Source organism: Altericroceibacterium spongiae (genome assembly GCF_003610805.1).
In the GTDB taxonomy this organism is placed as follows: Bacteria; Pseudomonadota; Alphaproteobacteria; order Sphingomonadales; family Sphingomonadaceae; genus Altericroceibacterium; species Altericroceibacterium spongiae.
The window spans coordinates 1-230,686 of sequence record NZ_RAPF01000001.1; the positions used below are offsets into that span (position 1 = coordinate 1).

Annotated in this window: 200 protein-coding genes, 4 tRNA genes and 13 pseudogenes (1 of these 217 cut by a window edge); 113 read left to right on the plus strand and 104 right to left on the minus strand. The window is 57.3% G+C overall.

Features of this window, described 5'->3' with window-relative positions:
* A pseudogene (locus D6851_RS00005) lies at positions 1 to 128 on the plus strand (IS5 family transposase); the annotation flags it as partial.
* On the opposite strand, the gene D6851_RS18300 reads toward D6851_RS00005, so the two are convergent.
* Both D6851_RS18300 and D6851_RS17495 read right to left on the minus strand, forming a co-directional pair.
* On the minus strand, positions 90 to 233 hold the full coding sequence (locus tag D6851_RS18300) for a DUF1660 family phage protein (RefSeq protein WP_420797066.1): 144 nt from the start codon (positions 231 to 233) through the stop codon (positions 90 to 92). The pseudogene D6851_RS00005 and the gene D6851_RS18300 sit on opposite strands and share 39 nt — an antisense overlap.
* 234 nt (positions 234 to 467) lie before the next feature.
* Complete coding sequence (locus D6851_RS17495) at positions 468 to 653, minus strand: hypothetical protein (RefSeq protein ID WP_147395385.1); 186 nt, start codon at positions 651 to 653, stop codon at positions 468 to 470.
* Between the two features lie 273 nt (positions 654 to 926).
* Between D6851_RS17495 and D6851_RS17615 the strand changes: the two genes are divergently transcribed.
* The 3 genes from D6851_RS17615 (at position 927) to D6851_RS00015 (ending at position 4,781) form a co-directional block, all read left to right on the plus strand.
* Positions 927 to 1,070 carry a hypothetical protein gene (locus tag D6851_RS17615; RefSeq protein WP_183029916.1) on the plus strand — a complete coding sequence of 48 codons (144 nt, stop codon included), beginning with the start codon at positions 927 to 929 and terminating at the stop codon, positions 1,068 to 1,070.
* A gap of 259 nt (positions 1,071 to 1,329) precedes the next feature.
* Complete coding sequence (locus D6851_RS00010) at positions 1,330 to 2,247, plus strand: LysR substrate-binding domain-containing protein (RefSeq protein ID WP_120322854.1); 918 nt, start codon at positions 1,330 to 1,332, stop codon at positions 2,245 to 2,247.
* Positions 2,248 to 2,423: 176 nt separating this feature from the next.
* Positions 2,424 to 4,781 (plus strand): TonB-dependent receptor, encoded by a 2,358-nt coding sequence (locus D6851_RS00015; protein WP_120322855.1) that lies wholly within the window; start codon positions 2,424 to 2,426, stop codon positions 4,779 to 4,781.
* A gap of 246 nt (positions 4,782 to 5,027) precedes the next feature.
* On the opposite strand, the gene D6851_RS00020 is transcribed toward D6851_RS00015, so the two are convergent.
* From D6851_RS00020 to D6851_RS00085, 14 genes and pseudogenes are all read right to left on the minus strand, one after another.
* The gene (locus D6851_RS00020) at positions 5,028 to 5,396 is read right to left on the minus strand and encodes a c-type cytochrome (protein WP_238473860.1); all 369 of its coding nucleotides are present in this window, start codon (positions 5,394 to 5,396) and stop codon (positions 5,028 to 5,030) included.
* Positions 5,397 to 5,569: 173 nt separating this feature from the next.
* Positions 5,570 to 5,989 (minus strand): cytochrome C, encoded by a 420-nt coding sequence (locus D6851_RS00025; RefSeq protein ID WP_147395386.1) that lies wholly within the window; start codon positions 5,987 to 5,989, stop codon positions 5,570 to 5,572.
* A 102-nt stretch (positions 5,990 to 6,091) separates the two neighbouring features.
* Positions 6,092 to 6,634, minus strand: a complete 543-nt coding sequence (locus tag D6851_RS00030) for a methylamine dehydrogenase light chain (protein WP_120322858.1) — start codon at positions 6,632 to 6,634, stop codon at positions 6,092 to 6,094.
* A gap of 28 nt (positions 6,635 to 6,662) precedes the next feature.
* Complete coding sequence (locus D6851_RS00035; RefSeq protein ID WP_120322859.1) at positions 6,663 to 7,256, minus strand: redoxin family protein; 594 nt, start codon at positions 7,254 to 7,256, stop codon at positions 6,663 to 6,665.
* Positions 7,253 to 7,747, minus strand: a complete 495-nt coding sequence (locus D6851_RS00040) for a MauE/DoxX family redox-associated membrane protein (RefSeq protein WP_120322860.1) — start codon at positions 7,745 to 7,747, stop codon at positions 7,253 to 7,255. The genes D6851_RS00035 and D6851_RS00040 overlap by 4 nt, the downstream gene beginning before the upstream one ends.
* Positions 7,698 to 7,805 (minus strand): annotated as a pseudogene (locus D6851_RS18305) (hypothetical protein); the annotation flags it as partial. The pseudogene D6851_RS18305 and the gene D6851_RS00040, both read right to left, overlap by 50 nt.
* Entirely contained in the window at positions 7,802 to 8,962 is a 1,161-nt protein-coding gene (locus D6851_RS00045; protein ID WP_183029918.1) for an amine dehydrogenase large subunit, read from the minus strand. The gene D6851_RS00045 and the pseudogene D6851_RS18305, both read right to left, overlap by 4 nt.
* 179 nt (positions 8,963 to 9,141) lie before the next feature.
* Entirely contained in the window at positions 9,142 to 11,211 is a 2,070-nt protein-coding gene (locus tag D6851_RS00050; RefSeq protein WP_120323441.1) for a PQQ-dependent dehydrogenase, methanol/ethanol family, read from the minus strand.
* A 48-nt stretch (positions 11,212 to 11,259) separates the two neighbouring features.
* Complete coding sequence (locus tag D6851_RS00055; RefSeq protein ID WP_238473862.1) at positions 11,260 to 12,963, minus strand: amidohydrolase; 1,704 nt, start codon at positions 12,961 to 12,963, stop codon at positions 11,260 to 11,262.
* A 992-nt stretch (positions 12,964 to 13,955) separates the two neighbouring features.
* On the minus strand, positions 13,956 to 16,946 hold the full coding sequence (locus D6851_RS00065) for an autotransporter outer membrane beta-barrel domain-containing protein (protein WP_120322863.1): 2,991 nt from the start codon (positions 16,944 to 16,946) through the stop codon (positions 13,956 to 13,958).
* A 337-nt stretch (positions 16,947 to 17,283) separates the two neighbouring features.
* Positions 17,284 to 17,359 (minus strand) — tRNA-Thr (locus tag D6851_RS00070).
* Between the two features lie 71 nt (positions 17,360 to 17,430).
* A complete protein-coding gene (locus D6851_RS00075) occupies positions 17,431 to 18,318 on the minus strand; it encodes a hypothetical protein (RefSeq protein ID WP_120322864.1) in 888 nt (295 codons plus the stop codon).
* Positions 18,305 to 19,630, minus strand: a complete 1,326-nt coding sequence (locus D6851_RS00080) for a replication-associated recombination protein A (protein WP_120322865.1) — start codon at positions 19,628 to 19,630, stop codon at positions 18,305 to 18,307. Before D6851_RS00080 ends, D6851_RS00075 begins: the two co-directional genes overlap by 14 nt.
* Positions 19,631 to 19,690: 60 nt before the next feature.
* Entirely contained in the window at positions 19,691 to 20,842 is a 1,152-nt protein-coding gene (locus tag D6851_RS00085) for a glycosyltransferase family 4 protein (protein ID WP_120322866.1), read from the minus strand.
* 151 nt (positions 20,843 to 20,993) lie between these two features.
* Here D6851_RS00085 and budC point away from each other — a divergent pair, with 151 nt between their 5' ends.
* Complete coding sequence (gene budC, locus D6851_RS00090) at positions 20,994 to 21,767, plus strand: meso-2,3-butanediol dehydrogenase (protein ID WP_120322867.1); 774 nt, start codon at positions 20,994 to 20,996, stop codon at positions 21,765 to 21,767.
* 152 nt (positions 21,768 to 21,919) lie between these two features.
* Here the strand turns inward: budC and putP are convergent, their stop codons facing one another.
* Positions 21,920 to 23,395, minus strand: a complete 1,476-nt coding sequence (gene putP / locus D6851_RS00095) for a sodium/proline symporter PutP (protein ID WP_120322868.1) — start codon at positions 23,393 to 23,395, stop codon at positions 21,920 to 21,922.
* 292 nt (positions 23,396 to 23,687) lie between these two features.
* On the opposite strand from putP, the gene D6851_RS00100 reads away from it, so the two are divergent.
* Entirely contained in the window at positions 23,688 to 24,083 is a 396-nt protein-coding gene (locus tag D6851_RS00100; protein ID WP_120322869.1) for a VOC family protein, read from the plus strand.
* A gap of 86 nt (positions 24,084 to 24,169) precedes the next feature.
* Here the strand turns inward: D6851_RS00100 and typA are convergent, their stop codons facing one another.
* Entirely contained in the window at positions 24,170 to 25,990 is a 1,821-nt protein-coding gene (typA, locus tag D6851_RS00105) for a translational GTPase TypA (RefSeq protein ID WP_120323443.1), read from the minus strand.
* 269 nt (positions 25,991 to 26,259) lie between these two features.
* Here typA and D6851_RS00110 point away from each other — a divergent pair, with 269 nt between their 5' ends.
* Together D6851_RS00110 and D6851_RS00115 are read left to right on the plus strand one after the other, a co-directional pair.
* On the plus strand, positions 26,260 to 28,959 hold the full coding sequence (locus D6851_RS00110) for a TonB-dependent receptor (RefSeq protein WP_120322870.1): 2,700 nt from the start codon (positions 26,260 to 26,262) through the stop codon (positions 28,957 to 28,959).
* 91 nt (positions 28,960 to 29,050) lie between these two features.
* Positions 29,051 to 29,443: pseudogene (locus tag D6851_RS00115) on the plus strand (DUF805 domain-containing protein); the annotation flags it as partial.
* On the opposite strand, the gene D6851_RS18310 reads toward D6851_RS00115, so the two are convergent.
* The 3 genes from D6851_RS18310 to D6851_RS00125 are packed head-to-tail and all read right to left on the minus strand — an operon-like array spanning position 29,374 to position 32,828.
* The gene (locus D6851_RS18310) at positions 29,374 to 29,664 is read right to left on the minus strand and encodes a zinc finger domain-containing protein (RefSeq protein ID WP_420797067.1); all 291 of its coding nucleotides are present in this window, start codon (positions 29,662 to 29,664) and stop codon (positions 29,374 to 29,376) included. The pseudogene D6851_RS00115 and the gene D6851_RS18310 sit on opposite strands and share 70 nt — an antisense overlap.
* On the minus strand, positions 29,588 to 32,143 hold the full coding sequence (locus D6851_RS00120; protein WP_238473863.1) for an ABC transporter permease: 2,556 nt from the start codon (positions 32,141 to 32,143) through the stop codon (positions 29,588 to 29,590). Before D6851_RS00120 ends, D6851_RS18310 begins: the two co-directional genes overlap by 77 nt.
* A complete protein-coding gene (locus tag D6851_RS00125; RefSeq protein ID WP_238473864.1) occupies positions 32,127 to 32,828 on the minus strand; it encodes an ABC transporter ATP-binding protein in 702 nt (233 codons plus the stop codon). Before D6851_RS00125 ends, D6851_RS00120 begins: the two co-directional genes overlap by 17 nt.
* A 46-nt stretch (positions 32,829 to 32,874) precedes the next feature.
* Between D6851_RS00125 and D6851_RS00130 the strand changes: the two genes are divergently transcribed.
* On the plus strand, positions 32,875 to 33,582 hold the full coding sequence (locus tag D6851_RS00130; protein ID WP_120322873.1) for an arylesterase: 708 nt from the start codon (positions 32,875 to 32,877) through the stop codon (positions 33,580 to 33,582).
* A 9-nt stretch (positions 33,583 to 33,591) separates the two neighbouring features.
* Here D6851_RS00130 and recF read toward each other — a convergent pair whose 3' ends face one another.
* Positions 33,592 to 34,680 (minus strand): DNA replication/repair protein RecF, encoded by a 1,089-nt coding sequence (gene recF / locus D6851_RS00135; protein WP_120323445.1) that lies wholly within the window; start codon positions 34,678 to 34,680, stop codon positions 33,592 to 33,594.
* A 221-nt stretch (positions 34,681 to 34,901) separates the two neighbouring features.
* On the opposite strand from recF, the gene D6851_RS18140 reads away from it, so the two are divergent.
* The gene (locus tag D6851_RS18140) at positions 34,902 to 35,033 is read left to right on the plus strand and encodes a hypothetical protein (protein WP_274379029.1); all 132 of its coding nucleotides are present in this window, start codon (positions 34,902 to 34,904) and stop codon (positions 35,031 to 35,033) included.
* On the plus strand, positions 35,033 to 35,221 hold the full coding sequence (locus D6851_RS00140; protein WP_120322874.1) for a PspC domain-containing protein: 189 nt from the start codon (positions 35,033 to 35,035) through the stop codon (positions 35,219 to 35,221). The genes D6851_RS18140 and D6851_RS00140 overlap by 1 nt, the downstream gene beginning before the upstream one ends.
* 28 nt (positions 35,222 to 35,249) lie before the next feature.
* Here the strand turns inward: D6851_RS00140 and D6851_RS00145 are convergent, their stop codons facing one another.
* The gene (locus D6851_RS00145) at positions 35,250 to 35,987 is read right to left on the minus strand and encodes a queuosine precursor transporter (RefSeq protein WP_238473865.1); all 738 of its coding nucleotides are present in this window, start codon (positions 35,985 to 35,987) and stop codon (positions 35,250 to 35,252) included.
* A 56-nt stretch (positions 35,988 to 36,043) separates the two neighbouring features.
* Here D6851_RS00145 and D6851_RS00150 point away from each other — a divergent pair.
* Positions 36,044 to 36,120, plus strand: a tRNA-Arg gene (locus tag D6851_RS00150).
* A 199-nt stretch (positions 36,121 to 36,319) separates the two neighbouring features.
* Positions 36,320 to 36,523 (plus strand): hypothetical protein, encoded by a 204-nt coding sequence (locus D6851_RS00155; protein WP_120322875.1) that lies wholly within the window; start codon positions 36,320 to 36,322, stop codon positions 36,521 to 36,523.
* Positions 36,524 to 36,673: 150 nt separating this feature from the next.
* Here the strand turns inward: D6851_RS00155 and D6851_RS18315 are convergent.
* Positions 36,674 to 37,588, minus strand: a pseudogene (locus tag D6851_RS18315) (recombinase family protein); the annotation flags it as partial.
* Here D6851_RS18315 and D6851_RS17950 point away from each other — a divergent pair.
* Positions 37,499 to 37,927: a hypothetical protein gene (locus D6851_RS17950; RefSeq protein WP_147395387.1), complete on the plus strand. Its 429-nt coding sequence runs from the start codon at positions 37,499 to 37,501 to the stop codon at positions 37,925 to 37,927. The pseudogene D6851_RS18315 and the gene D6851_RS17950 overlap by 90 nt on opposite strands.
* Before the next feature lie 277 nt (positions 37,928 to 38,204).
* Here the strand turns inward: D6851_RS17950 and D6851_RS00170 are convergent, their stop codons facing one another.
* From D6851_RS00170 to D6851_RS00190, 5 genes are all read right to left on the minus strand, one after another.
* Positions 38,205 to 39,728, minus strand: a complete 1,524-nt coding sequence (locus D6851_RS00170) for a type IV secretory system conjugative DNA transfer family protein (protein WP_183029919.1) — start codon at positions 39,726 to 39,728, stop codon at positions 38,205 to 38,207.
* Between the two features lie 4 nt (positions 39,729 to 39,732).
* Complete coding sequence (locus tag D6851_RS00175) at positions 39,733 to 40,506, minus strand: hypothetical protein (RefSeq protein WP_120322878.1); 774 nt, start codon at positions 40,504 to 40,506, stop codon at positions 39,733 to 39,735.
* 86 nt (positions 40,507 to 40,592) lie between these two features.
* The gene (locus D6851_RS00180) at positions 40,593 to 41,027 is read right to left on the minus strand and encodes a hypothetical protein (protein ID WP_147395388.1); all 435 of its coding nucleotides are present in this window, start codon (positions 41,025 to 41,027) and stop codon (positions 40,593 to 40,595) included.
* 331 nt (positions 41,028 to 41,358) lie between these two features.
* Positions 41,359 to 42,087 carry a hypothetical protein gene (locus tag D6851_RS17505; RefSeq protein WP_147395389.1) on the minus strand — a complete coding sequence of 243 codons (729 nt, stop codon included), beginning with the start codon at positions 42,085 to 42,087 and terminating at the stop codon, positions 41,359 to 41,361.
* Between the two features lie 183 nt (positions 42,088 to 42,270).
* The gene (locus D6851_RS00190; protein WP_120322881.1) at positions 42,271 to 43,410 is read right to left on the minus strand and encodes a hypothetical protein; all 1,140 of its coding nucleotides are present in this window, start codon (positions 43,408 to 43,410) and stop codon (positions 42,271 to 42,273) included.
* 753 nt (positions 43,411 to 44,163) lie between these two features.
* On the opposite strand from D6851_RS00190, the gene D6851_RS00200 reads away from it, so the two are divergent.
* The 7 genes from D6851_RS00200 to D6851_RS00230 all read left to right on the plus strand — a co-directional run bounded on the left by D6851_RS00200 (position 44,164) and on the right by D6851_RS00230 (position 54,105).
* Positions 44,164 to 44,355, plus strand: a complete 192-nt coding sequence (locus tag D6851_RS00200) for a type II toxin-antitoxin system Phd/YefM family antitoxin (protein ID WP_120322883.1) — start codon at positions 44,164 to 44,166, stop codon at positions 44,353 to 44,355.
* 10 nt (positions 44,356 to 44,365) lie between these two features.
* Positions 44,366 to 46,219, plus strand: a complete 1,854-nt coding sequence (locus tag D6851_RS00205; protein ID WP_183029920.1) for a site-specific DNA-methyltransferase — start codon at positions 44,366 to 44,368, stop codon at positions 46,217 to 46,219.
* Between the two features lie 5 nt (positions 46,220 to 46,224).
* The gene (locus D6851_RS00210; protein ID WP_120322884.1) at positions 46,225 to 48,837 is read left to right on the plus strand and encodes a DEAD/DEAH box helicase; all 2,613 of its coding nucleotides are present in this window, start codon (positions 46,225 to 46,227) and stop codon (positions 48,835 to 48,837) included.
* Positions 48,838 to 48,851: 14 nt separating this feature from the next.
* Positions 48,852 to 51,674 (plus strand): TrlF family AAA-like ATPase, encoded by a 2,823-nt coding sequence (locus D6851_RS00215; protein ID WP_120322885.1) that lies wholly within the window; start codon positions 48,852 to 48,854, stop codon positions 51,672 to 51,674.
* 233 nt (positions 51,675 to 51,907) lie between these two features.
* Complete coding sequence (locus D6851_RS00220; RefSeq protein ID WP_120322886.1) at positions 51,908 to 52,822, plus strand: ArdC family protein; 915 nt, start codon at positions 51,908 to 51,910, stop codon at positions 52,820 to 52,822.
* Between the two features lie 266 nt (positions 52,823 to 53,088).
* Complete coding sequence (locus D6851_RS00225) at positions 53,089 to 53,397, plus strand: hypothetical protein (protein WP_120322887.1); 309 nt, start codon at positions 53,089 to 53,091, stop codon at positions 53,395 to 53,397.
* A gap of 291 nt (positions 53,398 to 53,688) precedes the next feature.
* Entirely contained in the window at positions 53,689 to 54,105 is a 417-nt protein-coding gene (locus tag D6851_RS00230) for a hypothetical protein (protein WP_120322888.1), read from the plus strand.
* 5 nt (positions 54,106 to 54,110) lie between these two features.
* Here the strand turns inward: D6851_RS00230 and D6851_RS00235 are convergent, their stop codons facing one another.
* Entirely contained in the window at positions 54,111 to 54,668 is a 558-nt protein-coding gene (locus D6851_RS00235; RefSeq protein ID WP_120322889.1) for a recombinase family protein, read from the minus strand.
* 270 nt (positions 54,669 to 54,938) lie between these two features.
* On the opposite strand from D6851_RS00235, the gene D6851_RS00240 reads away from it, so the two are divergent.
* A complete protein-coding gene (locus tag D6851_RS00240; protein WP_147395390.1) occupies positions 54,939 to 55,496 on the plus strand; it encodes a hypothetical protein in 558 nt (185 codons plus the stop codon).
* Position 55,497: 1 nt separating this feature from the next.
* Here the strand turns inward: D6851_RS00240 and D6851_RS00245 are convergent, their stop codons facing one another.
* A complete protein-coding gene (locus D6851_RS00245) occupies positions 55,498 to 56,472 on the minus strand; it encodes a hypothetical protein (protein WP_120322891.1) in 975 nt (324 codons plus the stop codon).
* Between the two features lie 88 nt (positions 56,473 to 56,560).
* On the minus strand, positions 56,561 to 57,022 hold the full coding sequence (locus D6851_RS00250; protein ID WP_120322892.1) for a hypothetical protein: 462 nt from the start codon (positions 57,020 to 57,022) through the stop codon (positions 56,561 to 56,563).
* 251 nt (positions 57,023 to 57,273) lie between these two features.
* On the opposite strand from D6851_RS00250, the gene D6851_RS00255 reads away from it, so the two are divergent.
* The 6 genes from D6851_RS00255 to D6851_RS00280 all read left to right on the plus strand — a co-directional run bounded on the left by D6851_RS00255 (position 57,274) and on the right by D6851_RS00280 (position 60,505).
* The gene (locus tag D6851_RS00255) at positions 57,274 to 57,789 is read left to right on the plus strand and encodes a hypothetical protein (RefSeq protein ID WP_147395391.1); all 516 of its coding nucleotides are present in this window, start codon (positions 57,274 to 57,276) and stop codon (positions 57,787 to 57,789) included.
* Positions 57,776 to 58,006, plus strand: a complete 231-nt coding sequence (locus tag D6851_RS00260) for a hypothetical protein (protein WP_120322894.1) — start codon at positions 57,776 to 57,778, stop codon at positions 58,004 to 58,006. Before D6851_RS00255 ends, D6851_RS00260 begins: the two co-directional genes overlap by 14 nt.
* Positions 58,007 to 58,150: 144 nt before the next feature.
* On the plus strand, positions 58,151 to 58,846 hold the full coding sequence (locus D6851_RS00265; RefSeq protein WP_120322895.1) for a hypothetical protein: 696 nt from the start codon (positions 58,151 to 58,153) through the stop codon (positions 58,844 to 58,846).
* 275 nt (positions 58,847 to 59,121) lie between these two features.
* Positions 59,122 to 59,325 carry a hypothetical protein gene (locus tag D6851_RS00270; RefSeq protein ID WP_120322896.1) on the plus strand — a complete coding sequence of 68 codons (204 nt, stop codon included), beginning with the start codon at positions 59,122 to 59,124 and terminating at the stop codon, positions 59,323 to 59,325.
* A gap of 131 nt (positions 59,326 to 59,456) precedes the next feature.
* On the plus strand, positions 59,457 to 59,918 hold the full coding sequence (locus D6851_RS00275) for a mobile mystery protein A (protein ID WP_120322897.1): 462 nt from the start codon (positions 59,457 to 59,459) through the stop codon (positions 59,916 to 59,918).
* Positions 59,915 to 60,505, plus strand: coding sequence for a mobile mystery protein B (locus tag D6851_RS00280; RefSeq protein ID WP_120322898.1), 591 nt, complete (start codon positions 59,915 to 59,917; stop codon positions 60,503 to 60,505). Before D6851_RS00275 ends, D6851_RS00280 begins: the two co-directional genes overlap by 4 nt.
* Positions 60,506 to 60,510: 5 nt before the next feature.
* On the opposite strand, the gene D6851_RS17510 is transcribed toward D6851_RS00280, so the two are convergent.
* The 4 genes from D6851_RS17510 to D6851_RS00295 all read right to left on the minus strand — a co-directional run bounded on the left by D6851_RS17510 (position 60,511) and on the right by D6851_RS00295 (position 62,964).
* Positions 60,511 to 60,690 carry a hypothetical protein gene (locus D6851_RS17510; protein ID WP_147395392.1) on the minus strand — a complete coding sequence of 60 codons (180 nt, stop codon included), beginning with the start codon at positions 60,688 to 60,690 and terminating at the stop codon, positions 60,511 to 60,513.
* A gap of 281 nt (positions 60,691 to 60,971) precedes the next feature.
* Entirely contained in the window at positions 60,972 to 62,285 is a 1,314-nt protein-coding gene (locus D6851_RS00285) for a relaxase/mobilization nuclease domain-containing protein (RefSeq protein ID WP_120322899.1), read from the minus strand.
* On the minus strand, positions 62,282 to 62,641 hold the full coding sequence (locus D6851_RS00290) for a plasmid mobilization protein (RefSeq protein ID WP_120322900.1): 360 nt from the start codon (positions 62,639 to 62,641) through the stop codon (positions 62,282 to 62,284). Before D6851_RS00290 ends, D6851_RS00285 begins: the two co-directional genes overlap by 4 nt.
* 14 nt (positions 62,642 to 62,655) lie before the next feature.
* Complete coding sequence (locus D6851_RS00295; RefSeq protein WP_147395393.1) at positions 62,656 to 62,964, minus strand: hypothetical protein; 309 nt, start codon at positions 62,962 to 62,964, stop codon at positions 62,656 to 62,658.
* 132 nt (positions 62,965 to 63,096) lie between these two features.
* Here D6851_RS00295 and D6851_RS00300 point away from each other — a divergent pair, with 132 nt between their 5' ends.
* Positions 63,097 to 64,680 carry an ABC-F family ATP-binding cassette domain-containing protein gene (locus D6851_RS00300; protein WP_120322902.1) on the plus strand — a complete coding sequence of 528 codons (1,584 nt, stop codon included), beginning with the start codon at positions 63,097 to 63,099 and terminating at the stop codon, positions 64,678 to 64,680.
* A gap of 85 nt (positions 64,681 to 64,765) precedes the next feature.
* On the opposite strand, the gene D6851_RS00305 is transcribed toward D6851_RS00300, so the two are convergent.
* From D6851_RS00305 to D6851_RS00315, 3 genes are read right to left on the minus strand one after another with little or no spacing between them, the layout of a single operon-like run.
* The gene (locus D6851_RS00305; RefSeq protein ID WP_120322903.1) at positions 64,766 to 66,328 is read right to left on the minus strand and encodes a DHA2 family efflux MFS transporter permease subunit; all 1,563 of its coding nucleotides are present in this window, start codon (positions 66,326 to 66,328) and stop codon (positions 64,766 to 64,768) included.
* The gene (locus tag D6851_RS00310; protein WP_120322904.1) at positions 66,325 to 67,488 is read right to left on the minus strand and encodes an HlyD family secretion protein; all 1,164 of its coding nucleotides are present in this window, start codon (positions 67,486 to 67,488) and stop codon (positions 66,325 to 66,327) included. Before D6851_RS00310 ends, D6851_RS00305 begins: the two co-directional genes overlap by 4 nt.
* Entirely contained in the window at positions 67,481 to 68,929 is a 1,449-nt protein-coding gene (locus tag D6851_RS00315) for an efflux transporter outer membrane subunit (RefSeq protein ID WP_210210300.1), read from the minus strand. Before D6851_RS00315 ends, D6851_RS00310 begins: the two co-directional genes overlap by 8 nt.
* A 74-nt stretch (positions 68,930 to 69,003) precedes the next feature.
* Between D6851_RS00315 and D6851_RS00320 the strand changes: the two genes are divergently transcribed.
* The 3 genes from D6851_RS00320 to D6851_RS17625 all read left to right on the plus strand — a co-directional run bounded on the left by D6851_RS00320 (position 69,004) and on the right by D6851_RS17625 (position 70,798).
* Complete coding sequence (locus D6851_RS00320) at positions 69,004 to 69,639, plus strand: TetR/AcrR family transcriptional regulator (RefSeq protein WP_120322905.1); 636 nt, start codon at positions 69,004 to 69,006, stop codon at positions 69,637 to 69,639.
* A 91-nt stretch (positions 69,640 to 69,730) separates the two neighbouring features.
* A complete protein-coding gene (locus D6851_RS00325; RefSeq protein ID WP_120322906.1) occupies positions 69,731 to 70,330 on the plus strand; it encodes a TetR/AcrR family transcriptional regulator in 600 nt (199 codons plus the stop codon).
* A 291-nt stretch (positions 70,331 to 70,621) separates the two neighbouring features.
* Positions 70,622 to 70,798 (plus strand): hypothetical protein, encoded by a 177-nt coding sequence (locus D6851_RS17625; protein ID WP_183029921.1) that lies wholly within the window; start codon positions 70,622 to 70,624, stop codon positions 70,796 to 70,798.
* 169 nt (positions 70,799 to 70,967) lie between these two features.
* Here the strand turns inward: D6851_RS17625 and ggt are convergent, their stop codons facing one another.
* Positions 70,968 to 72,761 carry a gamma-glutamyltransferase gene (ggt, locus tag D6851_RS00330; protein ID WP_120323449.1) on the minus strand — a complete coding sequence of 598 codons (1,794 nt, stop codon included), beginning with the start codon at positions 72,759 to 72,761 and terminating at the stop codon, positions 70,968 to 70,970.
* A gap of 255 nt (positions 72,762 to 73,016) precedes the next feature.
* Here ggt and D6851_RS00335 point away from each other — a divergent pair, with 255 nt between their 5' ends.
* Complete coding sequence (locus tag D6851_RS00335) at positions 73,017 to 75,404, plus strand: TonB-dependent receptor plug domain-containing protein (protein WP_120322907.1); 2,388 nt, start codon at positions 73,017 to 73,019, stop codon at positions 75,402 to 75,404.
* Positions 75,405 to 75,496: 92 nt separating this feature from the next.
* Here the strand turns inward: D6851_RS00335 and D6851_RS00340 are convergent, their stop codons facing one another.
* Entirely contained in the window at positions 75,497 to 77,239 is a 1,743-nt protein-coding gene (locus D6851_RS00340; protein ID WP_120322908.1) for a DEAD/DEAH box helicase, read from the minus strand.
* A gap of 116 nt (positions 77,240 to 77,355) precedes the next feature.
* Positions 77,356 to 78,972, minus strand: a complete 1,617-nt coding sequence (locus D6851_RS00345; protein WP_210210301.1) for an inorganic phosphate transporter — start codon at positions 78,970 to 78,972, stop codon at positions 77,356 to 77,358.
* 301 nt (positions 78,973 to 79,273) lie between these two features.
* On the opposite strand from D6851_RS00345, the gene D6851_RS00350 reads away from it, so the two are divergent.
* The 3 genes from D6851_RS00350 to D6851_RS18320 are packed head-to-tail and all read left to right on the plus strand — an operon-like array spanning position 79,274 to position 82,429.
* Positions 79,274 to 80,389, plus strand: coding sequence for a CDP-alcohol phosphatidyltransferase family protein (locus tag D6851_RS00350; protein ID WP_120322910.1), 1,116 nt, complete (start codon positions 79,274 to 79,276; stop codon positions 80,387 to 80,389).
* Positions 80,390 to 80,399: 10 nt separating this feature from the next.
* Entirely contained in the window at positions 80,400 to 80,828 is a 429-nt protein-coding gene (locus D6851_RS00355; protein WP_120323450.1) for an HIT family protein, read from the plus strand.
* Entirely contained in the window at positions 80,825 to 82,429 is a 1,605-nt protein-coding gene (locus tag D6851_RS18320; RefSeq protein WP_420797068.1) for an NTP transferase domain-containing protein, read from the plus strand. The genes D6851_RS00355 and D6851_RS18320 overlap by 4 nt, the downstream gene beginning before the upstream one ends.
* A 36-nt stretch (positions 82,430 to 82,465) precedes the next feature.
* Here the strand turns inward: D6851_RS18320 and D6851_RS00370 are convergent, their stop codons facing one another.
* The 6 genes from D6851_RS00370 to D6851_RS00395 all read right to left on the minus strand — a co-directional run bounded on the left by D6851_RS00370 (position 82,466) and on the right by D6851_RS00395 (position 90,004).
* Positions 82,466 to 84,073 carry an FAD-dependent oxidoreductase gene (locus D6851_RS00370; protein ID WP_120322911.1) on the minus strand — a complete coding sequence of 536 codons (1,608 nt, stop codon included), beginning with the start codon at positions 84,071 to 84,073 and terminating at the stop codon, positions 82,466 to 82,468.
* A gap of 199 nt (positions 84,074 to 84,272) precedes the next feature.
* Entirely contained in the window at positions 84,273 to 85,016 is a 744-nt protein-coding gene (locus tag D6851_RS00375; protein WP_120322912.1) for an anti-sigma factor, read from the minus strand.
* Complete coding sequence (locus D6851_RS00380; RefSeq protein WP_120322913.1) at positions 85,006 to 85,539, minus strand: sigma-70 family RNA polymerase sigma factor; 534 nt, start codon at positions 85,537 to 85,539, stop codon at positions 85,006 to 85,008. The genes D6851_RS00375 and D6851_RS00380 overlap by 11 nt, the downstream gene beginning before the upstream one ends.
* Before the next feature lie 167 nt (positions 85,540 to 85,706).
* Entirely contained in the window at positions 85,707 to 86,675 is a 969-nt protein-coding gene (locus D6851_RS00385; protein ID WP_120322914.1) for a DUF6607 family protein, read from the minus strand.
* Positions 86,676 to 86,692: 17 nt separating this feature from the next.
* Positions 86,693 to 89,017, minus strand: a complete 2,325-nt coding sequence (locus D6851_RS00390; protein ID WP_238473868.1) for a TonB-dependent hemoglobin/transferrin/lactoferrin family receptor — start codon at positions 89,015 to 89,017, stop codon at positions 86,693 to 86,695.
* Positions 89,018 to 89,323: 306 nt separating this feature from the next.
* Positions 89,324 to 90,004, minus strand: a complete 681-nt coding sequence (locus D6851_RS00395; RefSeq protein ID WP_120322915.1) for a TetR/AcrR family transcriptional regulator — start codon at positions 90,002 to 90,004, stop codon at positions 89,324 to 89,326.
* A 192-nt stretch (positions 90,005 to 90,196) separates the two neighbouring features.
* Here D6851_RS00395 and D6851_RS00400 point away from each other — a divergent pair, with 192 nt between their 5' ends.
* The 3 genes from D6851_RS00400 (at position 90,197) to D6851_RS00410 (ending at position 94,316) form a co-directional block, all read left to right on the plus strand.
* Positions 90,197 to 91,132, plus strand: a complete 936-nt coding sequence (locus tag D6851_RS00400; protein ID WP_238473869.1) for an MBL fold metallo-hydrolase — start codon at positions 90,197 to 90,199, stop codon at positions 91,130 to 91,132.
* An 84-nt stretch (positions 91,133 to 91,216) separates the two neighbouring features.
* Positions 91,217 to 92,902, plus strand: coding sequence for an alginate export family protein (locus tag D6851_RS00405; RefSeq protein WP_183029922.1), 1,686 nt, complete (start codon positions 91,217 to 91,219; stop codon positions 92,900 to 92,902).
* A 97-nt stretch (positions 92,903 to 92,999) separates the two neighbouring features.
* Positions 93,000 to 94,316 (plus strand): MFS transporter, encoded by a 1,317-nt coding sequence (locus tag D6851_RS00410; RefSeq protein ID WP_120322918.1) that lies wholly within the window; start codon positions 93,000 to 93,002, stop codon positions 94,314 to 94,316.
* Positions 94,317 to 94,540: 224 nt separating this feature from the next.
* Here the strand turns inward: D6851_RS00410 and D6851_RS00415 are convergent, their stop codons facing one another.
* The 11 genes from D6851_RS00415 to D6851_RS00465 form a co-directional block, all read right to left on the minus strand.
* Positions 94,541 to 94,933, minus strand: coding sequence for a DUF779 domain-containing protein (locus D6851_RS00415; RefSeq protein WP_120322919.1), 393 nt, complete (start codon positions 94,931 to 94,933; stop codon positions 94,541 to 94,543).
* A 54-nt stretch (positions 94,934 to 94,987) separates the two neighbouring features.
* The gene (gene adhP, locus D6851_RS00420; protein ID WP_120322920.1) at positions 94,988 to 96,019 is read right to left on the minus strand and encodes an alcohol dehydrogenase AdhP; all 1,032 of its coding nucleotides are present in this window, start codon (positions 96,017 to 96,019) and stop codon (positions 94,988 to 94,990) included.
* 77 nt (positions 96,020 to 96,096) lie between these two features.
* The gene (gene adh, locus D6851_RS00425) at positions 96,097 to 97,620 is read right to left on the minus strand and encodes an aldehyde dehydrogenase (RefSeq protein WP_183029923.1); all 1,524 of its coding nucleotides are present in this window, start codon (positions 97,618 to 97,620) and stop codon (positions 96,097 to 96,099) included.
* Between the two features lie 145 nt (positions 97,621 to 97,765).
* Positions 97,766 to 98,767, minus strand: coding sequence for a GAF domain-containing protein (locus D6851_RS00430; protein ID WP_338014718.1), 1,002 nt, complete (start codon positions 98,765 to 98,767; stop codon positions 97,766 to 97,768).
* A 42-nt stretch (positions 98,768 to 98,809) separates the two neighbouring features.
* Entirely contained in the window at positions 98,810 to 102,049 is a 3,240-nt protein-coding gene (locus tag D6851_RS00435) for an error-prone DNA polymerase (protein ID WP_120322922.1), read from the minus strand.
* Positions 102,046 to 103,557 (minus strand): Y-family DNA polymerase, encoded by a 1,512-nt coding sequence (locus tag D6851_RS00440; RefSeq protein WP_238473870.1) that lies wholly within the window; start codon positions 103,555 to 103,557, stop codon positions 102,046 to 102,048. Before D6851_RS00440 ends, D6851_RS00435 begins: the two co-directional genes overlap by 4 nt.
* Complete coding sequence (locus D6851_RS00445) at positions 103,463 to 104,218, minus strand: ImuA family protein (RefSeq protein ID WP_147395394.1); 756 nt, start codon at positions 104,216 to 104,218, stop codon at positions 103,463 to 103,465. The genes D6851_RS00440 and D6851_RS00445 overlap by 95 nt, the downstream gene beginning before the upstream one ends.
* A gap of 102 nt (positions 104,219 to 104,320) precedes the next feature.
* Complete coding sequence (locus D6851_RS00450; RefSeq protein ID WP_183029924.1) at positions 104,321 to 105,370, minus strand: glycerophosphodiester phosphodiesterase family protein; 1,050 nt, start codon at positions 105,368 to 105,370, stop codon at positions 104,321 to 104,323.
* A gap of 81 nt (positions 105,371 to 105,451) precedes the next feature.
* Positions 105,452 to 106,840, minus strand: coding sequence for an efflux transporter outer membrane subunit (locus D6851_RS00455; RefSeq protein ID WP_274379030.1), 1,389 nt, complete (start codon positions 106,838 to 106,840; stop codon positions 105,452 to 105,454).
* Positions 106,837 to 109,974 (minus strand): efflux RND transporter permease subunit, encoded by a 3,138-nt coding sequence (locus D6851_RS00460; RefSeq protein ID WP_120322926.1) that lies wholly within the window; start codon positions 109,972 to 109,974, stop codon positions 106,837 to 106,839. The genes D6851_RS00455 and D6851_RS00460 overlap by 4 nt, the downstream gene beginning before the upstream one ends.
* A 4-nt stretch (positions 109,975 to 109,978) precedes the next feature.
* Entirely contained in the window at positions 109,979 to 111,103 is a 1,125-nt protein-coding gene (locus D6851_RS00465) for an efflux RND transporter periplasmic adaptor subunit (protein ID WP_238473871.1), read from the minus strand.
* A gap of 153 nt (positions 111,104 to 111,256) precedes the next feature.
* On the opposite strand from D6851_RS00465, the gene D6851_RS00470 reads away from it, so the two are divergent.
* From D6851_RS00470 to mdoH, 9 genes are all read left to right on the plus strand, one after another.
* The gene (locus D6851_RS00470) at positions 111,257 to 111,982 is read left to right on the plus strand and encodes a response regulator transcription factor (protein ID WP_120322927.1); all 726 of its coding nucleotides are present in this window, start codon (positions 111,257 to 111,259) and stop codon (positions 111,980 to 111,982) included.
* The gene (locus tag D6851_RS00475; RefSeq protein ID WP_120322928.1) at positions 111,979 to 113,379 is read left to right on the plus strand and encodes an ATP-binding protein; all 1,401 of its coding nucleotides are present in this window, start codon (positions 111,979 to 111,981) and stop codon (positions 113,377 to 113,379) included. Before D6851_RS00470 ends, D6851_RS00475 begins: the two co-directional genes overlap by 4 nt.
* A 206-nt stretch (positions 113,380 to 113,585) precedes the next feature.
* Positions 113,586 to 114,416, plus strand: coding sequence for a universal stress protein (locus D6851_RS00480; protein ID WP_120322929.1), 831 nt, complete (start codon positions 113,586 to 113,588; stop codon positions 114,414 to 114,416).
* Positions 114,406 to 117,117, plus strand: coding sequence for a cation-transporting P-type ATPase (locus tag D6851_RS00485; RefSeq protein WP_120322930.1), 2,712 nt, complete (start codon positions 114,406 to 114,408; stop codon positions 117,115 to 117,117). Before D6851_RS00480 ends, D6851_RS00485 begins: the two co-directional genes overlap by 11 nt.
* A gap of 108 nt (positions 117,118 to 117,225) precedes the next feature.
* Positions 117,226 to 118,452, plus strand: a complete 1,227-nt coding sequence (locus D6851_RS00490) for an SAM-dependent methyltransferase (protein ID WP_120322931.1) — start codon at positions 117,226 to 117,228, stop codon at positions 118,450 to 118,452.
* Between the two features lie 142 nt (positions 118,453 to 118,594).
* A complete protein-coding gene (locus D6851_RS00495) occupies positions 118,595 to 119,872 on the plus strand; it encodes a TolC family protein (protein WP_147395395.1) in 1,278 nt (425 codons plus the stop codon).
* Positions 119,865 to 121,103, plus strand: coding sequence for an efflux RND transporter periplasmic adaptor subunit (locus tag D6851_RS00500; protein ID WP_120322933.1), 1,239 nt, complete (start codon positions 119,865 to 119,867; stop codon positions 121,101 to 121,103). The genes D6851_RS00495 and D6851_RS00500 overlap by 8 nt, the downstream gene beginning before the upstream one ends.
* 134 nt (positions 121,104 to 121,237) lie before the next feature.
* Positions 121,238 to 122,653 (plus strand): glucan biosynthesis protein D, encoded by a 1,416-nt coding sequence (locus tag D6851_RS00505; RefSeq protein ID WP_238473872.1) that lies wholly within the window; start codon positions 121,238 to 121,240, stop codon positions 122,651 to 122,653.
* Positions 122,654 to 122,658: 5 nt separating this feature from the next.
* Complete coding sequence (gene mdoH / locus D6851_RS00510; protein ID WP_238473873.1) at positions 122,659 to 124,428, plus strand: glucans biosynthesis glucosyltransferase MdoH; 1,770 nt, start codon at positions 122,659 to 122,661, stop codon at positions 124,426 to 124,428.
* A gap of 63 nt (positions 124,429 to 124,491) precedes the next feature.
* Here mdoH and D6851_RS00515 read toward each other — a convergent pair whose 3' ends face one another.
* Positions 124,492 to 125,340, minus strand: a complete 849-nt coding sequence (locus D6851_RS00515) for a beta-etherase (protein ID WP_120323457.1) — start codon at positions 125,338 to 125,340, stop codon at positions 124,492 to 124,494.
* Between the two features lie 311 nt (positions 125,341 to 125,651).
* Between D6851_RS00515 and D6851_RS00520 the strand changes: the two genes are divergently transcribed.
* Positions 125,652 to 125,972, plus strand: coding sequence for an IS110 family transposase (locus tag D6851_RS00520; RefSeq protein WP_120322935.1), 321 nt, complete (start codon positions 125,652 to 125,654; stop codon positions 125,970 to 125,972).
* A gap of 325 nt (positions 125,973 to 126,297) precedes the next feature.
* Here the strand turns inward: D6851_RS00520 and D6851_RS00525 are convergent, their stop codons facing one another.
* The 8 genes from D6851_RS00525 to leuC all read right to left on the minus strand — a co-directional run bounded on the left by D6851_RS00525 (position 126,298) and on the right by leuC (position 131,077).
* Complete coding sequence (locus D6851_RS00525; protein ID WP_210210302.1) at positions 126,298 to 127,137, minus strand: alpha/beta fold hydrolase; 840 nt, start codon at positions 127,135 to 127,137, stop codon at positions 126,298 to 126,300.
* 149 nt (positions 127,138 to 127,286) lie between these two features.
* Positions 127,287 to 127,616 carry a Grx4 family monothiol glutaredoxin gene (grxD, locus tag D6851_RS00530; RefSeq protein WP_120322936.1) on the minus strand — a complete coding sequence of 110 codons (330 nt, stop codon included), beginning with the start codon at positions 127,614 to 127,616 and terminating at the stop codon, positions 127,287 to 127,289.
* Between the two features lie 34 nt (positions 127,617 to 127,650).
* The gene (locus D6851_RS00535; protein ID WP_120322937.1) at positions 127,651 to 127,884 is read right to left on the minus strand and encodes a BolA family protein; all 234 of its coding nucleotides are present in this window, start codon (positions 127,882 to 127,884) and stop codon (positions 127,651 to 127,653) included.
* Positions 127,885 to 127,919: 35 nt separating this feature from the next.
* A complete protein-coding gene (locus tag D6851_RS00540) occupies positions 127,920 to 128,243 on the minus strand; it encodes a DUF1476 domain-containing protein (RefSeq protein WP_120322938.1) in 324 nt (107 codons plus the stop codon).
* Between the two features lie 47 nt (positions 128,244 to 128,290).
* Positions 128,291 to 128,893 (minus strand): 3-isopropylmalate dehydratase small subunit, encoded by a 603-nt coding sequence (leuD, locus tag D6851_RS00545; RefSeq protein WP_120322939.1) that lies wholly within the window; start codon positions 128,891 to 128,893, stop codon positions 128,291 to 128,293.
* Positions 128,893 to 129,054, minus strand: coding sequence for an isopropylmalate isomerase (locus D6851_RS00550; protein ID WP_120322940.1), 162 nt, complete (start codon positions 129,052 to 129,054; stop codon positions 128,893 to 128,895). Before D6851_RS00550 ends, leuD begins: the two co-directional genes overlap by 1 nt.
* 7 nt (positions 129,055 to 129,061) lie before the next feature.
* Positions 129,062 to 129,589, minus strand: coding sequence for a DNA-deoxyinosine glycosylase (locus D6851_RS00555; protein ID WP_120322941.1), 528 nt, complete (start codon positions 129,587 to 129,589; stop codon positions 129,062 to 129,064).
* Positions 129,590 to 129,643: 54 nt separating this feature from the next.
* Complete coding sequence (leuC, locus tag D6851_RS00560) at positions 129,644 to 131,077, minus strand: 3-isopropylmalate dehydratase large subunit (RefSeq protein ID WP_120322942.1); 1,434 nt, start codon at positions 131,075 to 131,077, stop codon at positions 129,644 to 129,646.
* Positions 131,078 to 131,733: 656 nt separating this feature from the next.
* Between leuC and D6851_RS00565 the strand changes: the two genes are divergently transcribed.
* Positions 131,734 to 132,258, plus strand: a complete 525-nt coding sequence (locus D6851_RS00565) for a sterol desaturase family protein (protein WP_120322943.1) — start codon at positions 131,734 to 131,736, stop codon at positions 132,256 to 132,258.
* A 100-nt stretch (positions 132,259 to 132,358) separates the two neighbouring features.
* Here D6851_RS00565 and D6851_RS00570 read toward each other — a convergent pair whose 3' ends face one another.
* From D6851_RS00570 to D6851_RS17630, 10 genes are read right to left on the minus strand one after another with little or no spacing between them, the layout of a single operon-like run.
* Entirely contained in the window at positions 132,359 to 132,709 is a 351-nt protein-coding gene (locus tag D6851_RS00570; protein WP_120322944.1) for a YbaN family protein, read from the minus strand.
* A 1-nt stretch (position 132,710) separates the two neighbouring features.
* On the minus strand, positions 132,711 to 133,118 hold the full coding sequence (locus tag D6851_RS00575; protein ID WP_120322945.1) for a SufE family protein: 408 nt from the start codon (positions 133,116 to 133,118) through the stop codon (positions 132,711 to 132,713).
* A gap of 24 nt (positions 133,119 to 133,142) precedes the next feature.
* A complete protein-coding gene (locus D6851_RS00580) occupies positions 133,143 to 133,379 on the minus strand; it encodes a hypothetical protein (protein WP_120322946.1) in 237 nt (78 codons plus the stop codon).
* A gap of 24 nt (positions 133,380 to 133,403) precedes the next feature.
* Positions 133,404 to 133,664, minus strand: coding sequence for a hypothetical protein (locus tag D6851_RS00585; protein ID WP_120322947.1), 261 nt, complete (start codon positions 133,662 to 133,664; stop codon positions 133,404 to 133,406).
* A gap of 12 nt (positions 133,665 to 133,676) precedes the next feature.
* Complete coding sequence (locus D6851_RS00590; protein ID WP_120322948.1) at positions 133,677 to 133,982, minus strand: hypothetical protein; 306 nt, start codon at positions 133,980 to 133,982, stop codon at positions 133,677 to 133,679.
* Positions 133,983 to 134,010: 28 nt separating this feature from the next.
* On the minus strand, positions 134,011 to 134,316 hold the full coding sequence (locus D6851_RS00595; RefSeq protein WP_238473874.1) for a hypothetical protein: 306 nt from the start codon (positions 134,314 to 134,316) through the stop codon (positions 134,011 to 134,013).
* 14 nt (positions 134,317 to 134,330) lie between these two features.
* Positions 134,331 to 134,705 (minus strand): envelope stress response membrane protein PspC, encoded by a 375-nt coding sequence (pspC, locus tag D6851_RS00600; RefSeq protein ID WP_120322949.1) that lies wholly within the window; start codon positions 134,703 to 134,705, stop codon positions 134,331 to 134,333.
* Positions 134,702 to 134,995, minus strand: a complete 294-nt coding sequence (gene pspB, locus D6851_RS00605) for an envelope stress response membrane protein PspB (protein ID WP_120322950.1) — start codon at positions 134,993 to 134,995, stop codon at positions 134,702 to 134,704. Before pspB ends, pspC begins: the two co-directional genes overlap by 4 nt.
* Positions 134,996 to 134,998: 3 nt before the next feature.
* Positions 134,999 to 135,829: a phage shock protein PspA gene (pspA, locus tag D6851_RS00610; protein ID WP_120323460.1), complete on the minus strand. Its 831-nt coding sequence runs from the start codon at positions 135,827 to 135,829 to the stop codon at positions 134,999 to 135,001.
* Entirely contained in the window at positions 135,829 to 135,996 is a 168-nt protein-coding gene (locus D6851_RS17630) for a hypothetical protein (protein WP_183029927.1), read from the minus strand. Before D6851_RS17630 ends, pspA begins: the two co-directional genes overlap by 1 nt.
* A gap of 153 nt (positions 135,997 to 136,149) precedes the next feature.
* On the opposite strand from D6851_RS17630, the gene pspF reads away from it, so the two are divergent.
* From pspF to pnp, 13 genes are all read left to right on the plus strand, one after another.
* On the plus strand, positions 136,150 to 137,211 hold the full coding sequence (gene pspF / locus D6851_RS00615) for a phage shock protein operon transcriptional activator (RefSeq protein WP_120323461.1): 1,062 nt from the start codon (positions 136,150 to 136,152) through the stop codon (positions 137,209 to 137,211).
* Between the two features lie 152 nt (positions 137,212 to 137,363).
* Positions 137,364 to 137,924, plus strand: coding sequence for a ribosome maturation protein RimP (gene rimP / locus D6851_RS00620; protein WP_120322951.1), 561 nt, complete (start codon positions 137,364 to 137,366; stop codon positions 137,922 to 137,924).
* Positions 137,924 to 139,573, plus strand: a complete 1,650-nt coding sequence (gene nusA, locus D6851_RS00625; protein ID WP_120322952.1) for a transcription termination factor NusA — start codon at positions 137,924 to 137,926, stop codon at positions 139,571 to 139,573. Before rimP ends, nusA begins: the two co-directional genes overlap by 1 nt.
* Positions 139,554 to 140,309: a DUF448 domain-containing protein gene (locus D6851_RS00630; RefSeq protein ID WP_120322953.1), complete on the plus strand. Its 756-nt coding sequence runs from the start codon at positions 139,554 to 139,556 to the stop codon at positions 140,307 to 140,309. The genes nusA and D6851_RS00630 overlap by 20 nt, the downstream gene beginning before the upstream one ends.
* A 10-nt stretch (positions 140,310 to 140,319) precedes the next feature.
* Positions 140,320 to 143,007 (plus strand): translation initiation factor IF-2, encoded by a 2,688-nt coding sequence (gene infB, locus D6851_RS00635; RefSeq protein ID WP_120322954.1) that lies wholly within the window; start codon positions 140,320 to 140,322, stop codon positions 143,005 to 143,007.
* A 70-nt stretch (positions 143,008 to 143,077) separates the two neighbouring features.
* Positions 143,078 to 143,617, plus strand: a complete 540-nt coding sequence (locus tag D6851_RS00640) for a DUF1697 domain-containing protein (RefSeq protein WP_120322955.1) — start codon at positions 143,078 to 143,080, stop codon at positions 143,615 to 143,617.
* A gap of 127 nt (positions 143,618 to 143,744) precedes the next feature.
* Entirely contained in the window at positions 143,745 to 144,146 is a 402-nt protein-coding gene (rbfA, locus tag D6851_RS00645; RefSeq protein ID WP_120322956.1) for a 30S ribosome-binding factor RbfA, read from the plus strand.
* A 9-nt stretch (positions 144,147 to 144,155) separates the two neighbouring features.
* A complete protein-coding gene (locus tag D6851_RS00650; protein WP_120322957.1) occupies positions 144,156 to 144,734 on the plus strand; it encodes a thymidine kinase in 579 nt (192 codons plus the stop codon).
* On the plus strand, positions 144,727 to 145,266 hold the full coding sequence (locus D6851_RS00655; protein WP_120322958.1) for a GNAT family N-acetyltransferase: 540 nt from the start codon (positions 144,727 to 144,729) through the stop codon (positions 145,264 to 145,266). Before D6851_RS00650 ends, D6851_RS00655 begins: the two co-directional genes overlap by 8 nt.
* Before the next feature lie 32 nt (positions 145,267 to 145,298).
* Positions 145,299 to 145,985, plus strand: coding sequence for a site-2 protease family protein (locus D6851_RS00660; RefSeq protein ID WP_120322959.1), 687 nt, complete (start codon positions 145,299 to 145,301; stop codon positions 145,983 to 145,985).
* A 1-nt stretch (position 145,986) separates the two neighbouring features.
* Complete coding sequence (gene truB / locus D6851_RS00665) at positions 145,987 to 146,964, plus strand: tRNA pseudouridine(55) synthase TruB (protein ID WP_120322960.1); 978 nt, start codon at positions 145,987 to 145,989, stop codon at positions 146,962 to 146,964.
* A 5-nt stretch (positions 146,965 to 146,969) separates the two neighbouring features.
* A complete protein-coding gene (rpsO, locus tag D6851_RS00670) occupies positions 146,970 to 147,239 on the plus strand; it encodes a 30S ribosomal protein S15 (protein WP_120322961.1) in 270 nt (89 codons plus the stop codon).
* Between the two features lie 220 nt (positions 147,240 to 147,459).
* The gene (gene pnp / locus D6851_RS00675) at positions 147,460 to 149,736 is read left to right on the plus strand and encodes a polyribonucleotide nucleotidyltransferase (protein ID WP_120322962.1); all 2,277 of its coding nucleotides are present in this window, start codon (positions 147,460 to 147,462) and stop codon (positions 149,734 to 149,736) included.
* 459 nt (positions 149,737 to 150,195) lie between these two features.
* Here the strand turns inward: pnp and D6851_RS00680 are convergent, their stop codons facing one another.
* A complete protein-coding gene (locus tag D6851_RS00680) occupies positions 150,196 to 151,338 on the minus strand; it encodes a DUF481 domain-containing protein (RefSeq protein ID WP_120322963.1) in 1,143 nt (380 codons plus the stop codon).
* Positions 151,339 to 151,660: 322 nt separating this feature from the next.
* On the opposite strand from D6851_RS00680, the gene D6851_RS00685 reads away from it, so the two are divergent.
* On the plus strand, positions 151,661 to 152,512 hold the full coding sequence (locus tag D6851_RS00685; RefSeq protein ID WP_183029928.1) for an SDR family NAD(P)-dependent oxidoreductase: 852 nt from the start codon (positions 151,661 to 151,663) through the stop codon (positions 152,510 to 152,512).
* A 94-nt stretch (positions 152,513 to 152,606) separates the two neighbouring features.
* Positions 152,607 to 154,244 (plus strand): tannase/feruloyl esterase family alpha/beta hydrolase, encoded by a 1,638-nt coding sequence (locus D6851_RS00690; RefSeq protein ID WP_120322965.1) that lies wholly within the window; start codon positions 152,607 to 152,609, stop codon positions 154,242 to 154,244.
* Between the two features lie 73 nt (positions 154,245 to 154,317).
* Here the strand turns inward: D6851_RS00690 and D6851_RS00695 are convergent, their stop codons facing one another.
* Complete coding sequence (locus D6851_RS00695) at positions 154,318 to 155,037, minus strand: GcrA family cell cycle regulator (RefSeq protein WP_120323462.1); 720 nt, start codon at positions 155,035 to 155,037, stop codon at positions 154,318 to 154,320.
* A gap of 82 nt (positions 155,038 to 155,119) precedes the next feature.
* On the opposite strand from D6851_RS00695, the gene D6851_RS00700 reads away from it, so the two are divergent.
* Entirely contained in the window at positions 155,120 to 156,022 is a 903-nt protein-coding gene (locus D6851_RS00700) for an ABC transporter permease (RefSeq protein WP_120322966.1), read from the plus strand.
* A gap of 141 nt (positions 156,023 to 156,163) precedes the next feature.
* Here D6851_RS00700 and hspQ read toward each other — a convergent pair whose 3' ends face one another.
* Positions 156,164 to 156,544 carry a heat shock protein HspQ gene (gene hspQ / locus D6851_RS00705; protein WP_120323463.1) on the minus strand — a complete coding sequence of 127 codons (381 nt, stop codon included), beginning with the start codon at positions 156,542 to 156,544 and terminating at the stop codon, positions 156,164 to 156,166.
* Positions 156,545 to 156,711: 167 nt separating this feature from the next.
* Here hspQ and D6851_RS00710 point away from each other — a divergent pair.
* From D6851_RS00710 to D6851_RS17955, 3 genes and pseudogenes are all read left to right on the plus strand, one after another.
* Positions 156,712 to 156,801 (plus strand) — tRNA-Ser (locus D6851_RS00710).
* 217 nt (positions 156,802 to 157,018) lie between these two features.
* Positions 157,019 to 157,594: pseudogene (locus D6851_RS00715) on the plus strand (tyrosine-type recombinase/integrase); the annotation flags it as partial.
* 47 nt (positions 157,595 to 157,641) lie between these two features.
* Positions 157,642 to 157,752: pseudogene (locus D6851_RS17955) on the plus strand (IS5/IS1182 family transposase); the annotation flags it as partial.
* 26 nt (positions 157,753 to 157,778) lie between these two features.
* On the opposite strand, the gene D6851_RS00725 reads toward D6851_RS17955, so the two are convergent.
* Positions 157,779 to 158,243 (minus strand): VOC family protein, encoded by a 465-nt coding sequence (locus D6851_RS00725; protein ID WP_120322967.1) that lies wholly within the window; start codon positions 158,241 to 158,243, stop codon positions 157,779 to 157,781.
* Between the two features lie 1,039 nt (positions 158,244 to 159,282).
* Here D6851_RS00725 and D6851_RS00730 point away from each other — a divergent pair.
* The 14 genes and pseudogenes from D6851_RS00730 (at position 159,283) to D6851_RS00795 (ending at position 172,561) form a co-directional block, all read left to right on the plus strand.
* Positions 159,283 to 161,742, plus strand: coding sequence for a TonB-dependent receptor (locus D6851_RS00730; RefSeq protein WP_120322968.1), 2,460 nt, complete (start codon positions 159,283 to 159,285; stop codon positions 161,740 to 161,742).
* 199 nt (positions 161,743 to 161,941) lie between these two features.
* Positions 161,942 to 162,277: an SMR family transporter gene (locus D6851_RS00735; RefSeq protein ID WP_147395396.1), complete on the plus strand. Its 336-nt coding sequence runs from the start codon at positions 161,942 to 161,944 to the stop codon at positions 162,275 to 162,277.
* 119 nt (positions 162,278 to 162,396) lie between these two features.
* The gene (locus tag D6851_RS00740; RefSeq protein WP_120322970.1) at positions 162,397 to 162,795 is read left to right on the plus strand and encodes a nuclear transport factor 2 family protein; all 399 of its coding nucleotides are present in this window, start codon (positions 162,397 to 162,399) and stop codon (positions 162,793 to 162,795) included.
* A gap of 42 nt (positions 162,796 to 162,837) precedes the next feature.
* Positions 162,838 to 163,596 carry an SDR family NAD(P)-dependent oxidoreductase gene (locus D6851_RS00745; RefSeq protein WP_120322971.1) on the plus strand — a complete coding sequence of 253 codons (759 nt, stop codon included), beginning with the start codon at positions 162,838 to 162,840 and terminating at the stop codon, positions 163,594 to 163,596.
* A 323-nt stretch (positions 163,597 to 163,919) separates the two neighbouring features.
* Entirely contained in the window at positions 163,920 to 164,312 is a 393-nt protein-coding gene (locus D6851_RS17635; protein WP_183029929.1) for a nuclear transport factor 2 family protein, read from the plus strand.
* A gap of 250 nt (positions 164,313 to 164,562) precedes the next feature.
* Positions 164,563 to 165,723, plus strand: a complete 1,161-nt coding sequence (locus D6851_RS00755) for an acetyl-CoA C-acetyltransferase (RefSeq protein WP_120322973.1) — start codon at positions 164,563 to 164,565, stop codon at positions 165,721 to 165,723.
* Positions 165,724 to 165,789: 66 nt separating this feature from the next.
* Complete coding sequence (locus tag D6851_RS00760) at positions 165,790 to 167,346, plus strand: AMP-binding protein (RefSeq protein WP_120322974.1); 1,557 nt, start codon at positions 165,790 to 165,792, stop codon at positions 167,344 to 167,346.
* 47 nt (positions 167,347 to 167,393) lie between these two features.
* Entirely contained in the window at positions 167,394 to 168,170 is a 777-nt protein-coding gene (locus tag D6851_RS00765) for a citryl-CoA lyase (protein WP_120322975.1), read from the plus strand.
* A gap of 100 nt (positions 168,171 to 168,270) precedes the next feature.
* A complete protein-coding gene (locus tag D6851_RS00770) occupies positions 168,271 to 169,173 on the plus strand; it encodes an amidohydrolase family protein (protein WP_120322976.1) in 903 nt (300 codons plus the stop codon).
* A gap of 247 nt (positions 169,174 to 169,420) precedes the next feature.
* Positions 169,421 to 170,452, plus strand: a complete 1,032-nt coding sequence (locus D6851_RS00775; protein WP_147395397.1) for an SDR family oxidoreductase — start codon at positions 169,421 to 169,423, stop codon at positions 170,450 to 170,452.
* A 101-nt stretch (positions 170,453 to 170,553) separates the two neighbouring features.
* A pseudogene (locus tag D6851_RS17960) lies at positions 170,554 to 170,958 on the plus strand (SDR family NAD(P)-dependent oxidoreductase); the annotation flags it as partial.
* A 10-nt stretch (positions 170,959 to 170,968) separates the two neighbouring features.
* A pseudogene (locus D6851_RS17965) lies at positions 170,969 to 171,602 on the plus strand (SDR family NAD(P)-dependent oxidoreductase); the annotation flags it as partial.
* A 195-nt stretch (positions 171,603 to 171,797) separates the two neighbouring features.
* Positions 171,798 to 172,196 (plus strand): 3-hydroxyacyl-CoA dehydrogenase family protein, encoded by a 399-nt coding sequence (locus tag D6851_RS17890; protein ID WP_338014726.1) that lies wholly within the window; start codon positions 171,798 to 171,800, stop codon positions 172,194 to 172,196.
* Between the two features lie 140 nt (positions 172,197 to 172,336).
* The gene (locus D6851_RS00795; protein WP_120322979.1) at positions 172,337 to 172,561 is read left to right on the plus strand and encodes a GntR family transcriptional regulator; all 225 of its coding nucleotides are present in this window, start codon (positions 172,337 to 172,339) and stop codon (positions 172,559 to 172,561) included.
* 52 nt (positions 172,562 to 172,613) lie between these two features.
* On the opposite strand, the pseudogene D6851_RS00800 reads toward D6851_RS00795, so the two are convergent.
* Positions 172,614 to 172,769 (minus strand): annotated as a pseudogene (locus D6851_RS00800) (helix-turn-helix domain-containing protein); the annotation flags it as partial.
* Positions 172,770 to 172,903: 134 nt separating this feature from the next.
* Between D6851_RS00800 and D6851_RS18325 the strand changes: the two are divergent.
* Positions 172,904 to 172,978: pseudogene (locus D6851_RS18325) on the plus strand (integrase core domain-containing protein); the annotation flags it as partial.
* A gap of 353 nt (positions 172,979 to 173,331) precedes the next feature.
* On the opposite strand, the gene D6851_RS00810 reads toward D6851_RS18325, so the two are convergent.
* Together D6851_RS00810 and D6851_RS00815 are read right to left on the minus strand one after the other, a co-directional pair.
* Positions 173,332 to 174,306: an AraC family transcriptional regulator gene (locus D6851_RS00810; protein ID WP_120322980.1), complete on the minus strand. Its 975-nt coding sequence runs from the start codon at positions 174,304 to 174,306 to the stop codon at positions 173,332 to 173,334.
* 65 nt (positions 174,307 to 174,371) lie between these two features.
* The gene (locus tag D6851_RS00815) at positions 174,372 to 174,911 is read right to left on the minus strand and encodes a nuclear transport factor 2 family protein (protein ID WP_120322981.1); all 540 of its coding nucleotides are present in this window, start codon (positions 174,909 to 174,911) and stop codon (positions 174,372 to 174,374) included.
* Positions 174,912 to 175,442: 531 nt separating this feature from the next.
* On the opposite strand from D6851_RS00815, the gene D6851_RS00820 reads away from it, so the two are divergent.
* Positions 175,443 to 176,354, plus strand: coding sequence for an NADP-dependent oxidoreductase (locus D6851_RS00820; protein WP_120322982.1), 912 nt, complete (start codon positions 175,443 to 175,445; stop codon positions 176,352 to 176,354).
* Between the two features lie 210 nt (positions 176,355 to 176,564).
* Here the strand turns inward: D6851_RS00820 and D6851_RS18330 are convergent, their stop codons facing one another.
* From D6851_RS18330 to D6851_RS00845, 6 genes are all read right to left on the minus strand, one after another.
* Positions 176,565 to 176,876 (minus strand): 3-hydroxyacyl-CoA dehydrogenase NAD-binding domain-containing protein, encoded by a 312-nt coding sequence (locus D6851_RS18330; protein ID WP_420797069.1) that lies wholly within the window; start codon positions 176,874 to 176,876, stop codon positions 176,565 to 176,567.
* Positions 176,800 to 177,234, minus strand: a complete 435-nt coding sequence (locus D6851_RS00830; RefSeq protein WP_420797081.1) for a thiolase family protein — start codon at positions 177,232 to 177,234, stop codon at positions 176,800 to 176,802. The genes D6851_RS18330 and D6851_RS00830 overlap by 77 nt, the downstream gene beginning before the upstream one ends.
* A 93-nt stretch (positions 177,235 to 177,327) precedes the next feature.
* A complete protein-coding gene (locus D6851_RS00835) occupies positions 177,328 to 177,999 on the minus strand; it encodes an SDR family oxidoreductase (RefSeq protein ID WP_420797070.1) in 672 nt (223 codons plus the stop codon).
* Between the two features lie 31 nt (positions 178,000 to 178,030).
* Positions 178,031 to 178,174, minus strand: a complete 144-nt coding sequence (locus tag D6851_RS18145; protein ID WP_147395399.1) for an SDR family NAD(P)-dependent oxidoreductase — start codon at positions 178,172 to 178,174, stop codon at positions 178,031 to 178,033.
* A gap of 26 nt (positions 178,175 to 178,200) precedes the next feature.
* Positions 178,201 to 180,012, minus strand: a complete 1,812-nt coding sequence (locus tag D6851_RS00840; protein ID WP_120322984.1) for an acyl-CoA dehydrogenase family protein — start codon at positions 180,010 to 180,012, stop codon at positions 178,201 to 178,203.
* A gap of 376 nt (positions 180,013 to 180,388) precedes the next feature.
* Positions 180,389 to 181,120: a GntR family transcriptional regulator gene (locus D6851_RS00845; protein WP_120322985.1), complete on the minus strand. Its 732-nt coding sequence runs from the start codon at positions 181,118 to 181,120 to the stop codon at positions 180,389 to 180,391.
* 466 nt (positions 181,121 to 181,586) lie between these two features.
* Here D6851_RS00845 and D6851_RS00850 point away from each other — a divergent pair, with 466 nt between their 5' ends.
* The 7 genes and pseudogenes from D6851_RS00850 to D6851_RS00880 all read left to right on the plus strand — a co-directional run bounded on the left by D6851_RS00850 (position 181,587) and on the right by D6851_RS00880 (position 188,276).
* Positions 181,587 to 182,864, plus strand: a complete 1,278-nt coding sequence (locus D6851_RS00850) for a tyrosine-type recombinase/integrase (RefSeq protein ID WP_183029931.1) — start codon at positions 181,587 to 181,589, stop codon at positions 182,862 to 182,864.
* A gap of 262 nt (positions 182,865 to 183,126) precedes the next feature.
* Positions 183,127 to 183,492, plus strand: a pseudogene (locus D6851_RS00855) (tyrosine-type recombinase/integrase); the annotation flags it as partial.
* Positions 183,493 to 183,637: 145 nt separating this feature from the next.
* Positions 183,638 to 184,510: a LysR family transcriptional regulator gene (locus D6851_RS00860; RefSeq protein WP_120322988.1), complete on the plus strand. Its 873-nt coding sequence runs from the start codon at positions 183,638 to 183,640 to the stop codon at positions 184,508 to 184,510.
* Positions 184,511 to 184,655: 145 nt separating this feature from the next.
* Positions 184,656 to 185,645, plus strand: coding sequence for a DUF1852 domain-containing protein (locus D6851_RS00865; protein WP_120322989.1), 990 nt, complete (start codon positions 184,656 to 184,658; stop codon positions 185,643 to 185,645).
* Between the two features lie 20 nt (positions 185,646 to 185,665).
* Positions 185,666 to 186,745: a methionine synthase gene (locus tag D6851_RS00870; RefSeq protein ID WP_120322990.1), complete on the plus strand. Its 1,080-nt coding sequence runs from the start codon at positions 185,666 to 185,668 to the stop codon at positions 186,743 to 186,745.
* Between the two features lie 15 nt (positions 186,746 to 186,760).
* Positions 186,761 to 187,252, plus strand: a complete 492-nt coding sequence (locus D6851_RS00875) for a flavin reductase family protein (RefSeq protein ID WP_120322991.1) — start codon at positions 186,761 to 186,763, stop codon at positions 187,250 to 187,252.
* 19 nt (positions 187,253 to 187,271) lie between these two features.
* Positions 187,272 to 188,276, plus strand: coding sequence for a bile acid:sodium symporter family protein (locus tag D6851_RS00880; protein WP_120322992.1), 1,005 nt, complete (start codon positions 187,272 to 187,274; stop codon positions 188,274 to 188,276).
* A 375-nt stretch (positions 188,277 to 188,651) separates the two neighbouring features.
* Here the strand turns inward: D6851_RS00880 and D6851_RS00885 are convergent.
* From D6851_RS00885 to D6851_RS00900, 4 genes and pseudogenes are all read right to left on the minus strand, one after another.
* A pseudogene (locus tag D6851_RS00885) lies at positions 188,652 to 188,969 on the minus strand (ATP-binding protein); the annotation flags it as partial.
* Positions 188,960 to 189,856: pseudogene (gene istA / locus D6851_RS00890) on the minus strand (IS21 family transposase); the annotation flags it as partial. The pseudogenes istA and D6851_RS00885, both read right to left, overlap by 10 nt.
* Before the next feature lie 529 nt (positions 189,857 to 190,385).
* A complete protein-coding gene (locus D6851_RS00895; RefSeq protein ID WP_120322993.1) occupies positions 190,386 to 191,186 on the minus strand; it encodes an alpha/beta fold hydrolase in 801 nt (266 codons plus the stop codon).
* A complete protein-coding gene (locus D6851_RS00900; protein ID WP_120322994.1) occupies positions 191,183 to 192,376 on the minus strand; it encodes an MFS transporter in 1,194 nt (397 codons plus the stop codon). The genes D6851_RS00895 and D6851_RS00900 overlap by 4 nt, the downstream gene beginning before the upstream one ends.
* A 102-nt stretch (positions 192,377 to 192,478) precedes the next feature.
* Here D6851_RS00900 and D6851_RS00905 point away from each other — a divergent pair, with 102 nt between their 5' ends.
* Positions 192,479 to 192,964: a MarR family winged helix-turn-helix transcriptional regulator gene (locus D6851_RS00905; protein WP_120322995.1), complete on the plus strand. Its 486-nt coding sequence runs from the start codon at positions 192,479 to 192,481 to the stop codon at positions 192,962 to 192,964.
* A gap of 246 nt (positions 192,965 to 193,210) precedes the next feature.
* Positions 193,211 to 194,047, plus strand: coding sequence for a zinc ribbon domain-containing protein (locus D6851_RS00910; protein ID WP_120322996.1), 837 nt, complete (start codon positions 193,211 to 193,213; stop codon positions 194,045 to 194,047).
* A gap of 298 nt (positions 194,048 to 194,345) precedes the next feature.
* On the opposite strand, the gene D6851_RS00915 is transcribed toward D6851_RS00910, so the two are convergent.
* Positions 194,346 to 195,722, minus strand: coding sequence for an aminomethyltransferase family protein (locus tag D6851_RS00915; protein ID WP_120322997.1), 1,377 nt, complete (start codon positions 195,720 to 195,722; stop codon positions 194,346 to 194,348).
* A gap of 174 nt (positions 195,723 to 195,896) precedes the next feature.
* Between D6851_RS00915 and D6851_RS00920 the strand changes: the two genes are divergently transcribed.
* The 17 genes from D6851_RS00920 to D6851_RS17640 all read left to right on the plus strand — a co-directional run bounded on the left by D6851_RS00920 (position 195,897) and on the right by D6851_RS17640 (position 219,970).
* On the plus strand, positions 195,897 to 196,433 hold the full coding sequence (locus tag D6851_RS00920) for a MarR family winged helix-turn-helix transcriptional regulator (protein WP_120322998.1): 537 nt from the start codon (positions 195,897 to 195,899) through the stop codon (positions 196,431 to 196,433).
* Positions 196,434 to 196,566: 133 nt separating this feature from the next.
* A complete protein-coding gene (locus D6851_RS00925) occupies positions 196,567 to 197,106 on the plus strand; it encodes an RNA polymerase sigma factor (protein ID WP_120322999.1) in 540 nt (179 codons plus the stop codon).
* Positions 197,103 to 198,113 (plus strand): FecR family protein, encoded by a 1,011-nt coding sequence (locus tag D6851_RS00930; RefSeq protein WP_120323000.1) that lies wholly within the window; start codon positions 197,103 to 197,105, stop codon positions 198,111 to 198,113. The genes D6851_RS00925 and D6851_RS00930 overlap by 4 nt, the downstream gene beginning before the upstream one ends.
* Positions 198,114 to 198,290: 177 nt before the next feature.
* On the plus strand, positions 198,291 to 200,957 hold the full coding sequence (locus tag D6851_RS00935; protein ID WP_183029933.1) for a TonB-dependent receptor: 2,667 nt from the start codon (positions 198,291 to 198,293) through the stop codon (positions 200,955 to 200,957).
* A gap of 115 nt (positions 200,958 to 201,072) precedes the next feature.
* Positions 201,073 to 201,900, plus strand: a complete 828-nt coding sequence (locus tag D6851_RS00940; RefSeq protein WP_120323002.1) for an SDR family NAD(P)-dependent oxidoreductase — start codon at positions 201,073 to 201,075, stop codon at positions 201,898 to 201,900.
* A gap of 48 nt (positions 201,901 to 201,948) precedes the next feature.
* Positions 201,949 to 202,680: an SDR family NAD(P)-dependent oxidoreductase gene (locus D6851_RS00945; RefSeq protein ID WP_120323003.1), complete on the plus strand. Its 732-nt coding sequence runs from the start codon at positions 201,949 to 201,951 to the stop codon at positions 202,678 to 202,680.
* A 164-nt stretch (positions 202,681 to 202,844) separates the two neighbouring features.
* On the plus strand, positions 202,845 to 203,258 hold the full coding sequence (locus D6851_RS00950) for a nuclear transport factor 2 family protein (protein ID WP_183029934.1): 414 nt from the start codon (positions 202,845 to 202,847) through the stop codon (positions 203,256 to 203,258).
* Between the two features lie 94 nt (positions 203,259 to 203,352).
* Positions 203,353 to 204,117, plus strand: coding sequence for an SDR family NAD(P)-dependent oxidoreductase (locus D6851_RS00955; protein ID WP_120323005.1), 765 nt, complete (start codon positions 203,353 to 203,355; stop codon positions 204,115 to 204,117).
* Between the two features lie 367 nt (positions 204,118 to 204,484).
* On the plus strand, positions 204,485 to 204,847 hold the full coding sequence (locus tag D6851_RS00960; RefSeq protein WP_120323006.1) for a hypothetical protein: 363 nt from the start codon (positions 204,485 to 204,487) through the stop codon (positions 204,845 to 204,847).
* On the plus strand, positions 204,844 to 205,617 hold the full coding sequence (locus tag D6851_RS00965; protein WP_120323007.1) for a cellulose synthase operon protein YhjQ/BcsQ: 774 nt from the start codon (positions 204,844 to 204,846) through the stop codon (positions 205,615 to 205,617). The genes D6851_RS00960 and D6851_RS00965 overlap by 4 nt, the downstream gene beginning before the upstream one ends.
* 16 nt (positions 205,618 to 205,633) lie before the next feature.
* Positions 205,634 to 209,953 (plus strand): UDP-forming cellulose synthase catalytic subunit, encoded by a 4,320-nt coding sequence (bcsA, locus tag D6851_RS00970; RefSeq protein WP_274379031.1) that lies wholly within the window; start codon positions 205,634 to 205,636, stop codon positions 209,951 to 209,953.
* A gap of 1 nt (position 209,954) precedes the next feature.
* Positions 209,955 to 213,425 (plus strand): cellulose synthase subunit BcsC-related outer membrane protein, encoded by a 3,471-nt coding sequence (locus tag D6851_RS00975; RefSeq protein ID WP_120323008.1) that lies wholly within the window; start codon positions 209,955 to 209,957, stop codon positions 213,423 to 213,425.
* A gap of 8 nt (positions 213,426 to 213,433) precedes the next feature.
* Complete coding sequence (bcsD, locus tag D6851_RS00980; protein ID WP_120323009.1) at positions 213,434 to 213,895, plus strand: cellulose biosynthesis protein BcsD; 462 nt, start codon at positions 213,434 to 213,436, stop codon at positions 213,893 to 213,895.
* Positions 213,885 to 214,922 carry a family 8 glycosyl hydrolase gene (locus D6851_RS00985; RefSeq protein WP_120323010.1) on the plus strand — a complete coding sequence of 346 codons (1,038 nt, stop codon included), beginning with the start codon at positions 213,885 to 213,887 and terminating at the stop codon, positions 214,920 to 214,922. The genes bcsD and D6851_RS00985 overlap by 11 nt, the downstream gene beginning before the upstream one ends.
* Positions 214,923 to 215,279: 357 nt before the next feature.
* The gene (locus D6851_RS00990; RefSeq protein ID WP_120323011.1) at positions 215,280 to 218,264 is read left to right on the plus strand and encodes a TonB-dependent receptor; all 2,985 of its coding nucleotides are present in this window, start codon (positions 215,280 to 215,282) and stop codon (positions 218,262 to 218,264) included.
* Positions 218,265 to 218,375: 111 nt separating this feature from the next.
* Complete coding sequence (locus tag D6851_RS00995) at positions 218,376 to 219,572, plus strand: alkaline phosphatase (RefSeq protein WP_120323012.1); 1,197 nt, start codon at positions 218,376 to 218,378, stop codon at positions 219,570 to 219,572.
* Between the two features lie 239 nt (positions 219,573 to 219,811).
* On the plus strand, positions 219,812 to 219,970 hold the full coding sequence (locus D6851_RS17640; protein WP_183029935.1) for a hypothetical protein: 159 nt from the start codon (positions 219,812 to 219,814) through the stop codon (positions 219,968 to 219,970).
* A gap of 67 nt (positions 219,971 to 220,037) precedes the next feature.
* On the opposite strand, the gene D6851_RS01000 is transcribed toward D6851_RS17640, so the two are convergent.
* Together D6851_RS01000 and D6851_RS01005 are read right to left on the minus strand one after the other, a co-directional pair.
* Positions 220,038 to 220,112, minus strand: a tRNA-Asn gene (locus tag D6851_RS01000).
* 74 nt (positions 220,113 to 220,186) lie between these two features.
* Entirely contained in the window at positions 220,187 to 220,981 is a 795-nt protein-coding gene (locus tag D6851_RS01005; protein ID WP_120323466.1) for an NAD kinase, read from the minus strand.
* A gap of 120 nt (positions 220,982 to 221,101) precedes the next feature.
* Between D6851_RS01005 and D6851_RS01010 the strand changes: the two genes are divergently transcribed.
* Positions 221,102 to 222,394, plus strand: a complete 1,293-nt coding sequence (locus D6851_RS01010; RefSeq protein WP_183029936.1) for a GGDEF domain-containing phosphodiesterase — start codon at positions 221,102 to 221,104, stop codon at positions 222,392 to 222,394.
* 45 nt (positions 222,395 to 222,439) lie between these two features.
* Here the strand turns inward: D6851_RS01010 and mfd are convergent, their stop codons facing one another.
* The 6 genes from mfd to D6851_RS01045 form a co-directional block, all read right to left on the minus strand.
* Positions 222,440 to 225,937 carry a transcription-repair coupling factor gene (gene mfd, locus D6851_RS01015; RefSeq protein ID WP_120323467.1) on the minus strand — a complete coding sequence of 1,166 codons (3,498 nt, stop codon included), beginning with the start codon at positions 225,935 to 225,937 and terminating at the stop codon, positions 222,440 to 222,442.
* A gap of 148 nt (positions 225,938 to 226,085) precedes the next feature.
* Positions 226,086 to 227,657: a putative bifunctional diguanylate cyclase/phosphodiesterase gene (locus D6851_RS01020; protein ID WP_120323014.1), complete on the minus strand. Its 1,572-nt coding sequence runs from the start codon at positions 227,655 to 227,657 to the stop codon at positions 226,086 to 226,088.
* Between the two features lie 243 nt (positions 227,658 to 227,900).
* A complete protein-coding gene (locus D6851_RS01030) occupies positions 227,901 to 228,338 on the minus strand; it encodes an FKBP-type peptidyl-prolyl cis-trans isomerase (RefSeq protein ID WP_120323016.1) in 438 nt (145 codons plus the stop codon).
* Positions 228,339 to 228,531: 193 nt separating this feature from the next.
* Positions 228,532 to 229,416, minus strand: a complete 885-nt coding sequence (locus D6851_RS01035) for a pirin family protein (protein WP_120323017.1) — start codon at positions 229,414 to 229,416, stop codon at positions 228,532 to 228,534.
* Positions 229,413 to 230,129 (minus strand): glutathione S-transferase, encoded by a 717-nt coding sequence (locus D6851_RS01040; RefSeq protein ID WP_120323018.1) that lies wholly within the window; start codon positions 230,127 to 230,129, stop codon positions 229,413 to 229,415. The genes D6851_RS01035 and D6851_RS01040 overlap by 4 nt, the downstream gene beginning before the upstream one ends.
* 3 nt (positions 230,130 to 230,132) lie before the next feature.
* Positions 230,133 to 230,420, minus strand: coding sequence for a BolA family protein (locus tag D6851_RS01045; protein ID WP_120323019.1), 288 nt, complete (start codon positions 230,418 to 230,420; stop codon positions 230,133 to 230,135).
* 50 nt (positions 230,421 to 230,470) lie between these two features.
* Here D6851_RS01045 and D6851_RS01050 point away from each other — a divergent pair, with 50 nt between their 5' ends.
* On the plus strand, positions 230,471 to 230,686 hold the beginning of the coding sequence (locus tag D6851_RS01050) for a J domain-containing protein (RefSeq protein WP_120323468.1). It continues 366 nt past the right edge of the window; the window shows 216 of its 582 coding nt (coding positions 1-216); it begins with the start codon at positions 230,471 to 230,473; its stop codon lies beyond the right edge, outside the window.

Consider the following 230,686-nt stretch of genomic DNA (forward strand, 5'->3'; position numbering starts at 1 on the left):
GCCTGTTCAACAAACTGAAGAACTGGCGCAGGGTCGCCACCCGCTACGACAAAACCAAGGAATCCTATCTCGGCTTCGTCGCTCTCGCTTCAATCAAGCTCTGGATACCCTTTGTCCACGAAGCCTAGTTTCCCGCAGCGTTGGCACTTTGTTTTATAGTTTGAGCCATCGTTCCACACGCGACTTCGATTTATCTTATGGCCGAATAAACGGCATGAAATAAGTTCTAACATGATATCCCCAAATATCGATTGCTTGAACGAGAACTTAGAATAAAAATTCTACACAGAAGTATAATTGAGAAGTGTGAAATTAAATTTCACAAAATCCCCTTAAGAGCGCCCCTTCGCTCCTCTTATCACCGTTTAAGGTCTCAGTTTATATCATGTGTTAATGGTCGTTAATTATAAAATTTCTGCAATGATGCAGTTTTGCCTAAGGCTATGATGTAAAAAGAAAAATTAACTTCAACATGAACCAGGATTTTTTGTAAAAATGAAAGCTACGCTGTTTTGAAGGCCTTTTGTACTCATCCGCTCGTTTAATATGCCATTTTGACAAAGCGGACGGCTCTCATCCCTGATCAGTTTTGTCTTTTTGATAGATTCCATAATCCCAACACCTTTTCTGGCGGAGAAGGGCGTGTTGGGCATATATTTCACGTATCCTTACTGGTATTTTTCATGACCTGCCCATTCTATGTCTCGCCAGACGGAAGGCGAAATGCGGTGGAATGCTTTTAACAAAAGCAAATTAACTTGCTTTAATGCAATTAATTCGCAATAGTAACTTCTCCGCGTCAAGGTTGACAGGCGTGGAGAGTGAGCCGGGTTGAGGAATTTGCTGGAAACCAAGCCCGGCATAGAACGTTTGGTAGGTAGAGACGCCGGGGCGCTCTCATCCTCGTGACTTTTGGAGGAACTGACATGGCCATCCAGCCAGAAACGGATAGTGTGGTCATCCCCAAGTCGGATCGTGATGATACTGTAGAATTGCTCGAGTGGTACTGGCAGCGTGGTTTAGCCACTCTTTCTCTCGGTCGGGCAAAAAAGGCGGAATTTGCTAGCTAAAGAATTTCGGATCGAATGTGTTGCTATATTCGCGCGCATTCACTGCATTGATCAGGCAACCGCTATTATAACATTATGATGCGCTTGGCCGTGATCTGAGCGGTGACAAATTGACAACATGCCTTATCGCTTGCAATTAATGTGTCTCTAAACCGGCCCTAGTCGGATATCGCAAACCCCGTTTCTGAACGAATTTTACAAAGCAAGCCATTCGTTCGCTGTGCTTGGCTATAAGCAAACTCGCGTGGTGAGATGAAGCATGATTAGCAGAAATTTCTTGCCGCCATTGGCGACCCTGCGTGCGTTTGAAGCAGTGGGGCGCGTTGGGGGCATTCGGCGGGCAGCTAAAGAACTTGAGACTGACCACGGAGCTGTCAGCCGGCATGTTCGCTCACTGGAAAACTGGCTTGGTGCCAAATTGCTGATGCGTGACCGGGAAGGTTATCAACTGACCGATATCGGTGCTGCCTATCATCAGGAAATTCATAAAGCTATTCAGTTGATTGGAAATGCAACCGCCGAAATTATGCAGCCACAGCAAAGACTGACGCTGAGTATCTGGTGCATTCCCGGTTTCGGCACACTCTGGCTGTCGGACCGTCTGGGGGATTTTATCGAGAAAAATCCCGATATCGATCTCGACTTTCGTCCGGCTGATACCAGCCCGGATTTTCGGTCAGTTTTGGTGGATGGAGATATTCGCTATCTTCGCTCCTGGGAAGAGGCTGATGTTCCTCGCCATGTCCAGATGCTCGAATTCGCCCGACCGCCGGTCTATCCTGTCGCTAGTCCGGATTATGTCGCCAATATGGAAAGGGTGAGTGGGCCGCGTGACCTGCTCGACCATACTCTGCTGCATGAAGATACCGATGTGGAATGGCGGCATTGGTTGCAGGCACAAGATGTTGACGTGGGTGAGACACTTCCCGGGCCGCGCCTCTGGCATGCCCATATGACGTTGAATGCAGCACGTCAGTCGCGGGGGGTCGCGTTGGCAAATCCGTTGCTGCTGGGGGACGATCTGGATCAGGGAAGGCTGGTGCGGATCGAAAGCAGTGGGAAGCCCTTTGCGAACGTGGCATTCGGTGGCTATTGTTTACTGGGACGTGAAGATCGCTGGAATTCAGCGGCTTTGTTGCGCTTTCGCAGATGGCTCCGTGATGAAGCGATCGGTTGATTGAAAGTGAGCTTCGGGCCTTCGCGCGTGCATTGCGAAGCGACCATTATCCAAATTGTTGCCTATAGGTCACCACTCTGCTCGCAATATTCACCTAGAAGAGCGATGTTAACCTCATAAGCTTTGCTGTGTTTGTATATGGACACAGAAGCAAAGAAAACAGGGGGTTGGCACTAATGAGACGAGCACCGAAATGGCTGCTATTGGCGACCGCAGCCTATGCCGGGCTGAGCGGAGTTGCGCAGGCTGAGGAAAGCGTATCCGCAGAGCAGTACGAGGCGGACGACAGTGAAAATTATGCCGGAGACGATATTATCGTTACGGCCACACGCCAGAGCACGACGATTTCCCGTGTTCCGATCAGCATCAGCGCTTTCGATCAGAGCGCGATGGATACCAAGGGGGTGAAATCAATTGCCGATGCAGTCCGTTTTACGCCGGGCGTCAGCTATAATAATCGCGACAATACGATCACCATTCGCGGTATTTCATCGGGCGCAGGGTCGGGCACGACCGGAATTTATATCGATGATACGCCAATCCAGATGCGTGCACTGGGGTTCGATGCGCATGATACACTGCCCGCTATTTTCGATCTGGAACGCGTAGAGGTTCTGCGTGGGCCGCAGGGTACGCTGTTCGGGGCAGGGTCGGAAGGCGGAACTGTCCGCTATATCACGCCAAAACCGGGACTTCAGGACTATAGCGCCTATGGGCGGGCTGAAATTTCCACCACCGAACATGGCGCGCTCAATTATGAAGCGGGTGCGGCAATTGGCGGCCCGATTGTTTACGACAAGCTGGGTTTTCGAATCAGCGCCTATCATCGCCGCGATGGTGGATGGATCGACAAATCCGATGCTGACGGAGTGATCTATGACAAGGATGCCAATCACGGGGATGTGACCGTGTTGCATGGCGCGCTGTCTTTTAAGCCAACGTCCGAACTGACCGTTACACCGGCCATTCATTTCCAGAAGCGTTCCAAGAACACATTCGATGAATATGTCGAAGGCCTTTCAGACCCCAATGACGGCGTGTTCCTGAACAGCAGCCCGGAATATCGGGGTAGCCGTGACAAATTCTATATGCCCTCGCTCAATGTCGAATATGACAATGGCGACTTCGCTGTCGTATCAAATACGAGCTATTATCACAGGAATAACACGACCGGTTATGACGGTACGATGTATAATCTGTCCTATTATTCCCTGCTTTACGGGATAGTTTTCGGAGAAGATGCACCTTATTATCCGTTTGTGACAGAAACGGGTGTCAACCCTGATCTGCCCTATTATTACAGCCCCGCTGTGGTCACGAACACGCAGCGCAATTTCACGCAGGAACTGCGTTTGCAGTCTAGCGATCCCGATGCACGTTTAAGCTGGGTGGTCGGGCTGTTCTACCAGCGCAGCAAACAAAAGAGCATCGAGGAACTGGTCGAAACAACTGACGACCTTTTCCCCACGACCTTTGGCATCACGCTCGAGCAGTTCTTTGAATATGAGCTTTACGGGGATGACAGTTATATCAACCAGACCAAGGCTACCGATACGCAGATCGCCGGTTTTGCCAATCTGACTTATGCGCTAACCGACAAGCTGAAAGTGACGCTTGGCGGCCGATATGCCAAAACGAAATATTCCTTCGATAACTTTGCCGATGGTTCGCAGAACGGGTTGAGAACGACTGCCAGCGGAAAGAGCACAGACAAGCCATTCACACCGAAGGCGGGGCTTTCCTATCAGGCAGATGACAATAACTTGTTCTATGCGACCTGGTCCAAGGGGTTCCGTGCCGGGGCGGCCAACGCGCCTGTGCCTCCAATCTGCGGCAATCTGGATACGCCTGACAGTTATGGTTCTGACAAGGTGGAGAGCTGGGAGGTCGGTTCGAAAAACAAACTGTTCGACCGTCGCCTTCAAATTGCAGCCAGCGCCTACGTCATCGACTGGAAGGACATTCAGCAATCGGTTTATATTCAGAGTTGCGGGATTCAGTATACCGACAATCTCGGGAGTGCGCGCAGTAAGGGCTTCGATCTGCAGCTTTCTCTTAAGCCGGTTTCGGGGCTCAGTCTGGAAGCAGCATTGGGATATAATTCCTCCGAATATACCGCGACGGTTCTTTCGGCCGAAGGAGCTCAACTTGTCGAGGATGGGGATAAGCTGGGAACCTCACCATGGACGGGAAGCGTTGGCGCGCAGTATGATTTTAGCTTGGGTGCCAGCAATGCTTTTGCCCGGATTGATTATCAGTTCACGGCACGTAGCTCGGGACCGACTTCAGCACAGAATCCCGATAATGACGGAACCTACGATCCGATCTTTGTGCAGACACCGGCGACAAACTTTGTCAGTCTCCGGGCAGGGACGGATCTGATGGACGGGGCCAATCTGTCGGTCTTCGTGGATAATTTGTTCGATTCATCGCCGCGGCTCAATCGCCTGCATTATCTGCCCGGCACCGATTATATCACCAACAGAACCTTCCGCCCGCGGACGATTGGTCTGACGCTCACTTACCGGCGTTAAGACGCGACCGGACGTCTTTTCCCTCAGAGGCGTTTTGAGCCCCGGTCGATATTCGACCGGGGCTTTTTTCAATAGAAGAGGAAGGCGCGTGAGATAATGAGGAACATCGTTCCTACTTATGTCGCTTATGTCGCACGCGCGCTCTTCAGTCGGCCTGCCTATCTCAATACAAGGAAATAAAGAGAGGCGGTCAGGATCGACATCCTGACCGCCTCTCTGTGCGACCCTGATAGCGTCAGTGGTCTGTTATTTGCCCGTCAGCAGATAATGAACGACAGCTTTGCGTTGTTCTTCATTTGGAATGCTAACGACCATTCGCGTGCCCGGTACCATCTTATTCGGTGAAGTCAGGAACTTGTTCAGTGTTTTCTGATTCCATTTAATGCCGGATGCGGCCAGTTTTTTAGAATAGCGGAATCCCTCGGAAGTGCCTGCGGTGCGACCCGAAAGGCCAGAGAGATTGGGGCCGGCGCCGCTGCGTGCACCTGGCTTGTTGGTGTGGCACATCTGGCAACGCTGCTTGAACAGCGTTTCGCCATTGGATGAGTTTGCCAAAGCGGGCGTCGCGCTTACCGTTGCTATTCCCAATACTGCCATTGACGCCATAATTTTCATTCGTATCTCCAGATATCACTTATAAATTTTGTCCCGTAACCTGCCGGGATATGCGTGAATCATACTCGCTAACGAAGTCGTCTTGGGGAAGTTGCCAATTCCAAGATGATCGGTGCCTTAACGGCACCGGAGTGGCAAAGTTCACGCTAGTTGCTGTACATTTCTTGTATGAATCACCGCGCAATATTGTCTTTCTGGGCATAGAATGCCTGCAGGTTATCGGGCGCACCGCATGCGAGGATGAGATCGGCCACGAGTTTTTCGCGCATGGCGAGCAGTGGTGCCCCGGCGCGAAGCGGGCGCGCCCGCAACCGTGCTACCTCCTCGGCCTGAAAGGGGCGGGCATCATCCGGTACGCTATCTCCTCCCAGATTGAAAATGACGAAATTCATCAGATCAGCGAGTTCCTGAGAATCCCGGATTGGTGCATGAGCCACGTTGGGCAGCCGGATCAGGTAATCGCGCGCTTCGTCATTGCACATGAAATAACCTACTCTTGAACGTAATTCCGGAACCGGAGCGGGCGCAGAACTGCCACTGATACCATGGCAACCTGCACAAAATTCGACATAGTCGGATTGAGCAGTCGTCATTCGCGGTGTTGCAGCTGTTGTCCCTGCAGCTGCAAATATTGCTCCGCAGACCAGTGCCAGGCCGGTGAACAGACAGATATTTTGCCTGAGCATATCAAGGTGTCACTCTGCGGCACCGACCAGCACGGCGGTGGAGCAGTGATATTCCATGCTGGAAACACCGAAGCACCAGATGATGTCATTATTACCCTGCGGTCGGTAAACCTGCGTGGCGCGATCCGTATTGTCGCAAAAGCACTGGCCACAATCGGCTGTGCCGCAACAATCGCGATAGGCGATCAAATAGGCTTTGCCGTCATCGGGATTGATACATGTACCGATCCAGGAAGTAGGAGAGGCCTCTGTTCCCGGCGGGCAGGTGTGCAGGCCACCACCGCAACAGGTGCAAAGCGAACCGTCAATTGCGCAATAACGCCAGTAATCACATTGAGTATCGTCAGTGGTTTGCGCATGGCGGGCAAAACTGGTCTTGGCCTGTACCGACCGGTCTTTGGCGGCATTTGCGCGATCGACTGGCAATAAGGGGAAAACCGGAGCCGCGACCAGTGCTGCACCGATGCGGGACAGCAGGCTGCGCCGTGATGATCCTCGTGCCAGTTTTCTGACGAATTTTTCGGTCTGGCTGTCTGAATTCATGCCGCTCATCCCTGTTAAAATTCCTTTTGCGCCTGTTTCAGCCTTTGGCTACCGACAGATAATCCTGCACCGAACGCATGCCGGTATCGCGTGCGACGATAAGGCTTTCCAGATGTTCGCGGCTGTTTACCAGACCACGTCCCGCAATGACGCCGGCTTCATCGATCAGCACTGCATGAGGCAATTTATCGACGGCATAGGCCCGGCCTAGTTCGGCGCTGTTCACAAAAGGCAGGTCTGTCAGGCTATGGCGTTCAATCAGACTACGCTGCTCCTCTTCCGGGGCGTCGCCAGCCATGATAAGGTTCAGCCTTTCTTTATGTGCGACGTCGCGTACGGTCGGGATCAGGACTTTGCAGACCGGGCATTGTGCCGAAACGAAAAGAACAAGCGTGCTGCGTCCGCTGGTGGCGGGCCCGCCAATCTCCACATTCTGACCATCGAGAGCCGTCAGTTTCAGCCTAGGGGCAGCAGAGCCCAGTGCAGGGCCATGTGTCGGCGTCAATGCGCCGACGGGAGCAACCCGCTCATAAAGAACGCCGATCTGCCGGGCGAGGGCGAGACCACCGAGGATTGTAAGGCCAAGAACGATCCACAGGAGAACCTGAGAAATAATAAGGGCAGTGGTCATAACTGGCTCCATGCAGCAGGTTTGCGATCACCCGGCATACGCAGTGCGGCGATTTCACCGAACAATTGAAGAAGAAGGTACAGCAATAGTCCGGCAATCGCACAATTGACGAATGCAAAGCCGGTAATCGGTTCAAGCGGCAGCAAGGGCAGCATCAGCAACAAGCACAGGATCAGATTATGCAGTACCATGCTGTTGGAAATGCCGCGCCGCCCGGAAAGGCTGCAACCGCAGGAAATGAAATCGCGCTTGCGGGCAATATTCACACGCATTGCGAAGGTAAATATCAGCAGCAGGGCCATCGCGCCGGGTACAGCGATCATCGGCCAGGCCAGCAATCCTGCCGCCAGCACCAATTCTGCCAGAACCAGTGCAAAAGAAGCTGGTGAAACTGCCCAATTGCGGAAGCAACCGGTAATTGCCCAGGACGGCTTGAAAATGAGCCATGTCGCGCAGCTTGCCAAGGCCTGCGACAAGAAACATGGCGGCAACCAGTATGCGTATCGTTACGCCTATGGCCGCAATAGCTATGGCTAATATGTCCATCATGGCATGACCACGAAAGTGCTGGGGCCTTGCGTATGGAACATGCTCTTTTCACTCAGCGAAGCAGCATCCCAGATATGGACGCTGCCGTCACCTCCGCCAAGCAGAAGTAGAGGAGCGTCATCACCGGTGATGGCAACGCTTGTAATCGGTTGCTTCAGAGCCACGCGGCGCAAAACTTTATGCGTGGCAGCATCGACTTCCCACAATTCTTCACCGGCTTCTTTGAAAGACCAGAATTCCCCTTTATGCATCAAAACATAAAGTCGGCCGGTTTCAGGATGATAGGCGATGGGTTGCAGGCCGCCGGGCAACCAGCTGACAATGAGCGGTTCGGTCGTGGCGCGGGGCATATGTGCGCCTTCCTGCAGGGACCATGGCTCGGCAGTTTGTACCGTTCCCCCGGCTATCACTTCATAAACAAGCCCCGAATAGCTCAGAAAATATCCCTTGCCGGTTGCGGGATCGAGAACACTGTTGTCATAGATCGGATCATCATCGACAGGAAAGAAAGGCTCTGTTTGTTCGACATTGGCCGTATCCCCGGAATGGGTGGTAATGGCGAACGATCCATCCCCGCAGATTGAGAGGATTTTTTCATTTCCCGCCGCAAATGCCATCGCGCAGCCGGGAATTTCTACGGAAGCGGCCACTTCGCGCTTTTCAAGATCGACGATGATAATGCTGGATGCGGGAGACATATCATACACATATGCATAGCGCCCGTCGGCCGACAGGCTCAGCGTGTTGTTGCGTAACCCTACCAGCAATCGACCGGGCAGGGTAATTTCATAATCCAGTTTCAGTGTTCTGCCGTCATAGACGGTAATCATGTCCTGTCGGGTGCCGCGATTGCCTTTTGTCCAGATCGTTTCGGCAACGTAGATATGCTTCCTGTCCGGCGCAAAGGCGATATTGGACATGGGCGCTACATGCACGCTGCCTAACAGCTTGCCCGTGTCTCCGTTGATCAGCTGTGCCGGGTTGCGAAAACTGAAGAAAGAGAGGAACCAGTGTGAGCTGGCATCCGGCAGAACGGCCACATCGCTTTCTTCGACTTCTGGAACGGCCGGGGCTGTATCGTCGCTTTGCGCAAAGGCCGTGCTGGCCGATAAAGCAGCCAGCACTATGGTAAACTGGCGGAATTTCTTCAACGGCACTGTGTCCCCCTTTGTCTTTATGGCCGGATAAACAAGGCCAGTGAACAGGCCGTGTGCGGTCGATTCCAGTCTATATTACATGATTTAATTATCAGGCAGAGATGATCTGTTGCCAACTGGTGGTGACTGCTGGGCACCGGTGCATATTGAGACGATACAGAATACCTTTTGTCGGATACTTATTGTTCCAGAGTTGAGACATAGGCGCGAATGGCTTCGGCTTCTCCGGGCGAAAGCTGTTCCTTGAAGCTGACCATGCCTTTTGGGGTCAACGCACCGTCGATCACAACACTGCGCCATGCTTCGGCGTCGAAAAGGAACGGGGATCGGCGCAGATTGGGCAGCACATCACCTCCATGGCATATAAAGCAATAGCGATAATAGGAGCCTGCGCCGCTCTGAATCTGCTCCTTCGAGAATGTGTCCGTAACTGGCTCTATATCGAGTCTCGGCACCGGATCGAAAGCGGGCAATTTCGCCGTACCGCCAAGTTTGAACACCAGAATCCGGCCATTGATAGGATAATGATCGTTTTGGCCTTCACGGTTAAAGAGCGGGCCGGAGCCGCCCTTGCCAGCGAGCACGGCGATATATTGCTCGCCATTGATAGCATAACTTATCGGTCCGCCCTGAATTCCCGATTGCCCGTCGAAGCTCCATAATTGCTGCCCGGTTTGGCTGGCAAAGGCGCGAAAGATACCGTTGGAATCTCCCTGAAAGACAAGCCCGCCCGCGGTTGCCAATGTACCGCCATTCCAGAAACCTGTTTGCGGGACACGCCAGACCTGCTTTTGCGCTACGGGATCCCAGGCCAGCAGGGCTCCTGTAAAAGTTGCACCTTTGCCATCTGTTCGCGGAGCAAGTTCGGCGGCCATATTCCATTGGCCGGGTTCATAATCGTAATTTTCGGGCTGCGCGTAATAGAGGCCGGTGGACATGCTCGGGAAAAAGACGAGTTGTAAATCCGGATCGAAAGACATGGGCATCCAGTTATGTCCGCCTTCTGAAGACGGTGAAATATAGGCCGGCCCGTCTTTGTAACGGGCATTATCTGCGAAAACGGGTTTTCCGGTTGCCGTATCGATATGTTTTGCCCAGGTCTGCGGCACATAATTATTGGCTGAGATCAGCTTTCCCGTCACCCGGTCGATAACATAAAAGAAGCCGTTTTTCGGTGCCTGCATCAGCACCTTTTGCCGTTTGCCGTCGATTGGCAGCGTGGCGAGCATCATTGGCTGGGTGGATGTATAATCATAACTGTCGCCCGGAACAGCCTGATAATGCCATATATATTCCCCGGTATCGGGATCGAGAGCGACAATGGAGCACAGGAACAGATTGTCTCCTTTGCCTTCGGAGCGGATCTGATAATTCCAGGGAGTGCCGTTGCCGACACCTATATAGAGCTGGTCCAGCTCTTCGTCATAGACGATGGAATCCCACACGGTGCCGCCGCCGCCATATTTCCACCACTCACCATGCCAGCTCTTCCCGGCGATTTTTTCCATCGCCGCATCGGATGCTTCACCATCGGGGCCTTTGGCCGGATCGCCGGGTACGGTGTAGAAACGCCAGACTTTCTCGCCGGTTTCGGTGTTATAAGCTGTGACATAACCGCGCACGCCATATTCTGCGCCGCCATTACCGATAACTATCTTGTCTTTGAAGACACGCGGTGCGCCGGTGATAGTGTAGGGCTGTTCGGGATCCGCCGTCACGACGGACCAGACCTGTTTGCCTGTTGCCGCATCGATAGCGATCAGGCGCCCGTCGATCGTTCCAATATAGATTTTACCCTTCCATGCTGCGACACCGCGATTGACCACGTCGCAGCACGCATCGAAAGCTTTTTGCGGATCGACTTGCGGATCAAAGATCCACAAAACTTTGCCGCTGGCCGCATCGACTGCGTAGACCTTGGACCAGGCGGTGGAGACATACATAGTTCCATCGATCACCAGCGGTGTTGCTTCCTGTCCACGCCATGTGTCGAGATCGACATACCATGCCAGAGAAAGTGAGCCGACTGTGTTGCGGTTGATGTCTTTCAACGGGCTAAAGCGCTGTTCGTCAAACGTTCTTCCATGACCCATCCAGTTGGCAGAATCGCTGTTCGCGGCTGCCATGCGTGCCTGATCGACAGCTGCTGAGCTTTGCCGTTCCGCAAAGGACAGGCCAGGCTGGATCAGCAACAACAGAGCGACTGCTGCCATGAAAGCTCTGGTTCTGACACCCTGATAACCGATCATTTGATATCTTTCTTCGAGACGGGGCATGCCTATGCGGCTGCTGGCAATTCAGCGCTGATAGACCACCTTGCCGCCAATGATGGTCATGTCGACTTTCGTATCGAGAATCTGCGCTTCGGGAACTGTCAGCAGATTGTGATCGAGCACGATCATGTCAGCCAGCTTACCAGGTGTCAGGCTGCCTTTCTTGTTCTCGTCCCAGGAGAGATAGGCGGCATCTTGCGTGTAGGCCCGCAGCGCTTCGATCCGGGAAACGGCTTCATCTTTCCCGTAAACAGTGCCGCTCGCGGCCTGGCGTGTCACAGCCACATAGAAACCGTATAGAGGGCCAATCGGCAGATTATCCGAGCCGAATGCCATATGTACGCCCCAGCGCAGTGGTGTGCCTACCGGGTTGATATGTTGCAGCCGTTCGCCATCCAGCGTCTGATTATAGCGGCCTTCCAGATTATATAGGAAGTTGGGTTGTGCCGCCCCCCATATATCGTGGCTGGCCATCAGAGAAAGCGTTTCCGGTGGCGGTAGCATAGTAAGATGCGCGGTGAACCAGCGGGCATCATGCTGCGGCTCTTCATCCAGAGCCTGAGCATAAATGGCCACCAGCCGCTCGATTGCGGCATCGCCAATGGCGTGAATACCCATCTGCCAGCCAAGATTGCGCGCCGTGCGCACCATGGAGAGCAGATCCTCCGGCGACGTCAGAGCGCGGCCGCGGAATCCCGGCATATCCTTATAGTCTTCCAGCGTCCAGGCGGTGGGACCGGTAAAGCCGCCATCGGCCGCCGGCATTTCGCCAATCGGGCCAAGCTTAAGCCGGTCGTCCCCATAGCCTGTATGGTAGGGAAAGGCTTTGAGCCGCTCCGCACCGGGATAGGCTATATAGAGAGTAGAGCGGGGCAGGCTTTCGCCCTGTTCGGCATAGATTTCGCGGAACTGCTTGAAAGTTGGCGCAGTGGCCGGGCCTGTTCCATCCGGAGCGCCGCCTTTATCGGCGGGCTCGTCATCGATGGTGGTCAGAGCCTCCATCAGGCTCGTAATGCCCAGCGGCAGCAGAGCTTTCAGGCGTGAAACGAAGCTCGGTTTCATTTCTCCGGGCGCGGGTGGCGGTACGAGCCGGGCATAGAGGTCGATCCGTTCGCGAATAATACCGTTGGGTTCGCCATTATCGAAATGATCGATCACGCCGCGATCCGGATCTGGTGTGGAGCTATCGATATCCGCCAGCTTCATGGCGAGACTGTTGCCCACCGCACTATGCGAACCGGCCCGTGTCAGCATTACTGGATTGTCCGGTGCAGCTTTATCCAGATCTGTGCTGACGAGATTACGCTTTTCTGCCAGCTTTGCTTCGTCCCAGCCATATCCGGTAATCCATTCTCCCTTTCCCAGCTCCTCGGCTTTGTCGCGCAGCAATTGCTGGACCTCGGCAATCGAACCCACTTGAGTGAGATCGACCGCGCGGCGCGGAGTGCCGATAATATGGACATGAGTATCGATAAAACCGGGCATAAGCATGCGACCATCCAGATCGATTTCTCTTGATGCCTCGAACTGACTGGCAATGTCATCATCCCCTATAGCGAGGATTTTTCCGTTGCGGATGGCGATCGCGGTAGCCTTGGGATGGTCAGGGTCCATCGTAATGACCCGTGCGTCATAGAGTACCAGATCTGCCGGTTCGGCCGCTTGCGCAACAGAAGTCTGAGCCAGTAGCAGAAGGGAAGCCGGGATCAGGGAACGGCGGATCAGCATAGGAAACTCCCGAGAATCGTGTGTCTTATCAGCCTCTTGTCAGCGAAACATGCTTTCGAGCCCTTTTGCCATGACAAGATAAGCCCGATAATCATACGTGTTTCTGCCCGAGACACAGTCGCGAGCCGATCCTAAGGGCTTAAGAGTGAAAGACTAGGTGACTTTAGAAAGTCTGTGGTGCTTTTTGAGCAACACTCTCTTTCTGGAGCAGGCTATAATAGCCTATTTGAATGTCATTCCCCGAATGCAGCGGGATAGAGCGAATGTCGCACCGATTTTTACACTTTTCGGATTTCCTGCATCCAAATCAAAAATTTGCTACGCCATCTGAGGAATGGACGTCAGTCTTTCGCTGGTATGCTTCCGCGAGATGTAAGGGAGAAATGCGCAGAATTCATCCCCTTTGATCCGGCGGCAATACAGGTGGCCAGTATCGTTCGCCCGACTACTCTTTTCGACCAGAAAATGAATGACCGTTTCGGCCAGTCAGCGGATGAAAGCTTTTTCCGAGGGGGCAAGGAATGTCTGAAGAATATGAATCGGCGGCTATGGCTAATGAAAATTGTAAGAGGTTCATAATAAACCACTCTTTCTCTCTATAGATTGCTCATCCCGCAACATTTTTCACAATAGGATTGTTGCTCATTAATATCCACTTTGCAGAGAGAAATTTATGCCTGCGGATTTGATAGATATCGTAAATAAAATAAGCCTGTTTGTGGAAGAGGTTTGAAGATCAACCGAGTCAGTGTTGTGTATTTATTATGCCTTCCGGCGACACTCCTGGCAGGAGATCATCGGTCGGGCGGCATCACATCTATGCTAAGGGTCTTAAGGGAACGCAGGTGTTTATTTTCTACGCGTGCCCGGAAAACGAAATCTTCGGTCAAATGTGGCGGCTTTGGGCGAAACCGGCTCCTCAAAGACAAAGGCCCCGCAGCCGTATCGGCTGGGGGCCTTTTCAGTTCGAACTCGTTCTGTAGGAAACGCTGTCAGAACCTAACGGAGATATGTGCGGTCAGCAAATGCTCGCGAGCATCTTTTCCAATCTGCCCCTGATACCCGAACGACGCTTGGGTATTGTCGCTTAGTGACAGCGATGCTCCTGCTTCTAGAAGCGCGGAGTTACGTGAGATTGGCGCGCCCTCGACCGTAAATGGTGTCCCGCCGGCAAAGCTCGCAGTGGTCAGTGGTGTCACGTCGCCGAAAGCATGACGCCAGCCGAGTCCGGCGGAAAGTTTGAGCGGTAGCCTGCCGAGTGCGAAACTCACCGATCCACGCGTGCCCAGAGACGAAAACAGCGTTGACATATTCTCTGACTGGCCGGCAAGCGCCGCAGGGCCTCCGACCTCCGTGAAGTCGTCAGTGTCGAGCCCAACCCAGGCAAGACCTGCGAAAGGCTCCACCTCGCCTGCTCCGAGATCGAAGGTCCAGCCCGCTTCGCCGAAGATCTGGGTCGTCCCGACATCGTAGTTTGCCGTAGGTGCGTCGAGGAGCGCACCGACTGCGACCATCCGGTCGCTTTCGATATCGTTCCAGCTATAGGAGGCGCCACCACGCAGCGAGAACAGGCCTGTGCCTGCAGTAAACGAGCTGACGCCATAGATGCCGAGATGATAGCTGTCAGCCGAGGCGCTCGATCCGCGCGCCGACAGTTTGAGATCCGTGCTCCCATAGCCGGCAAAGATGCCAAGACGTGTCGCTTCGGAGGCCGCCACATCGGCGCCGACGAGGAAACCGCCCGTATTACCCTTTACCGATGCAGTGTTGCCAGTGCTGTCCTTGCGGTTCCAGGAGCCGAAGCCTGTGCCCCAGAGTCTCCAGCGATCAGCGGCTTCGGAGGCGTTCGCAGCAGAATCCGGGTCTGCGATGCGGGTGACTGTGGTGCGCAGCGCGGCGGCGCCTTCCACGAGATTTGACTGCAGGCTGGCGTGAATCTCGCCGGAAAGGCTGTTGAAAGCTGCGCCAAGCGCCGATGCGTCATCGGGCAGAATGGCTGCCGCATCGAACACGGCATTACCGTGCCCCGCTGTCTCGGTGGCGGTGGCCATGGCGCGCTGGTTGATGGTGCTTACCTTGTCGGCAAAGCTGATATCGTTGCGCAAAAGCTTCAGGTCGACTGTGTAGTTTTCCCGGTCATAGACCAGCGAAGCGTCAAGGAATGCATAGTTGGACGTCACGTCGTCGAAGGAACCGGTCAGGCCCGTGCCGCCCTCTAGTATCCTGTAGGTCGCGGCCGGGTCATAGCTGCCGGTAAGACCGATATGCTTCACCGTACCGCCGTTGATAACGATATCTCCGGTGGCAATGGTCTTGTCGCTGGCCGTTCCCGCAGGATCAACCTCAACCTCGTATATCGAACCGGTGTTGAAGGTGGCGTCGCCCGCGACATTTAGTGTGCCGATAGAATTGCCCGGGCTGAGAATGCCACCGGAATTTACGATGATCTCACCGACCGTGCCGGTGCCGCCAAGCTGCGCGCCGTCGGCGAACGTCATTGCAACCGGCGTCGAGAAGCTGCCATCGACAACGAGTTTTGCGGTGTCGGCGATGCCTATGCTCCCAAAGGAGATGTCCGCGCCAGTTAACGTCAGCACGCCGGATGTCAGGTCGAGCGTATCGGCCTGCACGTCACCAGACAGCGTCCAGGCGCTTCCTTCCATAGTTAGCGAACCGAAACCCTTGAGATCCTCGTCCTCGCTACCCGTGCCCTTGAGTGTCAGCGTGTCTCTGCTGTCGGCCATGACCTGGCCGATAAGGTTCGAACCGGTACCAAGCGTCAGATCGTAGCTGATCGTGCTGCCCTTCGCGATGGCATATCCTTCAGCGGCTGTTGCTTCGATTGTGCCGGAGTTGACGATGGTGACCTGGCCATCCGACGCAAGAGTAGCATCATTTGTGACAAAAAGCCCGTTCCCCCCGCGGATGGTGCCAGCATTGGCGATTTCGCCTCTTGTAAGGCCGTAGAAAAGTGCCCCGTTCCCCTTGCCTTCAAGTGTGCCCGTCTCCGTATTGGTCAGGCTCGCCTCCTCAAGGTTGTAAAACAGGGCCCCATGAAATTTCGTCCCGGAGATCGAGCCGCTGTTGCTAAGAGTGGCCTTCGGGCTGGTCATCTCATACCAATTGCCGAGCCATACGCCGGTGTCCGCCGAGAGGTTCCCTGTCTCCGTGTTGGTGATGGTGCCAGACTTGGTAAAAAAGACAGCGCTGGTATCGAAGCCCACTGCATTGGTCGATGTTATCGAGCCTTCATTGTATAGAAAAGCGCCAGAAGAGCCGGCATCAATCGTGATCGAATCGGAGGAGATCGTCGCCCCTTCACGGTTGTATATGGTTGCAGCACCATTCAGATAAAGGGAGCTCAAATTGCCCGTGTTGTGAATGCTGCCGGAATTGTCGATGTAATTCGTGCCCGTCCCGGGATTTTGCACGGCGCCCTTGATCGTCGCTCCGGCATGGTTGGTGAGCGAAATACCGCCAGAAGTGACCAGAAGCCCGTAATCTTCCCCTTCGATACGCCCGGAATTGTCGATGGTAATACCCCCGGAGGAGAAGATGGCGGTGCCGGAATCGAGGGCCTCGATAACGCCTGTTTCCCCGACATTGAACGTGTCATCCGCATGGGATGCGATAGCACCGCTGCCATGCCCGTTCGAGCGGATCGCGCCATCGATTTGAAACGTCCAGGCCTCCGTGCCTGTCCCCACCGCGCTTTGCGAAGGGCCGCTCAGAACGATTGACCCGCTCTCGTCCAGCAACAGGGCGCCGCCGCCGGGATAAGAGGTATCCATCAGGATCGGATCCGTTACAGTGTCGTCGATCACAACATCATACGTGGCCGACTGAGCCAGAGCAGTACCACCCGATCCAGCCACGCTGAGCATGCCGAGAAAGGCCGTGCCCGCTGTCAGGTGACCACGCGCGAAATGCCGCCGCCTCGTCCAGGTCGAAAAAGTATCAATAAGCCGGAAATTCCGAAACATGCAGTTCCCCCCCTTCAAAACCCCTCTGTCTCCATTCAGGACATTTGGAGACACTCAGTGCGCTCCCTAACAGCGCAAATTCCGAGGAGAGTCCCCCTCAAATGTTTATTTAATTCGCAATAGAAAAATATTATTTCTCAAGCTGTCATCGGTCGGCGAAAGAGAAGCTGTCAATCGCGAGGATCGTTCAGGCAAAAGCCGATTTTACGGCGGGCACGGCTCTCGTGTCGCACTGCAATGGCAAGCGACATTGCGTCTTCCTGAGGGAGTGCTGTCTTTAAAACATACAGGTTTGCAAACCTTTTGAGGGTCTATAGCAAACGGTATGTAAGGGAGGTGGTGCCGGCTGCAGGAGTCGAACCCGCGGCCCCCTGATTACAAATCAGGTGCTCTACCAGCTGAGCTAAGCCGGCACTGACGCGCCCCATGCGATAAAGTGGCGCAAAGGTCCAGCCCCTGTTTGAAGGAGCTGGGGAAATTTTTATCATTTTACTCCGAACGTCCAGCCTTCGGAGCGCGCTATCGCAGGGGACATCGCCGTTGGGTGCCAAAGCTTCGGATCTTGCGCAGCAATACGCAGCCATGCTGCAGTGATCAGGGCGTCGGCCTGGTGATCGTCTATCGGGGAATCGCTCATCGATGTTTCGCTTTGGAGCCGTTGGAGAGCTGCATTTAGTTCGTGGCGTTTGCGCATTTTGGAACGGTTCGCTGTGCGGCCGGCCGCCATCGCTGCAATCGTGGTATAGATTTCGACCACAACCGATCCCCTTTCGGGCAGAGGATCGATTGGCCACACCGGCAATGTGTCTCCTAAGCGGTGCAGCAGACGCATTCCGGTGAGACTGGATTTGCCAACCTGTGCGGCACCGACAAGGTTGAAATTGCTATAAGGTTTGCATCCCTGAGCGCGTTGATATTTTTCGGTCAGACGGAAACGGCCTTGTCCCGTCAGCGCGTTGCCGATGCGAAAATGAACGCCTTCGCGACCGCCATGACGGCGGAAATAGCGGCTGGCTTGCGGGTGATCGACGAAACTGTTTGCACCGAGATATGGGTCTTTTGCGCAGATCTGGTCGACCAGTGCCCACAGACCGCGTGCTGTGGCAGGGCTTTGCTGCCAGCCGGGGAAGAAGGCGTCGCAATCGGCAAAGGGCAGCGATATGCCGAGATCGATTCCGACCAGCGTATCGGCAGGCATCTCTTCGCACAGCCAGCGGAGAACTTCCGGGCGGGACCAGCGATGGCCGGGACGGATCAGCACAGGCGCCCCGTGCCCTGTCGAGCACAGCGCCAGCGCGATGCCCTTATGCCGCTCTCCGGCTGCGCCTGACCAGTCTATGCCGGCGAAGTGGCGGAAGCTAATCGTGCCCACGTTCGGTGCGCAGGCGGTTCCAGTAAGCGATACGCTCTTTAACCTTTCGTTCGAAACCGCGTTCGACCGGTTCGTAAAAGCTTTGCGGAGTCATTTCTTCTGGCCAGTAATTATCGCCCGAGAAGCCGTCTTCGGCATCGTGATCATATGTATAGCCGGTACCATAACCGATTTCTTTCATCAGCTTGGTAGGGGCATTAAGGATGTTTTGCGGCGGCATAAGCGACCCGGTATCGCGGGCGCTCTGCCAGGCGGCTTTTTGGGCTTTGTAAGCCGCATTGGATTTGGGTGCTGTGGCGACATAGAGGCAAGCCTGGGCAATCGCCAGCTCGCCTTCAGGCGAACCGAGAAATTGATAAGCCTCCTTGGCGGCAAGGCATTGATGGAGCGCTTCCGGATCGGCGAGACCGATATCCTCCACCGCCATACGAACAAGGCGGCGCAACACGAAAAGCGGCTCCTCGCCCGCTACCAGCATGCGTGCAAGATAGTACAGCGCGGCTTGCGGATCTGAGCCGCGTACCGCTTTATGCAGCGCGGAAATAAGGTTGTAATGCCCTTCGCGATCCTTGTCACAAACCGCCATACGGCGCTGGAGAAAATCGCTAAGCCGGGCTGGGGAGAGTGGTTCGGGAATGTTGGCGGCATAAAGCGTTTCCGCCTGATTAAGCAGAAAGCGGCCATCGCCATCGGCCGACGCGATTAGTGCATCGCGTGCTTCGGCTGTCAGCGGCAGAGGGCGGTTTTCCAGTGCTTCGGCACGGTCCAGCAATTGCCCAAGCGCTCTGGCATCGAGCCGGTGCAGAATCAGCACCTGTGCGCGGCTCAGCAAAGCAGCATTGAGTTCGAAGCTTGGGTTTTCGGTTGTCGCGCCCACCAGCGTTACGGTGCCCTGTTCGACAAAGGGCAGAAAGCCGTCCTGCTGAGCACGGTTGAAGCGATGGATCTCATCCACAAACAGAAGAGTACGCTTACCGGCCGCTTTGAACTTTTCGGCTTCGGCAAAGGCTTTCTTGAGATCAGCCACGCCGGAAAAGACGGCACTGATCGCGGTGAAGCGCATTCCCACCGCTGCGGCAAGCAGGCGGGCGATACTGGTCTTGCCGGTGCCGGGCGGCCCCCACAGGATCATGGAGGACAGGCGGCCTGCTGCCACCATGCGTCCGATTGCGCCCTCCGCACCGGTCAGGTGGTCTTGTCCGATAATCTCGGGGAGCGCGACCGGGCGTAGCCGGTCGGCTAGCGGGGCATCGTCACGTGGACGCTCCGGCGCAGTATCGGGCACCGTCTGGTCTGCAAACAGGTCATCCATGATGAAGGAGAGATAGGGTGGGGATGCCCCTTTTGCCAAGGGTTGCCACCGGGCAGATCGTCATGAAGCGGCTTTCTCCCCGATTAGCCGGATATAGGTGTCGGCGACCGTTTGATTGATTCGGTCCCAGGAAAATTCGAGGCTGCGGGTTTCTCCGGCTGCACCATGCACCGCGCGCAGCCCCGGATCGTTGACATAGGTAGCGATGGCGCCGGCAAAGCCTTCGGTATCGCCCGGCGTTATCAGACGGCCTGTCGCATTGTCATGCACCAGACTGTCGCTTCCCGTGGCGCGGGCAGCGACGACAGGCACGCCGCAAGCCATGGCTTCCAGCGTAACATTGCCGAATGTTTCGGTGATCGAAGGGTTGAACAGCAGGTCCATACCCGCCACTGCGCGAGCGAGGTCGGCGCCTTGTTGATGGCCGAGGAAAATGCCTCCGCTGACATGGCTTTCGAACCATTCGTGCGCGGGGCCTTCGCCGATCACCAGCACGCGATGGGAAATGCCGCGCTCGCGCAGAATGCGCACTGTGTCGGCAAAAACGTCGAGACCTTTTTCCATCACCAGCCGGCCGAGAAAGCCGATAACGACTTCCTCATCCGCGATGCCGATCGAACGGCGCCATGCCAGATCGCGGCGCCGAGAATTGAAGATATCGCGATCCACTCCGCGCGACCAGATGCCGATATCTGCATTCATGTCCTGTTTGCGAAGCACATCCGCCATGCTGGGGGAGGGGGCAACAAGTCCGCTACATCGCTGATAAAACCGCCGAAGCATGGATTCGAGAACAGGTTCGAGCCAGGCCATATTATAATAGCGCGGGTAGGTTTCGAACCGCGTATGCACCGAAGCGAGCACCGGTAGTTTGCGCTTGCGTGCCCATGTCACCGCGCGATGGCCAGCCATATCGGGCGAGGAAACATGCACGACATTGGGTTTGAACTGCCGGAGGTCTTTGCGCACGCGCGGTGACAGCGCGAGTGGTGCACGATATTCGGAGCGTCCGGGGATGGGTATATTGGGCAGGCCCACCAGATCGCCGGCAGGCTCGAAAGCGGGATGTTCCACTTTCGGAGCATAAACGCGCACGGCAGCTTCTTGCCGCAGCAAATATTCTACAAGGCGGTTAAGAGCCTGATTTGCCCCGTCACGGACATAATTATAGTTGCCGCTGAAGAGCGCAATGCGAAGGTCGGCAGTATTCATCGGCACGCCTTTAGGAGAGCTGCGTGCAAATGGCGAGGGTTAAGCGCCAAGGATATCTTGGCCATGTGCAGATTATTGCATGCGCGTTCCATTCCGTAGGACCACAGATCGTCTTCGAGCGTTGCGGGATAAACGATCCAAGGAGATTTTTATGCAACGCTTTACCGGGAAAACCGTGATCGTCACCGGCTCGTCCAGCGGAATCGGTCAGGGAACCGCCCTGCGTTTTGCGGAGGAAGGCGCGAATGTCGTGCTCAATAGCCGCAACCGGAAAGATTGTGAAAAAGTAGCGCAGGATCTCGATGAGATGCACACGCTGATCGTAGAGGGCGATGTCTCGGAAAAAGGCTTCTCACAGGATATCGTCGCTAGGACAGTTGAGCGTTTCGGCGCGCTGGATGTGCTCTTTTCCAATGCCGGAATAGCTTCTTCAGGTCCCTTTGCGGAAGAAGATGACGAGACGATCGATGATATGCTCGCCATCAATGTGAAAGGCATGCTTTATATGTGCCGCGATGCCTTCCCTGAATTGAAGAAGACCGGCGGTTCCATCATCTGCACATCCAGTGTGTCGGGCCTGGGCGGCGATTACGGGCAGGCGCTTTATACAGCATCCAAGGGTGCGGTTACTCAGCTTGTCCGGTCGCTGGCACTGGAATGGGGGCGCGACGGTGTACGGGTGAACGCTGTCGATCCGAGTTTCACGAAGACCGATATGACCGAAGGTATGGATGCTAATGAAGAGCTGATGCAGGCTTTTATGGACCGGCTGGCGATCAAACGCCCGGCTGAACCACGAGATATTGCAGGGGCGGTTACGTTTCTCGCTTCGGAAGATGCTGGCTATATTACCGGCGTCAATCTGCCGGTCGATGGCGGCATCAGCGCTTCCAACGGACAGCCCGATTTCCGGCTCTATAAATAGGTTGAGAGGCAACCGCTTTATCGCTTGCCGATGATGTGCCGGAACAATCGGCAGGTGCTTTGAAGAATAGAGAAAAGGGCGCGCTTCATCAAAGCGCGCCCTTTTAATGTTTTGGCTGATCGACTTATGCGTCAGGAACGGTGGTCCGAGGCTTAATGCACCAGACTGTCATGATCGATATCGGGGGGCGTGCCCATGAAGCTGACGCCCATGGTCACGATCCACGATGCGATGAAGCCTGGAATGATTTCGTAAATGCCGGTGCTTTCGTTCAGACCCGTGGCGATCCACAGGATGACGACAGCTGCACCGGTAATGAGGCCGGACAGGGCACCTGCCCCGGTCATGCGTCGCCAGGTAAGCGACAGGATCATGAGTGGCCCGAAAGCAGCGCCGAAGCCGGCCCATGCGTTCGAAACCAGGCTCAGCACTTCGCTGTTCGGATCGCGTGCCATATAGATGGCGGCGAGCGATACCAGCAATACGCAGACCCGCCCGACATTCACCATTTCAGTTTCGCTGGCATGTTTGCGCAGGAAGAGCCGGTAGAAATCTTCGGTTAGCGAACTGGAAGAAACCAATAGCTGCGAACTGATTGTGCTCATGATGGCGGCGAGCAGAGCGGCGAGAAGGAAGCCGGTAATCAGCGGATGAAACAGATAATGGGCCAGCTGAATGAAGATCGTTTCGGGATCGTCCATCGGCAGATTGTTCATTTCCATATAGGCGCGGCCGGCAATGCCGACACCCAGCGCACCTATCAACGACACGAACATCCAGCTCATGCCGATATTGCGGGCCGTCTTGGTGGCTTTCACGTCGCGTACAGCCATGAAGCGAACGATAATATGTGGCTGGCCGAAATAGCCGAGACCCCAGGCCATGGCGGATATGAAACCGATAAAGCCCAGCCCGCTGAACAGGCTGAGGAAGTTGGGGTCGATGGCATGCAGCGTCTGGGCGACCGTGGCCGGGCTGCCTTCATCGAACAGTACCACGGCCGGCATCAGCACCAGCGCGACGACCATGATGCAGCCCTGCACGAAGTCGGTCAGGCTGACGGCGAGGAAGCCGCCCACCATAGTATAGGCGAGCACTACTCCGGCGGTCATCCAGATGCCGGTCATGTAGTCACTCATCCCCGTATCGCCGAATAATCCGGCAAAGCTGGTGACGAACAGCTTGCCGCCGCCGACCAGCCCTGCCGCTGTGTAGACGGTGAAGAACACCACTACGATCACGGCAGATACGACACGCAGCGCGATCGCCTTGTCGGGGAAACGGTTGGCGAGGAACTGGGGGATAGTCAGGGCATTATCCAGCGTTTCCGTCTGATGACGGAGGCGGGGGGCCACAATGATCCAGTTGGCCAGAGCGCCGAGGAAAAGGCCTATTCCGATCCATGCTTCGACAAGTCCTGAGGCGTAGAGCGCGCCGGGAAGACCCAGCAGCAGCCAGCCCGACATGTCCGATGCGCCAGCGGACAGAGCTGCTACAGCAGGAGGAAGATCGCGGCCGCCCAGCAAATAACCTTCGCTGGAATCGGTGGACTTCTTCCACGCATAGAGCCCGATGCCGATCATCAGGATGAAATAGAGTGCGAGTGAGATGAGAGTGCCTGTCTGCATGGCGCGCAAGCATAGGGAGAAAGCTTCCCTTGTCACCCTCGGAACCGATCTGTATACGGTTTTTGGTCGGCGAAGTCTCAGCCAGCGTAACTAGGCCCGTGTCCGGCGGGAACCTTTCCCTCCGTATTTCGCACAGTCAAAGCCGCAAAGGTGGATAAGGCAAGGCATATTCCAGGCCATCGACCCGGTTTCTTGCACGCGAGATATCGCAGCGGGCACACATGTCGGCCCGAGGAATGACAAGAGAAAGCACTTCCGGCTATCGCTTCGCTTAGAAAAAGCGGAGAACTCTGTGATTACCCAAAACACCTTACGGGTTGCCCGGCCGACCGATGATATCGCGGCGCTGCTGCCCTTTTATCGTGACGGGCTCGGTCTGGAAGTGATTGGCAGTTTCACCGGGCATGATGGCATTGATGGCGTGATGCTGGGGAGTGCCGGTGCACCCTTTCATTTCGAATTCACCCGGACGGAAGGGCATCCGGCAGGGCGCGCACCTACGCAGGATAATCTGTTGATTTTCTACCTTCCCGATCCCGCTGAGTGGCGTGTCGCCACTCAGCGCATGGAAGCCGCGGGTTTCGATCCGGTGCCATCCTTCAACCCGTATTGGGACCGCTCGGGCCGGACCTATGAGGATCCGCATGGCTATCGGGTGGTGTTACAGCAGGCCGAATGGCCCGTCTGAAACGATAAAGCGAATAGCTGTCTCGTGCTCTCAATTGCCTGCTGCCGGGCCATGCCATTGGCATAGCCCGGCAGCAGAGCAGGATCTTAATTGCCGCCTTTGCGCCGGGCCTTCTTGCGTTCGTTGGGATCGAGAATGGCTTTGCGCAGACGGATGCTTTCCGGCGTCACTTCGACCATTTCGTCGTCATCGATATAGGCAATGGCCTGTTCCAGCGTCATGACCCGCGGCGGAGTGAGACGCACAGCATCGTCTTTGCCGGTGGAGCGGAAGTTGGTGAGCTGCTTGCTCTTCATCGGATTGACTTCGAGATCGTCCGGCTTGGCGTTTTCGCCGATGATCATGCCTTCATAGATCTTTTCCTGCTGCTTGATGAACAGGACACCGCGATCTTCCAGCGAGCTGAGAGCATAGCCGACCGATTCGCCTGTGCAGTTGGAGATCAGCACACCGTTGGCGCGGCCTTCGATGGGGCCTTTATGCACGTCGTATTTTTCATAGACGCGGTTCATAATGCCGGTTCCACGCGTATCGGACAGGAATTCGCCGTGATAGCCGATCAGGCCGCGGCTGGGGGCGGAGAAGGTGATGCGGGTCTTGCCGAGGCCCGAGGGGCGCATTTCGGTCATTTCCGCTTTGCGGCGCTGCATCTTCTCGACAACCGTGCCCGAATATTCGTCATCGACATCGATCACGACAGTTTCATACGGTTCGAGGCGCTGGCCGTTCTCTTCGCGGAACAACACGCGCGGGCGGCTGATACCCAGTTCGAAGCCTTCGCGGCGCATCGTTTCGATCAGCACACCGAGCTGCAATTCGCCGCGTCCGGCCACTTCGAAAGAATCCTTGTCGGCGCTTTCGGTGATGCGGATGGCGACATTGCTTTCGGCTTCGAGCATCAGGCGGTCGCGGATCAGGCGGCTCGTCACCTTGCTGCCTTCGCGGCCGGCCAGAGGGCTGTCATTAACCGAGAAGCGCATGGCCAGCGTCGGCGGATCGATCGGCTGTGCGGCAATCGGTTCCTTGACCTGCGGATCGGCGATCGTGTCCGACACGGTAGCCTTTTCGAGACCGGCCAGAGCGATAATGTCGCCTGCCTTCGCGCTTTCCACCGGTACCCGGTCGAGCCCGCGGAAAGCGAGCAGCTTGGTCGCACGACCGGTTTCCACCACCTTGCCATCGGCATTCAGCGCGTGGATCGGATCGTTCATGTTGATCGTGCCCGACTGTACACGGCCGGTCAGAACGCGGCCCATGAAGTTGTCGCGGTCGAGCAGTGTGGCAAGGAAACTGAAGGGACCGCTTTGATCGAGACCCGGTGCCTGAACATGGTTGACGATGGTTTCGAATAGCGGCGTCAGATCGCCTTCACGCGCATTTTCGTCTTCGCTGGCATAGCCGTTGCGGCCCGACGCGTAGAGCGTGGGAAATTCGAGCTGTTCGTCATTGGCATCGAGACTGACGAAAAGATCAAACACTTCGTCGAGCACTTCCTGCGGGCGACCGTCGGGGCGGTCGATCTTGTTGACCACCACAATTGGCTTCAGGCCGAGGCCGAGTGCCTTGCCGGTAACGAATTTGGTCTGCGGCATCGCGCCTTCGGCGCTGTCCACCAGCAGAATGACACCGTCCACCATAGACAGGATACGTTCCACCTCGGCGCCGAAATCGGCGTGTCCGGGTGTATCGACGATATTGATGCGGATGTCGTTCCATACGATTGAGGTCGGCTTGGCGAGAATGGTGATCCCGCGTTCCTTTTCCAGATCGTTGGAGTCCATGGCGCGTTCATCCACGCGCTGATTCTCGCGGAATGTGCCGGACTGGCGGAAGAGCTGATCGACCAGGGTCGTCTTGCCATGGTCGACATGGGCGATAATCGCGATATTGCGCTGGTTCGCGGACATGGGTGCAAAGCTTTCAATTTTGGGAGGCGGGCGATCACCTAAACAGCGTTTTACACCCGCGAAACGGCGCGCCCCTACAATATGTCGCGGCATTCGGCAACAGCGCGTATGGTTTGCAATTCCTAATAAGTGTTAACCTTCGCTCGCTAATCACGATTGGCAAGCGGCTGTCAGGCGCATATGAAGCGGCGCTCATTTGGATTGCGGATTATTTGTCTCCCTATGGCACAGATATCTGAGCACTTTTGGGATAATTGAGAGGGGTTTTTATGCAGCGCAGGTCCTTGGGGCGTAAGACGGTTTTTTCGTCTTTCCTGCTGGGTACAAGTGCTCTTTCCATGCTTGCTATGCCGGAAACGGTACAGGCGCAGGATGACAGCGAGTTCGAATTTGAAATGGCCGAGCCGGCAAAGCCGGGTGAAGGCGCAGATGACGGGGTCCCGGGCAATACGATCATCGTAACCGCTACGAAACGGCAACAGACTTTGCAGGATGTACCGGTTGCCGTGACGGTGACCACAGCCGATACGCTCGAGCGTGCCCAGATCCGCGATTTGCGCGATCTGCAAAGCGTGGTGCCTTCACTGCGGGTCAAGCAGCTAAGCAGTTCGGCAAATGTCAATTTTCTCATTCGCGGTTTCGGCAATGGCGCGAACAATCCGGGTATCGAGCCTTCGGTCGGGGTGTTCGTCGATAATGTTTATCGGTCGCGCACCGCAGCGCAGATCACCGATTTGCCCGACGTTCAGCGGATCGAAGTTTTGCGCGGCCCGCAATCGACGCTGTTCGGCAAGAATGCCTCTGCCGGTGTGGTGTCCATTGTCACGAAGAAACCGCAATTCGATCTCACCGGATCGGCGGAACTGACCTATGGCAATTACGATCAGCGTATCGCCAAGGGCTATGTAACAGGTCCGGTTACAGATAGTCTGGCGGTCAGCCTGGCCGGAGGTATCAATAAGCGCGACGGTTTCTATCGCGATCTCGGCACCGATACACGCAGTAATGACCGGGACCGCTGGTTTGCCCGTGGGCAGGCGCTGTTCGATCCGGGCACGGGCCTGTCGGTCCGGCTGATTGCCGATTACGACAAGATCGACGAAACCTGCTGCGCAGTGTTCAGTCTGCGTGAGGGGCAGGCTGCACAGGCCATTCAGGCGCTGGGCGGCCGGACTAACGATATCGATGATCCGTTCCGTGACGATGTTATTTATAATAACTATATCTCGACCAACGATATCGAAAATTACGGTGTTTCGGCGCAGGTCGATTATCAGCTCGGTCCGCTCACGCTGAGTTCGATCAGCGCTTACCGTCATACCGATTCAGTGACGGCGCAGGATTCGGACTTTACCAGCGCCGATCTGATCTATCCCAATGCGGGCAATCTGGATCTCGATACTTTCACGCAGGAATTTCGGGCATCGGCCAGTTTTGCCGATATTTTCAGCCTCCTGCTGGGCGGTTTCTATATTCATGAGAAGGTCGACCAGCATAACGATCTGCGATTCGGCTCGCAGTTCCGCGATTACGCCGATCTGATGATCGGCAGTGCATCGGGCGGTCTGTTGAGCACACCGTCGCTGGAAACGGCTTTCGGGCAGGCCGACGGCACCAGTTATGCCGGGCAATTTTTCACCGAAGGCGAAGGTTTTGACGAAAACTATGCGCTGAAGAGCGATGCTTTCTCGATTTTCGGACAGGTCGATGTGCAGGTGGCCAGTGGTCTTACGCTGACGCTGGGCGGAAACTATACCAATGACAGCAAGCGTTTTTCGACCGATACGGTATCGAGCGATGTCTTCTCCGCCATCGATCTCGATGCGCCGCAATATGCCGCTTTCCGTCAGCAATTGCTGCTGGGCGGTGCCTTGCAGCAGGCCGGCATTAACCCTGCCGATCCGGCAGCGGTGGCCGCTTTCGCCGGCGATCCGGCAACCGCCGATACGTTTCAGGCCATGCAGGCTTATGCGGCAGGCAATGCCAATAATCCCGCGGCCAACCCGCTCGCTGCGCTGACTCCGCTCCAGCTCTTGCCGCCTTTCCTCAACATTCCCAATGCGGTGGAAGACGGCAAGACCGACGATGACAAATTCACCTATACTGTGCGTCTGGCCTATGATGTCGATCCGGCGCTCAATCTCTATGTGAGTTATGCAACCGGATTCAAGGCAAGTTCGATCAACCTGTCGCGGGATAGTCGGCCTTCGCCATCGAGCCGTGCGGCGCTGGCCGATGCCGGGCTGACACTGAACAATCTGACCTATGGCAGCCGCTATGCAGGGCCGGAAAATTCGCGCGTGATCGAAGGCGGGGCCAAGGCCGATCTCGGCTGGGCCTCGGGCAATCTGGCAGTCTTCCATCAGCAGATCAAAGGGTTCCAGTCCAACATTTTCACCGGTACGGGCTTTGCGCTGCTCAATGCGGGCAAGCAGAGCACATTCGGGGTGGAATTCGAAGGGCAGGTGACGCCGCTCGACCGGCTGACGCTCAATATGGGCGTGACCTATCTCGATCCAACCTATGACAGCTTCCGGGATTCGGCCGTGGGTGATCTCAGCGGAGAACGGCCTGCCGGTATTCCCACATGGTCGATCATGCTGGGCGCGCAATATAGTCAACCGATCGGCAATGGTGTTATCACACCGCGCGTGTCTTATCTCTACCAGTCCGATACGCGGCTGGAAGACGGCTTTCCCAATTTCGTCGAGCGCGATGCGCAGGGCGATATCGTCGATAGCAGCGTGGCCCGGGCACTGGCTGCCGAGTATACCCGTGAGGTCAATGATCTGACGGCTTCGCTGGCTTATGAAATGGATGCGGGCATTACTTTGTCCGTATGGGGACGGAACCTGCTGGATGACCGCAATTACAGTACGGTTTTCGATACGCCGGCCCAGCCGGGCGGCATTTCCGGCTATCCCACCGATCCCAGAACATATGGTGCATCGGTTCGTTTCAGCTGGTGATGAATTTGTTACCCATCTTTACTTTTTCCTGAAACATTGCCGATTTGGAACGGGATCGGCTTTGAATAGAGGAAAGAATTTTATGAACTGGATGATTTTGCCGTTTAAACGTTACGCCGAATTCTCGGGGCGTTCGCGGCGCAAGGAATACTGGATGTTCGCATTGCTCAACATCATTGTGACAATGGTATTGATGATTGCGGCCTTTTCCGGCCTTCCCGCCATCAATCCGAACGATCCAATGGCTCTGGCCAGCGCTTTCGGTGCACTGTTCACTGGCCTGTTCGGCATGTTGCTGGGGATCTGGATTTTGGCGGTCATCATTCCCAGCCTTGCTGTAACGGTGCGCCGCTTTCACGACCGGGACATGTCCGGCTGGTGGTATCTCGGTTTCGTTGTGGCCGGCCTCATTCCTTATATCGGTTTCATCGCGTCTATTGCGTTGATTGTGCTGATGGCTTTGCCCGGTACCAATGGGCCCAACCGCTTCGGCGCGGACCCGAAGAATCCGTCTAACGCGGACGTCTTCGCCTGATTGAAGGCCCGTCCTGAAACCCGATAAAGGGCCTGAAACAGGATAAAAGCTGATCTTGAGGGAAGGGGGGAGTGCCGTTGCGCTCCCCCTTTTTTATAAGCTGCGCAGGGCCTGAGCGGGCTTGCTCCGCAAAAGGGGCAGGGATGTGCCCAGAGCAAAGGCGAGCACAAGCGCTACACCGCTTCCCAGAACGGCCAGCACACGCGGCCAGTCCGGCAGCCAGTCGAATCCGAAAAGCTGTGTGATAACGAGCCAGCCCATCGCACTGCCAAGGGCCAGCGCCACCAGCCCCAGAATAACCGCCAGCAGGCCGAATTCGGTGAGCTGCATCAGGATAAGCTGTCGGCGGCTCGCTCCCAATACGCGCAGAATCACCGTGTCATAGCGCCGCGCCGCACGCGCGGCGGCGAGCGCGCCGAGCAGCACGGCAATGCCGGCCAGCACAGCCACCGAGGCGGCAGCGAGAATAGCCATACCCACCTGATCGAGAATGGTCCGCGCTTCTTCCAGCAACGGCCCGACCTCGATTACTGAACTGGCCGGAAAAGCGGCGACCAGTTTGCGTAATAGCGGGCCGCTATCATGCGTTTCCTCCGGCGGAAAGTCGAGCGTGGCAGCCAGATTATGCGGGGCATCTTCCAATGCATTGGGGGAAAAGACGAAGACGTTGTTGAAGCCCATGCTTTCCCAGTCGATCCGCCGGAAATTGGCAATACGCGCCTGTCTTTCGGTGCCGAGCAGGCTGTAGCGGATGATATCGCCCGGCTTCAGGTCGAGAATTCCGGCCAGTTCTTCATCCACCGATACAAGTGGCTCGCCCGCATAGTTTTCCGGCCACCACTTGCCTTCGGTCAGCACATTGCCGGGGGGGATATCTGCGGAATAGGTCAGGCCGCGTTCCCCGCGCAGCGCCCATGCACCTTCGGGCAATTCTTCCAGCTCGCTGACCAGCGTTGGATGGCTTTCCGGGCCATAAGCAAGAATTGCTCCACGCAGCGTCGGCACTGTGCGGATCGTTGTGCCGGGAACTTCGCTTTCGACCATTTGGGTCAGCTCCGCCACTTTATCGCGCGGCAGGTCGAGCATGAAATAATCGGGAGCCTGAGCAGGAACAGTGCGGGCGATATTGGCGTCGAGACTGGTTTGCACCGCGGCCAGCAGCACGAAAGCGGACAGGCCGAAACCCAGCGCCGTCACCAGCGCAGGCGTGGATGCACCGGGGCGATGGATATTGGCGAGCGCGGCGCGCAGGACCGGGCTTTTCGGGCGCGGCAGACGGGCTGCAAGCGAGCGAATGGCGCGACCCAGCACAGCCAGAAGGCCGAGCAGAGCGGCGGCACCCAGTAGAAATCCGCCGCTTAGAAGCATTTGCGGGCTGCCTATCAGCGCCAGTGCCACGATTCCGGCGAGGCCGAAAGCTACGGGTATTATAGCGGGGCGCCATGCGCGGGTGAGTGGCGCGACACGTTCTCGCATCAGTGCCATGGCCGGATAATGGCGGGCGCGCAAAATCGGAGGGGCAGCAAAAATCAGAGCGACCAGCATACCGAAAGCTGCCGCTCGCAGCAGTGCGACGGGATCGAACAGCAGGCCGCTTTTCACCGGCAGTACTGCGCTGAGCGCTTGAGTCAGCAAGGGCGTGACGAGCATTCCGGCAATGAGCCCGATCACTGCACCTGTCAGAGCGGCTACGCCGACCTGCAAGGCATAGATCCGCGCGATATCGCGGCTGGTTGCGCCGAGAATTTTCAGCGTGGCGATCGAGCTGCGGCGCGCTTCGAGGTAAGAGGATACCCCACCGCCAATGCCGATCCCGGCAATCACCAGCGCGGCCAGCCCTACCAGTGTGAGAAATTCGCCCATCTGACTGACAAAGCGCTCGGCACCGGGCGAGGCGCGGTCGCTGGTTTTGAATTCCAGCCCTTCATTGGCAAAGCGCTGTGCGGCATTCTCCTGCAGGGCCTGTGCCGAAGTGCCATCTTCGATTCGAAGGCGCGTTTTCGTTTCGTAAAAAGCGCCCGGCGCGGTCAGCCCTGCCGCCTCGGGCGTGTCGATGGAGACGATCATGGTCGGCCCCAGACTGAAGCCTTCGCTTAGCCGGTCGGGCTCGCTGCCGATGATTCCGCCGACGGTCAAGCTGACGCTTCCGACCTTTAGTCTGTCACCTGTGGTCAGATTCAGCCGCTCTGAGGTATCTTTAGAGAGCCATGTGGTTCCGCTGGGCGGTGCCGCTGCTTCTCTGCCGTCCTGAAGTATGAAAACCCCGTAAAGAGGCCAGTTTCGGTCGACCGCTTTCATTTCGACCGGCGCAGCAAGGTCCCCGGCAGTGACCATGGCAGGAATACGAAAGCCTCGCGAAACCGTACCGTGGCGTTCGAGAAATGCGATTTCCGCCTCGCGTAAAGGTCGCTGCCATACTTCGACCTGAAGGTCTCCGCCGAGAATTTCCTGCCCCTGAGAAACCAGCTCGCTGCGGATCGCACCGGTCAGCGAACCAATCGCCGCCAGCGCGCCGACACCCAGCAGCAGACAGACGAGCAGCAGACGCAATCCCCGGAAACGGCGATGCAGATCGCGTCGGGCAATGCGCCATGCCGCAGTCCAGTTCAGCCCGTTCATGAGGCTGGCGGGGTCATGCGACAGAACCATCGCTGGCAATCAGCCCGTCGGCCAGTGTGACGATCCGGTCGCATTGGGCTGCCAGCGCCGGGTCATGCGTGATAATTACCAGAGTGGCTCCGCTCGCTTTGCGCCGGGCGAAAAGAAGATCGACGATATCGTGCCCCGTCGCCGCATCGAGATTGCCGGTAGGCTCGTCCGCGAAGATCAGGGCGGGCTGCGGTGCGATGGCTCGGGCAATCGCCACACGCTGCTGCTCCCCGCCCGAAAGCTGCGCGGGATAGTGATCGAGGCGATGGCCGAGCCCCACTGCGTCGAGTTCGTGCCCGGCCCGCTCCCACGCATCGGTTTCGCCCGCCAGTTCCAGCGGGGTGGCGACATTTTCGCGGGCGGACATGGTGGGAAGAAGGTGAAAGGCCTGCAGAACGATGCCGATCCGTCCGCGCCGGGCCTGTGCCAGTTCGTCTTCGCTGAGCGTGGAGAAGTCCTGTCCCGCCACATGCAGGCTTCCGCTGCTGGCGCGTTCCAGCCCCGACAGCACTGCCATGAGCGAGCTTTTTCCCGAGCCCGAAGGCCCGAGCAGCGCCAATATCTGGCCGTTCGGGACAGTCAGATCGATGCCCCGCAAAATCTCGACGGCGGCAGGGCCGTCTCCCAATGTCAGACGAAGGTCGCGTGCGATTATCGCACTTTGCGCATCAGAGGGCTTTGTCACACAACCGGGATGGCATAGGGACAAAGCGAGAGCAAGGGAGCGTTACATGCGTTTTGGCACAGTTTCGGTTATTCTTTCGGCCATCATGGCGCTGGCTCTGTCCGCCTGCGGCAGTGACGCACCACCATCGCCGCAACCGCGAGAGAATGTGGCCGATGAAAACACCGATCCGAGGCCGGTCATGGGTGAGGAGCGTGTCATTCTCGCTTTCGGAGACAGTCTGTTTGCCGGTTACGGGCTGAAAAAGGGCGAAAGCTATCCCGCCAAACTCGAAACCGCCTTGCGCGCCAAAGGCATCAACGCGCGCATTATTAATGCCGGTGTCTCTGGCGATACAACAGCGGCCGGGCTGCAGCGGATCAAATTCGTCCTCGACAGCCAGCCCGACAAGCCGGACCTTGCTCTGGTTGAACTGGGCGGGAACGATTTGCTTCGCGGCCTTTCGCCTGCTGAAGCTCGCGCCAATCTCGATGGGATCATGGAGGAATTGCAGCGTCGCAAGATTCCCGTTTTGCTGATGGGTATGCGCGCACCGGCCAATCTGGGTGAGGCGTATCAACGCGAATTTGACGGCCTTTATCCCTATCTCGCCGAGCAATATGATGCCGGTCTGGTACCTTTTTTCCTTGAGGCGGTGGCCGATAAGCCTGAATTGATTCAGCAGGATCATGTCCATCCCACAGCGCGCGGTGTGGAGGAGATAGTCGGCGCTACCGCCGATGATGTGATCGCCGCCTTGCCGCCGGAAGACTAGCTTCGAATCTTAATCGAGCCGTTCCAGCCGGCCACCGTTCACACGCCAGGTTGCCGCTTCTCCTTCGATTTCGGAAAAGGGAGCCAGTTCGGTGCCGGTCAGCCAGATTTGCGACCCGCCATGGCGCAGCCTTTCGAACAGAGCAGCGCGGCGCACCGGATCGAGATGGGCAGCCACTTCGTCGAGCAACAGGAGGCTCGGACGGCCATTGGCGGCGAGCTCGGCATGGGCGAGCGTGATCGCCAGCAACATGGCCTTTTGCTCACCGGTTGAGGAATGGGCAGCAGGAACGCCTTTCCCGGCCATCGTCACTTCCAGCTCATCGCGATGCGGGCCGGTCAGAGTACGCTGCGCTGCGCGGTCTCGCGGCCTTTGCCGGGCCAGTTCGCGGACCAGAGCTTCCCGATCCATCGGTCCGCCGGGAAGATAGGCAAGGGCAGGGCGAGCGAAAGGCTGATCGGGCAACAGGGCGAGCGCTCTGGAAATCTGCGTAACCAGCCGGGCGCGACCCTGTGCCAGCGCGGCACCGGCTTCGGCAAGCTGCGCTTCCACCGCATCGAGCCAGGGCGGTTCGGGTTCGCGCTCGTCGGAGAGCAGGCGGTTGCGCTCGCGCAGAGCGGCTTCAAAGCGTGTGGCATAGCGCGCATGTGCGGGATCGATCCCTAGCGCCATGCGGTCCATATAGCGCCGCCGCGCGCCCGCACTGTCTGTGAAAAGCCCGTCCATCGCCGGGGTTAGCCAGCCGATGGAAAGCCATTCGCCCAGGCTAACGGCACTGCTATCGGCGCCATTGATCTGTACGATCCGGCGGCCGGGGCGCTGCGGATCGGTGCCGGTGCCCAGAACAACCGGATCGCCCTGATCCCCCGGATCGAGCGCGGCGCTGATTGCGAAACCGCCCGGCCCGTCCATTGCCGCCATGTCGGGAAGCTTCGCCCGCCGCAATCCGCGCCCCGGTGCGAAGAGCGACAGAGCTTCGAGCAGGTTGGTTTTGCCCGCGCCGTTCGGGCCGATCAGCAGGTTGAAATGCGCACTGCCATCGAGACGGCTCTCCCGATGATTGCGGAAAGTCGAAAGGGTGATCCGGTCCAGCGCCATGCGCTGCTGACCTAGAGAAGGAACCGGCGGCAAGCCATGAAAATCTTGAAAAACCGACAATTGGCAAAAATTCCCAAATATCGGTTTCAGGTAAAATGTCGTTATGAAGCCATTTTTGTCAAGTACCTGTTTTCGAAAAGAAATTCAATTTGGCACGGCTTATGCAATGAAGCTGGTATCGCGGCAATGTCGCCGCATTTTAACAAAATAGGGGATTTTATATGAACGCTTTTAACCTTTTCGCCCATCGCGCTCTCGCCGGTCTGGGCGCCGCTGCGATCACCGGCTTTCTTCTGGTAGCAAGCTTTTCAACCGCGCCGCAGGGGCAGCTGATTGCAGGGATCGTTGCATAATGACTCAGGAACCCGCCAAATTTCGTCTCAATAAAACCGATAGTAAATTGCTGGGAGTCTGCGCAGGGATTGCCGATTATCTCGGGATCGATCCGCTGATTGTTCGGCTGGTTTTCGCTATCGGCACAGTGGTGGGCTTCGGCAGTTTCATCGTGATCTATCTGCTAATCGCTCTGCTGGCCAATTAAGCGCTGGCCTGTCCAAGCGCCGCGACGGTCAGTCACTTTTCGCGAAGGGAGAGAAATCGGTGTCATCGTCGAAAATCTCTACCCCTTCGCGGCGCTTCAGAAAGCCGATCACGCAATAGGTGACCGGAGTCAGCACCACTTCCCAGCCGGTCTTGATAAGCCACTGCGATATTACGACCTGCATGAGCTGATCGGGCGGCCAGCCAGCCATTCCATAAAAGGCCAGCGGGTAGAAAATGATACTGTCCAGAGCCTGCCCCACCACGGTGGAGCCGATCGTGCGGGTCCACAGGGCCTTGCCCTGCGTGAGGATCTTCATGCGGGCCAGCACGTAGGAATTGGCAAATTCACCGGCCCAGAAAGCGGTGATGGAGGCCAGCACGATGCGCCAGCTATTGCCGAATACGAATTCATAGGATTCCTGCCCCGGCCAGCCCTTGGCAGGGGGCAGGGCTACGACGATATAGGCCATGAAAGCCATGAAGATCAGCGCAGCAAAGCCCGTCCAGATCACGCGCCGGGCCCTGACATAGCCATAAACCTCGGTCAGTACGTCACCGATGATGTAGCCGATCGGGAAGAACAGCACACCTGCCCCGAAGGACCATTGCGTTCCGTCGGGCAGGGGGATGTAAGACGGTTTGGCCGCACCGATGATATTGGACAGCAGCAGAATGGTGACAAAGGCCGCCATCACATAATCGAAATAGCGGAAACGCGGTTCTTGTGTGTGATGATGCGATGCCAAATCGTGCCCTTTCGTCAATTTTGCTGCTTAACCCGATTTGCCTTGAGCGCAAAGCACGCTATGGCGCCCCCGACGCGCCCGTAGCTCAGCTGGATAGAGCACGAGACTTCTAATCTTGAGGCCACAGGTTCGAATCCTGTCGGGCGCACCATATCCTTTTTTGGGCCAGAAATTGCGCCTAATGCCTTGAATGGCAAGGATATTTCAGGGGTTTGAAAGCCCTCAAAACGGTCGAATACGATCCTCCCTCCAAAGACCAGTTTGAGCATGGCACGGCGGTCTTCCAACCGACCACTTTCCCAAAGATTCCAAGGGTTTGCCAAAAATTTGAGAGCGGTTTGAAAACTTGATTGGTAGTCGCGAGCCGGAGTGCCGCATTTGGCAATCTTTTCGGTCAGAATCAGCTTTTGCCGTTCCAGTTCTTCGACCCTCTTTTCATAGGCTTTGACGATTGTGCTGCTGTCGGCCTCTACGAGACGGTCCACGACCTGCGAAAGCTTCCGCTCGATACGACCGATTTCCAGACGCATCTGCGTCATCTTTTCGCGGCCTGAATCCACTCGCTTTTGCCAGAAATCCCGAAAGGCCTCGTTCGCCAGTTGGAACAGCGAGGGGGCGGGTTTGAGTGATTGCACAAGGTTGTGCAGGGCATCCTCAACCTTGTCCCGCGCAATAGATTTGCCGTTGCCCTCGCAGCCCCGCTGGCGGCACAGATAATAGGGATAGATCGCACTACGCCCTTTAGACCATGCGGCGGTCATGGGATGACCGCAATCGGCGCAGCAGACGACACCGCGCAGCGGGAAATCCTCGTTGATATCCTTGCGGGTCGGCGCACGGACCTTACCAGCCAGCCGATCTTGGATGATGCCAAAATCTTCGAGGGAAATCAGGCCTTCGTGCTGGGCTTTGCGAAGCGGCACGTCCCAGCGCTGAACTTCGATATAGCCAGCATAGAGGGGCTGGGTCAGGAGCTGACCGATGCTTTCATACGTCACCAGCCCGTGTTTGTTTGTCGGGAAGGGGGGACTGGCCTCAAGGAAACGCTTGACCTCACCTTGCGACGCAAAGCGCCCCGAGGCGAAACCTTCGAGGGCTTCCCGAACGATGGAGGCAAGCGGTTCGTTACGGACGAGAACCTTCCCGCCGCCCGACTGGCGTTCATAGCGATAGCCCCAAGGCGCTTGGAACACCCAATAGCCACCCATGACGCGGGCACGCATACGGTCCTTGGTCTGTTCGGCATTTTTACGGCGATGCTCGCCCGCAAATGCCGCTTCGATGATCTCAAGGATATCGTCGTCGGGATCGTCGGCGTAAACCCGCTTGGGGGACACCAGTTTGCCGCCAGCCTTCGCCACGGCATCGCGGATAGCGTAGTGTGTGCGCAGCGACCGAGCGAGGCGGTTGAGATCGTCAACAATGACGATGGTTTGCTTCCTGCGGCTTTTCAGGAAGGCGAGCAAATCCTTGATACCCGCACGATTGGCTGATTTGCCCGAATAATCGTCACAAAAGACCTCGACCACATGATAGCCCATGCGGTCGGCGTATTCGCGGCAGATGGTTTCTTGGGAGCTGAGGCCGTTGCCCTCAATCTCCTGTTTCTTGGTGGACACGCGGGCATAAATGACCGCCTCTTTTTCTCTTATCGGTGTCATGTCGTAACCTTGCCCTCACGGGCTGTTGGGGCTGTTGCTCGCGCCCCCGTCATCGGGGTCAATGCTCTCGTCGCTTTGGAACAAACCAAGAATAGCATCATCCGGATTGTTTTGAAAATGGCTGTTTTCCCGAGCATCGAGAATAAATTGCTCGGACGTTTCGCCAAAAGCCGCATCGACGAAATGCGCCATGATTTGCGCGACGATCCCGATGAGTTCGTCTTTCTCGTGATCGGGAATATCAATATCCGCAACGCACTTGCGATATCGTTCCATCTGTTCCGGCGTGAGCAGTGACACCCGCATGTCCCCTTCCTGCCGCGTGAAGCAGCAGTTGATTCAACCAAGACGCGGGGATTGAGATATGCCGATTGCTGGCTGTCTCTGGGGGAAACGTCACGTTCCTCCCGCGCCGACCGCAGCAATCCTCACTATCAAGATTTCAGTTTACCGCAGGAAGTTGAGGAAATGCAAACTTTTGAAAATATTGAATATTAGTAGATTCTGATAAGAATGAGCGGGATAGCCCGTTTGCGCGCCCATATCGAAGTTGAGAATTCCCGAGGTTCGGCGGTCAGAACGCGCCTTGGTGAAGCTGGCGCACATCGCCGATCTGCACTTTCCACGGATCGACTGCATAGAATGGCAGGCGGTCGCACACCACCAGTTGCGGCAGGCCCGCAACCTTGATGATTTGCCGTCCCGCGCCGATGCCGCGAATGTCTTCGGCCTGCAAAACAGGACGGCGGCTCTCGCCGCGATTGATTCCTGCGCTCTCAACCGCACCGCCGCCAATATTCTGACCACGGGTGACAATGGTGCGGTTGCCCGACCAGCGTTCCACATCACGCATCATGGACGGGTCTTCGATCCCCGTCATATTGAGGATCGAGGCCTGATCCTCGATCTCCTTCACCGCGTCCTGTGACCAGCGCCCCTCCATCGAGAAGCGGCCTTGCGCGAAGAACCAGAGCTGAATGCCCTTGCCGCGATAGAGGCGCAGCGCCTTCAAAATCGCGGGCGCAGGCGGAAGCTGCGGGAATTCATCGAGCAGGAAACAGGTCCGCACGCCGCCCCGCTCGCGGGCTATCGCCTCTATGGCGTAATTGACGATCAGGCTGACCCAAGGGGCGGCAACCCCGAGCTTGTCGGACGGGGTGATGAGATAGACGGTGCATGGCTCATGTTTCAGCCGCCCGAAGTCAAAATCATGCGCGGAAGTTGCACGATCCAGCGTTTTCCCGACCTCGAACGCCGCAAGGGCTTCGATAGCGTCCGACCTGTAGGCCTCGAATTGCTTTGGCGCATCGGCATAGGTTGCCGCCATTGCGGCGGCCTTACGGGCGATGCCCTCAATGCCGCAACTGGTCATAAGCTGAAACTCGCGTTCCAGCTCATCATTGCCCGCGTTCACGAATTTCCACAAACCGCCGAGCGTGCAGTTGGCGGGATCGAAATGCGCGGCATATTCGGCGCGGATTGAGACAAGCCGCACCGAGCCTTTTCCGACCCAGCCATCCCCTTCACGCGGGTTCATGGGGCGGATGGTCTGGGCGATCTCGTCGGCCTGCGTGTCGATCTCGCCGCCATCTAGAACAATATCGATCAGCACCTGCAAAGGGTTTATGCGGGTATTGGGGAGACCCAGAAGGTTGAACGGATTGAGGTAGATGCAAGGGGAGCCAAGCCCGTCCCCGCGATGCTCGCGGGACGCAAAGCAGTTCTCACCATCCTTCACGTCCACGACGATCAGGCTGCGATCACGGATATGGGCGAGATTGGGTAGAACCAGATCTCGCCCTTTGCCCGAGCCTGTGCGGGCGTAGGTCAGGAGATGACCGTCGCCGCTGAAAAACAGCATCCGCCCTTGCTGCGCACCGAGAAACAAGCCGCTGGTCTCAAGGAGACCGGCGGCTTTCAGATCATCGAGGGTGGCAAGACGTCCATCGCCGAGCTGCCCGCTTGGGGCAGCAATAGTCATCAGATATTGCTGCCACGCGGCGCGCTCGCGGGCTTCCTCTTCGCGCTGCGCCCGATCCATCTCCCGCGTCATGGAAAAGAGACGCGGGAGGAACGCTGCCATCTGTTCGATCCGCATGGGATTATTCGCCTCCCTCGCTATGCGCATCGCGGCTGATCTCGGGAAGGTCGGGAAAGCTGATCGGTGCCATCCTGTCGATATCGGCCTGAACCGCGCTCGGCGGCGGCAATCCCGTGTCCCATCCCTCGACCGAGACGGTTACGCCATTCTGGACCGCCGAGGTCAGTTCCTGTTGAAGCTGACCGCCCACTTGGTCGGCATAGGCAAGCGCATCATCACCGCCGCCGGGTTCGATGACATTCGCAACCCGCCCCCACAGGCGCGCCAGATTGATGACCAGCGCATCGGTGCCCTGCTGCTGGCGGGCGATTTCGGTGCGCTGATGCACATAGTCCTGTTGGAGCTGCGCGGTGGTCTGCGCATAAATTCGGGTGCGATCATAGGCGGCCTGATAGTTGGTCAGGATGCCTTGGGCCGCTGCGCGATATTGCTCTTGCTGCTGCGCAACACTCACCTTGACCTCTTCGGCCCAATCGAGAAACGCAGCCTGTGTTTCAAGATCATGCGCCTTGATCTCCGCCGCATAGCGCCCGCCATATGAGCCCGTGATGGTTGAGGGGCGATAATCGGGCGGCGCGAACATCTCCGCGCCATAAAGCGCAGCGCCGCACAGGATGATGCCGAAGAACATGCCAGCGCCAGCAGAAATCCGCTTCTTCTGTGGCGGCATCACTATCTGAAACGGCTGACCTGCCGCTTGTGGCGGGAGGGTCGCCATCCCGCCTTGCTGGGGCGCTTCGCCCCCATAGTCTATGGAATATTGAGGATTGCTCATGGCAAAAGCTCCTGTCTGGTGGTTCTCACCAGACAGGAGCCGGATTTAGAGAGGCAGCGTGGGGGAAACCCCACACCACCGATCATTCATGCGATGACCCGCGCCGCGACCGTGGGGTGACGGATCGCCAGCGCCAGATAGAGAAGTTCCAGACGCGGCAGGGTGCGCTTTTGCGGGGCTTGCTTGGGCTGATACACCGCAAATCTCAGGAAGCCGCCAAGCCACGAGTTGCTTGGGTCTTCGTCGGTTCGCAAGATCGTATCGACGCAGATTCCAAGCTGGTCGATCCTGCGCCCATTGGTATCGAGAACAATGCCCTCATACTCCCAGACGATATCGGAGAGCAGATCGGCAAAGCCACGACGACTGCATGGCAGCAGCGCACGATAGGCTATCGCCAGTCGATAGATGGCTGCCTTGGTCAGCAGCCTTTGGGGTGGAGGAAGGCGGACGATCCCCTCAAGGTCGTTATCGTTCGCGGCGAGCGCGTGGAGCGTTTCGGGAGACAGCCAGTCCGTCACGTTCGTCCCTCCCTTTGCCAAGGGCAGGCCACGCAGCGCGACCAGTATTTCCACGCCCAATGGGCGCAGGAAGGAATGTTCCCGCAAGCCGGAAGGTCATTGTCATTCTGTGCCAGATAAACCCGCCGATCAGCGGTCAACACTCCGCGCCGAAGGGCGCGTCCATCACGCATAGCCATCGCTTCACTCCCGTATCACCCGCGAAAAGCGGGATTGCGAGACGCTTCACCCGTTGAAGCGTCTGAGCGAGGGATGGCCACCTCTCAGAACAAGGTTATGCGTGATTCGAAACGTACCGTCAACAAAAAACGGATACGTAAAACGATTAGCGTTACGCTTTCATTCCCCTGCGGTTGAGCGCACCAACCACGCGATGAACTTCATCGCGCTTGTAATAACCCCACTCCAGAAATTCGTCGTTCAAATCAGCAAGGCTTTTTATCGTCATATCGTCAGGCAGATCGTTATTGCGCTGCCAATTTGACAGCGCATTGTAGGCTGGCGTGTCATTGTCCTTAAGCACCTGTTTGGTCAGTTTGTCGTCTGCCAACCATTCGCCCCACACTTCGCGCAAGAAAGGGATAATCTCGTCCTTGCGGGGCTGATACTTCCGGGTTGGGACAGAAGGAGTCTCGGCGGCGCGAGCGCGGTTGAAATGCGACTTGAGGAACTTACCTAATTCATCGACTAGTGAGTCATCGTAAAGAGCATTCCCGCCCACGTTGGCGGCAATTTCCTGCATAAAATCTATAAATTCATTTTCGTTTTCAAAATTCATCTCAGTCTTTTTGGGTTCGGGTTTTCTCCTTCTTACTGGCCCGCGCATCATTGCCTGATGTGTGTCCATGAGGGTCAATCGCGCACCAGTCTTTTGCGCTTTCTTACTCAGCGCCGCCTTCGCTCGATCCAAAATTGGGTCTGATGAGATATCGACCTCAGCAGGGCCAATTCTCCCGCCACTCAGGGTCCTATCCAAAAGGTCCTCGTCGAGTTTAGGAAGTGGGGCGTCGTCTCTCTTGTCTCGACTCTCAGTTCCCTTGCCGTGCTTCTGTTTTACCATTGGATATACCATTCACATAAACCGACTTCCGAAGTTCGTATTATGTTCTTATGCAAATTGCAAGCATTTTCGCTGTGTGCATGATGCAGCGCCACTGGCGGGGCGCTTTCTATACGAGTTGGTGGTGACAAAAAATGCGGGGGGCTGTCCCCAGCGCCCCGCACCACCGTTGATCCACTCCGTTCAGGCTTTTCGAGGTCGCCCGACCCGCCGTGGCGGGCTTGGAGCGTTGGGCGGACTTGGCTGACTGCCTCCGCCGCCCGAACCTTTGTGCGTGACCATCACGAACCCCAGCAGGATTCCGCCAAGCGGGATCAGCTCGATACATGCGCCAATCGCAATCGCCGCGATTGTCGCTTCGGGATAGAGCGCGAGATAAGCCATGTTCGACACGACAGGCATGGTCGGGATCGGCTCTTCCTTGAGAGCTGCGATATCATCCAGCCCTTCAGTCAGCTCCTCCGCCATGCCGTCGAAATTATGCGTGATCGCAGCGGCGGCGGACGGCGGCAGCCCAGCCGCGAGCCAGTCCTTGCGCATCGCGTCCGCGACCGCCTGCATGGCCTCGACAGGGAGCGCGTCATTCACTTCCCGCGTCAGTCGCGTGAAGTTTTCGCCATTCTTGCGCACGGCGACAAGCTTTTCGTGGCGCTCCATGTCGCTGTCGATCACGCGCCGCGTGTCGATCAGCAGACGGTCGATCCTGAAGAAAAGCCGTTCCAGCTTTGCACGGCTCGCGAAGATCGCGGCCCGCGCATTGGCGCAGCCTTCACTGATATTGGTGAGAGCCGTCGCAACCTGGCCCACATTGCCGCCTTCGCCGCTATAGACGCCCGTGCCGACCTCTTGGACGCTCATATTGGCAGCAGAGCTTTCGCAATCATTCATCACCGACGAACGGTTGATGAGCGACGCGGCGGCACGCTGGCGCGCCTGCGTCGCTTCGGTCTGGGCGGTCAGGGTCGCTTCCATGTGCGCGACTTCGCCCGAAGCCGAGGCGAGAACAGAAGACGACGCGATCCCGAGCATGAGCGCGACCGCGAGATAGGCCGCGACGAAAATCCCCATCACCTGATTACGCTTTGCTCGCGGCAGCGTCGGGATGTGTGTGAGGGCGATGTAGGAGCCGTATGAGAGCCCCGCCGCAATCGCAACCGCCGACATGATCGTCTCCAGCCATGTCAGCAAGGTCATCTCGCCCATCGGAGCAACGAGGTCTGATATCCAGACCCCCGTGAAGATGCCCGAGAGCACATGGAACAGGATGTTGAGGATCAGGATTTTCCCGACCATCGCGGCAGTCAGTTCGTTGGTCTTCGGCATAGCGCCCTCCTTCTGGGAAGCGCTTTGCGGGTTATTTGCATGAAGTTTGGGGGAAAGTTGCCGCATTGCATCATATCGCGGCTACAGGGTCACGGCGGGAACGATAGGGCAATTCCATGCCGATACGTTTCGATATGGTGCGTGTCGGTATATGGGCGCGTGGCGAGGGCTGGGCCTCCCAAGGCTGGTTTTGGGCCAATTTTATGCGTTAGCACGTTCCGCAAGATGTGCGTTTGTATTACAAAATCCTTCGCCTTCAGCTCCGGTTTTGCCAAACGCTCATCTTGGCAAGGGGCACCCGCTGCGCGTTCCCCGTTGCATCCCCTCCGGCCAAATGGCGCTTGCACGTAACCAATCCAGCCTGACGACGGGTCAGACAGGATAGGTGCGTTTCAGCGCCATCGGGGAGACTTCGGCTCTCCCCGCCAGGCATACGAACGTATGCCTTCCCCCCATCGATAAGGGGCGTGCCTGCCCCTTTAAACCCAGCCGCCTCCAGCGCGGCGAAGGAGCATTTCATAGCTCCCCTCGACCCCATCGACCATTTCATGGAGACCAACCGTTCGCCGTTTGGATACCGCCACGGGATCGCCCGTGGATGCGACCGAAAGGGGCTAGCGCCGCCCCTCTGGACACCAGCTATTAGTCAGATCACGAACCGCTGCAACGAGGTGAGGATACCTTACATACACACCTTGCATTTGTGGCCATTTTGGCCAAAAATGCCCTTGGGCCGCTTGTTTGGAGAGGCGAATGAAGACGCTTTCAGCGCGGGATGCAAAATATCATTTCGGGCGCCTGATCGATCTGGCCCGAGCAGAGCCCGTCACTGTCGAAAAGCACGGTCGGCCCGTCGTGGTCGTCCTCTCCGTTGAGGAGTTCGGGCGTCTTCAGGAAATTGAAATCAACTACGGACGCCGTGGCGCATCCGACGACAACGCATAGGACAGGCAGCATGACCGAGCTGAGTTTTAAGGGCAAAGAGTTCGTCTATAACCATCATTTGGCCGTGCCATTTCGCCCACTTGTGCCAGACCAGCCCAAGGGGATCGGGCCTGTAGCGCTTGACGGCAACCTGATCGTCCACGGCGACAACCTACAGGCTTTGAAAGCGCTGCTTCCTCATTATGCAGGCAAGGTGGACTGCATTTTCATTGACCCTCCCTATAACACAGGAAACGAGGGCTGGTGCTACAATGACAACGTAAACGCGCCGATGATTAAAGAGTGGCTGGAATCAAACCCCATTGGGGTTGAGGACGGACTTCGCCATGACAAATGGTGTGCGATGATGTGGCCCAGGTTGCGGCTTCTTTACGAGTTGCTAGGCGATGAAGGCACGATTTGGGTCACTCTTGACGACAACGAAATCCATCGGGCGAGAGGTATTCTCGACGAGATTTTCGGCGAAGAATCATTTGTATGCCAGATCGTGACGCAATCCAACAAACGTGGTCAGACCTACAAGGAAATTGCCAAGACTCACGAGTACATTCTTGTCTATGGGAAAACGCCTTTTTCAGTGCTCCATGAGATTGAAACTGAGGGAGAAAATCTCCCCGAGAAGGATGATTTCGGAAAGTATTCCGCTCGTGAGTTGAGAAATCGGAATCCGAAATTTGGCCGCCACAACAGGCCCAATTTATTTTATCCGTTTTATGCCAAGAGTGGCTTTACCGATGATAACGGGAACCATTATGTTTCCGTTGAACCGTTCGAAGGGGCCGAGGAAATATTCCCTTTGAACAGCAGTGGCGGGGAGAGCTGTTGGCGCTGGGGAAAGGATCGCAGTCGAGCGAGAACGGAGAATAAATCGACAGAGTTCCTTTTCGCTGCGAAAACAAGGGCTGGCGAGTGGCGAGTCTTTGAGAAATATCGCAAGGAAACGATAAAAGCCAAAACGATATGGTCTGATAGCAAGCATATAACCGAGCAAGGTACTGTCGAGCTGGGGAAGTTAGGTTTAGCCGATTTGTTCCCATTTCCAAAACCCCTGGGATTGCTTGAAGATGTAATAAGCATAGCGACCTCAGATGATGCACTGATTTTGGATTCATTCGCTGGCTCGGGCACTACTGGCCATGCGGTCTTAGAAGCCAACAGACGCGACGGAGGGAGCCGCCGTTTTATTCTCGTCGAAATGGAGGATTATGCCGATAACGTGACGGCGGAACGCATTCGTCGTGTCATCAATGGCTATGATTTTGAGGGCATTCAACGAACCGAGATGTTGCGCGAACGTCTTAATTGGCGCGTACTTAGCAACTCTGAGGAATTGGTGCATAAGGTCGAGGGGATCGAAAACCTTCACTCCCATGAATTCGACCGCATAAAGAAGGAAGTGAAAGACGGCGAGCTTGTCGTCACTGGAGAAAAAGCCGTAGCTGACCGTGCAGATGGACTAGGTGGAAGTTTCACTTACTGCACGCTTGGCGATCCCGTTGAGCTTGACAAGATTCTGAGTGGTGAGACCCTTCCTCCCTATTCGGGTCTCGGAGCTGCCCTATTCCATATGGCCACCAACCAATCGCTCGAAACTGGCAACATACGAGAGGAAGATTTCTATCTTGGCAAAGCTGACGGACAGCAGGTTTGGCTGATCTACAAGCCTGATTTGGATTGGCTGAAATCGCCCGAGGCGGCTCTGACGCTCGCTCGCGCAAAGGCCTTCGCTGCGACTGATCCAGACAAGAGACACCTCGTTTTTGCTCCCACAAGATTTGTCAGCCAGAAGATGTTGGCTGAACAGAATCTTCCGGTGGAGTTCGTGCCGCTGCCTTTCGCACTCTACCGTATTGATCGGAGCTAAAGCACGTGTTCCGACAGCTCGACTATCAAGACCGCGTCCTAACTGCTCTCGATGCTTACCTTGGCTTCCTCAAGGAAAAGAAGGTGCGTTCCGACAGGGTGGCAGCGCTTGCAGCACAAGACCCTGACCTCGGACTGGCCATTCCGGACTTTGCGAAGGAAGCTTGGGAAGCGATGAAAGCGGCTGGTAAGCTGCCAGTATCTCGCGACGCAATTCCGTTTTCACCCCGTCACGATGGGTGTGACCGACCTGTCCCGAACACTGTTCTTAAAGTCCCAACGGGCGGCGGTAAAACCTGGTTGGCTGTTACCGCAGTATCACGGATCATGGGCAGCTATCTCGACCGCAACACAGGCTTTGTACTCTGGATCGTGCCGAACGAGGCTATCTACACGCAAACTCTTAAACACCTGAGAGATCGCCAACACCCTTATCGCCAAGCGCTGGACCGTGCAGCAGCGGGGCGGGTGCGGATCATGGAGAAAACTGACCGTCTTGATGCTCGCGACGTGGAGACGAATCTTTGTGTCATGTTGCTCATGCTTCAGTCCGCAAATCGGGAGACGCAGGACTCCTTGAAGATGTTTCAGGACAGAGGCGACGTTCACGGCTTCTTTCCGCCCGAGGGCGAGCAACAAGCTCACAAAGCCGCAATCGAGCGAACTCCGAACCTGACCGCATACAATGGCATGTTTCCAATGGTGAAGGACTCGCTTGGAAATGCGCTGAGAGTCATTCGCCCCGTCGTGGTTCTTGATGAGGGTCACAGAGCGATCTCCGATTTAGCCTTTCGGACACTCTATGGTTTCAACCCCTGCTTTGTCCTTGAGCTGACTGCCACTCCGCAAGACGTGCAGCCACGTGGGGGGCGTAATCCTCGCGAAGGAAGATATGCGAACGTCCTTGTCGAGGTGACGGGTCGAGAGCTTGATCGTGAGGGTATGATTAAGATGCCCCTCAATCTTGATCCTCGTCAGGGGAATGACTGGAAGGCCACCCTCAATGCGGCTTTGGCCAAATTGAATGCGCTAGATGCCGACGCTCGCGCGCTAAATGCTGAGTCAGGGCGCTACATCCGTCCTATCATGTTGATTCAGGTCGAGCGGACGGGGGCCGATCAACGCGAGAGCGGCCACATTCATGCTGACGATGTGAAAGACTGGTTGCTTACAGCAGGCTTCGATCAGGCCGAAATTGCGATCAAGACCGCACAACAGAACGACCTCAGCAATCCAGAAAATCAGGACTTGCTTTCGCCTACAAACCGAGTGCGAGCCATCATCACCAAGCAGGCACTTCAAGAGGGCTGGGACTGCCCTTTCGCCTATGTCCTGTGCAGCCTAGCCGCCAGTTCCAACCTCAAAGCTATGACGCAACTTGTCGGCCGGATTCTACGACAGCCTGGAGCAATTAAGACAGGCGTTGAAGCTCTCGACGAGTGCCACGTCATTACGCACCATGCCGATACGGCTTCGGTCGTCGGCGCAATCAAAGACGGTCTCGAACAGGATGGTCTTGGCGACCTCGTTTTGAGGGTCAGCCAAGACGATACAACGGGAACTCCAAACGCAACTCGGTCAATCAGTCGTCGCCCGTCTTTTGCGAAAACCGAAATTTACCTACCGAAGGTCATGGTTATCGAAGGCGAAGATGCGCGCGATTTGGACTACGAAACAGATGTTTTGTCGTCCATCGACTGGCGAGGTTTCGACCCCAAGGAAATTGCCAACAACGTTCCGGAGAATGCGCAAGCAGCAGAGAGCCAACTGCAAAGGATCAGTCTTTCCGACGATGGCGAAGAACTCTTCGTCGGTGAGACGGTCGCAGTGAATTCAGAGGTGCTTGCGTTCGACCCTGCCTACGCGGTTCGGATGATTTCCGACATTGTTCCCAATCCGTTTGTGGGACGAGAGATCGTCGGCTCAATGCTCGATTCCCTACGTGACCGGGGCTTCGACGAACATAAGATCGGGCAGCTTGCCGGACTCATCGTTGAGGAGCTCCGCAGGGGATTAGAAACAGCCAGAAATGCCCGCGCTGAAGCCCTCTTCAAAAGCAAGGTTGCCGCAGGCCAAGTCCAGTTCCGCCTCAGGCTCGACGGGCGCAACTGGCGAATGCCTTTCAGTGTTGAAACAACCGAGCCCGATAATGGTCGGCAACTGCTTAATCGCGCAGGTGGCCCACTGGTAAAGAGCTTATTCGCGCCCGTGTTCGAGAATGAACTCAACAGCGATGAGCGCGATGTTGCGGTTTATCTCGACGGCGAGAAGACCCTTTCCTGGTGGCATAGAAACGTGGCGCGGACGCAATATGGCATTCAAGGATGGAAGAAGGCAAAAATCTATCCTGATTTCATATTCGCCGTTCAGGGTGATGGATCAGGAAAGCGTATCACTGCGCTCGAGACGAAAGGCGATCAGCTCGACAATCTTGACACGGCCTACAAGCGCGATGTCCTAGCCTTTCTTTCAGATCATTTCTGTTGGGACGAAACAGCTCCCGTTGGGGAACTGGAATTGGTGAACAACGGTGAGACCGTTCAGGGAACGCTCGTCCTTATGAGTGAATGGAAGAGCAAATTGCCGCAGCTACTCTCTAAAAACGATCCCGCTTCGTAGATTGGTAGGATGCGATGACAAACCCCACCTACGCATATTGGCGCAAATGCGATTTTCAGGTTCACACACCGCGCGACCCAAACTGGCAGGGTGCGCGGCCATTAGGCGTGGGCGATGATAACAATGGCACTCCCGCTACTGCCGCTTTTGTTGAAGCCGCTAGGCAGCAATGGGCTGAAGATTTTGTGGAGCAATGCTCCAAGCGGAATCTGACGGCTGTCGCGTTAACCGATCATCACGAGATGATAATGTTTCCGTATGTCCGAGCCGCCGTAGCCTCTCGACGTGAAGCAGACCCTAGCTTTGACTTATGGGTATTCCCTGGAATGGAGTTGACCTGTCGAGGCGGCGTTCAATGCCTGATTATTTTCGATGCCAATCTGTCCGATGAATGGACAAATGCCGCGCAGGCGCGCCTAGGAATAGTTGTCGCGCAGCTTGACGACAAGGCGCGGCAAGCACCAAGGGTTACGCAGCTAGATTGTTCATATCCCGAAATTGCAGGCAAGCTTGATGGCGTTCCCCAGCTCAAGGGACGCTTTATTGTCCTCCCCAATGTCTCTCAAGGAGGACAGCACACAGTCCTCACAAACGCTGCTCATGCCGATTTCAAGGCAATGTCCTATGTCGGCGGTTATCTTGATGTCGGCCAGAGCATTGAGACGATGGGGGCGACCAATCGCCGCCGACTTTCTGGCTTAGACGCAAATTGGGGCTCGCGCTTCATTTATCCGTTGCCGACATCCGACGCGCGCTCAGCAGATTATGCTCAGCTAGGCCAAAACAGTTGTTGGATTAAGCTCGCAACTCCCACCGCGGAAGCGATCCGACAAGCATTCTTAGGCTACCGGTCCAGAATCTCAATTCAACGACCAACTGTCGCTACGCTTAGTGTCCGGTCGCTGTCAGTTAGCCAATCCGCAATTTTGGAAGATGGGACGCTCTCAATCAGCCCCGAATTGAATTCTTTCATTGGGGGCCGTGGTAGCGGCAAGAGCACATTGCTCGAATACATAGCGTTTGGTCTTGGTCGGAGTTGCCATGATATCGACAAGGGAGAATACTCTGGAAAGCAGCGTCTCAGCGGCCTAATCAACGACACGCTAATTGCAGCAGGAGCAACGCTCGAGCTGGCCATAGTGCAGGATGGAGCCAATTTCTACATTCGTAGAAGCGGCGCAAATGCCTACCAGCCCAAGATCACGTATCCAGATGGAACATCGCAGGAGCTCTCACTCAAAGAACTGCGTTCGCTTTTTCCTGCCGTAGTCTATAGCCAAGGGGAGCTTTCGGAAATTGGCAAGCAAGCGGGAAAGCGTGCTCAGCTTTCTGATTTGCTACAGTTTGTTGAGCCCGAGTTTAAGCGTGAGGACGAGAGGCTTAACGGGGACATTGATGCTGCCAAGTTGACAGTTAGACAATCTTTGCAGGGATTGTCCTCTGCATGGGCGCAACAATCCCAACTTCATAAACTGAATACGGCGAAATCGTCGTTAGAGCAGCGCATCGCTGCTCTTCAAAAGACGCTGCCCCAGCTATCGCCCGAGGACCAGAAGGTCGTCTCTCGCCATGACAGTTTGGTGGAACTTGATACGAAGCGTCAGCAAGCTGAAAAGCAAGTGCAGGCAGTCATGGGGGAATTGGAGCAGCTTTGGCGCACTTCTCGCCAAACCCTGGACTTGGCCTCGCCAGCTCCCGAGGCCAAGGCGGTTCAGGAAGCGTATTCTCACTTCAATGCCGCATTCACAAAAGGAATCGAGACACTAGGAAAAGACTTGGCCTCCCATCGCGACAAGGTCATGGCTGCGGGATCTGGCGTATCATCTGCCCTCGCAGAGGCAAAAACCTCCAGAGACAAAGTGATGGAAAAGCTTACTGAGCATCGAGCCGTCACTTCACAACTCTCTGCGCTCCAAACTGAACTCAAAGGAGTGATGACGCAGATCGGTGAGCTGCAAGTCTCTCTCTTGTCACCAGATGAAAAGTTCACGGAATTGAGCGGTGCGATTGCCAGCCTAAAGGCTTCCGTGGACCTACGGGCGGAGCGCACCAAGGAATGGGCAGACAAAATCGAGACGCTTTCGGGCAACCGCATCGAAGCTCAGCTAAACGTGGATCACAACTGGACAGAGATATTCGACGCAGTTGATATGCTGGCAGCTAAGACTGGCTCCCAAGAGGCCACTCGTCACCGAAATGTCGAGGAGGGTCTAGAAAGTCAGGGTGTCTGGGCGTTTCTTGATGCCCTGCGTGCAGATTGCTTGGCTGCTCTGCGTTGGAAGCAGGTTTCGGTTTCTGGCTCTGGTGACAAGCCCGCATGCGAAGCTCTGGCAAGCGTACTAGGAGGTGCGGCCCGCACAATTGATTCATGCTTTGATCTAATTGATCTCCAGCGAATTGAAGCCATTGCTACCGCTGTTCCAAAGCCTGAGATCACTCTCTTCTACTGCGATGCCGAGCGGAAAATTTCCTTCGAGAAGGCGTCCGAAGGTCAACGGGCAGCGGCGTTGTTGTTCATGCTTCTGGAGCAGCCTGGCGGCCCGCTGATTGTCGATCAGCCTGAAGGTGACTTGGACAACAAGGTTGTTTCCGAGTTGGCCGAGAAGCTTCACGAGTCAAAGCAGCGCCGCCAAGTGATTTTTGCCAGCCACAATGCAAATATCGTTGTTAACGGCTCTTCTGAGCTTGTTGTAGGAATGGACGTAACCTCCGATGCCAAGCGTGCAGTCGCTTGTCACGGGGCAATCGACCGCACCGACGTATGCGCTAAAATCACGGAAACAATGGAGGGCGGCGAGAAAGCCTTCCGAGATCGCAAAGACAAATACGGATACTGAACACTGCCTTGAAGCATTCTTGCTTCCGCATAGCCAACCTTCCTTCCGCTACCCCTGAGATTCAGCCGCGAACGTGGCTGAGGCCGACGGCCCGTCAACGGCCTGCCCGATCCATTCGCCTGCATTGCATTACGGCTCCCGTGTTGTCCGTTTCGCCTGACGGCTGACGAGCCCTCTCATGACCCCAGCCTGGTCCCTTCGCGTCCTCAGGAACAGCGAAAGGAGATCAGGACATGACAACTTCATCACATGAACGCACCGACGTTTACACCGCCATCACCGACCAGATCATCGCCGCCATCGAAGCTGGTGCCGATAATCCGCAGATGCCCTGGCATTCGCAAAGCGGTCTTATCGAACGCCCAATCAACGTATCGAGCGGAAAGGCCTATCGCGGCGTCAACACTGTCGCTCTCTGGGCTTCCGCCTACTGCGCCGAATACACGCACGGCCTCTGGGGCACCTACCGCCAGTGGCAGGATCGCGGCGCACAGGTCCGCAAGGGCGAGAAATCCTCGCTCATCATCTTTTACAAGGATATCGAGCCTGACGATCAGAGCGAGTCATCCGAGGATGGTTTCCAGCGTCGCTTCATTGCTCGCGCATCGCGTGTCTTCAATGTCGCGCAGGTCGATGGCTATGTCATCGACGAGCCTGACACGACCGTCGATCCTATCTCGTCCTGCGAGCGTGCCGAGCAGGTGATCGCTGCGTCGGGTGCAGTTATCCGCGAGGGCGGATCGAGCGCCTATTACAGCATCAAGGAAGATGCGATCACGATGCCAGACCGTTTCCGCTTCACGGGCACGTCTACGAGCGATGCTTCTGAAGGCTGGTATTCGACGCTGCTGCACGAGCTGACCCACTGGTCGGGAGCAGATCATCGTTTGGCGCGCACCTTCGGCGAACGCTTTGGCGATGATGCCTATGCGATGGAGGAGATGGTTGCCGAGCTCGGTGCAGCCTTCCTGTGCGGTGATCTCGGGATCACGGCTGAGCCTCGTCCCGACCATGCGGACTACATTGGCCATTGGCTGCGTATCCTGAAGGGCGACCGCAAGGCGATCTTCACGGCTGCAAGTGCTGCGAACAAGGCTGCCGAATACCTCGTGAGCCTGACCTCGAATGACATCAGGGAGGCGGCCTGAGGGTCGCCTTTCAACCTCGATACCGTTTCGTGGGAAGGGACGCTTGTCGGCCCTTCTTCATGTCTGCCCCCGTTCGGCTGCGTCCGATCACATTGACGGGAAAGTTGGCAGGGCAGGAACAGCGTCAACGGCTTGCCCGATCCATTCGCGCGAGCGCTCCCGTGTTGGCCGTTTCCCCATGCAAGCATGGGTGACGCTGCCCCTTTGAACCCTGCCGTCCTGGTCTCCCCGTCGAACGGACGAACCCGAACTTCAAGGAGGCAGACATGAACACCGACTACGCAATCATTCACAAGAACTGGAACGGCATCGAAATCGAAATCCGCTGGAGCCGCGACTATCTCGCCTATGAAGATGGTCGAGGGATGGCGCATCTGGAGGTGGAAAGCATTTCACCAGCACGCGCACCGCTACCGATTACCGAAACTGGCTATCGCTCGCACTTCATTCACCCGTCAGAGGTGGACAATTTTGGTGGGCCAGAAAGCTATGTTGAGGCTTGGATCGAGGAACTTTCACGTAAAGCTGCGTGGCGGAAATCCGAAGCAGCGTCCCGCCAGCTCGCGCTCTTTTGAGTGCGGGCTTTGGCATTTCCCCGTTGCCTGGCGGCCCGCGCTCTATGCGTGGCCGCACCGAGCCAAGGTCTCGGCCCATGCGGGTGACGATCGCTAACGGGATTTTCTCCTAAGGGGCATCGCCCCTCGCGCCTGCAAGGCATCCAAACGCATCCACCTTCATGTGGATTTCGGCGGACCCTCGTTCGGAGCCTCCTTGCAGTTGCACCCCCACTTCTCGGCGAAGCGCCAGGGTTGCATGACGCAACCCATTCCCATTCGGGAGTGATATTCGATGGAGAAAACAAGGAGATGATGCACACACACCAAGGCCGCAAATCAAGTCACCCGTGGTACTATTTGCTGGGCGGAAAACGCCTGTCACTAAAGGAAATCCGCGAGGAGGCGCGAGCCAGCAGCTATCAGGGATACCTTTCGGAAGAGATCAACTCTGCGGACCGCTTGCCCGAACCCCGAAGGTCGGAAGCCTTGAGGGGAATTCGCTCGCGAGCGTTTGCCTCACTGGCGCGTAATGCCTCGCGATATCGCGTCGTCTGCCGAGAACTGTCAGCGCACCGCGCCGCAGGATTGGACCAGCCGCCCTTTACGTTATCGGACGACGTGCACCGCGCAGTGAGTCTCAAGCACAACCATCTATACAATGATTTTGCGCATCTTAGGGCGATTGACGAGCTGTTGTCGCGCCAGCTCGACTTGTTCGGCTTCTGATACGGTCAGGTCGCATCGCCCATATGTCGATAAAGTGTGCGCTCGCTCACCCCCGAGCGAGCAGCGATTTGCGCCATGTGTTCGCCCCCAGCACGGCGGCGGCGCGCATCTGCAATCTCGCTGTGGCTTAGGGCACGAGGGCGACCTAACCGCGTGCCGCGCCTGCGCGCTTCCTGCAAACCTGCCTTGGTGCGCTCGGAAATGAGATTGCGTTCTAACTCCGCAAAGGCATTCCTGATCTGGAAGAAGCATTTTCCCATTGGCGTCGTCGTGTCGATGCCTTCAGTCAGGACATGGAACTCGATGCCCGCCGTCTCGAACTGGTCAAATACATCGAGTGCATGGCGCAGGGATCGGAAGGCGCGATCCATTTTCCAGATCACGAACGTATCACCGGGGCCGAGCGCGCTAAGCGCTTGCTCGAACCCGTTTCGGCGCTTTGCCACCGCCGAAACGCCATGATCGGAGAACACCCGATCACAACCTGATTGATTGAGGGCAGAAAGTTGAAGGTCGAGGTTCTGCTCCTCGGTGCTCACGCGAGCATATCCGATGCGGGCCATGTAAATCGGTGCAGGTTATCTTGAAGGGGATGAAAAGCCGCCGTCTCTGACGGAAAGGACCGTTTTTGCTTCGGTCAACCATGCGGAGCTTTAGTTTCCCCCAGGCCGGACCTTATCCGGCACTGCATATGCAAGTAACCTACTCTTTTTATATTATTTTTTCAAGAGATTCCGACTCGGGCCGGATCGATACTGTCCACCCCTCCTCCCGCGCATTGACAAAAACGGTCCTTATTGTCGGAGCGAATTGACGAGAAGGAGGGCATGACGATGTCCGCAGCACTCAAAGGTCCTTATGACCTCTTTATCAAACCGCTGTCACGCGCCTTTAAAGAGGTGTTGCCTGCTGCTGCCCTTAGCATCGGCGCGGCGGCAACCGCCTTCATGCCCGCCGCTGGTATTGCCCAGACTATGCAAGCCCAGCCTGCGGCAGCAAATGTCAATGTTCAGGCAACGCCGGTCGCATTCCAGACCATTGATGGTAGCACTCGGAGCATCCGTGTCGTTCAGGCGGGAGCTTCCGAAGCATCCCGTGACAAAATTGCGATTGTCGTCTGGGGCGGGAACCGCGAGCTTCAACAGCAAGCCTACAACGCAGCTTTGGACCTGCGCGATCAAGGCATTCCCTTGGCATTCATCGTCGGGCCATCGCGTATGCCGTATGATAACGCTATTATGATTGATATTTACGGGAAGGGTGTGCCAGTTTCCGACTTGACGGTTGGTGCGCAGAGAATTGCAGCATTGCGCCCCACATTAAGTGCACAAGGCATGCAAGCCTACGGGCGCATGTTCCCCCGTGAATTGGCTATGCTGTCACCGCAATAGTCTAGCCCATTCCCAATTCTACATTTGATTGCGACACAGGATCGGTTGGAGCTTGAGCTTGTGCAAGTTGTGGCGCAGCGGCGGCATTGGCGCTGACTTCGTTGTATACTGGGGTGATGACGGAACCGGATCGGGTGTCTGAGAAGGCCAATACGCCTACATCACCATTGCCTCTTGTCTGGGCTGTCCAATTGAGATCGTCTCCGGTTATCCCCTGCGCCTCACGCGCATCTTCCCAAATGCTGGTGTCCTCAACATTTGCGATTATCGCATTTCTTGACGCATTGTCCGCTGCGGCGAGAGCGGCAAAGATTTCTTCGCGAGGTAATTCAGCCTGACCTGCCGCTACCGCTGCATCCAATTTGGCGGTTGCATGGTGTGTAGCATTCAAAACGCGTTCTACTCGTGACTTGGCTTGCGGATCGGCTTCAAACTCAGTGACGAGAGCCTGCTGTGCAGCAGTGGCCTTACCGTCATCAATGGCGCGCAAGGCTAAGAGATATTGGGAAACGCGATCAATTTCCTCACGAGCTTTCGCAACGGTTGTGTTGTTTTGTGTGGCATAGTTCTGCGCAGCACGTTCACGTTTCTCAGGATCGCTCAAATCCTCGATCGTTTGGTCCAACTCCTCCCGGCTCATTTCGATACCGGCAACTGAAATCTTGCGGATTTCCTCACGGATGCGCTCCTGTGTTTCCATCACGTCATCCCAGCTAATGCCGTCTTTCTCCTTCTCCTCATCGCGACCAATGCCAACGACGGTTTTTTCAATCGTGTCGATTGAGCCTGTGACGCCAGAAACAGAAAGGCTTTCCGTCTGGCCTTTCAAAGAGTCAAAGGTGTTCTGGAATGAAAAATCTTCCGCTGAAACACTAGGAGCGGGTGTGAAACGGGCATAGGGAGGATTGGCGAAGTCCGAACCACCAAGAGCGTTGATACGCTCAGGATCAATAATGTATTGCACTTCGTTCGACAAACCCCATCCCCATATGTTTTGTTCTCGCGGGTGTGTTCATCTTAGAGATTGTGGTTTTACGAATTATGAAAAATAGATAAAATTTTATCTAATTCTTTGTGCAGGTGCGTATGACGAACTCGATATAGTCTCTTGCCGCCGTTTTGATACGGCGATCCTTCCATGTTCGGATAATGGCGGCGTTGAGCCCTTCAGGCACAATTCCAGTTTCAAGAATCTTGTCTGGCAGCAATCCTTGCTCCCAGAATGCGTCTATTTGGCAGAGAATATCGTCGTTCAGAGCCACACGCTCGGCGGGTTCTCTAGCTTTGCGGCTTGTCGCGTCGGGCAGGGCCCTCCAACGGTCGAGCACGTAGGCGATATGACTAGGGCGGGTACTGGTAATCGCGCCAGTAAGCCATCTGGATATCGCATGGCCTTTGAGTGTTGCGGGACGCTTCGGATCATGGGTCGTGCCACGCATAAGCTCAGTCGGCCCAATGCCTGTCCGCATCCGCTCGGCATTCAGCACTTCTCGAAGTTCTTCCGTGATTGGGGCGAATGCCGCCATTAGTCTCCCGCATCGGGCAGTTTGACAAATCTGGCGACCATTTTCTCCTCCCGAAATGTCCTGATGTTCATTGCGAGTATATTATATCGTAGAACACGTAGAAGGGAAAAAGAGTATGCCATTTTTGTTCACAGATTGATCGATGCATACATACAGTTATACAAATTTCACCTTTTAATTGACTCGCAAATCTCCATCGGTTTTTATCTAACAAATATAGAATGTTTTTGAATTTCCATGGAGGGGCGGATTTGTCAAAAATCAGAAAAATCTTTACGTCAATTATGCTGATTGTCGCTTTGACAACATTCTGGTGGTTTGCGCCCTTCACCATCAAAGACCCTGCAAATCCGCATTACAACCCCAAGACGTTCAGCTTTAGGTTTTACCCGAGAGACGAAGATGCTGCCCGCGCTTTCGCGGTGCTTTTTCCACCGGGAACAAGCAAGGATTTTGTCGACAAGGTTCTTGTCGGCGAAGGCGGAGCAAAAATATACGACGGATACAATGTAAAGAGCAATTATATAAATTCAAATATAAGAATGTATGTCTATAGCGAGCCCACCATCTATTTATATAAAAAGATGAAGGAGGTTCAATCATACAATTTTATATTCACATCAGAAATGAATCTTATAAATATATATGTTAGAGGAAATGGGTATATTTTTAGAGATTTCTTACTACGAGATGATGCGTTAAAAATGACAGTTGAAGAAACTAATAATAGAATCAGAGTTTGGAGAAAAAATAATGGCGGTCTCTAAACTTTATATTGCATCAAAGGATGTTCTTGGAGGAGCGGCACTGGGAAAAGAGCATCTCTACCTGATCTATGATCCAGATGTAGATAACGACGGTGATCCGTCTACAAATCTAACACAGGTAACCGGTGACCAAGCAATCATCATACGCGGTGGCGAGTTTGCCGTCTCTACTTACAACCCGATTGAAATTGAAATTTCATTTGAATCATCCTCTTAGGATGCCTTTGACGGCGCATCAAGCACAGACAGGCACCTTAGAGAATTATATACAGGCTCTGTCGCTACCTCTACATATACGGCGTAGAAGAATTTCGCGCAGACCCTCGGTCTCCTCGGTAGTGACAGAAAATACCATGCCGATGTGGATTATGACGCCCTCGGCCCCAATTCTAATTCGATAATCAATACGATCCTGAACGCATTCGGCCTGAATCTGCGCGATTATCTGCCCTATGAAGACAATTCCACAACGGATTACAGGTCGCCGTCCGAATTTCCGGGACACATGGATATTGTCGATGCCTACGGCAACAACACGTATACGGCCTACGCCTATCACGGCCAGACGACGCATTTTTACAAGCAGGGGGGCGTGGATGCCCTGTTTCTCGAATACAACTCCCCCTCCAACCACGGCATTATAGAATTTCATGACGAGTATGCATCGGTCGGCTCAACGACTGTCTATGCGTACGACATCAATTTTGCTGATGTGACCGTATCGAGGCTGTCAGACTTCAATTATTCGCTTTCTGCTTCGGGCGTCGGTGGATTCTTTTCTTTTCACGGAAGCGATCCGTCGCATCTGGGCATCCAGTTCGGCGATATACACTATCTGAGAGGCGGCGCGGGCGCGGACGAATTTTATAGTCCCGAACTCTACAGCAGCTACCCTATTCTCATCGAGGCGCTGGAAGGCAACGACTATGTGAAGCTGGGAACGGCGACCGAAACCGTGAAAGCCGTCTATTTCCGCGAATTGCAGGATGTCTTCGCCTTCGACGAAGCCCAGGGCGAATTGTTCGATCCCTCAGAAGATGACGATATTCCGTTTTGACGGCTTTGGCGGTGTACGAGTGGACATGCTCCTGTCGGGTCATTTGCGTGGAAACCAGATGAACCCATCGGCTTCCTTCATGGGGATTCCAAGACCCGTGCGGCGCGGGGATCAATGCGGCTCGCTTCCTCCAATCATTCCATTCATTCCGTGCAGCTCCGCCCCCGTGAACGGGCGTTCCGGCATTTGACCCCGCGTCTCAAGCCCCCGTGTCTTTCTTCGCTCCCATGAAGCCGACGGGATCATCCATGCGGCAAATGAAAAGGAGCAATCATATGTCTGACACCACCAAAAACCGTCCCGCCTTCCGTCTCTATTCCGTGACGGGCGAAGGAAAATCCGCCCGCTGGACCGATATCGGCGTGGCATGGGCAACCCGCGACGGAAAAGGCTTTACGCTCACCCTCAACGCTCTGCCGCTCAATGGTCGCATCGTCATGCGCGAGACGGCAGACAAGGAAAGTGAGGCCGCCGCTTGAGGCGGCCTCATTATGTCCTCAAATCTATGGGTTATAGATCGCCTACATGCCTATAATCTGTGGATTTGTTTTATATTTGCATTTAGAACTCATAGATTATATTATGAGATAGATATTGAAACCCAGAGATTATGATGGACCAGACCGCTCTCGCCCGAAAGAACCTCGATAGACGCTTTGCCGCCATGCAAAGCTTTGAAATGACGCGTCCGCCCAAAGGTTGGATTCGCGCCATTCGCGATGCGCTGGGTATCAATGCCACGCAATTTGCCGCTCGCCTCGGGGTGAAACAACCCCGCATCGCGGCGCTGGAAAAGGCTGAAGTCAGCGGCGTTGCTTCCTTGCAAACAATCAGGGAAGCCGCCGAGGCTCTGGGCTGCAAATTTGTTTATGCCATTGTGCCAGAGACCTCGCTTGATGATCTTATCCGCGAGCAGGCTGCAACACGCGCCGAACAGGAATTGCGCCGCATCCATCACACGATGAGTCTGGAGAACCAGTCGCTGGACGAACGCGATCTTGCGGATGAACGCCAGCGCCTGATCGACGAATTGCTGACAGGCTCAATGCGCCGCCTGTGGGATGAACAATGAGCGATCCGCTGTTTGACGAGGATGATGAAGCCAACACCCCTCTGACCGAGGAAGAACGTGCGCAACTTATCCCGACCTATATCACCCAGCGCCGCGAACTGAACGAAGCGGAACTCGCCAATATCAGCGAGGCCACCAAATGGCTCTCGTCGCGCAAGCGCGAGGTGCTGGACGATGCCTTTTTAGGCGAACTGCACAAACGCATGTTCGGCAAGGTCTGGCAGTGGGCGGGCGAATATCGCACGACCCCGCGCAATATCGGGATCGATGCCTACCGTATCCCGATGGAGGTGCGGCAACTCGTGGACGATGTACGGTATCAGGTCGAGCATGAAACCTATCCGCCCGATGAGATCGCCGTGCGGTTTTCCCATCGGCTGGTTTCGATCCACCCATTCCCCAACGGGAACGGGCGTCATTCGCGCATGGTTGCGGACTTGCTCGCCGTTCAACTCGGGCAGAAGCCCTTCACATGGGGGCGAATGAGCCTCGTCGATCCGAGCGCGACCCGAAAAGCCTATATCGCAGCGCTACAAGCAGCAGACGGTCACGATATCGAGGCGCTTCTCGCCTTCGCCAGATCGTAAGCCCGTCAGCGTTTCGGGCCGCGACAGGCCAATTCGTCACGGATCATTCGTAGGGCAGCAGACACACTGCCGAATACAACGCTCAGACGCTTGTGTGGTGCAATCTCGCGAGCGGCTCGCTGAAACAGGTCACATAGCTGCGTCTCGCTTTTGGCTTTCAAGCCGTCTTTCGTCAGTCGGGACATGGCTTCCTCCCTTGGCGTTTTCGCCGCCCACCACGGGCCGCGTTACGGGAGGAGTGATGGAATTCGAGGCTTTGACAGATGCATTGCCCGCAATCGAAAGGATGACTGGAGAAGGCTTTACGCCTTGCATCCCACCGTCATGGGACTCGGATTAGAAGCTCCGGTCTTGGTAACAACGCGGCAGCCGTGTTTGGGAAAAGAGAAATCCGCTGGGGAGGAGACCGTTCAGGCTGAAAAGCTTGGGAGTAGCGAGCGCCAGCTTTGCACTTACCGTTTCGAGACTACCGACCGAGTTCAAGCCCGCGCTTTGGGGCGCTTCGGGATTGTTCCCTCGCTTGCCCTGCGCTCCGCAAAAATTCGCTACGGATCGTTTGCTTGCTGCCATCCCGCATGAGGCGATAATTGGCTGCCTGATTGTGTAGACTCAAAATCTGCCGAGTATGGCGCTCGCGGGTCTGTTTGATCTGCTCTTGCAGCTTGCGGCGTTCGGCATGTTGCGCGTTCAGCATGGCCTGACGCTGGTCTCGGTCGCGGCGCAGCGCGTGATAGGCCTCAAACTCATTCTTCTTGACCATCTTGGCGTGATCGCCCGTCAGGCGATCCCACAGTCCCCGCACGCCCGTTCGCAGGCGACTTGCCCGCTCCTTGGTCTCGCGCTGCCAACGCTCGCGCTGGCCATTGGCCATGCGCTGACGCTCTTCGGCATGAGCTTTTTGCAGTTCTTTTTTCTTTTCGACGAGCGGCTTGAGCGCGTTCCGCGCCATGCGCTTGGCCTCTTTCAGGAAACCGTCGAGGCGCGGCGCAATAGCGTTCGCAATATGCGCCTTGGTTTCCTCGACGCTGCGTAAGGCATCCGCCTTTCCAAGACGGGCCGTCACGTCCTTCGCTTTCACTCCGATCAGGCGCGAGAGCGCGAAGACCTCGCCCTCATAGGTGACAGCGACATGGGAGCGCCTGTCACCCTTCGCCAGATACAAGCCGCGCTCTTCGAGCGCGTGGGCGAAGGTTTGAGCATTGTCGGACACCGCCCAACATTCCTGGGCGATCCCCTTGAGGGACTTGGCATCCAGTCCCGCCCGTTTGGCCTGCTGCCATTCGTCGAGCGTGAAATTGCGTGGGTCGCGTGCCTTGGAATCCATCAGACCCGTTGGCATCTTCCAGCCATGTTCAAGATAGAGCGCCTTCGACACGTCGCGCAGCTTGGACTTGAAGAAGGAGAGCTGTTTGGCGGTCATGGTCTCGGCATCAATGCGTGACCAGACCACATGCGCATGGCGGCGTCCTTCCTTTTCATGGAAGACCACCATGCGGGGCTGGCCAGTGAGGCCAAGCTTTTCCTCAATTGCCGACAGCGCCCCCTCGAAAATTTCGACAGCGACGTTTTCGGCTTCGGGAGGATTGAGCGAGACGGAGAAGAGATATTGCTTGCAGCGCGTTCCCTTCGCCATCGCTTGCGCTTCCTTCATCGCCCCCATGACGGATTCCGACATGAAACCGCGAACCTCATGCACCTCAACATGCTCATTCTCTTCGGCTTTGAGAAGGTGCTGACCAAGTTGTGCCGCGCCGCTGCGCTGGGAAGCTTTCAAGATCATGGAGTGATCTCCAGTCCCAAGGCCTGAATGAGCAACTTCCGAATTTCCGCGATATCCTTTGAGGCATCTTGCAATGCCTCTTCAGTTTCAGGGGTGACGAGCAGCGTCCCCAGATTGGCTTGTTTTGCAAGCTGATTGAGGTTGTTAGCGATGCGCGATTGGCCGAGCTGGCCAAGAACGCGCAGAAGGGAATCATGGTCGATCTGGCTGAGGCGCTTGCGGCGCGGCGGCTGATCGAGAAGGCGTGAGCGGATATAGGCTCCGAGCGGCATGCCTTCGGCTTGCTCTGTCAGCCTTGCCCGCTCTTCGAATGAGAGGCGGAGAGAGAAGGGAGGATCGTATGGCTTTCGTGCCATCCCGCCCTCCGATCTCAAGACCTACGACGACGCCTCCGCACGGTCGCCAGACGACGGTCGCGCAGTGCGTCTTCGTCCTCACCTTCAAGTTCATCGGGATCAAATGTCTGGCTGAGGCTGGTGTGCTGGAGAATCTTCTCCCAGCCCGCCAATTCCTCTAGGATTTGGTTTGTAAACACTCCCTCAGAGTGCGCCAGTTTTTCTGCGCTACCGCGCTTCGCGCTACTTGAGCGCGTATGCGCCTGGTTCGAACTTCGTCCACCCAGGCGCGCCATTCTTTCTGCACTATTGCTGCTGGCCGGATCAAAGCCCTTCCAGGACATTGGCTTCACCGTCTTGCGAGCGCGCGGCGGGCTGATTAATATGCAGTTGCATTCGGGCAGGAGACGTATTCGACATGGACATGACACTCGCCACTTTCATCCTTTCTGTTTCGTCGCGAGAAGTCCTGTCCCATGCCCGTATCAATTTCCCTTTCCAGACTGTCCTGGTCCACACCTGACGGCACGCCGCTTTTCACGGATCTCGATCTTACCTTCCAACCCGAGCGCACTGGTCTGGTCGGCCGTAACGGCACGGGCAAAAGCACTCTTCTGCGCTTGATCGCGGGCCAGACATCCCCCTTGTCCGGGCGGCTTAGTGTTCCCGGCAAGATTTCCATGATGCGGCAGGAGGTGCTGGGACATCCGGATGAGACTGTCGCCGACCTTCTTGGTGCAAGGCAGGCCCTGGCTTTGATTGACCGAGCAGAGCATGGCCGCGCGACGGCTGACGAGCTGGCTGTCGCAGACTGGACCCTGCCTGCCCGGATCGATGCTGTGCTTACTCGATGCGATCTGTCGGTCGATCCATGGGCCCGGCTTGGCACCTTGTCCGGAGGGCAGCGAAGCAGGGCGGCCCTGGCAGCGCTGATTCTGGATGAACCGGATTTCCTCCTTCTGGATGAACCGACCAACAATCTTGACCGGGCAGGGCGTTGCGCGGTGATCGACCTTCTGCGCGATTGGCGCGGTGGCGCGATCATTGCGAGCCATGACCGCGAGCTTCTGGAGGAGATGGACGCCGTTGTCGAACTCACCTCGCTGGGCGCAGCCAGATATGGGGGCGGTTACAGCGCTTTTCGTGAGCAAAAGGAGCGCGAGCGTGCAGCAGCGGCACAGGACCTCGCCCATGCGGAAAAGACCCGGGCAGAGACCGCGCGCCGCGCGCAGCAGGCCGCCGAGCGCAAAGCCCGAAAGGACGGTGCTGGTCGCAGGTCCCGCGCGAAGGGCGACCAGCCGAAAATCTTGATGGATGCCGCCAAAGGCCGTGCGGAAGCATCAGGCGGTGCAGGGGTGCGCCTTCGTGAAGCCCGACGAGATGCAGCCGAGGAAGCACTATCCACCGCCCGCGAAAAGATTGAGGTGCTGGACCCTATCCATATGGAAATTGCCCCGACTGGCCTTCCGACCGGCAGGACCGTCCTTATTCTGGACCGAGTGACCGGTGGGTACAATGAGATGGCTCCGACAATAGAGAATCTGTCGCTCACCGTCACCGGGCCTGAGCGGATTGCGATCGCTGGTCCGAACGGCAGTGGCAAGACTACTCTCGTTCAGCTTATCATCGGCGCGCTTAAACCGATGACCGGGGAGGCAAAAGTTTGTGTGCCATGGGCGCTGCTGGATCAGCATGTCGGGTTGCTCGATCCCGATCGGACCCTGCGTGAGATATTCTGTGAACTGAACCCGCAGGCGACCACGCAGATGGCGCATGCAGCATTGGCCCGGTTCGGGTTTCGTGCCGGCGATGCTTTTCGCCGCACGAAAGATCTGAGTGGCGGCGAAAAGCTGCGTGCCGGTCTCGCCTGTGTTCTTGGCGGAACGCCACCGCCACAATTGCTAATTCTGGATGAGCCGACGAACCATCTCGATATGGAAGGGGCCGAAGCGCTGGAAGCCGCACTGGCGTCTTATGACGGCGCGGTGGTAGTCATCAGCCACGACCGCACCTTCCTCGATTCTTTCCGCCCGCACAGGGTCGTTTCATTCAAGAAGTGACCGGCCAGCCGCAGACCGCGCTTTGCTCGCCAGACGCTGATCGCCTTTCGGCCTCGTTAAAGGCTCGCCGCAACCGGTCACCTCGTCAATGGCCACCGGCCGGTGCGGCTCCGGGGCGGGCCTTGGGGATGAGCCAGGCGAACTGGGCGGCGATGATGCACAATACGCCGATTTCCATGAAAAGGTGGCTGGCCGAAATGGTCGCGCCTTGCAGTTCGATCAGCTGGGCCAGCATTTCACGCGCCTGCTGTACCGAGAAACCGGCAGACGTGAGCGTCTCCATATAAGACTGCCCGCCATTGACGATGCCGACCAGTTGGGCGCGTGCCTCTTCGGTGCCGTCGTCCCAGCGGGTCGTGATGATGGATGTGCCAAGCGCTGTGGCCAGCGTGCGGATGAAAGCCATCAGCCCTGCAGCTGATGCCGTTTCGCGCGGGGGCACGGCGCTAAGGCCCAGAGTCATCAGGCCGATCATGAAGAAAGGTGTTCCGATTCCCTGCAATAATTGCGGCATCGCATAGGACCAGAAATCGAGATCGGCTGTCCAGCGTGCCCGCAGGAAAGAGACGAAACCGAGCCAGACAAGCCCGAAACAGACGGTAATCCGCATATCGATCCATTGCCCGGATCGACCGGCAATCGGTGCCAGCATGATCGCGAAGACCCCCATGGTGGACATGGCATAGCCCGACCATGTGGACGTATAAGCCGGAACCGACTGGAGGAAGAGCGGCACGATCACGATAGAGCAGTAGATCGTCGAAAAACCTATTGCGAGCGCGGCGGTCGCAGCGGTGAAGCCGCGATGGCGCAGCACGCGCAGATCGACGATCGGATGATCCTCGGTAAACTCCCAGATCAGGAAGGCGACGAAGCCCACGGCGGCAAATACGGCCAGAGCAACGATCATGTTCGATCCGAACCAGTCATGTTCGCGCCCCAGATCGAGCATGAGCTGAAAGCTGCCGACCCAGAAGACCAGCATGAACAGGCCGACCTTGTCGATCGGCAGTTTTTGCGTCTCGGTTTCGTAGCGTTTGAGAAGCTGGACTACCCCGAAAATACACAGCGCCGCAGCGGGCAGATTGATGAAGAAAATCCATGGCCATGAATAATCGTCGCTGATCTTGCCGCCCAGAATCGGGCCAAGAATCGGAGCGATAATCGTCGTCATGGCTGCCACCGACATGGCGAGACCGGCCTTGGCGCGAGGGAAAATCCGCAGCAGTAAGGCTTGTGATAGCGGCATGAGCGGGCCGCCGCACAGGCCTTGCCCGATACGGCAGGCGATCAGCATGCCGAGTGTGCGCGACAGGCCGCAAAATGTCGAAAATACGGTGAAGCCCACCAGCGCCCAGACGAAAATGCGATAGGTTCCGAACCGTCCGGCCAGCCAGCCCGTCAGCGGGACGCAAATCGCTTCGGCCACGGCATAGCTGGTGATGATCCAGGTGCTTTGGGTGTTCGATACGCCGAGACTGCCGGCGATATGCGGTAGGCTGACATTGGCGATCGTAGTATCGAGCAGCACGAGGAAATTGGCCAGTCCCAGCGCCAGTGCCGCCAGCGCCAGCGGCATGCCCGACAGCGGGGGCGGGGTCGTATCTGCCGTGCCGGGCTCTGCCGGTGCTGAGGCGGCTCCGCTCATTGGTCGGAGACGTCCACCGTGGCTTCCATCGACAGGCCGACGCGCAGTGGATGGGCTTGCAGTTCTTCAGGATCGAGCTGAACCCGCACCGGCAGGCGCTGAACCACCTTGATCCAGTTACCCGTAGCATTCTGAGCAGGGATCAGAGCGAACGCCGCTCCAGTGCCACCGCCAAGGCCAGCGACCTTGCCGTGATAGACCACATCGCCGCCATACATGTCCGATGTCAGTTCAACAGGCTGCCCGGCGCGCACGCGCGTCAACTGCCCTTCCTTGAAATTGGCATCGACATAGAGGCTTTGTGTGGGAACGACACTCATCACCTGCGTTCCGGCGGAAAGCTGCTGGCCGACCTGCACATTGCGCTGAGCGATTACGCCATCCACCGGTGCGCGGATCACTGTGCGTTCGAGATCGAGCTGGGCCTTGTCCCGCGCTGCGCGTGCGGCGAGCACGTCGGGATTGGTCGTTTCGGTTGTGCCTTTGGTCAGTGCCAGATTGGCTTCCGCATCGCGCCGGGCGGATTGTTTATTCGCCTTCATCTGCGCAAGCTGCGCTTTGGCGAGAGCCAGATTAGCCTTGGCGGTGCTGAACGCATTGGTTGCGCTCGTCAGTTCGTCGCCCGAAACCGCACCCGTGGCGGCCAGCGCCCGGCGACGGTCATAATCCACCTTTGCCTTTTCAAAATTGGCTTCGGAAACCTTGATCTGCGCCTGGGCGGCCCGGATATCGGCTTCGCGCGCGTCGGAGCGGGCGAGCAATGACTGGCCGGTAGCCGAGGTTTCGCGGAAGCGGCGTTCAGCCTGCGCCAGATTGGCTTCGGCTTCCTGCAAAGCCAGTCTGGCGTCGGCATCGTCGAGCCGCACAAGAATCTCGCCCTTTTTCACATGCTGCGTATCCTTTACCAGCACTTGCGCCACCGGCCCCGATACGAGCGGGGTCACCTGCGCCACATCGGCCCCGACATAGGCATTGTCCGTCGATACCCAGCGCCAGGCGAAAAAGAGTTGCCAGATCAGCACAATCACAGCGATTACCGCCAGCACGATAGCGAAAATGATGAACAGTCGCTTGCGCCTGGCTTTGTTGGAAGAAGGCGCTGTGTCCGAAGACGGTATCTGCTCGGCAGAGGGGGGAGGGGAGGATGCCTGATCAGCCATGATGATACCCTTGGGCTGCGCTATCCGCGCGCGAAGAAAGAGAAGTGTCGGAAAAGCCGCCGCCCAGTGCCCGGACAAGCGCGACATCGAGAGCAAAAGAACGTGCGTCGAGATCGGCCGACAGGCGGCGGCGCTCCAGAACCGTATCTTCGGCGGTCAGTACATCGAGATAGGTTGCCAACCCGCCTTTATAGCGCTGCCGGGCAATGGAATACGCCCCTTCGGCCGCTTTGAGCGCCTCGTCTGTTTCTGTCTGGCGCTGCTGCAAAGCCTCTATCGACGTCGCCGCATCGGCCACATCATGCAGTGCATCGATCAGCGTGGCATTATAGTTCGCCACGGCGATATCCGATTGCGCTTCGGCACTGCGCAGATTGCCGACAAGCTGGCCGCGATTGAACAGCGGCAGGCTCACCGCGGGCCCGACCGAACCTTCGGTCGATCCGTCCGCGAACAGATTGTCCAGCCCCAGCGACCGCACACCGAACAGCGCGGTAATATTGATATTGGGATAGAAGGCTGCCCGTGCTCCGCGAATGCGGCTGGTGGCCGCTTCGGCACGCAACCGCGCAGAGGCGATATCGGGGCGGCGCCCCACCAGATTGAGCGCGAGATGATCTGGCATATCGCGCGGATGCAAATCGGTGATCTGCGGCGGTGTTATATCGCGTCCGCGATCGGGACCTGCTCCCAGCAGCGCGGCAATCCGGTTACGTGTAAGGCCGATGGCTTCCTCATTCGCTGCCAGTTCGGCTCTCGCCCCGGCTGCGCGCGATTGTGCGAGCTGTTCGGTGCCGCGATTGTCGAGCCCGTTTTCCACGCGCTGATGGGTGAGGTCGAGCGTCGCTTCGCGAACCGCCACGGCCCGTTCGGCAATGTCATGCTCGGCATAGAGCCGGGCCAGATCGGCATAGGCGGTCGCGATTTCGGTCGAGAGCATCATCATGGCCTGCTCTGCATCGATGGCGGCAGCGGCGGCTTCGGATGTTGCGGCGGCCAGTGCGGCCCGGTTGCGGCCCCACAGGTCGGGATCGAATTCCGCCCCGGCCGACAGATTGCCCGTGTCGTTCCAGCCCTTGGGGACGAAATCGCGCGGAATGCCGTTATTATAGCTCTGCTTGGTAAGATCGACCGCGCCATTGGCTGAAACGCTGGGCAGCAAGGCGGCACCGGCCTGTCTGGCGAGGGCATCGGCCTGCCGTATGCGTGCCATGGCCATGGCGATATCGGGGGATTCCCTGCGTGCTTCTCCGATCAGCGTATCGAGTTGCGGATCGCCATAGGCACGCCACCAGTGATCGCCCGGCCATTGACCATGCCCGTCGGCAAAACTTCTGGCGGTGGCGAATTCTTCTGCCTGATGCGGCATTGCCAGATGCCCCTGTGACGGAGCACAGGCAGCGAGAGGCAGAAAAATGAGAAAGGGAATATAGCGATGCAAAAACCGTACTCCTTAGTACGGGGCACTTGCGCCCAACTTGGCAATGAGTCAAGAAGATCGTACTGGAGAGTACGATGACCAATTCCTGCGCCGAAAAAAACCTTTGTAAAAGAGATGCTAAGAAGGAAGAAAAGCGTGCGGCTATTGTCGCCATCGCGCAGCAGCATTTTACCGAGCATGGTTTTGGCGGGACCACGATGTCGGCAATCGCTGCCGATCTGGGAGGGTCGAAAACAACGCTGTGGAGCTATTTCTCTTCGAAGGAAGACCTGTTCGCCGCAGCGCTGGATGACTGGATCGATATTTTCGAGCCGGTGCGAAATATTCGCTATGAGGGCGATCTGCGAGAAACGCTGGTCAGCTATTGCTGCGATTTTCTCAACCAGATGCTCACGCCGCAGGTGGAAACCATGTTTAGGCTGGTGATCGCCGAAGCGAAGCGATTTCCCGAACTGGGGCAGATCTTTTATGAACAGGCGCCGCTCAGGCGGCATAAAGCTCTGTCTGCTTTTCTTCAGCAGGAAATGGATAGCGGGCGATTGAGACAGTATGACAGTGTCCGCATGTCGTCACAATTGCATCATCTGTGCCTCTACCGTCTGTTTATGCATAGTATCTGGGGGCTCGAACCGGACACCTCACCTGCACAAATCCGCCTGGAGGCAGAGAATGTCGTGGATCTGTTCCTCAATGGCTATGCTGCAGCATAGCCTGTATCTGAACGCGTTTAACCGTTTCTTGCAGGCGAAAGTGCTGCTCTCTACATAGACGCAGCCCTTAAACTCCCTATATACGATTGTTATGGAACAGGTTGCAACGAGAGGCCGCCCGCGCGAGTTCGACTGTCATGATGCTCTGAGCGCTGCTCTCGGGGTTTTCTGGGAGAAGGGCTATGACGGTGCGTCGCTGACCGATCTGACATCGGCCATGGGGATTACCCGGCCAAGCCTTTATGCCGCTTTCGGCAATAAGGAGTCTCTCTTCAAGCGCGCGCTTGATCTCTATGAGACCGAAAAGCTCGCTTATATCGATAAAGCGATGGAAGCGCCGACCGGGCGCGGTGTGGCGGAGCGGTTGCTGCGTGGCGGGCTGGAAATCTACACCGGTCAGGGCACCCATCGCGGCTGTATGCATGTGATGAGCGCGGTTTCCTGCGCCGGCCATTCCACAATCAGGCAGCATGTTCAGACCCGCGGGCGCGGGTCTTCACGAATTCTCGTTGCCCGGTTTCAGCGCGCCATTGACGAAGGCGATTTCACGCAATCCGTCGATGCGCAGGCAATTACCGCCTATCTGATGACTGTTTTACGCGGCTTGTCCGTTCAGGCAAGCAGCGGGGCGTCGGCAGATGAATTGCAGACCATCATCGATACAACCCTCGCTATGTGGCCTGGAAAATAGGCAAACTTTGCAAGGGGCTGGGAAAAATATCGACCGGTACAGAATTCTCTCTTGATCTGAACCTCAAATTACATACTTAACGGTACATAACAGCTGTGGATGGCTCGATGCTCCTTTAAGAGCATCGGGCTTTCACAACCGGCATGAAATCGTGCTTCTCATTTTGTGACAGCGGGATCTGCTATGATCGCTTGCTGCCAACCGATGGGCCGAGGGTTCTAATGCCGGACGCAAGCACCTTTGCGGTTGCTTTTGAGGCTGGCCGATGAGGGCGAGAGCGGAGAATGTCCAATGAATGAAATGACAACACTCGATTCCGCACAGGAAAGATGGCTCAGGCAATCGCCCGGTATGCCGAAGGGCGCCGGAAAACCTGTTTTTTGGCTTGGGGTCATGCTTATTGTGCCGGGGCTCGTCTGGTCAGTGCTGCTCGGTGCCGAGGCTTTTGGAGCGGTGTTACCGGCCTGATGCCGAGGAGCGTCGAAGTTCTGCGACCGGGCAGAACGCGCTCTGTCCGATAAGCCTATCCATTCTCCTCAGGCTATTTCCGCACTCGCCTTTTCGGGAGTGCGGCTGGGCCGGAAGCCGTTTTCCCTTTTCCCCCCTCGGCGACTTCCGGCCCTTTTATTCCATCCGGTCAATAGCCTTCGGCGAGGCCCGCCGGGCGACGTATATCGTTGGCACCTTGCAGCATGCCTGTTTCCGGTTCCACCAGAATGGCCTCGTCCGCGCCCCATGACGGCACTTCGCGGAAAGAATGCCCCATCGCTTCCAGCGCGGCCTTCGCTTCCGGCGTCAGATAGCCGGGCTGCACCATAGCCTGATCGGGCATCCACTGATGATGGATGCGCGGTGCATCTACAGATTGCTGCATATTCATGCCGTAATCGATCACATTCATGATGCTGGCGACGGTGGTGGAAATGATTGTCGAACCACCGGGACTGCCCGTCACCATGAACAATTTGCCGTCTTTCAGCACGATTGTCGGAGTCATGGAGCTTAGCGGGCGTTTGCCGGGGCCAACCGCATTGGCGGCGCCCTGAACCAGACCGAAACTGTTGGGGACACCTGGCTTTGCGCTGAAATCATCCATTTCGTTATTGAGGAAGAACCCGGTATCTCCGGCAATTTTTCCGTTTCCGAACAGATAGTTGATCGTATAGGTGGTGGCGACGGCGTTACCGTCTTTATCGACCACCGAATAATGCGTGGTATTGGTGCCTTCCTGAGCCGATACACCGCCTTCCACTTCGCTTGAAGGTGTCGCTTTGTCGGCACGGATTTTTGCGCGGATATCTCTGGCATGATCCTGCGAAATCAGCGTGGACACGGGATTGTCGATAAAGGCGGGGTCGCCAAGGTCGCTATTGCGGTCGGCAAAGGCGAAGCGCTCAGCTTCGATGAAATGATGCGTGGCCTGCACCGAACCGAAGCCCCATTCGCCCATCGGATAGGCTTCGACCACCTGAAGAATTTCACAGATTGTCGTGCCGCCGGAACTGGGCGGAGGTGCGGAAACGATCTGATAGCCGCGATAATTGCAGGTCACGGGCTTGTCCCATTGGGCGGTGTAATCGCTGAAATCCTGCATCGTAAGCAGGCCGCCATTGGCCTTGCTGGCTGTCACTACGCTTTGCGCGATCGGCCCTTTATAGAAAGCATCGGTGCCGTGCTTGGCGATCTGTCTGAGCGTTGCGGCAAGCTGCGGTTGTTTCAGTCTTTCGCCCACTCGATAGGGCTGACCGTTATTGAGAAAGATCGCCGCGACATTGGGCTCCTTGGCGAAATCCTTCGCCCGGCGGTTGAGAATATTGACATCACCCTGTTGCAGAACATAGCCGTTTTCGGCCAGCGCGATGGCCGGTGCCATCACATCGGCAAGAGACATGGTGCCATACGTGTCCAGCGCCTGGCTCAGCCCCATGACGGTGCCCGGCGTGCCGGTGCCAAGATAGGTGCTGGTGCTGAGGCCATCGACCACATTGCCGTTTTCATCCTGAAACAATGTGGCGGTGGCGGCCAGCGGAGCGCGCTCGCGGAAATCGAGAAACAGATTTTGACCGTCGGCGAGATGAATGGTCATAAAACCGCCTCCGCCAATATTGCCGCAACACGGATGCGTCACGGCCAGCGCATAGCCTACAGCTACGGCGGCATCGACGGCATTACCGCCCTTTTTGAGAATGGATACACCCACATTGGTGGCCAGATGTTGCGCGGATACCACCATGGCATGCGGAGCCCTGACCGGCTGAGCCTTGTGCCAGGCTGCCCCATCCATCTCGCCTGCACCGGTATCGAGTGCGCTCGACGAAATAGTCGATCCGCCTGGCGATTCGGTAGAGGAAACGGAAGCTGTCTGCGGCACCGATGTGCAGGAGGCGAGGGCGAGAGTAAGTGTCAGAAACCCGGTGGTAAAATGGCGCATGCAATCCTCTTTAAGCCAGACCTGTTGCGGCTGAATGAAACTTTCGCAGCGATGACGCAAGCGTGCTGGCACATAAATGTCACATCGGCGAAGTGAAATGTTGTTGTGTTGCTTCATATGTTGCTTTGCAGCACGTGTTTTGCAACATTTCGTGTGCAAAATTTAATTGCAAATGGTGGTTTTGTTGCCTTGCCGTGCAGGGAAGCCCGGTTTCAGGCATTTTGCCATTACTGTCGATAATATCAGGGGAATACAATGCATACACGTGCCCTCTTTCTGGCCGGAGTAACTTTTTCCGCTCTGCTCAGCATACCTGTGCAGGCGCAGGATACCGGGTCGGATGAAGAGATCGGTGAAGAGATTATCGTAACCGGAACGCGCGCTGCCGGGCGCACGCGACTGGACAGCACGTCGCCGGTCGACGTGTTCTCTCAGGATATGCTTAAGCGTCAGGGCAGTACGGAACTGGCCACGGCACTGGCCACGGTGGCTCCGTCCATCAACTTCCCGCGTCCGGCGATAACCGACGGGACTGACGCGATTCGTCCGGCGACTTTGCGCGGCCTGTCGCCAGACCAGACTCTGGTGCTGATTAACGGTGTGCGCGGTCATTCTTCGGCCCTGCTCAATGTGAACGGTTCGGTCGGCCGCGGCTCGGCGGCTGTCGACCTTAACACGATCCCGACCGGCGCTTTGCAAAGCATCGAAATTCTGCGCGACGGGGCCTCGGCGCAATATGGTTCCGATGCGATTGCCGGGGTGGTCAATCTGCGCCTGCGCGAAGCACGCGAAGGCGGCAATGTGACCGCGAGCTACGGCACTTACGCTACCAGTGTCGAAACAGGCACGACGCATGACAACAAATATGACGGCGATACGGTCAATGTGAATGGCTGGGCCGGTTTTGGGCTGGGTTCGGAAGGTTTCCTCACCGTTAGCGGCGAGTTTCAGAACCGCAATCCCACCAGTCGCGGCGGACTCGATCCGCGGGTCGATCCGCCGGCAGTGACATCGCGTTTCGGCGATCCCGATGTCAATCAATATACCGGTTATGTGAATATGGGTCTCCCCCTCGGCGATAGCGGCTGGGAAGCATATGGCTTTGGCGGCTATCAATATCGTCGCAGCCAGAGCGCCGCTTTCCCGCGGGTGCCGAGCAATTCGAACAATGTGCCGGAAATTTACCCCGACGGGTTCCTCCCGCTGATTCAGACCAAATCCAGAGATCTGACGGCGACAGGCGGTATTCGCGGCGATGTGGCAGAATGGAATGTCGATATCGGCATGTCCTATGGCCGCAACAAAATCGACTTTGCGACGCTCAATACGCTCAACTCCACTTATGGGGCCGAGTCGCCCACCGAATTTGACGATGGTGCGCTGACCTACGATCAGCTGATCGGCAGTGTCGATGTGACCCGCCAGTTATATTTCGGGGACAGCAATACGCTCAACGTTGCTTTCGGGGGTGAATATCGCCGCGAAGGTTATCAGATCGATGCCGGACAGCCGGAAAGCTATGATCGCGGACCGCTGGGGGGCGATACTACGCTGACCGGTGGGGCGCAGGGCTTTATCGGTTTCAATCCGACAAATGAAGTCGATGTCCATCGCCATAATTTTTCGGGCTATCTCGATCTTGAAGCGCGCTTTGCCGATCGCTTCACGCTTGGCGTGGCCGGACGGGTCGAGGATTATTCCGATTTCGGCACCCGGGCGAGTGGCAAGGTTTCCGCGCGTTTCGACATCACGCCGTCTTTCGCTTTGCGCGGGGCCATTTCCAACGGCTTCCGTGCGCCTTCGCTCCAGCAATCCTATTTCACTTCGACCTCATCGGTCATTGTGACGCCGGATATTCTGGAAACGGGGACCTATCCGGCGACCAGTGCAGTGGCGCAGGCTCTGGGCGGCAAGCCGCTCGAACCGGAAAAATCGACCAACTATTCGGTGGGGGCCGTCTTCCAGTCAGGGCCGTTCAACCTCACAATCGACGCTTATAAGATCGATATTCGCGATCAGCTGGCCTTGTCCGAAAATATCCGGACAAGCTTCAGTCAGGAAGTGGCCGATATTCTCGATCCATTCGATGTGCAGGCAGCCCGCTTCTTCCTCAATGGGGTGAAAACATCGACCAAGGGGATCGATGTCGTTGCCAATTATCGGCTCGATACGGCCGAAGCAGGACGGTTCGATCTCAGTCTGGCGGGCAACGTCAACGATATCGATGTGAAGGAAGTCCCCGAACAGACGGCTGCACTGAATCCTGCACCGACGCTCTTCGCGCGCAGCCGTATCCTGACCATCGAGGATGGTACGCCTGACACGAAGATCACCGGCACGGTGGACTGGACCCTGGGCGATTTCGGCCTGACCCTGCGCAGCGTCTATTACGCCAGCGTTCGCCAGCCGAGCAATACACCTGAAAACGATCTGTTCACCGGCGATCATCTGATTACTGATCTGGAAATGCGTTTCGACATGTCGCCGTTGAAACTGGCTGTCGGAGCGAACAATATTTTCGATGTTTACCCGGATCGCGTGCCGAATGAATTAAATAGCATTGGCATTACTGCATTTCCGTTCTATTCACCCTTTGGCTTCAACGGCCGCTACATGTATGTGCGCGCCAGTATCGACTGGTAATCACGCACAGGCTGTTTGAGTTTTGGGAGAGAAAGAGGCGGCGGACCGAAAGGTTCGCCGCCCATTTCTTTTGAGCCGTTTAAGCCGTATCCTTACGGATGTTTACGGGCCTTATGGCCCTTTTCGCTGCGTTTGAACGGCTTCTTGGCGCCTTTATGGCGATCGAAAGAGCCTTTGCCGAAACGGCGCGGCGGCGGTCCGCCACGGCCTTTGCGATTATCCCGGGCCTGTTCCCGCGGCCCCCGTGCGGAGGGTTCGATCGTCACTTCACGACCATTTTCATCCGGGCCGGCCGTTTCGAGAATCGCCTTACTGACCTGGTCGCCCATGGCGCTTGGCACCTGAAAGAAAGTTTCGTTCTGGCCGATACGAATGGCGCCGACTTCCTGCCGGGTGATTCCCGAGCGGCGGCAGATCAGCGGCAGCACCCAGCGCGGATCGGCATTGTTGCGGCGGCCGATATCCATGCGGAACCACACCGTATCTTCGAAACCGGGGCGTGGCTGGCCTGCTGACTTCTGCGGGAAATCCGTGGTCAGATCTTCGGGCTGCGGCATTTTGGCCCGATGGGACTGCACCAGCGCAGCAGCGATGTCCTCAGCGCTGCGTTCTTTGAGAAGCTGTGCAGCCAGCGCGCGATCATCGTCTTCGAACGTCGTCGGTGCCAGCATTGTTTCGAGCAGCCTTGTGTGATCCTGTTTGCGGATCGCTTCGGGCGTGGGGGCAGAGATCCATTCGGTTTGCACCTTGGCATGGCGCAGCATGGATTCGACCCGGCGGCGGCGCGGTGCAGGTACGATCAGAACCGCTGTGCCCTTGCGCCCGGCACGGCCGGTGCGGCCTGAGCGGTGTTGCATCGTTTCCGCATCGCGCGGAATTTCAACATGAACCACGAGGGTGAGAGTCGGCAGATCGATACCGCGTGCGGCGACATCGGTGGCGACGCAGACGCGTGCCCGGCCATCGCGCAGCGCCTGCAAGGCATGGTTGCGTTCGGATTGCGAATGTTCGCCCGAGAGCGCGACAGCGGCAAAACCGCGTTCGAGCAAGGTCGCGTGAAGCCGGCGCACATTGTCGCGCGTGGCGCAGAACAGAATGGCGGTTTCCGCTTCATGGAAGCGCAGCAGGTTGATAACGGCCTTGTCGATTTCGGAAGGTGCGACGGTGACGGCCTGATAAGCGATGTCGCTATGGCCACGGGTCTCGCCAACCGTGGTGATCCGCAGTGCATCGTTCTGATAACGACGGGCGAGCTGGACGATCTGCTTGGGCATTGTTGCCGAGAACAGCAATGTGCGGCGCCCGTCGGGCGTCATGTCGAGAATGGCTTCGAGATCTTCACGAAAGCCCATATCGAGCATTTCATCGGCTTCATCGAGCACAGCAGTGCGCAGAGTCGACAGGTCGAGCGCCTTGCGTTCGATATGATCGCGCAGACGGCCGGGCGTGCCGACGACGATTTGCGCACCGCGGCGCAGCGCGCGGCGTTCGCGCGAAGCGTCCATCCCGCCCACGCAGGTGGCAATGCGCGCACCCGCTTCGCCATAGAGCCATTCCAGCTCACGGCTGACTTGCAGGGCCAGTTCACGTGTGGGAGCGATGATGAGGGCGAGCGGCGTGTCCGAATGGGCTACACGGCCATTCTCACCGAGCATTTCTTCCGCCATGGCAAGGCCGAAGGCTACGGTCTTGCCCGAGCCGGTCTGGGCGGACACGATCAGGTCGCGTCCATTGGCTTCGGGTTGAAGCACGGCAGCCTGAACCTCTGTAGGTTCAGCATAGCCGCGTGCATTAAGGGCGTCGCCGAGAACCGGCGGTATATTGGCAAATGTCATGATGTCTCGTTGTCCGCTTGGCCGTGCTGCATCAGGCCGCACGGGACCTCAGCCGGAATGGGAAAGCGCGCGCTTACAGTATTGATGCACAGAAAGATAGTGTTTTGTGCGCGTGCTCAGAACAGGCCGTTCAGAATCGTGAAGGAGAGAGCCGCCAGTAATCCGGCTGCGGGCAGGGTGATAACCCAGGCCATGGCTATAGGCTTCATCAGGCCCCAGTTGGTCTGCCGGTTGACGAGCCCGATGCCGAGCACGGCACCGATCAGAATATGTGTGCTCGATACGGGCAGGCCAAAAGTAGAGGCCAGCATGACCACCGTGGCGGCGGACAATTCGGCGGCGAATCCCGAAGCCGGATGCATGGTGGTCAGATTATGGCCCACTGTCTGGATCACATCCTTGCCGATGAACCACAGACCTGCGACCAGCGCGACACCGAATGTCACCATGGCAAGCGTGGGAATAGCCGCTTCGGAACCGATCGAACCGGTGCGCAGCACGTCGAGAATGGCTGCAAAAGGGCCAATCGCATTGGCAATGTCATTCGCTCCGTGGCTGAAGGCGAAACCGGCGGCGGTGAAAACCTGCATCCAGCTGAACATCAGGAAGGTCGAACGGTCGAGCGAACCGCCTTTCAGCGTCTTGGCGAAGATGAAGGTGGCCATCCATACCGTCGCGGCCACCATGCCCATGATGAGATAATTATGCAGGGTCGTGAAACCCAGATGCATATGTTTGAGACCCTTGAACAGGAGCATGGCCGAAATGATAGCTGCGCCCGCTGCGGCGATCAGCGGCACCCAGTTTTGCAGCGCGCGATGCGCGGCGATATTGTCCCGCTTTTTACGGATTTCGTGGAGCTTGCGGTAATATTCCGATTCCAACTCGTCGGGCGTATAATCCTCTTCACCCAGCACGATCTGCGCATCGCGCACCATCATGTTGGTGTAGGAAATCTTCTGAAGTTCGTTCAATCGCTCGAAAGCGGTTTTGTGATCCTCATTGAGCTTGCGCCTTTCTCCGCGCAGCGATTGGAGCTGTTCCTTGGCGCGTTCATTATAGCGCAGGATATGATGCTTGATCTGGTAGAACAGAGCATAGGAAACGAGGCCGCCCAGCACCGGAGATAGAATCCAGGAAATGGCAATGGTGCCGATCTGATTCCACTGAACCAGCGCCAGAGCGCTGCCACTGCTGCTCAGAACCGTTCCCAGTGTCAGCGATGCGCCGACAATCCCGCCGATAATCGAATGGGTGGTGGAAACCGGCCAGCCGCGCTTGCTGGCGAAAAGCAGCCATAAGGCTGCGGCCAGCAGCGCCGACATCATGATATAGACAAATTGCATCGGCCGGATATCGACCGCGCCGAGATCGACAATTCCGCTGCGGATCGTGTCGGTCACCTCACCCCCGGCAATCACCGCGCCGCTCACTTCGAAAATCGCCGCAATGGCGAGCGCCTGTTTGATCGTCAGCGTGCCTGCGCCGACGCTGGTGCCGAAGGAATTGGCGACATCGTTGCCGCCAATATTGAAGGCCATGAATACACCGAACACCGTGGCGAGGACGAAGATCATGACATTATTGTGATGGGTGTAATCGAGCCCCCAGAACAGGAACCACAGGGAAATACCGATCAGCAGCGTGGCAAAGGCGATATTGGGCCAGGAAAAAGGCAGGGAAAGCCCGCGCGTGGTCGGTGTGTTCAGGGCCATATCATTGCTGCTCGCCACGCTGTTGTCCTCTGATTGTCCTATCGGGTGGCGGCTTCCTATCTCTCTAATACAACAGAATGATGTCAGTTTTGTCGCAATCGGTTCATCTTTTCATTCCTTCGCTAACCAGACGGAACCGTTGCCAAAACCACACTATCCTGTGCGAAATTCGATTTACCGTAATTAATTCAGACCGAACGGAATAAAAATCCTCGTTCCTGCGTATAATGCGTAATGAGTATTACAAAAGTAACAGGAAATGGCCGTTTTCCGGGTTGGAAAAGCATGTTGATGATATATTTTGCAAAAGAGAACCACTATGAAGGACAATGATGTCATTGTCCCGGTGGGTAGGAATGACACGCGTCTGTGGGGGCTGACGGCGCGCGAACGACTGGAGCGCATTGCGGACCGGCAAGGCTGTGTGCTGGATCATTCTCCCGCTCCCGGTGGAGCGGTGCTGGTCAGTCTCGATTACGTTTTCGATCCGGCGTGGCTAACCACGATCCGTTCCCTGCCCGATACGGTGCTCACCTTTGACGGGCGGCCCGTTCTGGCGCGTTGCACATCGCCGCAGGATGTCACGCGTGTCCAGGCGATCATGGAAGGTCGCCAGCCCGAAGAATATGGTCAGCTGCGGGCTATGGCGTTCGAGGATGCCGATGCGCTGACCAATGACGAATTGCGCAAGCGTGACAGGCCTTTCATGGGGCGTCTGACGCCGGGTAATGTCCGCAGGCTGGAACGGGCGAGCTATTATTCCGCCTATAAAGGCGTCACCGATGTGCTGACCAAATATCTCTGGCCGGAATGGGCGCTGGTGCTGACCCGACTGGCTTCGCGCCTGGGTATCACACCCAATATGGTAACGGCGATCGGGGCCGTCCTGTGCGTCGTAGCGACGATTCTTTTCGCCAAGGGATTATTCTGGACCGGCCTTCTCGCAGGGCTTGTCTTCATGGTTCTGGACACGGTGGATGGCAAGCTGGCGCGCTGCACCATTACCTCTTCCAAATTCGGGGAATTATTCGATCACGGAATCGATCTGGTCCATCCGCCCTTCTGGTACTGGGCCTGGGGAGTCGGCCTCGTTTCTTATGGACTGCCGCTTTCCAATACGGTTTTCGCGACAATTATGGGCGCTATTCTGATCGGCTATGTCGTTCAGCGGCTGATCGAAGGCGCCTTCATCGCCCGTTTCGGCATGCATATTCACGTGTGGCGCCCCTTCGATTCCACGTTCCGTCTTATAACGGCGCGGCGCAATCCCAATATGGTAATCCTGTTCGCTTCCCTCTTGCTTCAGCGCCCCGACTGGGGGCTGGTGCTGGTGGCGATCTGGACTGTCCTTTCGCTTGTTGTCCATCTGCTCCAGCTTCTGCAGGCTTTCGCGCATAGTGCCAGAGGGCAACAGGTCACGAGCTGGCTGACCTGATATGACCGACATGAACGATACGATCCGCCGTTTCGGCTATCCTGACACGCTGCTGCGCAGCTATGATCATTGGGTGGTTTTGTTGCGCCCGGCGCAGCCGACGCTGGGCTCGCTGGTGCTGGCAGCGCGCAGCGAGGCAACGGCTTTCGGTGATCTGGAGCCGGCCGCTTTTGCCGAGCTCGGGCAGGTGACCGCCGATATCGAAACAATGCTGGGCAAGGCGGTCAGCTTCGAAAAGATCAATTATCTGATGCTGATGATGGTCGATCCGCATGTCCATTTTCACGTGATCCCGCGATATTCCGGCAGTCGGACTTTCGAGGATAGCACATTTGCTGACCATGGCTGGCCCAAAACACCCGAACTGGGCGAGGCGGTGGCGCTTGATGATACGCAGATGGCGGCAATGGTCGCCTGGCTGAAGGAGCAATGGGCATGAATGCCATTTGCCATTTTCCCTCGATCCGCAAAGCGGTTATTCTCAGTGCAGGCAAAGGATCGCGGCTGATGCCGCTGACAGCCGACAGGCCCAAATGCCTGCTCGATATGTCCGGGCGTTCGCTGCTCGATCGTCAGATCGATGCGCTGGAAGCGTCGGGGATTACGGAAATCGTCGTGGTAACCGGCTTTGGTGACAGGCTGGTACGTGAAAGAATGGAAGCGCGTCCGCAGGGGCTGGCCGATATTCGCACGATCTTCAACCCTTTCTACCATGTGGCCGACAATCTCGGTTCGGTGTGGATGGCGCGCGATGAGTTCGATACCGACCTGTTGCTGCTGAATGGCGATACGCTGGTTACTGCGGATCTGGTGCGGCGCGTGGTGCGCGGTGCGAAACGCGGCATCACGGTGACGATCGACCGCAAGAACAGCTACGATTCCGACGACATGAAAGTCGAAGAGAAAGACGGTGTCCTGAAGCGGATCGGTAAGACGCTGACCGCCGAACAAACCGATGCGGAATCAATCGGCCTGCTCGCTTTCCGCCATGACGGGCGCAATGCTTTCATGAACACGGTCGAGCAATTGATGCATGAATCGCAGGGCACGACGAGCTGGTATCTCAAGGCCATCGATGCGCTGGCGCAGACCTATCCCGTTTCGGTTCTCTCCATCGAGGGAGAGGAATGGGCAGAAGTGGATTTTCCGCAGGATTACGAGGCTGCCTCCCGGCTCACCGCGCAATGGGATTTGCGCCATGCCCCTGAAGGCAAATGGACCGCCGTCGTGCTGGCCGGTGAACGGCCCGAAGGCGACATGCTGGCCCGGCAACTGGGTGTGCCGGCCAAGGCGCTTTCCCCGATCTGCGGGGAGCCGATGGTTAATCATGTGCTGCGCAGCCTGCTCGATGCCGCCGAAGTGGGCCGGATCGTGATCCTTGCGCAGGATATGGACCGGCTGCGGACACCGAAAACCGAATGGATCTGGCATGAAAAGCGGATCGCCTTCCGCGATAGCGGGGGCAGCATCTCGCAAAGCATCGCTTCGATTGCGGGTAGTGCTGAGGTGCCCTGGCCGATTCTCGTCACGACAGCGGATCATCCTCTGCTGACGCCCGAGATGGTGTCCGAATTTCTCGCCGAAGCCAGCCGCAGCGATGTGACGGTGGGCATGGTGAAACAGGAAACGGTGATGGGAGCCTATCCCGACACAAGGCGGACATGGCTGCATTTCGAGGACGGGGCCTTTTCAGGCGCCAATCTCTTCGCACTCAGCAGCGCGCGGGTCGAACCGGCGCTGGCTTTATGGGCCGAAGCCGAGCGGGATCGGAAAAAGGCATTCCGCCTGTTCTGGCATTTCGGCCCGCGGCTGGCGTTCCGCGCGATTACCCGGACGATTTCTTTCGACGATGCACTGGAGCAGGCGGGGCGCAATATCGGTCTGACCGCGCATCTGGCGCTGTTGTCCGAACCCGAAGCGGCGGTGGATGTCGATAAGGTAAGCGATCTCAATTTGGTTGAGAGAATTATGCGTCGCGCGGTCTATCAGGATGACGGTGCTGTTGGGCGGAGAAGTGAAGTGGACCACATTTCCGCCTGACAGCCTGTTGCTGGCGGGGCGCTGAACCGACGGGATTCAGCGCTCCGCCAGACGGTTATCGGCCAGCCTGTCAGCCAGTCTCAGAGCCAGCGCGACAATGGTGAGCGTAGGATTGGCCCAGCCCGATGTCGGGAACAGCGAACTGCCGGCAATATGCAGATTGGCAAGGCCATGAACCTTTGCATGGCCATCGGTGACACCCTGCGCGGGATCTTCAGCCATGCGTGTCGTGCCCATATGATGATAGCCGCCGATCGGATGTGCGCTGATTAGCGGATCGGTTTTCCACTCAGCCGACGGGTCGGACAGCCAGGGGGCAGGCTCTACCGTGCCCAGATTGAGGCGCTTTGTCTCCCGCCCAAGTGCGGCGACCAGCCCGGCGACACTATGCGTGTCGAGCGCGGTGGTCTGCCAGTTCAGCTTGACCCGCGGCATGCCCAGAGCATCGCGATCCTGTTCGGACAGCAGCACGCGGCTATCGGGATTGGGTGCCTGTTCGGCGCGCACGACCAGCGCGACATCGAGCCGCCCCAGCTTGTTGAGCAGCCATGGACGCGCCGGGTCCACTTTCTGCTGGAGCCAGCCGACGCTGCGCTTGGTCATTTTCCACAAGGAACGGCCCATCCGGTTGGGTGCGCGCTTTTCCTTGGCATGCAGATAGGCCCGCATTGCCCAGGCTTCCCGCCCGTCGGCCGGGCGACGCGGGGCGATGGTCAGCGAGGTATTGAGCAAACCCTGTTCGGCCTGCAATTGTGCGGAAGGCGCAATCAGCGGCGCGACGGTTTCGCTGGCCAGCGTCCGTTTGGCGAATGCATCGAACAGTTTCCAGGCATCGCCTCGCACGATCCGCCCGCCGCGGGCATGCGGGTGTTCCATGAAATAGCGCCCGACCTGATCGCTCTGATTACCGAGCCCGCACGGCATGACCGAGCGTGAGGCGAGCAGCAGGCGCGGATTTTCGATGCCGCCGGCGGCCAGAATATAATCGCGTGCCTGCACGTCGATAGCCGTTCCGTCGGGCGCGACGACATCAAGCCGCGCCACGCTCGCTCCATCTGCCGCAGCAACGATTTCGCGGATCGTGGCATGCAGCACAATGGTGCATTGCGGATGCTCTGCCAGATCACGGCAATTGGCCATGGAAAACCGGTCGAACTTGCTGTCGAAACTCCAGAGCGGGGTGGCCAGCTCGCTCTCGGAAAAGCGCGGCAAAGGCACACCGGCCGCCCGTACCGTCTTCTCTGTCGGGGTGCGCCATGGCAGGCCGAAAATCCCCCGTGCTTTTTCGTAATAAGGCAGGATGTCGGCATGGGGGAAGGGCCAGCCCGAATGCGGCACCCAGTCGCGCTTTTCGAAATCGATCGGATCGAGCTGCGAACAGCGTCCGCCCCAAATGGCTGTGGTGCCGCCGAAAAAGCGCAGCCGGGCATGGTCGAGCGGATAATAATCCTGCCCGATATTCTCTCCTGCATTGAGGTCCGCCGTGCGATCCTCATAATCGAGGCCGCCGCTTTCCAGCAGCAATACGCTGATCCCGCGCTCTGTCAGGCTGCGCGCCAGCGTGATTCCGGCAGCTCCGGCACCGATAATGGCAATCTCGCTATCGAGACGGTCCGGCTTGCTGGTGGCGAGGTCGATCAACATGGCAATGGTCTTTCAGCATATTTGCTAGGATCTGGCCCCGTTCGGGCATTCGACAGGGATGCGACAAAAATGACCCCTCGCTGCGTCGAAAAGCGGTGAAATATTATCATAGTCCCGTGCCTTTCCGTCTTGCGCTGAGCCATTTTTCTGCAAACTTCAAAGGTGCCGATAACGGGCCTGAGCCGAAGGAAGGGAAGCCTCAGGACTTCCACATATTGGCGAGTTTTTCCGCCTGCGCGTCTATCAGTGTGGGATCTTCCTCACCCGTCAGGGCATAGGATATTGGCCCGCGGCGCCAGAAGGCGACCGATTGCGTGCCTTCGCGTACGGCATCGGGTCTTTCGGGCGCTTCGCTGGCTTCGCGCACGGCAAAGATGGAAAGCGGCAGGTTATTCGCGGTGCGCACCGCTATCAGCAATGCCGGGCCGCGTTCTGCGGGGAAGAGCTGAACATCGGTGATCCGCCAGTCGGCCGGGAGCACCGGCATGGCGATCCGTGTCCGTTTGAGGATTTCGCCGGCATCGAATTGCGGGCTTTCCACCTGTGACGCCATATTGGCGCGCAGCATGGCGGTGCGATGGGATTCGGCTGCGTCGAAAACATAGGGCGGGGGCGACGTTTTCCAGCCCGATACGAAAATAATCGCTGCTGCCATGGCAGTCATGCCGAAGCCGACACTCTTCCAGGGGCGTTTGCGGCGCGGGCCATCTCCATGAGAATGGTGAATTTTCCGGGCCAGACCGTGCCAGCCGGCGGGGCAGCAATCGTCTTTTGGTGCGGTGATAAGCTGCAAGGCAGAGCGGTTGCGCAATTCGGCCATGACGGCCGCCGCCAGTTCGGGATGCCGGGAAAGGCGGTCTTCGAGCCTGAAACGGCTCCGCATATCCAGTTCGCCGTCAATATAGGCGGCCATGTCGATATCGGAGAGATGGTCAGTTTTCATCCTTGCCACCCACGATCCTGAGGCGCTCATGCATATTATCGGGTTCTTCTGTTGCAAGACGCAAGGCGGTGCGCGCACGGTTGAGGCGAGACATCACCGTGCCGATAGGAATGTCGAGCGCTTCGCTGGCCTCGCGATAGCTCAGCCCTTCCACCGCCACCAGATGCAGCACTTCGCGTTGCCGGTCGGGCAATGCGGCGAAAGACCGGGCAATCTGGCCCAGAATAGCGGCCTGTTCCTGCTCGGGTTCGGCCTGTTCGGTCAGCGTCTGAGCGAAGCGTTCATCGCGCCGGTCTTCGGCCTTTCGGGTCCGCTGCATCGAAATATAGACATTGTGAATAATGCCGAACATCCAGCTTCTGACCGAAGAGCCGATACGGAAAGAGGACTGCTTTTCTATTGCCCGGACCAGCGCTTCCTGCACTACATCATCCGCCACCTGATCGTCACGCGTCAGCGAGCGCGCATAGCGGCGCAGCGCGACGAGATCGGACTGGATATCCTGAGACAGGAAAGAAGACATATGGCCATTACGCTCGACAGGGGAATATTATTCCATCCCGTTACCGCCGAATGGCTGTTTTCGCAAAGGTACAGAATGCCGCAGCCGGAGGGGAAGGGCGGGGGAATCCATGCTGCGCACAGCTCCCCCGTGCCTTGCTTACATTTGGAGCGAACAGGGGGCGGTCCCTAGCTCGTATGCTCACGGATCAGACGGACGCCTTCCGCAATGGCTTTTTCGGTGGAAAGATCACCGGCTTCGATAGCACTGCCCATTTCGAGCAGCCTTGCGCTGATGACGGTCCCCGTTTCGGCTTCTTCCTCGATGGTGATACCGCCATTGGCTTCCGCCACCCGATCCCATTCGGCGCGGATCGCGGCCCAGTAATCACTGGTAGCCTTCCAGTAATGGTCGGCTGCTTCGGTGGGATAGTCGCTGGAGCGGGTATAGGTGTTGAGGACATATTCCTGTACGATCGGCGTATCTTCACCGTCCATTTTCATATTGTCTTGCCAGTGAATCCAGCCATCGGGTGTCGGCTGGTGGCGGTTGATCGCCAGATAGCGGTCATAGACAGGGTGGCGAACCGCGTCGCGGCGGGCGAGCGGACGCCAGGTCCAGCTTGAACGCCAGCGGCGCACACCGCCCACCGTTTCCCACCGGCCCCAGCCGGCATAGCGCGGGCTGTCATCCACCTGATAGACGGTTTGCGACCAGCGGCCCTGGCGGAAGGCTTCGGGCACCTCTTCCCATTTCCAGCTATTCGGGCCGGTATAGGCAAGAATGCGGTCGGGCTCATATTCCCAGTCCTGCCGCCAGTGTTTGATGACGAAGGTGGTGCCGCCATGTTCGGCCACCAGCAGGTGCTGAAGGATGATCTTGCGGCCCGTATCCTCGACCACGCGGACGCTTTCATGCCCGCCTGAAACCTTGGCATCGAGCGGCGTATATCCCTGCTTCCAGGGGGTCGATTCCTGCATGTCGAAGCGCACTTTGTAATCGCCTGCCATGGCGAGAATATCGGCGCGATCCTGTTCGAAGGCTGCCTTTTCCTCAGCCGCGCTGCGTTCGGGCACCGGGCCGTCGGCAAGAGCGGGCGCGCTTGTGCAGGCCAGCGCCAGCAATCCGGCGCCGATCCATTGGGTCCATCGTTTCATCGGTCACTCCCCTTTTGTCAGAACCGGACGCTGAGCGAGACGCTCGCATTGCGGCCGGGCCGTGTGTAAGCTTCTGTAATATCGGATTCATTGCCGAGGCCGCGTACATCGCTCCAATAGGAATAGGTTTCATTGGTGATGTTGAACACGCCGCCGCGCAGGGTCAGCGCGTCGGTCACCCGGAAAAAGGCGGTGGCATCGAGAATGGTGAAATCATCCGGGCGATAGGCATCGGGGGCCGCATCTTTCGCCCGCTTTCGCCAGTGATGGGTGGCGATCAGGTCGCCGCCGAAGCGGCCCGAGGGAGCATGATAACCGATCCCCGCAACCATATTGAGCGGATCGACCGACTGGAGCGGGGCTTTTTCCCCTTCCTCGAGAATTTCATTTCCGTCGGCATAGGCGATGGCGAAACGTCCGGTGATTCCGGAGGCGGTGCGGAAATCGGCCTTGGCCTCGATTCCGTCGATTTTCACCCGGCCCAGATTGACATATTGATAGATCGCCGGATCGCTCGGCAGGAAGGAGCCGGAGACCACCTGCTGCTCGATGAAGTCTTTGTAATCGGCATGGAAGCCGGTGATCGAGAAGCCGACATTCTTGCCGGCAAAGCGGACCCCGCCTTCATAGCTTTCGCTGCGTTCCGGCCCGAGATCGGGATTGGGGGCGGAAATATAACCGAAAGCGAGATTGCCGAAGAAATTGTTGACCTGATTGGGTGTCGGTGCGCGGAAACCCTGCGCATAATTGGCGAACAGGCGGATCGAATCCGTTGCCTTCACCACCGCACCGATTTTCGGAGACAGGCGGGAATCGCTTTGCCCTGCCTGATCGGAACCGGGATAGAGCGGATCGTTATCGGGATCGAGATCGTAGAAATCGAGGCGCAGCGCCGGGTAAAGCGTGAAGATGCCATCGGCAAAGCTCAGCTCGTCGGCCAGGAAGATGCCGCCCTGCATAAAGTCGGTTTTGGGAAAAGCGCTGGTCGGGAATGTTTCGCCGGACGGGGGTTCCACCCCGTCACGCACGCCTTCCTGCGTGGTCCAGCTTATATCGCCGCCCAGAGCGAGGCGATGAGCGACGGGGCCGGTGGAAAAGCCGCTGCGGGCTTCGGCCGTCGCACCCCATACACGATTTTCGAATGTATTGAGTCTTTCGCGATCGGGTATATCGGGGCCCCCTTCGACCGCAGCGGAGCGATCTTCATCGCTGAACTGCACATCTTCGCCATCCTGCCAGTAACCGGCAATATGGGCGTAATCGATCAGCCCTTCGCCGTTCCAGCTCCAGTCGAGCGACAGGCGTTTGCGCTCGGTTTTGTCGCTGGCGGCGAGATTGTCCACATTCCAGCTCGGATCGGCGCCGTAAAGATAAGCGAGACCTTCGCCGCTCAGCACATGGCTGTCGAGCTTGCTGCGCAGATATTCGCCGGTGAGGGCGAGGCGGTGGCCGTTATTGTTCCATACCAGCTTACCCAGCACGGCATCGGACTGGCCATCCTGCGGGTTGGGTTTCGTCCGTTCTTCCCCGGTTCCGCCGACCGAACCGCGATTTTTCAGCTCTCCGAAATCGCGCCGCGTATAGGCGATCATGGCGGACAGATTGCCCGACCGTCCGGCAAGGCCCGCAGTCTCGGCAAATTCATCGTCGGCCGAGGCGTATTGGGCGCGGCCGAATCCGCCGATATCGGCACCGTCCTGCAACAGATCCTCCGGGTCCGACGTGGTGAAGCTGACCACGCCGGCCAGGCCATCGCTGCCATAGAGCGCGGAAGCGGGGCCGCGCAGAATTTCGACCTTCTTGACCAGCCCGATATCGGTATAACCGCCGCGCCCGGCATCCTGTGCGCCGAAGGAAAAGCCCTGCGGAGTGCGGATGCCATCTACCTGAATCAGAACGCGATTGCCGCCGATCCCGCGAATGGTGAAACCTTCATTCTGCGCCCGGCCGGTGGCCCCCATGGCGGCGCCGAAACGAGCGGGAGCCCGGCGGACCGACACACCCGGTTCGAAGCGGACCAGATCCTTGATATCGGTCGCCATCGTATCGGCAATATCCTCATCGGTGATGACCGTGATGGTGGCGGGCGCATCGGCAATATCGACCGGAACGCGCGTGGCCGAGACCGTGATCGAAGACAGCCGGTCGGCCCAGTAGAGCCCGTCATTGCCCTGTGCCTGCGCGGTGGCGGGCAGGGCCAGAGCGGTAAGCGCAATGATGGAACCCGACCGGGCCAGTGCCGTCCTGCACAACCGGCGCAGTCTCTTGTCGCTATCCCGGTGTGCCCGGTGCGAAATTCCGTTCGGCATATGGTGAACCGCAGGCGCGGTGCCCTGCTGCATGATGCGTGCCCCTTATTGGTAATGAGAATGATTCGTAATAGCGTAATTACCGGGAAGAGGCAAAGCGTCAAGTCGTCTCAGTGGAAACCGGTGGAGGCGTGGTGGGAAGGGGCGGGGCAGGAAAGCGACAGGGGAAGCTGCGAGCATGGAGCTGGCCACTCCGCGCATCCATCCGGCACTAATGTGCGAAGGCCGGTTTACGCCTGTTCGAAGGGGGCGGGGTGGCTCGGAAACGGGCACGTTTGAGCCGTCCGGAAGAGCCGGACATTCCGTGATGAAAAGCGCCCGCCGCAATATACGGAACGGTCAGTTCCTGGCGGCGGGCAAAGCACTTTCGGGCAGGCAGCCGATCATCATGCTCATGGATTCTTCCATAAGACGGGGAAATTCCGGGCTGTCGATATCGAACGGGCCGGGGCGGTTCATCACCGAGCTGTTGAGCATGGCATACATGCTCTGAAAGGCGAAGCGGACATGCTTTTCGCTGATCCGCGCCGGATCTATATGCGGTTCGCCCCGCAACCGGTCCAGATAGACCTGCCCCAGACGCTGGCCATTGCGCCGGAACGGGGTCCAGGCATCGCTGCATTCCAGACTGACCCGCAGGACAGCGCGGTAAAAATCCTCATGTTCGCGAAACCGTCGTACCTGTGCTTCGATCAGAATCGGTAGAATTCGATCGAAAGGTGCTTCTCTGACAAGCTTTTCGAGCAACGGGCCGGATTGCGCCGCAGAGGCCACCATCACGGCGCGAAACAGCGTGTTCTTATCGGGGAAGCGCGCATAAAAAGCACCTGTCGAGCAGCCGGTGGCCTGGCATAAGTCAAGCACACTGATCTGTTCGAAAGGTATTCTTCGCGCAATTTCGAGCGACGTACCGATTAACCGGTCACGCATCTCGCGACTGCGTCTCTGCCGAGTCGGAGCCACACCGGCGGCCGCCAGATCCTCCTCCCAGCTTCCCTCACTCTCCCATGTATCTTTCATGAACAACGGTCTGGCGCAGCAGGCATAGTCAATCAACCGGGAAAATGAAACAGAACCGTATTCGGATTCTTATTGACATCCGTGGCAGACGGCCAATAGGCATGCTGCCAATAACGATAACAGGAGAGAGGATACGTGAGTCAGGACACGTTTTCCGGCGCACTCCCTGTGTGCCGAAGAAGAGTAATGCAAATGGGACTGGCGGCCGGCGCTGCCAGTGTGTTTCCCCAGAGTTTGCTGGCGCAGGACAAGGCTGCTGCGGCGTCAGACAGCGGAGCCAGGCTGGTGCTGCTTGGCACCAAGGGTGGTCCCCGTGTGGGTGGTTCGCGGTCCAATCCGGCCAATGCGCTGGTGGTGGACGATGCCGTCTATGTGATCGATACGGGCATGGGTGTTTCCGCCCAGTTCGTGAAAGCCGGGCTCGATTTCCGCAAGCTGCGCGCGATTTTCATCTCGCATATGCATTCGGATCACGAGCTGGAGCTCGGTAACTTCGTCTATAATAGCTGGGTTACCAATTCTTTCACCAAACCGGTCGATGTCTATGGTCCGGTCGGGATCGAGGATATGGTCCGCGATTACTGGGCACTCAACCGCATCGATATCGAAACGCGTATAGCCGATGAAGGCCGTGTGGACCCGCGCCCCTTATTGCACGGTCACGATATGGCTTTCGAAAAGCGCCAGGTGATGCAGGATGACAAGGTGACGGTTTCCGCTTTGCCGACCCCGCATAAACCTTTGCAGAACTTCGCCTATCGCTTCGATACACCCTATGGCAGCGTGGTCTATTCGGGAGATACCAGCTTCTATCCACCGCTGGCCGATTTCGCCAAAGGTGCGGATATTCTGGTTCATGAAGTGCTTTATGAGCCCGGTGTCGATGCTCTGACCAAGCGTGCCCGCGGCGGTGAGGCGTTTCGGGCGCATATCATGAATGCGCATAGCACCACCGGGCAGGTGGGTCAGATCGCGGCCATGGCCGGTGTGAAGACCCTCGTCCTCAGCCATTTCGTCCCGGGTGATATGGACTGGATCACGGATGATATGTGGCGTGAAGGTGCTGCCCGGCACTTTCAGGGCGAAATTATCGCCGGGCATGATCTTCAGGAAATCCCCCTTTCCTGAAGCACTTTCTTCAACCCCCTTCGGGCTCTCCCCCAATAAAATCAGGTCCCAAAAAATCAGGCCTGAAAAATCAGGATGCTTTTAATGACAACAAGTCTCCCAAGATGGGGACGTGCAGGATGCTGTATTCTGGCCGTCTCTGTCGCCATGCCCGCTTTTGCTCAAAGTAACACACCCGCTTCCGGCGCAGATAATCTCGCTACACCCGATATTCGCGGATCTGCCTCCGGGGATTCCCCCGTCGATCCTCTGGTGACGACGCCTGCTTCGGTGCAGGAAACGGATAGTACCGCACAGGAACAGGAAGCGAAAGCGCCCTCTATCACCCGCGAACCGGAAGCCGGTGTGGTAGACGATACCGCGCCGCGTAATATCGGTACGCCGCCCGGACCCTATCCGGTCGAAGGACAGGGCTGGGGGCCGAAAACCGGCCGCAATTTCTATATGATCCGCTATGCCGAAGACTGGAGCTATCTTGCCGATCCCAAGGCCGAAGATGTGCCTTTGCGCAATCTTAAATATATTCCTCTGGGAACCGGAGACGGCGCCTATCTTACGCTGAATGGCTATGAGCGGATCCGTTATGTCTATTCCTCACGCCCCTATATGGACGAGGCGCGCTCCCGCGACCGGCACGAAATTCAGACCCGGACGATGTTCGGTGCCGATGCTCATCTGAACGAAAATTTCCGGGTCTATGCCGAAATCGGCAATATGGAGACATTCGGCCGCAATCAGGAAGCGCATATCGGGGTTCATGAGGACAATCTGAACCTTCAGCAGCTTTTCGCCGAAGCGCGTTTTCCGGTGGCCGGAGGAGGCAAGGCCGGTGTGATGATCGGCCGGCAGCAATTCTATGACGGTTCGCGCGTGATCCTTTCGACCCGCGAAGGTCCGAACGTTCCGCTCAGCATGAACGGCGTGCGTCTGTGGAGCCAGTGGGACAAATTCCGCTTTTCCGCTTTTGCCCTTTACGGATCGGAGGATGATACCAGCGTGCTGGGCGACGGGGTGGATACGGATGTCTCGCTTAGCGGGGTGAATACTAGCTTCGTGGTCGCCAATGGCGATGTGGCGGGGCAGGATTCGCAGGTATTTTTCGACCCGTTCTTTTTCCATTATCTCGATAAGGATCACACGATCGGCCTGGTGAGCGGACGGGACCGGCGTGAAACCTACGGCGCGCGTCTATGGGGCCATGTCGGACGGTTCCAGTTTGACTGGAGCGCAATCCAGCAAGACGGCGATTTTGCAGGGCGCCCGGTCGATGCCTATACGATCAGCGCCGAGCAGAGCCTCGCTCTGGCTTCGGGCCGCGATGCGCCGCGGATCGGTCTGCATGCCGAAATCGCTTCTGGCGGCGGTTATTACACCCAGACCGGGCCGATCCATTCCTTTAACCCGATCAACGGGGCCAATATTCTCTTCACCGAGATCAACACGCTGACCGGTATCAACCTCGCCAAGCTGGGGCCGAACATAACGTTCAACCCGGTCAAGAATGTGAATATTTTCGCGGAAGCCGGTTTTTACTGGCGCCGGGATGAGAACGAACCGCTCTATCGCACGAGCTTCGAACCTTATGCGGGTACCGAGAATGTGAAGGGCAAGGAAGCGATGCAGATCTATCGCGCCCGTATGCGCTGGACGATCAATCAGAACGTATCGGTCGTGCAGCAGGTCGAATATGTTGCGGCGGGCAAGGTCCTGGACCGGGCCGGCTTCAAAGATGAAATATATGCAGCGACGGAGCTTCATCTGCGCTTCTGAGCCGGACATTTTCGATGGCAGACGGCTTGTTCGAACAGTCCGATGACGTCGTAAGAAAAGTGAAAGTCTGAAGAGAAAAGGGGGACGAGAGGACGTTATGGCAAAGGACCCAAGAGAAATACTGGCTGAAGAGCCCATGAAGTGGTTGCAGATCGTTGCTGTGACCCTGTGCATTTTGCTGAATGCGCTGGATGGTTTCGATGTGCTGGCGATCAGTTTTGCATCACCGGGCATTGCTTCGGAATGGGGCATTGACCGCGCGGCGCTGGGTTTCGTGTTGTCGATGGAACTGATCGGCATGGCCGTCGGCTCGATCTTCCTCGGCACGGTGGCGGACAAGATCGGGCGGCGCCCGACCATTCTGCTGTGCCTGGTGGCGATGGCCGGGGGAATGGGGCTGGTACCGCTCGCCAACTCCATACCCGTATTGTCCGTCATCCGCCTGCTGACGGGGCTGGGTATCGGCGGGATGCTGGCCTGTACCAATGCCATGGTGGCCGAACTGTCCAACCGCAAGAATCAGGCACTGGCGGTCATCATCATGGCGGCGGGCTATCCTTTCGGGGCGATTGTCGGCGGTTCGATCGCATCGGGCCTGCTGGAAACCGGCGGCTGGCGCGATATTTTCGTTTTCGGCGCCATCGTCACCGCGGTGTTCATTCCGCTGGTGCTGATTTTTCTGCCGGAATCGATCAGCTTCGAAATCGGTCGTCAGGCGCCCAATTCGCTCGAACGCGTGAACCGTACGCTCAAGCGGATGGGGCACAGAGCGGCCAGTGCCTTGCCGGTGCTCGAAAAAGATCAGACTTCGGGCATTTCGCTCGGTAAGCTGTTCGCGCCCGGTTTGCGCGGCACCACGCTGCTGCTGACCGTTGCCTATTTTTGCCATATCATGACCTTCTATTTCATCCTCAAATGGGTGCCGAAGATCGTGGTGGATATGGGTTACGAACCGTCCACGGCGGGCGGCGTGCTGGTCTGGGCCAATGTTGGCGGCCTGTTCGGCTCGCTGGTGCTCAGCGTTCTCACCCGGCGTATGAGCGTGCGCTGGCTGGTGATCGGTGCTCTGGTGCTTTCGACCATCATGGTGACCTATTTCGGGCAGGGGCAGCCCGATCTGAAGGGGCTTTCGACGATTGCTGCCGTGGCCGGTTTCTGCACCAATGCCGGTGTGGTTGGCCTCTATGCGCTGATCGCCGCGGCTTTCCCGACCAAGCTGCGCGGCGGCGGCACCGGTTTCGTGATCGGGATCGGTCGCGGAGGTGCGGCACTCGGACCGATTGTGGCCGGGCTGATGTTCGCCGCCGGCGGATCGCTGGGGCTGGTTGCTTTCCTGATGGGGCTTGGCTCGATCATTGCGGCCTTCGCGCTGCTCTGGCTGAAGCCGCCACGCGAAACACAGGCTGCGGTCTGATCTGTAGCTGCTGATAAAAACCCCGGTTCCGACAGCGGAACCGGGGTTTTCTTATGGCGGAAAGAGAGCGGAGATGAACAACGATCCGGGCGGGGCAGGCCACAGGCACAGGCTCGCCCGCCCGGATCGTTGTCGAGGCACGTCATGCCGGCCCGTTTGGGGGGCGGGTCCCATGCGGTGGAGAGAATTCCCGCATGGTGGCCCGGCATGGTGCCTCCGGCGGGCTAGGTCGTTCGGGGCATTGAACGATCCAGCGCCGCCAGCTCGTCTGCCGAGAAAACGCGCCCGCGTGACAGGAAGCGTTTTTCCCGGCCATTATCGAGGCTGAACATGCCGCCGCGTCCCGGTACGACATCGAGGATGAGCTGGGTATGGGCCCAGGCTTCGCCCTGTGCCTTGCCGATATAGACGGGGGCGCCGCCGACTTCGCCGAGAAGCGTGTCCGACCCGCCGATGCGAAAGTCCCCCTCGGCATAGCACATGGGAGAAGAACCGTCGCAGCAGCCGCCCGACTGGTGAAACAGGATCGGGCCGTGTTCGGCTTGCAATTCGGCGATAAAGGCGAGCGCCGCAGGGGTGGCGGTCACGCGATCCACTTTTGCCACCTCGGCGGTCATCTCAGGTCCTCCTTGAGGGTTTTATGGCCCTGTTCGGTGCTTGTGAGGCCCCGTTCAATCGGCCATATCGAGCACGATACGGCCCTCGATCTGGCCCTTATGCATCCGCTCGAACACCGTGTTGATGTCTTCCAGCTTGCCTTTTTCGATGGTCGCTTTCACCTTGCCGTCGGCTGCGAAATCGAGCGATTCCTGCAGATCCAGCCGGGTTCCGACAATCGATCCGCGCACCGTAATGCCGTTCAGCACCATGCCGAAAATATTGAGCGGGAAATCGCCCGGCGGCAGACCATTTAGCGCTACAGTACCCCCTCTGGCCGTTACCCCGACAGCCTGGGCAAAAGCCTTTTCGCTGACTGCGGTGACCAGCACACCGTTCACACCGCCCCCGGTTTCGCGCTTGATAACGGTGGCCGGATCTTCGTTCAGCGCATTCACGGTAACCGTGGCGCCGAGCCGTCTGGCAAGGTCCAGCTTGTCATCATCGATATCGATCGCTGCGACATTGAGGCCCATCGCCTTGGCATATTGCACCGCCATATGGCCGAGCCCGCCAATCCCTGAAATGGCAACGAAATCGCCCGGCTTGGTGTCGGTCATTTTGAGGCCCTTATAGACCGTCACACCCGCACACAGAACCGGAGCAATTTCCATAAAGTCCACATTATCAGGGATATGGCCGACATAGTTCGGATCGGCGATCACATAATCGGCAAAGCCGCCATTGACCGAATAGCCGGTATTTTCCTGTGCTTCGCACAATGTTTCCCAGCCGCCGAGGCAATGCACGCAATGGCCGCAAGCGGTATAGAGCCAGGGCACACCAACCCGGTCACCTTCCTTTACATGCGTCACCCCGGCCCCCACGGCCGACACATAGCCGACACCTTCATGGCCCGGAATGAAGGGCGGGTTCGGTTTGACCGGCCAGTCCCCTTCGGCAGCGTGAAGGTCGGTGTGGCACACGCCGGAGGCCTGAATTGCAACCTGAATCTGGCCGGGGCCGACTTCGGGCACCGGTACTTCGTCAATGGTCAGTGGCTTGCCGAATTCACGAACAACGGCAGCTTTCATAGTTTTCGCCATGGGGAGTTCCTTCCTGCAAAATTGGGGGGAGAACAGGATGGCGGCCTTTGCACCATCCTGCTTTGCATCAGATCAAATCAGAAGAAGCCCAGCTTCTTCGGGCTGTAGCTGACCAGCATATTCTTGGTCTGCTGATAGTGCTCCAGCATCATCTTATGGTTTTCGCGACCGATGCCCGACTGCTTGTATCCGCCGAAAGCCGCATGGGCCGGATAGGCGTGATAACAATTTGTCCATACGCGGCCCGCCTTGATAGCGCGGCCGAAACGATAACAGGTATTGGCGTCCCGGCTCCACACGCCGGCGCCCAGGCCATAGAGCGTATCATTGGCGATGGAGAGTGCTTCATCGCTGTCTTTGAAAGTGGTGACCGACAGGACCGGGCCGAAGATTTCCTCCTGGAAAATCCGCATCTTATTATGCCCTTTGAAGACGGTCGGCTTGACATAATAGCCACCCGACAATGCACCGCCCAGGTCGCATGCTTCTCCGCCCGTCAGCAACTCGGCGCCTTCCTGTTTGCCGATATCGATATAAGAGAGGATCTTGTCACGCTGTTCTGAAGAAGCCTGCGCCCCGATCATCGTGGCACTGTCCAGCGGATTGCCCTGAACGATGGATTCAACCCGTTTCAGAGCCCGTTCCATAAAGCGGTCATAAATATTTTCATGAATCAGCGCGCGGCTCGGGCAGGTGCATACTTCACCCTGATTGAGAGCGAACATCACGAAGCCTTCGATAGCTTTGTCGAAAAAGTCGTCATCCTCTCGCGTGACGTCTTCGAAAAAGATATTGGGCGATTTGCCACCCAGTTCCAACGTGACCGGAATGAGGTTTTCCGCCGCATATTGCATGATGAGGCGGCCGGTAGTGGTTTCGCCGGTAAAGGCAATTTTGGCGATCCGGCTTGAAGAAGCGAGCGGTTTGCCTGCTTCGATTCCGAAACCATTGATGATGTTGAGCACGCCGGGAGGCAGAAGATCGCCGATCAGTTCGGCCAGAACCAGAATAGAGGCGGGTGTCTGCTCGGCGGGTTTGAGCACGATGCAATTGCCTGCCGCCAGTGCCGGAGCAAGCTTCCAGCAGGCCATCAGGAGCGGGAAATTCCATGGAATAATCTGCCCGACAACGCCGAGCGGTTCGTGAAAATGATAGGCGACCGTATCATGGTCTATTTCTCCTATCGAACCTTCCTGCGCGCGGATCACACCGGCAAAATAGCGGAAATGGTCGATGGCGAGCGGCAGGTCTGCCGCCATGGTTTCACGGATCGGTTTGCCGTTATCCCATGTCTCGGCGGTTGCCAGCAATTCGAGATTATCTTCCATCCGGTCCGCGATCCGGCTGAGGATCAGCGCCCTTTCGGTAACCGACATCGTGCCCCATTTATCCTTCGCGGCATGGGCTGCATCGAGCGCGGCTTCGACATCGGCCGCATCGGACCTTGCGATTTCACCCACAGATTGGCCGGTAATGGGGGAAATATTTTCGAAATAACGGCCTGCCTGGGGCGCCTTCCATTCACCGCCGATGAAATTTTCATAACGCGATTTGAACGGGGCTTTGAGAGCCTGCGACCGTTCCTGAACGATCATGTCCATTCTTCTGTCCTCTTCCATAATTCAAGCGCCGGTTCCGGCGTCGGAAGAGCAAGCTAGGAGGGCAGATCTGGCGGGGGAAGAACCCCGCCGGTCAAGCTATCAGGCATCTGTCTCACTAGCGAGACAGATTGTACAAAATGGGATGTCAGTGTCGTACACCTGCGCGATTCATGCGGCGGTACAGGGTCGCCCGGCCGATGCCGAGCAGCCTGGCTGCTTCGCTGGCATTGCCGCCTGCCTGGGCAAGAGCACGGCGCAGAACGGTGCGGTCTCCGTCTTCGAATGACGGAGGCTGTCCGGTGCCCAGTATCTGTTCGAGCGGACGTTGTTCGGACAGCGCCTTGTCATCGAGCCCGAGATGCAAACGGGCGGCGCGGCTGGCACCGATCACCAGATCGTCCCGGTCGGTCGCCAGCAGGGCTGCGCCATGGGCTTCATCCTCTTTCAGAAGGACAATGCGGTTATCTGCAAAATGGCGGCAGAAATAATCGCGTTCGATCCGCTGGGCGGCATCGCGCACGAGAGCGGCAATCATTTCGACCATGGCAGGGCCGTGATCGCTGCGGCAACTTGAGATGTCGAGAGCGGCAATTAGCTTTCCATGTGGATCATGCACAGGCGCATCCATGCAACTGATCCCGATATTGCGGCTGGCAAAATGCTGATCGCGGTGAATGACAACCGGCTTATCTTCATACAGGCAGGTGCCGATACCGTTGGTGCCTTCCTGTGCTTCGCTCCAGCGCGCGCCTTCGGCAAGGCCGATATGGGAGAAGTCGCCTTCATCTCCCGCGCTGGTGCGCCGTTCCATAATAGTGCCTTCGGCATCGCTGAAAACGACACCGCAGCCCGATCGTCCGACCGAACGGAACATCTGATCGAGCACCGGATTGGCCGCGGCCAGCAGCATTTCGTGTTTCTGGCGCAGAGCGGTCAATGCGGGAGCATCGATTCGCTCAGGAATATTGAGCTGATCCGGATCGAGCCCATGATGCAGAGCGGAGCGGCACCATGAGGCCGCGACATGCGATATTGCCGCGCTGCTTGGCGATTGCACGGTTTGTAATACGGTTTCTGAATGATGCTGATCTGCCATGGCATCCTCTTTCCCGGACAGGAGATTGGTCCAGCGAATATCGTCTGTCAAATTGATTGATGAAACAGGGCAGGCGGTTGCGTTGAAACCAGATCAGTGAAAATCTCGGGAATTGGGTAATATGCGGACATTACGCGGATGACGATGCGATGCGTTGGCGGCATGGTTTTGAGACGGGCTGTCCTGCTGATGGGACAGGCGGTTTAATTCGGCTGTCCGGTCGTGAATATGGGTGGCCATGACATGCGTCACGCCTTCTTTACTGACCTGTAATGTGCCTTCTACCAGCATTAGCCTTGCGGCCATGACTTCACGACGGAACCGTTCGAACAGGCGTGCCCAGATAACGATATTGGCGATTCCGCCTTCATCTTCCAGCGTTATGAAAATCGCATTGCCCTTGCCGGGCCGCTGCCTGACCAGAACCACGCCGGCCACTTTTACTTTCTGCTCATTCCTGCCTTTGGTCAGTGCCGCGCAGGGAGAGATCCCTTCGCGGTCGAAAACAGGGCGCAGGAAAGACATGGGATGGGCTTTTAGCGACAGACGAAAGGTTTGATAATCGGCCACGACCTGTTCGGAAAGTGACATGGCGGGAAGCCCGGCGGCCGGCTCTTCTCCCAGCTCGCGTGCTCTGGCCGCTGCGAAAAGCGGTAATTCATCCGGCGGAGTGCGGCGGGCTTCCCATAAGGCTTCGCGCCGTTCGAGACCGATGGAATCGAACGCATCGCCATCGGCTAGCAGACGCAAGGCCCGCTGAGGCAGTCCGGCCTTGCGGGCCAGCTGCTCGACACTGTCGAAAGGGCGCGTTCGCTCGATATTGTCTGCCCAGCTTTCCTTGAAGCCGCCAATCTGCCGAAAACCGAGCCGCAGGGAGAGACTGCCATCGTGCCGGCGTTCCGGTGCATTGTCCCAGAAACTGTGATTGATATCGATCCTGCGCACTTCCACCCCATGTTCGCGGGCATCGCGAATGATCTGTGCCGGAGCATAGAACCCCATCGGCTGTGCATTGAGCAGCGCTGCGGCAAAAACCGCCGGGTAACGACATTTGATATAGGCCGAGACCCAGACGAGACGGGCAAAGGCAAGAGCATGGCTTTCGGGAAAGCCATAGCTGCCGAACCCTTCGATCTGGCGGAAACAACGCAAGGCGAAATCCCTTTCGTAACCGCGCGCGGCCATGCCTTCGACCAGCTTGTCTTCGAAGTTTTCCATCGTTCCGAGATTGCGGAATGTCGCCATGGCACGGCGCAGACGATTGGCTTCGGCTGGTGAGAAATCGGCGGCGATGATCGCCAGCTTCATCGCCTGTTCCTGAAACAGAGGCACGCCCAGCGTCTTGCCCAGAACATTATGCAGCTCTTCAGGGTCGTGAGGCGGGGCAGGGGACGGGAAATCGACCGTTTCGGCCCCCTGTCTGCGACGCAGATAGGGATGTACCATATCGCCCTGAATCGGGCCAGGGCGCACGATGGCCACCTGAATGGCCAGATCGTAAAAATTTTTCGGTCCGAGCCGGGGGAGCATGTTCATCTGCGCGCGGCTTTCGACCTGAAATACGCCGATACTGTCACCCCGCTGGAGCATTTCGAACACATCGTCTGCCCGGTCGGGCACATTGTCGAGACGGTATTGTCTGCCGATATGGGTATCGATCAGATGAAAGGCCTTGCGGATACACGTAAGCATGCCGAGGGCCAGCACATCCACTTTCATCAGGCCGAGCGCGTCGATATCGTCCTTGTCCCATTCGATGAAAGTGCGATTCTCCATGGCGGCATTGTGGATTGGGACCGTTTCGTCGAGCCGGTCCTGTGTCAGCACGAAACCGCCGACATGCTGGGAAAGATGGCGCGGAAACTGCAATATCCGGGCTGTGAAATGGTTGACGCGGGCAATTTCGGGATTGCTCGGATCGAGCCCGCTTTCCGCGCTGCGTTGTTCGTTATAGCTCGATGAATGACTGCCCCAGACCGTGCTGGCCAGCCTTGCGGTGACATCCTCGCTCAGCCCCAGCGCTTTACCGACCTCGCGCACGGCGCTGCGCGGACGATAATGGATCACTGTGGCAACTATCCCTGCGCGATCCCGGCCATAGCGTTTATAGATATACTGCATCACTTCTTCGCGCCGTTCATGCTCGAAATCGACATCGATATCGGGCGGCTCCTTGCGTTCGGGCGAAATGAAGCGGGAGAACAGAAGATTGTGCTGCGCCGGATTGACCGCAGTGATGCCGAGCACAAAGCAAATCGCTGAATTTGCGGCCGAACCGCGCCCCTGACACAGAATATTCTGGCTCTGGGCAAAGCGCACTATATCATGCACGGTCAGGAAATAGGGCGCATATTGCGCGTCGGCGACAATCGCCAGTTCGTCATGCAGCAATTCCTGCAATTTTTCCGGAATGCCTTCGGGCCAGCGGTCCTGCGCAGTGCTCCAGACCAGCTCGGTCAGCCAGCCTTGCGGCGTGTAGCCGGGTGGCACGGGCTCATGCGGATATTCATAATGCAGATCCTCCAGCGTGAAGTGAATGCGGGACAGAAAATCTTCCGTCGCGGCGATGGCTTCGGGGGCCATGGCGAACAGACGGGCCATTTCCTGCGGAGGTTTGAGGTGCTTTTCGGCATTGGCAAGGAGTTTGCGTCCAGCCGCCTGTACTGTGGTCTTTTCGCGAATGGCGGTCAGAATATCGTGGAGGGGACGTGCTTCGGGAGAGCTGTAGAGGGCATCGTTAAGCGCAATCAGGGGAATGCCTGTGGCAGCCGATTGGGCCTGTAATCCGGCCAGCAGACGAGCGTCCCGCCCTTGCCGTAGCATGGTGGCGCCGAGCCAGAGACGGCCGCTGAAGCGTGCTGCAAGGCGGGTCAGAATCTGCGTGCCGGCTGGCGGAATGACGATCAGGTGCAAATCCTCATGGAAATGCAGCAGATCGGTCCAATGCAGAATGCAGTCGCCCTTTTCGGCGCGCATATTGCCGGTGGTGAGGAGACGGGTCAGGCGGCCCCAGCCATGGCGTGTGGCAGGGTAGGCCAGAATATCGGGCGTATCATCGGCAAAGACGAGCCTGGCACCGACTGCCAGTTTGAAATCCAGGGCTGTTTCGGTTTCAACACCTTCCTGTTCTTCTTCAAATTTCTCACGAATTTCACGCATAGCGACATGGGCACGAACAACGCCTGCAACTGTGTTGCGATCGGCAATGCCGATGCCGCAATGGCCAAGGATCCGGGCTGTGCGCACCATATCCTGTGGTGAACTGGCACCGCGCAGGAAGGAGAAATTGCTCGCAGCACTCAACTCGGCATAGCGGGTATCCGGACCGTTCATGCGAACTGTCCGTGAAGGTACCAGTGTGGCTGGTCGGTTTCGCTTCCATAGAGCCCGTGGCGGAAGAGCCAGAAACGGTGACCTGTCGTGTCTTCAACCCGGTAATAATCGCGTGTCGGGCCGTGCCCTTCCGGATGCTTCCACCAGGGATAGGCAATCCGTTCAGGTCCTTCATAAAAGGTGATGCGATAGGTGTTGCCACGCCATTGGAACAAGCGCGGCGGACCATCGGGCACCTGCGCCATCACCGTGACGCGCTGAGGCGGATCGAACAGGAAAAGCGGGCGCAAAGGAGGCTCGTCCGGCACGCGGTCGGGCCAGTGTGCAGGGGCACTGTCGGGAGGCGCAAGCATGGCGGCATATTCGGGCAAATGGGCATTCCGGGGGCGAAAAGAGCGGATGCTCTCAGCTCCGAAACGCACAGCCAGCCGGTTCAGCAAAGGGCGTGGATCAGGCCGGTCTGCCTGTTCGGTGAGTTTAGGCTGACCCTGTTCCAGCTTCTCGCAATGCGGCACGGCGAGGCGGATCATATCATAGCCGAAGCCGGGATCGAGCGGATCGGCCAGCGAGGCAATTCGTTCCCGGAACAGATCGGTTATGGCCGCCGGATCACGCAGGGGCAGGGCGCTGTCCACACCAAGCTGCGCCACATGGCCATCGCTGCGGAACAGGCTGACGGCAAAACGCCGTCCGCCCTGTCCCCGTTCGGTCAGAGTGATTTCAGATTCTTGTGCCAGATCCCTGATGACATCGAGCAGCGTATCAACCAATGCCAGCGGTTCAGGAAAACGTTTCTCTACCCAGACTGGAGCCGGCATCCGCAGCGGTGTGATATGCGGGTCTTCTTCTTCCAGCAAACGGGCAAGGCGGGTGGGTAAAGCCGTGCCAAAACGAGCGGCAAGCGGTGCGCGTGGACGGCTGGCAAGGTCCCCCAGTGTGGTTAGTCCGGACCGGCGCAAAGCGGCATGCGTATCGCTCTCCAGTTGCAGCGCTTCGACCGGCAGTTCATGCGGATGGTTTCTGCGGTAAAGCGCCAGTGCCAGTGCCGCATCGGGTGTGGCCCCCCAGGCTGTGCGGGTTTGCATCCCCCGACGCTGCAGACGATGCGTGATATCGGTTGTCAGATCCGCTTCATTCATGCCGAGCGTATGGAAACAGCCGGTCATATCCAGCAAGATACTATGCGGATCGGCCAGTGTGACCATAGGGGTGTAAAGCTCGCAGGCGAGGGCCAGCCGGGTCAGCCAGAAGTGATCGGTCTGGCTGTCCAGCGCAAAGGCCTGTAATTCGGGGATCTGCGCCCGTGCATCGGCCAGCATCATGCCACAAGACAGGCTCAGGGTATGAGCGGCCGGAGATAAAGCTGCGATACGCAGGGCACCGCGGATTTTCTCGGTCAGAACGAAAGGGGCGTCAGGCGGCGCGGTGCCTGCGCTGATCCGCCGCTCTGCCGGCAGAAAAGGCAGATGTACTGCGCAATAGCGGCGTTCGGAAAACAGCTTGCTCACGGTCCCATTCCAGTTGAACATGAAGCCCGTCCCGCCCGCCGCGCTGGCGCAGCAGACGCAGGTCGAAAACCGGCAGGCCGGGGGCATTGGCAGGAAGCGGCATGGAAGGCGCGGCGGCTACCTCCCAGCGTGTATGGGCACTGCTGGGAACAGGCTGCACCTGATGACGGGTGACGAGCACCATGGTTCCGCTTCGCTCTGCTGCCAGTGTCAGGCGTCGTGAAGCGGTGAGGTCGAAAAGCGGGCAGTGCCCTTGTATTTCCAGGATCACAGCGGCTGCGCTGCCATGGCGCACACAATCGGTGGAAGCTCGCAAAAGCGCTTCCCAATCGGGTAATTGCAGCAAAATCAGGCTGTTCGGATCGATGCCAAGATCATGGAGGCCCGGTCCATAGGGTTGCATTTTGAGTGTAATGCCCCGGCGCAGCCATATAAGGGGCCGATTTTCCTGTCGCGAAAGGTGAGCGAGCAGAAGAGCCATGGCCATGGCGGCTCCCCCATCGTCACGCGTAGCGGCGAAAAATTCGTGCAGACCATCACGCCGGAGCCCGCCATTCAGCCATTCATCAGCCTGCGCCACACCCAGAGCCGTTCGCCCATGCGGCGTGGACGGGACAGACTTCCCGCAGGAAGAGGAGAAGAGAACAGACGAATCACTCACGATGTTCCTATTATGTTCCAATCTGTTCCCGATGCAAGAGAGCAGGTCGGATCATAGGTCGCTCCGGCCCAATGGGTGCCGGAGCGGCAGCGAAAGAACGGTCTATTCCGGTGTGGTGACCTGAGGATCGAACTCTTCGAACATGATATCGGGGCGATTGGTGGTTATGGCGTCTATGCCGATATTGAACAGCAGCCGGGCCGTGCCCGGATCGTCGAGTGTCCAGGCGCCCAGCCTGAGGCCCTGTTCCTGTGCTTCGGTCAGATCATGCAGAGTGAAATCGGCATAATCCTGATCCCACCAGGCTGCGCCTTCCTCTTTCAGCACGTCTACTATGGAGCGGCCATTAAAACCGTTCAACCCGGTCATGCTGCGGGTAATCATGGCGGGATCGGCCCTGGCCAGCGGGCTGTTTTCCGCATGGGCTAGGGCGCGGTGAACATTCGAACTGAGGAAAGCGAGCGGAATGGAGGGATCGCGCTTTTTCACTTCGCGTAGTACATTCCAGTCGAAAGACAGGACCACCACACGGGCGGTAAAATCCTGTGCATGCAGAGTATCGACCACGCTTTGAGCAAGCTGCACCGGATCGCCGCTGACCTCCGGCATGAAAGGCATAGACTTGATTTCGAGCCACAAAATGCTGCGATCGTCATGCGCTCTCATCAGATCGATCAGCTCTGCCAGTGTCGGCACTTTCTCGCCCGGTGTCGGGACAAGATCGGGGTGCCTGGCGGCGTAAGCCGTGCCGGGTTTCGGCGTTCCGATATCGTAAGAACGGATATCGGCCAGCATCATGGATTTGATCGGCGTTTGCGGAGCGGAATAAGAGCCGTTTTTCTGGGCCAGATCGGCATTGAGTGTAAAGTCGTGATTGAGCACAAGCTGGCCGTCTGCGGTCAATTGCACATCGGTTTCCAGCCCGTCGGCACCGAGTTCCAGAGCCTTGCGGAAAGCACTGAGCGAATTTTCCACCCGCAGGCCCGAGGCACCGCGATGGGCGACGATCAACGGACGCCCCTGACGGGCATTATGGCCGAAATCGTCCTGAAATTCGGCTTCCGGCCGGGCAGACGCCTGCATTGTCATACCGGCACTGGCCAAAAGCGCCATGGCCAGAAGGGCGGGCCGATAAAAGGATAAATGCTGCACAATAACTCCGCTTTCGCATGATGGGTCTGTCACCCTCATGCCATGCGAAAGCGGAGCTTATGTGACATGCTGCATAAGGCTTTACAGGCTGTCATCCGATCCGATGGCGGAATAGAGCGTGAAGCGATTGCTGATGTCGAGCAATTGGGCCGCCACTTCGCTTCGTCGGGCGGAATAGAGTGTGCGTTGGGCCGTCAGCGTTTCGATAAAACCGGCGATACCGGCGCGATAGCGCTGTTCGGATAAAGACAGGCTGCGCTGAGCGGACGTTACCAGCCGTTCCTGTGCCTGCCGCTGATCGGTAATCGTGCCGCGTCGGGCCAGTGCATCGGCAACGTCGCGAAAGGCTTCCTGCACCGTTCGTTCATACAGCGCCACGGCGTAATCGCGCTGCGCCTTGGCATAATCGACATTGGCCCCTTGCGGGCCGCCGATCAGCGGGACACTGGCGCTGGGAGACGCAGTCAGGAATTGCGAATTCCCGTCAAACAGGGACGACAGGGCTGTGCTGGCGACACCCAGCGTGGCAGTCAGGCTGATCGTCGGAAAGAAAGCAGCACGGGCAGCGCCAATACTGGCATTGGCGCTTTTCAGACTATGTTCCGCTTCGACGACATCGGGACGTTGCAAAAGCACTTCGGAGGAGAGCCCGGCCGGAACGATACCGACCGAACTCTCCAGTTCATTCAAAGAGGCAGGCAGCCATTCTTCCGTCACCGGAGCACCGACCAGCAATTCCAGCGCATTGCGATCCTGCGCCACCTGTGTGGTATAATCGGCGATATCCGATTGCGCCTGAGCCAGCACGGTTCTGGCACTTTCCACATCGGCGCCTGCCCCGAGACCTGAATCGAGCAATTCCTGATTGAGTGTCACGCTACGTTCGGCGCTGGCAGCAGTGTCCTGCGCAATGGCGAGCAGATCCCTGTCGGCTGCCAGTGTAGCATAGGCTGTTGCCGTTTCAGCGACCAGTGAGAGGCGGGTTGCCTGCATCCCGCTTTGCGTGGCCAGATAGGCTTCGAATTGCGCTTTGGTCTGATTGCGCAACCGGCCGAACAGGTCGATCTCGAAAGCGGAAAAGCCAATGCTGGCATTATAGCTTTCGCTATTGACCGGCACGCCGTTATTATTGTCGCGATCGGTAAAGGAGGCTGACCCGTCGGCCGTCAGGGACGGAAACAGATCGGAGCGCTGAGCGCGATATTGCGCACGCGCCGATTGCATATTGGCCAGCGAAGCCTGCAAATCGCGGTTGTTTTCCAGCATCTGGCCAATGACATGGCGCAGTTTCCGATTGGCAATCATGCTGCGCCAGGGAAGGCCTGCTTTGCCACTCAGGGCCGGATCATATGCGGCACCCTGCGGCCATTCGGGAGCTATGGGTGCAGCGGGCCGCTCATATTGCGGGCCCATATTGCAGCCCGAAAGGAGCAATGCGGTGGCGGTCAGGATCAGCCGGTATCGTTTCACGATGCAGCCTCCGCTGAAGATTCGTCCGGACGACGATGGAAAATTTCCGACACCGCCATGAAAAACAGGGGGACATAGAAAATGGCGATTACAGTGGCTGTCAGCATGCCGCCAATCACGGCCGTGCCGATGGCGATGCGGCTCTCCGCGCCGACTCCACTGGCCACTGCCAGCGGAAGCACGCCGGCAATAAAGGCGATGGAGGTCATCAGGATCGGGCGCAGACGCAGCCTGGCACCTTCCATCGCAGCGTGAAGCAGATCCTTGCCTTCCTGCCGGGCGGCTTCGGCAAATTCGATAATCAGAATGGCATTCTTGGCGGCCAGCCCGATCGTGGTAAGCAGACCGACCTGAAAATAGATGTCATTTTCCAGTCCGCGCAAAGTCATAGCCAGTACCGAGCCGATAATGCCGAGCGGCAGGACCAGAAGAACGGCCAGCGGAACCGACCAGCTTTCATACAATGCGGCAAGGCACAGGAAAACCACCAGAACCGACAGAGCATAAAGGAACGGTGCCTGTCCGGTCGATTGATTTTCCTGATAGGAGACGCCGCTCCACGCATAGCTGGTGCCCGGTGCGATTTCTCGCTGAAGCCGGACGATTTCCTGCATGGCATCGCCGGAACTGACGCCGTCCGCACCTTGCCCTTCGATCGTATAGGAAGACAAGCCGTTGAAACGGGCGACCGAGTTCGGCCCCTTTTCCCATTCGGTTGTCGCGAAGGCGGAGAAGGGCACCATATTGCCATTGGTGGAAGAGCGGACATACCAGTCGTCAATATCGGAAGGGGCCATGCGCGAACTGGCTTTGCCCTGTACATAGACGCGTTTCACACGGCCGCGATCGACAAAGTCGTTCACATAGCTGCTGCCCCATGCGGATTCGAGCGTGTCGATCACATCGGCTTCGGCAAGGCCGAGGACTGCCAGCTTTTCTTCATCAATATCGACGCGCAATTGCGGGGAATCTTCCAGTGAAGCCATGCGCACCTGCACCAGTTTGGAGCTTTCATTGGCCGCGGCGATAAGTTTATCCCGCAAGGCGGTAAATTCATCGCGCGGCATACCCGAACTGTTCTGCAATTCGAAAGAGAAGCCGCTCGACTGGCCGAGACCGCGAATAGCAGGAGGGACCATCGCAATCACCTCTGCGTCGCGAATATGGCTGAAGGCTGCCATGGCCCGGGCATTGATGGCTTTGAGCGAGCTGTCGCTGCTGGTTCGTTCTTCAAAAGGTTTGAGTCCGATAAAGCCCATACCGGCATTCTGACCCTGACCGTTGAAGCTGAACCCGGTTAGCACCATGCCCAGACGCACATTGTCTTTCTCGTCCTCATAATAATGCTTCTCGATCTGTCTGCGCACGGCATTGGTTCGCTGAACGGTGGCGCCGGGCGGCAGCGTGTACATCACCATGGCCTGCCCCTGATCCTCGGACGGCAGAAAACCCGTCGGCAGGCGCACGAACAGCACCGCCATCAGCACCACGATCAAGCCGTAAACACCGAAATGGAGAAGGCGCTTCCGGGTGACGCTTTCCACCCCTGTCAGATAGCGCCGGGTGTTACGATCAAACCAGCGATTGAACTTGCCGAACAGGCCGTGGCGTTCCAGCGGATCGTGATTGCCCGGTTTCAGCAATGTTGCGCATAAAGCAGGGGAAAGGATCAGCGCTACCAGCACCGATAACAGCATGGCCGAAACGACGGTGATCGAAAACTGGCGATAAATCACTCCGGTCGATCCGCCGAAAAAGGCCATTGGCAGCATCACTGCTGAAAGAACCAGCGCGATCCCGATCAGTGCCGAACTGATTTCCTCCATGGAGATGACGGTCGCTTCTCTCGGTCCGACCTTCTGTTCGGTCATGACCCTTTCGACATTTTCCACCACCACGATGGCATCGTCCACCAGCAAACCGATGGCCAGCACCATGCCGAACAGGGTCAGCGTGTTGATCGAATAGCCGAAAGCCGCCAGCACTCCGAACGTACCCAGCAGCACTACCGGTACGGCAATGGCCGGGATCAGCGTAGCACGCCAGCTTTGCAGGAAGACGAACATCACGATTACCACCAGAATGATGGCAATCACCAGTGTTTCGATCACTTCATGGATCGACTGTTTGACGAAATCGCTGCTGTCGCGCGGAAAGGCGACATGATAGCCATCGGGCAGGTTGGTCGATAATTCCGCGACTTTCTCCCGCACCGCCGCTGCGGTCGCCAGTGCGTCCGCGCCCGGAGCGAGCTGGAGCGCCATGCCCGAAGCCGGGTGGCCGTTAAGCTGGGCGGAAAAATTATAATCTTGCGATCCCAGTTCCACCCGCGCGACATCGTCGAGATGAACCACCGAACCGTCGGACTGCGTCTTGAGGACGATATTGCGGAACTGTTCCGGCGTGGTGAAGCGGGACTTTGCCTTGACCACGGCATTCAGCATCTGATCCTGTACCGCCGGCAGAGCGCCGAGCTGGCCGGCAGAAACTTCGGTATTCTGTGCTCGAATGGCCGCTTTTACATCCGACGGCATCAGATTGACCGCAGCGAGCTTGACCGGATCGAGCCAGATACGCATTGCATATTGCGAACCGAAAACGCGCGATTGTCCGACGCCGTTTACCCGGCCTACCGGGTCCTGAAAATGGCTGACCAGATAGTCGCCAATATCGGCGGAACTGCTCTTGCCGGTCGTATCGTAAATCGTGACCAGCATCAGGAAGTCCGATGCCGATTTGGTGACCGTCACCCCCTGTTGCTGCACGGCGGAGGGCAAGCGCGAATTGGCTTGCTGCACCTTGTTCTGCACCTGCACCTGCGCGACGTCTGGATCGGTTCCTTTGTCGAAAGTCACGCTGATCGACACACTGCCCGAACTGCTCGATGACGAAGAGAAATAGAGCATATTGTCAATGCCGGTGAGCTGTTGTTCGATTACCTGCGTGACGCTCGATTCCAGCGTATCGGCGGAAGCGCCGGGATAATTCGCCCTGATATTGACGGTGGGTGGTGCAATATCGGGATATTGCGCCACCGAAAGCGACATGATCGCTCCGATACCGGTCAGCATAATGCCAATGGCGATAACCCAGGCGAAAATCGGCCTGTCGACAAAAAAGCGGCTGATATTCATTGGTTTATTTGCCAGCCTTCACTTCAACGGGTTTGACTTCAGCCCCTGCGCGAACCTTGTCGGTTCCCTCGACGATCAGGCGGTCGCCTGCTTTCAGGCCATCGGTGACGATCCATTTATTGCCCATCGCCTGCGCGGTTGCGACCGCGCGGCTGACGACCTTGTTATCCTTGCCGATGACCAGTGCCGTACCATTGCCCTTTGCGTCGCGGGAAATGCCTTGCTGCGGTGCGAGAACGGCATCGGGCACTACGGCCTGCGGTGCAATCACCCGGGCGAACATGCCGGGCAGCAGCACGCCTTCAGGGTTGGGGAAACGGGCGCGCAAAGTTACGGTGCCGGAATTTTCGTCGACATCCACTTCGCTGAATTCGAGCGTGCCGGGAAGCGGATAATCGGAACCGTCTTCCAGCACCAGATTGACCGTCGTACTGGCGGGCATCACATCGCCATCGGCAAGCTGGCGGCGCAATCGCAGTAATTGTGCGCTCGATTGGGTGATATCGACATAGATCGGATCGAGTTGCTGGATAGTCGCGAGCGGGTCGGTCTGATTGGCTGTTACGAGCGCGCCTGGTGTAAAGCTGGATCGCCCGATCCGGCCCGAAATCGGTGCCAGAACGCGCGTATATTCGAGATTGAGATTGGCGGCGCGCAAATTGGCCCGATATTGGTGTAGCGTAGCTTCGGCCTGTTTGGCTTCGGCGAGCGCATCGTCAATATCCTGCTGGCTGACCGCTTCGCTGCCGACCAGTGTCTTGTAGCGGGCGGCCCGCGCTTTGGCCGTTTCAAGCGTCGCCTGCGCGCTTTCGATCTGTGCTGCAATCTGATCGCGCGCGGCGGAATAGCTGCGCGGATCGATTTGATAAAGCTGCTGCCCGGCGCGCACATAGCTGCCTTCTGTAAACAGGCGTTTGCGGATCACTCCATCGACCTGCGGGCGCACTTCTGCGCGCTTGGTTGCTGTGACCCGACCGGTAAGATTAGCGGTCAATGTCGCATCGCTGCTTGTCAGTGTGACATAGCCCACTTCCACAGGCCCGCCATCGCGATCGCTCTGTGTGTCGGAACATGCAGAGGTCAGAACCAGAAGTGCGGCCATTGCACCGGCAAAATAGGAATGTCTCATGCCTGACCTATTGCGGTGCAGCATATTGCATTCCATGCGATTGAGGTAAGGATTTGTACGGGATATAATCGGCCCGGTAGCCGCCAGTAGCCCGACGTATCATTTTGTATCAGCGCAGGGACTTTACTTCTTATGCCAGTTAGTTGGCGAAGAATGAATCTTCATTCAACCTCGACGGGCAATATTCTTGTCGTTGATGACGACCCTGATATTCGCGAACTGATCATGGAGCAGCTCCGGCGCGAATCCTACACGGTAAGGTCGGCATCCAGCGTGCAGGAAACCCGCGATCAACTCGCTGCGCATCCAGCCGATGTGGTGGTGCTCGATCTCAATCTGCCCGATGGGGATGGGCTGACCCTGTGTCGCGAATTGCGGGCGGACGGATTTGCCGATGCGGTTATCATGGTAACGGCGCGCGACAGTGCGATCGATCGCGTATTAGGGCTCGAACTCGGGGCTGATGACTATCTTACCAAACCTTTTGAACCACGTGAGCTAACTGCCCGTATTCGCAATCTTTTTCGGCGCATGAGCGGCGGGGAGGACGGGCGTCCGCGCAATGCCCGTTTCGCATTGTTCGGGTCATGGAAACTGGACCTTTTACAACGTCGGCTGGTCACAGAGGATGACCGGCTGGTTATGCTGTCTTCTTCTGAATTTCGCTTGCTCAACCGGTTTATTGAGTCCCCCAAAGAAGTGCTTTCGCGCGAAATGCTGCTACCCGAAAGGGCCGCTACCGTGGCCTTTGACCGTTCGATCGATCTTCAGGTCAGCCGGTTGCGGCAGAAACTGACAAGCGAACCGGGCGGAGCCGATCTGATCGTTACCATTCGCAGCGAAGGGTATCTTTTTGCGACCGATGTTCGGTTCGAATGAGCGGTTTCTGGCATCGTCTGAAAGGCTATTACGCTTCCCTTTCTGCCCGCATGATGCTGCTTCTCACCATCGGGATTGCGGGGGCTTCCATCACCTCGCTGCTGGTAGCCGAATATGTGCGTCTAAAAGGGGTGGAGCAGCTTCAGTATGAACAGGTGGTCACCAGTAGCCTGGACATGGCCAATCGCTTTTCCAGAGCCCCTGCGGAAACCGAGAGGCTGCTTGACGACCATGCGCTTTTCGGGGTGCGTCTGTCTTTGCCCAATGCAGATAAAGCCAAAGCAAATCCGAAGCTTGTTCGTATGTTTGAGCAAGCTTTCGAAAAATCGGCCCAGCCGCATATCCAGCGTGTCACCAGCGATTGTTTCGGGGGGATGTTCGATCCGGTCAACCGGGTGGCCGGGCTGGGAGCAGCCCCCGATGTCGAATGCTGGGATGTCAGTTTTCGCGACGCCAACGGGATTGAGCGCAATATCCTGATCAACAAGCCGGTCCTCAAATTTCCCCGCAGCGCGACTCTGGAGCCGATCTATCTGATCCTGCTGGTTGTCGCGAGTGCGCTTCTGTCCTTTTTCGTGGCCCGTCTGACAACCGTGCCGCTGCGCCGCCTGACATCGGCTGCGCGCCGCTTCTCTCTGTCGCAAGACCCCGAACCGATCGCCGAAACGGGGCCTGCGGAAGTGCGCACTGCGCTGGCCACCTTTAATCTGATGCAGCAACGTGTGCGGGATGGTTTTCGCGAAAGAACCCAGATGCTCGCAGCTATCGCGCATGATCTGCAAACACCGATGACCCGGCTGCGGCTGCGGCTGGAACGGGTGCAGGATGACGAATTGCGCGACAGGCTGATTGCCGATCTGGCCGCGATGCAAGTTCTGGTGCGCGACGGGCTTGAACTGGCTCGCAGTTCGGAAGCGCGCGAGCCATGGTCTACAGTCGATATCAATTCGCTCATCACCAGCCTTGCCGAAGATGCTTATGAACTGGGCGCCCCTGTCACATTGGCCGAATCCTGTTCGGTCATTGCCCGTGTCAAGCCGGATGCCTTGTCGAGATGCCTGAACAACCTTATTGAAAATGCTGTAAAATATGGTGGATCGGCAGAAATATTCTGCCGTACCTCCGGTGACATGGTCGAAATCATAATCCGAGATCACGGGCCGGGTTTTCCCGAGGGGCGGATCGAGGACATGCTGGAACCCTTCGTCAGGGGGGAAAGCAGCCGTTCCCGCGAAACCGGAGGAACAGGGATCGGTCTGGCTATCGCGCGGGCGCAGGCACGAACCTTCGGGGCTGTCCTCTCCCTGGCCAATCATTCCGAGGGCGGGGCTGTCGCGAGCTTGCGCTTCCCTTTCCTCAGGCCCGATGAACAACCCGGTCACAAAACCTCGTCATGATGATGGTCGCTACATAAAAACCGTTGATTCGGGTGCTTTTTCAGGAAGCTGGACGGAGGGTCTCGGCTTTTCAGAGAGTTGCCCGTTTACGATTGACACAGCTGTTCAATCTTCCAAGGATAGGGCCTTAATTGTCCCGCCACGAAGCCGGGACGACAATTATCGCTGGCCGGTCAAGGCCAGTCTGATCGCACCGGGAGGCCGTTATGACTGAAACTGAGCGATCCATTATCGTAGCCACAGATTTGAGTGCGCGCTGCGACCGGGCTGTTGACCGGGCTGTGATGCTGGGCAAACAGTTGCAGGCGCGCATACATGTCGTGCATGTGACCAAGCCGGTCACCTCCGTTACCGAGCAGGATGTCCGCGCGACGCTGGCCGATCCCGAAGAGGATGTGGATGTTCTGTTGCCGGTCGGTGCTGTGCCGCAGACCATTCTGCGCCTTGCCAATGAAAGCAGTGCCGATGCGATTATCACCAGCGTGGCGCGCTTTAACAGTGTTGAAGATTTCTTTCTCGGCACGGCGGTCGACCATCTGGTGCGCCGCTCGACTATTCCGGTGCTGGTGGCCAAGCAACGGCCGCACCGCTTTTATGAAAAATTGCTGATCGCTACCGACCTTTCGCCTCAATCGCGCAAGGCCTTTATCAAGGCGGCGGAGCTGTTTCCCGCAGCGGATCTGCACTTGCTGCACGCCATCCACATGCCGTTCGAAAGCTGGCTGCGGTCCGAGCATGATCGCGCGCAGGTTCGCGCCGATGCGCAGGCGAAGCTGGAAGAATTTCTCCAGCATCCTTCTATTCCTGAGGATATCGTCAAGCGGGCGACGATCAATCTTGGCGAAGGCAGCGCGGATGAAGTGGTCGGCAAGGCGATTGCAGAATGGCGGCCCGATCTGATCGTACTCGGCACCGAAGGAGCAGGCGGGGTCAAACGCGCCATGCTCGGCAGTACCGCATCGTCGCTGCTGAACTGGATTCCGACAGATACATTGGTAGTGCATAATTCCATGGATGACGGCGACGATGAAGCCTGAGGGGGCTCGTCCCTGGCATTCTCTGCCTCCCGAGGAGGCGCTTTCCGCTTTCCAGTCCTGCTCCTCCGGTCTCGATGAGCAGAATATTGAGACCCGGCGCGAGCAATACGGGCCGAACAGTCTGCCCGAACCGCCAAAGGTCAACCCGCTCAAACGTTTTCTGGCGCAATTCAATAATGCGCTGATTTATTTCCTGCTCGTTTCCGCTCTGGCGGCGCTGCTGCTCGATCATGTCGTGGATGCGGCGGTGATCCTGCTGGTGGTCGTGGTGAATGCCGTGGTCGGTTTTGTTCAGGAAGGCCGGGCGGAGAAAGCGTTGAGCGGGATGCGCAATCTGATTTCCCCGCATGCTTTCGTGTTACGCAACGGCCATCGCCATTCCATTGCTGTGGAAGAGGTTGTGCCCGGCGATCTGGTGTTGCTCGATCCCGGTGACCGTGTGCCGGCCGATCTGCGCCTGCTGCGCGCGCGCGGCCTTGCGATAGAGGAAGCCATGCTGACCGGAGAATCGGTTGCTGCGGAAAAGGCCGTGGCGCCGGTCTCTCCCGACGCGCCTCTGGCCGAGCGGGCCTGCATGGCTTTTTCCGGAACGCTGGTCACGAAAGGGCAGGCCACCGGCCTGGTTGTGGCCACCGGAAGTGAAACGGAGATCGGTAAAATCAGCGGCATGCTGGGCAGTGTGACCCATCTGGTTACACCGCTGCTGCGCCAGATAGACCGGTTCGCCCATTGGCTGACTTTCGTGATCCTTGGATGCGGGGCTGCGCTTTTTGCCTTTGCTGTGATGGTGAGAGATTTTGCCTGGGACGATGCACTGATTGCGGTGGTGGCGGTGTCTGTCGGTGCCATTCCCGAAGGTTTGCCTGCCGTTATCACGATCACGCTGGCCATCGGGGTGCAGCGTATGGCCGGGCGCAAAGCGGTGATCCGCAAATTGCCTGCGGTCGAAACGCTTGGCGCGACCTCCGTGATTTGTACCGACAAGACCGGCACGCTGACCCGCAATGAAATGACCGTTCGCCATATTATGACAGGCGAACGTGAACTGCTGGCGGAGGGTACCGGATATGACCCTGCGGGCACTCTCAGCGCTACGGATGGCGGAGACGATATGTCTGCTCAGGAAGCTGCGCAGACGATCATTCGCTGTGGAATCTTGTGCAACGATGCGCATTTGAAAGAGGTGGACGGCAACTGGGCTGTCGCCGGCGATCCGATGGAAGGGGCTCTGATTTCACTCGGTCGCAAAGCCGGTTTCGATGTCGAAGCCTTGCGGCAGGAATGGTTGCGGATTGACGAGGTTCCGTTCGATGCCGCCTATCGTTTCATGGCTACGCTGCATCGCGCGCCCGACGGGACGCATGTGATTTTCCTTAAAGGGGCGCCCGAAGCCCTGCTCTCGCGGGCCTGCGATGCAGATCGGGAAAGGGACTGGAACGATTTTGTCCATCGCTCGGCCAGTGAGGGGGAAAGGCTGCTCGGTTTTGCCATGCTGGAGCTGCCCGGCGCGCAGGAGCGGATCAGTTTCGAGGATCTGGAAGGTCTGCACATGCTGGGGCTGATGGGATTTGTCGATCCGCCGCGCGAAGAAGCCAGACGGGCGATTGCCGAATGCCGCTCGGCCGGGATTGCGGTGAAAATGATTACCGGCGACCATGTAGCGACAGCCAAAGCCATCGCCCGGCAGCTCGATCTGGCGGACGATCCTCAGGCCATGACCGGGGCGGAGCTGGAGCAGCTTTCCGATGCCGAACTGGAACAGGTCGTTCCCTCCATTTCCGTCTTTGCCCGCGCCAGCCCCGAGCATAAATTACGTATTGTGCAGGCTTTGCAGACCCGCGGCGAAATCGTTGCCATGACCGGGGACGGGGTCAATGATGCACCCTCGCTGAAACAGGCCGATGTCGGCACGGCGATGGGTGTCGGCGGCACCGAAGTGGCGCGCGAGGCGGCGGAAATGGTGCTGCTGGACGATAATTTCGCTTCCATTGTCGCTGCGGTAAATGAAGGGCGCACGGTCTATGACAATATCCGCAAGGTGATTGCCTGGACATTGCCGACCAATGGCGGGGAGGGGATCACCATCGTGCTGGCGATTCTGGCCGGTTTCACCCTGCCGATGACAGCCACGCAGATCCTCTGGATCAATCTCGTTACCGCGATTTCGCTCGGGCTGGCGCTGGCTTTCGAACCGCCCGAACCCGGCGTGATGGCGCGGCCGCCGCGAAGGCGCGATACGCCACTGCTTTCGCCCTTTCTGGTCTGGCGGGTTCTGCTGGTGTCAGCGCTGTTCGCCGGTGTGGCGCTGGCGATTTATTTCGGAGCGCTGGCCATGGGCGACGATCTGGCCACGGCCAGGACCATGGTGGTCAATATGCTGGTGGTGGCGGAGATTTTCTATCTGTTCAATGTCCGCTACCTGCATGTCGCATCGCTGAGCCTGCGCGGTATAGTGGGGACGCCTGCGGTCTTGCTGGCTCTGGCCTTTGTTATCGCGATGCAACTGGCCTTTACCTATCTGCCTTTCATGCAGGCCGTTTTCGATACGCGGCCGCTGAACTGGATTCAGGGAAGTCTGATTATTGGCGCAGGCATTGTTCTGTTTGCCTTTCTGGAAGCGGAGAAGTTGCTGATGCGTCATCTCGGCCATATTGAAGATGTCGCGCTGCCTGACAGTGATAAAATTTCCAGCACTTATTGATCGGATATTTCGCAGAACGCATATCTCGGTCTATCGCTTTCTATTGAAAGATCGCTGGCATTCATTCGTTCGAATTGGCAAAGCTTCGATAATATATTCGGAGGTGAAATGAGCGCGAAACTGATTGATCGAATTCTTTCCCGTATTGTGAAGAAAGGCCGCCTGGTTCTGCGCCATGCCGATGGCCGGGTGGTGGATTTCGGCCGCGAAGTGCCCGGTTACCCCGATCTTGTTATCCGCTTCACCGATGAACATGTCACACGCGATCTGATCCGCGATCCCCGTCTCGGCGCGGGCGAATGCTACATGGATGGCCGTATCGTTATCGAAGTGGGCGAAGTGATGGATTTCGTCCAGCTTATCCAGTCCAACGCACGATGGGAAAAGAGGGGCCGGCTGAACGCTCCCACTATTTTCAGCAAAATGCGCCACCGGGCTTCCTATCTTGCCCATTCCTTCAACAATGCGGCCAGTTCACGCCGCAATGTTTCGCATCATTACGATGTGGGCAACGATCTCTACGAGCTGATGCTCGATAGCGGTTATATGCAATATAGCTGCGGCTACTGGCCGAGCGACGATATCTCGCTGGAAGAGGCGCAGGTTGCCAAGCTCGCCCATATCGCTGCCAAACTGGCTCTGGAGCCGGGGCAGCGCGTGCTCGATATCGGCTGTGGCTGGGGCGGCATGGCGATCTATCTTGCCGAACATCACGATGTTGAAGTGCTGGGCATTACACTGAGCAGCGAACAGCTCGCTCTGGCGCGGCAGCGAGCTGAAAAAGCCGGTGTGGCGGATCGTGTGCAGTTCGAACTGATCGATTATCGCGATCTGGCCCGCCGGGGTCTTTCCTATGACCGGATCGTATCTGTGGGCATGTTCGAACATGTCGGAACGCCGCAATTTGACGGGTTCTTCCGCGCCTGCGCCAATCTCCTCAGTGAGGAAGGGGTGATGCTGCTCCACACGATCGGCCGGATGGGCGGTCCGGGCCGGACCGATGCCTTTACCGATAAATATATCTTCCCCGGTGGCTATATTCCGGCGCTGAGCGAAACGGTGGCATCGAGCGAGAAATCGCGCCTCATCGCCAGCGATGTGGAGACGCTTCGGCTCCATTACGCGAAGACGCTGCGCGAATGGTACAAACGCTGCATGGAGAACCGCGAAGCGATCATCGGCATGTATGATGAACGGTTTTTCCGCATGTGGACATTCTATCTGTCCGGCGCGACGGCGGCTTTTGAAAGCGGGGGCATGTGCAATTATCAGATCCAGTATGTCCGGGATCGTCATGCCTTGCCGCTGACCCGTAATTACATGCTCGATAAATAGGAAACAGGTGCCGGATTGCGATCCGGCACACTCTGTCGTCCGATACAATTATCGATATTCTGTAACCTATTGGCCATTTAACTTTGCAGTTGCAGCATTACACTATTGGATAAATGGCTGAGCCTGCTATCCGCGCAATGTGTTGATCGAAAAAAGAATCCCGCCCTTTGCAACCACGTTCGGCCTGATATTTACTCTGGCCTGCACGGCATGCACCACACCTGTTCAGGATGGCAGGGACTTTGCTTTCACTCTGTCTGCACCGGTTAAGGCCGATCCGCAGGATTCCGGGCAAGACACACAGGCGCTTGCCCATTGGTGGCGCAGCTTCAACGATCCGGTCCTGACCGGGCTGATCGAACAGGGGCAGGCCAACAATGCCGATATCGCCCGCGCACAGCGGGATTATCGTCAGGCACTGGCCGATATCGGAGATGGTTCGGACAAGGGCGGCCTGTCCGCGCTGTTCGGTAAGGGCGCTCGCGGAGATGAAGCCGGCAAGGCCCGGCTATCGGCGATGCAATATCGCAAAGGCGATGCCGAAGCCCGAATCGCGGCAGAAATCGCGCTGGCCTATATTGCGGTGCGCGAACAGCAACTGGTCCATAACAGTGTAAAATCCCGTCTGGAAAGCCAGCAGGATAATCGCGAAGTCGCCGCTTATCGCCGGGAAGCGGGCCTTGCCCGCGCCTATGACGAAGATCTGGCACGTGTCCAGCATGCCCAGACATGGACCACGCTGGGGCAGATCGAAGCGGAATTGCAGGAGCGGATCATTACGCTCGCGCAACTTGTCGGGATTACGCCCGATGAACTGGCGGATCGTATCGGTGCGCAGGGGCTCATTCCCTATGGCGATACGCTGCTGGGCAATGATGAGGCCGATTATCTGCCCTGGCGCCGGGCCGATCTGCGTGAGGCTGAGCGCACTTTGTCGGCAGAGCTGATCGATGCCGGTATCGGCCGCGATCAGGTGGAAGCCGCTCTGGCTGCACAAAAGGCAGGCTCCGCTGCGCAATTCCCTGCCGAACTGGCCGATGCGTTGAAAACCTATCAGGGGGCGGTGCAGAAAGCGCGCAACGAGGTCGAACATTCGCGCCAGATATTGCAATCTGCCATAGCACAGGCCGATGCTCTGACCGATGCGCGCCAGTCCGCAGAAGCGGCGATCAAGGATGCCAAGCTGGCCTATAATAACGGTTATGGCGATTTCGCGCGGATCTATGTGGCGGAAGATGCGCTGGGATCGGTGCAGCGCTCGCTGGCTCATGCTGAAGCGCAGCGGGCCGCCGCCATGGTGAATTTCTACACCGCGCTGGGCGGCGGGTGGGACAGTCCCGCGCCCGCTCAGCCGTCTGTAACGCCACCGGCTACGCCGACAGCGGACACTATGACAAAGGGCGCTTCATCCGATGATTGATACAGGCTCGCCTGACAATCTCGACGATCTGCTCGATGCGCGTCCGGCCACCAGCCGCCAGCGCAAGATTATCTGGGCTATCGTCGTGGTGGCGGTTGCGGTGCTGGCATTTCTGATGCTGCGCTTTTTCACCGGCCATGACACGCCTTATATCCTGCACAAGCTCGAACGCGGCACCTTGCAACCTCAGCTTACCGCTACCGGCACGGTGCATGCTGTGGGCGAATTGCAGGTCCGGGCACCTTTTGCAGGCCTTGTGAGCGATGTGCTGCCGGGCAATCCGAAGCGGGTGACAAAAGGTCAGTTTCTCGCGCGGATGGATGCCGGCGAATTGCAGGCCCGGCTTGAAGAACTGAAAGGCCGGACGGATACCGCAAAGGCGGCGGTCGAGACCGCAACGGCGGCCCTGTCCGAAGCGCAGGCCCAGCTTTCCCGGATGGAGCGCGTCTATCGCGAATCCGACGGGCGTGTGCCGTCGCGCGGAGAATTGGAAGTGGCGCGTGCGGAAGTAACCAAACGTAAATCGGAAGTGGATCTGGCGCGTAGCCAGATGGCGGAAGCCGAGGGCGATCTTTCGGCCACGCGCAAGCGTATCGCCGCCAGCATTATCCGTTCACCGGTGAGTGGCTTCCTGATTACCAAACAGGCGCATCCCGGCTATGTCGCTACAGCGCCGGGCGATGTCCTCTTTGTCATCGCCTCAAATATGGAACAGCTCGAAATTCCGATTACGGCGGAAGATACGGTCGTCGAAGGGCTGAATCGCGGGGCGCCGGCCAAAATCAGGCTCGATACGCTGCCCGATGAAGATTTCACCGGCGAAGTGAAACGGATCACGCCCGAACCGAGCAAGGGCAACGATACGGATATTTCCGCGCAGCAACTGATCGTTGCGGTCAATAATCAGAGGCTGGCGGTCAATCCGGGGATGAAAGCTTCTGTGTCGGTCGATCTGCCACCTCGCGAGAATGTCTTTCTGGTGCCCAACGGTGCTTTCCATGTCGATCCGGCGACCGAGCGCCCGGTTGCCGAAGCGCAGGTGGGACATGCCACGATTTTCCTGCTTAACGGAGACGATGCAGTGAAGCCGGTGGATGTGGTTGTGGGGGCCAGCGACGGGCAGTTTACGGAAGTTCGTTCGCCTCGTCTGTCATCCGGCGATCTGGTAATTTCCGGCTGGCGTTCGGCACCGGCTGACGAAACATCTGAAACCGGCGGGAACGCGAACTGAGCCTGAAGCGTCTTCCCCTCAGGCCGCCAATGCCTCCAAGGAGACGAAAGCTGACTGAAACATCTCAATTTACCCGGCGAAGTGCTTGCGCACTTTTCGCCAGTCTTGCTGCATGTGCGTCTTTTTCACCGCTTATGGCTCAAACCGGCCGCCTCGGCCCGCCGGAAAAATTTTCCTGGGACAGGCTGAAAAAGCGCGCCCGCGATCTGGCCCGGCAGGCCTATGCGGGACAGACAAAAGCCGAAGTCATGGCCAGCGATTTCGACGAATATGTCAAGCTGAGCTATGGTGAGGCCGAAGCGATAGAAGGCTCGGTGCGCCTCTTTCCTGCCGCTCGCACAGTGGCTGAACACCCGGTTGCCATGCATATTCTGGAAAATGGCAAAGCGCGTCTGATCGAGGATACGAGCAGCCTGTTCATCGGCGGCAAGGATGCCGATGCGGCCGGTTTCCGCGTGATGGACAGCAGCGGAGAGCGCGACTGGCTCGCTTATCTCGGGGCTTCCTATTTCCGCGCTTCGGGTTCGCGGGGGCAATATGGCCTTTCGGCCCGAGCCATCGCCGTGAATATCGGCCTGAGCGAAGCCGAAGAGTTCCCCGATTTTACCGATTTCTGGATCGAACGTGTGGGGGAAGAGCATTTTATCATCTATGCGTTGCTCAACGGGCCGAGCGTGACCGGTGCCTATCGGTTCGACAGCCAGATGGGGCAAACCGGGGTGACGCAGGATATCCGTGCCGCTCTGTTTTTCCGCAAGGATATCAAGCGCCTCGGCATCGCTCCCGAAACCAGCATGTTCTGGTACGATCAGTCCGACGACCACCGGGACAGCGACTGGCGCCCCGAAATCCATGATTCCGACGGTCTGGCAATCTGGAGCGGGACGGGTGAAAGGATCTGGCGCCCGCTCGCCAATCCCGATCATCCTCGGGTCAACACGTTCCAGACGCAAAGCCCGAAAGGCTTCGGCCTGCTTCAGCGTGACCAGAAGTTCGATCATTATCAGGATGACAGCGTCTTTTATGATCGTCGGCCTAATCTCTGGGTCACGCCGCAGGGTGACTGGGGGGCAGGCGAAGTCATGCTCTATGAAATGCCGACAGACCGGGAAACGACCGATAATATCGGGGCCTTCTGGACGCCGAAGGAGCCGGCCAGGGCCGGCGGCAGCATGGAGCTTGCCTATAGCCTCCACTGGACATCCGAGGACCCGACAAAGAATGTCGTGGCGCGCAATGTCGATTTCTTTATCGGTCCGGCCGGCATTCCCGGCAAGAAGGTGATCGCCGGGGCGAGCAAATATGTCTTCGATTTCGAAGGAGAAAGCCTTGCCGGGCTCGACCGCGAAAGCGGGGTGGAAATCGTGACCAACCTGCCGGAAGACGCTGTTCTGTCCTCCAGCGCCTATCCTGTGGTCGATCAGCCCAATCGCTGGCGGGCCATGCTGGATATCCGCGATAATCTGACCGAGCCGCTCGATTGCCGCCTGTTTTTGCAGCGCGGTTCCGACGCTTTGACCGAGACTGTCATCACATCGCTGCAAGCATGAGAGATATGCCCGCCAATCTGCCGGAAGAAGCTCCTCTTGAAATGACCTTGCAGAAGCTGGAGGGCAATCCCCCCGGCTCGATCGAGGTCAAGACGACGCCGCAGGGCCTGCTGGGCAAACGTTTACTGCTTATCGCGGCAACCGGCGTGCTCGGCATGGCGGCCTCAACCGAAGTGCGCTTCGCCTTTTCGCGCGACGGGCTGGATTTCATCGAAATCCTGCTGCTGCTGCTTTTCGTGCCACTCTTTTGCTGGATTGCCTTCGGCTTCGTCAGTTCGACCATCGGTTTTATCAAGTTGATGGTCGGGGGGCATCCGGGCTTTACCGCGATCACCGGATCGATCCGCGATCTGGATAATCGCACGGCGGTGCTGATGCCGGTCTATAATGAAGGCGTGGACGCGGTGATGGGCCGGGTGGAAGCCATGGCCACATCCATCGCGGCGGCCGGTGTTGGCAAACATGTCGATTTCTTCATTCTCAGCGATTCCAATCCCGAACACGGGAAGGAAGAATGGGCGGCATGGGAAAAAATCGCGCGCGAGGCGCCGATCAATGTTTATTATCGCCGCCGTGAGAAGAATATCGCCCGCAAACCGGGCAATATTTCCGAATGGCTGGAGCGTTTCGGCAGCGCTTATGAATATATGGTCATCCTCGATGCCGACAGTCTGATGAGTGGCGATGCCATTCACGGCATGATTTCCATCATGGAACAGCGCCCCTCTATCGGCCTGCTTCAGACCGTGCCGATGACGATCAATGCCCGAACCGTTTTCCAGCGCTGGATGCAATTTGCCGGTTATGCTTACGGGCCGATCGCTTCTGCCGGGCTGCTCTGGTGGTCGGGATCGGAAGCCAATTTCTGGGGCCATAATGCCATTGTCCGGGTGAAGGCTTTTGCCGAGAGCTGCGGTCTGCCGCAACTGGGCGGAGCGCCGCCTTTCGGCGGGCATATTCTCAGCCACGATATGGTGGAATCGGCACTGCTGCGCCGCCGGGGCTGGGCTGTCCATATGCTGATGATCGATGGCAGTTATGAGGAGTTTCCCCCGACCATTGTCGATCACGCCATTCGCGACCGGCGCTGGATGCAGGGCAATCTCCAGCATTTGCGTCTGCTCGATGCCCCGGGGCTGCACTGGACGAGCCGGATGCATCTGCTGATCGGGGCTTCGGCCTATCTCACATCGCCCGCCTGGCTGGTGCTGATTATAACGGCCATCGCGCAAGCGGGCTTTCAGGGCCATAACCCGATCACCGAGACCACGCCGCCGAGTGTTTTGTGGCTCACCATCCTGTTGTTGTTCGGCCCCAAATTCATGGGCCTGACATGGTTGCTGTCCAGACGCGAGCGGCGCGAGCGTTATGGCGGTACATGGTCGGTCATCAAATCGGTATTGCTGGAAATTCCGCTCGCCGTGCTGCTGGCTCCCGTTACTATGGTCAATCAGCTTCTGGCCCTGGGTGAGATATTGCTCGGGCGGTCGTCGGGCTGGAATGCCCAGTCGCGCGAAGCGAAAGGGCTGACGGTGCGCGATGTGCTGCCCAATCTCAAACCGCATATCCTGCTGGGTGTATTGTTTGCAGCTACGGTGTTCATCGATCCGATCACCGCCGCCTGGCTTTCGCCGCTGACTATCGGCCTGCTGACCGCTCCATGGCTGGTCAGTCTGACATCGCGCACCGGTGCGGGTGCGGTGCTGGGTCGCAATGGCTATTTCAAGGTGCCGCCGCCGATCAATGTGGGCCGGGTGCCCAGTGAACTGGTCTGAACGAAAAACCCCTCCCCGGAACGGGTCCGGGGAGGGGTTTTCTTCGGCCTTGCTGAATGACAGTCAGGCCGGTGTTTTTTCCCCGCGCAGATGAGCGGTTTCCTCACCCGTGCTCCTGGGCCCGGTATTGCGGCTGACCAGCCCGCCGCCCATTTTCGCGGCATCGCGAATAAAGGGTTCGGGATCGCCTTCGCGCAATTCGAGACCGAAGAGCGGGGACATGCCTTCATGACGGCCCAGTCCGCCGAACAGATCGAAGCCGCGATCGATCCAGTCGCGCAGCGGATCGTCTTCGGTTAGCACAGGCGTATCGGCTACCGAGGCGCAGAACAGGAACACCGCCAGCAAGCGGTAATCGGCATAATTCGGGCTGTCGCCGCCGAACCATTTGTGGTTGCGCAAAGTGGTGCGCAGGATTTCCAGTTGCGGCGGAACCTGCGGCAGACGGTCTTCGCGCCCGATAATGATGTCTTCGATCTTATTGCCGAACATACGTTCGCGGCTTTCGGTCACATAGGCGTGATCCTCGGGCACTGAACGGTCGCGATAGGATTTGATGAAACAGGTCATCCATGGGCTGATAGCGGTTTTCCACAGCCAGTTTTCCAGCGTCTGGGTGAGAACCTTTTCGCTTTCGCTGCCGATCAGCCGCGGCCGGTCAGGATAAGTCTCGTCGAGATATTCGGCAATCAGCCAGCTATCGAGCACCCATTTGCCATCGTCCTGAATGGCGGGAAGCCTTTCGGTATGGCCACCGGTCCGGTCCATGATTCCGGTGAAGCCACCGGGGACAATGTCAAGATCGAAGCCCTTGTGTTTGAGGGCATATTTGGTCGCCCAGACAAAGGGGCTGATCGTGCAGCCACTGGCAAGCTGGAGATCGTAGAAGGTAATAGTGTTGTTTTGAGCCACGGCATCCTCTTTTGCTGCGATGGTTTTGGTTGCCCTGTGCATAGGGCGATGTTGGCAAAGGTGCCAGACTCTTTCTGGAAAAGTCCGGTCATAATCAAATTAAGCCAAAAATTACGTCGCTGACGGTCTGTTTTTCCGAAGCGATTTACGGCACGGGCCGCGACCCGGATTTTTCAACCACCGGCGCAGCAGCCCGCCAGCGCATAAAAAATACCATGCTGGACGGCGGCGCGGCTGACTGCTGCGATGCCGGAACATTCCAATCATAGGAGTTTCCAGCATGGTAAAGAAAGCAACACGCATTTCGCGGTTTGTGGCGGGTTTTGAAGGATGCAGGTTTCAACGTGTCGGTCATTGCAGCCTCGCGCATTCCACGCGGATATGCTGCGGCGGCCAAGAACGACCGGCTGGATGCGGTGAAGCTGGCGACGTACTATGCGCGAGGACTGTTGCGCCCGATTGCGATCCCGTCAGTCGAACAAGAGGGCTACCGAGCGTTGGTACGTTGCCGCAAACGGATCGCGGAGAGCCGGGGCAAGATCAAACAGAAGATCAAGGGCTTCTTGCGGGCGTCTGGCCTTGATGAACCACACAGCATCCAAGAGTGGTCCCTAGCAGCATCCGCCGACTGACGGCGCTGGATGTGCCGCCACAGCACCACATGGCTCTTGCCTCCATGGTGCGCGAGTATCTGTTTTTGCTATCAGAAGACAAATGCTGCGCGCGGGGTCCGGTCGGCATAACCGACCGTAAAAAAGGGCAGCATCCCCATCAACCAGCGCGTACCGAAAGAGGAACTTGGTGACCTTACATCATCATGTCAGGCACGAATAAGAAAAGGCTTACGCAGCTCGGTGAACAGTGTTGGTTCGGCCTCCGAACTCGGTGCCTTTGACAGACACCGTGAGCTTTGCTGCGGCCAATGCCCAATGTCTCAGATGCGGACAAACCTGCCGTTCACAAATGTTGCTGTTTTAGGAATTGCCGCAGGAGGTTTACGAATTCCGAACGAGCGTCGATATGAACAGAGTGACCAGCCTTCAGCTGGGCGAAGGCTGCGGCATCCCGCTTCTCCGCCATTGCCCTCAATTCTCCCGCGTCGCTGACACGGCTTTCACCGCCGGAAACGACCAGGGCGGGGCAGCGACTTTGCAGCCAGACATTCCAGTGGTCGCCATTGGTTGCCTGTTCCGACTCCAGAAATTCGGCCGGATCGAAATTGAGCGTCCATCCATCCTTCACGCGGCAGATGGAGTTCTGCAGATAGGGGGAAAGTCGCGGGCCAAGCCGTTCCTCCAACGCTTCGCGCAGTCGGAAGGTGCCGCTCCAATTCGTGACAAAGGGTGCGGAATCATCCTGCATATTCACGCCGATGTCTTCGATGATCATCGCGGCAACCCGATCCGGGTGCACTGCCGCAAGATGATAGGCGACGATCCCGCCGAACGAGTGCCCCAGCACCGGAACCGGTTCGGTGATGGACAGGTGCTCCAGAAGCGCGACCGCATCGCCGATGTAGGCGGCCATGTGATGAGCGGCCCCGTGGTCGGTTTCCCCGAAGCCACGCTGGTCGAGAGCGATGACGCGCCACTCGGGCGAGAGATCGTTCGCAACCTCCGCGAAATCTGAAGCTCCCATCCAGTGGCCATGAAGCGCCAGCAAGGGTTTGCCGTCGCCGCCCGCGTCGAGGAAGGAGAAGACCACGCCATCGTGCTCAAAGCTATGTCTTCGCATAATATTCACCTTTCGTTCCGGCCGTGCATAGCGACCGTATTCAGGTGGGGCAACGTCGTGCATCGGCTCACTGCCGACATTGGCAGAGAGGCTTTGCACTCGCAGAATCGCTAGACCGGCTTGACAGTCGTCCGCATAAGAAAGGCCCCGGATCGCTCCGGAGCCTTTCATTGTCTCTATGGGCGGAAAAATCCGCAGGCCGGGGGAAAAACTCAGCTCGCCTTGGCGACCTGCTTGTCTTCCATCAACTGGGCCAGCTCGCCGGCTTCGAACATTTCCATCATGATGTCGCTGCCACCGACAAATTCGCCCTTCACATAAAGCTGGGGGATGGTCGGCCAGTCGGAATAGGTTTTGATGCCCTGACGGATTTCCATGTCCTGCAACACGTCGACACTGTCATAAGCCACGCCGCAATGGTCGAGAATCGCCACCGCACGGCTCGAAAAGCCGCATTGCGGGAAGAGCGGCGTGCCCTTCATGAACAGAACGACATCATTGTCGCCGACGATCTTGGAAATGCGCTCGTTAATATCCGACATCAAAATAACCCGATTAGAATTCTGTGTGTGGCTGTCAGTTGGGAACGACAGTGGTCAGTTGCAAGGCATGAAGTTCACCACCCATGCGCCCGCCCAGCGCATCGAAGACCATCTTGTGCTGCTGGACGCGGTTTTTTCCGGCAAAGGCAGGAGAACTGACGCGTGCGGCATAATGGTCTCCGTCACCGGCGAGATCCTGAATCTCGACATTCGCATCGGGAAGGGCGGCCTTGATAAGGGCTTCGATTTCAGCGGCGGGCATGGCCATGGGTCAATGCTCCTGCAAAATAAGGGAAGGGGTATTCAGAGTTTGTCGAGCAACTGGCGGCGGGCTTCGATTGCCTTTTCTTCCAGTGCTTTGCGAACCTGCGCTTCATCGATATCGACACCGGCCGCAGTGAGATCGCCCAGCAGCTTGCGGACCACGTCTTCGTCTCCGGCTTCCTCGAAATCGGCCTGCACCACCGCTTTGGCATAGGCTTCGGTTTCTTCGGCGGTAAGGCTCATTTTTTCGGCGGCCCACTGGCCCAGCAGGCGGTTCCGGCGGGCGGCAATGCGAAAAGCATTTTCATTGTCGAATGCGAATTTCGCTTCCTCGGCGCGCTCACGATCGTTGAAATCTGTCATTCTATCCTCTCAGGCAGATAATCGCGTATAAGATGGTGCGGCGCCGCTCAGGCGGCAAGACCCGTGCCTTTGGCGTACCAGGGCATCGCGTCCTTTTGCCGGGCTTCATAGGTATCGATAGACGCATTGCGGGCCAGTGTCAGGCCCACTTCGTCGAGACCTTTCAGCAGGCAATCCTTGCGGAAGGGATCGATATCGAATGTAAACCGGTCCTGAAACGGCGTGGTCACGGTCTGGTTTTCGAGATCGATCGAAACCGGATCGGTCTGCGCCACTTCCATCAGGCGGTCGATCTGTTCCTGAGGCAGAACCACGGTCAGAATGCCGTTCTTGAACGCATTGCCGGAGAAAATATCGGAAAAGCTCGGTGCGATCACGGCTTTGACGCCCATATCCAGCAGCGCCCAGGCCGCATGTTCGCGGCTCGATCCGCAGCCGAAATTATCCCCCGCAATCAATATCGGAGCGCCCATATATTCGGGCTGATCGAAAATATTTCCTTCTTCGGCGCGCACGGCTTCGAATGCACCTTCGCCCAGACCTTCGCGGCTGATCGTTTTGAGCCATTTGGCCGGAATAATCAGGTCGGTATCGACGTTTTTCTGGCCGAAGGGAATCGCGCGGCCATCAATTTCCTGGACAGCTTCCATCAATCGGTCTCCGGATTTTCGCCATGCGGCCCCATCAGCCGGGGTGCTTTCTTTTCCTTACGTCGGGACGCATAGAGAAGGGCGGCGGCGATGGCAGCAGAACCGATCGCGCCCGCCAGTGCAGCGGTGCCGGTGAAGCCGGATGGAATCTTCTTGGTCATGGGAGCGTCAATGCGCCCGCTCATCGCCGGAGGCAAGGGGTAAGCCGCGCAATTCATCCAGCTTTTGCCAAAGCTTTTCTTTCTCACCCCTTGGCATGGCGGCATAGGCCGGACTGGAAGAGGGCAGGGCCAGCAGATGATAGGGTTCGCCGTCGAGCAAGTTCATGCCGATTTTGGCCGATTTGGCTCCGTTAAAGGCGATGGCGCGCAGATCGGGAAGGCTATGGGCGAGTTCGCGCAGCGAATTATGCGCAACGTCGCGAATGGCTGTGTCGAGGCTCCCCTGTCGGGTGGCCGAAGCGACGACATCCCACAGGCCGATTTTTTCGGCGAGCAGCGTTTCCAGCCGAGTCTTGTAATCCATCGCTGTCAGGTCGCGCCCGATAGCCTGTCCGGTCAGATGCCAGAACAGATTGCGCGGATGGGCATAATAACGCTGCGCTTGCAGCGAGGCTTCGCCGGGCAGGCTGCCCAGGATCAGCAGCCGCGTATCGGGTGCGACGACAGGTGCGAAAGAGGATTTGCGTATCGTCATGTCAGGACGCGCCGCACAACTGTGCAGCGCGCCATATCGGTTAAAGAGTTTGTTTTAACTAACCAGATCACGCACATCGGTCAGCTTGCCGGTCACCGCTGCCGCGGCGGCCATGGCCGGAGATACCAGATGGGTCCGGGCGCCGGGGCCTTGCCGGCCGACGAAATTGCGGTTGCTGGTCGAAGCGCAGCGTTCGCCTGCGGGAACCTTGTCCGGATTCATCCCGAGACAGGCGGAACAGCCCGGTTCGCGCCATTCGAGACCGGCCTCGGTAAAAATCCTGTCGAGCCCTTCGGCTTCGGCCTGTTCCTTCACCAGACCCGATCCGGGTACCACAATGGCCCATTTGACATTATCGGCCTTTTTGCGCCCTTTCAGGATCGCGGCGGCTTCGCGCAGATCTTCGATCCGGCTATTGGTGCAACTGCCGATGAAGATGTTCTCGATCTCGACTTCATCCATGCGCTGCCCCGGTTCGAGCCCCATATAATCGAGGCTCTTGCGCGCGGCATTCTGCTTGGAGGGATCGGGAAAGCTTTCCGGCGCGGGAACGATACCGCCAATCGGCACGACATCTTCGGGGCTGGTGCCCCAGGTAACGGTCGGCTGCACATCGCCGGCATTGATCGTCACCGATTTGTCGAAAGTGGCGCCTTCATCGGTTTTGAGTGTGCGCCAATATTCGACCGCACGCTCCCAGTCTTCGCCCTTCGGTGAAAAGTGGCGCCCCTTGAGATAGGCAAAGGTCTTGTCATCGGGCGCGACCAGACCGGCGCGTGCGCCGCCTTCGATGGACATGTTGCAAACGGTCAGCCGGCCTTCGACGCTCATTTCCTCGAACACCTTGCCGCGATATTCGATCACATAGCCAGTGCCGCCGGCCGTGCCGATCGTGCCGACAATATGCAGGATGAGATCCTTAGCCGTGACGCCCGGATTGAGCGTGCCTTCGACCCGCACTTCCATCGTCTTCGACTGTTTCAGCAGCAAAGTCTGGGTCGCCATGACATGTTCGACTTCGCTGGTGCCGATTCCGAAAGCGAGCGCGCCAACCCCGCCATGGGCGGCCGTATGGCTGTCTCCGCACACGATGGTCGCACCGGGCAGAGAGAAGCCCTGTTCGGGGCCGACCACATGGACGATGCCCTGTTCGCGCGCGGTCGCGCCGAAATAGCGGACGCCGAATTCAGCGACATTGGCTTCGAGTGCGGCAAGCTGCTGCGCGCTTTGCGGATCGGCAATCGGCAGGCGGTTGCCATTTTCATCGAGCCGTGCAGTGGTAGGCAGATTGTGATCGGGCACGGCGAGCGTCAGTTCGGGCCGGCGCAGCTTGCGCCCGGCAAGGCGCAGCGCCTCGAACGCCTGCGGGCTGGTCACTTCGTGAACCAGATGGCGATCGATAAAGATCAGGCAGGTGCCATCCTCGCGGCGTTCCACCACATGGGCATCCCAGATTTTTTCGTAAAGTGTGCGGGCTCTGTCAGACATGGCGCGTCGCCTAAGCCTACCGAACACGCATGGCAAGTCATCAAAATTTGTCACGTCCCAATCTTTTTCGACAGTGCTTGTCGGCATGTTTCGTTTCGTGCTGCCCGGCGCCGGGCTAATCCTGTCGGAAACGGCGCAGTTACGCTGCTGGTTTTTCCTAAATGCGATTGAGTCGCAAATTAAGTAATATTACTTCTTCCTGGGTAAATCTGTTGCGTGAATATTACTGGCAGGCTTTGCCTGTCTGATCGAGCTCGCGTGAGGAAAAAGTTAATTCGCGGGAGCGAGGCGCCCTGGCGTTTTGCCACAAGATCGATCTGCCGGTCGGGTCGGACGATCCGGCTCCGATAGCGGAATTGTCATACGTTGCAGGATTTGGCGGAGCGGGCGATGCGATAGCTATGAGAGCGGAGAGCATGAAGGGGTGGCGATCTGCTTGCGGGGCATGGCAAATAAGCTTTGCGCGGGTCCACCCGGTCGGGCCGAGGCACAGGCGAGTTTGTCATGCAGAAATCCATTTGGGTGTCGCTTGTTGTGATATGCGGCCGCGTTGTGAGGCTCAGGCCCTGCTCGATCCGGTTCTGCGCCTCTTCAGAGTGCTTCTACGCCTCTTCAGTTCTGTTCTGCGCCCCGTTGATAGGCTATAATCCGTTCATATGAACATTCTTCTTCCCGCCCTGATCGTTCTGGCATCCATGCTCGCCATGGAGTGGGTCGCCTGGGCGAGCCACAAATATATCATGCATGGATGGGGCTGGGGATGGCATCGCGACCACCATGAGCCGCATGACAACCTATTGGAAAAGAACGATCTTTACGCAATTGTCGGCGCTGCTATGAGCATTTCCATGTTCGCGCTGGGCTCGCCGCTGGTGATGGGTGAGGCGGCATGGTGGCCGGGCACATGGATCGGTCTCGGCATTTTGGGTTACGGCATCATATATACGCTGGTTCACGATGGTTTAGTTCATCAGCGCTATTTCCGCTGGGTTCCAAAGAAGGGTTATGCGCGCCGCCTTGTTCAGGCGCATAAACTTCACCACGCCACTATCGGAAAAGAAGGTGGTGTCAGCTTCGGTTTCGTATTCGCCCGCGATCCCGTAGTCCTCAAAGCCGAACTAAAGCGCCAGAAAGAGGCGGGAATCGCCACTTTGCGCGGAAGTGCAGAGACGCGAAAATAACCTTTCCTACAGTTCCGTGCCGCCGCTAGCTTTGTGCACCGCAGATAAGAAAAGGGACAATAACCCGTTCCGCCTTGTGCCGGATGGTGAAAGACGGGGCTTATTCGGGCCTTGTCCAGATCCAGCTTCCCGCGATGGCCAGAACGGCAATCGAAATACCGACCCAGGGGAACCCAAGCGTTACTCCGGTAAATAAGACGCCGGCGCCCATGGCCAAAATGGCGGAAATCTTGGCCTTGCGGCTGATGGCGCGCTTGTCCCGCCAGCGTAGCAGTGGCGGGCCCCAGCGCGGGTGATCCAGCAGGCGGCGTTCCCATTCAGGATTGCCGCGGGCAAAGCAGAAAGCCGCCAGTAAAAGGAAAGGCACCGTCGGAAGAATCGGAAGTGCTGCGCCGATAGCGCCAAGGGCGACGCACAAAAGACCGGCCGCCATGTAAAGCGACCGGCGCATGTCAGCCTGCCGCGATCCGTGTGGCGGTTTCCTTGATAAGAGCGATCATATTGGGAATGCCCTGTGTCCGGTTGGAACTGAGCTGGTTTCTGAGATCGAAGGGTTCCAGTGCCGCCGTGATATCCATATCAGCCACTTCGGCAGCAGGTTTATCCTGCACAGCCGAGAGAACCAATGCAACAATGCCTTTGGTAATCGCTGCGTTGCTGTCGGCCAGAAAATGGAGCGTATCGCTATCCTGCGTCGGATAGATCCAGACGCTGGCCGAACATCCTCGGACGAGGGTGGCATCGGTCTTGAGCGGAGCGGGCATGGGCTCCAGCTCACGGCCCAGTTCGATCAGCAGGCGATAACGTTCATCGCCTTCGAGGAATTCATATTCTTCGCGTATGTCATCAAGAGAGCGCATGGTTGCTGATCTAGCACCTTGCGATCAGAGGTCCACCCCGCTTGCAATGGCTTCGAGCTTGCGGATGCGTTCCTTGAGGTCGGCAATTTCGATCCGGGCCGCTCCATTGCCTGATTTGATGTCCGGCCCGGTCTCCGGCCTGTGCCGGTCGAGTTCGCGGGATTTGAGCGCAAGCCAGTCCTGCCAGCCTTTCAGCAGGGTGCCTGCGACGATCAGCACACCGATCAGGCAGGTGGCGGCAATCATCAGATCGTTGGGCATTTGGGCAACTCCGGATCGAATGGATTATTTTTCGCGCAACTTGTTGATTTCATCGGACAGTTCGCGGGAAGAGCGATCTTCTGTGGCAATGCGCTCCAGCACTCTTACCCGTTCACGCAGATCGCTCAGTTCATCTTCCATTTCGCGAACGGAGGATGTCAGCCGATAATGTCCGTCTTCTTCCTCGCTGGAGTGGCGCGGCCCGTTCCGGTCCTGACGGTATCGTATGATCCGGGCAATTGCGACGATGGCCACGATAATGATAACGGCATTCCAGAAATGCATGATCGTCCTTTCCTATTGCCCAAATTCACCACGATCTGCAGGCAACCGGTCAATCTGGTCGGCCATTTGATTACTGCCATCGCTGATGACCTTTTCCAGTACTTCGATGCGATCCTGAAGGCCGGCGACCGTAACCGACAAATGACGGTTTTCTTCTGCAAGGCGGGCAAGTTTCTCCTTGGGGTGGGGGCGAGGCAGGCAGTCCAGCTCATGCCGTAATCTGGCCAGATGGTTTGCCTGCACAATATGGCTGACGATCCATCCCGCCGCGACCACGATCGCCATAATGGTGACGATGTCAGGTCCGGCCCAAATCATTTAAAACATTCCCCCTTTTGTAACTCGATCAGTTCACTGATTTCTCGCGTGAAGAAGCTGATTGCGCATCGTCCACTTTCTGCTGATCGCGCAGAGCATCGATCTGCAGAGCAACATCATAGCCCTTGTCGGTTACGATCCGCTCGAGCACACGCACGCGATCTTCCAGCTCTTTATTGCTGGCTGCATATTCTGCGGCGCGCTGCGCGGTATTTTGCATTTCCATTTCGGCCAGTTTGCGCTGGTGCTTGGTCCAGACGATGAAGCAAACCATGATAAAAGGCGCGAGCGGGATAAGCAGGGCGAGGATTTGTTTTATGGCACTTCCATCCATGACGAAGCCCTTTCTCAGCGCAGGTTTTCGATTTCTGCAGACAAGCGAGGATTGTTGCTGACATAATATTGTTCAACGTCGGCAAGACGGCGATCGATGTCCCGGAAACGGGAGCGTACTTCGCGTGCTGTGCGTTTCGGAGATTGGCGGACACGCTGCCAGTAACGCTGCTCATCACGGTCTGTGTAGAGATGGGCCGGCTTTTTATCGGCCAGCAGACCGAGCACGAAATAAATTGGCAGACCAAAGCCGGTGGACAATGTCAGGACGACAAAGCCGAGACGCCACCACAGAGCTTCAATTCCGGTATAATCGGCGAGGCCGGAGCAGACGCCCATTAGCTTGGAGTTCTGCTTGTCGCGATAAAATCTGGTGCGCTGACTGGTCACTTGCGGTCTCCCCTTTCATTGAGCATGCGGTCGAGTTCGTGCAGTTTCTGGCTGTCCATATCGTTTTGTTCCCGCAGCCGGTGCGGCTTGAATTCGGGATTGTCGCTGGCAACCAGGCGCTCCACAGTGTTCATGCGTTCGTCGAGGCGGCGGGCAAGCTGATAAAGATCTTCCAGCAGTGTCTCGTCATCATTGGTCAATGTGGCAGCGGTTTTCCATTTTGTGATATAATGGAGAACGACCCAGGGAACTCCGATTACCACTGTTGCAACGATAATCACCTCATCCATGGATCAGTCCCCCTTACTGCCATTTGCTTTACCAAGCGCGCGTTTCATTTCTTCCAGTTCGGCATCGACCTTATCGGAGCCTTCGAGTGCGGCAATTTCGTCAGCCAGCGAGGGTTCGCTTTTGCCATTGGATATATTGAGCGAATCTGCCCGGCCTTCTGCGTAATCCACCCGGCGTTCGAGCTGATCGAAACGGGTCAGCGCTTCATCTACCCGCTCACTGGTCATCAGGCTGCGCAGCTTGACGCGGTTCTCTGCGCTTTCGAGACGCGCGGCGATTTGTGTCTGACGACTGCGTGCTTCGCGCAAGCGGGTCTGCAATTTGGCGATGTCTTCCTCATAGGCGCGCAGTGAGTCGTCGAGCACGGTGATTTCAGAGCGAAGCTGATCGGCCATGTCGGCGGCTTTCTTCTTCTCCATCAGCGCTGCACGGGCAAGGTCTTCGCGATCTTTGCTGAGTGCGAGCTGTGCCTTGTCGGCCCAGTCGGCCTGGAGCTTGTCCAGCTTGCCAATATGGCGATGCATTTCCTTTTGATCGGCAATGGTACGCGCCGCACTGGCGCGGACTTCTACCAGAGTTTCCTCCATTTCGAGGATTATCATGCGGATCATTTTGACAGGATCGTCTGCCTGATCGAGCAAGTCGTTGAAATTGGCAGCGATAATGTCGCGTGTACGGGAAAAAATGCCCATCCAGGGTACTCCGGGATTTGTGCGTTTCTGGTTCGGGATCGGGCTGATACGCAGCCTTTCCACTTCACGATCGAGCCGTGAACTGGCTCCCTTGTTGTCCAGCTTGCCATTAGCGGCAAATGGATAATTAGCGGGTGTCATCATGCAAGCTCAACAGAAGAAGCGCCAACCATCAGAATATTCGGTGTGATATCCGATGTCATGCCAAGCTGGCTGCCCAGTGTTGCGATGTTGAAAGCAATCATGGCCATCATACTCGCAATAGCGGCAAGGCCGAGCTTGCTGGTGAAGAATTGGCGGTCATACATGGCGAAAATTCCTTGTGAACATCGTATGCCAATTTAACAGCAAAAGGTGTGCCAGTTTTGAAAATGGCTGAAAAACCAATATTTTTTGAGCCGGTGTATCAGAATGTGTGGTGAATATTGCTAATATCCGGTGAGATGCACTATATTATGGTTATGGAGCGAGATAATCAGTTTGTGGGGCAATCGGGGGCGTTTCTCGATACAGTGGAGCGCGCCAGCCGTGCAGCCGGCATGAGCCGTCCTGTATTGGTGATTGGCGAAAGAGGTACAGGTAAGGAGTTGATCGCGGAGCGCCTGCACCGCCTGTCCCCGCGTTGGGATGAGCCGCTGGTTACACTCAATTGCGCAGCCTTACCGGAAACCCTGATCGAAGCGGAGCTGTTCGGGCATGAGGCAGGCGCCTTTACCGGTGCTACCCGCGCCCGGACGGGGCGATTTGAAGAGGCTGATCGGGGAACATTGTTTCTCGATGAGTTGGCGACCCTGTCAATGGCAGCGCAGGAACGGCTGTTGCGCGCGGTCGAGTATGGTGAAGTGACGCGGATCGGTGCCTCTCGTCCTGTGCGAGTGGATGTCCGCATTGTGGCGGCCACCAATGAAGATTTGCCGCGCCTCGCCGATGAAGGAAAGTTTCGTGCTGACCTGCTTGATCGATTGAGTTTCGAGGTCATTACCTTGCCGCCGCTTCGGGAACGCGATGGTGATGTCGAAGTGCTGACCGATTATTTCGGACGCCGTATGGCGGCAGAGCTGGGTTGGGATCGCTGGCCTGGTTTTGCAGAACATGTTCGTCAGCAATTTGAGGAATATGCCTGGCCCGGCAACGTGCGTGAATTGCGTAATGTGGTGGAACGTGCGGTATATCGCTGGGAGGACTGGCTTGAACCGATCGGCTATGTTGTTTTCGACCCGTTCGATTCTCCATGGAAGCCGGTCGGTTCCGTCGGCCATATGCATGATAAGGCTTCGGATCAGTCGTCAGCTTCTTCTATGACAGAATTATCCGGCAAAGGACGAGAGCGCCCATCTTCAATGGATTATGATGTAATCGATGATCTGCGCGCCGCAGTTGATGCGCATGAGAAAAGTATTCTTGAACATGTTTTAGGGAAATATCGCTGGAATCAGCGTCAGACGGCCAAGGCTCTCGGGCTGACCTATGATCAGTTGCGCCATTGCCTGAAAAAGCACGATATTAGCAAGAATTCTGCGTAAAGAGTCATGCCGGAGCCCTCTCTTGCTTTTATGAAGGGAATCACTTATCTGAAACGACATACCGACATTGTTACGACAAAGTCCGGTGCTGGCGCCGCAAGGGGCCGGTGCGAAACCGCATTGTCGTAAATGGCATGTAATCTGGAGACCGAATGGCTGATATTGCGCGACTGACAGAAGTGATCGAACCCGAAGCGAAGGCTCTGGGCTTCGAGCTTGTGCGCGTGAAACTGACCGGTTCCGATGATGAGCGTGTATTACAGATTATGGCTGAGGACCCGGTGACAGGGCAGCTGGTAGTCGATCAGTGCATGGCTCTTTCCCGTCGTATTTCCGACCGGATCGATGAGGTTGAGGAGCAGGGTGAAGAGCTGATTGCCGGGGCCTATAATCTGGAAGTCAGTTCCCCGGGGATTGATCGCCCGCTGACGCGCCGTAAGGATTACAACCAGTGGGCTGGGCATGAAGCTCGTATTTCCCTGAGTGAAAAGCTCGATGGCAAGCGGAACCTTCATGGTATTCTGAAGGGCGTTGAAGGCGACGCCGTGATTATTGAGGACCGCAAGGCTGGAACAATAGAGGTTCTTTTCGACCTTATCCATTCCGCCAAGCTGGTTCTGACAAATGAACTCATCGCCGCTACCAAGCCTCTCGATATGAGCGGTGCCGATGAAATTGAAGAAATTCCCGCAGAAGAAAAGGCAGACGACTGATGGCCAGTCCGATTTCCGCCAATAAGGCTGAGTTGCTCGCAATCGCGAATTCGGTCGCTTCCGAAAAGATGATCGATAAGTCGATCGTTATCGAGGCGATGGAAGAAGCGATCCAGAAATCCGCACGCAGCCGCTATGGTGCGGAGAATGATATCCGGGCCAAGCTCGATCCGATGACCGGCGATTTGCGTCTGTGGCGTGTCGTTGAAGTGGTCGAGGAAGTCGAAGATTACTTCAAGCAGGTCGATCTCAAACAGGCTGAAAAACTTCAGCCTGGTGCTGCACTTGGCGATTTTATCGTCGATCCCTTGCCGCCGGTCGATCTCGGTCGCATCGATGCGCAAAGCGCAAAGCAGGTCATTTTCCAAAAAGTCCGCGATGCTGAACGTGAGCGGCAATATGAAGAGTTCAAGGATCGCGCCGGTGAAGTGATTACCGGGGTTATTAAATCGGTCGAATTCGGCCATGTGATCGTCAATCTCGGCCGCGCTGAAGGCGTGATCCGGCGCGATCAGCAAATCCCGCGTGAAGCAGCTCGTGTCGGTGAACGTATTCGCGCCATCATCATGAAGGTCGAGCGTAACAATCGCGGACCGCAGATCTTCCTGTCCCGCGCGCATCCGGATTTCATGAAGAAATTGTTTGCGCAGGAAGTGCCTGAAATTTACGACGGAATCATTGAAATCAAGGCTGCTGCGCGCGACCCCGGTAGCCGGGCCAAGATCGGTGTGATCAGCCATGATTCCTCGATCGATCCGGTTGGCGCCTGCGTCGGTATGAAGGGCAGCCGCGTGCAGGCAGTCGTTCAGGAACTGCAGGGTGAAAAGATCGATATCATCCCGTGGAGCGAAGATACGGCGACTTTTATCGTCAACGCTCTCCAGCCTGCAACGGTTAGCCGTGTGGTGATCGATGAGGATGAAAGCCGTATTGAAGTGGTAGTGCCCGACGATCAGCTTAGCCTTGCGATTGGTCGTCGCGGTCAGAATGTCCGTTTGGCAAGCCAGCTTACGGCCAGCCAAATCGATATTATGACGGAGGAAGAGGCGTCGGCGAAGCGGCAGAAGGAATTTGCCGAGCGCTCGCGGGTCTTCGAAGAAGAACTGGATGTCGACGAGACATTGTCGCAGCTCCTCGTTGCGGAAGGGTTCGCCGAACTGGACGAAGTGGCCTATGTCGAACTGGCCGAGCTGGCGGCCATTGAAGGTTTCGACGAGGATCTGGCGCAGGAACTCCAGTCTCGCGCGCTCGAAGCTCTGGAACGGCAGGAAGAAACCTACCGGACCGAACGACGTGAGCTTGGTGTGGAAGACGCTTTGTCGGACATGCCGCATCTTAGCGAACAAATGCTCGTTGTTCTTGGCAAGGCCGGGATTAAGACGCTGGATGATCTCGCCGATCTTGCCACCGATGAACTGATTGCCAAGAAGCGTGAAGCGCCTCGTCGTCGGGGTGATAATCGCCGTGGCAACCAGCGTTCGGAAGATCGCGGGGGCGTGCTGGGCTCTTTCGGTTTGACCGAGGAGCAGGGCAACGAGATCATTATGGCCGCCCGGGCGCATTGGTTCGATGACGAGGATGTGGTAACCGCTCCTGCGGCCGCTGAACCCGAAACCGAGGAGGCCGCCGATGCGGAGTCCTCGCAATGAGACTCTAAAGTCCAAACAAACCAGGGCAACTCGGGCGCAGGATGATGCGCCTGAGCGGCGTTGTATTGTTTCGGGCCGAATCGCGAGTCGGGACGATGCTGTCCGGCTGGCGCTCTCGCCCGATAATATGGTGCTGCCTGACGCTCTGGCACGTGCGCCGGGGCGGGGGGCCTGGATTGCGGTGAGTAAGCCTGACCTGGTTGAGGCGCACAGCAGTGGCGGCTTGCGTGCGGCCTTGTCGCGTGCCTTTAAAACAGGTGGGTTAAGGATACCCGATGATTTGCCCGATTTGCTGGAAAATGCACTAACGAGCGCATTTCTGCAGAGATTGGGTCTCGAAATGCGGGCCGGACGTCTTATCTTAGGATCTGACAGAATCGTCGAGCAGGCGCGAAGCGGGCGGGTATCCGCTTTGTTTCACGCGAGCGATGCGGGCGAGGACGGGACGCGAAAGCTGGATCAGGCCTGGCGTGTTGGTCAGGATGTTGAAGGTTCCGATTTGCGTGGAACGCGTCTTCCTCTAGACCGCGTGGCATTGTCTGTGGCATTGGGCCGCGACAATGTCGTCCATATGGCGCTGAATGACCGTTCTTCGGCTAAGCGGGTCGCAATCCCGCTGAGGCGTTTGCAGACTTATAAGGCAGCCCCGAAGGCCGCTTCCGATGCTGACGGTAACCGTGTGCAGGATCAAACCGCACCGGACGCCGTGACGACGAGTAGAGAATACGAAGGATAATACGAGGCGTATGAGCGACAACGAAAACAAACCGACGCGCGACCGCAAGCCTCTGGGGCTCAAGCGTTCGGTCGATGCGGGAGAGGTCAAGCAGACCTTTAGCCACGGCCGGACGAACAAGGTCGCGGTCGAAGTGAAGCGTCGTCGCAAGCTGACGAAGCCCGGCGCTGCCCCCGCTCCGACACCTGCTCCTACTGCGGAAGAAACCTCTTCTCCAGCTCCGACACCTGCACCTGCACCAGTTGCAAAGGCGCCTGAGGCTGCTCCTAAGCCTGCACCGGCCCCCAAGCCTGCTCGCAAGGCACCGTCTGCACAGCCCAAACCGGTGAAGCGTCCGACCACGACTGAAAGCCGCAAGGAAATGCAGGAACGTCTCTTGCGTGAAGCGGAAGAAGCGCGTCTGACCGCCATGGAAGAAGCGAGCCGCCGCGAAGAAGAAGAGCGCGCGCGCAAAATTGAAGAAGAAAAACGCCGCGCGGAAGAAAACCGCAAAGCGGAAGAAGAGGCGGCGAAAAAGGCTGCGGCAGAAGCCGAAGCTGCTAAAAAGGCAGAAGCTGAGGAAACCAAGCAGGCTGCCGAGCTGGCCAAGGCCAAGGACGTGCCCGCTCCCGCAGAAACTGATAAAAAGGCGGATAAGGGCGAGGCTGACGCTGGCAAAGGCAAGAAGGACACCAGATCTTCTGCTCCGGCACCGCGCAAATTCACACCTGTTCAGCGCCCAGAAGCGAAAAAGCCCGAGAAAACGGACAAGAAGAAAGGCGATGCTGGTAAAGCAGCGCCAACCCGTGGTGAACGCAATGATCGCCGCCGGGGCGGCAAGCTTACCGTAAACCGTGCTTTGAACGATGATGAAGGTGCACGTGCACGTTCACTTGCCGCATTGAAGCGCGCCCGGGAAAAGGAACGTCGCTCGCAAGGTGGCGGTAAGCCGCGCAATCGCGAAAAACAGAGCCGCGATGTCATCGTTCCCGAAGCGATTACCGTGCAGGAACTTGCCAACCGTATGGCCGAGAAGGGTGCGGATTTGGTGAAGGCGCTGTTTAATATGGGCATGATGGTCACCGTCAATCAGACGATCGATCAGGATACGGCAGAATTGCTGGTCGAGGAATTCGGCCATCGTATCCAGCGCGTTTCGGAAAGCGATGTCGATATCAACAGTTCTGACGATGTCGATCCGGAAGAAACGCTGAAGGCTCGTCCCCCTGTGGTCACGATCATGGGGCATGTCGATCACGGCAAAACCTCGCTGCTCGATGCTCTGCGCGGCACGGATGTTGTACGCGGTGAAAGCGGCGGGATCACGCAGCATATCGGCGCCTATCAGATTACAACGAAGAACAAACAAAAGCTGACATTCCTCGACACGCCGGGTCATGAAGCTTTCACGCAAATGCGTGCCCGCGGGGCCAATGTGACCGATATCGTCATTCTGGTCGTTGCTGCGGATGATGGGATCATGCCGCAGACGATTGAGGCGATTAACCACACCAAGGCAGCGGGTGTGCCGATGATCGTGGCGATTAATAAATGCGACAAGCCCGAAGCCAATCCGCAGAAGATTCGCGAACGTTTGCTTGAACACGAAGTGATCGTGGAAGAAATGTCGGGTGACGTGCAGGATGTCGAAGTCTCCGCCAAGAGTGGTGCAGGCCTCGATGAGCTGATCGATAAGATCATGCTGCAGGCTGAATTGCTCGAATTGAAGGCCCGTCCCGATCGCGATGCTGAAGGTACGGTGATCGAGGCGCAGCTTGATAAGGGGCGCGGTCCGGTGGCTACCGTGCTGATCACGCGCGGTACGTTGCGCCGGGGCGACGTTTTTGTCGTTGGCACGGAAAGCGGCCGTGTCCGTGCGATGATCGACGACAAGGGCAAGCAAGTGAAGGAAGCCGGCCCGTCCTTCCCGGTCGAAGTACTGGGCATTGGCGGTGTGCCGAATGCCGGCGATCAGCTTGCTGTGGTTGAAAATGAACAGCGGGCCCGTGAAGTGTCCGAGTATCGTAGCGAAAAGGCCCATGCGAAGCGCACCGCTGCAACGCCGGCCAATTTCGATGCGATGTTCTCCAACCTCAAGAGCGATACGATTGAATTCCCTGTGCTGATCAAGGCAGACGTTCAGGGATCGGTCGAGGCAATTGTTTCCGCGTTGAACAATCTTTCGAATGATGAGATCAAGGTGCGCGTGCTGCATTCGGGTGTCGGTGCAATTACCGAAAGTGATGTGACGCTGGCGGCGGCAAGCAACGCGCCGATCATCGGTTTCCACGTCCGTCCGAATGCCAAAGCGCGGCAGATGGTCGAGCGCGAAAAGGTGCGGATGATGTATTATGACGTCATCTATCATCTGACCGAAGAAATCGCGAAAGAAATGGCTGGCGAGCTTGGTCCCGAACGGATCGAGAATGTGGTCGGCCGTGCAGAGGTCAAGCAGGTCTTCCCGGCCGGCAAGAAGGACAAGGCGGCTGGTCTCCTTGTTACCGAAGGGGCCATTCGCAAGGGACTTTTTGCGCGCCTTACTCGCAACGATGTTATCGTTTCGGCTACTACCATCGCATCGCTGCGTCGCTTCAAGGACGATGTTCCCGAAGTGCGTGCAGGCCTCGAATGCGGTGTGGTTCTGGAAGATACGAATGACATCAAGCCGGGCGATATGCTCGAAGTTTTCGAAGTCGAAGAACGCGAACGCACGCTGTAAGCAGCGTTGCCGTGCTATATCATGAACGGGCCGGGTGTATTCCCGGCCCGTTACGTTTCGGGAGCGTGAAATGAAGCAATATGTCGCTTTTCTCGGTAGTATTAATGTAGGCGGAAATCGGCTGAAAATGGTCGATCTGCGTGATGCGCTGGAACGGGAAGAGTTCACCGGTGTGGAAACTGTGGTGGCAAGCGGCAATGTGCTATTCACGCATGAAGCACGCCCGAGCGAGGGGCTGAGCGAGAAAATTGCTTATGTTCTGCGCGAATATTTTTCCATCGACAGTTTCGCGGTGGTTTGTGACAGGTTTCAGCTTGGCGCAGCGATTGATAACAATCCTTTTGCCGCCGATGGTGAAGATAATCTGGTCCATACCCATTTTTTGGAACAGTCGACAACGCAGACTCTGTTCGATGCTATGCTGGATGCCTATCAGGGGCGTGGGCCCGAACGGCTTGCACTGGGTGATGACATGGTGTTCATCGATTATGCCGAAGGGGTTGGACGCAGCCGTCTGACACCGGGCTTTCTCGAAAGGCGGCTCGGTACGCGGGGGACCGCGCGCAATATCCGTTCGCTCCGGCGTATTCTGGATAAAATGGTCGTATAAGCAGAGCCTGACCGCATTACCGGTTATGGTAAAACGCAGGGGGCTCGCGCAGACCCATTGATTTACCTATATCAGCGGCAAGCGCCGAGAACAGCCCGCCTTTAATATGTATGAATTGGATTGAGTGATGGCCCGCCCGCAACATACGAATGAAGACCAGTCGGTTCGCTTGCTGAAAGTCGGTGAGCGTGTACGCCATGTGCTGTCGGAAATCCTCATGCGCGGTCAGGTGCATGACGAAACGATCAGTGCGCATAATGTCGCTGTAACCGAAGTGCGCATGTCGCCCGATTTGCGGCAGGCTAAAGTTTATGTGAAACCGCTGCTGGGGCAGGAAGAAGAAGTTGTTCTCAAGGCGCTGCAACAGAATACGGCGTTTTTTCAGCGTGAAGTGGCCCGAGCACTGAAGTTGAAATATGCGGCAAAATTGCGCTTTATGGTGGATGAAAGCTTTGAGGAGGCCGATCGGATCGAGCGTCTGCTGAACGATCCGCGCGTGTCGCGCGATCTCGATCACGACGAAGGCTGACTTTCTGAAATGGCCAAACTTTATTTCTATTATGCCAGTATGAATGCAGGGAAATCGACAACCCTGCTACAGGCCGATTTTAACTATCGCGAACGTGGTATGGCCACCATGTTATGGACAGCGGCGCTTGACAGCCGTTCGCAGGGCAAGCCGATCGAAAGCCGGATTGGCCTGGAAGCTGACGCGCATCTGTTCGATAAAAGTACCGATATGTGGCAGCAGGTAACGGCAGCACATCGCGTTGAACCGCTGGCCTGTGTGCTGGTGGATGAAGCGCAGTTCCTGTCTAAAGAACAGGCATGGCAATGTGCTCGCCTTGCCGATGAGGGTGGGATTCCCGTGTTGTGCTATGGCTTACGGACCGATTTTCAGGGCGAATTGTTTCCCGGTTCGGCCATTCTGCTCGGTATTGCCGATGCGCTGATAGAGCTGAAAGCCGTGTGTCATTGCGGGCGTAAGGCGACAATGAATCTGCGCGTCGATGAAGGGGGCGGAGCTGTCAAGGCGGGGGCCCAAACCGAGATTGGCGGAAATGAACGCTATGTCGCCCTGTGTCGTCGCCATTTTAGCGAGGCTTTGAATGACTGATCTGCTGACTGTTCTGGAAGAGGACCCGGTGCGCCTGGAGCCGCTGACTGACGATCATATCGAGCCGCTTCGTATCGCCTGCGCAGAAGACCAGGACATCTGGCAGATTTATCCGGTGAATATGCTGGGCGATGATTTCGACCGCGCTGTTGCCGATTTTCGCGCAAGAAAGAGCTGGATTAATTTTGCCGTGCTGGACTGTCAGAGCGACAAGCTGGTTGGCATGACGAATTATATTAATCCTGATCCGGCGAATGGGGTTACGGAGATCGGCGGAACTTTCATTTCTCCTGCAGTGCGCTCCACTGGCTTTAATCGAATGATGAAGCGTCTGATGATCGATCATGCTCTTGCGCAGGGCTTTTATCGCGTGGAATTGCGCGTTGATACACGCAATACTCGCAGCATGGCGGCTGTTTCCAGGCTTGGGGCTAAGCAGGACGGGACTTTGCGCGGCAACCGCGTCACCTGGACAGGTTATCGCCGGGATACTGCGGTTTTCTCTATTCTCAAGGATGAGTGGCAGGGCTGAAATTGAACCCTGCGCACCTTAATTAAGGCATCATGTCAGAAACTCTTTTTCAGGCGCTGGCGCTTATTCCGGCTTTGGTCTTTGCGATTGTTTTTCATGAAGTTTCGCATGGCTGGACGGCACTCATGCTGGGCGATACCACTGCACGGGACCAGCGTCGGCTGACCTTAAATCCTGTCCGCCATGTCGATCCTCTCGGGACGTTGATCGTGCCGGGTATGCTGGCTTTATCGGGAGCGCCGGTGTTCGGATGGGCCAAACCGGTTCCTGTCAGGCAGCGCCGGTTGAACAACCCCCGGTTCGGTATGATTGCCGTGGCGGCTGCAGGGCCTTTGTCAAATCTTCTGCTGGCTGCTGCCGGAGCAGTTATACTGGGATTGCTGGGGAAAACGCTGACTGGTCCGGCCGAAGGGGTGATGGCTTATATTCTGCTCTCCCTCAATTACTTCTTGCTTATCAATATCTTTCTTGCGCTGTTCAATCTGCTGCCAATCCCGCCTTTCGACGGATCGCATATCGTCGAAGGATTGCTGCCACCCGATCTGGCCCGCAGTTATGCCCGGTTGCGGCCTTTCGGTTTTCCGCTGCTTTTCATCCTGTTGCTGGTGGTTCCTTATCTTTTTCCCAGTCTTAACATCGTGGAAAATCTCGTGGTGCCGCCTGTCACCTGGTTGCAGGAGCATTATATGCGGCTCGCTTTATGGGTAGCAGGAGCCTGACATGGCGCAGCCGCATGGCTGGATCATTCTCGACAAGCCGGCAGGTCTGGGATCGACTCAGGCTGTTGCGGCGGTGAAGCGTAATTTGCGTGAAGCAGGTTATGGCAAGAAATATAAAGTGGGTCATGGAGGGACTTTGGACCCGCTGGCTGAAGGAATTTTGCCGATTGCTATCGGTGAGGCGACTAAACTATGCGGGCGAATGCTGGACGCTAGCAAAATTTATGCTTTTACGGTGCAGTTTGGCGTGCAGACCGATACGCTCGATGCCGAGGGTGAGGTGGTGGAGCGCAGCGATTTTTGCCCGGCACTGGCGCAGGTGGAAGCGGTCCTGCCCGAATTTACAGGGCCGATCGAGCAGATGCCGCCGGCCTTTTCGGCGCTGAAAGTGGCGGGAAAGCGTGCTTACGATCTGGCGCGAGCCGGTGAAGAGGTGAAGCTCGAACCCCGCCAGGTCACGATTCACAGTTTGACGGTGCTTGCGCCCAAAGAGGGCCAGAGCGGCGCCGAACAGGGCCATAAAGCGGCTGAACGGGGCCAGAACCCGTCAGCGCAGGGTCTGAGCGAGGTGACACTGGTGGCCAATGTCTCCAAGGGAACCTATATCAGATCTCTGGCGCGCGATATTGCTCTGGCCGTGGGCAGTGTGGGCCATGTGACCATGCTCCGGCGGCTCAAATCCGGTCCCTTCACGGAGTCTCAGGCGATTTCGCTGGACAAGTTGAACGAAATCGGTAAGGGCGCGCCTTTCGAAGACATAATCCTGCCGCTTGAGGCGGGGCTGGACGACATCCCGGCCCTCGATCTCGATCCGGAAGCGGCAGTGGCGGTCCGGCAGGGCCGTGTCTTGACCGGATGCCCTGAACCCGACGGGCTTTACTGGGCGCGCGCAGGCACTGTGCCGGTCGCCCTGATGGAGCTGGATGCGGGGACCGCGAAAGTGGTCAGGGGTTTCAATCTTCAGAATGTCGCGGAGTAAATGACATGTCGGTTACCGCCGAAAAGAAACAGGAAATCATCAAGGACAATGCCCGTATCGATGGCGATACCGGCTCTCCCGAAGTGCAGGTCGCGATCCTCACCGAGCGTATTCGCAACCTGACCGAACACTTCAAGGATCACCACAAGGATAACCATTCGCGTCGCGGCCTTCTGATGATGGTCAATAAGCGTCGCAATCTGCTCTCCTATCTCAAGAAGAAAGATGTCGAGCGGTATAACGCACTGATCCAGAAACTGGGTCTGCGTAAGTAAGACAGCTTACGGCTCCCCTTCCGGGAGCCGTTTTGCTATTGGGGGTTGTGCTTTTGTCATATGGCAGAAGCAGACACTCGTTAATGACCGGGCATCCTTTGCAATCCGGCGAAGGGGCTCAGGGGCGCGAATAAGGCCCCGAACCGGGCCGGGACGGATTTTCCCCGGCATTACAGGCCCCGTGCCGCAATAGGGCTGCGCGGGTTCAGACAGGAAATTTATGTTCGACACAAAGACCGTATCGCTGGAGTGGGGCGGAAAAACCCTCACTCTCGAAACCGGCCGCATCGCCCGTCAGGCTGACGGCGCTGTTCTTGCCACCTATGGCGAAACTGTGGTGCTTTGCGCCGTCACCGCTGCGAAATCGGTGAAAGAGGGCCAGGATTTCTTCCCCCTCACAGTCCACTATCAGGAAAAATTCTCTTCCGCCGGCCGTATTCCAGGCGGCTTCTTCAAGCGCGAACGCGGCGCTACCGAGAAGGAAACGCTTACCAGCCGTCTGATCGACCGCCCGGTACGTCCGCTCTTCCCGGAAGGTTTCTACAACGAAATCAACGTCATCTGTCAGGTCATGTCCTATGATGGCGAAACCGAGGCCGATATTGTGGCGATGATCGCCGCTTCGGCTGCGCTGACCATTTCGGGTGTTCCCTTTATGGGCCCGATCGGTGCTGCCCGCGTCGGTTTCAAGGATGGCGAATATCAGCTCAATCCAAGCCTCGAAGAGTGCAAGGAAGGCCGTCTCGACCTCGTGGTCGCCGCAACGCAGGAAGCGGTGATGATGGTCGAATCCGAAGCCAAGGAACTGACCGAAGAGGAAATGCTCGGCGCGGTGATGTTCGCGCATGAGGAATCGAAGAAGGTCATCGACGGGATCATCAAGCTCGCCGAACAGGCTGCCAAGGAACCCTGGGAACTCGATCTGTCGGATGACAGCTCGGCGATGAAGGAAGAAATCCGCGGCATCGTGGGTGACGATATCGCTGCGGCCTATAAGCTGACCGACAAATCGGCCCGTTCCGCTGCACTGAGCATTGCGCGTGACAAGGTGAAGGAACATTATGCCGAGGCCGAAGGCCAGACGGTGATGACCGCCATCAAGCTCACCAAGAAGCTCGAAGCTGAAATCGTGCGGACCGCCATCCTCAAGGAAGGCCACCGGATCGACGGGCGCAAGCTCAATCAGGTGCGTCCGATCGAAGCCACGGCAGGCTTCCTGCCGCGCACCCATGGTTCGGCGCTGTTCACGCGCGGTGAAACGCAGGCGATCTGCACCACCACGCTGGGCACCAAGGATGCCGAGCAGATGATCGACGGGCTCGACGGCCTGACCTATTCGAACTTCATGCTCCATTATAACTTCCCGCCTTATTCGGTTGGTGAAGTGGGCCGCTTCGGCGCGCCGGGTCGTCGTGAGATCGGCCATGGCAAGCTGGCATGGCGTGCGCTCCATCCGGTGCTGCCTTCGAAGGAAGACTTCCCCTATACGATCCGCGTTCTTTCGGACATTACCGAAAGTAACGGTTCCTCTTCCATGGCGACCGTTTGCGGCGGCTGCCTGTCGATGATGGATGCCGGCGTGCCGATCGAGCGCCCGGTTTCGGGTATCGCGATGGGCCTGATCCTCGAAGGCGACGAATTCGCTGTGCTCAGCGACATTCTCGGCGACGAAGATCACCTCGGCGATATGGACTTCAAGGTGGCCGGTACGGAAGCGGGCATCACCTCGCTCCAGATGGACATCAAGATTGCCGGTATCACCAAGGAAATCATGGGTCAGGCGCTGGAGCAGGCCAAGGAAGGCCGCGCGCATATCCTCGGCGAAATGACCAAGGCTCTGGGCTCTGCCCGTACCGAGCTTTCGGCCCATGCACCGCGCATCGAAACGATCCAGATCGACAAGTCCAAGATTCGTGACGTTATCGGCACGGGCGGCAAGGTCATTCGCGAAATCGTCGCGGAAACCGGCGCCAAGGTCGATATTGACGATGAAGGCGTGATTAAGATCAGCTCTTCCGAGGTGGCTCAGATCGAAGCCGCCAAGAAGTGGATCGAAGGTATTGTCGAGGAAGCCGAAGTCGGCAAGATCTATACCGGCAAGGTCGTCAATATCGTCGATTTCGGCGCTTTCGTGAACTTCATGGGCGGCAAGGACGGTCTCGTCCATGTTTCCGAAATGAAGAATGAACGCGTCGAAAAGCCGACCGATGTCGTCTCCGAAGGCCAGGAAGTGAAGGTCAAGGTCCTCGAAATCGACAATCGCGGCAAGGTTCGCCTGTCGATGCGGGTCGTCGATCAGGAAACCGGCGAAGAGCTGGAAGATACCCGTCCGCCGCGTGAAAAGCGCGAACCGCGCGGCGATCGTGGCGGAGATCGCCGTGGCCGTGGCGGCCCGCGTCGCAGCGGTGGCGGTAATCGCAACCGTGACGATCAGGGCGGTGGCAAGGAAGGGGGCAACCCTGACTATATGCCCGCTTTCCTCAAAGACGACGACTAAGTCTTCTTTTCCGGAAAAACGGATTAAAAAAAGGCCGCGGGACAATTTCCCGCGGCCTTTTTCATGGCTTGCGCAAATCTCGAATCAGGGCGTGGAATCGGTTGTTTCGCGCTTTTTCGGGTCGAAAACGGATGCCGGTGAGAAGGAGAGTGCGGTGCGTCGATGAAAGATTGCGGGATGGCTCATGCCGCAGCCAGAGCCGAGATCGGGCGGTCCTATCCTGTCCTGCGGCAGATCACTGGAGCCATTTCGGGCGTCATTTCTTTATCCGGGCCGGGATTACGTCGCCTCCTGTGCTGGGCAAAGCGCGCAGGGGCGGTCTCCCTCGCATCCGGTCCCGCTGTGGGGCCGCAATCGCATCCGTAGCAGGGAACGCAGGATACGGTGCGCTATGGCGTGAACCCGCTGGTCTTTTTCCGATAACCCCGCTTTTCGGGGCTATGTCATCCTTCTGCTCGCTCAGAAACCGTAGACCAGCGTGAAGCGGGTGATCGTATCGGTCTGGACCGATCCTTCGAGCGGCTCCGAATTATACTCCACGGCATAGGAGGCTTTGGCGGAGAGATTGCCGATCAGGCTGGCTTCCAGCGCGGTGGTGGAGTTCAATGTGCTGTTGCCCGACTGGACATAGGCATCGGCATTTTGCGTCAGCTTGACACTGTCATTGAGCTGCCAGTCGAGATTCACCGCGGCAAGGCCGTTGACCTTCATTTCATTCGTGCCATCGGTGAAATTGACTTTTCGCCATGCCGGGCCGCTTTGAATGGAGAGCTTGACGCGGTCGGTATTGATGATGCGATAGCCGACACCGCCCGAAATGGAATATCGCTGATTATAGCCCTGAAACCGGTCACGTTCGAACTTGCTCAGTCCGTAGAGGAAGAACAGGTCCTGATTGATATTCCACTGCGGTTCGTAGCTCAGCAGATATTGTTCGCGGGTTTTGACGCCGTTGGTCTTCTGATAATCGAACAGGGCGTGGACCTTGTGAACCCATTGAAGGCCTTCGCGATTCACTGTCACACCGGTGGTCACGCCGAGCGAGCGCGTATTGCCGGTTTCGCGCAAAGCCCCGGCTTCCACTTTGCCGGTCCACATATCGAGCAGCCCTGCCGCGCGGATGCGCCGTTCCTTCTGGCGCTTCTCTTCGCGCGCCAGACGCGCCTGTCTGGCGAGGAAGGCATCTTCCATATCGTCGATTTCATCCTTGAAACCGGGATTGGTGTCCTTCGCCAGATCCACCACGGCGGCGACTTTGGCCTTGTCCTGCGTGGCGATAGCGGCATCGAGCATGGCCCGGACCGAGGGCGGCAGCACGGGCGGGGGCGGCGGGACTTCCACCAGAATGGGCGGCAGCGGGCGCAGATTGGAGATGTAAAGCGGGGGTGGCGGCCCGGCAGGTTCTTCGGGCATGGGTTCTTCGAAAGCCCGATCGAAGACATTCGGTTCCCCAGCCGGTTCCCCAGCCGGTTCGGCAGTCGGTTCTGCCGGTTTTTCTTCATCCGGTGGCATATTCTGCGCGAAAGCGGGATGGGCGAAGGCTACAAGGAAAGGTACTCCCCAGCGCGTGCCGGAGCTGATGGGAATATGAAATCCTGACATATCGAATCCGCTATAGCAGCCTTAGAGGCGGGGCAATTCTGTTGCGATCAGTCGATAATAATATGTACCGCATCGAAAAGATCCCGCTTGCTGACATCCGGAACTCTCTGGCGAAAATTCCCGAGGTCGTAAGGTAAAAAGACGAAACCGGTGAAAGACATGGCAGGGCATGTTTACCGTTACCACCATGACTAGCCAGTCTGCATGAAGGCTACATGAAGAGGTGTAAAGAGCGCTGATTTCTCTTTTTTCGCTGTGGCAACGGTATAGACGCATCCATCGGGCTCTGCCAGATATGGGCAAAGTCAAATTGGAGAACAGGATGCCGATCGACAGTTTCGAAGGAAAAACAGCCTTTATCACTGGCGGAGCCAGCGGAATCGGGCTGGGAATTGCCAAAGTGCTGGTCGCGCGCGGGGCACAGGTGGTGCTGGCAGATTTGCGACAGGATCATATTGATGACGCTCTGGCCGAATTTGCCGGAGCGGGGCAGTCCAACACGGTGTCGGCCATGCAGCTCGATGTCACCAACCGGGAAAAATACCGTGAAGCCGCACAGAAGATGCAGGATGAATTCGGCGGGGTGGATATTCTCATCAACAATGCAGGTGTCGGTCTCGAAGGGCCGCTCGAACAGGCGACCTATGCCGATTTCGATTTCGGTTTCGGCGTCAATATCGGGGGCGTTATCAACGGTTTCGTCGAATTTATGCCGCAGATGATCGCGCATGGCCGCGGCGGCCATATTCTGTCCACTTCCTCGCTTGCGGCCGAAGTGGTGATGCCGGCCCATCTCGCCATTTACGGGGCGAGCAAGGCGGCTGTCTGTCATTTCTGCGAATCCGTGCGTGGCGAGCTGGGCGAAAAGGGTATCGGCGTATCCGTGCTGCTTCCCGGCCCGGTCAAATCGCGGATTCATGAATGCCAGGAAAATCGCCCCGAGGCGCTGCGCATGCAAAGCGGGTTTGCCGAAAGCGAACAGAAACTGTCCGAGCGCCAACTGGGTGCGGGCTGGATGGATGCCGAGGAAGCGGGCAATCTGGTGGCGGACGGCATCCTTGCCAACGATCCCTATATCGTGACGCATGGCATGTTCAAGGAAGCGCAGCGCGCCCGGTCACAAGCCGTGCTTGACGCTACGCCGGACCGGGTTGAGATGGTTGAATTCGGCTGACCGGCTTTGGCCGTAAGGCCGCAAAGGGAGCAGGATGTTCAGGCTTGTAGCGCATGACCAATCATAAGCGCGCAGGTCAGCAAGGGGACCATAAATGACATACAGAAAAGCGGTATTGTTTGCGGGAGGCGCGCTGGTTACGGCCGGATTGGCCCTGTCGGGCTGGCAGGGCGCCGTTGCGCAGGGCAATGCACAAACTGCGCCCACCTCCTCCGCTGAGGCAGGGGCGTGTTCATCGCTGATGAGCCTTAAAAATGCGCGCGGCGATCTGGAGATTACATCGGCTAAAGAAATCGCTCCCACCGCTGGCGGACAAGAGAGCGTCGATCTGACAGCAGGTACGAAAAGCGGAGCGGCTCTTCCGGCCTATTGCAAGGTTGAAGGTATTCTCAACCGGCGCAAAGGCTCCGATGGCCATGAATATGGCATCCGATTTGCCGTGGCTTTGCCGGAAAACTGGAACGGGCGATTTCTCTTTCAGGGCGGCGGCGGTCTGAACGGTGTTGTGCGGCCCCCGCTCGGCACGCAGGCCACGGGCGATATGCCGGCGCTGGCCCGCGGCTTTGCCGTCGCGTCGACCGATAGCGGCCATCAGGGCGCGGTATTCGATTTCACTTTTACCCGTAATCAGCAGGCCATGCTGGACTTTGCCTATAATGCGCTGGGTCGGGTCACCCATACAGCCAAGAATGTTATTGCCAGCCATTATGGCAAGCGGCCCGATCATTCCTATTTCGTTGGCTGCTCGACCGGCGGGCGTGAAGGTATGGTCGCTGCGCAGCGTTTCGCTTTCGATTATGACGGAGTCGTGGTCGGTGCACCGGCTATGCGCACCGGCCATAGCAATCAGGCGGTGGTTCATGCCCAGGTGGCTTTCAATCAGGCCGCGCATGAAATGCGAATGGATCTGGATCAGGTCGGCAGCCTGTTTTCCGCCGCACAGCGGCAGGCCCTGCAAACCGAGCTGCTGGCCCAGTGCGATGCCAAAGACGGCTTGAAAGACGGTTTGGTATTCGCTTCGAAGCAATGCCGTTTCGATCCTTCGAAGCTTCTTTGCGAGCCGGGAGAGAACAGCGCATCCTGCCTGAAACAACCGCAGATCGATGCGATCAAAAGCGCTTTTGCGGCCCCGGAAACATCGTCCGGCCGCGCGCTCTATGCCGCGCATCCATGGGACCCGGCATCCTTTGGCGAAACGGTTGGAGAACTGCCGGGCTTTCTTCCCAGCAACGCACCTACGCCGCTGGGGCCGCCCACCAAGGATCTTACCTTCGATGGCGAGAAGGCTCTGATAAGCGCAAATGCCGATCAGGGCGCACGCCTGATGGACAGCTATAATTACACCAATCTCAACAGTTTCACCGGACGCGGAGGCAAGATGCTGATGTATCATGGCACAGCCGATCCGTGGTTCTCGGCCTATGATACGGTAAACTGGTGGGAGAATGTGGCGCAAGCGGCCGGTGGAACCGAACAGGCACTGGGTTTTGACAGGCTGTTTCTGGTGCCCGGTATGGGCCATTGCCACGGTGGAGCGCTGACCCCGGACACATTCGATCTGCTGACCCCGCTTGTCGAATGGGTGGAGCAGGGCAAGGCGCCGCAATCTGTTCCGGCGACCGGCCCCGGTCTGGATGGTGCGGAACGGAAATTATGCCCCTATCCGTCCGTTTCCACTTATGATGGAAAGGGCGATCCGGCCAAGGCCTCCAGCTATTCCTGCAAGAGCTGATCGGCCGTCCCGGAAAGAGAGATAAGAAAAAGCCGCATGGGAATGACCCATGCGGCTTTTTAATGCCGGTATCTCAGCGAACCCGCGGGCCGCCGAAAGGCAGCGGGGGCGGGGGACGGCGCGAACCGCGCGGCAATTGCGCCTGATAGGCACGGCCGCAATGTTCGACGCAATAGGGAAAGCCGGGATTGACCTTCTCTCCGCAGAAGTGGAAATCGGGTTCGCCCGGATGGCCCATCGGCCAGCGGCAGACGCGATCGTTGAGATCGAGCAGACTGGTCTTGTCGGCAATTTCCGGGCTCGGCTTGGCCGGAACCAGACGGCGTGGCGGTGCCGGCGGAATCGGTGCCTGCTGATCGCCGGGTCCTTGCCGCAGAAAGCCGCCGGGGCCGACCGACACGATTTTCGGCACGTCCTTTTCGCCCTTGTCGGCTTCTGCTGCCGGCGGAGTGGCCTTGGCCAGCTCTGCCGCGCTCGGCCCGGCTTTAGGCGCCGGTGCGGGCGCCGGGCGGGCTGCCGTTTTAGGAGCGGCCGGGGCAGGCGCTGATGCCTGAGGCTTTTCCTTGGGCTTAGGCTTCTCGGCAGGCTTGGCCGTTTTGGCGGCTGCCTTCTTCGTGTCTTTCTTCTCACCCGATTTAACGGGGGAAGGGCGCGATTTCAGACCAAGGCGGTGGGCTTTGCCAATCACCGCATTGCGCGAGACACCGCCCAGCTCTTCAGCGATCTGGCTGGCTGTGGAGCCGCCTTCCCACATTTTTCGCAGCGTCTCGATCCGTTCTTCGGTCCAGCTCATGAAACGTCCATATACCTCAAATTCAACAGGCGGGCCGCACCAATGCTTGCCAGCGAAGGACACTGCGATTAGTCGGGCCTTCATGGCCGATCAAGCACAGACATCTTTCACCGGCGAAACGGCAGGCTCCAGCGACTTTACCACTGATGCCCAAAATGCCGAGCGCAGGTTTCCGCCCAAAGGGCAACCCCTTATTACCGGATTCAACCGGGTAGGGCTTTGGACTCTCTATATGAAGGAGGTCCGTCGTTTTCTCAAGGTCCAGACCCAGACAATCTGGGCACCGGCGGTTACAACCTTGCTGTTTCTGGTGATTTTTACCGTCGCAATGGGGCGTGGAAGCCGCGAAATTCTCGGCGTTCCCTTCGCGACATTCGTCGCACCCGGCCTCATTATGATGGGCATGATGCAAAATGCCTTTGCCAATTCCGGCTTTTCTCTGCTGGCGGGCAAGATTCAGGGCACGATTATCGACGTGCTGATGCCCCCGTTGAGCGAGGCCGAACTGATGATCGGAATTGTCGCGGCGGCTGTCACCCGCGCGGTGATGGTGGGCGGCACGGTGGCGCTCGCCATGTTCATCTGGCCCGATGTCACGCTGATGGCTGCGCATCCCTGGGCGATTGTGTGGTTCGGCCTGATGGGTTCGATCATGCTGGCGATCTTCGGGCTGGTGACGAGCATGTGGGCCGAGAAGTTCGATCACAATGCGGCAGTCACCAATTTCATCGTTGCACCGCTTTCGCTGCTGTCGGGCACATTTTATGTGATCGACAATCTGTCACCGCTGTTCCAGACGATCAGCCGGTTCAATCCGTTCTTCTATATGATCTCCGGCTTCCGTTTCGGCTTTCTCGGGGAAAGCGATATCGGCAATACCAATCATGCGGTGTTGGGGGCGGCGCTTGGGGTGCTGGTGCTCAATCTGGTGCTGGGCTTCATTTGCTATCGTCTGCTGAAGAGCGGCTGGAAGCTGAAAAGCTGATCCGCGCGGGTAGCCTGTCCGGCTGTCAGTGCGCAGAATTATAAAGGCCGGTCCGGGATTGCCCGGGCCGGCCTTTATCGATGTTGCTATGATGCTGGCGAGTGGCGATCCGAATGGTCGCTCCCACAGGCTCCTCGTCCGTCAGTGCGTCAGCTTGCGGCGCAGGCGATAGCGCCCGTCCTGAAACTCCTCGAACAGTTCCGAAATGCTGGGATGTTCGATCGGGCCGCCATCATGGTCGGCTTCCAGATTCTGCTGGCTGACATAGGCGACATAGGAGGCGTCATCATTCTCCGCGAGGAGATGATAAAAGGGCTGGTCCCGCTTCGGCCTGAGGTCACTGGGAATCGATTCGTACCATTCCTCGCTATTGGCGAAGACCGGATCGATATCAAAAACCACACCGCGGAAATCGAATTGCTTGTGGCGCACGACATCGCCGATTCCGAAACGCGCCTTGCTGTGCAAGGGAGCGTCTACCTGGCGGCCTGCCTGCTGCGAATAAAATTGTGCACGATCCATATAGAGGAAATATAGGGTGGTCCGGGGCTGAGGCAAGTTCAGTATCATCGCTCATCCACGCTTTTCGGTGCAAAAGCGAAACAGGGGGTTGGCAAGCGCGCAAGCATCCGCTACCCGCGCGCTTCCTGAACGGCCAAGGTGCTTTGCAGCACCAAGGACTTCTTAGCGGAGAGGTGCCGGAGTGGTCGAACGGGGCGGTCTCGAAAACCGTTGTGCCCTTACGGGTACCGAGGGTTCGAATCCCTCCCTCTCCGCCATCTCGTTCTGCGCTACCGCGCTTTGCGCTACTTGAGCGCGCGACTCCGAGTTCGAACTTCGTCCCGAACTCTCCGCCAGAAGCCTATTTCACCATAACCCAAATTGTAGCATAACCGGCTGTTTTCAGTTGATTTTCTGCGGCTTCCTGTTTGATTGCGTATTCTCAAATTGCGTCGTATCCCACATGTTATGTGGTAATAAATGTGGGAAAAAGTCATGGGCCGGTTGTCGGCTACGGCGGTGAAGGCGGCGAAGCTGCCCGGACGCTATGGCGACGGACTGTATCTGCTGGTCAGCCGCGCAGGTGCCCGCTCATGGGTCTGCCGGGTGCAGAAAGATGGCAAGCGGCGCGACATCGGCCTTGGCAGTGCGAAGAAGGTTTCGCTGGCCGTGGCGCGCGAGCGCGCGGCCAAGGTGCGCAGTCAGGTGGAAGTCGGCCTCGACCCCATCGCCGAGCGGCGCAAGGAAGCGGGTATCCCGACATTCCGCGAAGTCGCCCGGCGCGTGCGCCAGCGAATCGTCGCCGTGATCGACTGGGCTATCGCCAAGGGTTATCGGGATTTGCCCCTGCCGATTGCAGCCATGAACAAGTCGCTGTCCAAGGTGAAGGTCAAGCCGGTTCATCACAGCGCCTTGCCCTATGCCGATGTTCCGGCCTTCGCCGCCAAACTGCGTGAGCGGGAATCGGTTGGTCGGCTCGCCTTCGAGGCGCTGATTCTGACCGCTTCGCGTTCAGGCGAAATTCGCGGTGCGGCATGGAGTGAGCTTGATCTTGAAAAGAAACTCTGGACGATCCCGGCGGACCGGATGAAGGCAGGGCGCGAGCATGTGGTGCCACTGCCCGATGCCGCAGGCTGGCCCGTGACTACGAAAAACGCATCGACGTCTCGCAGGCTATGATCCTCGTTATCATGGGCGGAAATCTCCTGCGGCGAAACGCTCACCCCTGATTTTCCAAACGAACTCGTAGCGCGAATTATTTTGCAGGGAATACGCCGAGCACGTCCGCATGTGGTATCGAATTAAGTTCAATGCGTGTGCCGTCTGGATCGGCGACCAGGGCAAGGTTGAAACGACCGTTTGCCGAGATCCCCTCGTGTATCATCTTGCCCCCAAGTTCGGTGATTGCTTTGCCGGTCGCGCTGGGATCGGGGCATGAAAACGACATCATGATCGGCCCAAGCTGGTTTGCGGGCGTTTGCGGTCGCTCGTACACGGGCAGCGGGTCTTCGAGTTGGATAAGAAGCAGGCGTATGTCGGGGCGGGCCAGAAAGCACATCCGAAACTGACAGTTCTCCATTTCAAGCGTACGAGCTGCCTCACTCCCTCTCTCGACCGTCTTCCCTTCGGCAAATCCCAAGGCCTCGCAATAGAACCGCACGGAACGTTCAAGATCGGATACGTTCAACGTTAATGCAATTGCGTGGAGATCGTCAGTCATAGCCACTTCTTTCCTCAAACGATTTGCGATTTATGCACGGGTTAAGGTCATCGCCTGGTGCATTCAACGAAAAATCTCGCAGCTTATAACCAGAAGGGTTCTGATATTTTACGTCCACCGTCCAGACGCGGAAACTATCACGCTCTTCGCAGCCCGGACGTGGATCCCTTGACCATCTATCCTCTCCGCCGCTGTTTCCTAGGCGACGAGGTAACGCGAAAAGTTTTCCTGGGAATCCGCACAGTCAGAAACTCGGTACCGGTATTCGATGAGATTTTATAAGGATTGCCAAGTTCGAGGGTGAGGCAGTCATGCGTTCTGATGAAGCACTGGCGGTTACATTGCGTGATGCCCAGATCCCCCTCCGCGATACAGATCAGATCGATGGAATCGCAGCGATCTTTCCCATGCAAAAAAGTCAGCGTTCGCCGGGTCGACTCGAGTCCTGCCTGACACGCTGGTAAAAATCTGGCGCTGTCCGGATTGGTGACGGTGCCGATAGAAGCGGACGGACTACCGTCTCAATCTTGGCGGAGGGCAGCCTGTCGGCACGGCACAACTGTCCCGCAATTTGGAGTCTTCCATGACTTCACCAGCAGTGGCCGCTCGGTCGGACAATGGTTGCCAACCGCAACTGCGCCGAACCCTTGCCCCGAGCGTCCCCGCATCTGACTGGCTGATAAGAGTTTGTGGGCTGTGTGATAACGCAAAATCCCGGCACGCTGCTATCTTCGGCCTCTAAGATTCAGCGGTTGATGCGCTCGGCCAATTAACGGGCGGTGCACCAGCAAAGTTGAACAGCAACGAAGCCGCCAACGGGGTGCTGCAGGGGGAGGCTGGAGCAGGCATTATCTTCATGATTGGAGCATCGAATGAGCATTGCGCGGCGATGCCCAACTCAATTGATGGGCAGGCGCGTCGAAATGAATGCGATGTGGTCAGGCCTCCATTGCCTGAGGCGACCACTGTTCTGGACCAGGTGTAAGTATTCATAAAACATTGAAAAAAATAAGAAATTTATGTAATCTGGGAGTTGGAAATGAGGAATGGTTTGCGTCTTTGCAGCAGTCTCGTGTGCGCAGCGGTGGTTTTTCAAGGCTTTCCGGCAATCGCGCAGGATGTTGATGTGCAGGCGGAGGATGATGCCGTTGCTGAAAGGCATCAGGCGTCTTCCAACGTGATCGTGGTAAGCGCGCGCAAGCGTGAGGAGACCGATCTGGAAGTGCCTGTGGTGATCCGGGCTCTGGGTACAAAGCAGCTTGAGGGGCGAGGCATTCAGACGCTGCAGGATGTCGCTGCGACCACCCCGTCGTTGAATGTATCGGGTGCAGCCGCAAACTCGGGCGGCACGATTACCTTGCGCGGTATCGGAACCCCGCCGACGGCGCCGGGCACGGACCAGGCGGTGGCCGTGAACATCGATGGCGTGACGATCGCTGACGGCATGGCGGTGCGCCTCGGCCAGTTCGACCTGCAGCGTGTCGAGGTCCTTCAGGGACCGCAGTCGCTTTACTTCGGCAAGAATTCGTCGGCCGGCATTATCTCGATCGTATCCGCAGATCCGACCGATTCGCTGTATATGATGCTGCGCACGGGATATGGCTTTGAAGCCAACGAGATCCTGACCGAGGCGGTGGTCTCGGCGCCTCTCACCGACCAGATCGGGGGGCGTCTGGCGTTCTATCGTTCGGAAATGGACGGCTATTTCAAGAACCCGCTGGCCTATAATTTCGATCAGGCGATGCCGACCGAAGACCAGATCGATCTCTTCGGACCCATTTCGGCCGCGCCTAACAAGCATGCTCCTGCGAAGACCGAAGAGGGACTTAGGGCGACCCTGAAGTTTGAGAATGACGATTTCGTCGGTACGCTGAAGGGTCTTTGGGCGAAGACGGATGGGAGCAGCACCTTTGCTGCTGCCCAGCTATTCAACTGCCAGGCTGGCGTCGCGTCGCCATATCTCATTTCCAACGTGGCTGGTCTCGACGAGTGCGAGCTAGACAAAAATGTTCTCCCGACCGCCAGGACTATCACCGCAGCCGAGGGCGAAGATCCGCTTTATGGCGATGGTACGCAATTCTCGACCAACGAGCAGATCCTGACGTCGGCGGATCTCGAATATTCGTTGTCGGATTTTATTACGCTGAGCTCGAACACCAGCTACTATGATCTTAAGATGCGCAGCGTCGATACGGTCGCCTCTGCGCCATATGCCCTGCTTGGATCGACGACGCGTTACGATCGCGACGATTTCCAGCAGGAGCTTCGCCTCAACACCGATTTCGATTCCGCTGTGAACGGTTTGTTCGGCGTCTATTACCAGAATGGCACCCTCTATTCGACCGTGTCTGCCTATTTGCAGGGCGTTGGCGATCTCGCGACGCCCGAGTATTGGGTGGACAGCCGGACCTACTCGATTTTCGGCCAGATTAACTATCAGTTCTGGGATGAACAGTTCGAGATTTCGGCGGGTGGTCGCTTCAGCGACGAAAAGAAAAATCTTCGGGTCCTGTTCCAGGATGCGTTCATCGAAGAACAATTCACCACCGATGAAGTGCACTCGAAGAGATTTTCTCCCGAAATCGTCCTGAGCTATCGTCCCGACTCGGTGACCAATGTCTTCCTGACCTATAAGAAGGGCAGCAAGTCGGGCGGCTTCACACTGGCGTCGCTTTTGTCGAACCCGTATGTCGGCACCGACATCTCTTTCTCCGACGAGAAGGCAGAGGGCTTCGAGGGCGGCATCAAGACCGTGGTGCTCGACGGCGATCTGCGGTTCGACCTGACGGGCTACCGGTACGACTATGACGATCTGCAAGTCACGGTCTATGATCCGACCACAGCGGTGGCGGGCACGCGTAATGCGGCGACTGCGCGGATCTATGGCGTGCAGTTCAATGCAAATTACTCGCCACGGTCGATCCCGGGGTTCAATCTGGGCGCATCGGTGAATTATGGCCATGCCCGCTTCAGGGATTATTTCGCGGGCTGCTACGTGGGCCAGACCCAGTCTGACGGTTGCGTCTATGGACCGGCCGGAGAGCTGGTCGGACCCGATGAAGTCGCGGTTCAGCAAGATCTGTCGGGTGAGCCGTTGACGGCCGCTCCGGATTGGGCCGGCAATGTCAACACGTCCTATGAGTTTCCGGTGGGTGCGGGTGATACCTGGATGGGGCTGTCCGCCAGCGCGACATATCAGGATCGTTTTGAAGTCGTCTACAATCAGCCAGTCGGCTCCAGTCAGGCGCCGTCGATCAATGTGGATGCGTCGATCCGTCTATTCGACGAAGACGACAAATGGGAGCTTGCCCTTATCGGCAAGAACCTGACCAATAATCTGCGCGCCCGCTGGGGCATCGAGGCGCCGTTCTCGCCCGGCAGCATCGCGACGAACACCGGCTCTGTCGGTACAGGTTATCGCGCCGACCTTCTGGGTATTACGAACGCCCCCCGAACGTTCATGCTCCGCCTGACTCTGCGCCCGTTCGGAAAGGAATAGGCTGGGTTGAGACAGGCTGATCAGGCATTCTGGAGAGGCGCAAGGGAACCGCCGCTACCAGAGTGCCCGATCGATCGGTTGGTGCTCGCTTGTGATGAGCGCTGTAAATTTTGGATCGATTCACAGATAGGGCGCATGCCATTTCGATCGTTGCTCTGCGGATCCGAAGACCGCGTCGAAGGCAGGGCCAAGAGGTAAGGTGACTAGTGAAATGATACAATCGATATTGATGTTTGCCGCCGCGCTTCTAGGCCAGATCATCGGCGCTTCATTGCTTCCGAAAACAAATGGATTCCAGGATTTGAAGTGGACTGCCATAAGTCTGCTTTCCTTCGGAATGTCGCTTTTCGTGATCTCGCTGCTGATCAAGAGGGGCTTCGCTCTTTCGATTGTCGTCCCGCTACTGTCAGGTCTGGTGCCGCTCACGGTCGGACTGGTAGCGATATGGTTTCAGGGCGAACCGGCATCATATGCGAAAATAGCTATGCTCATCGCGGCCTGCGCCCTTATCAGCCTCGCAGGTTTTATAAGCTAGCGACCGAAATATATTGATCATGCTTGTTTTAAGGTCGGTTTTATTTCCAATAAAAACTGGTCGGAGCGTAGATGTCAAGAATAAGGAAAATTTAGCCTAGGTTGGCAGAGTAAGAAATTATGTCCATTACTACTCATAAAGGCTTGGTTTACTCTTATTTTGAGGCGGTTCAGGCAGGGGATATTGAAAAGGTCGATCGGCTGTTTGCTGCGGATGCGACGCAATGGGTGATCCCTGGCACGGCCTTTTCCGGAACTCTCGACAGGGATCAGATTATCGCAGGCGTGCGCTTTTTGATCGACATTGCAACCGCACCAATCGCAATCGAAATAATCGAGATGACCGCCGAGGATAATCGTGTCTCCGTAATGCTGAAGTCCTCTGTGCCGTTGAAGAACGGGAAAACCTATAAGAATGACTATCACATGATGTTTTACGTGAATGACGGCTTGGTTTTTCATCTGAGGGAATATTTCAACCCGATCGCAGTCAATGAATCGCTGTCTGATCTGAGTTAATTACAAAGTATTTATTTACCGAAACTGCCAAGATAGGAGTTGATGATGGCAACGCATGGGGTAGAGGGAAAAAGGGTTTTTATCACGGGCGGCGCCCGGGGACTTGGCGCGGGCTATGCGAAGCACTTAGCTTCAAAGGGCGCGCGGGTGGTTATTGCCGACATCAATGAGGCGGGCGTGCAATCCATGGCGGAAACGATCGCCAAGAACGGTGGCGACGTAAAAGCACTGCACGTCGATGTGACCAGTGAGGAGTCGGTCGCGTCCGCTATCGATGCGGCCAAATTGCATTACGATGAGATAGATGTCCTTCTCAATAACGCGGGCGGCGCTTTTACTTTTCAGTCAGCCGCAGAGGTCTCACTCGAAGACTGGAACCGGACGATCGCACTGTGCCTCACAGGAACCTGGCTCTGCGCGCGTGCGGTCATTCCGGGTATGAAATCGGCAGGATACGGCCGGATAATCAATATCGTCTCGACGACTATCGAGCGTGGCATGCCTGCGATGATGGCGCCCTATATTGCCTCCAAGGGCGGCGTAGCTGCGCTCACGCGTGTCCTAGCGCGGGAGCTGGGTGAATTCGGCATCACGGTAAACGCAATATCGCCAGGAACGTTCATCGCGGATCATGGCGAAGAGCTGCTGGAATCCGCTCAGCAGATCATGACAGAGCAATGTATCCCAAGGCTCGGCGTACCAGAGGATTTGGTCGGCGCGGCGGAATTTTTTGCATCGGATGCGTCATCTTACATCACGGGCCAAATCCTGAACGTGGATGGCGGTTGGACGATGAGGTGATGCCAATTCCCGAATGCGTTGTACAAAAGCATCCTCAATTTAACGCCAGCGCATGCAAAAGGATCGCTGAAGAAGGCGCGTTCTATCGTATTGCCGCCCCGCCGTCGAAGTTTCGGCGACAAGGTGGCGCGGTGTGGGCCAGCACTCCTCTCCCCGCTAGGTCCACGCCGCGAACGATTAAAGCAGGACGATTGCGCGTCGGCAAAGCAGTTAAGCTGACAAAGACAGCTTTTCCAAGGCCGCCTGAGACGAGGGGCCATCATCATAGCGCTAGGACAGAAGAGAACCAAGATGCACTTATCACTTCAGAAGGACACCGATTGATGACAGTAGAGCATAACAAGCGCTTGGCGCGTGAATTCCTCGAAGCATCCTGTGTTGGCGACGAGCAGACGATGCGCGACATCACCACGGATGATTTTACGTGGTGGCTTTTGCCATCGACGCCGTTTGGCGGCACACATGCGAAGGACGATTTCCTCGCAATGCTCAAGCAAACTTTCGCAAATGCCGATGGGCCCTTTACCATCGAATTCGGTGACTTTACCGCCGAAGATGACCGCGTGAGCGTAACCGCTCAGGGCAACGTCAAGATGAAAAACGGAAAAGTATACGACGGACATTATCACATCCTTTTTTATTTCCGTGATGGGAAAATCTCGAGTGGGCGGGAGTATTTCGACTCCGCTCTTGTATTGGATGTTTTTGCACCCTGATGTGCGCGCCCGCTTATCCAATTGCCGTGAAGCGTTTCTCTCGAAAGCGGAAACGTAAAAACCATTTTGCTAAGCGGGCGCACATCAGAATTTTGCGATGCAGCGCTGGTCAAGATGCCCTTGTTAAGATGAATTGCATTGAGATCTCGGGCTTTTGGTGTCGGCTTTGCTCCCTAACCCTCTCAGGATGATGGCCAGCTGATCCTCTGTATGTGAGCTTTCACCCATGAAAATATTGGTAGTTTGAGAAATGAATGAAGCCTATGTGGTCGAAGCCGTGCGGACCGCAACCGGGCGCCGTAAGGGCGCTCTGGCGGAAACGCATCCGATCGATCTTGGCGCGCAGGTGCTGAACGCACTGGCGGCGCGCACCGGGATCGACCCTGCCGCGCTCGACGATGTGGTGATGGGCTGTGTCACGCAGGGCGGCGAGCAGGCATTCGCTTTCGGCCGCAATTGCGTGCTGGCGTCGGACTATCCGGTCACGGTTCCGGCGACCACGGTGGACCGCCAGTGCGGTTCCTCGCAGCAGGCGGTGCAGTTCGCGACGCAGGCGGTGATGTCGGGCACGCAGGACATGGTCGTCGCCGCGGGCGTCGAAAGCATGACGCGCGTGCCGATGTTCTCCAACCTCAAGCTGTATGAGGACGCGGGGATCGGCACCGGCTCGATGTCGCCGATGATGATCAACCGCTTCGGCGTCCCCTCGTTCAGCCAGTTCGCGGGCGCGCAGAAGATCGCTGAGAACTATGGCTTCAGCCGCGAAGACCTAGACGCCTTCGCGGTCGAGAGCCACAAGAAGGCTGCCGCCGCCATCGAAGCGGGGATGTTCAAGGACGAGATCGTTCCGGTGAAGACCGGCGACGGCATGTTCGACACCGACGAAGGCGTGCGCCCCGGCACCACGGTGGAAATCCTCGGCGGTCTCAACCCCATAGAGGAAGGCGGCGTGCTGACGGCGGGCAATGCCAGCCAGATGTCCGACGGTTCGGCGGGCCTGCTGATCGCCAATGAACGCGCGATCAAGGCGCATGGGCTGACCCCGATTGCGCGCATCGCGCACGTCTCGGTCAGCGCGGGCGATCCGATCATCATGCTGGAAGAGCCGATCCGCGCGACCCGGCGGGCGCTGGAAAAGAGTGGCATGTCGCTCGACGATATCGACATCTACGAAGTGAACGAGGCCTTCGCCAGCATCCCGATGGCTTGGCTCGACGCGCTGAACGCCGATCCCGCCAAGCTCAATGTGCGCGGCGGCGCGATTGCATTGGGCCATCCGCTGGGCGCCAGCGGCGCGCGGCTGATGACCACCATGATCCACGCGCTGCGCGACCGGGGTGAGAAATACGGTTTGCAGACCATGTGCGAAGGCGGCGGCACCGCCAATGTGACCATTATCGAGGCGCTGTAACGGCGCGCCCGTCGCGTCGCGGCGAATTCGAACGACAATGACAACGAGATTGCAGGACCAGGCCAGATGAACCTTCAAGAGATGGGCAGCATTGGCGATCTGATGATCGACGCGATCGAGCGGCACAGCGACCGCATCGCGTTCGAATTCAACGGATCGGAGATCACCTATGCCACGCTGGGCGCCGATGTGGCGCGCACGATTGCGTTTCTGAAAGAGAACGGCGCGCAGGAAGGGGATCGCATCGCGCAGATCGCCGCCAATCGCTACGAAAGCTTCGTGGTGATCGCGGCGACCTATATCGGCGGCTATGTCTCGCTGGCGCTGCAATATAACGCCGATTACGCCGACCACATCATCGCGGTCGACGATATCAAGCCCGCCGTGCTGTTCGTTGACGATGAACGCATGCCGCGCGCGGCCGAGCTGAAAGAGGGCAGCGGCCACCAGTTTCGCAGCTTCAATTTCGACGAGCTGCGCGCCTATCTGGACGATACGTCTAAGCCGGTGCCGCCCATCGGCGATTACGCGGGCACCACCGACGAGACGAAGGTGGCGCGCATCAACCAGACGGGCGGCACCAGTGGCAAGCCCAAGGCGGTGATGATCTCGTCAGCCGGGTTGACCTATACGATCCTTGCCCATGCGACCGCCAATGCGTTCGCGGGCGACACGAAGATGCTGGTCGCCTCGCCCATCTCGCACGGCGGCGGGTCGTTCATTCCGCCGGTGCTGTGCAAGGGCGGGCGCGTCATCATCGAAGGCAAGTTCAAGCCTGCCGAGATTATCGACCAGGTCGTGACTGGCAAGGTCAACACGCTCTTCATGGTGCCGACCATGATGTATACGCTGATGGACCACCCCGATGCGTCGCGGTTCAAGCCGGGCCAGATCAAGCGCATCATCTATGGCGCGGCGCCGTCCTCGCCCGAACGGCTGCGGCAGGCGATGGACATGTTCGGCCCGATCCTGCTGCAAAGCTATGGCCAGTCCGAAGCGCCCGGCACGATCCTCTATCTCTCGCCCGAAGATCACCAGTCCGGCGATGAGAACCGGCTGGCGTCGGCGGGCCGCCCGTATCCGGGCGTGAAGGTGCGGCTGATGCTCGACGGCAAGGAAATCCCGCTGCGCTCGGGCGAAGTGGGCGAAATCTGCGTGCGCGCGCCGCATGTGATGATGGGTTACTGGAACGCCCCCGAACTCACCGAGGAAGTGTTCGAGGGCGGCTGGCTGCACACCGGCGATCTGGCGCGGGTGGACGAGCAGGGCTTCTTCCACATCGTCTCGCGCCTCAAGGACATGATCATTTCGGGCGGCTTCAACGTCTATGCGTCCGAAGTGGAGCAGGCGCTGGAAGAACATGACGCGGTCAAGACCTCTGCCGTGATCGGCGTGCCCGATCCCAAATGGGGCGAGGCGGTGACCGCCTTCGTCGTCAAGGATGAGGGCGGCGAAGCGGCCGAGGACGAGCTGATCGCCTATGTGCGCGAGAAGAAGGGCCCGGTGAAGACGCCTAAATCCGTCATCTTTCTCGACGAACTGCCGCTGACCAAGGTTGGCAAGGTCGACAAGAAGGTCCTGCGGTCCGATTACTGGGACGGTAACGGGCGCGAGCTGAACTGAATGATCTACGTAGCGAAAAGCGGCATTGATAACATGGGAGAACCGGCATGATCCGCAGCGAAATCGGGCACACCACCCCGACAGATATCACCCTACGCGACACGAATTTGGCGACCGAGATCATCGGCAAGCGCGATTTCGTTGAAACCTGGGTCTATAGCGCGCTGGGCCGCTGGCCCACCGATGAGGAAAAGGCGGTGCTGAACGCCATTCTCGTCATCTCGCTTGATCACGGGCTGATGCCTTCTGTGCTGGCGACGAGGCTTACGCTGCTGGGCGCGCCCGAAAATGTCGCTGGGGCGGTGGCTTCGGGACTTCTGGGCGCGGGTTCGCGCTTTCTCGGCCCGTCGGCCACCGTAACCACGCGCTTCGGCGAATGGACCAAGGATCTTGAAGGTGATTCTCCGGCAGAGGCGTTCGAGGCCAAGGTCGATACCATCCTAGAGGAACAGGCTCAGACCCGCAAGATCATCCCGGGCTATGGCCATCCGATCCACAAGCATGGCGACCCGCGCGTCGCCGCGCTGCGCGAAGTGGCGAAGCAGAACGGCTTTTACCGCAAGGGCTGGCGATTGGCCGATGCGCTGCAGGAACGACTTGCAGGCCGTGAAAAGCCGTGGCCGATGAATGCCGCGGGCGGGGTGGGCGTAACGGTGTTCGACATGCAGCTCGATTCCGATTTCGCGGCGGGCCTCTCGCTGGTCGCGCGCTGTGCCGGGCTGATGTCCCACATCATGGAAGAGCGGAAGAACCCGATAGCGCAGGAAGTCTGGCAGATGGCCGCGCTTCAGGACGAACGCGTCGATTACGGCCACAAGAAATAGTCACCGGCGACAGGACGGCGATCCGGCAGGCGCCTGATCGCCATGTTGCCACCGAGGCCCGACTGAAGGCTCTGCTGACGCGCTTTTACGAGAAGATCACATGGAAAAACTGATCGATTGCCATTTCCACATCTGGGATCTGGACGCGAACTATTACCCCTGGCTGACCGACAATGTGTCGGAAAACGTCACCAAGATCACCGGCGACTACAGCTCGATCCGGCGCAACTATCTGGTCGAGGATTTCCGCAAGGATATCGGCGATCTGAACGTGGTTGCCGCCGTGCACGTGCAGGCAGACGCGGACCCGAAGGACTCGGTGAAGGAAACGCAATGGCTGCAATCGGTCGCCGACGGTAGCGGCAATGGCATGCCCCAAGGCATCGTCGCGCGCGGCGCACTGAACGCCGATAACGCCGAAGAGATCATTGAGGCGCATTGCGCGTGCCCCAACATGCGCGGCATGCGGGTGGAGATGCACCCCGGCCTGAATGCTCCGGCAGACTATAATCCGCTGAAGGACGAGAAATGGCTTCGCAATTTCGCGCTGCTGCAAAAGCACGACCTTGTTTTCGAAGTGCGTGCCGCATCGCCCGAACAGACCAAGGATGTGATCCAATTGATGCGCGACCATCCCGAAACGAATTTCGTCTTCCCGCATCTCGCGCTGTCGATCTGGCGTGACGAGGAAGCGATCGCGGCGTGGAAGCGCAACATCAAGATCTTTGGTGAACTGCCTAACGCCTACATCAAGCTGTCGGGTTATGGCCTGTTCGGCCTTGGCTGGACGACCGAAATGGTGCGCCCCTATGTCATGGATGTGATCGACGCGATGGGGCCCGACCAGGTGGTCTGCGGCTCCAACTATCCGGTCGATTCGATGGCGGCGCCCTATTCGCGGATCTGGGAGACGCATTTCCAGCTTCTCGACGATGCGGGTATCACGGGTGCGGACCGCGCCAAGATCCTGCATGATAACGGCAAGCGCGTTTACAAGCTGTGATGGCCCGGCGCGCCGGTGGGGCGGAGCTTCGCCAACCGGTTTGCGATAATGGATTGTAGGACAAAATAGATGCGGCCGATCATGGCAGGCCAGTCGCCGCGACATGCCGGTTCAGACCCCGAAGCCGGACCGGAAATCCTGCGCAGGAGGACGCACATTGATTGAATATTATGGTCTGGGCTTCTCGCCCTTCACCTGTCCGGTCAGCTGACGCTCGACATCAAGGGCGTGGATTACAAAGACCATCGTGCCCACCCGCGAAATGCTGGGTACAGATGCTTTCGGCAAGCTCAGCCCGATACGCAAGGTGCCGATCCTTGTGGTGGACGGCACGCCCGTTGCCGAATCCCTGCCTATCTGCGAACTGATCGAGGAGCTTCATCCCGAACCCGCGCTGCTGCCCGGCGATCCCTTGCTGCGGGCAAGGGCACGCATGCTGGCGAATTTCGCGAACCAGTATATCGCCGTGCCCTCGGTCAAGATGTTCGGCAACCGCCGCGCTGGCGGCGGCGAGGACATCGACAAAGACATGCGCGAACTGCTCACCCGCGGCCTTACCGCGCTTGAAACCGCCATTGCAACCGGACCCTACGCCATCGGCGACACGTCGGGCATTGGCCTTGCGGTCGCCAAGGGCGCCATCGCTGAAGGAGCGGAGGCTTTCGTCGGATCCTCGCAGGCCGCCAAGGTCGATCAGGCCAAGGATGAAGCGGGTGAGGGGCTTTCGGGCGCACTAATCGACGTCACCGACGAAAGCTCGGTCAAGGCATTCTTTGAAAAGGCGGGCAAGTTCGATCACCTCGTCTATACCGCCGGTGACTGGGGCAATCGTTCACCCAAGGTGCTGACCGATTATGAACCTGGCGATTTCACCGACCTGCTCAAGGTTCGCTTCAGCGGCGCGGTGATAGTAATCAAGCACGCAATTCCGCTGATGAACGAAGGCGGCTCTGTCACACTGACCGGCGGCATGGTCGCGCATCGCCCGCGCAAGGGCGCGCCGCTGACGACAGTGATGGCTGGCACGATTGAGAGCTTGGTGCAGGGTCTTGCGATGGATATCGCGCCGCTGCGTACCAATGCAGTGTTTCCCGGCGCCATCGACACGGGCGTGTGGGGCGCCAAGGCGGCAGAGGAGTTCAAGGGTTTTACCGACCCGCTGCCGATCTCGCGCCTGGGCCAGCCGGAAGAGGTGGCCGAGGCCTATCTTTACCTGATGAAGGGCAGCTACACGACCGGAACCGTGCTGATGGTTGATGGCGGAAAGGTGCTGGTATGATAAGCAAATCCGCGCCGGAGAAGGTTCTGAGGGGGAGAGTTGCAGGGAAAAGGGCGCTAGTGACCGGCGCCGGGCAGGGCATCGGTGCCGCGACGGCATTGATGCTCGCCCGCGAAGGTGCGCAGGTTCTGCTGACGGATATCGATGCGGCAGCGGCCGAACAGCGTGCCGCGGAGATCAACGCCGAACTGGGTGAGGGCTGAGCCTTCGCGGCCCGCCTCGACGTTACGAGCGAGGACGACTGGATCGTAGCGCTCGACCTTGCGAAACAGGCGATGGGCGGACTTTCGGTGCTGGTCAATAATGCCGGCATCGTGCTGACCGGTTCGGTCGAGGATTTCGATCTCGACGAATGGCGGCGCGGCATGACCGTCAATGTCGATAGCGTGTTCCTCGGCTGCAAGCATGCGATACCCCTGCTGCACGAAAGCCAGCCGGCTTCGATCGTGAACCTCTCGTCGATCGCGGGCCTTATCGCCTCGGCCAGTTTCGCCAATTACAACGCATCGAAGGGCGCTGTCTGGCTTCTGTCCAAATCGGTCGCTCTCCATTGCGCGCGGAATCGGCCGCGCCATAGCCGAAACGCTGGCCTTGGGGGGCCAATGTCATGGTCTCCTCGCGCAAGCAGGACGCGTGCAACAAGGCGGCGGCCGAGATAAATGCGCTTGGCAAGGGAAGTGCCGCCCCTTTCGCTGCCAATGTCGGCAGGCGCGAGGATGTGGAGGCGCTGGTCGGGGAAACGCGGCGCCGGTTAGGGCCGGTCGACATTCTGATCTGCAATACCGCGACCAATCCCTATTACGGCCCGATGGCGGGGATCAGTGACGAGCAGTTCGAAAAGATCCAGCGCACGAATGTCATGTCCACCAACTAGCTGGCCGCTCTCGTCGCGCCGGACATGGCAAAGACGGAAGAAGGCAGCATCATCATCGTCTCCTCCATGGGCGGTTTGCGCGGCTCTGCGACGATCGGTGCCTATAATGTTTCGAAGGCGGCAGACTTTCAGCTCACCCGCAATCTGGCGGGCGCGATGAAATATACGCCGCTCGGCAGGATCGGCGAGCCCGACGACATCGCCGGAACTGCGGTTTTTCTCGCTTCGAAGGCGGAGCGCTACATCACGGGACAAACGATCGTGGTGGACGGGGGGCCTGACGGATACCGTTCCCGGGATCTGAAAAGGCAAGGAAGAGCCGACCATGACTTTGAAGACGGGCGTGGTGGGAGCCGGCAGGTCGAACTGACGCTGGCCGCAATCAGGCCGGCGCTCGACCTCGCCGATTTTGCCGACCGCGACATGGTGACCGAAGCGGTGTTCGAGGATGAGGGCGTCTAGCGCGATCTGATCGCGCGTCTGGAAACAATCGTATCGCCCGATTGCGTGATCGCGTCGAATACCTCGACCATCCCGATTTCCACTCTGGCGGGCGCGTTGCAGGCCGAAGGGCGGCCCCGCTTCATCGGCACGCATTATTTCTCGCCCGTTTCGCGGATGAAGCTGGTCGAGGAAGGCGTCGCTTCGCCCGAGGATCTGGACATTGCATGCCGCCTTGGCCTTGGTCATCCCATCGGGCCCTTTGCGCTGATGGATGCGGTGACATCCAGCCTTTGCGTGCAGACGCAGGACATCATGTTCGACGCCTATGGCGAGCGCTTCCGCCTTCCGCCGCTGCTGAAGCAGAGGGTCGCGGCCGGTTATGGCGGCGGCAAGGGCAAGCCTGGCTGGATCGCGCCGAAGAATTAAAGCAGCGTCGGTCAGGCGATCTTGCGAAGGGTCCGTTGTTTGCCGGGGCGGCCCTTTTCGCATGCAATTGCCTGAATCGCATTTGGTCGCCAAAAGCCCGGCGTCTCTATTAGGGTTGGGCAAAACATGCCCGAAACGATATGGTCGCGCGATTTTTCCGCCTGTGCGGACGCTGCCTAGGATGCCAAGCCTATCAGCCCCCGCGTGAACGTGTGATCCGCGACGTGCTGCGCGTTAGCTATGAAGGCAGTTTCGTATCCGGCGAACGCCTGACCGAGGCGAAGCTGACTGTCGAAAAGGACGTCAATGGCGGCCCGGTGCGGGAAGCGCTGAACCGGCTGGCAGCTAGTCATCTGGAACTGTAATTCACTTCATTGATTCAAATCCGTGTGAGGAGATGAAGAATGTTAGGTCGGCAGGCTGCCGCGGACCGTATGTCGGCACCTCGACACCGCGTGCAATGTACTTCCGGACCGTCTTCCGATCGACGCCCACCTGCCGGGCGATCACAGTAACCTTCACGCCTTGGCGATGCAAATCCAGGATCATCATCAATTCTCCAAGCTTCTTCATCGCAGCATTGCTCCCATCAGGATGACTATGCCGGATGTTTCCAATTTGACCCTGTCCGGGGCGCGCCACGGACAGGGTCAAACAAACGAAGTGGGGAATTTTTAAATGTCCTTCTGGGGCATTTTACTCCGCCAGCGACGCGGCGCGACTACAACCACGTCCGGCCCCACTCGAGCCTCGGGAACAAAACCCCGGCGGAGATAGGGGCAGGATCAATCGGCAAACCGCATTGGGGGCATACCCCCAATGCGGTTGTTGCCAGCACGCCCGAGCAAGGGCATCAAAACGGCCCAAGGCTCTACTCGGAGATGGTAGAAACTTCGGGCTCAGACCAGCTCAGACCACACCAGTTGGAAGAAATACTCGTTTCGAACGCCTCCTGCCGAACCTTGGTCCTACGGAGAAGCGCGGCAGAATTTGGTCGAGCAAAACTTCTAAAGCTTGATTGCTGTCCGGATCAGGCCAGTGTGTTTTCAAGTCGATGTCCTTGGCGCAACGCGGTTGCGCCAAGGACACGGAGACGTGCATTCCATTTTGTCGAAACATAGCAGTGTTCAGGCGCCTAACCCGACATACATTCAGGTGCCATTTGATCGACATCATAATGCCTTAACTGACGGTATTGAGAGGGGGGGAGTCCCTTGAGAGACCGAAATTTCCTCGCAAAACTTGGTGGGCTTGGAAGGCCGCATCGTATGCCAATTTCTTGAACTGTCAGATGTCTCTGACTTTTGGATTCCAGCAAATTTGCAGCGCGTTCAATTCTGATCTTGTTTAACTCACTGCAAAATGTTGTGCCATCCTGAGTAAATAAGCTGTGCAAGTAACCTCTCGATATGCCGGCTTCGCTTGCCACATTCATGGGTCGAAGATCTTCATCCTGGCAGTTTTCCCACATAATGGAACGAATTCTGCCAAGCAATTTTTGTTGATGGGTGGTGGACTTAGTTATTTTTCCGGAAAAGGCTAATTCCAAAAGGTGTAAAGACTGCTCGATAATAAGAGAGTCAGAAATCGGAATTTCATTTTCAAACTCCAAAGATAGAGCTTGGAGAAAGCTCGAAAATGCCAGGCTCCATGGGGCGTTTCGATCAACTTTTTTTGCAGCCACCTCTTCAGGCCGCGTATGGCGTGAAAACCAGTCTCTGGGTATGTGCAGGCCAAGGTTTTGAGAGTGCTTGGGAGCGCGGAGCTCATAAGGAGCCCCGTTGTCCATTATGTAATAATCTCCCGGGCCTATCACGCACTTGCGGCCGTATTGGGCGAACTCCACCTCGCCAGACAACAAATAGATAATTTGAACGGTTGTACAATCATCTTTTGCAAGTGAGGATGAGCTTCGCCTTAGGCTATGCGGAGGCACATTCGCTTGAAGCATGTTCATAGATAAAATGCTTCGCTTATGCAAAGTCGCGAAAAAATCACCTTCTTGCTCGCTGTAAATGTCTATATCGATTATTTCGTTTACTCGGTCCTTCCAGGTCTTCAATGAGCCCGATGAATCGATAAAAGCGGAACTGTTATAGTTCTCGTACATACTTCCTCTCCCACGCGCGCAATGTTTACATTATTGTCAAAATCTGCGCGCTCTCAGCCGATCACCTATTGAACACGTTCAAGGCCCATGGTGAAAAAGTTGCAGGAATAATCATCGGGTTTGCGAGCGCCAGCGGTATCATGGCCAAACTGCGGTCGCGACCAGTCGCCTTCGGCAGGTACATTCATGAACCAGTCCAGTACCAGATGGCGGTTCATTACGCGCCACTCTTCCTCGCGCCGTTCAAATATGTCTAGATAACGACCGCAAGCGACCACGTTTAACGGTTCCGCATCCTTGGTTAGATGGTACGCGATAACGTAGGTCTCGGTTTTTGCTGAATCGCCGTCAAACTCAAAGAGAGTGTTCCCCAAAAAGTGAGTGGTCCTGTGCAGCGAGTGTAAAAACGGTGTGGCTTTTTCCAGAAGATCGATTGCTGTCCCGTCGAACATGCCAGCATGTTGATCACAGGCTTCCGGCCAAAAGCACTCCCTCCACAGATCGTTGTCAACACGGTCACTTGCTCGCGCGATGCGTGCGATGATCTCGCGGATGGCTTCACGGTCGACAAGCTGGGCACTAATTTCTGTAAGTTTTCTTGCCATAATATCCTCTTCCAAAAGAACGTTTCCGACACTGCTGATGCATTCTTGCAATTCTGGTCATTCGCGATCCGGGCTTTGCCTCGATCATGATGGGCTATGGCTGCATCCTCGGCACTTCTTATGCTGTTTGCGGGTCTATTTCTCCTGCGGTCGTGCAAAGCCAATTCGCTGCTCAGATCATCGGATCAACAACCATGATAGGAGGTTTTTGTAGGACAATCAAGGTATGACGATTTTGCATGACGGAACTTGAACTGTGGCTCGTCGTATGGCAACGAAAGGTATCCGATCGGCGAGGGGAAGTGTTCAACGCAAATGATTTTATAACAAGTGGCCTCAGAAAATAATAGCTAATTACTGTAAAATATTTTGAAAGAAGCCAATCGTTATCTTAATCTGGATTATATTAGAATATTGGTAATGAACAGGGTGTCATTAAAAATCACTAAAGATTAAAGGATACTTGTTTTAACTCTGCGCGGGTTCGATCTTTAGTTGTAATATATTAAAATATAAAGAAAGGAATGAGTGATGAAGGCAGTAAAGTACTCAGAATATGGAGGCGCTGATGTACTTGAATCTGTGGAGGTGCCCAAGCCTCATCCCGGGCCGGGGCAGGTGCGGATCGCCGTTCGTGCGGTGGGCGTTAACCCTATCGATACCAAGCAATTTTCAGGGCAATTCCGCGATTTCATGCCAGTAGATTTTCCAGCAGGGGTAGGAAAGGAAGCGGCCGGGATCATTGATGAGGTCGGTAAAGGCGTGTCTGGCGTTTCAATCGGTGATGCTGTTTTCGGTTTAGGCGCAGATACGCTGGCTGAATATGCGATCCTTGATAGCTGGACCCCGATGTCGGACAATATGCCTTTCGAGGTCGCGGGTGGGCTGGCTGTCGCAGCCGAGACCGCGCTACGCAGCCTCGAAGGGGTTGGCGTCAAGAATCTGGAAACCTTACTCGTAAGTGGTGCCGCAGGTGGTGTCGGTTCCCTTGTGATCCAACTGGCGTTGCATCGCGGCGTTACAGTTATCGGGACAGCGACCGAACCAAAACACGATTATTTGCGGGACTTGGGGGCTATTCCGACTACTTATGGGGAGGGGTTGACAGAGCGTGTAAAAGCCCTGGCCAATAACGGCGTCGATGCAGCATTGGATCTCGCGGGTGCTGGGGATATTCCGGAATTTATCGAGATCGTTGGAAAGCCGTCGCGCGTTCTATCCATATCAGACTTTTCCGCCCCCGAGTTTGGCGCTCAAATTTCCACTCAGCCGATGGACAACCCTGAACGTGCGCTCGCTGAGGCCGCACGGCTCTATTCGGATGGCGAGTTGAAGCTGCATCTTCAGGAGGTGTTCCCATTCGACAAGGCGCGAGATGCGTTTACGCTGAGCAGCAAGGGCCATGTCACCGGAAAGCTGGTTATATCGATTAAATCTGCGTAATTTTCGTCGGGATTCATTGCCTAAATAAGTCTGGGTCTCGGCAAGCAGCGAAGATCGAGCACGAAGCTAGGCTGAGGCCTCTGTCAGGCCTGGTTAGCCACGTTGGACACTCATTCGATAAATCAAGGGCTCGCTCTCTCATCAATGGGGTACACAAATAAATTCGATTTTCCATCGGCGCACAAACGGGATCGGGTTTATGATTCGTGCTTACGTCGTTGCGGAACGGCGCAGAGCGGAACCCGAAGAAGTTTCGCAACGACGTATATCATATTCTTTCGGCTTTGTTTCAGACTCAACCGCAGTTCTCGAAACGCCAGCTAATGTGGAAATAGGAATCGTCGAAATGTTTGAGGCGATGTAGTCGGGCTTTGTCGCCGCGATCAAAGCGTTCAGCACCGGTCTCTTTACATCCATCGCCTCGAACACGACTTCAATGACGAGGTCACAGTCGGAAAAGCCTCCCAGATCCACGGCGGTCCGGATGCGGGCAAGTGTAGGGGCGGACATCGTCCGCAGCATAGAATCCGCGCGTGGTGCCTTTGTCGAGCAGGACGCCCAAGCGTGCGATGGCACCTGCCACCGCGATGTCCATGCCGTCATGGACGATTTGCTTGGCCGCGGTCGCTACCGCCATGAGACCTGAAGCACACTGGCGATCGATGCTCATTCCGGCAACCGATGTCGGCATACCGGCGCGAATGGCTGCCTGGCGTGCGATGTTCGAACTGGTCGATCCCTGCTGCAATGCGCATCCCCAAACCAAGTCTTCCACGTCGCCTGGTTCGAGCCCGGCGCGGCTGACCGCGTGGGAGATCGCGTGCACAGCAAGTGCCTGTGGCTGTGTGTCGTTGAACGCGCCACGATAGGCCTTGCCGATAGGCGCGCGCGGTCGATACGATGACGGCCTCTCTCGATGACATTTTGCTTTCCTTGCTAGAACAAATTCAACAGGTCGCGTCGGCCGTGCGGATCATTCAGCCGGGAGATCGGGATCGACGAAAATATCGATCTCAAGCTCATGCTCAGGGTCGATGTGATATTGGGCGAAGTCGGTCTGACCGGCAGCGCGAAGCAGGTTTTCGTCGAGCACGAAGTTTCCTGAGTAATCCCGGGCCTTGCGGGTGAGCATGCGATGTGCGGCATCGGCCATGATTTCTGGCCGGCGAGACCGTCGGATCATGGCGTCGCCGCCAAGCGCAAACTCAACCGCAGCGATCGCGATCGTCGTTTTCGGCCACAGCGCGTTGAAAGCGATTCCTTCGGCGCGAAATTCTTCTGCCATGCCGAACATCACCATCGATATCCCGTATTTGCTGAGCGTGTGGGCAAGATGCTCCGCGAACCAGTCCGCCCGCATCGTGAGCGGCGGAGACAGAACGAGAACATGCGGGTTCTCGCTCTTGCGAAGTAAGGGCAGGCTGGCGCGCGGAACCATGAAAGTACCGCGCATGTTGATTTGCTGGATCAGGTCGAAACGCTTCGCCTCGATGTCTTGGGCCTTTGCCAGGCTGATCGCCGAGGCATTGTTAATGCAGATATTGATGCCGCCGAAATGCTCGGCCGCTTGCGTCACGGCCTGCTTTATCGCGATGTCGTCTCGAACGTCGAGCAACAGCGGCAGAGCCTTTCCTCCGGCGTCCACGATCGCCTGAGCCGCCGTGTATATCGTTCCTTCAACTTTGGTTGGGATGCGGTTTGGCGGTCTTGGCGGCAATCACAATGTTTGCGCCGTCCCGCGCCGCGCGCAGGGCGATTGCAAGCCCGATCCCGCGGCTCCCTCCGGTGATGAATAGCGTCTTTCCTCTAAGGCTGCTCATGACAGTACCCGTTTCCTGAGTGCTGGTCAGAATTGGTCGGTGGGTATGGAAAGGACGAGATCCGATCCGGCCACCACGGCCTGCAACCAGACCTCGACCTTGGGCAGTTCGGTTTCCGCGAAGAAACGGCACGCGCTGACGCGGCCATCCAGGAAGTTTGTGGAATGGCTTCCTTCCTGATCGGGAGAAAGGCTCGCCGCGTAAAGCGCTTGGTCGAGCCAGAGCCAGCCAACAACGAGGTGGCCGAAGCCGAACAGAAAAGGCGTGCCGTGGGCAATTGCGCGCTTGTCGTCATTTTCCGCTAGCAGCGTGGTAACCGCGCTTTCGGTGGCGGCAAGGGCTTGTGTTAGCATGTTCGCGGATGAAGTGAGCAGCCGATGGGCCCCGGCCTTCTCGATGGTGGCTCGAATGTCTTGCGCCAGCATGGCAAAGCTCGCGCCGCCATCGCGACGGATTTTGCGGCCGACGAGGTCGATGCCTTGAATCCCTGTGGTTCCTTCGTGGATCGGGTTCAGGCGATTGTCACGATAGAGCAATTCCACCTCGAAATCGCGGGTATAGCCCGCGCCGCCGTGGATCTGCAGAGCATGATGTAGGGAGACTTGCGCCCATTCGGATGGCCAGGTCTTTGTAACCGGAGTTATCAAAGCCAGTTTTTTCGCAGCCTCTGCGCGCTGGGCCTCGTTTCCGATGCTTTTCTGCTCGTCCACTAGGCGTGCCGAATAGAGCACCAGCGCCGCCGCGCCTTGCGAGATCGCCCTTTGCGTGAGCAGCATGCGACGAACATCAGCGTGCTCGATTATCGGCACCTGCGGTCCTTCGCCGCCCGCCAGATGTCGGCCCTGCCTGCGGTCGCGCGCATAGTCCAGTGACATCTGATAGCCCCGGCACGCCAGCATCGCGCCGGCGAGTCCCACTGAAATCCGTGCCTCGTTCATCATATGGAACATCTGTGGAAGGCCTTGGCCGATATTCCCGACTAACCAGCCGATCGCGCCCGCGACATCGTCGGGCTTGCACTTTCCTTCGCCGAAATTGAGGGCGCAATTGGGAATGCCACGATAGCCCATCTTGTGGTTCAGGCCGGCAACAGTGATGTCGTTGCGCTGCCCATCGGGCAGGATCTTGGGCACGATGAACAGCGAAATTCCCTTGCTGCCGGGGCGCAGGTTTCCGTCCTCGTCCGGCACCTTGGCAAGCACCAGATGCACGATGTTCTCTGTGACGTTGTGGTCGCCGCCCGAAATCCACATCTTGTTGCCGAAGATGCGAAAGCGCCGGCCCAGTTCATCGTCGCCGTCGGGCAGCGCGCGGGTCCGGATATCGCCCAGCGATGATCCTGCATGCGGCTCTGAAAGGCACATCGTGCCCATCATTTCTCCTACGATCTGCGGTTCAGCGAAGGCCGCCTGTTGTGCTGGGCTGGCATGGGCGCACAATGCCTGAGCATTGCCGAACGTCAGCAACTGGAACGAGGCGGTCGAGAGGTTTCCGGCCATCAGCAGGCCCAACGCTGCCGTGTGAACGATATGCGGCAATTGCAGCCCGCCGTACTCCATATCAAAGGCACTGGCGAACATGCCGGCGTCGGCCATGGTGCGTACGGCCTTGGAAACATCGTCCAAGACAGTGACTTCGCCATTGGCATCGAGATGCGGTTCTGTGGTGTCAGCGGCGCGTAAGTGCGGCGCGAGTTCATATTCGGATATTCGCGCTGCGGTCTCAAGGATCGAGACTATGTCATCCTCGCCGCAATGATCGAAGCGGGGGCGCTGCAGCAATAGGGGTAGGTCGAGCCATGACAGCAAGAACTGGAAATCCCGTTGATCGACAATCATCGCAATGCCTCTCCCATAATATTTAATAGGACTAAATAGTATGACGATCCTGAAGTCAATGCTCATTTGATGAGTGGCATTGCTTTGGCGCGCGACGCCGGTTCGAAAGGACAATGGAATCTGGTGAAGGTCAGCTCACCCGCAAATCTATGCATATTCGCCAAAGATCGCTTCATCGTGGGTGATGTGTGCACAGTCGCGCAGCGTTCAGTGGATCTTTTGTGTGTGAGGGCATGGGGCATGGCGTCACCTATCTAACCCGTGCAGGATATTGCGTGATCTGCGCGTCGTCGCTAGCGACCGTGGCGCCGCCTGACATCGTAATCTGCTGCACGGAGCGGCGATGCTCCGCCCGCTTCATGTTATTTGTGAGAGCTTAATCTGCGGTTGCAAACGCGTGATTGGGCAGGCTTGCGATGCGGGTGCGCGTGAACCCTACATGATCGCGCGCGGCTTGTTCGGCCCGTGCCGTATCGCCCGAAAGAATCGCTTCGGTCAGCGCGTTGAAATCGGAAGCGTCAATTGCATCTCCAGCGTTCTGAAAGCGGCGAAGCTGCGCGCGCATAATGTGCACTTGTGCGGCAGGGAACAGACGCTGCAACTCAGAATTGCCGCTTAATTGCACAATGCCGCGATAATAGTCTTCGCGCGCGGCGACAAAATCGTGAAATTGGCTCGGGGCTTCGGCGCGTTGCAGGGTTTGATGCCATTCCCGCAATCGATCGGCGTCTTGTCCCACGTGGATCGCGGCAGCCGCGCCGCGTGCTGCCAGAGCGAGCAGGGCTTCGACGATATCTAGTAAATCGTCGACTTCAGAACGGCTCATGATACGGACCTGTGCGCCGCGATTCGGAACTATACTGACGACGCCGGTCGATGTCAGGCGGTACAACACTTCGCGGATCGTGCCGCGGCCCACCTCGAACTGCTTCATCAAATCGGGCGCAACCAGCCGTTGGCCTGGAACAAGCGCGTTTTCGTAAAGCGCGCGCAATATCCCGCGATAGGCGCGCTCGGACGGGCTGCGCGGTTGGTCAGCATCGCCCTGCGGGCCTTCCGGCGAGGGGCCGGATGACCGATCATTCCTGGATTTTCCGAGGCTGCCCACAATTCCGATCCTTTGTATCTAGGCTGATCCGCAATGCCCGAACAGCGAGAGTAAACAACAAAGCCATGCCCCAGCAATCGGGCAAGCTCAATGGCTGGTGAATGATTTCTCGGCTCCCCCAGAACGGCGCTGCGGCCCTTGCGCATGGCGGGCAGTAGTAGCGGGGTCTGGCCGCTTGCCACGGAGGGTGTCGCCGTCATCGGTACACCGCGTCGTCGAATCACGAATTTTTGGCGGTTTTCCGTCGATTATGAGGTGGTGAGGCAGTCGCAATTCGCACAAAGAGCCGGGCGGGCACCTGGACCAATCTGGACAGATTTAGCCAGCTTTGGACGCCTCTTGTGTTATGATTTGTGACATCGTTTGATCGCCTCGTGTCGATCGAGGTAGTCATGGGAAAAGCCCGCAGTTTCAATCCTTCAGCCTGGATATGCTCAATTCTGGCAGGTGTTCGGACCCGCTCGTTGTGGGACTTTGTCTCATTGTCAGCGCCACCGGGAAAAAGACCTGGCGCTACCGACGCCGGATAGCCAGATCCGGCGCGATCGTAACTCTCACGCTCGGAACCTATCCCGCCTATACGATCCCGATGGCCCGCGAGTGGGCAAACGAGCTTAACCAGGCTATCGAGTGCGGCGAGGACCCGCGTGAGGCCATACGTGCCGAAAAAGCGCGGGAAAGCCTCACCGTGGAGAAAGTGCACACGATCTACATGGACGTCTTGAGACGCGGCGAGCGCAAGCAGCTCAAACCGCACACACTTTACGACAAGGAGGTTATCTTTACGCGCGACATCAAGCCCCGTCTCGGAAAGAAACTCCTGCTGGACCTCACCGAAAATGAGTGCTGGGATGCTGTTTACGACAAGGCGAAGGCATCAAAGGTTCGTGCCAACAAGATGGCCGGCCAATTGAGTTGCTTCCTTCGCTGGTGTGCAGGACGCGAAGGTCGAATGGCGGGTATCGAACTGGCGGCGCATCCTGCGCCGACGCTCAACTCCAACTGGTTCTGCACCGGCCCGCAGGCGAACACGCGCTTTCTCAATGACGAGGAACTGGAGTGGCTGTTCCGCGCCCTGTGTGATGAGGAACTGACCTATCGGCGCGGCTTCATCCTGCTGTTGCTCACCGCAGCGAGGCGGAACGAGCTGTTCGGCGCCTCGTCCGTCGAGATTGCCGACGGCGTCTGGACGCTTCCGCCGGAGCGGTCGAAGAACAATCAGGAAAATGTCGTTGCCCTTGGTCCTTGGGGGCGTCGGTTGGCCCGGACCAATTATGAATGGCTGTTTCCCTCGCCCCGCATCGACGGTCCGCAGTTCTATGGCTGGTTCAAGGCGCGCGACCGGATTCATGCCCGGATGGAGGAATTTGCCGGCCGGGAAATTGCGTCCTGGCATTTTCACGACTTCCGGCGGACGTTCCGATCGAACGCGTGCCGGCTTGGGATTGATCGCGACATCGCTGAACTGATGCTCAATCATAAGAAAAAGGGCCTCGAAGCCGTCTATGACACGAACGAGGAACTGGACCTTCGCGCGCAGGGCTTTGCGGCCTGGGAAACATTTCTTCTGTCGATAGCGTCAGCCGCAGGTGTCGCCGACAAGCTTGATGGACCCGCCGTCATATCGGTGCAGACCAGATTAAAAAAGCGTCGCGACCGCCGCCGTGCGAAGCCACGAGTCCCGGACGCGCGCAAAGCGCTGACCGTGCCCGCGCGGGTGCGGCCTGCGATAGCGGTTCGATAAGACGAGGGGCCCATCACTGTTGGAAAGGATGCCTCGATATGCCAATCCCGGCCACCGCTGCTATTCCGGTGGCTGTCGGCCGGAGGATGGTTGGTGCGGTCCGCTAACGGCTTTGCATCATGAAAGTGGCGTTATCATACAAAGCATACCCAAGCGGGGTCGGGAGGTGCGAAGGGCCCCTTCTTAACAGCTTTTCAGGGCATGGGCTCTTGGGGGATCATTTGACGCGATTTATCTACGCAGATGAGTCTGGGCAGATGTCGATTTTTCCTCCCGGCATGCGCATCTCGATATGACGAAGAACGGCGACGAGCGCTTCGTTCCGCTGTCGAAGACGGCGATGAAGCTGCAGAAGCTTGTGAAGCGTCCCTCTCTCTGGGCTGCCGTCATCCCGGTTCAGACGGGAAATTTCGACAAGATTTTCCGGACAGCCCGCCGAGATGCTGGTCTGATGCACATTCATTTTCACGACAGCCGCCGCGAAGCCGCCTCAAATCTACTACAAACCCAAGCCGGCCGATCTCGCCGCGCGTCTCGATGGATAATCACGATCCGTGCAAGGACATTATCGACGGCCATCGCAGCTAACGTCGACATAGTGGCCGTTCGAGATGTTGCGCGAGGGTAGCCAGGTTAATTCTGTAGCGCATTAGGCGGTTCAAAAAGCGCTCCGGCTTTTGTCTCTTGCGGCACGAGATCGAGGCAGTTTTTATAACTAACCATGACATGAATGTCGTAAGATGTCATAGAGACATGACAGGAGTTCATGTTCAATGATTGATATCCAGCCTCTGGCCATCCTGCGAGAAATTGACCGGACGGGCAGCCTGACCCAGGCTGCCGACAAGTTGTGCCTAAGCCAGTCGGCGGTCAGCCATGCGATCCGCCGTTTCGAAGAGCGCTATGGTGTCAAGCTTTGGGAGCGCGAGGGGCACAAGTTGCGTTTTACGCTTGCAGGAGAGTATCTTCTGGGTCTGGCGATGCGGGTTCTGCCTCAGCTTGAACACGGCGCGACCGTGCTTGAGGATTATGCACGCGGGCGGCGTGGCTCGATCCGGGTGGGAATGGAATGTCACCCCTGTCAGGACTGGTTGATGCGGGTAGTTGACCCTTTTCTGGCACAATGGCCCGATGTCGAACTGGATGTGACCACAGCCTTCCAGTTTGGCGGGCTGGCTGCGCTTCTGGGGCACGAAATAGACATTCTCGTCACTCCTGATCCGGTAGAGAGGCCGGGTCTCGAATACAGGCCGGTCTTCAACTACGAGCTGGTTCTCGCGGTTGCCGATACTCATCCGCTAGCCTGCAAGAAGCAGGTCGATCCGCAAGATCTGGCTAATGAGACCCTGATTACCTATCCCGTCGCCCGTGAGAGGCTGGACATCTACACCCGCTTCCTCGTCCCTGCCCATGCCCTGCCGCGTCGGCACCGCACTGTGGAAACGACCGATTTGATGCTGCGGCTCGTTGCCTCGGGCCGCGCGGTCAGTGCGACGCCTGACTGGCTGCTGCGCGAGGCCAAAGGGGTGAAAGGCGTGCGGATCGGCGAGGGAATTCCCAAAACCATCCATCTGGGCCATCGCACTGGCAAGGCCCCCGGTTATCTGGATGGCTTTATGCAGCTGGCGGTAAACGTACAGCTCTGACATTCTGCGCAAGGTTCATGACGCTGCGTCATGTTTTTCCTAAATAAAGTCATTTGAGTTCATGTTCTGCTTTGGCGACTAGGCTCTCATTCACTGCGCCAGGCAACAGAAAATGCCGCGCGCCGACGGATGAAAGGCAGACCCGATGCAGGCCACCAAGACAAGAGATGTCGCCTTCGCGATCCAGAACCTCCGGTTCGACGACACCTACGCCCCTGCGGACAGCACGCGGCTCACGACCAATTTCGCCAATCTGGCGCGCGGCGACTGCCGACAGGAAAACCTGCGCAACGCCATGCAGATGATCGACAACCGCTTCAACGATCTGGCGCACTGGGACAACCCCACGCGTGATCGTTACACGGTCGAACTCGACATCATTTCCGTGGAGATGGAAATCGCGGACGGAGCCGCGGCATTTCCGGCGATCGAAATTCTCAAGACCACGATCCTCGACCGTAAGACTGGCAAGCGCACGGAAGGCATCGTCGGCAACAATTTCTCGTCATACGTGCGCGATTATGACTTCAGCGTGGTGCTGCCCCGACACAATCAGGGGCGCGAGGGGTTCAGCGTTCCGGACGATTTCGGCGAGCTTCACGGCAGGCTGTTCAAGGCCTTCGTCGCGTCCGACGCCTTCAAGGCGCATTTCCGCAAGCCCCCGGTGATCTGTCTGAGCGTTTCGCATGCCAAGACCTATCACCGCACCGCGAATGAGCATCCGATCCTCGGCGTCGAATTCGAGCCCGACGAATCCTCGCTTACCGAACAGTATTTCCTGAAGATGGGGATGCAGGTGCGGTATTTCATGCCGCGGGGGAGCGCTGCGCCGCTGACGTTCTATTTCTTCGGCGACCTGCTGGGCGATTACAGCAATCTCGAACTTATCGGCACCATCAGCACGATGGAATCCTTCCAGCGGATCTATCGCCCGGAAATCTACAACGCCAACTCGGTAGCAGGGGACTGCTTCCGGCCCAGCCTCAAGCATCAGGACTATTCGCTCACGCGGATCGTCTATGATCGCGAGGAACGCAGCCGCCTGGCCATAGAGCAGGGCCGCTTTGCCGAGGAACATTTCATCAAGCCTCACGGCGAGTTCGTCGGCCGCTGGCTCGATACCCTTGCCGCCTGATCAGACGAAAGCAGATTTTCATGTCCCGATTGCTACCCACCTCGACGGCAGGCAGCCTGCCAAAACCCGCCTGGCTCGCCGAGCCGGAAAAGCTCTGGTCGCCCTGGAAAATGGAAGGCGACCAACTGGCCGAAAGCAAGCGCGATGCGCTTTTGCTATCGCTTGCCGAGCAGCAGCTCGCCGGAATCGATATCGTCAGCGATGGCGAACAAACCCGCCAGCACTTCGTCACGACCTTTATCGAACATCTCTCCGGCGTGGATTTCGAACAGCGCGAAACGGTCACCATCCGCAACCGCTACGAAGCCAGCGTGCCCACCGTGGTCGGCCCGGTCGCACGAGAGAAGCCGGTCTTTGGCGAGGACGCCCGTTATCTGCGTGCGCAAACCGGCGGACCGATCAAGTGGGCGTTGCCCGGTCCGATGACGATGGTCGATACGCTCTACGATGCCCATTACAAGAGCCGCGAAAAGCTCGCTTGGGAGTTCGCGGCCATCCTCAACGAGGAAGCCAGGGAACTTGAAGCTGCGGGCGTGGACATCATCCAGTTTGACGAGCCCGCATTCAACGTGTTCTTCAACGAGGTCAGCGACTGGGGTATCGCCACGCTGGAACGCGCGATCGAGGGACTGAAGTGCGAGACAGCCGTGCACATCTGCTATGGCTACGGCATCAAGGCGAACACCGACTGGAAGGCCACCCTTGGCTCCGAATGGCGGCAATATGAGGAAATCTTCCCCAAACTGCAGACTTCCGGCGTCGATCTTGTTTCGCTGGAATGCCACAACTCGCGGGTGCCGATGGATCTGATCGAGCTGATCCGCGGCAAGAAGGTGATGGTTGGTGCAATCGACGTGGCGAGCGACCGGATCGAGACGCCGGAGGAAGTGGCAGGCACCCTGCGCAAGGCGCTGCAATTCGTCGATCCCGACAAGCTCTATCCCAGCACCAATTGCGGAATGGCGCCGCTACCCCGAGAGGTCGCGAGGGGCAAGCTCAAGGCCTTGTCGGCAGGGGCCGAAATCGTGCGCAAGGAACTGGCGGCTGCACAAGCAAAACCCACGCATCACCAGGGCGAAGAAAGCTTCGCCGCAAGCTAGGCAAACGAGGATTTGATGTCTGATACCGCCGCCATCAACACGATCGACAAACGGGCCTTGCGGGATTGCTGCGGCCGGTTCGCCACCGGCGTCACGGTCATCACCACCCGCACCCCCGAGGGCGACCACGGCATGACCGTGAGCGCCTTCATGTCGCTCTCGCTCGATCCGCCGCTGATCTGTATCTCGGTCGACAATCAGGCAAAGATGCTGCCCCGGATCGAGGCTGCGGGGCGCTATGCGGTCAGTGTCTTGCCCGAACACATGCGCGCCCATGCCCTGCATTTCGCAGGGAAACCCGAGGCGGGCTTTACCGATTTGTTCGAGGAGCGACACGGCCTGCCGGTCCTGCGCGAAGCGGGCGCCGTGATCGTGACCGAACTCGTCCAGCGCATCCCGGCTGGTGATCATGTCCTGCTGGTCGGCCATGTCCGCCACCTGAGCCACGATCCGCTTGCCAGGCCGCTGCTCTGGCACGGCGGCCAGTTCGGCAGCCTCGCGGCCTGATTGCCCCTGAGAGACTCGCATGAACGCCCTGCTCAGCCGGTTGAGGCTGGATCCCTACATCCTTGCGATCATGGCTATGGTTGCTCTGGCCGCTGTCATCCCTGCGCAAGGAACCGGCAAGGACCTGTTCGATCACGTGGTGCGCGTGGCCATCGCAATCCTCTTTTTCCTTTATGGCGCGCGGATTGCACCGAGTGCGATCTGGGACGGCATCACGCACTGGCGGCTGCAAAGCCTGGTGTTTGCGACAACCTACGCCGTTTTCCCGCTGATCGGTCTGGGGATCGTGACGCTGGCTCCGGACAATCTCGACCGGGGGCTCGTCATGGGCCTGATGTTCGTCTGCCTGCTGCCCTCGACGGTGCAATCCTCGATTGCCTTCACCTCGATCGCGCGCGGCAATGTTCCGGCGGCACTGTGCTGCGCCTCGATCTCGAACCTTGCGGGTGTGGTCATCACGCCGGTGCTAGTGGCGGTGCTGCTGGGGTCCGCCCCGGGCGGGGGCGGGATGTCGTTGGGTTCAGTCAGGGACATTGCCGTACAGATCCTCTTGCCCTTCGTCGTCGGCCAGTTCGCACGGCCACTGATCGGCGGTTGGCTGGAGAGCCACAAAACCTTGACCATGCTGTTTGATCGCGGGTCGATCCTGCTGGTCGTCTATTCGGCCTTCAGCGCGGGGGTGGTCACCGGGATATGGAGCAAGGTGACGCCGCAGAGCCTCGCGCTCGTCATTCTCGCTGATTTCGTCATACTGGTGATGGTGCTGATCTTCACTACCCTCGTCGCCCGGCTGTTGCGCTTCAGCGTCGAGGACGAGATCGCGATTGTCTTCTGCGGCTCGAAGAAGAGTATGGCAAGCGGCCTGCCGATGGCGAACATCTTGTTCCCGGCCAGCGTTGTCGGTCTGATTGTCCTGCCGCTGATGCTGTTCCACCAGATGCAGCTGATGGTCTGCGCAGCGCTTGCCCGTCGATATGCCCAGCGACCGGACGAAGAGGCGCCAGCCGCGGTTGCCCCAGCATAGCATCTTCAGGCGTTGTCGCTATCGCTGCAGGTTTTTGCCGGTCGGAGGTCCGAAGGAAGGGCACGCAAGACGAGTTCAGGCGGCAATTAGGCTACTTACAACACGTCAAGTGTGATCCGTCGGCGGAACGTTATCGCGTTGGAGGCAGCTCTCCTGGCTCACAGGTCGAGGCTACCGTCGGAAGTTCAGCAAGCGGAGCGAACGGATGGATGGGCGTCCGATCGTGTACCAAGCGCACGCCAGCATTGCGCATTAGCAACACCTCAGGGAGCGCCGAATGCCTCAGTCCTACACGCTGGTCGTTCATTGTGTTGATTTCCGCTGAGAAGTGACCCGGGATTTTCATCAAGAAGTGACCCGGGTTGCGAGGGGGGGCTATGTTCCCCTTGTTTCGGGTTTGGTCAAGGGTCGGCTTATTTCCTTTTTGGTTGTGCTGTTGGCGGCGGAAGCCTTGAAGCGGAAGCTGTCGTTTCCTGTTTCGAGGATGTGGCAGTGATGGGTCAGCCGATCGAGCAGGGCGGTGGTCATCTTGGCGTCGCCGAACACGCTGGCCCATTCGCTGAAGCTGAGGTTGGTGGTGATGATGACGCTGGTGCGTTCGTAGAGTTTGCCCAGGAGATGGAACAGCAGAGCGCCACCTGATGGGCTGAACGGCAGGTATCCCAGTTCGTCGAGGATCACGAGATCTCGGCGGCATGCACTTCGGCGATGGTGCCCGGCAGGTTGCCATGCTGGATCTCGTTCCACCCTGCCAGGCATTGTTCTTCCAGCCATGCGTTGAGCGCTTCGAGATCGGGGAACGCGGACATGCGCTGCCACAAGCGCCGCCGGGCATCCTGGACGTTCTTCTCAACCTGGCCTTTCTCCCACCCGGAGGCCGGGTTACAGAACTCCGGCTCGAACAGGTAATGGCTCACCACCGCCGCAAACCGGGCGTTGACCTGCCGCGTCTTGCCACTGCCGATCCGGTCGACCGCAGTCTTCATGTTGTCGAAGATCCCGCGCTGCCGCACGCCGCCCAGGACCCGGAAAGCCTGCGTCAGGGCATCGAACAGCATCTCGTTGGTCTGCAGAGGATAGGCCTGGACAATAAACGCCTTGCTGTGCGACAGCTTGGTATGCGCTGCCTGCAGCTTCACCCGTTCGCCGGCAATGACCGCCCAGTCCTCGCTCCAGTCGAACTGGAACGCCTCGCCCGGTGCAAACGCCAGCGGCACGAAAGTCCCGCGTCCGCTGGTCTGCTGTTCATACTGCAACTGTGCTTTCCACTTGCGGGCGAACGCCGCAACCCGGCCATACGATCCGTCAAAGCCCAGATCCACCAGATCGGCATGCATCTGCTTCACCGTGCGCCGCTGCTTGCGTGACTTGCCCGCCTCGATCCGCAGCCAGCCTGACAGCTTCTCCGCATAAGGGTCCAGCTTGCTCGGCCGATCGGGAACCTTGAACACAGGTTCCATCACGTTGCTGCGCAGATATTTGCGGATCGTGTTGCGCGACAGACCGGTGCGCCGCTCTATCTCCCGGATCGGCAGCTTGTCGCGGAAACGCCAGCGCCGGATCACACTCAATAAATCCATCTCGATCACTCCATGTCGCCTCCAATCCTCCGATCGGAAGCCATTCAAACATGGGTCAAATCTCGATGGAAATTATCTCCTATCCCGGGTCACTTCTCAGCGGAAATCAACACCCAAAATATGGCTATAGTTGGATATCGATTTGTGAAACGTGGGAACAAATGTGAGAATAATATCCACGAATTTTAAAATAATATCATTGTAATAAAGCATTATTGTTTAATTTCAGGCGGACTACCTCTCCGCCATCTCGTTCTGCGCTACCGCGCTTTGCGCTACTTGAGCGCGCGGCTCCGAGTTCGAACTTCGTCCCGAACTCTCCGTCATTCTTATCCGGCCTGCCGCTTCGCTACTTGAGTCCTCTGACCTCTCTGTCACGTATTGTTGTCCGCCCCGGGAATACCGATAACAGTTTGCGTAGCTTACAACCTGCTATCGGTATGCCTTAAGATATATGGCGGGCGCGTTTGTTGCGAGGCTCTCGGAAGTGTTGATAGGGCGGTGATGGAGCCATGGCTTCAGTTCTGCCTTATCCTTCGGCAAGAAACCTGATCGAGAGATCGTTGAACATCCTGGCGCTGTCGACATTGGCGATATGGCCAGCGCCGTCGATACATATGAAACGCCCGTTCTGAACCTGCTGCGCCATGTCTTCGCTTATCGCAGGCGGAGACATGGCGTCCAGGCTTCCGCCGATAAACAGGGTGGGCACAGCGATGCCGCCAAGCCTGTCGCGAATGTCGAAGCCGACAATACCGCGCGCCACATGGGCCAGCGAAGGGCCATGAGCCGAGGCCGCGATGCCATGCCAGACCTGCCAGGTTTGCAGCCCTTCTGGCGATGCCTGGAAACGAGGCGAAACCAGCGAAGGCCATTGCTGTTCGAGCCGTGTAACAGGGCCGCCCGGCTGTTCGAATATTTGCGCCCATCCTTCGGCCATCGCGGCGAATTGTTCGCCCGATATATTGTCGAAGCTGTCAGCAACGATCAGTTTGCCGATGCCCAGCCGATGGCGCGCGGCAAGTTCGAGTGCAATCATGCCGCCGAGCGAAAGGCCGATAATGTCGAGATCTTCGATGCCGAGATGCCCCAGCAAAACTTCGATATCGTCGGCCAGGTCGGCGACACTGTGCGGCGCGGAAAGTCTGCCCGATGCGCCATGACCGGACAGGTCCGGTATGATGACTTCATAGCCGGCAGCCATGAAGACCGGAATCTGCGGGTTCCACGCCCGCCCCGAATTGCTGATCCCGTGGAGCAGGAGAACAGGCCGGCCAGCGCCGAAACGCATATAATAGATGTGGCGATCGGTTATTGGAAAAATGCTCATCGGAATTCTCCTGTCTGGTAATGGGGGAGGATAATGCGGTCGCCGGGTCGAAAACGTGCGGCAATCAGGAAAAGGGCGAGGCACAGGCCGGTCATCAGTAACCATGCCGGAGTGAGATCGTTAAGCTGCGCGCGTAGCAAACCGGCGGCGAACGGCAGAACCGCAGCGATCAGATAGCCTCCGCCCTGCACGAAACCGGCAATTGTGCCGGCCAGAGCAGCATTATCGGCATGGTCCATCGCGACGATGAGTGAGAGGGCAAACAGCGCGCCGATGCCGAGCCCCAGAAGGAGAGCGGCAGGCCAGGCCAGTGTCAGCGGAGCAGCAATCAGGGCGAGCAACCCGAAAAGCAGCGCAGCGATGGCGGCAAAGAGCGCCGCTCGGCGATCCTCAAGCCGGTCGATCCATGCGCTGACTCCAAGCCCGGCGATAACTTCGGCAAGCGTGACGAAGCCCAGCAGACCGCCCGCCGCATCGGCAGACCAGCCAAGGCGCGTATAGAAAGGCGGCAACCAGGCGAGAACCAGCGTATAAGCACCGGTGCCCAATCCGAAGAAGAGCAGCAACAGCCAGGCCCGGCGGGATCGGTGCAAGGCAGCGGCGCGGCGCGGCCGGCGAACCAGGCTGGTTTCGAACCGGCGGCTGATCGCTACCCAGACCGCGAGCGCTGCAAGTGCAGGCCCGAGCCAGACACCCAGAGCGCCCGGCCAGTTCAGCAATCCGGCCAGTGGCGGGCTCACTGTGCTGGCGATCATCGCGCCGCCCATGATCCCTGTGGAATACAGGGCCATCAAACGCGCGCTGCGTTCGGTGCAATATGTCCGGATTATGGCGGGCATGAGCGCTTGCACAAAGGCGATTCCCACACCGGCGAGGACAGCACTGGCGAGGAGGGCGGTGGCTTCCGGCGCTATCCAGCGGAGTGCGCAGGCCAGTGCGATAGCCCCCAGGCCAATCGCTATTCCCCAGCAATCGCCGAAACGGGTTCTGATCGAATCGCTGACCAGAAGGCACAGCCCCATAAGCGCGACCGGAATCGTCGTGAGCAGTCCTGCACCCGTATCGCCAAGCCCCGTCGCACTCTGGATCGGATCGAGCAGAGGGCCGATTCCGGCAAGTGCCGGGCGCAGGTTGCAGGCGACAAGAAGGATCGCAGCCGGCAGCGCCAGCTGGGTGGCACGCGGTGGCATGGCATTTCCAGACATGATCGAAGTTCAACTTGCCCGACAGGGCGGCTTTGATATATCTCTACATAGAGACATATATCTCTACGTCAAGATAAAGGAATGGAAATGGACCGGGCGAGCAAGGCGGCGAAGCAATGGAAGCAAGAACGGCCCGACCTCGATACGGGGCCAATGGTGCTTCTCGGTCGTCTTGGCGAAGCGGCGCTGATCATCGCTCGCGACAGGATCAATCCGGTTTTCGCCAGCTTTGGTTTGCAGCCGGGTGAGTTCGATGTGCTGGCAACGCTGCGCCGTTCGGGCGAGCCTTACGCGCTGAGCCCGACCGATCTTTACGAAGCCGCGATGATCTCATCGGGCAGTATGACCAATCGTATCGACCGGCTCGAAAAAGCCGGACTGGTCGAACGAGGCCCCAATCCTGCCGACAAGCGCAGCACGCTGGTCGCGCTTACGGCAAAGGGCCTTAGCCTTATCGACGAGGCAACAAATGCGCATGTGGCAAATCAGGCAGAGATCGTGGCTGGCCTGAGCGCCCCCGAGCAGGCGCAATTGTCAGAATTGCTGGCAAAGCTGATTACGTCTTCGCTGTGAAGATGTGGCTGGACAGGGTCGCCTCTTATTCACCGGTCAGGAGGGTTAGGATCGGGGGCGGATAAGGTGCCGTGTCGCGCATCGGGATCATGAGTTGAACGCGAAATCGTCGTCTCTTGCCGAACCCGTTATCGCCGAAAGGTACGAGCCAAAGTCAGCTATAGAATAGAAAGGTTAACTAATTGCAGCTTTACTATAAGTGCTTACAATCCCGATAGGTTGGGCAGAGTTAGCTTGGGGGTAAGAATGACTGCAGACGAGAAGACTTGTCCGGATTGTGCTGAGAATGTGAAGTCTGCGGCCAAAATATGTCGCTTTTGTGGGCATAAATTCGCTGAGCCTGGTTTACTCGAGCAAATGGCCGAGAACGCGGAGGAAGCAGCGCAAAAGCAAGTTGCCAAACTCGAGCAAGAAAAGGCCGAGCAAGACGCAGGGCTTGCTCGAGGTGAAAAACCGAAATTCAAATGGATGTCCGGCAAAGGCTGTTTGATTGTGCTTGCCGTGCTTTTCGGTCTCGTAATAATCAGCCAGATATCAAACCCACCAGTCGATCCCGCAGGCCATGAAGCTCGGGAAAAGACAATGGATCAAAAGGCTGACTCAGCCTCGGCTTTGGCAGAATCAGTCGACGATAATGAGGTCCCTCCACCTGCAGATCGCTCAAACTGGACTTACAACGAAAACGAAGATCGAATGCGAGGCCAAACTGTATATACTGCTTCCATTCGCAGTGAGAATACCGTCAACTTTGGGTTTCCCTACAGTGGCGCACAACGCATGACGATTCAGCTTCGTAAATCTCCTGCACATGGAAACGATGTCATCTTCTTCATCGAAAATGGTCAAATTATGTGCGATGTTTACGACTGTATCGGAGCAATCTCGTTCGACGGAAATACAGAACGACTGACTCTCGCACGCAGCGCAGACAACGATAGCACTATAGGTTTTGCGCGGTATCCAGAAGCAATAGCTCGGAAAATTAAGAGTGCTGACAAGGTCGCGGTGGAACTGAGTTTTTATCGAGAAGGGTCGCGGCAGTTTTTCTTCAATACAACAAACCTTCAATGGGACCGTTTCTAGATTTTATTCAAGCGCTTTCATCTCAGAGAGTGCGCAACGTCAGCAATGTTGTCGTGTCCTGTCAGGCAGGTTTCGGGCTGTCAGCCACGCTGGCGGTCACTTCGATAGAACGGCGAGTCAGTTGAAAATGGGCGAATGAGCCACTCGCGCCACTCCCATTACGAACACCATCGTCTGACATATTATTCGGTATCGCAGAGAATATAGCTGGCCGGTAATCGTGCGGGAACTGGCACAGGGGCATCTGATACGTAATGCTTGTACCGCTGCGCGGCGCGCCGCGCAGCGGTACAAGCAATTACGCGTTACCGGGGCGATAGCCCTGAGCCTGCTGTGAATAGGGCCATGGTTTGATAAGGGCACGCACTTCTTTTTGTACATGGGGTTCGACGCCCGGCTTCTTGCTGCCGCCGTCAGGTTCACCCCTGATTACCGTGACTTCTTTTTCCAGGTCTGCAGAGGCTTCGTCGATCATCGCAAGCGAGATCCACTGATTGCCCATGGACAGGAAGCATGGATAGGTCGAAAGCCCCGAAAGCTGACCGTTTATCATCACGGAATCGTAAGGATGGGCGGCATAATGAGCGTTGGGTGCTTCCATATATTTGCCGGGTGCATCGTTTAGAAGAATGCTCCGCTCGATTTCCAGTACGTCTTCGGCTTTCCATTCGAGTGTCACTTTCTTGCGATGCGGCTGGTCGGCCAGCGTCTCAAGAGCTTCCTTGCCGATGAAATCGTGATTGAAGTCGATCAGCCGTCCGTAATCGATATCCCATGGTGTGAGATAATAATCCTCGATATTTTTCGAGACGAAACTGCCGCCAATCGATCCGTTCGCTTCAAAACCGTCGGCGGGAAGCCATTCGCGATAGCCGCGCATCTTCTCATCGGTGAAGATGGCGGGAAGGGGAGAGGGGATCCAGCCCGCTTCGACAGCGCAAGTGCCATAAGCGCGGCCGCCGACCAGTTTCAGCCCGAAATCCTGCCCGACTTCCTCGATCGTGTTGCGCACTTCATCGCGCAATTCCCAAGGGCCCCAGAATTCGAGGCCGGGGGCGCCGGCGAAAGAATGTGCCAGAGCGCGAAGCGTATGCCCGGCAATGGTGATTTCGCCCATATTGAAGAATTTGGGCTTTTCCAGATTACCGCCATTGAGCTTGTCGAGCAGATCCCAGGCATTGGGGCCCTGGAGTTCGAACCGGAAAGTCTTGCGCGGCTGTTTGTTCTGAACAGAGCGCTGATCGAGTTCGTAGGAAACGTCGTAATCGCCCGTTTCGATAATGTAGCGTATCCAGTTGGCGACCGGCGGACGTCCGACAATATTGACTTTGTCATCCTCCAGACCGAACAGCACCATGTCACCGATCACATGGCCGCTATGGCTGCAACAGATCAGCTGCTTGCCTTTGTTGCGGCCGTAATTCTTGAAAGAATTGACCCCGACTTCCGAAAGCAGGCGGATCGTGTCCGGCCCTTCGACATAAAGGTCGGTCATATGCAGCGACTGATCGAGCAGACCGACCGTCTCATGCCATGAACGCTGTTCATCGCGCCAGTTGGAGAATTGTGACTGAACGGGATATTGATAAGCCCCGACGGGTACGTCCCGGAGCCATTCTGCCGGATTACCCAGCGTGTCGATCTTTTCCTGAAGTGTTTTGAATCGGGGGGCCATCTATAGCTTTCCTCTCATTTATCGGTCGCTGCTCGCTCCGATGGATGAAGCAACGATCATTGATCTGTCAGCACGATATTGTAATGTCAATATCGTGCTGACAGGCTGACATCCGGACGCGACGGACAGAGAAGATGGCCCGGTGCCCGCCTTGTCACCACAGGCGCATGCAGTATGATAGGAATTGCAACAGTTTACCTTACAATTCTCTCGTTGGACCGCCTGATAATGAGCCATTGCGACAGGCAGCTTGAGCTGTCGAAATTCCTGCCCTTTTATATCAGCGCCATAGCAGGGCGATGGAATGCCGTGTCTTCCAAGGTCTATCGTTCGCATTTCAATCTGGGGATCGGTGACTGGCGTGTGCTGGCTGCCCTCGCTGCTCTCGGTTCCGCAACATCGCATCAGATCTTTCATCTGACCAATATGGATATCGGGGCGGTCAGCCGTTCGATGAGAAAGCTCAATGAAAGAGGGCTGGTGGAGCGCGTTGCCGGTCGCTTCCCCGGCCATAGCAAACCCTGCCGTTTAACCCCGGCAGGGCAGGATATATATTCCGAAGTCGAAGCGGTGGCTTTGGAAAATGAAAGGCTGCTGACCCGGTCCATTAGCGATGAAGACAGGGATGCGCTGCTGGCGATCCTGTCTCGCATCTATGCCAGTCTGGATGCGTTTGAGAATGATCGTCGCAATATGGATGACCCTGCCTGATCTTCGGCATCGTTCCGGCGAAACCCGCTTCTCAATCGCTCAAACGACATATGGCTGACAGTATTTCTGGTTTAAATTTGTAGGACGATTTGGGGCGTGCTAGAGCTTGACCCGGCTGACTTGGAGAGGCGCCATGGTCAAGAGAGCGGCGAAAACGTCGTCCTGGACAAATTTCAATACTGACCGGCTTTGCGGCCTGCGGACTCGTCTTACGGCCTATTTCCGGCGTAGTGGGTACGACCCGTTCGATGCAGAAGATCTGACGCAGGATGTTTTCCTGAAAATGACGAATGTCGTCGCTGTCCGCGAACAGTTGCAGGACGGATATGTCTTCACGATTGCGCGCAATCTGCAACGGGATGAGCGTCGTCGTGCCCGCGTGCGGCTCAGATACGATAGTTCTGTCGAGAGTGATGGCGACCTTCTGACCTCCGGCGGAAGTGATGCTCCCGATGCCGAGCGCGTTCTTATAGGTAAGGAGGAGGCCGGATTGCTGATCGATGGCCTCAGTGAACTGCCTGAACGTACCCGCCGGATTTTTCTGCTCTACAGGCTGGAGGGGTATGCTCAGCGAGACATAGCGCAAAAGCTCGGCATTTCGGTCAGTGCCGTGGAAAAAAATGTTGCCAGAGCGATGTTGCATCTTCTGAAAAAGGTGGATCGGGAGAAATGAGCCAGCAATCAGAGAGTTTGCGAGAGGCTGAGCGCGAAGAGGGGGCCCGCCTGTTTCTCCGGGCAAGGGAAACCGGAAGCGATCGGGATTGTCGGGAGCTGGAGCAATGGGTTGCCGAAGATCCTGAACGGCGCATGCTTCTTCGTGATCTGGACTATATCTGGGATGGCGTAGGTTCGCTCGAAAATGAACCGCAGGTCATGCAATGGCGTGACGATATCGAGAGTGTGTCCGGCAGCGGGCGCGGACGAACATATCTTGCACTGGCGGCTAGTTTGTTGCTGGCAGTGGCTTTTGGTTCGGTGTCACTGCTTATGTCGCATCGGGAGGCGGAAACAGCGCAGCTAATGGCGACATCCATTGGTGAGCGGACGGAAGCAACGCTGGAGGATGGTTCGACTATCCTGCTGGATTCTGCTTCCGAAGTGGCTGTGGAATATTCGCGCGATGTTCGGCAGGTAAGGTTGTTGCGCGGTCAGGCCTGGTTTCGGGTTGCACATAACCCGGACCGCCCGTTTCAGGTTGTCGCTGACGGCGAGGAAATTCGCGCTCTGGGCACTGAATTCAATGTAGCGGTCGAACGGGCAGGGCCGACGGTCAGTCTTATAAAAGGCCGCGTGCTGGTATCGCATCTTGAGAACCGCGAAGCGTTTTTTGGACTGCGTGATCGAACGGTGAAACTGCCCGTTGCTACGCTGGAAGCCGGGCAGCAACTGTCCTATAATTCCGAAAGCCAGCCTCGTATTCGGACTTTCGATCCTGCAGCAGTTAGCGCCTGGAAGAAGGGGCGCATTATATTCGAGGATTTGCCGCTCGATAAAGCGATTGCGATCGTCAATCGCTATTCGCGCCGTTCTGTCGAACTGGACCCGCAATTACCTCCCATCAGAATGACCGGGGTGTTCAATGCCGGCGATGGTCTTGCTTTCGCCCGGACTGCCGCTACCTATCTGCCGAATGCGAGGCTGACGATTAATGAAAAGTCGATTGTCATACAAAAAGATTGATATTTTTTGCATCCGCAAGTGAGGGGATGGCGATCTCACCCGTTCTAGGGGAGGCAAGGGGCAAAAGATCCCTGCTTTTCTAGGGAGAGTGAGATGAGAGGGGAAACCTTCTGTATATATGCTTGCATGGCTACGGCCAGCAATGTTTTGGCGGCGTCGCCTGCCTTGGGGCAGGAGATGGAATTCTCGATTCCGGCATCGCGATTGAGTGAAGCGCTGAAGCAGTTCGCGATTCAGTCTGGGGAACAGATATTGGTGCCCAGTGAGCTGGGAAGGAATGTTAAAAGTGCAGGTGTAGTAGGACAATTTTCTCAGGAGGAAGCCTTAAAACGTGTACTGGCGGGCACAGGATATAAGGCTGTGCGCTCCGGGTCAGGTGTCATATCCTTTCAGAAAGCCGCACCGGCACCTTCGCCAGCACCGCAATATCGCACCGCAAGCCAGCCGATGGCCCGCAATGCTGCGCCGCAGGACAGGACGACCCTTGTCGAAAAAGACACCGATCAAATCGGGGCCAACGAAATTATCGTTACCGCGCGCAAACGCGGCGAAAGCGATCTTGAAGTTCCGATCGCTATTCAGGCCTTCGACAGTGCCCAGCTGGCGCGCCGGGGCGTTCAAAGCCTGAGCGACATTGCCGCAGTCACGCCGTCGCTGGTCGTTTCGGAAAGCTTTGGCAGTCTGGGCGGAACGATGAATCTGCGCGGCGTCGGAGCCTCCTCTGTCAATGCGGCAACCGATCAGGCTGTCGCGCTCAATATCGACGGGGTGACGATCGCCACCGGTGCCGCTGCCCGTTTTGCCCAGTTCGATCTCCAGCGCGTGGAGGTTTTGCAAGGGCCGCAATCGCTCTATTTCGGTAAAAATACGACGGCTGGCATTATCTCGGTGATTTCAGCCGATCCTACCGATGAGCCTTACGCCATGTTGCGCGGAGGTTATACGTTTCAGTCGCGCGGCCTGCTTACCGAAGCAGTGCTTTCGGGGCCGGTCACTGATAATCTGGCTGCACGTCTGGCATTCTTTCGGTCGGACCAGAAAGGCTATTTTCGTAATCCTCTGGCCTCGACGACAGTTACGCCACCTCAGTCACTGATTGATCTTTATGGTCCGTTGCTGGCTCCTCGCTACTCGCGCGGGCCGGATGCTCTGAATACGGGGCTTCGGGGCACTGTGAAGTTTGAACCGACGGATGATCTGAGTATTCGCCTGAAGGCAACCTATTTCAATCAGAAAGGATCGCCGAGCAACAATAATACCCAGCTCTATTTCTGTCCTGCCGGCGTTCCTGCGCCGGGGAATCCTGGCAATGTTCCGGGTATTGGCGAATGTGAGGTGGACCATGTTCTTGGACCGACCGGTCAGAACCCGACAGCTGAAACAGCTGGCGATCTGCGTTTCTACGATGGCCAGCCCTACACGGACTCAACCCAATACCTTCTGTCAGCCGACGCCGAATATGTGCTGTCCGATAGTCTGACATTGAATTCGGTGACCGGCTATTACGATATGGATATGCTCGATTCCACGAATTCGAGCTTTTCACCTTATCCCGCTATTGGCGGGCTCAATGAAGTCAAGCGGGACGATTTTACGCAGGAGCTGCGTCTTACTTCCGATTTCGATTCTCCTCTCAACGGAATGATAGGGGCCTATTACCAGACCGGCGATTTTTTCATTTCAGTGCCGGTCACGCTTTTGCAGGACCCGGTTCCGATCTCGGAATATTACATCGATTCCCGCACATGGGCTGTTTTCGGTGAGTTGACATACGATCTGTTCGAGGATGCGGTCCAGATTTCCGCCGGCGGTCGTTACACCGATGAAAAGAAAGATCTGAAGCTGTTCAGCCGGGTGCTGGATGACTTCGCGGATGATCTTCCTGCGGACACCGTTCGCACGAAGAATTTTTCCCCTGAAGTCACGCTGACCTGGCGGCCCGACCAGCGGACCAATGTCTTCCTCACCTATAAAAAAGGGACTAAATCGGGCGGCTTCAACTCCGATACGCTCAATCTGCCGCCTTTCGATGAGGACGACATTTCCTATTCGGATGAAAAAGTCGAAGGTATCGAAGGCGGAGTTAAAAGTGTTCTTTTCGGAGGTGCGCTGCGCGTTAATCTGACAGGCTATGCCTACAAATATGACGATTTGCAGGTAGGGGTGCTCGATCCGGTAGCGGTGACTCAGCTTACCCGTAATGCTGCCAGCGCCAAGGTCCGCGGCATTCAGTTCGACGCAAATTATCAACCCACATCCATACCGGGCTTCAAACTGTCCGGCGCCGTCAATTACAGCCATGCCCGGTTCGATGATTATATCGGCCAGTGTTACACCGGCCAGACGATCGATGCGGGGTGTAATCTCGATATTAACGGTGATCCCGTGGCGCCCGGTGCAGTGGCGGTAAACCAGAGCTTTTCAGGGCATCCTCTGGTCAAAGCGCCGGACTGGACGGGCAGTCTTTCAGCCGATTACGAGTTTCCTGTCACGCAGGATACCAGTATCGGCCTGTCCGTAGCGGCATCCTACAGCAGCGAATATCATACGGTGGACACGCAGCCTGTGAATTCGCTTCAGCCTGAATATGTGAATCTCGACGCGCAAATCCGCCTGTTCAAAGATGATAACGGCTGGGAGCTGGCACTCATCGGCAAAAATCTGACCGACGTGCTGCGCGTGCAGCAAGGGGTCGAGGTGCCGTTTACCCCGGGGCCGGACGTCGTTGCCGGCACAGGAACAGCCGGGCCGGGGATTCCGGCCGATCTTGTCGGTTTCACGAACCCGCCATTCCAGCTGATGGTGAGGCTGACGATCGAACCATATTCCCTGTTCGGCCGCTGATCGTGCCGCATCATCCCGCCCTAAAGCCGCAAAGGTCCCGTGCCCGACCCAAGACGGGTCTCCTGGTGTCGGGATCGGGCACTGATCTGAAAATATATGAGGAGGAAGGCAGGAGATGAATAAAGACTCTCGAGCCAGTTGCGGCCCTGTCGAGGGCCGGCTGGCAGGCAAGATTGCGCTTATCACCGGAGTGGGCAGCGGTCAGGGGCGCGAAGTTGCGTTATTATTTGCAAAGGCCGGGGCATTGGTAATCGGCTGCGATATCAATGCCGATGGTCTGGCAGGCACGCAAGATCTGGCAAGGGATATGGGCGTCACTCTCGATCTTTCCGTGGTCGATGCGGCGGATGAGGCGAAAGTTACATCCTGGGCCGATGCAACCGCAGAACGCTATGGCGGGATAGATGTCCTCTATAATAACGGCGCCGGTGTACATTTCGCGCCGTTCGCTGACATGACGCTCGACCAGTGGCACGACACGCTGCGTATGGAGCTGGACACCGTTTTCATTCCGTCGCGGGCGGTTTGGCGGCACATGATCGCGAGGGGCGGCGGGTCGATCGTCAATATCGCATCGATAGCCGGCATGCGGGGCTCCGAAGTTATCGGAACAGCGGGGCCGGCAGCGCATGCAACCGGGAAATCGGGCGTGATCGGTTTTACCCGCCAGCTCGCTACGGAAGGTGCGCCTCACTGGATCAGAGTAAACGCCATTTCACCGGGGCCTATCTTTACGCCGGCTGTGGAGCAGGTGGTCGCTTCCAGCCCGGAATTCCGCCGTATGTTTGATGGTATGTCGATGCTTTCCCGGTTCGGTTTCCCGATCGACGTCGCTTACACGGGATTGTTCCTGGCATCGGATGAGTCCGCTTTCGTGACCGGTGCAAACCTGACGGTGGATGGGGGAACAACGGCCAGAACCGGTGCCTCCTTTTTACGCTGAAGCACCGCTGTCATCGGCCTGACTGAGGGTCTCGAAAGGTACGAATTTATGAAGCGAATGAATGGAAAAACAGCCATTGTTACAGGTGCAGCGAAAGGCATGGGGCTTTGCCATGCCCGGATGCTGGCCGCCGAAGGGGCGTCCGTCGCACTGACCGATATAGACAGTGAAGGCGGAGAAGCGGCCGTACGAGATATTGGCGGTGCAACGAAATTCTATCGTCACGATGTCAGCAGCGCCGAATCCTGGGACCTGCTCGTTCAGCAGGTCGAGAAGGATTTCGGGCCGGTAAGTGTTCTCGTGAACAATGCCGGCATCGGTTATCCTGTGCCCGTAGAGAAGCTCGACGAAGCGCAATATCGTCGTTTCTTCGAAATCAACGAACTGGGGTGCTTCCTCGGCATCAAGGCTGTTCTCGATTCCATGCGGAATGCCAGGAGCGGATCGATCGTCAATATTTCGTCGGCATGCGGCATTCAGGCTCTCGACGAGACAATAGCCTATACTGCAACCAAATTCGCGGTACGCGGCATGACCAAGGCTGCCGCGCTGGATCTGGCCAAATATAACATTCGCGTAAATTCGGTACATCCGGCTTTGACACGAACGGATATGTGCCGCCCGGAAACTGTCGGCGATCTGCTCGATAGTGTTCCGCTTCGACGCATCGGCGAACCGGAAGAAGTCTCCAGCGTCGTTCTGTTCCTGGCTTCCGATGAATCATCCTACTGCACCGGTGCAGAATTCGTGGTCGATGGCGGTTTTACGGCCGGGCACTAGCCGGACCGTCTCAGGAAACCGGAAGGCCGCTTGGGCGACAGATCCGGATTTCGTCATTGACGAAGGTTTCAGCCCGATAGCGCAGACCCGATCAGCGGGCAGCACGCGCCGCCGCCGGACGCAAAATCATCTGCAAACAGGTAAACTAAAAAGGGAGAATGCAAATGTCTGTCGAAGAAAACAAACAGGTTGTTCGTGATTATTTTTCCGCGTCTGCGGTCGGTGATCTTGCCAGGCTGGATCAGCTTATCGCCGATGACGCTACGCGCTGGATGATCCCTTCAACACCGTTTTCCGGTGTGGCGAATAAAGCTGAAATGATGGCCGCGTTCGAGGCGGTTTCAGGTGCTTCCGATGAACCGTTCGGGAACGAGGTGGAACATATTACCGCAGAAGACAACCGCGTATCGGTTACGGCAACCAGCTATCTCAAGCTAAGAAGCGGAAAGGTCTATGCCAACCAGTATCATTTCCTGTTTTTCGTCGAAAATGGCAAAATTACTTCGATAAAGGAATATTTCGATACGGCCCATTTCAATGAGATTTTCACGCCCGAAGAAATGGCAAAGCTGGGTTAGTTTTCTGAAATTCAGACTCACACGTCCGGGCAGGAAACTGCTGCGAGAATTCTACAGCGTGCGCTTTTGCCGCGCTCAGTAATGGCAGATCAACATGAAAGACTTATTGGAAAATAAAACGATTATCGTCACCGGCGCTGCAGGAGGCATTGGAAAAGCTGCGGCGCTTGTTCTGGCCGGACATGGCGCGAATGTTGTTGTCACCGATATTAGCGAGACCGGGCAGGATGTTGCTTCCGAAATCACTGCCGCCGGCGGATCGGCTGCTTTCGTTCATGCAGACGTTACCGAGGACGAATCCGCAGGCGAACTCGTGGCCAAAGCACTCGAGACCTTCGGCAGGCTGGACGGGGCCTTCAACAATGCCGGTATAGAGCAGCAGTCCAAACCGCTGCATGAATTGTCTCCCGCAGAGTGGGATCGGGCTATCCGTGTCAATCTCACCGGCATTTTCAATTGCCTGCGGCATGAGGTGAAGGCGATGCTGGATTCAGGGGGAGGTGCTATTGTTAACACGGCTTCGGCCATGGGCAGCGTAGCGGTTGCCAATGCGGCGGAATATGTGGCGACGAAACATGGTGTGATCGGACTGTCCCGTGCCGCTGCGGTCGATTATGGTACACAGGGCATCAGGGTGAACGCAGTACTTCCCGGGGTTATCGAGACGCCGATGTTCACGCGCTTTGCAAACGACCCTGCTTACGCCGGTTTCATCGATCAGCTTCGCGGACAACATCCGATCGGCCGCTTCGGGCGCCCGGAAGAGATTGGACAAGTGGTAAGCTGGTTGCTTTCCGACCTGTCGTCTTTCACCACAGGAGCCGCAATCGCTGCCGACGGGGGGTATCTCGCGATCTGATCCCCGGTCATTTCGCGGTCCGGGCTATGCCTGTCGGTTCGGACCGCGCATACACCCCTTTTATCGATTTCATCAATGCTCCGGGCAGAGCGTCGCTCGGCAGACATAATTTCAAGCGGCTTCGGGTTCAGGACGAAGCCATTCTCCGAAGACTGTCGATAATGCGATTGTGCGGCGTTCGTAAGCCAGGGCATGTCTGCGGACTTGTGCAGCCAAGACGAGGTGCCGACAAAGGTGATGCTGCGCGTTACCTGAATAATTTGGTAAACTTCGCGTTAAATTGCTGTACCGACTGACTACGTGTTTTTTCTTAACCGCTTTTTCACCCTCTAATTTTAGAGCTAATCTGAGAAACTTAGGGGGTCGCATGCGCTCTGATGCAAATTCATTGCTTCAAAAATTAAGTCAGCAGTCGTTCCGGTATCAGGAATTTCCGGATGCTTTTGCTGATCTGGAGCCCTGGCCGCTTTTCGAGGCGATGCTGAACGATGATCGTCTCATCGCGAAAAAGACCAGCCGTCTTGAGCGGCAGGAACAGACTTTTCAGGCTGCGAAGGAAAGAGGGCTTGAGGCGAACAAGCCCGCGGAAGTCGTCAATGCGCCTTTTGCCACACTGTATTCCGTCAACGGAAACAAAGGTCACAAGAAACAATCCGAAGATGATGCGGCGTCGGGAGGCCGGGCGGATTTTCGATCTTTTCTTTCCAGTCTCGGGAGTGACAAAATATGACGCTTATCCTGTGTCACTCTGCCAAAGGCGGGGTCGGAACGACATTTCTGGCTGCACAGCTGGCCATTCGGTTCGCCCAAGCCGGGCGTCAGGTCACGGCGATTGACGGGAGCGGTCAGGATTCTCTGAAATTACACTTCGGCATATTGCCTACACAATTCGCACCTAACTGGTCGAAGTCCCACACCATGCCTTTGGTGATGTCGAATGTCAGTCTTATCGATGCCCATCTCGATATCCGGGAAGAATATTTTCTCAACTCCTTGCGGCGCGGCGATCTGGCGCGGGAAAAGGGTGCGATTATTATCGTCGATATAAATTCTGCCGATCGCAATCTGTTCAGGGATCTTTATGACCTTGCGGATTTGCATATCTGTCCGATTTCTCCGGACCCGGCAGCATTAGTCAGCCTTTCGCAGCTTGGCGGCGATCAGCGCACCACCGAGCTGGAAAAGACGGTCTATGTCTTCAACATGCAGGATGACCGTCATAAACTGTCACGCCATAGCTATCGGTTTGTCAAAGAACTGTTCGATACCAGGCTTGTCGGCACTGTCCGGCGGGATCAGGCTGTGTTCGAAGCGCTGGCTATGTTTGAACCTTTGACCAAGATTGCTCCGAACAGTGTTGCACTGTCCGATCTGGACGAACTGGCGCAGTCTATTCTCAACATGAGCGAGCTGTCGGATATGCCGAACTTTCCTGATAGCGATACATCGCCTTCCGATCCTCAGGCAGTGAATCCATCGGGTTCGCGTGTGGCAAGCTGACCGGGAGTTTTCAGTTGTGACTGCCCATGCATGGTTTCGCTATCCGGTGGCAATCGCCGTCCTGTTCATGGCTGCGCTGGTCATTTTCGTTCCTCTGGATCTGACCCAGCAGTGGATTTTCGCGGTCGGCGTGGTGCTGGCAGCCTTTACCATTTCGCGTAATAAAAGCCGGCGGGCCACTCTGGTTATTGCGGCCATCGCCATGCTCGTTTCCACCCGTTACATCGTATGGCGCACTACCCAGACGCTGGAGTTTAATACATTCCTGGAAATGGGGCTGGGCGGCGGCCTGTATCTGGCGGAACTGTATGCCTGGGTTATTATGGCGCTGGGCTTTTTGCAGACCAGCTGGCCGTTGAACCGGCCAGTGGTGGAAATGCAGGGCGATGCCAAGCAATGGCCGACAGTCGACGTTTATATTCCGACCTATAATGAAAGTCTCGATATTGTCCGGCACACGGTATTCGCAGCAATGGATATGGACTATCCGACGGACCGTTTTCGGGTTTTCATTCTCGATGACGGCAAGCGCGAAGAGTTCAAGGCTTTTGCTCGCCAGGCCGGTTGCGGTTATCTGACGCGGGCTGACAACCTTCATGCCAAAGCCGGCAATCTTAATGCAGCGATGAAGAAAACCGATGGCGAACTGATCGCTATTTTCGACTGCGATCACGTTCCCACCCGGGCCTTTCTCCAACTGACCGTCGGCTGGTTTCAGCGCGATGCGAAACTGGCGCTGATTCAGACACCGCACCATTTTTATTCCCCCGATCCGGTACAGCGCAATCTCAGTCTGGTGGAAGATTTACCGGGTGAAGGGGACCTGTTTTACGGCCCCGTGCAGGGCGGTAACGATCTGTGGAATGCGACATTTTTCTGCGGTTCCTGCGCGGTGATCCGCCGGGAAGCGCTCATGCAGACCAATGGGTTTGCAGGAGAAACGGTGACGGAAGATGCGCATACTGCGCTGAAATTGCAGCGTATGGGATGGAATACCGCCTATATCAGCGCGCGTCTTTCGGCCGGTCTCGCAACCGAAAGGCTGGTGCTGCATATCGGCCAGCGCATCCGTTGGGCCCGCGGTATGACACAGATATTGCGGATCGATAATCCGCTGCTTGGCCGGGGCCTGAAATGGCAGCAGAGGCTGTGTTATCTCAATGCGATGCTGCATTTCCAGTTTCCTCTGCCGCGGATCGTATTTTTGACTTCTCCGCTGGCTTACCTTCTGGCCGGGCAAAACATTATCCACGCTTCCGCCTCGCTCATTTTTGCCTATGCTTTGCCGCATTTGTTCATCTCGATGGAATCGAGCGAAAGATTGCACGGCGGCGAAAGGCGGCCGTTCTGGGGGGAAATCTATGAAACCTTGCTGGCTTTCCACCTTGTTAAACCTACGGTTTTTACCTGGTTTCAGCCGCGTAAAGGTAAGTTCAACGTGACGGATAAGGGCGATCTTCTGGATAAGACCTTTTTCGATTTTCAAACCGTTCGCCCTCATCTGATTGCGATTGGGCTGCTGGTTTCCGGCTTATTGTTTGCATTCACGAAATATATGTTTTTCAACGATTATTTCGAAGTTCAGCGCGGTACTCTCATTCTCAATACGGCCTGGGCGACTTTTAGCCTTATCATATTGATGGCTGCCGTATCAGTGGCACGGGAATCCCGCCAGGTGCGTGAGCATATTCGTGTCTTCTCTAAGATGCCGGTGACGATCTATCTGGATGACGGGCATGTCATTGAAGGGCAGTCTATCGACGTATCGCTGGGCGGTATTTCCTGTCGTCTGCCGGATGGCTTTGCTGTGAATGATCGCCGGGTGACCGATATTTCCCTGCCTATGGGCGATGAAATTCTGACGGTCCCCGTTGCTACGGTGCAGATCGATCGGGGCGTGGCCCGGCTCCGTTTCGAAGAGCTCGATATTTTGCGCAAGCGCCAGCTGGTTCGCGCAGTTATGGGTCGTGCCGATGCCTGGCAACGTACCGCGCCTTACAAGCCGGTGTCCGCCATTCGGTCTCTGATCGCAATTATCAAGGTGGATCTGCTGACTTTGAAGCGTATTATTCGCCGCGAAAAACCGCTCAACATGGTGCCTAAAGTAGCTGCTGCTATCGGTTTGTGTGCCATCCTCGCCGGCCTTGTGCTGGGGCAACCGGCGATGGCGCAGGAAGTGCGCGATGCTTCCAGCGAAGCCCCGGCGGTTTCTGCCAGCGGTATGCGGTCCGAACGCCTGACGCTGAAGGATCTGGATATCGAACGTCCCGTGCGGCTTGCCGGGACGCGTGGTGAAATCGGTATTCCTTTCGGTATTGCGGCGAATGAAGTTGTCACCAATGCGCAACTGACTCTGACTTTTGCCTATTCACCCGCTCTGCTCAGCGATCTCAGCCAGATGGTTGTGATGATTAATGGCGAGATTGTCCGGACGGTTGAACTCAACCGGAATAATTCCGGCGGGGTCACCATGAATATGGATGTGGAACCGGCGCTTTTCCTGCCGGGCGAAAATCGTCTCAATCTGCGTTTTCTCGGCCATTATACCCGCGACTGCGAAGACCCTTTTCACTCATCTTTATGGGCCAATATCAGCAATACGCAGTCTTTCCTCGATCTCGACATCCAGACATTGAAGATGCCGCCGGATCTGGCCAGTCTGCCTGGCCCCTTTTTCGACAAGGCCAGCGTCCTTCCGCTGAAGCTGCCTTTTATATTCGCCGGATCGCCCGGCGATGGCGAGGCTGAGGCGGCAGCGAGCATCGCATCCTGGTTCGGCGGACTGGCGAGCTATCGTGGCTTTCGCTTCGATGTGCATTATGGTGATTTGCCGCGCGGGAATGCGGTTGTTTTTCTTCTGCCGAACAGGCGTATCGCCGGTATCGATGAACAGATCGACGGACCTGCTGTCGCTGTCCGGCCCAATCCCAGAGATGAATTCGGGCAATTGCTCATCATCATGGGCCGGAATGAAGAGGAACTGAAGCAGGCTGCTGCTGGTATTGCCTATGCCACCGGGCTCGCCGGGCAGGAAAAAGCGTCTCTGGCCGGCATTCGTATCCCTTCCTATGCGCGTTATGGTGCGCCGCGCTGGCTCCCCAATGATCGTGAAGTCAGGCTGGGTGAATTTACACAGGACTATGCGTTGCAGGGACAGGGTCTGCCTCCCGGACCGCTGACAGCGCAATTTCGTGTGTCGCCCGATCTGTTTTTCTGGCCGCGTGAGGGAGGCAGGCTGAATGTGGATTATCGCTATCCGACCGCGACCTGGCTTGATCGCCGGGCTTCCCGGCTGGATCTGTCGATTAATAATCAATATCTGCGCACTTTGCCGCTCAATGCTCCATGGTGGCAGCGCTGGTGGAACGACGATGGCGCAGCATCTAACGATTCCGATGCCAGCGTGGTTTTGCCGCGCTATAATATGTTCGGTCAGAACGAGCTTATCTTCGATTACAATCTCATCATCGGCGACAAGGAGCGGTGCAAAGGCACATTGCCCACCAATGTCCATGTGAGCATTCTTCCTGAGAGTACGATCGATCTCACAGGCTCCTACCATGCGCTGCGCATGCCCGACCTGTCGACTTTTGTGGGGGCGGGCTATCCCTTCACGGTACAGCCCGATCTGGCCGATACGGCGGTTCTGATGCCTACCAATGCCAGCAGCGACACCATGGAAGCTTTTCTGGCACTGATGGGGCGTTTCGGAGATTCAACCGGTGCCCCGGTGAGCCGGGTTTCGGTTGAACGGGAAGTTAATTCCTCTCTGCTGGAAAACAAGGATGTGCTGGTGATCGGGCCGGACAGTTTGGCGGGAGCCAGTGACCTGTTCGAAAATGCGCCCGTTTATTTCGAGCAGGACCGTCTCCGTGTCATTGAAAGGGGGATGATCGATCGGGCTTTCAGTACCTTCATGAATAAAGCGCCCGATAAAGCGAGTGAAGCCGAAACGATGATGTACCGGGCCAATCATTTTACCGGTATGGTCGGTTTCCAGTCACCTTACAGTGCCGACCGCAGTGTGGTTGCGGTTCTCGCGTCGGATACGGATGCTCTTCCGAAGCTTATCGCCGATCTTGACGATGTGGAATTTCTCGCCGGGGTTCAGGGTGATCTTTCTGTTCTCAATGGCGATGAAATGCGCAGTTTTGCAGTGGGTCCGACCTATATGGTGGGATCTTTGCCATGGTGGATTTCCATCGGATACTGGTTCAGCAGCCATCCTTTTTTGCTGATCCTGGCTTGTGTGGCGGTCGCGCTTATTGTCGCGGGCCCGATTTATGCCATTCTGCATCGCCAGCAGCAGAAGCGCCTGCAACAGGACGGTACATGATATGGCTTTTTCGAGGGGTCTTCTTTTAGGTACGGCGATTGTCGTCATGGCCAGCACGCCCGTGCCCGCTATAGCGCAAAGTCAGGCGGTAAAGACCTTGCTTGAGCAGGCGGAATATTGGGAACAGCGCGGGCGACGCGACAGGGCGATCGAAGCGTATCGCCGGGTATTGGCCATCGATCCCGACAATGCCACCGCACGGCGCGGTGTCAGCGGTCCTCCGCCACAGGCCGCCCCGCCGCCGCAATCCGCTGCAGATTCTGCGCAAAGCGGAAACAATGTTTCGCCTCCCTCGCGGGGGGCAACCGGCGGCTCCTCGCAGGGGAGCGGTGTGACCGTGGCCGATCTTGCCGGGCGGGACCGGGTTGCCGGATTCAACGCTCTGGAAGCCGGACGGCTGAGCGAGGCCGGGCGGCGTTTCGAAGCGGCTCTGGCACGGTTGCCCAACGATCCGGACAGCCTTGGCGGGCTGGGGCTCGTGCGGCTGCGGACGGAGCGTTTTGCAGAAGCGCGAGACCTTCTGGAACGGGCTTCCCGCCGCGGATCGGCACAACGCTGGGCAGACGCTTTGCAATCGGCGCGGTTCTATGCCGGACTGGCCGATGCACGGGCGGCATTCGATGCGGGCAGGCTGGAAGAAGCTGAGCAGGCCACGCAGCAGCTCGTCTCCTCTGGCTTTTCCGACAATGCGCCTGCGATGGAATTGCTGGCTGCCATTTATGAAAAACAGGGCCGCTATCAGGAAGCGGCGATGATGTCGCAGCGTGTGGCCGGGCAGGCGCAGTCAGGCAGCCAGATGGCGCGCCGTTCACAGGTTAATTCGCTGCGGCAGCAAGCGCTTGCTGCGCGTCGCATCGGCGATAATGCCGGGGCTGAACGCCTCTTCCAGCAGGGCCTGATGGTTGATCGGAGCGATCCCTGGATTCGCTACGAATTCGCACGCTTTCAATATGCTCAGGGGCGCCTTTCCGAAACCAGTTCCCTGATTAACAGCCTCTCGCAAATGAATACGCCCGAAGCGCATTATGCAGCGGCGCTGTTGCTTGAGAATATGGACAAGCCGGATCAGGCCGAGCAGGAAATGTCCAGAATTGCCGCCTCCGATCGCAGCGCTGAAATGAACGCTTTCATGTCCGGCTTGCGTGCGGATGCGGCGATTAACCGGGCTCGCACCATTGCTGCGCAAGGGCAAAAGGCGCAAGCCACTACGGCGCTTTACCAGATCGGTGCCAATGACAATCTTCCGGCAGGAAAAATCGCCGAAATTGCCAATGCTCTCTATGAATTGGGAGACCGTCCGGCTGCCGCCCAGCTTGCCCGCAAGGCACTGGAAGCGGAACCGCGCGATATTGCAAGTTACGAACCGATTGTCCGTATTCTCGCTCAGACAGGGCAGGAAGCCTTCGCCCTTTCGGCTCTTCAGCGTGTTTCGGAACGAGCCGGAAATTCGCAGGAAGGAACCCGACTGGTCGCGCGGCTGAACGGCATTATGGCTTCGGTACAGGCCGATCAGTTGCGTGAAGCCGGGCAATATGCACAGAGCTTCGACCTGCTCCAGTCAGCATGGTCGCGTGCGCCCGGCAATATCGATATTCTGTCCGCTCTGGCTCGTTTGTATCAGTCCGGCGGACTGACGATGCAGGCCACACAGACATTCCGCATGGTCCTGCAACAAAGCCCGGATGACAAAGGCGCATTGATCGGGCTGATGGACAGCGCATCGGCCATCGGTGATAATCGTCTGGCAGGGCAGGCGCTCGATCAGGCTTTGTCTACTTACCCGCAGGATTATGAGATCTATCTCGCCGCCGCACGTGTGGAACAGGCTCAGGGGGACGAGAGTAAAGCGCGGAGATATCTGGAGCAGGCCCGGTCGCTCTATATGAGGCAGACCGGGATCGCACAGGGCGGTTTTCCGGCGGCCAATCCTTTTGTGAACAGGCGCAACGATACCGGTGTCGGGCCTGCACCGGTTAATCCGTTTCTGCTCGGGACCAATCCGGATGCGGCGCAGGCCTCTGGCGGTTTCGCGGGGGCATATGACACGGGCGCGCCTGCTTATTCGGGACCTGCCTATCCCGCGCAATCTTCCGGCAATGCCAATGGAAATTTTGCCGGTGTATCCTCTTATAATAGCCGCTCTGTCCCTATGCGCGGTAATGGAGGCAGCGCTGCATCTGCCTATAATCAACCATCTTACCGCGCCGGTTCGCCTCAGCCCGATATGCCTTCGCAGGCGGCCGGCTCATTCGGCCGACCGGCGGCTTCATCTTCCCGGCAGGTCGCGTCGGATTATGTCCGGACAGGCGATCCGGTGCTGGATTCGATCCAGAGCGATCTCAACCGGCTCTCCATGGAAACCGGCCCGCGCGTGGATGTGCAGACTTATTATCGTGACCGCAGTGGTGAAGAGGGGCTGAGCGCCTTGCAGGATCTTGGCGCTTCTGCTGCCATTTCGACCGGTTTTGCCGGAGGACGCATTTCCGCCAAAGCCAAAGCGGTAGTCGTGGATGCAGGCCGCCCGACCGGCTCGGGTCTTGCCCGTTTTGGCCGGAACGGTACGCCTGAAGCGCAGGCGATCGTTGACGAGGAAGAAGCCAGCCTCGCCAATGCAGATACGCAGCATGCTTCAGGTGTGGCGGTTTCGGTCGGGTATAAAAACGATCTGGTCGAAGTGGATGCCGGGACGACGCCGCTTGGATTCGAAAAGACGCGCTTTGCCGGCGGTATCACTGTTTCGCCACGCTTTTCGCCCTATGCCAGTGGGCGGCTCTGGGCGGAGCGCCGCCCTGTTACGGACAGCGTGCTATCCTATGCGGGGACGCGTGACCCGCTCAGTGGCGAATGGTGGGGCAATGTCATGAGAACGCGCGGCGGTGCGTCTTTTTCATGGGATCGCGATAATACCGGTTTTTACGCCGATGCTGCCTATAGCCGGTTTACCGGCTCGAATGTGCGTAAGAATGACGGCGTCGAAATCAATCTCGGCGGATATATTCGCGCGATGCAGGGGGCCCATTCGCTGCTGACCATCGGCACCAATGCCAATTATCAGAGCTATGATAACAACCAGAACTATTTCACCTATGGTCATGGCGGCTATTTCAGCCCGCAGAGCTTTCTCAGCATCAGTTTTCCTGTCCGGTACGTCTATGACAAGGACGGGCTGGCGATCAATGTCAGTGCATCGCCCGGCTATCAGAGCTATGAACAGCATGGCGAAGCGCTTTATCCGACCGACCCGGCGGCGCAGGCCGATCTCGATGCGCTCAAAACGCTCAATACCGATGTACGTGCCCGCTACGATACGATCAGCCAGACGGGCTTCGGCCTCGCCGCAGACGGGTCCGTCTATTACGATATTTCACCACGAACCAGTATTGGCGGTGAATTCAATTATAACGGGTTTGGCGATTATAACGAATTCCGTACTATGATTGGTGTGAAGCAGCAGATCGGGAAGGGGAATTAGGGCTGATTATGTTCTCATCCGGATCACCAGGGCAGACATGGTCGGCCAATGATGAAGAGCGGAGCCTGGCTTTGCTCGCACGTCTGATTTTTGGCGAAATCGATGCAACCGCCAATGCCGAGCAAAAGCGCGCCATGCTGGTGGCCATCGGTGCAAGGCTGGCCGGTTTTATCCGTGTCGATGATACGACCGATCTCGAACGGCTCGGGCAGCAGGCCAACGCGCTATGGGACAAGCTGAAATGGGGCAGTGCCGGTTTCGAGATGCACGATACCGGGATAGATATTATTCATCGTGGGTTACCGTTAGAGAGTGCAGATCAGCTTGAGAACTGGCCTGAGCTGCTGCCGCCCATTCTTGAAGGAGCCTATGGCAGGTGGTTCGGCCAGCTAAATGACGGAAATGACCGCTTGCGAACCTATGTTCTTTCCGTGCGGTCGGGAGAGGTTGAAATTCGGCATGGCCTTTAATCGGCGTCTGTTCCTGGCAGCGGGGGCGGTTGCACTCGCTTCCGTTGGCTGCAACCGGGTTGGTTCGACCGTAACCAGGCCGGCGGATGACGCGGATGTGAGTGCAGGCTGGCTGATGATGAAGACCTATCTCATGGGCGATGGGCGCATAGTCGATACGGGAAACGGATCGATCAGTCATAGCGAAGGCCAGGGATATGGCATGTTGCTGGCTGCACTGGCGGGCGATCGCGACAGTTTCGACAAAATGTATCGCTGGACGATGAATACGCTCAGGCAGAATGATAAGGCTCTGTTCGCCTGGCGCTACGATCCTTCAAGCGCCAATCCGATTAGCGATCCCAACAATGCCACGGATGGCGATATTCTGATTGCCTGGGCTCTTATGATAGCGGGCGACCGGTGGAAGGAGAGTACGTATCGCAAGGATGCGGCAAGCATTCGCAAAGCTGTCCAGTCTTCCATGATCGTGAAACGGGGAGGGATGAGTGTTATCCTGCCGGGGCAATACGGATTTCAGCAAAATGCCGTAACCACTGTGAATCTGTCTTATTATATCTGGCCTGCGCTGGATGCGTTCCGCAAGGCGGATGGCGATGCGGCCTGGGGTGATGTTCTGCGTGACGGTGAAGCGCTGCTTGCCAAGGCGCAGTTCGGCCCCTTGCATTTACCGACGGACTGGATCGATCTTTCCGATGAAGGCGCAGTAGTCCCGACACCGGGGCGCCCCCCGCGCTTTGGTTTCGATGCCGTGCGAATACCGCTTTATCTCATGATGGGCGGGCGTGGGCGGCTGGCTGCGCCGATTGAAAGCTTCTGGTCTTCCTATATCAATCAAGGGCGTGCCATTCCGGCCTGGGTCGATGTGCAGAACGGCCAAACGGCCTCTTTCCCGCTTTCCAGCGGCGCCATGACGATTGTCGCCCGGCTCACGGGCCGCAATATTCTGGCAATGGAGAATAGTGGCAGCGCAGACTATTATTCCACTGTGCTCAAGGCTCTTTCCCAAATTCCCAGCTTTTCCTGAGCGAAATCAAATGATCGCCGGTCTGTTCAGAACGGGTACGGCGCTCAGTTTCATCTTCAGACGTTATTCGTCACGATGAACTCAAAGCCCGCGTTCAACGCCAGGGCTTCCTGCAAGCACCACGCAAAGTCGATAGCGTCATAAATCCGCAAAAGAAGTTTTCTAACTGCCCCAACCAAGGGAGCGGATTGCTGGAAAAACAAACCACCAGATTCGTCAATAATTCAGAAATATTCTAAATTATAAGTTCTATTGTTTTGTATTACCTGCACGTTCTGAGTGTGGGGTGATTAAATTCGTCAATTCAACAGTATTGGACGCCGAAAGTATGCGCTTTCGGTGAAGGGGGACTATTGCATGAAAACTGTTCAACCTAATCTGCGTCCGGCACTTCTGGTCAGTACCGGTCTTGCCATGGCCATTACGGCAATGCTTCCTGCGACTGCTGCTGCGCAAACCGCCGTTTTGGCAATGGCCGCATCCAATGCCGATCAGGACGAAGGTCGGATCACCGGCCGCGTCACCACAACGGACGGTACCTATCTACGTGGCGCGGAAATCCGCGTCCAAGGAACCGAGACTGTTGCTGTAACGGATTCCGACGGCCGCTTCACGCTTGCCCGCGTCCCCCTCGGTGAGCAACAGATCGTTGTCAGTTATTTCGGTTATGAGACCTATAGAGCAACTGTGACCGTCACAGCGGGTAGTTCGCAGGATCTCGCCATTCAGTTGCGGTCCGGCGCAAGGACTGCGGATGGCACTATCGTCGTTACCGGCACCAGGCCGATCGCAGAATCGGAAGAGGCCGCCATCCAGTATAAACGTGCCTCAACCTCGCTGGTTGACGTTATCGCCGCCGATTCCATCGGTCGCTTCCCGGACCAGAATATTGCGGCCGCGATCTCTCGTATGCCCGGCGTTTCGGTAGGCCGGGATCAGGGCCAGGAACGCTATATTTCATTGCGCGGATCGCCGTCTTACTGGACCACTCTGGCCTTTGACGGGGTGAACGTCATCAGCCCCAACGGGCGTAATGCGCGCTTTGACACGATCCCTTCGGCGATTGCCAGCAAGGTGGTCATCAAGAAAGCCGTTACCCCGGATATGCCGGGTGAAACCGTGGCGGGCAACGTCGATGTCGTTACGCGTTCCCCGTTCGACTATCCGGGCTTCAAAATCTCTGGCGACCTTGCTTATGGCCTCAACGATCTGGGTGATGGCAATCAGTATAATTTCAGCGGTTTCGTTTCGGACAAGTTTGCCAATGATACGTTCGGCATCCTGATCGGGGCGTCTTACTACAAACGCGAGATGGTGACCGATAATTACGAAACCGATTGGGAAGTCGCCGGCGAAGATGATGCACCGGGTGGCGATCAGCGTCTGTGGGCGAAGGAATATACCAACAAGCTCTATCGCCTCAATCGCTACAATAAATCCGTATCGGGCCGTCTCGAATGGCAGCCGGACACCGATAATTCGGTCTTTCTCAGCTCGATCTGGACCCAGTTTCGCGACGATGAATTGCGTAACGCCTATGTCTTCGACCTCGATCAGGACGCAGTGGATGTCAGCGATCCGACGAGGGCCCGCACCGGTTATGCCGATGCCGGTATGGGTAATGGCGAATTCAACGGCACGCTTTACGGTGTAGAGGTGGCCAGCTCGCTCAATAATAACAGCACCAAGCAGACGATTTTCACCAATACTCTGGGGGGTGACCACGATCTGGAAAGCTGGCGGGTGAAATGGCGCCTTAACTATACCCGCGCAGACGACCGTGGCAACGACCCGTTCAAGTCGGGATGGATCGCAGGTAAAGACCCAACGGAACGTCTCGGTCTCGTCTACGATATGTCGAACCCTGACTTCTATAATGTCGAGCTTCACCGAACCGTTGTGAATGACGATGGCAGTTACGCTCTGGGCGACCGGGTTGACTTCCTCGGCGACAACTATCTGAAATTCGAGGATGTCTCTCACGATTATTCGCTGGAACGGACAAAGGCCTATACTGCAAAGTTCGATATCGAGCATGATATTGCCCTGTTCGGGGCTGACACCGTGCTGAAATTCGGCGGCGAATATGATCGCCGGACCAAGAAGGCTCATGAATATGCCTATATGGTGGAAGCCGAGGACCTGATCGATGCTGGCATCGCTGTGCCCACCATGGCTGATATTGCGCTGGACACCGATTATAAGGGCGAGATGCCTATCGGCTATGACTGGGATTATTTCTCAGGCAGCAAATCGGCGGATCTCATGCAGAGCTATCGTGATCGCGGCGTCGCCTATCTGGAAGAGGATGCGTCGGAAGAAAACGATTATAAGGTGACGGAGGAAATCTTCGCCGGTTATCTGATGGGCACCAGCTATTTCGACTGGGGTAACATCGTCTACGGTGCCCGGGTCGAACATATCAAGAATACAGGTAACGCGCTGGCGCGCGCAGATGATAGCTGGGTACCCGTATCGATGTCTGCGAATGACTTCCGGGTCTATCCCAGCCTCCATGTCAACTGGGATGTTACGTCCGATGTGAAGGCCCGGCTGTCCTTCAACACCGGCGCCGCCCGGCCCGATTATGACGAGATCCGGCCCAACTTTACCTATGACGATGACGAGATGATGATCGAGGGCGGCAATCCGGATGCTACTCCTGAAACCGCCAAGGGTGTCGACGCCTATGTCGAATGGTATATGCCTTCACGCGGCTTCTTCTCGGTCGGTGCCTATTACAAATGGCTGGATGACATCCTTTATGATGTCCAGCTCACCAGCTTCGGCTCCGATGTGATGAATTCGAATGGTGTCGACCGTTCGGAATACAGCTTCGCTACGATCGACAATGGCGGTTCCGGTTCGATCAAGGGCATCGAATTCGCCTATGTCCAGCCGCTGGAAAGTCTGCTGGAAGATGCGGGCCTTCCCGACTGGATGCTGGGCTTCGGTTTCCGCGGCAATCTGACCATCAATGACAGCACGGCGGAGGCACCGGACGGGCGCAATACGGATCTGCCGGGTGCTTCGCCGCTGATCTACAATGTCTCGGGCTATTATGAACGCTACGGTCTTTCGCTGCGTCTCAGCTATCAGTGGCAGGACGCTTATCTCGACTCCATTGGGGACAATGAAGTGGTCGGTGACGATTACTGGGCCTCTGTCAGCCGTCTCGATGCCTCGATTCGTTACAGCGTGTCCGACAATCTCCAGCTCTATTTCGATGCCAATAATCTGACCAACGAGCCGGGCATCCGGTATCAGGGCAATGGCCGTCACGTGAAGGAACACGAGACTTTCGGTACCCGCTATATGGGCGGCATCCGCTTCAACTTCTGACGAACTTCTGCGCTGTCCTGGCGGCGTCCGGCTGGCCGGCTTCCTTCCAAAAAAGGGGCTGGCCACATGCCGTCCGCCATGGGGCACCCAGTTTCCCGAAAGGAACCGAATATGCATCTTCTGCGAACAACCGCTCTTTCGGCTGCTATGGCGGCATCACTGTTGTTGGTATCTACCTCTGCTGTTGCCCAGCCGGCTGAGCCGCTTGCAGCGAATACCGAAACCGCCGAACCTGCCGCCAGTGGCAAGGCGAAGAATGTGATTGTCTTCCTCGCGGATGCAGGCGGGGTTTCTGTCCTCAATGGCGCAAGCCTGATGGGCTATGGCGAACCGCTCAAGCTTCACGTCCAGCAATGGCCTCATCTCGGCCTGAGCGAAACCTCTCCGGTCGATGATTTCGTGTCCGATTCCGCTAATGGCATGTCTTCGATCATGACCGGCGTAAAGACCCATAATGGCGTCATCAGCCAGGGTCCTGACGGCGTTCGCGGCAAGATCGACGGTACGCCGACCAAGACGCTGCTGGAATATGCCGAGGAGCGTGGGCTGCGCACCGGTGTCATCACCACTCAGTCGATCGCCGATGCGACTCCGGCGGCGACCTATGCTCACTCCAATGATCGCGGCAAGCAGGGCGAAATCTTTACTCAGGTCTTTGCGCCGCGCTTCGGCGATGGGGTCGATGTCATGTATGGCGCGGGCCGCAGCAAGATCGGAGCGAAGCTTGCTGAAATGGGAACCGGCTTCGATGCTCTTGCCAAAGCCAATGACCGTCCGGTCTATGCGCGGCTGGCTGACGCGCCAGCCGACAATGAACGACCGATCGTCGTATCTGACAAGATGGATGTCCACGCTGCCACGCTGCGCGCGCTCGATATTCTCGAAACCTCGGAAAGTGGCTATCTGCTGGTTGTCGAATGGGATGCCCATACCAGCGATCCGAAGAAAGGCCTGCAGAATGTGGTCGATTTCGATCATCTGATGGCTGAGGTCGCGCAGCGCGTGGATCTGGATAATACGCTGCTGCTTTTCACAGCCGATCATTCCTTCGGTTTTCAGGTCGATGGCGGTACGCGCGGTGAACCTCTGATGGCAGGTTATGACGCATGGAAGGCTGCCGGTGACGATAGCGATATCGTCCGCCTCGATAACGTGCTGGTCAATACCAGTCACACGGCTGAGGAAGTTCCGGCCCTTGCCATCGGCGCTGGTGCGGAGAAGGTGCGCGGCTATTTTCCGAACACCCATCTGTTCGAAATCATGATGGATGCCTTTGGCTGGGAAGCAGACAAGACGGCAACCGATTGATTCTCTCAAAGCAAGCCGCGCATCCACCCGGTTGCGCGGCAATGCTGCCCGGATTTCACCAGGGGTGGCTCACCATTGTCATGCGCATGGACGACCAGCCTGGATGACAGCGTCCGCAGGCATTTCCCTTCAATGCGTCATCATTCCGGACATCGCCCGGTGTCCTGTTGTAGAGGGCAGCACTAACCGTTTTTCTGCATCTGCACGGAGCCAGACATGCTCTGAAGCGGACCTCGATCATGGCTGAGCTGGAAATGGCGAATTCATCCATGAAGTCTGTCAGCGGTCAGACGCGTGACGAAACGCTGGCGGAGTACATCCGGACGGCAAATCAGAAGGCGCTTGCTGAGAGCGCGATCAACCGACTTTCGGAGTGGGAGAAGACACAAAATGTCTAACTTTGAAAAAGAGTTAGACATCTGCGGGGCTGTGAAGGGCTGGAATCCTACATTTTCTACGAAAATGTGGCTCCCCGAGTTGGATTCGAACCAACGACCAAGTGATTAACAGTCACCTACTCTACCGCTGAGCTATCGGGGAGCAGCCCCTGCGGGTGGAGCGGCGTATATGGGGGGGCGAATGCTTTGACAAGGGGGTTTTATCGAGAAATTTTCTCAGACGATAAATTGTTCGGTGACGATGCGTTCATCCAGGCTGTGACCTGGGTCGAAAAGCAGGGTCAAGGCGCGGTCACGGCAGATTTCCAGATGCACCTCGGCAATATCGCGTATCTCGCGTTGATCGGCCACCGCTGCCACGGGGCGCTTTTCAGGTTCGCGAATCCGGAAGCTGACTTTGCTGCGATCGGGCAGAATCGCACCCCGCCAGCGGCGCGGGCGAAAGGGGCTGATTGGGGTGAGGGCGAGCATTTTCGAATCCAGCGGCAGAATCGGCCCATTGGCGGACAGATTATAGGCTGTGGAGCCCGCCGGAGTGGCCAGCAGCACACCGTCACAGGCCAGTTCGGCAATGCGCGGCTTGCCATTGACCAGCACTTCGATTTTGGCTGTCTGGCGTGTTTCGCGCAGCAGCGATACTTCGTTAATGGCAAAAAACTGGTGCTCTTCGCCACTTTGCGTAACTGCGGTCATCAGTAGCGGCGCAACAGCAATCGAACGGGCGCGGGAAATTTTCTGCACCGGTGAACGGCTCGAATGGTAGCGATTCATCAGAAAACCGACCGTGCCGAGATTGAGTCCATAGGCCGGAATGACACGATTTTCATGGAGCATCTGGTGCAGGATATGGAGCATGAAGCCGTCTCCACCCAGCACCACAACGGCATCGGCTTCTTCCATCGAGACCCAGTCAGCCCTGTCCGTCAGTTCTTCTGCCGCCTGCTGTGCCCGTTCCGAGGGGGATGCGCGCAGGGCCAGCTTGCGATAGTGATTCGTCTCGCCAGAGGTCATATCCCCTCCTTTCATGGGTTCCGTTCCTATGGAGCGCCGTCCCGATTTGCAACGCAGCGGTGATTGTTGCAGATTTTTGTTTCGAGATGAGCAAGTGGCTCGAAGATGCTGAGCACGGTGATGCACATTGATGAAAAGCGACGGGATGTGCTGACCGGCCTTCTTGCGCGTGGTCCGGCCTTACAGGATATTGAAGGCTGGCGCGGTGACGCGGGGGAGCGCCCCTTTATCCACGCTATGCTGATTGCCCTCAACCGGTTCGAAACGGTCAATCTGGCTTATGGGGAGGAAACCGGCGACGGTGCCCTGATAGAAGTGGCCGCGCGAATCCAGCATTTTGCCGAGCACAACATGGAAAGTCCCCTGTTGATTGCCCGGGCCAATGGCGGAAGTTTTCTGCTGGCAACCAGCAAGCCGTGCAGCCGGGAGCGCTGGCAATGGCTGTCGGAAGAATTGCTCGAACAGATTGCCGCACCGATCCGCCATCCCGAAACAGGGGCTGTGCGACTGTCTCCCCGCGTGGTTTTGTATGGCGGCGTGATCGATTCGGCTGACGATATGTATGGCGAGCTTGAGCAGGCTCAGAAGCAATTGCAAAACCAGGCAGGAGGGGGGCGTCTGGTCTGGGCAGACAGAACGGTGATGCTGACCGGCCGGCCTACACAACTGCTCGAAGCCGATCTGCTCACAGCGCTCGACCGCAACGAGATCGAGATCTTTTACCAGCCGCAATTCGCCACGGTGGATGGCCATCTGATCGGCGCCGAGGCGCTGGCCCGCTGGCAGCATCCCGAACTGGGTCGCATCGGTGCGACCGCTCTTTTCGCTATTGCCGAAAGAGCCGATCATGTCGGCCACCTTTCGCACCATATTGCGCGAAAGGCCATTGAAGGTGCGGTAAACTGGCCCGACTTCCTCCGCCTGTCGCTCAATGTCACGCCCGCCGATCTGGAATCGGGCAATTTTGCCGAAGATATGATGGCGGCGGTTGCGGCAGCGAAATTCCCCATCGAGCGGCTGACGCTGGAAATTACCGAGCATACGCTTGTCACCGAGCTGGACCGCTCCGCCATGCAGCTCGCCCTGCTGGAAAAGAAGGGCATGCGTATTGCGCTGGACGATTTCGGGGCGGGTTTCTGCAACTTCCGCTATCTCAAGCAGCTGCCATTGCGTTATCTCAAGCTCGACCGGTCCATGGTGGAAGGCATTGCCAGCGATGCACGCGACCTTGCCGTTTTTCGCGGCATCATGGCCATGGCAAAAGCGCTCGGCCTTTCGGTCATTGCTGAGGGTATCGAGAATGAAGAACAGCTTCGTGTCATCACCGAGGAAGGGTGTGACAGCTATCAGGGATTTTTCCGTGCCAAACCGATGACAGGCGACAGATTCCAGAAGTTTGCCGAGAAACTCTGAGCTTGTGTCTCAGGGCGGCGTAGTTTCGGGGGAAGACCTCCGGAATTAGCTCCCGGAGGCGACGGCCTGCCGCTTCTTTGCTTTACGCGCCACATTGCTCAGCCCCTTGGTAAGCTGGAAAAGCCCGTTGAGCCGGGCTTGCGGATCACCCCAGGCACGATTGATGACCAGCTTCATGTCGGGGCGCAATTTGGCTGTGCCTTTCAGGCGGTCGACATAAGCGATCAGCCCGATGGGATCGGGGAAATCGTCATTATGGAAGCTGACCAGCGTCCCACGCGCACCGACATCGACCTTGGCGATATTGGCGGCGATAGCCTGATGCTTGATCTCGATAAGTTTGACGAGATTGGACGTGGCATCGGGCAGAGGGCCGAAACGGTCGATCATTTCGGCGGCCATGCTTTCGATCTCGGCCTTGCTGTCGGCATCGTTGAGGCGGCGATAGAGCGCCATGCGCACGGCGAGATCGGGCACGTAATCTTCGGGGATCATAATCGGCGCATCCACCGTGATTTGCGGCGAGAGCCCGGATGTGTCCTTCTCCAGCCCCTGATCGCCGGCCTTCACCGCCATGATCGCATCTTCCAGCATCGACTGGTAGAGTTCGAAACCGACTTCCTTGATATGGCCCGATTGCTCGTCGCCCACCAGATTGCCCGCGCCGCGAATGTCGAGATCGTGGCTGGCGAGCTGGAAACCGGCACCCAGACTGTCGAGGTCACCCAGCACTTTCAGACGCTTTTCGGCCACTTCCGACAGAGCCTGATCCTTCGGTGTGGTGAGATAGGCATAGGCGCGCAGCTTGGACCGGCCAACCCGGCCGCGCAACTGATAGAGCTGGGCGAGGCCGAAACGGTCTGCGCGATGAATGATGATTGTATTGGCCGAGGGAATATCGAGCCCGCTTTCCACGATGGTGGTGGAGAGCAGCACGTCATATTTCTTCTCGTAGAAGGCGCTCATCCGCTCTTCCACTTCGGTGGGCGTCATCTGTCCGTGCGCGGTGACGAATTTCACTTCGGGCACGGTATTGCCGAGCCATTCTTCCAGCTCGGGCATATCCGAAATGCGCGGCACGATGATGAAGCTTTGCCCGCCGCGATGATGTTCGCGCAGCAGAGCTTCGCGCATCACCATTTCGTCCCATTCCATCACATAGGTCCGCACGGCGAGGCGATCGACCGGTGGAGTCTGGATGGTTGAGAGGTTGCGCAGGCCGGTCATGGCCATTTGCAGCGTACGCGGGATCGGCGTGGCGGTGAGCGTCAGCACATGCACATCGGCGCGAAGCTGCTTCAGCTTCTCCTTATGAGTCACGCCGAAACGCTGCTCCTCATCAACGATCACAAGGCCAAGACGTTTGAACTTCACATTCTTTGACAGAATGGCATGGGTGCCGACCACGATGTCCATCGTCCCGTCGGCCAGTGCGTCGCGCGTTTCCTTGGCTTCTTTTGCCGGTACGAGACGGGAAAGGCGCCCGATATTCAGCGGAAAGCCGGAAAAACGCTCGCAGAAATTCTGGTAATGCTGCCGGGCGAGCAGGGTGGTGGGGGCAATCATCACCACCTGATAGCCGCTCATCGCCGCGGTGAAGGCGGCACGCAGCGCCACTTCGGTCTTGCCGAAACCGACATCGCCGCAGACCAGCCGGTCCATCGGTTTGCCGTCGCCCAGATCGCCGATCACATCGTGAATGGCATTTTCCTGATCTTCGGTTTCGTTCCAGGGAAAGCGGTCAACGAACTGATTATAGGAACTTTCTTCCGGCTGAATGACCGGTGCCTGTTTGAGCGCGCGCTGTGCTGCGGTTTTGAGCAATTCGCCTGCAATCGCCTGAATGCGCTCTTTCAGTTTCGCCCGGCGCCGCTGCCAGGCTTCCCCGCCCAGCCGGTCCAGACCGACACCTTCCTCGCTCGATCCGTAGCGGGAGAGAACGTCGATATTCTCGACCGGAATATAGAGTTTGTCGCCGCCCGCATATTCGAGCATCACGCAATCGTGCTGGCTCTTGCCGACGGAAATCGGTTCGAGCCCGCAATATTTGCCGATCCCGTGATCCATATGGACCACCAGATCACCGCGATTGAGCGCCTGCAATTCGGCGAGGAAAGCGTCCGAATCCTTTTTCTTTTTGCGGCGGCGAACGAGCCGGTCGCCTAGCAGATCCTGCTCGGTTATGACTTCCAGCTCGTCATTAGCAAAGCCGGTGTCGAGCGGGAGGATCATCGCTGCGGCTTTGCCCTTGGCCGAGGCACCCAGCGCCTCCTGCCAGTTTTCGGCCAGAGTGAGCGGTGTGCCCGCTTCTTCGATGATCGAGGCGATCCGGCTGCGCGAGCCTTTGGAATAGGCGGCAAAAAGCGGGCGGCGGCCCTGCACGCCGATACCTTTCAGATATTTCGCCGCGGCTTCATAGACATTGGCGCCCTGTGAGCGTTCGGGCGTAAAATCACGGGCCGATTTGAACCCGAAATCGACCACCCGTTCGCTTTCGGGTTCGGCAAATATGCCTGTCCGATGGACCGGCCATTGCGCCAGCTTCGCGCCGAATTCCTCCGGTGCGAGATAGAGTGCATCGCTGGCCAGCGGGCGGTAGGACCCGGCGGCCTGCCCGGCCGTATCGGCGCGTTGCTGGCGATAATCGGCAATATCGGTGAAGCGTTCCTCCCCCGCCTGCATCGCGCCATTGTCGATCACGATCACATCGTCGGCGGAGAAGTGGTCGAACACGGCGGCCAGCTTTTCTTCGAACATGGGCAGCCAGTGTTCCATGCCGGCAAGGCGGCGCCCTTCGCTGACGGCCTGATAGAGCGGATCGCCTGTGGCATTGGCGCCGAACTGTTCGCGATAGCGGCTGCGGAAACGCTTGATCGTCTCATCATCGAGCAACGCTTCGCTGGCCGGAAGCAGTAAATGGCTGTCAATCGTCGCCGTGCTGCGTTGAGTGCTGGGGGCGAACAGGCGCAGGCTTTCCAGTTCATCGCCGAAAAAATCGAGCCGCAATCCCTGCTCGAGGCCCGAAGGATAGATGTCGAAGATCGATCCGCGCACTGCGAAATCCCCGGCATCGACCACCGTGTCGACCCGGGCATAGCCTTGTCGGCGAAGCAGGGCGATGAGGCTTTCATGGCCGATCGTGACACCCGCTTTGAGTTCGCGCACGCTTTCACGGATACGGAAGGGGGTTAGCACACGCTGAGTGACGGCATTGACCGTCGTGACCACCAGTTGTGCGCCCGTTTTACCCGCCTGCAAGCGGTGCAGGGCGGAGAGGCGGCGGGCAGAGACCGAAAGAGCCGGGCTTGCCCGGTCATAGGGCAGGCAGTCCCATGCCGGGAATTCGATCACATCGAGTTCTGGTGCGAAATAGCGCGCGGCATCGGCAATCGCACTCATCGCCTGTTCGTCCGGCGCGATGAAAACGGCACGCCCTTTGGCCGCGCGGGCGAGATCGGCCAGCACCAGCGGCTGCGCTCCACGGGCGACGGAGGCCAGAGTAAGCGGCTGGGAGGCTTGCAGAATTCGGGAAAGGTCGGGCATGGTTTTTGGGGAGGCTTTGTTCGGATCGAAGCTATGTGCGGACAGGCGGACAGGCCGCATGGTGCCCGTCAGGCTCCACGCAGACCATATGGGGAACGCTGCTCTAGCGGCAAGATCGGCCCGTGTCGAATGCGCTTTGCACCTGTGGTCAGAGCCTTGCTTGCGCGTTCTGTGTCAGTTTGTGAGCTTGTTCGGCAAGTGCGGCATCGGGAAGCGGTTCGCCATACAGAAAACCCTGACCGATATCGCAGCCATAAGCGATGACGCGCCGGGCATGTTCTTCTGTTTCGATGCCTTCCACGGTTACTTGCAGGCCGAGATTATGCGCCATCAGAGTGATGGTTTCGACAATCGTCTGCGACGATTCGTTGCATTCGATATCGTGGACGAAAGAGCGGTCGATTTTGAGTTTTTCGACGGGCAGTTCGTTCAGATGGCGCAGCGAGGAATAACCCGTGCCGAAATCGTCGAGCGCGATCCGGATTCCGGCATGCTTCAGTCTGGTAATAATATCCCGCGCACTGGCGATGTCGGCCACCAGTGCATTTTCTGTCACTTCAATTTCCAGTCGTTCGGGTGCGATTCCGGCATCGGTGACAATCTGCAGGATGTCTTCCACCAGATCGTCATCGTTGAACTGAACGGGTGACAGATTGACGGCGAGAAAAAGATGCGAAGGCCAGCCGCGCATATCGCGGACGGCCTGTTTCAAAAGGCAATAAAACACTTTCCCGATCAGGCCGGTTTCTTCGGCAATGGCGATAAACTCACCGGGCAGGCGCAGGCTGCCATCATTGAGCCGCCAGCGGCTCAGCATTTCATATCCGACAAGCTGACCGTTCCGGAGGCGGATCAGTGGTTGATAACGCGGCTGGATACGCCCTGCCGGAATGGCTTTGCGCAATGCCTCTTCGATTTCACCGCGGCGAATGGCGGCCATTTCCATGCCAGGTTCGAAAAAACGGAAACGTTTATTCTTCTCCAGCTTGCATTTATACATGGCGGCATCGGCCTGTGACATGGCGGCGTCGGCGCTGATATCGGACCTGTCTATATAGGTTACGCCGATGCTCGAATCCATCGATATGGAGCCGCTTTCCAGCTCGAAAGGCGCATCGAAACAACTGCTGATATGCTCTATCCGGGCAACTAGCGCATCGTCTGCCGGAGCATTGTCGATCAGGATGACGAACTCGTCACCGGCCAGCCGGCTGACCAGAGCGTTTTCGCCGGCGCATTTTGTCAGTCTGTTCGCAGTATCGATCAGCAACTGGTCTCCGGCCTGATGGCCACGCACATCGTTGATCGCCTTGAAGCGGTTAAGATCGACGAGCATCAAAGCGAACGGCACCCGGTCAGCCTGAGCGAGCGCTTTCCTGACAGCCCGGCCGATCTGGCGCCGGTTCGGCAATCCGGTCAGAGCATCGTGCATTGCCATGGCCTGTGCCTGCTCTTCTGCGGCGATACGACGATGGAGTTCCTGCCGCGCTTCGCGCAGACGGCGGATCGAAAAGATTGCCATTGCAAAGGGAAGAACCATCAGCGCCGTCAGAATTTCATCCAGTTCCCAGCTCTCATGAGATTTGGAAAAATGGACGACATGTTCGAAGGCATCGACGGAGATGAAAAAGAGCAGCAAGGTAGTAAAAGCACCGAATATGACCAGCGCTTCCGCCCGGACCATATATTTCAACTGTGTCTTGTTTCTATCGGCGACCATTCATCGAGCTCACATCATGCCTTGCAACATAATGTGAATGACAGGGCTTAAGCAATTGCTAAACAAGCGCTTAGAGCTCAATTTTATGCAAATAGCCGCCTTCAGGGACGGGGCCGGAAATGCCGTGCAAATGATTTTGCAGAGTGTTTTACCGGGAAAGGGAAACCCATCCAAAATGGGTCGAAAAAATAGCAGGCGGGCGGCCCTTCGCTTCTGAAGATCGAAAGGCCGCCGCCTGAACGTTTAGGCTGCGTCTTTGATTTCGACGAGTGTGAGCCCGAAAGTCAGGTCTTCACCGGCCAGCGGATGATTGCCGTCTGCTTTGACAGCTTCTTCACCCACTTCGACGATCACGAGGTTGAGCGTGGAACCGTCCTGCTGCTGGGCAGCGAGCGACATGCCGGCTTCCGGTTCGGGTTCCTGCGGGAGATTGGCGCGCGGAATTTCGATAATCATTTCTTCGCGGCGCGGGCCGAAAGCATTGTCGGATTCGACGATAACGGTCTTTTCCGAACCGACTTCCATACCTTCCAGCGCGGTTTCGATCTGCGGAAGAACTTCACCACCACCGATTTTCAGTGTCTGCGGGCCTTCCTGTTCGGTGCCGCCGACAACGCTGCCGTCATTGGTGCGGACAACGAAATCGATAATGACCGTATCACCGCTTTTTGCAATCTGCATAAAATTCCTTCGAATAGGGGGTTTTGACGCGCAATGCGTCGCTTCGACAGTGCTTCGGGAGCACCGCATTCGGACTGATTGTCGCAATCATGGAGCGACTAGTCAAATCGGGCCCGGCGCTTTGCATTGTTATATGCCGGATAATCCCCGAATATGCCGGGAAAATTTATCCTGTATTACACCGGAAAAACAGTCAGGGATAGCTGACGGTTTTGGGTTTTTCGGGCAGGGGAATCCATTCTTCCTCATCGCCGGGCACTTTGGGGAAGCGGCCTTCGCGCCAGTCTTCCTTTGCCTGCTGAATCCGCTCGCGTGAGGAACTGACGAAATTCCAGAAGACATGGCGTTTGCTGGAAAAGGCCTCTCCGCCCAGCAGGACGACCCGGCCACCGTGACGACTGCGCAGCGACATCGGTTCGCCCGGTTTCAGCACCAGCAGGCTGAACGGCTCCATTGTCTGCCCGTCAAGCTCCGCCTCGCCACCGACCAGCATCACCGCGCGTTCCTCGCTGCGGGCGTCGATTGGAATATAGCCGTTACAGCCCAGCACGATCTCGGCATAGATCGTGTCGCAATAGGTAGTGGTGGGTGCCGATTTGCCCCAGAGCGAGCCCATGATGACCCGTGCGGAGACGTTATTGTCTTCCAGAACCGGCAGATCGGCGAGACTTTCGAAAGCGGCATCCATTTCTTCCTGCCCGTCCGGCAAGGCGAGCCAGGTCTGCATTCCGTAAAGTTTGGGGCGGCCCAGCCGCTCATCGGGCGGGGTGCGTTCGGAATGGACGATACCGCTGCCCGCAGTCATCAGATTGACCTGGCCGGGGCGGATCGTGGCGAAGGAGCCGAGACTGTCGCGATGGTCGATGGCGCCTTCGAACAGCCATGTGACCGTGGCGAGATTGATATGCGGGTGCGGGCGGACATCCATCGCTTCCCCCAGAGCCAGCTCCGCCGGGCCGAATTCATCGACGAAGATGAACGGCCCGATCATGGTTCGCTCTCGTGCCGGGAGAGCCCGGCGGACGGTGAAGCCGCCCAGATCGTGCGAGGTGGGGGTAAGCGTCTGGATGATGGTCATGCCGCGTCAAGCTCCGGGTAATTGCGGAAAATTCCGTCCGTGCCGAAAGGTTTGCAACGCGCAGACTGACGATAGGCGGCGACATTTTCCAGCGCAAAAACGCGCTCCCTCACAGCATGTAGCGCGGGATAGTCGTTTGCGAGCGCCTGCATCCGTTTGGGAAACATGAAATGCAGCCCGTCGAGCAAATAGGCGATCGATGTGTCGAGCGTGCTCCAGCTTTCGCCTTCGAGCATCCAGTCTCCCCCATGCGCCGTCGCGACCCGCTCGAAATGGTCGCAATATTTGGGAATCCGGTCTTCGCGGAAAGACCGGGCGGCGCGGATCGCCTCGTCTTTCTGTTCTTCGTAATAAAGGCTGGTGGTGATCGGGTGATGCACCGCATGGACCTCTTCCACCATATCGGCGATGTCGCATTGAAGCTGGTTGCCGTAGCGGATGCCGGCTGCATCTTTCGGGCCGAGCCCGTGCTCCTGCACCAGAAAGAGCAGGATATTGGGTGTCTGGGCAATGCTTTCACGACCGGTTTCGAGCAGCGGGACGGCGAAAGCGTGGCGCGCCGTCATCGCATCGAGATGGGCCGGGATAGCGCCGAAACCGTCATCGGCTTCGCGGGCACGGTCGCGATAGGCTATGCCGCCCGCTTCGAGCGCATAGCGGACGAAATCGCCGCGGCCAGGCCGGGTCGGCCAGTACCACAGATCATATGTCATGGATCAGGCGTCCTTCGTCGCATCGTCGGGGGCGAAAGCGCGGATGGCGAGGGCATGGACTCTCTCGCCGGGAATATCGCCCAGCGCGTGATTGACCATACGCTGGCGCTGGAGGCGGTTCTTACCCGCGAAGGCGGCGCTTTCGATCACCACGGTGAAATGCGATTCCCCGCTGCCATCATCGCCCATATGGCCCGAATGTTTGGCACTGTCATTGATGACTTCCAGCCTTTCGGGCGCGAAGCTGTTGGTCAGCAAATTGTGGATTTCGGTTGCAAGCGGTCCGGCCATATTATCCTCGGGGGTTTTCAATTCACGGTTCTGTCCCCATCCTAATGGGCGTGAAGAATACAAAGTTCCACGGTCGATTTGAATCTCAGGGCAGGCAATGTGAGCATCCGGACTGCGACCGGCCCGGTGAATTCCGTGCGCCCGGCTCCGGCGGGCACGGTTTTGACGGGCCGGGCCAGTGGCGCTGGTTCTGCCTTGAGCATGTGCGCGAATTCAACGCCGGTTACGACTGGTTCGAAGGGATGAGCGCGGAGGAAATTCTCGAT

Coding starts and splice junctions, on each gene's coding strand:
- D6851_RS00335 (WP_120322907.1), top strand. CDS start 73,017: ATGCATACACGTGCCCTCTTTCTGGCCGGAGTAACTTTTTCCGCTCTG.
- D6851_RS00465 (WP_238473871.1), bottom strand. CDS start 111,103: ATGAGACATTCCTATTTTGCCGGTGCAATGGCCGCACTTCTGGTTCTG.
- D6851_RS17640 (WP_183029935.1), top strand. CDS start 219,812: ATGGCTGAGCTGGAAATGGCGAATTCATCCATGAAGTCTGTCAGCGGT.
- D6851_RS00200 (WP_120322883.1), top strand. CDS start 44,164: ATGAAGACGCTTTCAGCGCGGGATGCAAAATATCATTTCGGGCGCCTG.
- D6851_RS00415 (WP_120322919.1), bottom strand. CDS start 94,933: ATGACCGCCGAGGTGGCAAAAGTGGATCGCGTGACCGCCACCCCTGCG.
- D6851_RS00310 (WP_120322904.1), bottom strand. CDS start 67,488: ATGGCTGATCAGGCATCCTCCCCTCCCCCCTCTGCCGAGCAGATACCG.
- D6851_RS00270 (WP_120322896.1), top strand. CDS start 59,122: ATGTCTGACACCACCAAAAACCGTCCCGCCTTCCGTCTCTATTCCGTG.
- mdoH (WP_238473873.1), top strand. CDS start 122,659: ATGCCCGCCAATCTGCCGGAAGAAGCTCCTCTTGAAATGACCTTGCAG.
- D6851_RS00025 (WP_147395386.1), bottom strand. CDS start 5,989: ATGACGACTGCTCAATCCGACTATGTCGAATTTTGTGCAGGTTGCCAT.
- budC (WP_120322867.1), top strand. CDS start 20,994: ATGCAACGCTTTACCGGGAAAACCGTGATCGTCACCGGCTCGTCCAGC.
- D6851_RS01035 (WP_120323017.1), bottom strand. CDS start 229,416: ATGACCATCATCCAGACGCTTACCCCCACCTCGCACGATCTGGGCGGC.
- D6851_RS00215 (WP_120322885.1), top strand. CDS start 48,852: ATGACAAACCCCACCTACGCATATTGGCGCAAATGCGATTTTCAGGTT.
- D6851_RS00230 (WP_120322888.1), top strand. CDS start 53,689: ATGATGCACACACACCAAGGCCGCAAATCAAGTCACCCGTGGTACTAT.
- D6851_RS00875 (WP_120322991.1), top strand. CDS start 186,761: ATGTCTGATACCGCCGCCATCAACACGATCGACAAACGGGCCTTGCGG.
- pspA (WP_120323460.1), bottom strand. CDS start 135,829: ATGACACCCGCTAATTATCCATTTGCCGCTAATGGCAAGCTGGACAAC.
- D6851_RS18140 (WP_274379029.1), top strand. CDS start 34,902: ATGAACGCTTTTAACCTTTTCGCCCATCGCGCTCTCGCCGGTCTGGGC.
- D6851_RS00375 (WP_120322912.1), bottom strand. CDS start 85,016: ATGAAAACTGACCATCTCTCCGATATCGACATGGCCGCCTATATTGAC.
- nusA (WP_120322952.1), top strand. CDS start 137,924: ATGGCCAGTCCGATTTCCGCCAATAAGGCTGAGTTGCTCGCAATCGCG.
- D6851_RS00170 (WP_183029919.1), bottom strand. CDS start 39,728: ATGCGGATCGAACAGATGGCAGCGTTCCTCCCGCGTCTCTTTTCCATG.
- D6851_RS00300 (WP_120322902.1), top strand. CDS start 63,097: ATGCCCGTATCAATTTCCCTTTCCAGACTGTCCTGGTCCACACCTGAC.
- rimP (WP_120322951.1), top strand. CDS start 137,364: ATGGCTGATATTGCGCGACTGACAGAAGTGATCGAACCCGAAGCGAAG.
- D6851_RS00410 (WP_120322918.1), top strand. CDS start 93,000: ATGGCAAAGGACCCAAGAGAAATACTGGCTGAAGAGCCCATGAAGTGG.
- D6851_RS00500 (WP_120322933.1), top strand. CDS start 119,865: ATGATTGATACAGGCTCGCCTGACAATCTCGACGATCTGCTCGATGCG.
- D6851_RS00585 (WP_120322947.1), bottom strand. CDS start 133,664: ATGCATTTCTGGAATGCCGTTATCATTATCGTGGCCATCGTCGCAATT.
- mfd (WP_120323467.1), bottom strand. CDS start 225,937: ATGCCCGACCTTTCCCGAATTCTGCAAGCCTCCCAGCCGCTTACTCTG.
- D6851_RS00240 (WP_147395390.1), top strand. CDS start 54,939: ATGTCCGCAGCACTCAAAGGTCCTTATGACCTCTTTATCAAACCGCTG.
- D6851_RS00870 (WP_120322990.1), top strand. CDS start 185,666: ATGTCCCGATTGCTACCCACCTCGACGGCAGGCAGCCTGCCAAAACCC.
- D6851_RS00935 (WP_183029933.1), top strand. CDS start 198,291: ATGGAATTCTCGATTCCGGCATCGCGATTGAGTGAAGCGCTGAAGCAG.
- D6851_RS00035 (WP_120322859.1), bottom strand. CDS start 7,256: ATGACCACTGCCCTTATTATTTCTCAGGTTCTCCTGTGGATCGTTCTT.
- D6851_RS00760 (WP_120322974.1), top strand. CDS start 165,790: ATGAACCTTCAAGAGATGGGCAGCATTGGCGATCTGATGATCGACGCG.
- D6851_RS00860 (WP_120322988.1), top strand. CDS start 183,638: ATGATTGATATCCAGCCTCTGGCCATCCTGCGAGAAATTGACCGGACG.
- D6851_RS00985 (WP_120323010.1), top strand. CDS start 213,885: ATGGCCTTTAATCGGCGTCTGTTCCTGGCAGCGGGGGCGGTTGCACTC.
- D6851_RS00590 (WP_120322948.1), bottom strand. CDS start 133,982: ATGATTTGGGCCGGACCTGACATCGTCACCATTATGGCGATCGTGGTC.
- D6851_RS00630 (WP_120322953.1), top strand. CDS start 139,554: ATGCGGAGTCCTCGCAATGAGACTCTAAAGTCCAAACAAACCAGGGCA.
- D6851_RS00275 (WP_120322897.1), top strand. CDS start 59,457: ATGATGGACCAGACCGCTCTCGCCCGAAAGAACCTCGATAGACGCTTT.
- D6851_RS17510 (WP_147395392.1), bottom strand. CDS start 60,690: ATGTCCCGACTGACGAAAGACGGCTTGAAAGCCAAAAGCGAGACGCAG.
- D6851_RS00295 (WP_147395393.1), bottom strand. CDS start 62,964: ATGTCCTGGAAGGGCTTTGATCCGGCCAGCAGCAATAGTGCAGAAAGA.
- D6851_RS00470 (WP_120322927.1), top strand. CDS start 111,257: ATGAATCTTCATTCAACCTCGACGGGCAATATTCTTGTCGTTGATGAC.
- pspB (WP_120322950.1), bottom strand. CDS start 134,995: ATGGATGAGGTGATTATCGTTGCAACAGTGGTAATCGGAGTTCCCTGG.
- D6851_RS00655 (WP_120322958.1), top strand. CDS start 144,727: ATGACTGATCTGCTGACTGTTCTGGAAGAGGACCCGGTGCGCCTGGAG.
- recF (WP_120323445.1), bottom strand. CDS start 34,680: ATGGCGCTGGACCGGATCACCCTTTCGACTTTCCGCAATCATCGGGAG.
- D6851_RS00235 (WP_120322889.1), bottom strand. CDS start 54,668: ATGGCCCGCATCGGATATGCTCGCGTGAGCACCGAGGAGCAGAACCTC.
- D6851_RS00480 (WP_120322929.1), top strand. CDS start 113,586: ATGACTGAAACTGAGCGATCCATTATCGTAGCCACAGATTTGAGTGCG.
- D6851_RS00320 (WP_120322905.1), top strand. CDS start 69,004: ATGACCAATTCCTGCGCCGAAAAAAACCTTTGTAAAAGAGATGCTAAG.
- D6851_RS00960 (WP_120323006.1), top strand. CDS start 204,485: ATGCGCTCTGATGCAAATTCATTGCTTCAAAAATTAAGTCAGCAGTCG.
- D6851_RS00340 (WP_120322908.1), bottom strand. CDS start 77,239: ATGACATTTGCCAATATACCGCCGGTTCTCGGCGACGCCCTTAATGCA.
- D6851_RS00650 (WP_120322957.1), top strand. CDS start 144,156: ATGGCCAAACTTTATTTCTATTATGCCAGTATGAATGCAGGGAAATCG.
- D6851_RS00940 (WP_120323002.1), top strand. CDS start 201,073: ATGAATAAAGACTCTCGAGCCAGTTGCGGCCCTGTCGAGGGCCGGCTG.
- D6851_RS00690 (WP_120322965.1), top strand. CDS start 152,607: ATGACATACAGAAAAGCGGTATTGTTTGCGGGAGGCGCGCTGGTTACG.
- D6851_RS00900 (WP_120322994.1), bottom strand. CDS start 192,376: ATGCCACCGCGTGCCACCCAGCTGGCGCTGCCGGCTGCGATCCTTCTT.
- infB (WP_120322954.1), top strand. CDS start 140,320: ATGAGCGACAACGAAAACAAACCGACGCGCGACCGCAAGCCTCTGGGG.
- D6851_RS00575 (WP_120322945.1), bottom strand. CDS start 133,118: ATGCGCTCTCTTGATGACATACGCGAAGAATATGAATTCCTCGAAGGC.
- D6851_RS00535 (WP_120322937.1), bottom strand. CDS start 127,884: ATGGCCATGCCCGCCGCTGAAATCGAAGCCCTTATCAAGGCCGCCCTT.
- hspQ (WP_120323463.1), bottom strand. CDS start 156,544: ATGGATCGTGCACAATTTTATTCGCAGCAGGCAGGCCGCCAGGTAGAC.
- D6851_RS00880 (WP_120322992.1), top strand. CDS start 187,272: ATGAACGCCCTGCTCAGCCGGTTGAGGCTGGATCCCTACATCCTTGCG.
- D6851_RS00725 (WP_120322967.1), bottom strand. CDS start 158,243: ATGACTGACGATCTCCACGCAATTGCATTAACGTTGAACGTATCCGAT.
- D6851_RS00190 (WP_120322881.1), bottom strand. CDS start 43,410: ATGCCGAAGACCAACGAACTGACTGCCGCGATGGTCGGGAAAATCCTG.
- putP (WP_120322868.1), bottom strand. CDS start 23,395: ATGCAGACAGGCACTCTCATCTCACTCGCACTCTATTTCATCCTGATG.
- D6851_RS00660 (WP_120322959.1), top strand. CDS start 145,299: ATGTCAGAAACTCTTTTTCAGGCGCTGGCGCTTATTCCGGCTTTGGTC.
- D6851_RS00795 (WP_120322979.1), top strand. CDS start 172,337: ATGGTCGCGCGATTTTTCCGCCTGTGCGGACGCTGCCTAGGATGCCAA.
- D6851_RS00065 (WP_120322863.1), bottom strand. CDS start 16,946: ATGTTTCGGAATTTCCGGCTTATTGATACTTTTTCGACCTGGACGAGG.
- pspF (WP_120323461.1), top strand. CDS start 136,150: ATGGAGCGAGATAATCAGTTTGTGGGGCAATCGGGGGCGTTTCTCGAT.
- D6851_RS01030 (WP_120323016.1), bottom strand. CDS start 228,338: ATGCAGATTGCAAAAAGCGGTGATACGGTCATTATCGATTTCGTTGTC.
- D6851_RS01005 (WP_120323466.1), bottom strand. CDS start 220,981: ATGACCTCTGGCGAGACGAATCACTATCGCAAGCTGGCCCTGCGCGCA.
- D6851_RS00030 (WP_120322858.1), bottom strand. CDS start 6,634: ATGAGCGGCATGAATTCAGACAGCCAGACCGAAAAATTCGTCAGAAAA.
- D6851_RS00640 (WP_120322955.1), top strand. CDS start 143,078: ATGAAGCAATATGTCGCTTTTCTCGGTAGTATTAATGTAGGCGGAAAT.
- D6851_RS00765 (WP_120322975.1), top strand. CDS start 167,394: ATGATCCGCAGCGAAATCGGGCACACCACCCCGACAGATATCACCCTA.
- D6851_RS00525 (WP_210210302.1), bottom strand. CDS start 127,137: ATGCACGACGTTGCCCCACCTGAATACGGTCGCTATGCACGGCCGGAA.
- D6851_RS00385 (WP_120322914.1), bottom strand. CDS start 86,675: ATGAAACGATGGACCCAATGGATCGGCGCCGGATTGCTGGCGCTGGCC.
- leuC (WP_120322942.1), bottom strand. CDS start 131,077: ATGTCTGACAGAGCCCGCACACTTTACGAAAAAATCTGGGATGCCCAT.
- D6851_RS00695 (WP_120323462.1), bottom strand. CDS start 155,037: ATGAGCTGGACCGAAGAACGGATCGAGACGCTGCGAAAAATGTGGGAA.
- D6851_RS00865 (WP_120322989.1), top strand. CDS start 184,656: ATGCAGGCCACCAAGACAAGAGATGTCGCCTTCGCGATCCAGAACCTC.
- D6851_RS00355 (WP_120323450.1), top strand. CDS start 80,400: ATGAACGATACGATCCGCCGTTTCGGCTATCCTGACACGCTGCTGCGC.
- D6851_RS17635 (WP_183029929.1), top strand. CDS start 163,920: ATGACAGTAGAGCATAACAAGCGCTTGGCGCGTGAATTCCTCGAAGCA.
- D6851_RS00055 (WP_238473862.1), bottom strand. CDS start 12,963: ATGCTGATCCGCCGTTCCCTGATCCCGGCTTCCCTTCTGCTACTGGCT.
- D6851_RS00350 (WP_120322910.1), top strand. CDS start 79,274: ATGAAGGACAATGATGTCATTGTCCCGGTGGGTAGGAATGACACGCGT.
- D6851_RS17950 (WP_147395387.1), top strand. CDS start 37,499: ATGATAGCCCATGCGGTCGGCGTATTCGCGGCAGATGGTTTCTTGGGA.
- D6851_RS00205 (WP_183029920.1), top strand. CDS start 44,366: ATGACCGAGCTGAGTTTTAAGGGCAAAGAGTTCGTCTATAACCATCAT.
- D6851_RS00130 (WP_120322873.1), top strand. CDS start 32,875: ATGCGTTTTGGCACAGTTTCGGTTATTCTTTCGGCCATCATGGCGCTG.
- D6851_RS00895 (WP_120322993.1), bottom strand. CDS start 191,186: ATGAGCATTTTTCCAATAACCGATCGCCACATCTATTATATGCGTTTC.
- D6851_RS17625 (WP_183029921.1), top strand. CDS start 70,622: ATGAATGAAATGACAACACTCGATTCCGCACAGGAAAGATGGCTCAGG.
- D6851_RS00250 (WP_120322892.1), bottom strand. CDS start 57,022: ATGGCGGCATTCGCCCCAATCACGGAAGAACTTCGAGAAGTGCTGAAT.
- D6851_RS00945 (WP_120323003.1), top strand. CDS start 201,949: ATGAAGCGAATGAATGGAAAAACAGCCATTGTTACAGGTGCAGCGAAA.
- D6851_RS18300 (WP_420797066.1), bottom strand. CDS start 233: ATGTTAGAACTTATTTCATGCCGTTTATTCGGCCATAAGATAAATCGA.
- D6851_RS00910 (WP_120322996.1), top strand. CDS start 193,211: ATGACTGCAGACGAGAAGACTTGTCCGGATTGTGCTGAGAATGTGAAG.
- D6851_RS18330 (WP_420797069.1), bottom strand. CDS start 176,876: ATGCTGCGGACGATGTCCGCCCCTACACTTGCCCGCATCCGGACCGCC.
- D6851_RS00085 (WP_120322866.1), bottom strand. CDS start 20,842: ATGAATACTGCCGACCTTCGCATTGCGCTCTTCAGCGGCAACTATAAT.
- D6851_RS00080 (WP_120322865.1), bottom strand. CDS start 19,630: ATGGATGACCTGTTTGCAGACCAGACGGTGCCCGATACTGCGCCGGAG.
- D6851_RS00395 (WP_120322915.1), bottom strand. CDS start 90,004: ATGAAAGATACATGGGAGAGTGAGGGAAGCTGGGAGGAGGATCTGGCG.
- D6851_RS00505 (WP_238473872.1), top strand. CDS start 121,238: ATGGCTCAAACCGGCCGCCTCGGCCCGCCGGAAAAATTTTCCTGGGAC.
- D6851_RS00565 (WP_120322943.1), top strand. CDS start 131,734: ATGAACATTCTTCTTCCCGCCCTGATCGTTCTGGCATCCATGCTCGCC.
- D6851_RS00920 (WP_120322998.1), top strand. CDS start 195,897: ATGATAGGAATTGCAACAGTTTACCTTACAATTCTCTCGTTGGACCGC.
- D6851_RS00950 (WP_183029934.1), top strand. CDS start 202,845: ATGTCTGTCGAAGAAAACAAACAGGTTGTTCGTGATTATTTTTCCGCG.
- D6851_RS00745 (WP_120322971.1), top strand. CDS start 162,838: ATGATGGCAACGCATGGGGTAGAGGGAAAAAGGGTTTTTATCACGGGC.
- D6851_RS00905 (WP_120322995.1), top strand. CDS start 192,479: ATGGACCGGGCGAGCAAGGCGGCGAAGCAATGGAAGCAAGAACGGCCC.
- D6851_RS00370 (WP_120322911.1), bottom strand. CDS start 84,073: ATGTTGATCGACCTCGCCACCAGCAAGCCGGACCGTCTCGATAGCGAG.
- D6851_RS00175 (WP_120322878.1), bottom strand. CDS start 40,506: ATGAGCAATCCTCAATATTCCATAGACTATGGGGGCGAAGCGCCCCAG.
- D6851_RS01010 (WP_183029936.1), top strand. CDS start 221,102: ATGCACATTGATGAAAAGCGACGGGATGTGCTGACCGGCCTTCTTGCG.
- D6851_RS00740 (WP_120322970.1), top strand. CDS start 162,397: ATGTCCATTACTACTCATAAAGGCTTGGTTTACTCTTATTTTGAGGCG.
- D6851_RS00595 (WP_238473874.1), bottom strand. CDS start 134,316: ATGGATGGAAGTGCCATAAAACAAATCCTCGCCCTGCTTATCCCGCTC.
- D6851_RS00020 (WP_238473860.1), bottom strand. CDS start 5,396: ATGAAAATTATGGCGTCAATGGCAGTATTGGGAATAGCAACGGTAAGC.
- D6851_RS00975 (WP_120323008.1), top strand. CDS start 209,955: ATGGCTTTTTCGAGGGGTCTTCTTTTAGGTACGGCGATTGTCGTCATG.
- D6851_RS00325 (WP_120322906.1), top strand. CDS start 69,731: ATGGAACAGGTTGCAACGAGAGGCCGCCCGCGCGAGTTCGACTGTCAT.
- bcsD (WP_120323009.1), top strand. CDS start 213,434: ATGTTCTCATCCGGATCACCAGGGCAGACATGGTCGGCCAATGATGAA.
- ggt (WP_120323449.1), bottom strand. CDS start 72,761: ATGCGCCATTTTACCACCGGGTTTCTGACACTTACTCTCGCCCTCGCC.
- D6851_RS00555 (WP_120322941.1), bottom strand. CDS start 129,589: ATGACGATACGCAAATCCTCTTTCGCACCTGTCGTCGCACCCGATACG.
- D6851_RS18320 (WP_420797068.1), top strand. CDS start 80,825: ATGAATGCCATTTGCCATTTTCCCTCGATCCGCAAAGCGGTTATTCTC.
- leuD (WP_120322939.1), bottom strand. CDS start 128,893: ATGGAAGCTGTCCAGGAAATTGATGGCCGCGCGATTCCCTTCGGCCAG.
- D6851_RS00840 (WP_120322984.1), bottom strand. CDS start 180,012: ATGATTGTCGATCAACGGGATTTCCAGTTCTTGCTGTCATGGCTCGAC.
- D6851_RS01020 (WP_120323014.1), bottom strand. CDS start 227,657: ATGGTCGCCGATAGAAACAAGACACAGTTGAAATATATGGTCCGGGCG.
- D6851_RS00280 (WP_120322898.1), top strand. CDS start 59,915: ATGAGCGATCCGCTGTTTGACGAGGATGATGAAGCCAACACCCCTCTG.
- D6851_RS00770 (WP_120322976.1), top strand. CDS start 168,271: ATGGAAAAACTGATCGATTGCCATTTCCACATCTGGGATCTGGACGCG.
- D6851_RS00110 (WP_120322870.1), top strand. CDS start 26,260: ATGCAGCGCAGGTCCTTGGGGCGTAAGACGGTTTTTTCGTCTTTCCTG.
- D6851_RS00305 (WP_120322903.1), bottom strand. CDS start 66,328: ATGAGCGGAGCCGCCTCAGCACCGGCAGAGCCCGGCACGGCAGATACG.
- D6851_RS00380 (WP_120322913.1), bottom strand. CDS start 85,539: ATGTCTTCTTTCCTGTCTCAGGATATCCAGTCCGATCTCGTCGCGCTG.
- D6851_RS00475 (WP_120322928.1), top strand. CDS start 111,979: ATGAGCGGTTTCTGGCATCGTCTGAAAGGCTATTACGCTTCCCTTTCT.
- D6851_RS00390 (WP_238473868.1), bottom strand. CDS start 89,017: ATGCAGCAGGGCACCGCGCCTGCGGTTCACCATATGCCGAACGGAATT.
- D6851_RS00550 (WP_120322940.1), bottom strand. CDS start 129,054: ATGACCAAGAAGATTCCATCCGGCTTCACCGGCACCGCTGCACTGGCG.
- D6851_RS00540 (WP_120322938.1), bottom strand. CDS start 128,243: ATGACAGATTTCAACGATCGTGAGCGCGCCGAGGAAGCGAAATTCGCA.
- D6851_RS00700 (WP_120322966.1), top strand. CDS start 155,120: ATGGCCGATCAAGCACAGACATCTTTCACCGGCGAAACGGCAGGCTCC.
- grxD (WP_120322936.1), bottom strand. CDS start 127,616: ATGTCGGATATTAACGAGCGCATTTCCAAGATCGTCGGCGACAATGAT.
- D6851_RS00990 (WP_120323011.1), top strand. CDS start 215,280: ATGAAAACTGTTCAACCTAATCTGCGTCCGGCACTTCTGGTCAGTACC.
- D6851_RS00955 (WP_120323005.1), top strand. CDS start 203,353: ATGAAAGACTTATTGGAAAATAAAACGATTATCGTCACCGGCGCTGCA.
- typA (WP_120323443.1), bottom strand. CDS start 25,990: ATGTCCGCGAACCAGCGCAATATCGCGATTATCGCCCATGTCGACCAT.
- D6851_RS00820 (WP_120322982.1), top strand. CDS start 175,443: ATGAAGGCAGTAAAGTACTCAGAATATGGAGGCGCTGATGTACTTGAA.
- adhP (WP_120322920.1), bottom strand. CDS start 96,019: ATGGCGAAAACTATGAAAGCTGCCGTTGTTCGTGAATTCGGCAAGCCA.
- D6851_RS00925 (WP_120322999.1), top strand. CDS start 196,567: ATGGTCAAGAGAGCGGCGAAAACGTCGTCCTGGACAAATTTCAATACT.
- D6851_RS00015 (WP_120322855.1), top strand. CDS start 2,424: ATGAGACGAGCACCGAAATGGCTGCTATTGGCGACCGCAGCCTATGCC.
- D6851_RS00680 (WP_120322963.1), bottom strand. CDS start 151,338: ATGTCAGGATTTCATATTCCCATCAGCTCCGGCACGCGCTGGGGAGTA.
- D6851_RS00290 (WP_120322900.1), bottom strand. CDS start 62,641: ATGGCACGAAAGCCATACGATCCTCCCTTCTCTCTCCGCCTCTCATTC.
- pnp (WP_120322962.1), top strand. CDS start 147,460: ATGTTCGACACAAAGACCGTATCGCTGGAGTGGGGCGGAAAAACCCTC.
- D6851_RS00400 (WP_238473869.1), top strand. CDS start 90,197: ATGGGACTGGCGGCCGGCGCTGCCAGTGTGTTTCCCCAGAGTTTGCTG.
- D6851_RS00460 (WP_120322926.1), bottom strand. CDS start 109,974: ATGAATATCAGCCGCTTTTTTGTCGACAGGCCGATTTTCGCCTGGGTT.
- D6851_RS00050 (WP_120323441.1), bottom strand. CDS start 11,211: ATGATCGGTTATCAGGGTGTCAGAACCAGAGCTTTCATGGCAGCAGTC.
- D6851_RS17615 (WP_183029916.1), top strand. CDS start 927: ATGGCCATCCAGCCAGAAACGGATAGTGTGGTCATCCCCAAGTCGGAT.
- D6851_RS00285 (WP_120322899.1), bottom strand. CDS start 62,285: ATGATCTTGAAAGCTTCCCAGCGCAGCGGCGCGGCACAACTTGGTCAG.
- D6851_RS00140 (WP_120322874.1), top strand. CDS start 35,033: ATGACTCAGGAACCCGCCAAATTTCGTCTCAATAAAACCGATAGTAAA.
- D6851_RS00225 (WP_120322887.1), top strand. CDS start 53,089: ATGAACACCGACTACGCAATCATTCACAAGAACTGGAACGGCATCGAA.
- D6851_RS00570 (WP_120322944.1), bottom strand. CDS start 132,709: ATGCGCCGGTCGCTTTACATGGCGGCCGGTCTTTTGTGCGTCGCCCTT.
- D6851_RS01045 (WP_120323019.1), bottom strand. CDS start 230,420: ATGGCCGGACCGCTTGCAACCGAAATCCACAATTTGCTGACCAACAGC.
- D6851_RS00730 (WP_120322968.1), top strand. CDS start 159,283: ATGAGGAATGGTTTGCGTCTTTGCAGCAGTCTCGTGTGCGCAGCGGTG.
- D6851_RS00580 (WP_120322946.1), bottom strand. CDS start 133,379: ATGCCCAACGATCTGATGATTGCCGCCACCTGCCTGATCGGTGTGCTG.
- rpsO (WP_120322961.1), top strand. CDS start 146,970: ATGTCGGTTACCGCCGAAAAGAAACAGGAAATCATCAAGGACAATGCC.
- D6851_RS00810 (WP_120322980.1), bottom strand. CDS start 174,306: ATGTACGAGAACTATAACAGTTCCGCTTTTATCGATTCATCGGGCTCA.
- D6851_RS00120 (WP_238473863.1), bottom strand. CDS start 32,143: ATGGTTCTGTCGCATGACCCCGCCAGCCTCATGAACGGGCTGAACTGG.
- D6851_RS18145 (WP_147395399.1), bottom strand. CDS start 178,174: ATGAGCAGCCTTAGAGGAAAGACGCTATTCATCACCGGAGGGAGCCGC.
- D6851_RS00965 (WP_120323007.1), top strand. CDS start 204,844: ATGACGCTTATCCTGTGTCACTCTGCCAAAGGCGGGGTCGGAACGACA.
- D6851_RS00995 (WP_120323012.1), top strand. CDS start 218,376: ATGCATCTTCTGCGAACAACCGCTCTTTCGGCTGCTATGGCGGCATCA.
- D6851_RS00010 (WP_120322854.1), top strand. CDS start 1,330: ATGATTAGCAGAAATTTCTTGCCGCCATTGGCGACCCTGCGTGCGTTT.
- D6851_RS00260 (WP_120322894.1), top strand. CDS start 57,776: ATGGCGGTCTCTAAACTTTATATTGCATCAAAGGATGTTCTTGGAGGA.
- D6851_RS00435 (WP_120322922.1), bottom strand. CDS start 102,049: ATGAACGGTCCGGATACCCGCTATGCCGAGTTGAGTGCTGCGAGCAAT.
- D6851_RS00405 (WP_183029922.1), top strand. CDS start 91,217: ATGACAACAAGTCTCCCAAGATGGGGACGTGCAGGATGCTGTATTCTG.
- D6851_RS00220 (WP_120322886.1), top strand. CDS start 51,908: ATGACAACTTCATCACATGAACGCACCGACGTTTACACCGCCATCACC.
- truB (WP_120322960.1), top strand. CDS start 145,987: ATGGCGCAGCCGCATGGCTGGATCATTCTCGACAAGCCGGCAGGTCTG.
- D6851_RS00485 (WP_120322930.1), top strand. CDS start 114,406: ATGAAGCCTGAGGGGGCTCGTCCCTGGCATTCTCTGCCTCCCGAGGAG.
- D6851_RS00930 (WP_120323000.1), top strand. CDS start 197,103: ATGAGCCAGCAATCAGAGAGTTTGCGAGAGGCTGAGCGCGAAGAGGGG.
- D6851_RS00915 (WP_120322997.1), bottom strand. CDS start 195,722: ATGGCCCCCCGATTCAAAACACTTCAGGAAAAGATCGACACGCTGGGT.
- D6851_RS00815 (WP_120322981.1), bottom strand. CDS start 174,911: ATGGCAAGAAAACTTACAGAAATTAGTGCCCAGCTTGTCGACCGTGAA.
- rbfA (WP_120322956.1), top strand. CDS start 143,745: ATGGCCCGCCCGCAACATACGAATGAAGACCAGTCGGTTCGCTTGCTG.
- D6851_RS01040 (WP_120323018.1), bottom strand. CDS start 230,129: ATGACATATGATCTGTGGTACTGGCCGACCCGGCCTGGCCGCGGCGAT.
- D6851_RS17495 (WP_147395385.1), bottom strand. CDS start 653: ATGCCCAACACGCCCTTCTCCGCCAGAAAAGGTGTTGGGATTATGGAA.
- D6851_RS00755 (WP_120322973.1), top strand. CDS start 164,563: ATGAATGAAGCCTATGTGGTCGAAGCCGTGCGGACCGCAACCGGGCGC.
- D6851_RS00685 (WP_183029928.1), top strand. CDS start 151,661: ATGCCGATCGACAGTTTCGAAGGAAAAACAGCCTTTATCACTGGCGGA.
- D6851_RS17505 (WP_147395389.1), bottom strand. CDS start 42,087: ATGGTAAAACAGAAGCACGGCAAGGGAACTGAGAGTCGAGACAAGAGA.
- D6851_RS00490 (WP_120322931.1), top strand. CDS start 117,226: ATGAGCGCGAAACTGATTGATCGAATTCTTTCCCGTATTGTGAAGAAA.
- D6851_RS17630 (WP_183029927.1), bottom strand. CDS start 135,996: ATGTATGACCGCCAATTCTTCACCAGCAAGCTCGGCCTTGCCGCTATT.
- adh (WP_183029923.1), bottom strand. CDS start 97,620: ATGGACATGATCGTTCAGGAACGGTCGCAGGCTCTCAAAGCCCCGTTC.